This is a genomic window from Pseudescherichia sp., from assembly GCF_032052675.1.
In the GTDB taxonomy this organism is placed as follows: domain Bacteria; phylum Pseudomonadota; class Gammaproteobacteria; order Enterobacterales; family Enterobacteriaceae; genus Pseudescherichia.
The window spans coordinates 1-227,707 of the sequence record NZ_DAMBWA010000001.1; the positions used below are offsets into that span (position 1 = coordinate 1).

Here is a 227,707-nt window from a genome sequence, read left to right on the forward strand (position 1 = left end):
GGCGTCATCCACGTACGAATGACTCACCAGCAGGCGCAGCGGATCGGCAGACTGCTCCCGGTTCCAGTTGAGGGCGCGCACTGTCAGCCCCCGATTGTCGATGACGCCGATTAACGGCGTACCGGTGGCGATTGTTGGATAGAACATATTCACTCCCTTGCAAGATAGCCAGATAGCTGATGAAAAGATGCTCTTAACAAACAGCATAAAGGCAGGGGAGTTGCTCAGATGTGCATTTATAAACCTGGCAGGCATAGTAATAACGCAGTCAGGGCAATTAACATTATCTCTATGCCTGGAGTGTTACTGCTCCTGCAAGTTATCCGACCCAACCCCACCGATAAACGGCAGGCGCAGGCGCAGGGGCGTAAAGTCGAGACCCACGTTCAGCCCAAGCACGTTAAGCTCAAACCCCTCCTCTGCCCCCAGGGTCACTCCCGCTACGCCCAGCACCGAAACCTGTAGCCCGCGCCCGGAAGGTGGCAAGCCGATGGGTCGATAGAGCGGACGATAATCTTTCCCTACCGCGTTGGCAGGCAGATCGAGCCTGAGATCGGGCACTTCTCGCCCGATGTGGGCAATAAAGGTATTGCTATTAGGTCCCGGCCACGCATGATAGGTGGTCGGCCACGGATAGGAGGCAATCGCCGCCTCGATCTGCGGGATCATCGCTTCGGCTTCCGGCCCACGACGATCCACCAGCAGACGCGGTCTGGCTCCGTACCAGTAGCCATCCGCAAGATTACGGTCGCGGCGTACCTTATCGCCGCTGCCCCAGCTAATCACCTCGTAGCGGGTGTAGTGGTTCTCTCCGGCGCGTTTGAAGATGATCCACGGGTGCACCGCTACCGCCCCTTTCCAGCCGTAGGTTGGCGCCGCATAGACCTGAACGATTGCCAGCCCGGCAAATTTGACCGGATCGGGCGCGATGCCAGACGAGTCACGCCGGGCGGACCACCACCCCTCGTTGGCTTTGGCGTCGCGCTGATTCACCGCCTGGGCGATACTGGCAACGAGGGAGAGCAGAATAATACACAGCAAACTCAATAAAACTGTTTTGAGAGCGATCATGGCACCTGTAGGGGAAATAGAAAAAAACGGCGGGAAGTGGCCTATTCTACCGCCGTTTTTTTGCCCAGCAAGCGCTGTGCTCAATTTATCACCGAACTTTACGCAGACTTAAACCTCCAGCCCGGCGCGGAACTGGCCCCACTTCAGCACCGAGTTGACGCCAATGGAGAGGAACGGCTCCGGCGGAGTTCTGTTTGGCCCCGGGGACGCCACCAGGAAATCAATTAGCTCATTGCGCTCCCCGGCGATCATATCCGCCAGCAGCTTGCCGGTGGCGGTGCCGCGGGTGATGCCCAGTCCGTTGCAGCAGAGCGCGCCGTAGACGTTAGGCGCCAGCTGGCCAAAGAAGCCTTCATGGTTATCCGACAGGCAGATCGCCCCGCTCCAGGAGTAGTCAAAACCGACCTCAGAGAGCATAGGGAAGCGGCGCTCAAAGGATTTGCGATGCGTGTCGATATAGCCCTTCAGGAGCCGCTCGCGCGGGCGGCCGTCCGGCTGGAAGCTGAAGCTGTTGCGGATCAGAATACGGTTATCTACCGTGCGGCGAACCGTACTGCCGAAAGGATGGGCAGGGATAACGCCCCACACCGGTTTGCCGCCGAGCCGGGCCTGCTCTTCACTGCTGAGCGGACGGGTCAGGCTGCCGTAGAGGAAGGTTGGCAGCAGGCGGCCACGCAGAAAACCAAAGTGCGCGGCGAAGGCGTTATTGGCGAGGATCAGCTTATCGGCGGTGATGCTGCCCTTGTCATGCACCAGGGTGACCTTCTCGCCGTAATCAATCGACGCGATGGGCGTGTTCTCATAGAGAGTCACGTTGGAAGGCAGACTGTCCGCCAGCCCTTTTACCAGCGCCGCGGGCTGCAGCAGGATAGTACCGGGAATATAGAGCGCCTGCTTATAGTAAGAGGTGCCGATATGGTCCGGCAGATCGCGCCCGGCGATCATCTGTGACTCGCGGCCTATCTTCTCCAGCCCGCTGCGGTAGGCCTCAAGGATAGCAATGCCCTGATCGCCCACCGCCGCCTGGTACTTACCGGAGTCGGACATCTGGCACTCAATGCCGTGCTCCTTGACGATGGCGCGCAGCGTGTTCTGGCCCAGGGTGTTGAGCTTGAGGATCAGGTTGGCGGTCTTCACGTCGCCGATGTAATCCTTCGCGCCAATATCATGAGGTACATCAATGGCAAAACCCGCATTACGTCCGGAGGAGCCAAATCCTATCTCCTGCGCCTCGATCAGCACCACTTCATCATGAGGGAAGTTCAGCGCCAGCTGGCGGGCGGCGGCCAGTCCGGTTAGCCCGGCCCCGACAATCGCCCAGCGGGCGTGCTTGTGCCCCTCATGGGCAGGACGCGGGATACGTTTTTTACTGGTGTGATACCAGCCCGGCAGGGCGTCATCAGAAGGCAGAGAGGTGATCTTTTGCACGTTCGTTACTCCGGTACGTTTTTTCTTTAATCCATCCCGCCAGAGAGCCAGGCCGGGTGGTGCAGGGTCATGTTACAGAAATCAGGCTTATGAATATTTCTTGTATATTTTATGTATACAACTTGTATAAAAAACATGACGCGCGTAGCAAAAATGCACTCTGCATAAAAAAAGAAAAACGCCGTTGGGGAGGGGGAAACGCAGGCGTAGCGGGGCCTGCCGGCGAGTGCCAGCAGGCGTAAAGCGGAAGTTAGCGGTTGCCTTCCGGCGTCTGGATCAGATGGTCAGCTTTCAGCCCCTGCGGCGCGATAAAGATCTCCATATTGACCCGGGACAGCTCCCAGTGCTCAAACACCAGATCGACAACGGCCTGTTCATCCCGTGCCTCGATGGCGGCAATAAAGGCATCGTGATGATCCGCTGCAAGCTGCAAACGCTGCTCCATATCCTCATTCTGCGGACGAAAGAAGGTATGGCCGATACGGCAGTGGTCAATCAACAGCCGTCCCAGGCTGGGCTGCAGATAGGGATTGGCCGCCATCTCCCCCATCAGCTCATGGAAACGATTGTTCTCCAGGGCCAGCGCTTCGGCGTCGTGGGTCTGCACCGCCTTACGAAAACGCTTTTGCGTCTCCTTGAGCGCTTTTAGCTGAGCGGGCTTGTAGTTCTGTACCGCCAGGCGTCCCGTAGCAGCGTAGATCATCGGCGCGACCAGAAAGAAGTTACGCAGCGTTGAGTGACTCATGGGGATCACACGCACGCCGCGCTTCTCGACGATTTCAAGAAAGCCCTCGCCGGCCAGCCGCTGAAAAACCTCTCTTACCGGCGTTCGGGATAGCCCGTACTGCGCGGTGAGGCTGGCCTCGTCCAGCAGCTCATCCGGGTCAAGCTCCATCGTTAAGATAAGCCGCTTGAGATCCTCATAGAGCGCCACTTTACCCGTTCTCATTGTCGCCTCCTGGAAATGCCCTGTGCATAGTGAGTGTGATAGTGATTAACCTACAGAAGAAGCCTGTATACCACAAAAATAGTTAAAAAATTCACACCCTACACAAGGCGATGTTTTCACACGAGATCGACCCCGGTCATTATGTCGCTTCCGAGGGGACATCGATCCAGATTGTCTTCAGCTCCGTGTACTGATCGAGAGCGAAGACTGACTTGTCACGTCCGCCAAAGCCAGACTGCTTGTAGCCGCCAAACGGCGTGGTGGCATCACCTTCGCCGAAGCAGTTAACGGTGACCGTCCCGGCCCGGATAGCACGGGAGACGCGGATCGCCCGGTTGAGTTTGCCAGTATAGACCGATGCCGCCAGGCCGTACGGTGTGTCGTTCGCCAGCGCCAGCGCCTCGGCTTCCGTTTTGAAGGTGGTGACGCAGAGTACCGGCCCGAAGATCTCCTCCCGGAACAGCGCGCTTTGCGGAGTCACGCCGTCGATAATGGTGGGCTGGATGTAGATCCCCTGCTCGGTGTCACCGCCCTGCACAATACGTAGCCCCTCCTTGCGCGCGGTATCGAGATAGCCGCTGACCTTGCTGAAATGTTCGGGGGAGATCATCGTTCCCAGCTTGTTCTGCGGATCGCTGGGGTTCCCCATCCGCCACTCGCCCATCTGCTCCGCAATGATCGCCAGCAGCTTCTCCTTCACCCCCTCCTGCACCAGCAGGCGCGAGGTGGCTGAGCAGTTCTCGCCCATGTTCCAGAAGGCACCGTTAAGCACGTGTCCGGCCACGGTATGCAGATCCTCGGCATCGTCAAAGACGAGAGCCGGGTTTTTGCCGCCGCACTCAAGGACCACTTTCTTGAGGTTGGACTCCGCAGCATAGTGCAGAAAGCGTCGCCCGGTAGCGGTTGAGCCGGTAAAGCTCACCATGTCGATATCCGGATGCAGGCCAATCGGCTCCCCCACCTCCTTCCCGGTGCCGGTCACAATATTCAACACCCCGGCCGGGACGCCCGCCACACTCGCCAGTTCGGCTACCCGCAGCGCGGTCAGCGAGGTCTGCTCGGCCGGTTTTACCACCACTGAACAGCCTGCCGCCAGCGCCGGGCCGATCTTCCATGCCAGCATCAGCAGCGGGAAGTTCCACGGCAGCACGCAGCCCACGACGCCAATCGGCTCGCGCACCACCAGCGCCATTGCACCGTGACCTACCGGCGCAGTGTGGTCGTAAAGCTTATCAATGGCTTCTGCATGCCAGCGCAGCACGTGGATGGTTTCCGGCACGTCCACCGCCAGACACTCGCTGACCGGCTTGCCGCTATCGAGGCTCTCAAGCACTGCCAGGGCATTGATCTCCTGCTCCATGAGATCGGCCAGCTTGAGCAGCACGGCTTTACGCTCGCCGGGCGCCAGTTTGCTCCAGCTTCCGGCTTCGAAGGCGGCACGGGCAGCGCTCACCGCCGCGTCAACGTCGCGGGCGTCACAGGCGGCAATATCCGTAAGATGCTCGCCGGTGGCCGGGTTAGTGGTCGCCAGGGTTTTGCCCGTGGCGGCCGCGGTAAAGCGACCGTTGATAAAGGCTTTATCCGGCAGGGGCAGATCCCGCGCCAGGGTGGTGACATCACTTAGCGTCGTGAGCTGTTGCATAGGTCCTCCTTACGCTGATGCCACGTTGCGCTTAACGTCGGTGATGATGGTCTGCAGCTGGGCCTTCTCTTCCTCATTCAGAGCCTGCAGCGGAGCGCGGACCTGACCCGAGCGCAGGCCGTTCAGCTCGCAGCCGTAGCGGATAGACTGAACGAATTTGCCCCCGTCGAGGAAGTTCATCAGCGGCATCATCGCCGCCATGATTTTGCGACCCTTGTCGAAGTTCTTCTCTACCACGCAGGCTTCATACAGCGCCACGTGCTCGCGCGGAATGAAGTTAGATCCGGCGCAGACCCAGCTGCGTGCGCCCCAGGCGAAGAACTCCAGCGCCTGATCGTCCCAGCCGCAGGAGAGGGCGATATTCGGGAATTTACAGGCCAGCAGGTGCAGATTGTTAAAATCACCCGAGCTCTCTTTGATCGCCACCACGTTAGGGGACTTAATGACTTCATTGAAGTAGGTCTCCCCCATAGTGATGCCCATGCGGCCCGGATAGTTGTAGAGCATAATTGGCAGCTGCGCGGCTTTATCGATGGTCAGCGCATGATGGGCGTTTTCCAGCTCGGTAGGCAGCGCATAGGGTGGCGAGGTGACCAGAATCGCATCGGCTTTGCTCTCCCGGGCATGCTTCGCATAGTGGACGGCATCTTCGGTGCGGGTTGCGCCGGTGCCCACGATCAGAGGCAGACGGTTGCCAATCACCTGACGGGCATGCTCGACCAGCGCCATCCGCTCCTCTGGGCTCTGCGCATAGTACTCACCGGTAGAGCCCCCAATGATAATGCCGTGAACGCGTGCTTCAATCAGCGACTCCAGCACCTCTGCAAAGCGTGCGAAGTCAATGCTGCCGTCTGCTGCGTAAGGGGTAATTGCCGGGGTGTAGATACCTTCAAATGTCAACACGATAACCTCCAGGGTGGAAACTTATGACCATGACTGTCTGCTTGCTGGCAGGGACAGGATGCGTTTGTTAAAAATTTGCACTCGGGAGCGACCGGGGTCAATGGCTGAAAAAAATTTGTATACATGATAAATACAAAGGAAATACGTTTTAATAGTATATTTTTACAGTAACGAATAAATAAAACATTAAAAATCAATTAATTAAAATCTTATACGTTGCGTAGTAATTTTCTATATAAATTCAGATAACGATCACATTCCACAATTCTGGCCCGCCTGGACGTATTTACACCGTCAATCAGGAGGCATAGTTTTAATCCTGTATTTAACCGGAATTTAACACAGCGGCCTGCCAGAGCGCCTGAGTGTGATAAAAATGTAAACAGAGGTAGAGGGTTATGCCCCAGAAGAGAGCGACACTTATTGGATTCATTGCCATTCTGCTGTGGAGCGCCATCGTAGGATTGATTAAAAGCGTGAGCGAAGGCTTTGGTCCCGTCGGCGGCGCAGCGCTGATCTATACCTGTAGTGCGGTGCTGTTGCTCTTTACCATCGGCTTTCCAAAGATCCGTCGCTTCCCGGTCAGCTACTTGATCCTCGGCAGCGTGCTGTTTGTCTGCTACGAGCTCTGTCTGTCGCTGTCGCTTGGATTTACCCACAGCGGTCGCCAGGCCATTGAGGTGGGTATGGTGAACTATCTCTGGCCGAGTATGACAATTCTGCTGTCGGTGATTGTTAACCGCCAGAGAACGAGCCTGTTAATTATCCCGGGTATTATTCTAGCCATTGCCGGAATAGGCTTTGTGCTGGGCGGTGACCAGGGCTTTTCATTTAGTGAAATGGCGAATAACGTGATGGATAATCCATTAAGTTACGGCCTGGCATTTAGCGGTGCCATTATCTGGGCAATATATTGCGTCGTAACGAAGATTATTGCTGAAGGGAATAACGGCATCACTCTGTTCTTTATTTTAACGGCGTTAACTCTGTGGACGAAATTCCTCTCATCGCCACAGCCTGAGTTTGTTATAAGCTGGCATGCAGGGATTAGCCTGCTGTTTGCCGCCATCGCTATGGGCTTTGGCTATGCTGCGTGGAATGTCGGCATCCTCCACGGCAACGTCACGGTGCTGGCCGCGGCGTCGTACTTTATCCCCATTATCTCAGCGGTGCTGGCGGCGTTTATGCTCCACTCCACTCTGACGGTCTCTTTCTGGCAGGGTACCGCCCTGGTCTGTCTGGGATCGCTGCTCTGCTGGTGGTCGACCCGCACCATAGCAGCAAAAAAGCTTTCTAATGAGGTGACATAATTTTTAAATAACAGGGAGTACGGGTTGTAACGTATTAATTATAAAAGTGTGGCAAGACCGATTATTTATTACGTGTGTTTTATCCGATTCGAATTTATCTGGCCTACATGAATTCCGTGCGCGTTGTAATAAAAGTTAATCTTTGACTTTTATTTAATAACGCCGTGGAAGACAGGAGTTACTATGTCAAATACCATTTCTGTTGAAGACGTACCGCTTAACCGCTTCCACCGGTTGCTTACCGTTCGCTCCGGCGGAGGATCGTTTGTTGATGGTTATGTTCTGAGTATTATCGGCATTGCCATGACGAAAGTGTCTCCCGCCCTGGGCTTAAGCGCCTTCTGGGAGGGGATGATCGCCGCCTCGGCGCTGATCGGCATCTTCTTTGGCGGCTTTATTGGCGGTGCTCTCACTGACCGCCTGGGCCGTCGCCTGCTCTACTTCGTCGGCCCGACGCTGTTTATCGTCTGCTCGCTGGCGCAATACTGGGTTCAGAGCGGTGAAATGCTCTTTGCCCTGCGCTTCCTCAACGGCGTCGCGGTAGGGATTGAGTACCCGGTCGCGACGGCTTTCCTGGTGGAGTTTCTGCCGAAGAAAAATCGCGGTCCCTGCCTCGCTACCTTAACCATCCTCTGGTTTGCCGGAGCAGCTACCGCCTATCTGGTGGGGGAAGCGCTCCTTAACTTTGGTGGCCCGGAGGCCTGGCGCCTGACCCTGGCCAGCACCGCTGTTATCGGCGCCCTGCTGTTCCTGGTGCGTCTGGGGACCCCGGAATCGCCGCGCTGGCTGATCGGTAAAGGCCGCCACGCCGAAGCGGAGGGGATTATTCGCCGCGTCTACGGCGCTGATTTTGGCCTGCAAAACCTGCCGGCACAGGCCGAGAGCAAAAACCTCTCCTTCGTTAACCTGCTGCACTCCGGCTACGGCAAGCGTATGGCCTTCGTCACCATTTTCTGGACCTGCTCGGTGATCCCGGTCTTCGCCGTCTACGCTTTTGCGCCGAAGGTGCTGGAGGCGCTGCACCTGAGCGGCGGCTGGGCTTCCTATGGCTCCATCGCCATTACCCTGCTGTTCGTGGTGGGCTGCATCATCGCGACCCGACTGGTAAACACCCTGGGACGCCGTAAGCTGCTGCTGCAGAGCTTCCTGTGGTCCGGGCTGGCGCTGCTGCTGCTGGGCCTGCTGCGGGATGGTCCGTCGATGATTATCCTACTGATGTTTGGTGCCTACGCCCTGTTTATCGGCGGCGCACAGGTATTGCAGCTGGTCTACCCGAACGAGATCTTCCCGACGGAGATCCGCGCCGGGGCGGTTGGCGTGGGTACCTCCCTGTCTCGCATTGGCGCAGCGGTAGGAACCTGGCTGGTGCCGGTCTCATTACAGACTCTGGGGATCGGTACAACGATGTATATCGCCGCCGCCATTACCTTTGTCGGGCTGATCGTCTCCTGGTTCCTTGCCCCTGAGACCAACGCCCGCAGCCTGGAAGAGGCCGCCGCGCTGGATGATGCGCAGCCGCGCAAAGCTCGCGCCACGGGGCAGATGCCGAAACGCAGCGTGCTGCAAAAGATGTAACAATTACGCCGGGCGGCGCGAGCTTGCCCGGCCTACAAACTCTTCTCCCTACTCCTTCACCAGCTTCTCTACCACCCTGCGCCGCTTTCTGAATGAGCTTGGCGTCTCACCGTACTGCTTACGAAACCAGGCAATAAGATGCGAGGCGTCGGAGAAGCCAGTCGCGGTAGCAATGGCGTTGATGCTGTTACTGGAGTCGGCCATCAGCTTGCGCGCCTGCTCCAGGCGCATCCGCCGCCAGTAGACGGCAGCCGAGTGGCCCGTGCACTTGGTAAAGATCAGGTTAAGCTGGCGGAAGGTCACCCCCGCAAACGCGGCCACGTCAGCCAGCGGCACCGGCGAATCCAGATGGTGGCGCATAAACTCGATCACCTTGCTCACCAGCTCGTTCTCATAGACGTCCGGCTGGCTGAGACTCTCTTTCTGCTTCGCCTTTGTGCCCGGCACGGCGGTATCATCCACCAGCAGGTATTTCAGCACCTTCTGGGCGCGCACCAGCCCGCAGTGGTGACGGATCAGATCTGCTGCCAGATCGATAGCGGTTCCGCCCGGGCAGGAGATGATGCCGCCATCCTTGATGTAGGTTTTATCGATCACCGGAATGGCTTTCGGAAAACGCATTTTAAACTCATCCCGGGTCGTAAAGTGGATCGCACAGTGACGGCCATCCAGCAATCCTGCACTGCCCGCAACAAACGCCCCGCTGCACAGGGTAACGATGGGAATATTGCGCGCATGCAGATCCCGCAGCGCCTGCAGCAGCCAGGCCGGAGGCTGACGCGTCTCCTCCAGCAGTCCCCCCGCGACTACGAAGTAGTCCCACTCCTTACTGAAATCGAGTTTCGCCGTGGGGGAGACCGGCAGGCCGCAGCTGGCGGTTACCGGCAGATCGTCGCAGGTCATCCACTCCCAGCGGCAGAAGATCTGGCGGCTGGAGAATGACTCATCCGCTGCAAAGCGCAGAGACTCCACCAGCCCCGCTACGGAGGCCAGCGTGAACTGTCTCATCAGCAGAAAACCGATGGTGAGATCGGGCTTCGGCTCAACGCTGCTGTCAGGGGCTATCCGGTGCGGCATCGTCATTAGGCTCCTGTAATCCGCTCAGCTTGCTCAGCAGGCGTTTCAGATCGGCAATATCCTGCGCATCCAGCCCGGCGGTAATGGTTCTCTCTGCGCGCTTCGCCTGCTCAATCATCCGCTCCAGCATCGCCTCGCCCGCCGCGGTCATCGAGACCAGCTTACGCCGACGGTTCGCGGGATCGGTCTGGACCTGCAGCAGGCCGCTTTTGCTCATTCGATCGATGACGTAAGTGCCCGTGGCTTTATCAAACCCGGCGCGGTTGCCGAGGGTTTGCTGATCGCAGGAGGTCTCCTCCTTCAGCACCACCAGAATGGCGTACTGCACCGCAGACAGACCGGTATCAACGTTTTGCGTCCAGCACAGCGTTGTGCGCTGTCCTGCGCGGCGCATCAGATGCATTAATGAACAGTCGCCATGCGGCCACAGGGGCGCGGCAACGATTGGGTCGCGATTCTCCGCCATCGACTCTCTTGACTCCTTCTCTTGACGCCGGAATAGCGGCAATCATATAGTTCGCACACAAACAGTTAGGACTCAAACTGTAACATAACGGCTCTACAACGGCTTAAGGAGAGCCAGATGAAATACTATAACGACTTAAGAAGCTATATCGATGCCCTCGACGCTATGGGTGACATTATGCACGTTACGCGCGCGGTAGACTGTGATTTTGAACCGAGCGCCATTACCCGCCGTAGCTATGAGATCCACTCCCCTGCGCCGCTGTTCCATAACGTTGCTGGGGCTGGATCCGGCCGCCAGCGGCCCGGAGATTGTCGAAGCGCTCTATGATGCACGCCTCGTTTGACCAGAGCTACCCGGAAGAGGTGCGTCAGCGGGTGCTTAAGCACTGGTAACGTTGCAAAAACACCCACCTGCCAGAGATGTATTGCAACCTTAAGGTTGTAAGCCTCACAACACCTTGCAATACATTTTAGCTGGAAGCACCACAATAAAACCGATAAGTTCCCGCCCTGCATTACCCTAGCAATATCAATCATTTAAGAAATGAATACATAACATTTTATGTATTCATTTCCAATATTTTGTTGGAGTTATTATGGGCCAGGATAAGGTATTTGCTCTGGAGAAGAGCGTGCAGGATTTTCGTTTTGATAACCAGGTTGCAGGGGTATTTGATGATATGGTCGACCGCTCCGTGCCCTTCTACCAGGAGATCCAGCGCATGGTGGGCGAGCTGGCCGCGGAGCACGTTACCGAGGGGAGCCAGCTTTACGATCTGGGATGCGCCACCGGTACAACCTTAGCCCTGCTGGACGGCGTGCTGCCGCAGAACGTTGCGTTTACCGGCATCGACAACTCTCCGGAGATGCTGGAGAAGTGCCGCAGCAAACTTACGCAGTTAAATTCGCCCCGTGAGATGCGTTTTCTCTGTCACGATCTGAAGCAGGGGCTCACCCCAGAGAACGCCTCGGTGGTGGCAATGATCCTGACGCTGATGTTTGTCCGTCCCATGCACCGCCGAGGGCTGCTGTCATCTATCTACGAGGGGCTTAACCCCGGCGGTGCGCTGATCCTGGTAGAGAAAGTCGTCTGTGACTCGCCGGATCTCAACAGACGCTTTATCAAGTATTACTACGATATGAAACGCCGCCACGGCTACAGCGAGCTGGAGATCAGCCAGAAGCGTGAGGCGCTGGAGAATGTGCTGATCCCCTATAGCGAAGGTGAGAATCGGCAGCTGCTTAGCGATATCGGCTTTCGTAGCGTAGAGGTCTTTTTCCGCTGGTATAACTTCTGCGCAATGGTGGCGATAAAATGAGGATCACCGTCGGCAACTTTCTCTTTCGTACCCGCAACGCCCTCTTCCCGCTGCTCTACCTAACGCTGTTTCTCGGTGGGCAGCACGTCAGCGAGAACGCTGTTGCCATGCTGGTCGCGGGCGCGGCTATCGCGCTGCTTGGGCAAGCGATCCGTATTTTAACCGTCGGGCTGGACTATATCGTGCGCGGCGGCCGTCAGCGCAAGGTCTATGCCGACAGCCTGGTACAAACCGGGCTGTTTGCCCACTGTCGCAATCCGCTCTATCTCGGCAACCTGCTGATGATTATCGGCTTCGGCGTTGCTGCCAATAATCCGTGGTATCTGGGGATCGCGATGCCGCTCTTTTTCCTCGGCTATGCCTGCATTATTACCGCAGAGGAGCACTATCTGCTGGGGCGCTTCGGCGACAGCTATCGGCACTACTGCGCCCAGACGCCGCGCCTGCTGCCGCGCGTAGCGGGCCTGTACCAGACGCTGGACACCTTTGCTTTTAACTGGCGGCGAGTGATCGTGAAGGAGTACACCACGCTCTGCATGACCCTGCTGGTGCTGGTGCTACTGGCCTCAAGGGCGCTCAACGTTGATGCCCGTGGCTGGCAGGTCTCCGGCGGCCTCATTGCCCTGATACTGTTGGCCTGTTTTGCCGTTCGCCTGCTGAAAAAATCCGGGCGGCTTCATGCCGGTCCGCTGCGCTAGCCCCTCTCTCCTCTTCGCCTGATTAGTGTCCCCCGCTCACTAGCGTATGCAAAAAGCGGGGGTAATCCCTGTTTCACCGCCTACTATTATTTATTGCACGTATAAAAACAACGCTATAGATGTGGAGGCAATTATGAGCAATCAGAGCAATGAGGCAGACAGAGGACCGTACGATTTCAGCGTAACCCGTCGGGTGCTGATTAAGGCCAGCGCGGCGTCTGCTGCGGCAGCGGCTATTTCCCCCTCCGTCGCGCTCAGCGCCGGGGAGCCTCCGGTCACGCCACCGCCTGAAACAGTGCCGGTCTCGTTCAAGGTCAACGGCGAGGTTCACCAGCTGGAGCTGGATACCCGTACTACCCTGCTGGATGCCCTGCGCGAGCATCTGCACCTCACCGGCAGCAAAAAAGGGTGCGATCACGGCCAGTGTGGAGCCTGTACCGTGATCGTCGACGGCCGCCGGATCAACGCCTGCCTTACCCTCGCCGTGATGCATCAGGATGCAGAGATCACGACTATCGAAGGACTGGGCACGCCGGATAACCTGCACCCGATGCAGGCCGCCTTTGTGAAACACGATGGCTTTCAGTGCGGCTACTGCACGCCAGGGCAGATCTGCTCCTCGGTGGCGGTACTGAAAGAGATTGAGGCAGGTATTCCCAGCCACGTGACCGTGGATCTGGTCTCCACGCCGCAGGCGACGCCGGATGAGATCCGCGAGCGAATGAGCGGCAATATCTGCCGCTGCGGGGCCTATGCCAATATCCTCGCCGCCATTGATGACGCTGCCGGAGGTCTGAAATCATGAAGGCGTTTACCTATGAGCGCGTCAACACCCCTGCCGAAGCGGCAGCCAGCGCCGGGCGCACGCCCCACGCTAAGTTTATCGCTGGCGGTACTAACCTGCTCGATCTGATGAAGCTGGAGATCGAAGCTCCGCTGCACCTGATCGATATCAACAGCCTGGCGCTGGATAAGATTGAACAGACCTCTGAAGGTGGTCTGCGCATCGGTGCCCTGGTGCGCAATACCGATCTGGCTGCCGATGAGCGGGTGCGCCGCGACTATGCCGTGCTCTCTCGGGCGCTACTGGCCGGGGCCTCCGGACAGCTGCGTAACCAGGCCACCACGGCGGGTAATCTGCTTCAGCGCACTCGCTGCCCCTACTTCTACGACACCAACCAACCCTGCAACAAGCGGCTTCCCGGCAGCGGCTGCGCGGCGCTGGAGGGGTTCAGCCGTCAGCATGCGGTGGTGGGCACCAGCAAAGCCTGCATCGCGACGCATCCCAGCGATATGGCCGTCGCCATGCGGCTGCTTGATGCGGTGGTAGAGACGGTGCGCCCGGATGGGCAGACGCGCGAGATCCCGATCGCTCAATTTTACCGTGCGCCGGGCAACACGCCGCACATCGAAACGAACCTTGCTCCTGGGGAGCTGATTACCGCCGTCACCCTGCCGCCGCCGGTGGGCGGCACCCATATCTACCGCAAGGTAAGGGATCGTGCCTCCTACGCCTTCGCGCTGGTCTCCGTCGCCGCCATCGTGCAGCAGGACGGCAGCGGTCGGGTGGCGTTGGGGGGCGTGGCTCACCAGCCGTGGCGGCGGGAGGATGCCGATGCGGCGGTGGCGCAAGGCGCACAGGCGGTCTATGACCGACTGTTTGCCGAGGCCCAGCCAACCCATGAAAACGCGTTTAAATTAACCCTGGCGAAGCGCACTATCGCCTCGGTGCTGGCAGAAGCGAGGGCATAAAGCGATGAAATTTGATAATCCCGCCACGGAAAACCCTATCGACCGCATGAAGGTGGTCGGCCGTCCGCACGATCGCATCGATGGCCCGCTGAAAACTACCGGCACCGCGCACTACGCCTACGAGTGGCATGACAAGGTGCCCAATGCCGCCTACGGCTACGTGGTCGGCGCGGGGATCGCGAAGGGGCGAATTAACAGCATTAACATCCAGGCCGCTCGCAGCGCACCCGGCGTGCTGGCGGTGGTCACCGCCGACAACGCGGGAAAACTGGGCAAGGGCGAAAAAAATACCGCCGTCCTGCTCGGCGGTCCGGCGATCCAGCACTATCACCAGGCCATCGCCGTCGTGGTGGCGGAGACCTTCGAGCAGGCACGTGCCGCAGCGGCGCTGATCGAGGTAGATTACCAGCGGGATCGGGGCGAATACGATTTAGCCGAAGTGAAACCCAGCGTGACCGCCCCGCAGGAGGATCAGCCCGACAGCGTGACCGGCGATTTCGCTACCGCCTTCGCCTCTTCTCCGGTCAAGCTCGACGCGACCTACACGACACCGGATCAGAGCCATATGGCGATGGAGCCGCACGCCTCTATGGCGGTCTGGGAGGGGGACAAACTCACCGTCTGGACCTCTAACCAGATGATTGACTGGTGCCGCTCTGACCTTGCGCTAACGCTGAATATCCCGAAAGAGAATATTCGGGTGCTGTCGCCCTACATTGGCGGTGGTTTTGGCGGCAAGCTGTTCTTGCGCAGCGATGCCTTGCTGGCCGCGCTCGGTGCACGGGCGGCGAAGCGTCCGGTGAAGGTGATGCTCTCCCGACCGCTGATCCCCAATAACACGACGCACCGTCCGGCGACTATTCAGCAGGTACGCATCGGCACCGACGAGGCCGGGCATATCACCGCCATCGCCCATGAGAGCTGGTCCGGCAACCTGCCCGAAGGCGAACCGGAGACCGCCGTGCAGCAGACGAATTTTCTCTATGCCGGAGCGAATCGCCACACCGGGCTACGGCTGGCGGAGCTGGATCTGCCGGAGGGGAACGCCATGCGCGCCCCTGGGGAAGCACCGGGCATGATGGTCCTCGAGATCGCCATCGACGAGATTGCCGAGAAGGCAGGTGTGGATCCGGTAGAGTTCCGCATCCTCAACGATACCCAGGTCGATCCCACTAACCCGGATCGCCCCTTCTCCCGCCGCCAGCTGGTGGAGTGTCTGCGTACCGGCGCTCAGCATTTTGGCTGGCAGCGCCGCCATCCAACGCCGGGGCAGATCCGCGAAGGTCGCTGGCTGGTGGGCATGGGGGTCGCAGCCGGTTTTCGTAACAACCTGGTGATGACCTCCGGGGCGCGCGTGCATCTCGACGCTCAGGGCATGCTCACCGTTGAGACCGACATGACCGATATCGGCACCGGCAGCTACACCATTATTGCCCAGACGGCCGCCGAGATGCTGGGCCTGCCGCTGGAGAAGGTGGTGGTGCAGCTGGGAGACTCCACCTTCCCGGTCTCTGCCGGGTCCGGCGGACAGTGGGGAGCCAACAGCTCCACGGCGGGGGTCTACGCCGCCTGCGTCAAGCTGCGCGAGGCGGTGGCAAATAAGCTGGGATTCGATCCGCAAAACGCGGTCTTTGCCGACGGCAGGATCAGCGTGGAGGAACGCAGCGCCCCGCTCACCGATGCCGGGGCGCTTAGCGCCGAAGATACCATCGAGTTTGGCGATCTGCAGGAGAAGTATCAGCAGTCCACCTTTGCCGCGCACTTTGTCGAAGTGGGGGTGGATATCGCTACCGGCGAGGTGCGGGTGCGCCGGATGCTGGCGGTGTGCGCCGCCGGGCGGATCCTCAACCCGAAAACGGCGCGTAGCCAGGTGATTGGGGCAATGACGATGGGCCTTGGCGCGGCGCTGATGGAAGAGCTGGCGGTGGATACCCGACTGGGCTACTTCGTCAACCACGATCTCGCTGCCTATGAGGTACCGGTACATGCCGATATCCCCGTTCATGAGGTGATTTTCCTCGACGATACCGATCCGGTGTCTTCACCAATGAAGGCTAAAGGGGTTGGCGAGCTGGGGCTGTGCGGCGTCAGCGCCGCTATTGCCAACGCGATCTACAACGCCACCGGCGTGCGGGTACGCGACTACCCTATTACACTCGACAAGCTGCTGCGCGGCCTGCCGGAAGCGATATAGGAGAGGGACGTGCTGCCACAACCTGTGCATATTGCAACCGAGCATGATCCCGCTGTTACCCCACAGCGGGCGTTTTTAACCGACGACAGCGTGGCGGTGCTGCGTTTCGCAACCCAGGCGCTGGCTTCCGGCATGGCGGCGGCGCTGATCGTGTTGACCGAGATCCGCGGCGGCGCGGCACGCCCCTTAGGGGCGCAGATGGCCGTACGCGAGGATGGCCTCTACTGCGGCTTTGTCTCCGGCGGCTGCGTTGAGGCCGCCGCTGCCTGGGAGGCGCTGGAGGCGATCAAATCCGGCGCGGATCGCACGGTCATCTACGGAGAGGGGTCGCCCTGGTTTGATATTGTCCTGCCCTGCGGGGGCGGGATTACCCTCAGCATCCACCCGCTCCGCTCGGCGCGCCCTCTGCTAGCGGTGCTGGCGGCGCTGGAGCGACGTCACTCTACGGCGCTTCGCTATAGTCCCCGCGCCCAGACGCTGCATATGGGTGCGTCTGACGAAGAGACAGGCTGGAAAGAGGATGAGTTTGTCATTCACTACCGTCCTGCAACGCGGGTGATTATCTTTGGCCGCTCCGTCGAGGCAGATATGGCGGCTAAACTCGCCGACGCAGCGGGATACGATGTGCATATTGACGATGGCTCCCGGCTGCGGACGCTCACTGCCCTGATCGATGCCCACACGGCGGTCATTTTCCTCTGGCACGATCTCGACCGGGAGCTACCCCTGCTGAGTGCCGCGCTGACCGCCACGCCCTTTTATATCGGCGCGCTGGGCAGTCGCCGCACGCATGAAAAACGGGTCCGCGCCCTGACCGAACGTGGTTTTCAGCCTGACCAGATTGCGCGGATCAAAGCCCCGATCGGCATCTTCCCCCAGGCGCGGGATGCCAGCTCGCTGGCGCTGTCGGTGTTGGCAGACGTGGCAGCCGCGCGCGGCCGGGGGGCTGAGTGACAGCCGCTCTGCCCACGGTGATTGTACTGGCTGCTGGACGGGGCGAGCGTTTTCTCGCCTCGGGGGCGGCAAGCCACAAGCTCGATACCCTGCTCAGCGGTAAATCCGTGCTCTCCCATACCCTTGCAGCGGTGCAATCCTCCGGCCTGCCGTGGCATCTTGTCCGGCCCGAAGGCGGCACCGGCGGCATGGGAGAGTCCATTGCGATGGGGGTGCAGGCAACGTCTGAGGCCGCAGGCTGGCTGATCCTACCCGGCGATCTGCCTCTCGTAGAGGCCGCCACGCTCCGGCGCGTTGCCGGAGCGCTGGTGGAGCAGCGCATTGTGGTGCCCCGCTTTCATCAGCAGTCGGGCCATCCGGTGGGATTCGGACGGCGCTATTTTCAGGCATTAGCCGCGCTGGAGGGCGACGTGGGTGCGGCGGCGATTGTGCGGCAAGCGAGGATCAGCGACAACATACAGGATCTGCCGGTAACAGACGACGGCATCATACGCGATGTCGATACGCTTGCCGATCTTGCTCTGGCGCAAGCACGGCTGCGTACCCGGCGGTGAAAAAGAGATCCGCCCTTGAGATACAGCAGGCTAAAATTGGTTTAATAAGAATATATGCACGTAAAGACCATATTTAACAATCTCTCCCCATCAGAAGGCGATTGAATTGTTATAAACTCAATGTAGAATCATCAGACTATGCTTAAGCTGTATTAATCCTTAATAGTCAGCGGCGGTCGGGTTTAATCATTTTTTCAGGGAAAGTTATAATGAAATTGCGAGGCCTGTTACTCCTTTTTATGGTCACTGTCGTTGTCGGCTGTAAAGCACCCCCGCCGAAAATGACGGACGATACGCTGGTGACCAGCCAGGTCAACGGCATCACGCTGACGCACCGCTATGCGGTCTCGCCACCCGCTACCTTTACGCCTGTCAATGAGCCCTACCGGGCGCTCTACCCCGGCTCGATCCTCAGCACGCCCTCCTACGGCGGTAAAGTCCTTGGCCAGCTGAAAAACGGCGAAACCTATACCGTTTTGGGCGAGGTGGATAACGCCTGGCTGGCCGTAGCCGAACAGGATAACGAGCAGCTGATTGGCTACGTGCCGCCGCGTGCGATGGTGAAAAGCGCCCTCTACGAGCAGACGCTAAAAAACGATCGCCGCCGTCCTAAGCGCGCCGCGAAAAAAGCGACCTGCGTGGCGGTGGATGACAGCAGCAAAGCATGCCAAAAAGGCGATAGCGGCACCTGGATTATTGATTAATTACTCTGGCTAACAAGGAATTATATGAAAGTCTGGCTTTCAGGTTTGGCGTTGCTTTTAGCATCCACAACCGTGTCGGCAGGGAATTATCGTATTGCCCAATCCCCCTCTCAGAAGCTGGATGTCTGGATAGACAACGTTAACGATAAATCGCCGCAAAGCTGGTGTTCTGCAAAATTACCGCTGCGCATTGTTGCCAGCGGTGATAAAGCGCCCTCGATTTTGACCACTTTTATGCCGCGCCTCGGCGCGCTGCTGGAGAGCCAGTGCAGCACTATCGGCCAGGTAAACTGGCAGATGGTCGACCCGGAAGGTGAATTGCTCGCCGAAGGCATCGCCACCAAAGAGAGCGAATGGGCCGTTGTCATTACGCCGCGCGCGGCTCAGTCTGCAGCCAATACCGTTCAGGCTCAGCAGCCCTCGCCGATTGCCGACCGCACGCCGTGGCTTGAGTTTACGTTACAGGATGGCTGCCACCTGCGTACCTTCTGGCAGGGTGATGCCAACGCCTCGGCGCTATTTATTCCGGCAAAGGCTAACGGCAAGTGCGAGCGCGGCGGCTGGCTGAACGGCCGCAGCGAAGTGATCCAGCATGGAAACAAGGGTGAAAAACGCGCGGTGATGACCTTCGTGCACGGCTTCCCGGTCAGCGGTCTGAGCGATAAAGCCAATGCTGACAGCCTGCTGATCACTAGCGTAAACAACGAACGGATGGTGGTAAGCAATAGCCTGGCTCCCCAGAGCTGGCTGATCCTGCCCTACGATCCGCAGCTCAACGGCTGGAAAAACAGCGGCACGGTGGCAGTAGAGGTGTCGCGGGATCAGGCGCTGGATGACGCTCGTCTGCAAACGCGGCTCGCCGAGGTGCGTAAAGTATGGTCCGCCTGGCTAGAGCCCGGCACCAGCCTGACGCTGCTTTTAATCGACAATCTGCATCCGCAGCTGCGGGATCCGGCGGCCGGAGCCTGGCGCACGCAAAAGTGATCCTGAAATACCTATTCTGAATAGCCGTCAGCTTTGAACAGAGATCCTCACATAATGACAGACAGCGACTACAATCCGAGCACACCCGACGCGCTGCCGCCGGGTTTTCGTTTCGATGAGCTAGAGATCCAGGACGTTATTCAAACCAGCCACACGGATATTCTCTATCATGCCCTGGACCGCGAACTTGAGCGTCCGGTCTTCATCAGAGAGTATATGCCCCGAGCGCTGACCCTGCGCGGTGAGGATATGCGCCTGGTGCTGCGGAGTAAACAGGACAGCGCCGCCTTTGCCGCCGGCCTGAATGCCTTTGTCCAGCAGGCCCGCCAGCTGGCACGCTTTACCCACCCCAACCTGATGCTGGTCCTGCGCTTCTGGCAGCACAACGATACCGCCTATATCCTGACGCCGCGCTACGACGGCATCACCCTGGCGGAGCTGCATCAGCAGCAGCCGGAGGTCATTAACGAAGCCTGGATTTTACAGCGGCTGCCTATGCTGTGCAGCGCGCTTGCCACCCTGCACCACGCGAACGAGCTGCACCGCAATATCTCCCTCAAGAGTATTCAAATTGAGGAGAGCGGCCAGCCGCTGCTGCTTGATGTTGCCGTTGCGCACGCCGCGACGGGCGAGCTTAGCGAGACCAGCAAGCTGCTGCTTCACCCTGGCTTTACTCCTCTTGAGCAGTACGCTGACGCCAGCGAGAACCTTATCGGACCGTGGACGGATATCTACGCATTGGGCGCGGTGCTCTATACGCTGATTACCGGCTCTCCGCCGCCCGCCAGCGTCGCGCGCAGCATTCAGGACAGCTGCACGCCGCTGGTAGAGAACCCACCGCCGGGCTACTCCCCTGCGCTGCTGCAGGCGGTCGATCGCGCCCTGGCGTTAAAGCCGGAGGATCGGCCCCAGAGCATCGCAGAGTTTGCTGCGCTGGCGGGAATTACGGTAGGTGACACCGGCCAGCTGCCTGCGGTGAAGAAAACCGGCACGATGCTCGTTCCGGTGGAGGAGCCCTCTGCCGTCGCTCCTACGCTGTGGCAGCGGTTTAAAACGCCCGCCCAGATTGCAGCCGGCGTGGTGGTGGGCATTATTGCCGGCGCGCTGATCTTTGGTTCATCGCATAGCGATAGCGAGACGGCGGTCGCGGCCTCCTCTGCCCAGCCCACCCCGGCGCCGGAGGCGAAGGTCGCCAGCGCGCCCGCCAGCGGACCTATCGCCCGGATCTACATTCGCATGAGCGATGCCGACAGGCTACAGGTGAACGGCAAGACGCAGGAGGTTGCCCCGGCGGCTAGCGGCTTTGCCTATCTCCAGCTGCCCGCCGGCAAGTATGAGTTTACCCTGCAGAACGGCAGCCAGCGCCGTAGCGAAACGCTGACGGTGGTTACGCCTGGCACCTGGCTAATTAATCCCCAGGGTTAAGAGGATAGTGCCCGGCGGCGCTTCCGCTTGCCGGGCCTACGATCTGACGTTTTCGTCGGCTGATTTTGGCGAAAAATGTTTGTAAGGGCGCAAATTTTTACTTCTGGTACTCCGGGCGTCGGATATTCGTCTACTGTTTTCAAAGGTTGATTACAGCGGGACGCTGTTCATTGCTAAGGAGAATAATAGATGAGAAGAAATTTATCGCGCCAACCCCGGACGCTGTTTTTTGCCATGCAGCTGGCACTGGGGGGCGCATTTCTCGCGTTGACTTCCGCACAGGCGCTGGCCGCCGAAGCTGAGAGCCAGACCCCGCCTCAATCTCCGGATATCCTGCTGGGTCCGCTGTTTGCCGACGTGCAGACCGCTAAGCTCTTCCCTGATCAGAAAACCTTCGCCGATGCCGTACCAAAAAGCGATCCCTACATGATCCTGGCCGACTACCGGATGCAGCGTAACCAGTCGGGCTTCGATCTGCGCCACTTTGTCGAGATGAACTTTACCCTGCCGGCTGAGAACGAGAAGTACGTTCCGCCTGCCGGGCAGACGCTGCGCCAGCATATCGACGGCCTGTGGACGGTGCTGACCCGCACCACCGACCGCACCAACAAGTGGGATTCGCTCCTGCCGCTGCCTGAGCCGTACGTGGTGCCGGGCGGCCGTTTCCGCGAGATCTACTACTGGGACAGCTACTTTACCATGCTCGGCCTGGCCGAAAGCGGCCACTGGGATAAAGTGGAGGATATGGTAGCGAACTTCGCCCATGAAATTGATGCCTGGGGCCATATCCCTAACGGTAACCGGACCTACTACCTCAGCCGCTCCCAGCCGCCGTTCTTTGCCTTTATGGTCGAGCTGCTGGCGAGCCACAAAGGTGATGACGCCCTGAAGACCTACCGCCCGCAGCTGGAGAAGGAGTACAGCTACTGGATGGAGGGGGCTGAAACCTTGCAGCCGGGACAGGCTAATAAGCGTGTGGTGAAGCTCGAGGATGGCTCTGTTCTCAACCGCTACTGGGACGATCGCGATACCCCACGTCCCGAGTCCTGGCTTGATGACGTGACCACCGCGAAGAACAATCCAAATCGCCCGGCGACGGAGATCTATCGCGATCTGCGCTCTGCTGCCGCCTCGGGCTGGGATTTCAGTTCGCGCTGGATGGACGATCCTAACCAGCTCGGCAGCATCCGCACCACCAGCATTGTACCGGTGGACCTCAACGCCCTGATGTTCAAAATGGAAAAAGTGCTGGCCCGAGCCAGCCAGGCCGCTGGCGACAGCGCCAAATCGAGCCAGTATGACGCAATGGCCAATGCCCGACAGAAAGGGATGGAGGCCAACCTGTGGAACGATAAAGAGGGCTGGTATGCAGATTACGATCTGAAGACCAAGCGCGTGCGTAGTCCGCTGACGGCGGCGGCGCTCTTCCCGCTGTATGTAAACGCAGCGGCGAAAGATCGGGCCGCTAAGGTTGCGGCTGCCGCTGAGGCCCACCTGCTTAAACCTGGCGGTATTGCCACTACGACCGTCAACAGCGGCCAGCAGTGGGACGCGCCGAACGGCTGGGCGCCGTTGCAGTGGGTTGCCACCGCCGGGCTGCAAAACTATGGCCAGGACAAGCTGGCGATGGACGTGACCTGGCGCTTCCTCTCCAACGTACAACATACTTACGATCGCGAGCAGAAGCTGGTGGAGAAGTATGATGTCAGCAGCACCGGCACCGGCGGTGGCGGCGGTGAATACCCGCTGCAGGATGGCTTCGGCTGGACTAACGGCGTTACGCTGATGATGCTGGATCAGGTCTGTCCGAAGGCGCAGCCGTGTGACAGCGTACCGAAAACGCAGCCTGCTGCGGCATCGGCTACGCCATCTACCGCCCAACAGCCTGCCCCGCAGAGCGAGCCTGAAGCGCAAAAAGTGGCCCAGTAAGCCTCTCCCCCGACCCGCTACCAAATCTGGTAGCGGGTCTTGCTCATCCCCGTAAAGAGCTTGTATACGCAAATATAAACAATAATAATTCGCGTTCCGCTTAAAAGAGTAGGATTGCGAATGAAAACAACATTAAAACGCTCTGTCTGGTTTTGCGCGTTGGGCATTGCCCTTCCCCATGCCGTTCTGGCTGAAGATACCGTTGTCGTTAGCGCTACCGCCCCCCAGTCGGCCACTGCGCCGACCCAGGGCTACACGGTGCAGAGCACGCGCGGCGCCACCAAAACCGATCAGCCGCTGATTGTCACCGGTCAGTCGGTATCGGTTGTCACCCGTCAGCAGATGGACGATCAGGGCGTGATGAACGTTAACCAGGCGCTGAGCTATACGCCGGGGGTCAACGCCAACTTTGGCGGCGGTGCAACGCGCTTCGACACCGTCTCGCTGCGGGGCTTCCACGGCGGCGACGTGGATAATATCTTCCTCGACGGCATGCGTCTGATGAGCGACGGCGGAAGCCACAGCGTATTGCAGATCGACCCGTGGTTTATTGAACGTATCGACGTGGTGAAGGGTCCCTCTTCCGCGCTGTATGGCCAGAGCGTGCCCGGCGGGCTGGTCAACCTAACCTCGAAGCGCCCGCAGTTTAAGTCCGAGGGCCATTTCCGCCTCTCCGGCGGCACGCAGAATACCAAGGGCGGCGCGTTTGATTACACTGATGCCATCAACGACCAGTGGGCGTTTCGCCTGATCGGCATGACCCGCAGCAGCGACACCCAGTATGACCATACCCGTGAAGAGCGCTACGCCCTCTCGCCGTCGCTGCTCTGGCAGCCAGACTCCGATACCAGCCTGCTGCTGCGGGCTTATCTGCAAAAAGATCCCTCCGGCGGCTACCACGGCTCGCTGCCAATGGACGGTACGCGCTTTGATCATAACGGTAAGCGGCTGTCCACCAGCACCAACGAGGGCGAGAGCGGAGACGGCTATCGCCGCCGGGAGCAGCTCTATAGCGTGGAGTTTGATCACCAGTTCAACGACGTCTGGTCGGTGCACTCCAGCGGCAGCTATACCCATGCCAACGTCGCCCTCGATCAGGTCTATCAGACCGGCTGGATCGATAACTCAGACAATCTGTCCCGGGGCTACAGCGGCTCGCGCGGCTCCCTTGACGCCTGGTCTACCGATAACCGCCTGCAGGCTGATTTTGCGACTGGCGATGTGACACATACCGTTATTCTCGGTGGGGAGTATCACCGCTACCGCAACGATCTCTGGACCGGTGCAGGTTCTGCCGCCCCGCTTAACCCCTTCACCGGCTATACGCCGCAGCATGGTTACACCGTCACCTATAACGATGACAATAATCGTCGCTACTACCAGGCGGGCGCCTATCTGCAGGACGAGATGGTGTGGAACCGCTGGCATCTGGATCTCTCCGGACGCTATGACCGCATCGTCTCCGAACAGGTCAGCGATACCTCTGGCACCGACAGCCGCCGCTCTGACGACCACATCAGCAGCCGCGCCTCTCTGCTCTATGCTTTTGAAAACGGCCTCTCACCTTATCTGAGCTACAGCCAGGCGATCACGCCGGCCTCGCTGCCGGGCGCAGATGGCACGCTGCTGAAGCCGACCACCGCCGAACAGTATGAAGCTGGCCTCAAGTTCCAGCCGCCGGGCACCTCGGATATCTACAGCATCGCTATCTATGACCTGACGCAGAAGGATGTGGCAACCCGCGATATTAATATCGCCACCGCTACCTACCTCCCCGCCGGGAAGTTGCACTCTCAGGGCGTAGAGATTGAAGCGCGCAACCAGCTGACGCCGCGCCTGAGCACGATTGCTGGCTATACGTGGAACCACCTGCGCTTCGAGGATTCGCTGGATGGCAACGAGTCGAATACGCCGCAGCTGACGCCGGATCAGATGGCTTCTCTCTGGGCGCACTACCAGTTTGATTACGGCTTAAGCGTGGGCGCAGGCGTGCGCTATATCGGCAAACAGTACGCCGACGATGCCAATACGGCGCGTCTGCCATCGGTTACGCTGTTTGATGCTTCGGTTAGAGCCGATCTCGGGGCCTGGTCGCCACAGCTGAAGGGCGCATTTGTGCAGGTTAACGCCAGCAACCTTGGCGATCGGGACTATATCTCAGGTTGCTACGGGACAAACAACTGCTACGTTGGTGCAGAGCGCAGCGTTCTCGCTACGGTGGGATATGATTTTTGATAGCGTAAGGTAAGAGAGATGCCAGCCGGCAACGTCGCCGGCTGGCATAGATCATTAGTTCCGACGTACCATCCGGTAGATAGCCAGAACCACAATCGCACCCACTACTGCGACGAGGAAACTTGGTAAATTGAAGCCTGTAACGTCACCGCCAACACCAAACATCGTTGCCAGCCAGCCACCGACCACGGCACCGACGATACCCAGAATAACGGTGATAATGAAACCACCCCCGTCACGCCCTGGCATGATGAACTTAGCGATAATACCGGCAATAAGGCCAAAAATAATCCACGCAATAATACCCATTTTGCGTTGTCTCCTTTTACATGGTTGCTTACTTTGCAGGCCCAAACGCCTGCACCGTAAATTGAGTATAGGCAATAGTTCCAAAAAAGGTTAAATGTCACAGACTTATTAATTTTTTTGTTGGTAAAAAAATTTACATTACGGCTTAAGTTCCCGCCCCGCGTGCCGATAAAACAACGAAGGGCTATCAGTTAGCAAGGAGCCATCCGGCGTGAGTAACTACAGTGAGCAGTTCCTAAAACAATCCCCGCTGGCCGTTTTAGGCGTACTGCGCGATCTGCACAAAGAGCAGGTGCCGATCTGTATTTCCTGGGGCAGCGGCCAGTTCATCAGCAAGATCCTTGATGCGGATCTCGACAGGCTGGTGATGGATCTCGGCAGTCAGGAGTATGAGAACAACGCGGTGCAGCGTGTCGACAGCGTCACCATTACCGCAGAGACCCGGGGGGCAAAAGTTGAATTTTCCGCCTCCGGATTAAGCATGGGCGATTACCAGGCGCTGCCAGCGTTTGTCACGCCGCTCCCTACTTCCCTGTGGTTCATTCAGCGCCGGGAATATTTTCGCATTAGCGCGCCGCTGCATCCGGCCTACTTCGGTAAGGCTACGCTGCCGGACAAGCGTCCCATGCGCTTTCGCCTGTATGACCTGTCGCTGGGCGGCATGGGGGCGCTGCTGGAGGGGGCAACCCCGGAGGGCGTTAAGGAGGGGCAGCGTTTCTCGCAGATTGAGTTGGATATGGGCGGCTGGGGACAGTTCTATTTTGATGCCCAGCTGATCTCCATCAGCGAGCGTAAGGTCGTGGACGGTAAGAACGACACCGTTACCACCCCACGCCTGAGCTTCCGTTTTTTGAATACTAACCCGGCGGTAGAACGCGAGCTCCAGCGGATCATCTTCTCGCTGGAGCGTGAAGCGCGCGAGCGGGCAAGTAAGGTGCGCTAACCCGCCTGCCTTGACTGACGGTAAGCATGGTGTACTTCGTAGGCCCGGTAAGCGTGAGCGCCACCGGGCGTTACTCTGCTGACGCTGCAATGCCGGGCGGCACTAAGTTTGCCCGGCCTACGTTAGGTATGGTGTGGTGAGTAGGCCCGACACATAAAAACGATTGCAGGTAATAATAGTATCTACATCGCATCCATCGCTTTCTGCACCTTCCAGATATAGCGGGGTGCCTGCGGCGCAGGATGGTTTTCGGCAACGTGTTCGACAAACTCATCTGCGTCCAGGTCGTTAATCTCGCTAATCGCCTTTTTGCGATCGGATGAGAAGGTCCGCAGCAGCGCACCTGCGCCATTGACGTAAGAGACCACCAGCGCGTACTGCATTACCTCTGGATCTTTGATACCGGCGAGAACGCCGTGTTCAAGAATGCTCAGGTAGGCTGTCCCCATTGAGATATTGCGCTCGGGGTTTTTCAGCTCGCTGGTAGAGGGTTGCCCGCTCCAGCCCATGTGCCGATACACCTCTCGTCCCGCGGTAGAGGCTTTAAGCTGCATCAGGCCCACGGCGTTGGATTTACTCACCAGCGTCGGATTTCCGCCGGACTCCACGGCAATAATAGCCGTCACCAGTCGCGGACTGACGCCCCACGCCGCCCCCGCTTTCTCGCTGATCGGCATCCACTGCATGGCCCGTTTGACCGGGACCTCCGGATCCCACGGCGGGTTTTTATAATCCTGTTTTGAACTACACCCTGCCAGCAGAACGACCAAAAAAGCAAACCATCTCAATTTCACACCAACAATCCTTTTACCGGGAGTTTAGATGACAATGACAATCCTAAGCGGCATGATAACCGTTTCATCTTCTATGTCAGCAAGGATTTGCCATGTCCCGGATTCATCTGATCGCCCCCTCTGGCTACTGCATCAATCAGACCGCTGCCTTCAGGGGCGTCGAACGTCTTGAGGCCGCAGGCCATCGTGTAGCCAACCAGCAGGTCATTACCCGCCGCGATCGACGATTTGCCGGCGATGATGCCGAGCGGCTAGCGGACCTCAACGGACTGGTTACGCTGACAGCAGAGAACACAATTGTGATGCCGGTACGCGGCGGCTACGGTGCCAGTCGCCTGCTGGAAAGGATCGACTGGCAGGGTCTGGCCGAGCGCCAGCGACGCGCGCCGCTGCTGATCTGCGGCCACAGCGACTTCACCGCCGTGCAGCTTGGCCTGCTGGCGACGGATAACGTTATCACCTTTAGCGGGCCGATGCTGGCGGGTAACTTTGGTGCGGAGGCGCTGGATACGTTTACGCAGGATCACTTCTGGCGCGCGCTGCGCAATGAGACCTTTACCGTGACGTGGGAAGGCGCGGGTCCGACGTGCGACGTGGAGGGAACGCTCTGGGGCGGCAATTTAGCAATGCTAATCTCGCTCATCGGCACACCGTGGCTGCCGGCCATAGAAAACGGCATTTTAGTTGTTGAGGATATTAACGAGCACCCCTTCCGGGTAGAGCGGATGCTGCTCCAGCTGCACCATGCAGGCATTCTGTCGCGCCAGAGGGCGCTGATCCTCGGCAGCTTCAGCCATAGCGCCCCTAACGACTACGATGCCGGGTTTGATCTTGCATCGATGATTGATTATTTACGCACGCGTCTGTCGATTCCCGTGGTCAGCGGCCTTGCCTTTGGCCATGAACAGCAAACGGTGACCCTGCCGTTGGGTGCACAGGCGCGCTTGCAGCATCAAGATTTTCATACGCAGCTTACCCTTAGCGGTCATCCTGTTTTACGTGAATAAAAATATCGTTTTTAGCCTCTATTAACACGCTGTTACCGCCGTGGATATGGTAATGTTTTAGAGGGTCGTGCCGCGCCATCTCTGGCGCGAGCGCCCTCGGCCCCGTTTGGGTGGTAATTGCATTTAGAGGAGAAAAGCGACATTGGAAGCTGAGGCGATCATCGGTCTTTTCATTTTGGGTTCAGTGCTTGTAACCTGCAGTATCTTATTAAGTTCTTTTTCATCACGCCTTGGTATTCCCATCCTGGTTATCTTTCTCGCCATCGGCATGCTGGCCGGTGTCGACGGCGTCGGCGGTATCCCTTTTGATAACTATCCGCTCGCCTACATGATCAGTAACCTCGCGCTGGCGATCATTCTGCTGGATGGCGGCATGCGCACCCAGGCCAGTTCATTTCGCGTCGCCCTTGGTCCGGCTCTGTCGCTGGCTACGGTCGGGGTACTGATCACCTCCGGCCTCACCGGCATGATGGCCGCCTGGCTGTTCAAGCTCGACATGATGGAAGGCCTGCTAATAGGCGCCATCGTTGGCTCGACCGATGCGGCGGCGGTCTTCTCCCTGCTGGGTGGTAAGGGGCTTAACGAGCGTGTCGGCTCGACGCTGGAGATTGAGTCCGGCAGCAACGATCCGATGGCCGTCTTTCTCACCATCACGCTGATAGATATGATCCAGCATCACCAGCTTGGGCTGGACTGGAAGTTTGCCCTGCATATCGTGCAGGAGTTTGGTCTCGGCGTGATTGTCGGTCTGGCGGGTGGCTACCTGCTGCAGCAGATGATCAACCGCATCGCGCTGCCTTCCGGGCTCTATCCGCTGCTGGCATTGAGCGGCGGCATTCTGATCTTTGCGGTCACAACGGCGATGGAGGGCAGCGGCATCCTCGCCGTTTACCTGTGCGGTTTTGTCCTCGGCAACCGCCCCATCCGTAACCGCTATACCATTCAGCAGAACTTCGACGGCCTGGCCTGGCTGGCCCAGATCGGCATGTTCCTCGTGCTGGGGCTGCTGGTCACCCCTTCCGACCTGCTGATGATTGCCGTTCCGGCCCTGCTGCTCTCGGCGTGGATGATCTTTATCGCCCGCCCGCTGTCGGTGTTTGCTGGCCTGCTGCCGTTCCGGGGGTTCAACCTGCGCGAGCGCATCTTCATTAGCTGGGTAGGATTGCGCGGCGCGGTGCCAATCATCCTCGCCGTATTCCCGATGATGGCAGGTCTCGACAATGCCCGGCTGTTCTTCAACGTCGCCTTCTTCGTGGTGCTGGTCTCCCTGCTGTTTCAGGGCACCTCCCTGGGCTGGGCAGCGAAGAAAGCCAAGGTAGTGGTGCCTCCGGTGGGCTGGCCCGAGTCGCGGGTCGGGCTGGACATTAGCCCCGAGAATGCGTGGGAGCAATTTATCTACCAGCTGAGCGCCGATAAGTGGTGCGTCGGTGCGGCGCTGCGCGATCTGCATATGCCGCCGGAGACGCGCATTGCAGCCCTGTTCCGCGGCAACGCGCTGCTCCATCCGACCGGCAGCACCCATCTGCGGGAAGGCGACGTGCTGTGCGTAATTGGCCGCGAGCGCGATCTGCCTGCGCTGGGCAAGCTGTTTAGCCACTCGCCGCCGGTAGCGCTGGATCAGCGCTTCTTTGGTGACTTTATTCTGGAGGCCAGCGCCAAGTTTGCCGACGTGGCGCTGATCTACGGCCTCGATCAGGGAATGGAGTATCCTGACAAACAGCAGACGCTGGGAGATATTGTGCAAAAGCTGATTGGTGCTGCACCGGTGGTCGGCGATCAGGTGGAGTTTGCCGGTATGATCTGGACGGTGGCAGAGAAAGAGGATAACGCCGTGCGTAAGGTCGGTGTTCGGGTCGCCGAGCACGAAAGCGAATAACAGCGTAGACCCGGCGCGCGCAACGCCGCCGGGCAAAAAGTTACGTTGTCACGATCATTGGGTCACAATTATTGCGTAACAACAGGAACGCGCGGTGCCAGGGCGCACATCAGCTCATACCCCACCGTACCTGCCGCGGCAGCGACGTCATCAATCTTGATTTCGCTGCCCCACAGCTCAACCGGCGTACCGATCCCAGCCTGCGGGCAGGGGGTCAGATCTACCGCCAGCATATCCATCGAGATCGTCCCGACAATCCCCGAACGCACACCGTCCACCAGCACCGGCGTGCCGTCAGGGGCATGGCGCGGATAGCCATCGGCATAGCCCGCCGCCACGATGCCGATCCGCTGCTCGCCGGTAGCCTGATAGCGCCCGCCGTAGCCCACACGATCGCCCCGCTTCAGGGTCTGCACGCCGATAATCTCACTGTGCAGGGTCATCACCGGCTTGATGCCGCTGGTCGCCACATCGTGCCACTGCCCGGAGGGCGATGCGCCATAGAGAATAATCCCCGGCCTGACCCAGTCAAAATGCGCTTCAGGATGCCAGAGCGTTGCCGCCGAGTTGGCGAGAGAGCGCGGACAGTTAAGTCCTTCCGCGGCCTGCTCTACCTGCGCCATTGCCTCTACGATGCCATCGGGTTTCTCCCCAGAGGCAAAGTGCGACATCAGCGTCATCTGGCCCACGTTTTTCATCGCCCGCAGCTGCTGCCATACTGAACATACCCGCTCCGGCATAAACCCCAGCCGGTTCATGCCGCTGTTGACCTTCAGGTAGATATCCAGCGGGGCGCTAAGGCGGGCATTTTGCAACGCCTTAAGCTGCCAGTTGCTATGGATGCTGGTAGTCAGGCGCAAGCTGTCCAGCAGCGGCAGCTCGTCGGCATGAAAGAACCCCTCCAGCAGCAGGATCGGCCCCTTCCAGCCGCGCTCGCGCAGCAGCACCGCCTCCTCGAGATTCAGCAGGGCAAAACCATCCGTGGTGCCCAGTGCGCGCCAGATGCGGTCGATTCCATGCCCGTAGGCGTTGGCTTTTACCACCGACCAGACCCGTGCCCCAGGCGCGGCGCGGCGAACAACCTGTAGATTATGCTGCAAGGCCGACAGATTAAGAGTGGCCTGAACAGGACGCGTCATGACTGCCCCTTATGTATTGTGTGCGCCGTGCAGATGGCTGGCCCGCGCGGGAGTAAAATCGGTGCTGTAGCGGGCTACGCCTAAATCATCGTGTGGAATAGCCGGTGAGCGGCCGGAAATCAGATCGCTGAGTAGCTGGCCCGAGCCGCAGGCCATCGTCCAGCCGAGGGTGCCGTGCCCGGTGTTGAGCCAGAGGTTTTTAAACGGCGTACGCCCTACCACCGGCGTGCCGTCCGGCGTCATCGGCCGTAGGCCGGTCCAGAAGGTTGCCTCCTCGACGCGGCCTCCGCGTGGGAAGAGATCGCGCACCACCATCTCCAGCGTCTCACGACGCGGTTGCAGCAGTTCGGTATTGAAGCCAACAATCTCTGCCATGCCGCCGACGCGGATGCGGTTATCGAAGCGGGTAATGGCAATTTTGTAGCTCTCATCAAGGATAGTCGATACCGGCGCACCGCTCTCTTCCGCAACAGGAATAGTAAGCGAGTAGCCTTTCAGGGGATAGACCGGAATATCGACGATGCCTTTCAGCATGGCGGTAGAGTATGAGCCAAAGGCCATGACGTAGGCATCAGCCTTGATCACCTCATCGCCACACTTCACGCCATAGATCTTCTCCCCCTCGTAGAGCAGGCGATCGACCGGCGTGTTGTAGCGAAACACCACGCCCGCCTGTTCGGCCATCAGCGCCAGACGCTGGGTAAAGAGCTGGCAGTCGCCGGTTTCGTCATTGGGCAGACGCAGGCCGCCGGTCAGCTTGTGCGCCACCTCGGCCAGGGCCGGCTCAACCTCCGCCAGACGGGCGGACTCCAGCAGCTGATAGGGAACGCCAGCCTCTTCCAGCACAGCGATATCCCGGGTCGCGTTCTCATACTGCTGTTCGGTACGGAAGAGCTGGAGCGTGCCCCCCTGTCGCCCCTCATACTCAATGCCGGTGCTGTCGCGCAGGGCCTTGAGGCAGTCGCGGCTGTACTCGGCCAGACGTACCATCCGTCCTTTGTTCTCCATATAGTGGCGGGTGTCACAGTTGCGCAGCATTTGCCACATCCATTTCAGCTGGAACGCCGTCCCGTCAAGGCCGATGGCCAGCGGGGCGTGCCGTTCAAACATCCACTTAATTGCCTTCAGCGGTACCCCCGGTGCGGCCCAGGGCGCGGCATAGCCTGGTGAGATCTGCCCGGCGTTGGCTGCGCTGGTTTGCAGCGCCGAGCCCGGCTCCCGTTCAATTACCGTTACCTCGTGCCCCGCCTGACTCAGATACCAGGCGCTGGTCACGCCCACGACGCCACTTCCCAGAACCACAACGCGCATAGCCACTCCCTATGAGTAAAACTGACGAGTTAAGAATAATCATTCGTTAAGAATAATCATCTGATTACAAATTGATAACTCAGATGAAAATGTTATTCAACATACGGCTTTTTTATGGTGACTTAACTCACATCTCTGCCTTCAGCTGGGGACGGGGACTATTTGGTATCTCCTGCTGACCCGCCCTGTAACGCAGCATAAAATAGCGCAAACTGCATACTGTCTCCCCTTTTTGCACGGTGTTATGGCGAAGAAAAAATTTCCCCGCCAGCCCGGTTTGCGGTGCGGTGATCTATGCTTGAATGGAGACTCTCCTGCAAGAGAGAGTCGCCAACAATGAGGGTGCGCTAATGGCTACGATTGACTCCATGAACAAGGACACCTCCCGTCTCAGCGATGGACCCGACTGGACATTCGAACTGCTTGATACCTACCTGGCCGAGATCGATCGGGTAGCCAAACTCTACCGGCTGGATACCTATCCCCACCAGATCGAAGTGATCACCTCTGAACAGATGATGGACGCCTACTCCAGCGTTGGGATGCCCATTAACTATACTCACTGGTCGTTTGGTAAAAAGTTTATCGAGACCGAGCGGCTCTATAAGCATGGGCAGCAGGGGCTGGCCTACGAGATCGTGATCAACTCCAACCCCTGTATCGCCTATCTGATGGAGGAGAACACCATTACCATGCAGGCGCTGGTGATGGCCCATGCCTGCTACGGGCACAACTCCTTCTTCAAAAATAACTACCTGTTCCGTAGCTGGACCGATGCCAGCTCCATTGTTGACTACCTGATTTTTGCCCGTAACTACATCACAGACTGCGAAGAGCGCTATGGCGTGGTCGAGGTTGAGAAGCTGCTCGACTCCTGCCATGCCCTGATGAACTACGGCGTCGATCGCTACAAACGGCCGCAGAAGATCTCCCTTCAGGAGGAGAAAGCGCGGCAGAAAAGCCGGGAAGAGTATCTGCAGAGTCAGGTGAATACCCTGTGGCGCACCCTGCCGAAGCGCGAGGAGGAGAAAACGGTAGCCGAGGCGCGCCGCTATCCTTCCGAGCCGCAGGAGAACCTGCTCTATTTCATGGAGAAAAATGCCCCGCTGCTGGAGCCGTGGCAGCGTGAGATTTTGCGCATCGTGCGTAAGGTGAGCCAGTATTTCTATCCGCAGAAACAGACTCAGGTGATGAATGAGGGCTGGGCGACCTTCTGGCACTACACCATCCTCAATCATCTCTACGATGAAGGCAAAGTGACCGATCGCTTTATGCTGGAGTTTCTCCATAGCCACACCAACGTGGTATTCCAGCCCCCCTACAACAGCCCGTGGTATAGCGGCATTAACCCTTATGCGCTGGGCTTCGCCATGTTCCAGGATATCAAACGGATCTGTCAGTCTCCCACCGAGGAGGATAGATATTGGTTCCCGGACATCGCTGGCTCCGACTGGCTGGAGACGCTGCACTTCGCCATGCGCGATTTTAAAGATGAGAGCTTTATCAGCCAGTTCCTCTCACCAAAGGTGATGCGTGACTTCCGCTTCTTTACCGTGCTGGATGACGATCGCAATAACTATCTGGAGATTGCCGCCATCCATAACGAAGACGGCTACCGTGAGATCCGGGCTAAGCTGTCGGCGCAGTATAATCTCAGCAACCTGGAGCCAAATATTCAGGTGTGGAACGTCGATCTGCGTGGGGATCGCTCTTTGACCCTGCGCTATGTACCGCACAACCGTGCGCCGTTGGATAAGGGGCGCCGGGAGGTGCTGAAACACGTGCACCGCCTGTGGGGATTTGATGTGATGCTGGAGCAGCAGAACGAGGACGGCAGCGTGGAGCTGCTGGACCGCTGCCCGCCGCGGCAGAATAGCCTGTAACGCCTGCCCCTCTCCTGGCGGAGAGGGGATTTCTCTGTCTGTTTAACGCTATCGACCCTGGATCGCGAGATCGCCCGGCAGGTTTTTCTGCATCCGGTGCCAGATCTCCCCGCTGTCGCGTCCGTAGTGGCGCACAATCTCATAGACCTTGTCATGATCGCCGCGCTCGCACACTTCGCCTAGACGGTGGTAGAAGCCCAGCGCCAGACTGCGCGCTTCGGGGTTGGCAAAGTAGTGTCGCCCGATGCGGGTATAGAGTCCCTTCATGCCGTTGAGGATCAACCCGTAGATGGGGTTACCAGAGGCGAAGGCGAGGCCGCGGAAAATGTTGTAGTCCAGCTCGGCAAAGGCATCGGCGTGATCTTCTACTTCACGCGCGCGGGCCAGGACCTCCAGCGCCTCCTGCGGATGCTGACGGAAAGCCGTGCGAATGAAAATGGTCGCGATATTGGTACGCACCGAGAGCAGGTTATCGATCAGCTGGGGAACGCTCTCGTGATCGAGCCGGGCCAGCGTCTCAAGGATATTGAGACCTGATGTCTCCCAGAAGTTATTTACCTTGGTCGGCTTACCGTGCTGGATGGTCAGCCAGCCATCACGTGCCAGCCGCTGTAGTACCTCGCGCAACGTAGTACGCGTGACGCCAATCAGTTCGGAAAGTTCTCTTTCAGCTGGCAGGATCGTTCCCGGTGGAAAGCGATTATTCCAGATACTTTCAATGATGTACTCTTCCGCGAAACCCGCCGGGCTCTGCGCCTTTATGACCATAGAGAAATTTCCATTACACTGCGAAACAAAGAGACTCATCATACCAGAGCGAGGGGGCAGCAGATAGCACGAAACGGGAAGAAAAAGGGATCGGCGTTCTGTTTTTACGCTTTTCTTAAACGCCCATTTTTAGGGTATTGTGCTGGCCGTTTACCCATTGCCGCACTTTTGCACTTTCGTCCTTAAAGCCGCTTATTTCTCCTACTTTCACCCTCTTCTGAACCCTTTGTCATCTCAGGGTGAATTCGTTTACACTGCGATGTCTAGCATCTCCCAGGGAAATGATTATGTTACAATTTTTAAACAAGTGCTCTCACGGGCGCGGTGCCTGGTTACTTATGGCACTGACGGCGTTTGCGCTTGAGCTGGTGGCTTTATGGTTCCAGCATGTGATGCTGCTTAAACCGTGCGTTTTGTGTATTTATGAGCGTTGCGCGCTGTTTGGCGTGATGGGCGCTGGCCTGGTCGGCGCCATCGCGCCGAAGACGCCGCTGCGCTATGTGGCGATTGCAATCTGGCTCTACAGCGCGTGGCGCGGCATTCAGCTGGCGTGGGAGCATACGATGATCCAGCTGCACCCTAACCCCTTTATGACCTGCGACTTTGCCGCCCGTTTCCCGAGCTGGCTGCCGCTGGATAAGTGGCTGCCGCAGGTGTTTGTTGCCAGCGGCGACTGTGCCGAACGCCAGTGGTCGTTTCTGACGCTGGAGATGCCGCAGTGGCTGGTAGGGATCTTCATCGCCTACTTTGCTGTGGCCATCCTCGTGCTGATTGCCCAGGCGTTCAAACCGAAAAAACGCGATCTTTTTGGTCGTTAAGCGCCGGGCTTGTTGAGGATGTGATCCTCCCAGTTGCGTACCTCGGACTCCGTCACCGCAATGTGGCGGACCGAGATGCGCTCAGCGTGCATCGCCGCTTTTGAGCCGCTCCGCAGCGGATGCCAGAGCGGCAGCGCTTTCCCCTCCGCCAGCAGGCGATAAGCACAGGTTGGCGGCAGCCACTCAAAGGTCGGCAAATTCTCCCGCGTCAGCTTGATGCAGTCCGGTTCATACTCGAAGCGCCGCTCATAGTTACGGCACTGGCAGGTTTTGATATTAAGCTGGCGGCAGGCGACGTTGGTGAAGTAGATCTCGTCGGTGTCCTCATCCTGAAGCTTGTGCAGGCAGCACTGCCCGCAGCCGTCGCACAGCGACTCCCACTCGGCGTCGGTCATTTGCTCAAGGGTTTTGCTCTGCCAGAAAGGTGTATCGCTCATAAGGAAGTCCGCCGTGAAATTTCAGCTGCACCTTATAACCACTCTGGCACATTGATGCAAGTTTTGCCGCCTGATTGCTGCCGGAATCAAATAAAATAGAGGTGACTTCTGATTAAAAGTGCCAGAACAGAAACGGGCCGACAAACTGCACATTACTCACCGTAGGCCGGGCAAACGCAGTGCCACCCGGCATTACAGCATCAGCATGGGAACGCCCGGTGGCGCTACGCTTACCGGGCCTACAAAACGTGCACCATGCTAATTCGCAAGCCGGGCCTGCATCAGTGCCGCCCGGCACCCTTAATGAAAGGGTTTACAGCACGCGGGTGGTGAGGAACTGACCGTTAAAGCTTACTTCAAGCTCGTCACCGCTCTGCAGCGGGCCGACGCCCTCTGGCGTACCGGTAAGAATAACGTCCCCGGCACGCAGGGTGAAGTAGCGGCTCATGTAGGCAATCAGCGGCACAATCTTGTGGATCATGTCCGCCGTGGTGCCCTGCTGGCGCACCTCACCGTTAATCTTCAGCCCCAGCGGGGTCGCCTGCGGATCGCTCTTGAACTCTGCCGCCGGAATGAAGCCGGAAATGGGGCATGAGTTGTCGAAACCCTTGGCCTTCTCCCACGGCTGCCCGGCCTTCTTCATTTTGCCCTGGATATCGCGCAGGGTAAGATCCAGCGCCACGCCGTAGCCAGCAATTGCCTGCTGGACATGCTCTTCCGACGCCTGGCGCAGCGTGGCGCCAATCAGCACCGCCAGCTCAACCTCGTGGTGCACCGATCCCAACCCCTGTGGCAAGGCCAGCGGCTGACGGAGATCGCAGAGCGCGGTCTCCGGTTTAATAAACAGCACCGGCTCGTCCGGCGTGGCGCTGCCCATCTCTTGAATGTGCTTCGCATAGTTACTGCCAACGCAAACAACCTTACTGACGGGAAAATCTAACAGCGCACCCTGCCAGTTATGATGCTGATACATGTTACCCCCTGAGTAACCCTTTGAACGCGAGTGAAATTTGACTATCACCGCCGTATCAGGATTTGTCAATCTTCCCGCTGCTCTGGAGATGCTGCTTAAGGAGATCCTCCTGCGGCGGCGGCATTTGCAGATAATATCCCTGCGCCTGCAGCGCCTCTTTGACTTTCTGCAAATCGGCGTTGGCTAATTTTTTGCGCCCGTCGAGCGGCAGCAGCATGGTCATGACCGGCTGGCCAAAACTTTTCATTAAGGCTTCCGGGACGCGGGAAAAATCATCTTTTTTCTCGATATACAAATAGGTCTGGTCACGTTTAGCACTTCGGTAGATCACACAAAACATACTTTTACTCTTAATTAAGGGGAGGTGTCTTGCCTCAATATAGCGGGGACTATAACATGCCTGAGAGTCTTCGGAATATCACCCGCTGCGCGGGAGATAATAGCTAAATGAGTAAGGTCAGGATGTCAAACACGCCCATCGAGCTTAAAGGCAGTAGTTTTACCTTATCAGTGGTTCATTTGCATGATGCGAAACCCGAGGTTATTCGTCAGGCCTTAGAAGACAAAATCGCACAGGCTCCCGCTTTTTTACAGCATGCTCCCGTTGTTATTAACATTTCCGCGCTGGAAGAGGCGGTAAACTGGTCTGCCCTGCACAAGGCCATTGCCAGCACCGGTTTGCGTATAATTGGCGTCAGCGGCTGTAAACAGGCCGAGCTGAAGGCTGAAATTGACCGCGCCGGGCTACCGCTGCTGACGGAAGGCAAAGAAAAACAGCGCCAGCAGCCTGCCGCGCCTGCCGTTGAAGAGCCAGTCGTCGCGCCGATCACAAAAACACGCTTAATTGATGTTCCGGTTCGCTCCGGACAGAGAATCTATGCCCCGGGCTGCGATCTGATCGTTACCAGCCACGTCAGCGCGGGCGCAGAGCTGATCGCCGATGGCAATATTCATATCTACGGCATGATGCGTGGACGGGCGTTGGCGGGGGCCGGCGGCGACAGGGAAGCACAAATTTTTTGCACACATCTCACCGCGGAGCTGGTCTCAATCGCGGGAGAATACTGGCTGAGCGATCAAATCCCAGCCGAATATTATGGCAAAGCGGCACGCCTGCTCCTCGCGGATAACGCTTTGACTGTTCAACCATTGAATTAAGCCCTTATAACAAGGAACTCCTATGGCACGCATTATTGTTGTTACTTCGGGTAAAGGAGGTGTCGGTAAGACCACCTCCAGCGCGGCCATCGCGACTGGTTTGGCCCAGAAGGGAAAGAAAACCGTCGTTATCGACTTCGATATCGGCCTGCGTAACCTCGACCTGATCATGGGTTGTGAACGCCGGGTTGTCTATGATTTCGTTAACGTTATCCAGGGCGATGCAACGTTGAACCAGGCGCTGATCAGAGATAAGCGCACGGAGAGCCTCTATATTCTTCCCGCCTCCCAGACGCGCGACAAAGATGCGCTGACCCGCGAAGGCGTTGAGAAAGTGCTCGACGATCTGAAGAAGATGGATTTTGATTTCATCGTCTGCGACTCCCCTGCCGGAATTGAAACCGGCGCGCTGATGGCGCTCTACTTCGCAGATGAAGCCATCATTACCACCAACCCAGAGGTCTCCTCAGTACGCGATTCGGACCGCATCCTGGGCATTCTCTCTTCTAAGTCGCGCCGCGCCGAGAACGGTCAGGAGCCGATCAAAGAGCACCTGCTGCTGACGCGCTACAACCCGGGCCGCGTCAGCAAGGGGGACATGCTGAGCATGGAGGATGTGCTGGAGATCCTGCGCATCAAGCTGGTCGGGGTGATCCCGGAAGATCAGTCCGTGCTGCGCGCCTCTAACCAGGGCGAACCTGTGATCCTGGACGCGACATCAGACGCCGGTAAGGCGTATGCTGATACCGTGGATCGCCTGTTGGGAGAAGAACGCCCTTTCCGCTTCATCGAAGAAGAGAAGAAAGGTTTCCTCAAACGCCTGTTCGGAGGATAAATTATGGCATTACTTGACTTTTTTCTCTCACGAAAGAAGAGCACCGCTAACATAGCGAAAGAGCGACTGCAGATTATCGTGGCCGAGCGCCGCCGTAGCGATGCTGAGCCGCACTATTTGCCGCAGCTGCGCAAAGATATTCTCGAAGTCATTTGTAAGTATGTGCAGATCGATCCAGAAATGGTGACGGTACAGCTGGAGCAAAAAGATGGCGATATCTCTATTCTCGAGCTGAACGTTACCTTACCGGAAGCTGAAGAGACGAAATAACGTTTAACCGTTATCTCCTTCATTAAAAAGGCAGCCCGTTAAGCGCTGCCTTTTTTATTTATGCTTATTTACTGTGTTTATTTACAGTGACGGTTACGCTAGCGGGGAAATTCCAGCAGCAGAGCCTGCAGGCTCGACGCCATTAATTCACCGCGCCAGCCGGAGATAAGTTCCGGCAAGGTGGCAAAGGGTTTAATATTCCAGTGCCAGTTAAGCAGCTGATTTATTTGTCGACGCGACGCCAGCAGCTCGGCGCTTACCCCTTTTGCCACGCTTACCTCCTGCACCAGGGCCTTAATCGCCTTGAAGGCCCGGCGATAGCCCGGCATATCCAGCAGGTTCAGCAGCGGCTCCGGAAGCGCCTCCTCTGGCAGAGCCTGGGCCTGAGCGACCATCGCCAGCAGCGTTTTACCGTGGAAGCGGATCTCGCTCCCGGAGAGCCCAATGCTGTCCAGCTCGCCGAGGCTGCCCGGCATATAGCGCGCAACCGCCCACAGGTTCTCTTCCCGTACCACAAAGTTCACCGCCAGATCGCGTTCGCGCGCCTTGCGCAGACGCCACGCCGCCAGCAGCTGCAGGCAGGCCAGCTGACGGGTACGCAGCTGCCAGGCGTTGCTAATCTCGCGCCACGCCTCTTCCGGCGCCAGCACCTCCTGACGGCGTACCTGCATCAGGCGACACTCGTCCAGCGCGGCGGGCAACCAGCCTGCGGCCTCGGTCTCCGCCATCAGCTTGTGGGCGATGGGCAGCAGATACCAGACATCGGCTGCGGCGTAGTCGCACTGGCGCTCGGTCAGCGGACGCGCCAGCCAGTCGGTGCGGGATTCACTCTTATCCAGCGCCAGACCGGTATACTCCTCCACCATAGAGGCAAAGCCCCACGAAAGCGGGCGGCCGCTGAAAGCAGCAAGAATTTGGGTATCGATCAGCGGCTGCGGCAGCGCGCCAAACACGTTGAGGAAAACTTCCAGATCTTCACTGCCGGCGTGGAGAAACTTAGTCACCGCAGGATCCATCATTAGCTCGCGGAACGGTGCCCAGTCAGTGATCTCCAGCGGATCGATCAGCGAAACCTGCTGGCCGTCGTAAACCTGGATCAGGCCCAGCTGCGGATAGTAGGTGCGAGTGCGGACAAATTCGGTATCGATGGCAAGAGCCGGAAAGGCACGCGCCGCCTCGCTCATGGCCGCCAGCGCGTCGTTGGTGGTGATCATCTGGTAGTTCAAATCATACTCTCTTTGGTTTGCGCCCATAAAAAACGCCGGGCTAACCGGCGTTGGGCGACTCACTCGAAGCTTAGACCTTATTGTCTACTTTGCCGCGCGCTTCGTCACGTAATTCTCGCCGTAAAATTTTGCCGACGTTGGATTTCGGCAGCTCATCACGAAACTCCACCAGCTTCGGTACTTTATAGCCGGTCAGCTGACGGCGGCAGAAGGTAATGAGCGCCTCTTCGCTGAGGGACGGATCTTTTTTCACTACAAAGATTTTTACCTTTTCCCCGCTGCTGCTGGACGGCACGCCGACGGCGGCCACCTCCTGCACGCCAGGGTGCTGCATCACGACGTCTTCGATCTCATTAGGGTAGACGTTGAAGCCGGAGACCAGGATCATATCTTTTTTACGATCGACAATGCGCAGGAAGCCTTCGTCGTCCATGACCGCAATATCGCCGGTCATCAGCCAGCCATCCTTGATGATCTCGTCGGTAGCGTCAGGGCGCTGCCAGTAACCCAGCATCACCTGCGGCCCCTTCACGCACAGCTCGCCCGGGTCACCGTGCGGCACCTCCCTGCCCTCATCGTCAATCAGCTTCACCTCCGTAGAGGGCACCGGCAGGCCGATGCTGCCGCTATGGTAGTCGATATCGTGCGGGTTCACGCTGACCAGCGGAGAGCACTCCGTCAGGCCGTAGCCCTCGAGAAGATACTGCCCGGTAAGCTTCACCCAGCGCTCAGCGACCGCCTGCTGCACAGGCATCCCGCCACCTGCGGAGAGGTGCAGCGTAGAGAAATCGAGCTGCTGAAACTCTTTGTTGTTCAGCAGCGCGTTAAACAGGGTATTCACCCCGGTCATGGCGGTGAAGGGGTACTTCGCCAGCTCCTTCACCAGCCCTGGAATATCGCGCGGGTTGGTGATCAGCAGGTTCTGCCCGCCCAGCTCGATAAACAGCAGGCAGTTCATGGTCAGGGCGAAGATGTGGTACAGCGGCAGCGCGGTGACCACCAGCTCTTTTCCCCGGTGCAGCAGCGGCCCGTAGGTGGCGTTTACCTGCTCGAGATTAGCGAGCATGTTACGGTGGGTCAGCATCGCCCCTTTGGCCACGCCGGTGGTGCCGCCGGTGTACTGCAGGAAAGCGAGATCGTCCGCGACAATCTCCGGCTTGACGTACTGCATCCGATAGCCGTTATGCAGCGCCTGGCGAAACGAGATGGCATCCGGCAGATGATATTTTGGCACCAGTCGCTTGACGTATTTGACCACGAAGTTGACCAGCGTCCCCTTCGCCGCAGAGAGCTGATCGCCCATGCGGGTCAAAATCACGTGCTGCACCTGGGTTTTGTCTACCACCTTTTCAAGGGTGTGGGCAAAGTTAGAGACGATGACGATAGCCGCCGCGCCGCTGTCGTTGAGCTGATGCTCCAGCTCGCGCGGGGTATAGAGCGGGTTAACGTTGACCACCACCATACCGGCACGCAAAATACCAAACAGCGCCACCGGATACTGCAGCAGGTTGGGCATCATCAGCGCCACCCGATCCCCCTTCTTTAACCCCAGCCCCTGCTGGAGCCAGGCCGCAAAGGCGCGGCTGCGCTCTTCCAGCTTGCGGAAGGTCATGGTCTCGCCCATGTTGGTAAATGCCGGCTGGTCCGCGTAGCGCACCGTGGCAGTTTCGAAGAGTTCCACAAGGGATTGATAGCGATCGGGGTTGATATCCGCTGGCACGTCGGCGGGATAACGATTAAGCCAAACCTTCTTCAATGCATCACCTCTGAAATGAAAATTCGTCGTCATCGCAACTCCGCTTAATAAACATGCCGTTAACATTATATTAACTCATTGTACCAGTTTATTAATTGGCCGATTCACAGGTTGCGAAGCGCGTCACTCTTTTATTCTTGTTATGGTCCTAAAAAAGGAGAAACAGCGGATAGTCCGCTGTCTCTTCTTTTATTTAACAGAGAGTTACTCTGTTACGATGGTATGTACCGGTGCCGGACCGGAGTTATACCAGCCGTAACCACCATAGCCACCGTAACGCCAGGGATTCGGCCCCGGCCCCCAGTACCACGGGTCAATCGGCTGCGGCGGCAGCATCACCTGCTGCTGCAGATGCCAGCGCTTATAGCCACTCACCTTCATGACCATAAACTTGTAGGGGGTCTCGCCCACTTTACCCTGCTCAACGCCGCTAATAGTGCCGACCACGGTCACGTACTGGTTGCGAAAATCCACCGGATCGAGGAAGCCGTTCACGTCGGCATAGATACGCCCCCGGGACGCTTCACCGAGAACGGGACGCGCACCGCTGTCCAGCGGTACCGAGGCGATCTCCAGCCGGGTTTGTCCCTGGCGGTTCTCCATAGCGATGACTTTACCGCCGAAGCGTGCCTCCTGGCCGACATACAGCTCAGGCGCGTTCATCACCCGAACCAGATCCTGCTGCGGCGTCGGGCTGCTGCCTTTAATGGCGTCAGGCACCGAGACGCAGCCGCTCAGCGCTAAGGCGGCTAAGCCTGCCAGCAGCCAGCGCACGGACCTGCTTTGACCCACCTTTTGGGATACCTTCACTTACCACCTTCCTGCTATTTACATTATTACGTTATGTATATAGCTGAGATTCATTTTCTGCCCGGAAGTTTCTTCCAGGCCACCTCGTTGCGCAAATAAACCGGCTCCGCATGCTCCACGGCGACGGTACGCTGCTGGGCAAAAAGCTGGCAGGCGAGCGGGAGCATATCTTCCGCGGCAGGCAGCAGGATGCCGCCGTCGCTCAGCGTCAGCCCGCTCTCTTTGCCAAGATCCGGCCATGCTGGCCAGCCGGTGCCTACCGTGGCCCAGGCTCCGCTGAGCTGGGACAAACGCTCGCTGACCGCTTCCGGCTTCAGCACCGCCTCGCTCTCTTCGCCGTGCCAGATGCCCTGCTCGTCCCGCTGGTACTCAGCCCAGTAGACTTCGCCCATGCGGGCATCGATAGCGGCCAGTACGCGCGTTGCACCGGTTTTACGCCACGCGCCCTGCGCCATCGTAGCCAGCGTCGAGACGCCGATCATCGGCAGCTCGGCACCCAGCGCCAGACCCTGGGCGATGCCGATGCCAATCCGCACGCCGGTAAAGCTACCCGGCCCGCGGCCAAAGGCCAGCGCGTCGAGTTCGGCAAGGGTAACGCCGCTGTCGTTCAGCGTCTGCTGAACGAGGGGTAAAATACGTTGGGTATGTTCTCTTGGACAGAGTTCAAAGTGGGCAGAGGTCGTACCGTCATTCCACAGGGCAACGGAACAGGCCTCTGTGGCGGTATCAATAGCCAGAATTCGCATCGGTCTTCGCGCTCTCGGGGTGTTGATTCAATAAAATGGCGCGCATCTTAGCATACTCTGCGGCAAATTACTGCGTCGAGGTCCCGGCCAGGAATCGCACCGCGCGGGCGATATCCCGGGTGCGCGGCGTCGGCGGCAGACTGGCGAGGAAGGTGGCGCCATAGGGACGCATCACCAGCCGGTTGTCACAGATCACCAGCACGCCGCGATCGTCAATGTCGCGGATCAGGCGGCCTACCCCCTGCTTGAGGGTGATCACCGCGTCCGGCAGCTGGACATCGTCAAAGGGATCGCCCCCGCGCAGGCGGCAATCCTCCATCCGCGCCTTCAGGAGCGGATCTTCCGGTGAGGTAAAGGGCAGCTTGTCGATGATCACCAGCGACAGCGTATCGCCGCGCACGTCTACCCCCTCCCAGAAGCTGCTGGTCGCTACCAGCAGCGCATTACCGGCGGTGACAAACTGCTGTAACAGCTGGCCTTTGCTGGTCTCACCCTGTAACAGCACCGGCAGCGACAGGGTGGCGCGAAACTGCTCCGCCAGATCGCGCATCATGGCGTGGGAGGTACAGAGCATAAAGCAGCGGCCATTGTTGGCTTCGATCATCGGTCTGAGCATCGCCGCCAGCTGACGCGCCGCGCCGGGCTGGTTGGCCTGGGGCAGATTGCGCGGCACGCAGAGCAGCGCCTGACGGGCATAGTCAAACGGGCTGGGCAGCAGCATCGACTCTGCCGTTTCAATTCCGAGGCGGGAGGTGAAGTGGTGCAGATCGTCGTTTACCGAGAGCGTGGCCGAGGTAAAGATCCAGCTTCCCGGCTTCTGGGCCATCACCTCTTTGAATTTCTCCGCCACGGTGAGCGGCGTCAGGGCCAGGGTAAAGTGGCGGGAGGTGCACTCATACCAGTAGCTGAAGCCCGGCTGGTTGATCTCTTTCAGCCGCTTAAGGCGCGTGCGGTAGAGGGTAGCCCGTTCAAAGGCCGCGTCGAGCAGCGCCGAGCGGCCAAGAGAGAGCTTGGCCACGTCATAGCACAGCTCCAGCGCATCATCGAGCAGCAGCAGCGCGCGCTGGATGTGGCTGTCCGACAGCAGCTCGCGCAGGTTACCGCGATAGCCCGGCTCGCCCAGCTGTAAGCGAAAATCCTGCGCGCTCTGCGCCAGGCGATCCGCGCACTTCTGCAGCTGCTGGGTATCTTTAAGCTCGGTGCGGTAGGCAATGGTGAAATCCTTCGCCAGATCCAGCAGCTGACGGCTGGAGAGCGACTGGCCGAAGTACTGGCTGGCGATATCCGGCAGCTGGTGCGCTTCGTCGAAGATCATGACGTCGGCCTCAGGGATCAGCTCACCAAAGCCGCTCTCTTTCACCACCATATCAGCGAGAAAGAGATGGTGGTTGACCACGACCACGTCGGCATCCATCGCCTTCTTACGCGCCTTGACCACGAAGCAATCTTTATACATCGGGCAGTCGCTGCCGAGGCAGTTGTCGTTGGTGCTGGTGACCAGCGGCCAGGCCTGGGAGTCCTCCGCCACGCTGGCGCAGGTGCTGATGTCGCCGTCCAGCGTCTGGCTCGACCATGACCGCAGCAGGATGACGTCGCTGAGGATCTGCACCGGCAGATCGCCTCCGGCCAACGCCTGCTGCTCAAGGCGCTCAATGCAGAGATAGTTGGAGCGCCCCTTCAACAGCGCCAGACGGCCAGTGTACTCCAGCGCACGGGAGACGGTCGGCAGATCGCGGCTGTAGAGCTGATCCTGCAACGCTTTCGAGCCGGTAGAGATGATAACCTTCTTCCCGGCGCGCAGAGCCGGAGCCAGATAGGCGTAGGTTTTCCCCGTCCCCGTTCCGGCCTCTACCACCAGCGGCTGCGTATTGGCAATGGCGGCGCTCACCGCCTGGGCCATCTGCCGCTGCGGCTCACGCGGTTTAAACCCCGGTATCGCTTTCGCTAACTGCCCGTCTGTTGCAAAATCGTCCGTTACACTGTTCTCTGCCACGCCGCCCCCTGGTTATATCGCCAGTGATTATGTCAGGCGCGGGAATTTTTAGCTAGCCGAAGTCGTGACAGGATCGCCGCCCTGTGGCAGTCTTGGCCCTGCAAAAAAGCACTAGAGGAGTGAAAAGTGACAATTAAACGTATTGATGCCGAGGCCCGCTGGTCAGATGCGGTGATCCACAACCAGACGCTGTACTACACTGGCGTGCCGGAGAACCTTGAGGCCGACGCTGAGGCGCAAACCGCCAATACTCTGGCGCAGATTGATGCCGTGCTGGCGAAACAGGGCAGTGATAAAACGCGCATTCTCGATGCTACCATTTTCCTGGCCGATGCCAGCGACTTTGCGGCGATGAACCGCGCCTGGGATGCGTGGGTGGTAGCAGGCCATGCGCCGGTACGCTGCACCGTACAGGCGACGCTGATGAACCCGCAGTACCGGGTCGAAATTAAAATTATCGCGGCGGTCTAGGGTTACTCCTCTTCATCCTCATCTTCAAAGCGTGCCACGATCCGCTCCCCGGTGTGGCTGGCACGCAGCTCTTCGGCGACGACCGCGATCGCCTGTCCGCTGCTCATGCCTTCAGACATAAGCTGCTGAATACGCTCTACCGCCTGCTGCTGTTGCTCATGACTGAGCGAAGGTAAACCTGCAAACATTGTTAACTCCTGCTAGATTATCAGCGCTAATTATTTCACGCTGCCTGGTCGTTTGCCACCGATGAACACGCTTTCCCCTACCGTTGTTACCCTACCGTGGCGTGAAGACGCCGCCGAGTTCTGGTTTGCCCGTCTGAGCCACCTGCCGTGGGCGATGCTGCTGCACTCTGGCCATGCCGATCACCCCTATAGCCGCTTTGACATCCTGGTTGCCGATCCGCTGGGCACGCTGGTGACCCGCGGTGAGACCACGCGGGTGACGCTGGACGGGGCGGCGATCGCGTCGGCCGATCCGCTTGCGCTGCTCCAGCAGGCGCTGACGTCGCTGGGGCTGTCCGCCGAGGTGGATCCCAATTTTCCCTTCCAGGGCGGTGCGCTGGGGCTATTTGGCTACGATCTGGGGCGACGGTTTGAGAGCCTGCCCACGCTGGCAGCGGCCGATATCGCCCTGCCGGATATGGCGGTGGGGCTGTACGATTGGGCGCTGATTGTCGATCACCACAAAAAGCATGTTTCGCTGCTAAGCCATAGCGACGTCAACGCCCGTCTCAACTGGCTGGAGGCGCAGCAGGCGCCCGCTGCCGACGCGTTTTGCCTTACCTCCGGCTGGCGATCCAACATGAGTCCGGCGGAGTATGCCGATAAGTTTAGCCGCGTACAGGCGTATTTGCAGAGCGGTGACTGCTACCAGGTGAATCTGGCCCAGCGTTTTCAGGCGACGTATAAAGGCGATGAGTGGCAGGCGTTCACCCGCCTCAACGCCAGCAACCGCGCGCCGTTCAGCGCCTTCCTGCGTCTTGAAGACGGCGCAATTCTGAGCCTGTCGCCAGAGCGGTTTATCCATCTGGCTGAGGATCGGATCCAGACCCGGCCCATTAAGGGTACCCTACCCCGGCTGGCGGATCCGCAGGCCGATCGTCAGCAGGCGGAAAAGCTGGCTGCCTCGCCGAAGGATCGCGCTGAAAATCTGATGATCGTTGACCTGATGCGCAACGATATTGGCCGGGTGGCGGTGCCCGGCTCGGTGCGCGTCCCGGAGCTGTTTGTGGTGGAGCCCTTTCCTGCCGTGCACCATCTGGTCAGCACCGTCACCGCCCGCCTTCCCCCTTCGCAGCACGCCTGCGATCTGCTGCGGGCTGCCTTTCCCGGCGGCTCGATCACCGGCGCACCCAAGGTGCGGGCGATGCAGATTATTGATGAGCTGGAGCCGCAGCGGCGCAACGCCTGGTGCGGCAGCATTGGCTATATTAGCCTCTGCGGAACGATGGACACCAGCATCACCATCCGCACCCTGAGCGCCTGCAACGGTCAGCTCTACTGCTCCGCCGGGGGCGGCATCGTTGCCGATAGCGGATCCGGGGCGGAATATCAGGAAACCTTTGATAAAGTTAATCGTATTCTGCAACAGCTGGAGAGTTAACCGGTGGAGAGCCCTAACCTGAGCCTGGACGATTTTTTATCACGCTTTCAACTTTTGCGCCCGCAGGCCAGCGGCGCAAGCCTCAACAACCGTCAGGCGGCAGTGCTGATCCCGGTGGTGCGCCGTGAACAGCCGGGACTGCTGCTGACTCAGCGATCGGCACGCCTGCGTAAGCATGCGGGCCAGGTCGCCTTCCCCGGCGGCGCGGTAGACAGCAGCGATGCCTCTATTATTGCCGCCGCTCTGCGCGAAGCCGAGGAGGAGGTGGCCATCCCACCCGAATCGGTAGAGGTGATCGGCGTTCTGCCGCCGGTAGACAGCGTGACCGGCTTTCAGGTCACCCCGGTGGTGGGCATTATTCCGCCGGATCTGCACTACCACGCCAGCGAGGATGAGGTGGCGGCGGTGTTTGAGATGCCGCTGGCCGAGGCGCTGCGCCTTGGGCGTTATCACCCGCTGGATATCCACCGGCGCGGCAATGCGCATCGGGTGTGGCTTTCATGGTATCAGCATTACTTTGTCTGGGGCATGACGGCAGGCATAATTCGTGAGCTGGCCTTACAGATCGGCCTGAAACCCTGACTATACTTTACACAACGCCCTGGTGTTACCGGACGTGACCTGCCTCTCAGCATTAGTAAAATAGAGGTTGGCTATTAGTTTAATTCATGTGAATAGTTAAACCGATCCCGCGGTTCCCTCTTACACTATGCGCAATTATTACATCGTTGCCGGAGGGTCCGGCAACCCTGTCAGGAGTGTTAGCGTGATTAGTATATTCGACATGTTTAAGGTGGGGATTGGCCCCTCATCTTCCCATACTGTTGGGCCAATGAAGGCCGGAAAACAGTTCGTCGATGATCTGGTCGAAAAGGGATTGCTGGAGAGCGTCACCCGCGTGGCGGTGGATGTCTATGGCTCGCTGTCGCTGACCGGCCGCGGCCACCACACCGATATCGCCATTATTATGGGCCTGGCGGGTAACGAGCCGGCGACCGTCGATATCGATGCCATTCCCGCGTTTATTCGCGACGTAGAGACCCGCGGCCGCCTGCTGCTGGCCCACGGCCGTCACGAGGTCGATTTCCCTGCCGATAACGGCATGCGTTTCCAGAGCGATAACCTGCCGCTGCATGAGAACGGCATGTGCATTCATGCTTATCAGGGCGAGAAAGAGATCTACAGCAAAACCTACTACTCCATCGGCGGCGGGTTTATCGTCGATGAAGAGCATTTTGGTAAAGAGAGCACCCAGGCCGTCAGCGTGCCCTATCCGTTCAACTCTGCCCAGGCAATGCTGAACTGGTGTAAAGAGACCGGTCTCTCCCTCTCCGGCATGGTGATGCAGAACGAGCTGGCCCTGCATAGCAAAGAGGAGATTGCCGACTATTTTGCCCACGTCTGGCAGACGATGCAGGCCTGTATCGATCGCGGTATGAACACCGAAGGCGTGCTGCCTGGCCCACTGCGGGTGCCGCGTCGCGCCTCGGCCCTGCGCCGCCTGCTGGTCGCCAGCGACAAACACTCCAGCGATCCGATGGTTGTCGTTGACTGGGTTAACATGTTCGCGCTGGCGGTGAACGAAGAGAACGCCGCCGGTGGCCGCGTCGTGACTGCCCCAACCAACGGCGCATGCGGTATCGTGCCGGCGGTGCTGGCCTACTATGACCACTTTATCGAACCGGTTACCCCGGACATCTACACTCGCTACTTCCTGGCTGCGGGTGCTATCGGCACGCTTTATAAGATGAACGCCTCGATCTCTGGCGCAGAGGTGGGCTGCCAGGGTGAGGTCGGCGTCGCCTGCTCAATGGCGGCGGCGGGCCTTGCAGAGCTGATGGGCGCCAGCCCGGAGCAGGTCTGCGTGGCGGCAGAGATCGGCATGGAGCATAACCTGGGTCTGACCTGCGATCCGGTCGCCGGCCAGGTGCAGGTGCCGTGCATTGAGCGTAACGCTATTGCGTCGGTGAAGGCTATCAATGCCTCACGTATGGCGATGCGCCGCACCAGCGCGCCGCGCGTGTCGCTGGATAAGGTGATCGAAACCATGTATGAAACCGGCAAGGACATGAATGCCAAGTACCGCGAAACCTCCCGCGGCGGCCTGGCGATCAAGGTGCAGTGCGACTAATACGTTACCCGGCCCTTTCACCCGAAAGGGCTAATTATTTCCCTTTTTGATCCCGATTATTTTTTCCCCACTACACTTGCTGTGTTGCCGTTTGCTTTTTCGCCAACGGCCTCCTGGGGATCGTCGGGACATGCAAACAGCACAGCATATTATAAGAAGCTACCGTCGAAAGCGCGCCATCGTCTGCGTGGTTGTCGCGATCTTCACGCTTTTCCTGACCCTGGGTTCCCGCTACATTTCCGAACGCAACGCTAACCAGCAGCGGATCCTCTCTTTTACTAACCACGCGGTCTCCTCGCTGGATCGGATCCTGCTTCCCCTTGCCCAGGGCCGGGGGGTGCTTCTGCCGCTAGTGGGTCTGTCGTGCGGCGAGGCGCATCTGGCGCTACGAAAACAGGCCGCGACGATGCAAACCGTTCGCTCTATCGGCCTTATCAAGAACGGCATTCTCTACTGCTCCAGCATTTTCGGCTACCGCAACGTCCCTATCCATCAGCTTCAGCCCGCACTCCCCACCGCTCAGCCGCTGCTCTTGCTCACTACCGATAACTCTCTCCTGCATGGCAGCCCCATTCTTATCCAGTGGTTTCCGCTGACCCAGAACGGGCAGGACGGGGTGATGGAGGTGATCAATATCGATCTGCTTACCCGCCTGATGCTGGAGCCGCAGAAGCCGCTGATCACCGGCGCAAGCATCACGGTGGGCAACCGGCATCTGATCTACGGTGCCGGCGTCGTGGATAGCCTGCCGCCGCTGGTTAATGAGACGCGGTTCCAGCAGAGCTCGGAGCAGTTTCCCTTTATCGTCAGCGTCAAAGGCCCTGGCGCAGGCGAGCTGGCACTGCGACACCTTCCGTCCCAGCTGCCGCTGGCGGTTATTATCAGCCTGCTGATGGGCTATATTGCCTGGATTGTTACCGCCAACCGGATGAGCTTCTCGTGGGAGATCAACCTTGGCATGGCGGCGCATGAGTTTGAGCTTTTCTGCCAGCCGCTGCTCAACGCCACCACCCATCAGTGTGAGGGGGTGGAGATCCTGCTGCGCTGGAATAATCCGCGCCAGGGCTGGATCTCACCGGACGTTTTTATCCCCATTGCTGAAGAGCAGAATCTGATTGCGCCCCTGACGCGCTACGTGCTGGCAGAGACTCACCGCCAGCTGGCGCTCTTCCCGGCCAATAGCCAGTTCCATATCGGGATCAACGTCTCCGCCAGCCACTTCCGTGATGGCGCGCTCCTTAAGGATCTTAATCGCCTCTGGTTCCATGCCCATCCGGTTCAGCAGCTCACCATTGAGCTGACCGAGCGGGAAGCGATCACCGATATTGATTACCGGCTGGTGCGGGCGCTGCACCGCCGTGGAGTCAAGCTGGCCATTGATGACTTTGGCACCGGCAACACCTCGCTCTCGTGGCTGGAGAAGCTGCGTCCGGACGTGCTAAAGATCGATAAGTCCTATACCACGGCGGTGGGCACCGATGCGGTGAACTCGACGGTGACGGATATTATTATCGCGCTGGGTAGACGGCTGAAAATTGAGCTGATTGCGGAGGGCGTTGAGACCCCGCTGCAGGCGCAGCGTTTGCGCCAGCGCGGGGTAAAAATATTTCAGGGATTTCTCTACGCGAAGCCGATGCCGCTTAAAGATTTCCCATCGTGGCTGGCAGGCAGTACGCCGCCGCCAGCCACCTATAGCGGGCATGTGATGCCCATGACGCCGCTACGCTGAACGAGGCTACTCCTCTTCGTCGTCCTGTACCGGCTGCTCTTTAACAACCCGTACCAGATCGACCCGGTAGTCGTTCGCCTCAACCACGGTAATGGTTAACGGCGCAAGCTGCAGCACCTCGCCCGGCTTGGGAATTTGACCATTGATGGCAATGACCAGTCCCGCAACGGTAGCGATATCCTCTTCGTCGTTCACCAGGTTATCCATCCCCAGCGCATGCTGCAGCGCATGGAGATCGGTAGCGCCTTTTACCAGCCAGCCGTCACCGTCAATGACAATCTCCGGTGTCTCATCGGCGTCCGGGAACTCACCGGCAATGGCTTCCAGCACGTCGAGCGGCGTTACCAGACCCTGTACTACGCCGAACTCGTTGGTCACCATGACGAAGCTGCCCCGAGCGCGGCGCAGCACCGCCAGCAGCTTGATGGGATCCAGCGTTTCCGGTACTACGATGGCCGGGGAAGCCGAGGCGATAGCCGCCACGTCAACGCCCTCTTCCAGCGCCACCAGCAGCTCTTTTGCACGCACAATGCCGAGGACTTCATCCAGCTCGCCCCGGCATACCGGGAAGAGACTGTGCGGCGAGGAGAGCAGCTGCTGGCGAATCGCATCCACGTCGAGATTGGCGTCCACCCAGCTGATTTCGCCGCGCGGCGTCATGATGCTGCGCAGTGAGCGCGATGCCAGGGTCAGCACGCCGTTGATCATATAGCGTTCTTCATCGGCAAATGCCCCTTCGGGCACCGGAACCGGGGACTGATTATCCGGCTCGTGCTGAACCGCCGCCTGGCGGCGCCCCCCCATCAGACGCAGAATGGCGTCGGCGGTACGCGCCCGCAGCGGCAGCGTGGACTGGTGGCGAATAAAGTTGCGGCGCGCCACCTGGTTAAAGAACTCAATGATGATCGAGAAGCCGATCGCCGCGTAGAGGTAGCCTTTCGGAATATGGAAGCCAAAGCCTTCTGCCACCAGGCTCAGACCAATCATCAGCAGGAAGCTCAGGCAGAGCACCACCACCGTAGGGTGTTGGTTAACAAAGCGCGTCAGCGGCTTCGAAGCCAGCAGCATTACCGCCATCGCGATCACTACCGCTGCCATCATTACCGGGAGATGGTTCACCATCCCTACCGCCGTGATCACCGCATCAAGGGAGAAGACCGCATCAAGAATAACGATCTGCACCACGACCACCCAGAAGCTGGCGTACCCCTTACCTTGACCGCTGTCATGCTCGCGGTTCTCCAGGCGCTCGTGTAATTCTGTTGTCGCTTTGAAGAGTAAGAATATCCCCCCGAGCAGCATGATGAGATCGCGGCCAGAGAAGGTGAAATCCATGACCGAAAAGAGCGGCTGGGTCAGCGTTACCATCCAGGAGATAACGGAGAGCAGCGCCAGACGCATCACCAGCGCAAGGGAGAGGCCGATTAGCCTTGCCTTATCACGCTGTTTCGGTGGCAGTTTGTCGGCAAGGATGGCGATAAACACCAGGTTATCGATACCGAGTACGATTTCAAGTACGACAAGCGTCAACAATCCCACCCAGATTGAGGGATCCATTAAGAATTCCATGACGGGCTCCTGCTACAGGAATGACAAAACGGGGCCTTACAGCATGCAGGCGTGATGACAATAAATTGGGGGTTAATGCAGGCGCTGAGCGGCCTGAAGATAAACTGACGTCGGTGACGGTCCATACGGTGGGCAGCTGCCCTCTACTCCAGTGATTATAAACAGAAAGTAAACATAACAGAGGGAATTACGATTTTGCAAAGATTTACCTGAATTTGCATTTTCGAAGATATTTTGCGCAACAAAATTTCTTTTCTTTTTAAAGCTAAATTACGGATCTGAATCACATAAATTATTTTTTCACTATCTAAAATAATTCGCGAAGACTGGATTTTCTATGTCATCCCTCTCTGAATCGATTCGCTATGACGTAACGATTCACAATGCATCTGCTACGGATGTGTTCACGATAATAAAGGAGGTAGCAAGTGACCATTGCTATTGTGATAGGCACACATGGCTGGGCTGCGGAGCAGCTGATTAAAACAGCTGAAATGCTATTGGGCGAACAGGAGAACGTAGGCTGGATCGATTTCGTCCCGGGTGAAAACGCCGAAACGCTGATCGAAAAATATAACGCGCAGCTGGCGAAGCTCGACACCGGCCAGGGCGTGCTGTTTCTCGTCGATACGTGGGGCGGCAGCCCGTTTAACGCTGCCAGCCGTATTGTCGTCGATAAAGAGCACCATGAGGTCGTGGCCGGGGTCAATATCCCTATGCTGGTAGAGACCCTGATGGGCCGCGATGACGATCCGGCTTTTGACGATCTGGTGGCCGTCGCCGTTGAGGCGGGCCGTGAAGGCGTGAAGGCGCTGAAGGCACAGCCGGTGGAGAAGGCGCAGCCTGCCGCCGCTCCTGCTGCTGCCCCCAGGGCCGCCATACCGCAAAAACCGATGGGGCCGGAGGACTATATGACCATTGGCCTGGCGCGTATCGACGATCGCCTGATCCACGGCCAGGTGGCGACCCGCTGGACCAAAGAGACCAACGTTCAGCGCATTATAGTGGTGAGCGACGAAGTGGCGGCCGACACGGTACGCAAAACGCTGCTCACCCAGGTGGCCCCGCCCGGCGTTACCGCGCATGTGGTGGACGTTGCCAAGATGGTCCGCGTCTACAACAACCCCAAATACGCTGGCGAGCGTGTGATGCTGCTGTTCACTAATCCGACCGACGTGGTACGCCTCGTTGACGAGGGGGTGAAGATCACCTCTGTCAACATTGGGGGCATGGCCTTCCGCCAGGGCAAAACCCAGGTTAATAACGCCGTTTCGGTGGATGAACAGGATATCGCCGCGTTTAAGAAGCTCAACGCGCAGGGCATCGAACTGGAAGTGCGGAAAGTCTCCAGCGATCAACGCCTGAAAATGATGGATTTAATCAGCAAAGTGGCAAAGTAACCGGCACCCGCTGATCGAAGCTGTTTTTACACTTTAATCTGTAATGCTATAGGAGAAGTACAATGGAGATTACCACTCTTCAGATTGTGCTGGTGTTCATCGTTGCCTGTATTGCCGGTATGGAGTCGGTGCTGGATGAATTTCAGTTCCACCGCCCGCTGGTCGCCTGTACGCTGATCGGTATCGTGCTGGGTGATATGCAAAAAGGGATCATCATCGGCGGTACGCTGGAGATGATCGCCCTCGGCTGGATGAACATCGGTGCGGCGGTTGCGCCCGATGCCGCGCTGGCGTCCATCATCTCTACCGTGCTGGTTATCGCCGGTGGCCAGAGCATCGGGGCCGGTATTGCGCTGGCTATCCCGCTGGCAGCGGCCGGCCAGGTGCTGACCATTATCGTACGTACCATTACCGTGGCTTTCCAGCACGCAGCGGATAAGGCGGCCGAAAATGGCAACCTGACGGCACTCTCCTGGATCCACGTCTCTTCCCTGTTCCTGCAGGCGATGCGTATCGCTATCCCGGCGGTGATCGTTGCCTACTCTGTAGGGACCAGCGAAGTACAGGGGATGCTCAACGCGATTCCAGAAGTGGTGACCAGCGGCCTGAACATCGCCGGTGGCATGATCGTCGTTGTGGGTTATGCGATGGTTATCAACATGATGCGCGCGGGCTACCTGATGCCGTTCTTCTATCTGGGCTTCGTTACCGCCGCCTTCACCAACTTTAACCTGGTGGCACTGGGGGTGATCGGTGCCGTGATGGCCATTCTCTATATTCAGCTTAGCCCGAAATATAACCGCTCTGCGGGCGCGCCTGCTCAGGCTGCCGGTGCTAACGATCTCGATAACGAACTGGATTAACAGGTGAGCGACATGGTTGATGTAACAAAAACGACTTCCGAGAAAAAACTCACGGCTGGCGATATCCGCGGCGTGTTCATCCGCTCTAACCTCTTCCAGGGTTCATGGAACTTCGAGCGTATGCAGGCGCTGGGCTTCTGCTTCTCTATGGTCCCGGCTATCAAACGCCTCTATCCGGAGAATAACGAGGCGCGCCGCCAGGCGATCAAACGCCATCTGGAGTTCTTTAACACCCACCCTTACGTCGCTGCGCCGGTGCTTGGCGTTACCCTGGCAATGGAGGAGCAGCGTGCCAATGGGGCAGCGATCGACGATGGTGCGATCAACGGGATTAAAGTGGGTCTGATGGGGCCGCTGGCGGGCGTCGGCGACCCGATCTTCTGGGGTACCGTGCGTCCGGTGTTTGCTGCGCTTGGGGCGGGGATCGCCATGAGCGGCAGCCTGCTCGGTCCACTGCTGTTCTTTATTCTCTTTAACCTGGTACGCCTGGCGACCCGCTACTACGGTGTCGCCTACGGTTACCGTAAAGGCGTAGATATCGTTAAAGATATGGGCGGCGGCTTCCTGCAGAAGCTGACCGAGGGGGCGTCAATCCTCGGGCTGTTTGTCATGGGTGCGCTGGTAAACAAGTGGACGCATGTTAATATCCCGCTGGTGGTGTCGGAGATCACCGACCAGACCGGGAAGACCAATGTCACCACGGTGCAGACCATCCTTGACCAGCTGATGCCAGGCCTGGTGCCGCTGCTGCTGACCTTCGCCTGTATGTGGCTGCTGCGTAAGAAAGTGAACCCGCTGTGGATCATCGTTGGCTTTTTCGTCATCGGTATTGCGGGCTATGCCGTTGGCCTGCTCGGCCTGTAAGCGGTAGATGTGATGCCGGGGGCTCTACTGCCCCCGGTTTTTGTTTCTGGAGGATGAATGTCGTTAACGGATTATGTGCTGGTGCTGTGCGTGGCCGGGCTGCTGGCTTACGCTATCTATGACGAATTTGTTATGCCACGCCGTCACGGCGCTACGCTGCTCACCGTTCCCCTACTACGCCGCAGCCGCGCTGACAGCGTGATTTTCACCGGTCTGCTGGCCATCGTTATCTATAATAACGTCACTCATCATGGTGCCATTTTAACCACATGGTTATTATCTATGCTGGCGCTGGTGGTTATATATCTCTTCTGGATCCGCGCCCCGAAAATCATCTTTAAAGAAAAGGGGTTTTTCTTTGCGAATATCTGGATTGAATATGGGCGTATTAACGCGATGCAGCTATCGGAGGATGGCGTTCTGGTGGTGCAATTAGAGCAGCGGCGACTGCTGATCCGTGTACGAAATATCGACGATCTGGAGAAGATTTACAATATTATGGTTAAAATACAGTAATTTAAAATATAGCCATGACTATGTTTTTAATATTAACCGCTTTGAAACATAGCAATGGCTATATTATTCCTCGCGTAAGTCATCATCTTTTTTAACGTTATTTTTACTCTTCGATCTAAATGATAATCGCTATCAACAACCAAATGAAATAATGCACTTCGGTTATTGTTTTAGTTTATCAAAATATGTTAAGGTTGCGCCCGTCGTTGGGGAGTAGCCAATTTCCTGTTCCCGGAAATGTACGTGTCAACATACTCGTTGCAAAACGTGGCACGTACGGATCGAATAGCTAAGCCTGTTCGGTCAGGCGAGACCATAGACGCATCAACTGCTGATTACTGGGGGCAGTGATGTGTCATATGGATTTCCCGGTCAGGACGCTTGTATGAACCTATCCGCCACCCTTCTGCTCGCTTTTGGCATGTCGATGGATGCCTTTGCCGCCTCCATTGGTAAAGGTGCCACGCTGCACAAACCCAAATTTTCTGACGCCCTGCGCACCGGTTTGATCTTCGGCGTTATTGAGACGCTGACACCGTTGATTGGCTGGGGATTAGGTATGCTGGCCAGCCAGTTTGTGCTGGAGTGGAACCACTGGATTGCCTTCTTGCTGCTGGTATTTTTAGGTAGCCGAATGGTGCTGGAAGGCATGCGCTGCCAGCCTGATGAAGAGTCTGCACCCCTGCGCCGCCACGGCTTCTGGCTGCTGGTGACCACCGCCATCGCCACCAGCCTGGATGCTATGGCCGTCGGCGTCGGCCTGGCGTTCTTGCAGGTCAATATTATCACTACCGCCCTCGCCATCGGCTGCGCCACTCTGATCATGTCCACCCTCGGCATGATGATCGGCAAATTTATCGGTCCGCTGCTGGGCAAACGGGCCGAGATCCTCGGCGGCGTGGTGCTGATCGGTATTGGCATCCAGATCCTCTGGAGCCACTTCGCCCCTTAAGCGTCGCGCTGCCAGCACTGGATGCTGAAATCTGCCTCGCAGCTAAACTGCGCCATCTCCTGCAGCGTCTCCCACACCTGCGGCTTTGCCCGCCAGGCAAACGGCGTCATCTGCAACAGCGCCACGGCTTCGCTGCCGCTTAGCTTCATTCCATACCCCAGCGAGCGCTGCTCCCGCAGCGTGAACCCCTCTAGTTTTTCACTCTGCGGAGCGTGAAGCTGTACCTCATCATAGATAAGCCCCTTCAGCTCCACCAGATGCCGGGGCCCCGGCGCGGCGGTAATCACCCATCCTTCTGGTTTCACTACCCGCGCCAGCTCTTCGCCTTTACAGGGCGCATAGATGCGCACCACCGCATCCAGCGTTTGGGCATCAAACGGCAGGCGGTGGCTGGAGGCCACGCAGAACATCGCCTGTGGATAGCGCTTCGCGGCCGCACGCACCGCTGCCCTGGAGACGTCAAGACCGAAGGTCTCCGCCCCGTGCTGACGAGCGATCTCGGCGAAGGCGTGAGTGTAATATCCCTCTCCACAGCCGATATCCAACAGCGCGTCAGCCTTTGCAGGCAGGCGTGCATCCAGCAGTTCGCCTAGCGTCTGGCGCAGCGGCAGGTAGTGCCCGGCATCAAGAAAAGCGCGCCTGGCCTGCATCATCTCCGCGCTGTCGCCGGGATCGCGCGAACGCTTGTGCTGCACGGGCAGCAGGTTGACATACCCTTCTTTCGCTATATCAAACTGGTGCCGCTGCGGGCAGACATAGAATGTATCGGTACGCAGCAGCGGCGCGTGGCATAGCGGACAGGTGAAGGACATAGCAACTCCGGACAGAGAGAAAGGGCGAAAGTGTAACGCCAATTGCCGCTGCGGGAAATGCCTTAACGCAGCGGAGCCTCGCCGCCGTGGGAATTCAGTACAACTAAATGGCTTGAGTCGGGAGCCATGCCGTCTGGCCTGACATTTTGTGCTCGCAGGACGCTACCCATAATCTCACTGAACACGGGGGCCGACACGGCCCCGCCATAGTAAGCACCGTTTTGCGGATTGTTTATCACTACCGCCAGCGCATACTTAGGCTTGCTGGCAGGGGCAACGCCAGCGGTATAGGCTATATATTTATCAACATATTTGCCGTTCTCATCGATCTTCTTCGCGGTGCCCGTTTTCACCGCTACGCGGTAGTCGCGCACGGCGGCTTTGATCCCGCCCCCGCCCGGCAGAGCGACGCTCTCCATCATGTGCTCGACCTCATGCACAATCTCCTGCGGCATGATCTGTGTGCCCACTACCGGCGGATCGACGCGGGTAATGGAGAGCGGGCGCGCAAGCCCAAAGCTGCCGATGGTGGCATAGACGTGGGCCAGCTGCAGAGGGGTGACCATTAAGCCATAGCCAAACGCAAAGGTTGCACGATCGAGCTGACCCCAGTATCTGCGCACCGGCAATACGCCGCTGCTCTCCCCGGTCAGCCCCAGCCCTGTAGAGCTGCCAAAGCCGAACGCTTTATAGGTATCCAGCAGGCGCTGAATTGGCATCGCCAGCGACAGGCGGGACACCCCGGTATCACTCGATTTTTGCAGGATGCCGGTGAGGGTGAGCTCCGGGTAATATCCCACGTCGCGAATGCGGTGACCGTCGAGCGTATAGGGATGAGTATCTACCACGCTGTCAGGCTGAACGATGCCCTCCTTAAGGGCAGCCATCAGCACCATCGGCTTCACCGTCGACCCTGGTTCAAAGGTATCGCTAATGGCACGGTTGCGAAAGTCATCGAGCGTCGCGCCGCTGCGGTTGTTGGGGTTAAAGTCGGGGTAGCTGGCCATCGCCAGGATTTCACCGGTCTGGATACGCACCAGCACCGCGGCCCCCGATTCAGCTTTATTCCAGCTGACAGCGTTATCGAGTGCATCTTCAGTCAGGGTTTGCAGGCGTTTATCGATACTCAACATGAGCGTGTGCGCCGGGACGGCTGGCGTTTCAGTCATATTTTCAATGACGTGTCCGTGGCGATCTTTGCGCACCCGGCGCAGACCGGGCTTGCCGGTAAGCTGAGCGTTAAAACTTTTCTCAATACCTTCGATCCCCTGCCCGTCAACGTTGGTGAAGCCAAGCAGGTTAGCAGCAACGTGCCCGCTGGGATAAAAGCGGCGCGACTCATCTTGTAGATTGATACCCGGCAGGTTGAGGTTATCGATCCATTTTGCCTGCTGTGGGTCGAGCTGGCGGGCAAGGTAGATAAAACGGGACTTGGGATTATGGCGGATGCGATCGGCAATCTCGCTCAGCGGCATATGCAGCGCACTGGCCAGCGCCTGCCAGCGCGGGCTAATGCTCACCCCACCGCTGCTGTTGATGACTTTAGGATCGGCCCAGATCGCGCTGACCGGTACGCTTACCGCCAGCGGAAGCCCGTGACGATCGACGATCATCCCCCGGGGCGGCACTATCTTCTCTTCCCGAATCGATCGCATATCCTCCTCTTTGACCAGCTTTTCCGGCGAGATAACCTGGAGCCAGGCCGTGCGGCCCAGCAGCAGGCCCAGCGCGCAGATAATAGCCACGCAGAGTAAGGCAAAGCGTAGAGGGGTATAGTTACTGGAAAAAGAGTGCTTTTTCACCTTGACTCCTGAAACGGATTAACCCGCTGATTTGACAGGAAACAAGCTAAGAAAGGGAAAAAAGTGTGCTAATAACGGTATGGCTTTGCAACAAAAGACGAATGGGCGCTCTTACAGTAACATTTTGAAAAACAAGCATTAAAAAGCCCCGCACGCGGCGAGGCTTTTACGCTGACATTGATGCGCCAATGGCGCTCAAGCAGTGGAGGAAAATCAGATAGCAGTAACGTTAACCGCTGCTGGGCCTTTCTGGCCGTCCTGAATTTCGAACTCAACGTTCTGGCCTTCAGCCAGAGTTTTGAAGCCATTACCCTGGATTGCAGAGAAGTGTACGAACACGTCTTTGCTGCCGTCAGCAGGCGTAATGAAACCAAAGCCTTTAGACTCGTTGAACCACTTAACTTGACCTTTAATCTTTGCCATTTGCAAAATTCCTTAGAGTGTTTTCTTAGCCCGCAGGCATTGACCGAGATGAAACTGAGACATTACTGCATGAGGCACTAAATAAGGTTCGGCAGAGAAGCAGTATTCAACGACAACGTGTTTACTCAGAACTTCTATACTGATAATGCCACACATAAACAGAACTGTACCTCGTTTAACCTACACCGTGTTATCACATACAACGTTAATTATGGCAAGCCATTTTTAATGATGTCTGGATCTGTCGCACAAATTCAGCGGCAAGCAGAACAGCAGGTGTGCAACTAACCTAGCGCAGTCATGTCGTTTCGTCCAGCGTGAAGTTTACAATGGCTAAATAGAGCATGTAGTTAGCAATTTTTGTGCATTAGCTTACTGAAAAATCATGAGAATGGGTGAGTGTCATCGCCATTTTCACTCTGCACAGAAATGGGTAAGTTGACTACCGAATAATTGTTGTGCAATTAGTGCAACCACTGCACCAAAATAATGAAAGTTTAATGACACTGCATCAATTCAAAGCAATAAAAACGTTTCGCTAAAAATAATAGCGTTTATATAACCGCTTTAGGCTAGTCCGATCTCTTTAATAGTCGGAGCGTCGAGAGATAAATACTCACCTATTTTCAGGATCCTGAAGTTATCAGTTTGCGTTGCCGTCTCGTTTAATACCGCCGCCAGCTCGCGGGCCGGTTCGTCGATGGCTTCATCCGCCAGCTCAAAAACGCCCCAGTGAATAGGAAAAGCCAGCGGCTCGCCGATCTGCTGCCAGAGCGAAACCGCATGCTGCGGATCCATATGATGGACGGACATGAACCAGCGTGGGGCATAGGCGCCTACCGGCAGTGCAGCGACGTCGGGTCTACCCAGCCGCTCGGGGATCGCCAGCAGATCCGGCGTATAACCCGTATCGCCGGCAAACCAGAAGCGGTGCGCCCGGGACTCTATCACCCAACCACACCAAAGTGAGCGGTCCCTGTCCCACGGCGTACGCATGCTCCAGTGCTGGGCGGGTACGGCGCTTAGGGTCATTCCCTGGAAGGTAAAGCTCTGCCACCAGTCAAGCTCAACAACGTGGCGCACGCCGTGGCGGCGGCACCAGCGGCCCAGCCCGAGCGGGACAAATAGCGTGACGTCTGGAAAACGTTTTAGCAGCGCACGGATGGTGCGGGTATCGAGATGATCGTAGTGGTTATGCGAGATAAGGATAGCATCCAGCGCAGGCAGCTCGTTAACGCTCAGGGGGGCGGGACTTTTGCGCAGCGGCCCGCTAAAACGTACCGGGGAGGCGCGATTAAAGAAGAGCGGATCGGCCAGCAGATAGCAGCCGTCCAGACGAAGCAGCATGCTGGCATGGCCCAGCCACCAGACCCCATCCTCGCTGCCGCCTATTTCGGCGCGCTGCCACCACTGCTGAAGAAAACCGTCGTAGCCGCCTTCGGGAGGATGCGGAAGCCCGGCGGCGCGGCGCTCTTTTTGCCAGCGCTCAACGTCACCGGGTTGATGGCCGCCAGGGGTCAAATTACGAAACCCCTGGGGCGTATGGTGAGTCAGGGCCGAATTATACCAGGGATTTTTCCATGCCATCTCTCGCCCCCTTTTTCACTGCCGCTAGCGCTCAGCCACCAGGCGGATAAAATCGTCGCCGTCGGTTTGCACTTTTGCCCCAGCTTTCGCTTCCGGCTCGGCTTTCTCCGGCGCATTGGCATCACAAAGGCGACGCAGCAGCGCATTCTGTCGCTTTTGCTGATCCAGCAGCGCTTCAAGCAGTTCGATCTGCTCGTTAGCGCGGGAGCTGACCCGGTTAACAAAGAACCACAGCACCAGCCCAACGACCAGTACCACCAGAGAGATGACCAGGGACACAAGATTAAACGCGCCCGAATTCAGTACTTCGTTCATTACACTACCTCAATGTTGACGCGCTATCTTACCACTGGCATTAAGGAAGGGAATGTCTCTAAGCAAAAATGCCGCTACCAGGGGATAAATTTATTGATAACGCAAATACCACTGAAAAACTGTACGTCCTGATCGCACATCACATTGAGCATTTGGGTCCAGAGCATCAGGCAAATTACCAGAATGGCAATCACAAGCAGCCCCCGAAACTTTCTCACTCTTCTCTCCGAATCAACGTTTTATGCAGACAGGTTACTCCCGGGATATTAAACCGGAGCTAACTGTAACGCTATCTGACCGTTGAGGAAACCGCTGTGAAGGGAAATAGAGATGAAAACGCCGCGTCTGGCGCGGCGTTTACTATCAGAACGGGTAGTCGTTGTAGCCCATCTGCTCAGAGATCTTACGCGCTGCGGTATGCAGCATCTCAACATACTCATGCAGTCGCTCTTCAGAGAAGCGCAGCGTTGGGAAGGAGATGCTCAGGCCAGCGATCACGACGCCAAAGCGATCAAAGACCGGTACGCCGATGCAGCGCAGCCCCTCTTCCTGCTCTTCGTTATCTTCCCCATAGCCCTGTTCGCGGACCGTATCCAGGACCGGCAGCAGATCGTCAGTCGTGGTAATGGTGCGATCGGTGCTGCGCTTGTACTCAACGCCCTCAAGGATCTGTTTAACTTCCTCACGATCGCGCCAGGCCAGCAGTACTTTACCAATGGCGGTGCTGTAGAGTGGGTTGCGGCGGCCGATGCGGGAGTACATGCGCAGATTGTACATGGAGTCGATTTTATGGATGTAGACGATGCTGTCTTCATCCAGCGCGCCAAGGTGCACCGTCTCTTTAGTCAGGCGCGACAGCTCACGCATCTGGATATCAGCGCTGCGAATTAAATCAACGTTTTGCAGCGCGCGCGCGCCGAGTTCAAAGAGCTTGAGCGTCAGGGAGTACTTCTCCGACTCGCCCTCCTGAGCCACGTAGCCAAGAGATTTCATCGTCTGCAAAAAGCGGTAGACGGTGCTTTTTGACATCATCACACGCTGCGACAGTTCAGTAATGCCAATTTCCCGCTCTTCCCCGAGCGCCTGCAGAATGCCAAAGACCTTCAATACTGAAGAGACAGAATCTGGCTGCTTGTCCAAATCTGCGATTGCCATTAATCACCTCATCGCGAGTGTTTTATAAAATTTAGAATAGGTTTTTATTATAATTTCGTCGCGGGTCGGCCGCAATGCCAGTTTGTTAACTTCGTTACAAATCTGCGATATAAAAAGGCGGTTAGACTGGTAGAATCGTTACCACGATAATAATTTCAGCATAAACACATAATTACTATGAATAAACCCTTTACCGATGGCCTGCCGATACCGCAGCGCTACGGGGCAATACTGACCATCATCATTGGCATTGCAATGGCGGTGCTCGATGGCGTTATTACCAACGTGGCGCTGCCAACTATCGCCAGCGATCTGCATGTCTCCCCAGCGAGCTCGATCTGGGTTGTTAACGCCTATCAGATTGCCATTGTTATCTCTCTGCTCTCCTTTGCATTTTTGGGAGATATGTTTGGCTATCGGCGGGTTTATCAGTGCGGGCTGGCGTTCTTTACCGCCACCTCATTTCTCTGCGCCCTCTCCGACTCGCTCACCATGCTGACCCTGGCCCGTATCGCGCAGGGCTTTGGCGGCGCAGCGCTGATGAGCGTCAATACGGCGCTGATTCGCCTTATCTATCCTCAGCGCAGCCTGGGCCGGGGGATGGGCATCAACTCGTTTGTCGTGGCGGTCTCCTCTGCGGCTGGCCCTACCATCGCCGCAGCGATCCTGGCCGTAGGATCGTGGCAGTGGCTGTTTCTGATTAACGTACCGTTGGGGATTATCTCTCTGCTGCTGGCGATGCGCTATCTGCCCGCTAACCCACCGCGTCGCAGCACCACACGCTTCGATCTGCCCAGTGCAGTGATGAACGCCCTCACCTTTGGCCTGCTGATCCTGGCGCTTGGGGGCTTTGCGCAGGGGCAATCCCTGACGCTTATCGCTGTGGAAGGGGTTGCCATGCTGGTCATCGGCTATCTCTTTATACGTCGCCAGCTGGGGCTCCCGGTGCCGCTGCTGCCGGTGGATCTGCTGCGCATTCCGCTGTTTTCACTCTCCATTTGCACTTCAATCTGCTCATTCTGCGCCCAGATGCTGGCCCTGGTCTCGCTGCCCTTCTTCTTGCAAACCGTGCTGGGCCGCAGTGAAGTAGAGGCCGGTCTGCTTTTGACTCCGTGGCCGCTGGCCACAATGGTCATGGCACCGCTGGCGGGGTACCTGATTGAGCGGGTGCACGCCGGGCTGTTGGGCGCGGTGGGGCTCGCGGTAATGGCTGCCGGGTTGCTGGCGCTGGCGCTTTTGCCCGCCGCGCCGTCAGATATCGATATCATCTGGCGGATGATGCTGTGCGGCGCAGGCTTTGGGCTATTTCAGTCGCCCAATAACCACACCATTATCACCGCCGCCCCTCGCCAGCGCAGCGGCGGAGCCAGCGGCATGCTGGGCACCGCGCGCCTCCTCGGCCAGAGCATCGGGGCCGCACTGGTGGCGCTGATGTTTAATCTTTTTACCGATCACGCGACGCACGTTGCCCTGCTCTTCGCTGCCGTGCTGGCCGCCATCGCCGCTGCCGTCAGTGGACTGCGGATGACGCAGAAACCGCAGGCATAAAAAAAGCGCGTCATTTGACGCGCTTTTTATTACAACTGCTGGTGTTACTTAAGGTACTCACCGCTGCGCAGGGCTTCAATACGCTTATCCAGCGGCGGGTGGCTCATAAACAGCTCGCTCAGGGATTTTGATTTCCCGTTGATGCAGAAGGCCATCATCGTGCTAGCCTCCTGCGGCTCGTAGCTGGTTTTCAGACGCTGCAGAGCAGCAATCATCTTCTCGCGGCCCACCAGCTTGGCTGAACCGGCATCGGCATGAAATTCGCGATGACGGGAGAACCACATAGTGATAATGCTTGCCAGAATACCAAACACCAGCTCCAGCACCATCGACACGGCAAAGTAGATCAGCGGGTTGCCGTTGCTCTCTTCGCCCTCGTCGCGATTGCCACCCATAAAACCGGCGGCGATCTGCGCCAGAATACGCGAGATAAAGATAACAAAGGTGTTCACCACGCCCTGGATCAGGGTCATGGTCACCATGTCACCGTTCGCGATGTGGCTGATCTCGTGGGCAATAACCGCTTCAGCTTCGTCACGGCTCATGTTCTGCAACAGACCGGTACTCACCGCAACCAGCGACGCATCACGCCGTGCGCCGGTAGCAAAGGCGTTAATGTCCGGGGCGTGATAGATAGCAACCTGCGGCATCGCGATGCCCGCCTGCTGCGACTGCTGCGCCACGGTGTTCATCAGCCAGCGCTCCATATCGTTGCGCGGCTGCTCAATGACTTCCCCTCCGACCGACTTCAGGGCCATCCACTTCGACATTAACAGCGAAACGAACGAGCCGCCAAAACCAAACAGCAGCGCCATGATCAACAAGCCCTGAACGCTGCTCGACTGAATACCCGTCAGGCTGAGCACCAGCCCGAAGACCAGCATGACCGCCAGGTTCGTTAACAGGAAGAGCGCGATCCGCATCATAATTTTCTTTTAACCTCAACTTAACAAAACGCACTATGCGACTACCCACATCGTATGGGTATATTGACTATTTTCAAGCATAACCCGCGCGTAAGTTACCAGAAAGACACAACTTTACATTTTGACGCGGCAGGCTTACGCCGCGATACGCTTGTTAAAAAAACAGGCACAATCTCTTGTGCCTGTTGGGGTTTACTGTGCCTTAGCGGGCTGCGCTGGCGGACTCTCTTTCTCGATATGCGCCAGGTCGAGTGCTATATGCACTGTCTCATCGAGATAGGGATCCGGCTCCTGATAATCCTTCGGCAGATCCTCGAGCTTCTTCAGCATCGGCTTGCCTTCGCGTTTAAAGCGATCGTTCAGGCGAGCCAGGCGAATCGCATCGTCCTCTGCGTTCTCTTTCTCGCGCTGGGCAAGATTGAGCGAAATCAGGTTCCGTTTATCTTTCAGGGCATTAAAGCGAGCAATGTCCTTCAGGATGTACTGGAACTCCGGATCTTTAGCAATACGATCGTCATGCTCCTTAAGCAGCTCCGGCATAAACGGCGTCAGATCGCCAGACTTCACGTAGGTTGCGGCGTTGATGCTATCCCACGGCAGCGCATTATCTTCAAACTTCTCACCGGTTTCGGTCTCTTCATTGCCGGTCGGCATGATGATATCCGGCGTCACGCCCTTACGCTGCGTGCTGCCGCCGTTAACGCGGTAGAATTTCTGAATGGTGTACTGCACCGAACCCAGCGCCGGCCACTCAGGGCGCAGCATCTGATCGTAGATGCGGTTCAGGGAGCGATACTGCTGCACCGTGCCTTTACCAAAGGTCGGCTCGCCGACGATCAGCGCCCGACCATAGTCCTGCATAGCGGCAGCAAAGATCTCCGAGGCCGAGGCGCTAAAGCGATCAACCAGCACCACCAGCGGGCCCTTATAGTAGACGACGCCGTCGGTATCGCTGTCTTCGCGCACCTTGCCGTTGTTATCTCGCACCTGCACCACCGGACCGGACGGAATAAACAGACCGGAGAGCGAGACCGCTTCGGTCAGCGCGCCGCCGCCGTTAGTGCGCAGGTCGATGATCACGCTGCTAACGTTCTGTTTTTCCAGTTTCTGCAGCTGCACCTTGACGTCATCCGTCAGGCCAACGTAGAAGCCTGGAATATCCAGCACGCCCACTTTCTCTTTGCCGACGGTTTTCACCGACATTTTCACGGCGCGATCTTCCAGGCGGATCCGCTCACGGGTCAGGGTCAGGATACGGGTTTTGGTCCCTTTACCGGCCGGCAGGATCTCAAGGCGTACCTTGCTCCCTTTCGGACCTTTGATCAGGGCAACAACGTCATCAAGACGCCAGCCAATAACATCCACCATGTTCTGGCCCGGCTGGCCGACGCCAACGATACGGTCGCCAACGCTTATCGCTTTGCTCTTCGCCGCCGGACCACCCGCCACCATTGAGTTGATCACGGTGTAGTCGTCGTCCATCTGCAGCACCGCCCCGATCCCCTCAAGAGAGAGGCTCATCTCGGTATTGAACTGCTCAGTGTTACGCGGAGAAAGATAGTTAGTGTGCGGGTCAATCTCATGAGCAAAGGCGGTCATCGCCAGAGAGAAGACATCTTCACTGTTGGTTTGCGCCAGACGGCGAATAGCAAACTTATAGCGACGGGTCAGGGTCTCGCGGATCTCTTTCTCATCCTTGCCGGTCAGCTTCAGGCTCAGCTCATCGAACTTCACCTTCGCATCCCACTGAGCGTTCATCTCCGCTTCGTCTTTCGGCCACGGCGCTTTGCTGCGATCAACGTTAAAGGTGTCGTTGCCGGTGAAATCCATCGGCCGCTCAAGCACCTTTAGCGCGTATTGATAGCGTTCAAACCGGCGCTTCTGGGCCAGGTTATAAAGCTCATAAAAGACGTCGAGTTTACCCGTGCGCAGTTCGTCGCCGAGCACGCTGCGCTTCGGCATAAACTTCTCAACGTCGCTTGCCAGCAGTACGTTATGGCTGTAATCCAGCAAATTTAAATAGCGATCGAAAATCTTGCCCGAAAACGCCTGATCGAGATCGAACTGGCGGTAATGGGAACGCGTGAAACGCGAGGTGACGCGCTCACTGACCGTTGCATGCTGGGTCTCTTCCTTAAGTACCGGAATCTGATCGGCACGCGTGATATCTTCAACGGCAAAGGCCTGCCCTGCGATCAGGAACAGGCCAGCCAACGCGGTGCGCTTAAACAAAGTGTTCATGCCAGGCTTGGCCTCCGTTTCAGAACAACAGATGTTCTGCGCGTACAATCATCGACATGCCTGAGGTCAGCTGTACACGAACACCGTCTTTGGTGATCTCCAGTACAGTGGCGTCCATTGCGTTGTTGCCCGCTTTCACCTTGAGGTTTTGACCCACATTCAGCGCAGTAATATCGGATACTGGCGTATGCTGTGGCTCATCACGCGGTGCGCGCTGAGGTTTCGCGGCAGGTTTGTCAGCGCGGGGTTTACGTTGCTCGTTGCCCTCTTTACGGCGCGGTGCAGGACGCGGTTTGCGCTCGCGGCGAGGCGCATCTTCCTGTTCGCCGGCCGCCGCAGCAGCTTCACGCTTTTTGGCCTGCTGTTCAGCACGCTGGGCCTGGACGCGGGCTTTCGCCTCTTCAAGCTGTTTGCGAGCGTGTTCAACATGCTGTTCATCCAGCACGCCGCTCGGATTGCCGTCCAGATCGACGCGAGTCGCCCCTGCTTTGATCCCATACAGGTAGCGCCAGCTTGAGGTGTAAAGACGCAGCGCAGAGCGAAGCTGAGTTTTGCTGAGGCTCATCTCTCCTTCAACGCGCTCTACCAGATCCTGAAAAATACCAATTTTCAGGGGGCGCGCTTCACCTTCTGCACTGAAACAGTGAGGAAAACGTTCGGCCAGAAAGGCGATAACTTCTTTACTGCTATTCAACTTAGGTTGATTTTCCATGAAATTTCCTGATTACAACGGACGTTGCCAACAAGCCGCAGGCATGAACAGGCGTCATTATAATGACCCCATCAGTAAATGCTACGTTATCCGTTGATTATACTGCGTCGCTCGCAAAGAATTTTTGATAATCGGTCGCTTCCAGCAGGCGTTCAAGGTGCGAAACCAGCTCGCGCAGCCCCTGTTCATCCTCGGTGGTGAAGCGCGAAAATACCGTGCTGTCGATATCCAGCACGCCAATAATCTTACCTTTTACCACCAGCGGCAGGACGATCTCTGAGTTGCTGGCGGCATCGCAGGCGATATGCCCGTCAAAGGCATGGACATCTTCCACACGCTGAACGCTATTTTGCGCTACTGCCGTACCACAGACGCCGCGGCCTACCGGAATGCGGACGCAGGCAATCTTGCCCTGGAACGGGCCTAACACCAGCGTATCGCCCTCCAGCAGGTAAAATCCGGCCCAGTTAACGCCCTCAAGGCGCTCAAACAGCAGCGCGCTGCTATTGGCGAGCGTCGCTAAAAAACTGGTTTCACCTGCCATCAATGCCTGAAAATCGCGGTTCAACTCCGCGTAAAATTCACTTTTGTTCATTATTCAATCACTTGTTGTCGTACGAAAAAAGGTAGCCTAGCCTATTAAAATAAGCATTAAATGCCTTCATGCTCAAGATAATCCATTCATGAGTTAAGATAGATTAATTCGAACCTATACCAAAATACGTCATGGCGCTGAAAACTCCAAAGTTAGTCACCGACAAGAAAATGGCAATTCGTGCTATTGGCGACCCTCTGCCACGTGCACATTATCAGCGCTGCCCGCAGTGCGATACGCTTTTTGCGCTGCCAATGATGAAATCACACGAAAGTGCTTACTGCCCGCGCTGTGATGCGAAGATCCGCGACGGCCGCGACTGGTCGCTCACCCGGCTTGGGGCGATGGCCATCACCATGCTGATGCTGATGCCCTTTGCCTGGGGTGAGCCGCTGCTGCACCTCTACCTGCTGGGGGTGCGCATCGATGCCAACCTGCTGATGGGGATCTGGCAGATGAGCTCGCAGGGCAATCCGCTTACCGCTGCAATGGTGTTATTTTGTACGGTGGGTGCGCCACTGGTGCTGGTGGCGGCCATCGCTTACCTCTGGTTTGGCAACCGGCTGGGGATGAACCTGCGCCCGGTGCTGCTGATGCTGGAGAGACTCAAGGAGTGGGTAATGCTGGATATCTACCTGATCGGCATCGGCGTTGCCTCGATAAAAGTTCAGGACTATGCGTATCTACAGCCGGGGGTAGGTCTGCTGGCCTTCGTCGCGCTGGTGATCCTAAGCATTCTGACGCTTATCCACCTCAATATTGAGCAGCTGTGGGAGCGTTTTTACCCTCAGCGCCCTGCCACGCGCCCGCACGAGGATCTGCGCGTCTGCCTGGGATGCCACTTCACCGGCCTGCCGGATCCGCGTGGACGCTGCCCCCGCTGCCATATTCCGCTGCGCTATCGCAGACGGCATAGTATTCAGAAGTGCTGGGCAGCGCTCATCGCCTCGATGGTGTTTTTGCTGCCGGCCAACCTGCTGCCTATTTCAGTTATCTATGTCAACGGTGCGCGCCAGGCGGACACGATTATGTCCGGGATTATGTCGCTGGCGAGCAGCAACATTGCCGTCGCGGGTATTGTTTTTATCGCCAGTATCCTGGTGCCGTTTACCAAAGTCATCGTCCTGTTTACACTGCTGGTCAGCATCCATTTTAAATGCGAGCAGGGGTTGCGCACCCGCCTGCTGCTATTGCGTTTCGTGACATGGATTGGCCGCTGGTCGATGCTCGATCTGTTTGTGATTTCAATAACGATGTCACTCATTAACCGCGACCAGCTTCTCGCGTTTACTATGGGTCCCGCTGCGTTTTATTTCGGCGCAGCGGTAATTTTGACTATTCTTGCTGTGGAATGGCTGGACAGCCGCTTACTTTGGGATGCACATGAGTCAGGAAACCCCCGCTTCGCCGACTGAAGCGCGCATTAAAACAAAACGTCGAATTTCGCCTTTCTGGCTGCTACCTGTTATCGCATTAATGATTGCTGGCTGGCTATTGTGGAGCAGCTATGAGGATCGCGGTAATACCATCACCATCGATTTCGTCTCGGCTGACGGCATCGTGGCCGGGCGTACGCCGGTGCGTTACCAGGGCGTTGAGGTGGGCACCGTGCAGGACATCCGCCTGAGCGAAAATCTCAATAAAATTGAGGTTAAGGCGAGCATTAAAGCCGATATGAAGGATGCCCTGCGTAACGATACGCAGTTCTGGCTGGTAACGCCGAAAGCGTCTCTGGCGGGGATCTCCGGGCTGGATGCGCTGGTTGGCGGCAACTATATTGGCATGATGCCTGGCAAGGGTGAGCCGCAGGATCACTTTACGGCTCTCGATACCCAGCCGAAGTATCGCCTCAGCAACGGCGAACTGATGATCCATCTCCACGCTCCCGATCTCGGCTCGCTGAGCAGCGGCTCGCTGGTCTACTTCCGTAAAATACCGGTCGGGCGCGTCTACGACTACTCGATCAATGCCAACAAGCAGGGCGTGACCATCGACGTGCTGATTGAGCGCCGCTTCACCAGCCTGGTGAAAAAAGGCAGCCGCTTCTGGAACGTCTCCGGCGTGAAGGCGGACGTCGGTCTGAGCGGCGCGAAGGTCGAACTGGAAAGCCTCGCCTCGCTGGTCAACGGGGCCATCGCCTTTGACTCGCCGGAAGCATCGAAACCCGCAGAGAGCGACGACGAGTTCGGCCTCTATAAAGATCTGGCCCATAGCCAGCGCGGGGTGATCGTGAAGCTCGCCCTGCCCGGTGGCGAAGGGCTGAAAGCGGGCTCTACCCCGCTGATGTACCAGGGGCTGGAGGTGGGCGAGCTAACCAGGCTCGATCTTAACCCCGGCGGCGCGGTGAGCGGGGAGATGACCGTTGACCCGAGCGTCGTTAACCTGCTGCGCTCTAATACGCGCATTGAGATGCGCAACCCTAAACTCTCTCTGAACAATGCCAGCGTCAGCTCGCTGCTTACCGGCACCACCCTTGAACTGGTACCAGGGGAAGGCGAGCCGCGGGATAACTTTGTGGTGCTGCCCGCGGATAAAACCCTGCTCCAGGAGCCGGGCGTCGTCACGCTGACCCTGACCGCGCCGGAGAGCTACGGCATCGACGCGGGCCAGCCCATCGTCCTGCATGGCGTGCAGATAGGCCAGGTGCTGGAGCGCAACCTCTCCGCGAAAGGCGTCTCTTTCGCAGTGGCTATCGATCCCCAGTATCGTGAGCTGGTGCAGGGCGACAGCAAGTTTGTGGTAAACAGCCGGGTAGACGTTAAAGTTGGCCTGGACGGGGTAGAGTTCCTTGCCGCCAGTGCCAACGAGTGGATCAGCGGTGGGATCCGCATTCTGCCGGGAACCGAAGGCGAGATAAAATCCACCTATCCGCTGTTCGCTAACATCGACAAGGCGATAGAGAACAGCCTCAGCGACCTGCCGACTACCACCCTGACGCTGACAGCCGAGAAGCTGCCGGACGTGCAGGCCGGTTCGGTGGTGCTCTACCGTAAGTTTGAGGTGGGCGAAGTGATCAACGTTCGCCCGCGCGCTAACGCATTTGATATTCAGCTGCACGTTAAGCCGGAGTATCAATCCCTTCTGACCCCCAACAGCGTCTTCTGGGCGGAAGGCGGCGCGAAAGTGCAGCTCAACGGCAGTGGGCTGACGGTGCAGGCCTCCCCGCTTGCCAGAGCCATTAAGGGGGCGGTGAGCTTTGATAACCTTAACGGCGCTAACGCCTCTACTCGCAAAGGCGACAAGCGGATCCTCTTCCCGTCAGAGACCGCCGCGCGTGCCGTAGGGGGCCAGATCAAACTGCACGCCTTTGATGCGGGCAAGCTTGCTCCCGGGATGCCGATTAAATACTTAGGTATTGATATCGGTCAGGTACAGGATCTGGAGCTGATCACCGAGCGTAACGAAGTGCAGGCTACCGCGGTGCTCTATCCAGAGTATGTCAATACCTTTGCCCGCAGCGGTACGCGCTTCTCGGTGATTACGCCGCAGATCTCCGCGGCCGGGGTTGAGCATCTGGATACTATTCTGCAGCCCTATATCAACGTTGAACCGGGCCGGGGTGGGACTGCCCGCCGGGAGTTTGAGCTGCAGGAAGCCACCATTGCGGACTCACGCTATGTCGACGGCCTGAGTATTGTGGTTGAGGCCCCTGAAGCAGGCGGGTTGAATATCGGCACACCGGTGCTGTTCCGCGGCATTGAGGTGGGTACGGTGACCGGCCTGACCCTGGGCACGCTGTCGGACCGGGTTATGGTGGGCCTGCGCATCAGCAAGCGCTTCCAGCATCTGGTACGTAATAACTCGGTGTTCTGGCTGGCCTCGGGCTACTCACTGGACTTTGGCCTGGTGGGCGGCGTCGTGAAAACCGGCACCTTCAACCAGTTCATCCGCGGCGGCATTGCTTTTGCTACTCCGCCAGGCATCCCGCTGGCACCGAAGGCGCAAACCGGCAAACACTTCCTGCTGCAGGATAGTGAGCCGAAAGAGTGGCGCACGTGGGGCACTGCCCTGCCGCGCTAAGCTCCTGCTCCGGCGTGCCTGCTGCGCCGGAGCGTTTTATGCTACACTGCGCCCCCTGTTTTATTGCTGGTGGTGTAATTCGTGGCTCACAACGCTGTCTATCTTCCTGAAGAATTTCTTGCGCAGATGCGTCTGGCTATGCCGGCGCATCTCTCTTTCGATGACTTTATTGCCGCCTGCCAGCGTCCGCTGCGCCGCAGCATTCGGGTCAACACGCTTAAAATTTCCGTGGCAGCGTTTCTGGACCTGGTCGCCCCCTATGGCTGGCAGCTGACGCCGGTTCCGTGGTGCGACGAGGGTTTCTGGATCGAGCGCGAAGATGAAGAGGCGCTGCCCCTTGGCAGCACTGCGGAGCACCTCAGCGGCCTGTTTTATATTCAGGAAGCCAGCTCAATGCTGCCGGTCAGCGCCCTCTTCGCTGACGGCAACACGCCTCAGCGAGTGATGGACGTTGCCGCCGCGCCGGGCTCAAAAACCACCCAGATCGCCGCGCGGATGGATAACGCCGGGGCGATTCTGGCCAATGAATTCTCTGCCAGCCGGGTAAAAGTGTTGCATGCCAACATCAGCCGCTGCGGGATCAGCAACGTTGCCCTGACCCACTTTGATGGCCGGGTATTTGGCGCGGCGCTGCCCGAAACCTTTGACGCCATCCTGTTGGATGCCCCCTGCTCTGGTGAAGGCGTAGTGCGCAAAGATCCCGATGCGCTGAAAAATTGGTCTGTTGCCAGCAATCTGGAGATCGCCGCCACCCAGCAGGAGCTGATCGACAGTGCGTTTCACGCCCTGCGGCCCGGCGGGACGCTGGTCTACTCTACCTGCACGTTAAACCAGGACGAGAACGAAGCCATTTGCCACTGGCTGAAAGCTCGCTATCCCGATGCGGTTGAGTTCCTGCCGCTGGGCGAGCTGTTTGTCGGTGCAACGCAGGCGTTGACCCCCGACGGTTTCCTGCACGTTTTTCCGCAGATCTTCGACTGCGAAGGGTTCTTCGTCGCGCGACTGCGTAAAACTGCCTCTGTCGATCCTCTGCCCGCACCTGGCTATAAGATGGGTAAATTCCCCTTCTCGCCCGTCAAAGGACGCGAGAGCGCACAGATAACCCAGGCCGCCGCGGCCTCTGGGCTACAGTGGAACGACACGTTACGCCTTTGGCAGCGCGATAAAGAACTATGGCTTTTCCCGGAGCAGATCGAAGCGTTGACCGGCAAAGTGCGCTTCTCACGCATCGGCATCAAGCTCGCCGAGACCCACAACAAAGGCTACCGCTGGCAGCACGAGGCGGTGATTGCCCTTGCCGGAACCGATAATCCGCTGGCCTTTGAGCTCAACCCTGCTGAAGCAGAAGAGTGGTATCGCGGGCGGGACATCTACCCACAGACGCCGGTTAAGCATGACGAAGCGATTGTGACATTTCAGGGGCAGCCTCTTGGCCTGGCAAAGAGAGTCGGCTCGCGTCTTAAGAACAGCTACCCTCGAGAGCTAGTACGCGACGGTCGTTTGTTCGCCAGCAAAGAGTAAGTCCGGAAAAAAAGCGCACGTTTTTACTGGCGGGATAGGTCATGTTGTACCAGGCTGAAAAATGGGGTGACTTTACTGGTCGTACCACATTTCGCAGATCAATGGAGAGCATTATGACAAAAACCAGCGTGCGCATTGGCCAATTTGAGATTGATGATGCTGAGCTGCAAGGCGATGGGCCAGGAGAGCGGACGTTACGCATTCCATGCAGCTCCGATCCCGATTTATGTATGCAACTTGATGCCTGGGATGCCGATACCAGTATCCCGGCGCTGCTTAACGGCGAACAATCCGTGTTGTACCGTGAGCACTACGATCAACAGACCGATACCTGGATACTGCGCCTCGGCTGATATCCATTGAACCCGCCGCCCGGCGGGTTATTTGTTCCTGGAATTTCCTCTCTTTACACCTATCCCCTACACTTAACCTAAGCGGTACGGAAGTGAGGATGGAATGGTCGCTCTGGTTCTCTTTATTTGCTACCTGGACGGTGGCTGCGATGACATTGTTATCGATGTATACAATACCGAACAGCAGTGCCTGGTCTCAATGGAGGAGCAGCGCATCCGCCACGGCGGCTGCTATCCGGTTGAGGACTTTGTTGACGGCTTCTGGCGTCCGGCTCAGGAGTTCAGCGATTTTTAACTTCCCCTAATATTAACCAAAAAAACGCTGGACGCCCGGCGGGTCGAATATGGTATGGTTAGCTCAGGAAACAGATAAAAAAAGACCGAATACGATTCCTGTATTCGGTCCAGGGAAATGGCTCTTGGGAGAGAGCCGTGCGCTAAAAGTTGGCATTAATGCAGGCTTAATACGCCTGGCACTTTAAGAATAGATGACAGCGCCAGCTTTTCCAGTCCACAGCCTCTGTGGCAGGAAAAAAAGAGTGATTGTCACGGCCGTAAGCAAAAAAACCGCAACGCTTCATCAGTGAAGCCTGCGGTTTTTTGTTATTAATCAATCTAGCGGAATTAGCAGAGCTTTTCGGCTCGCTCGATAAACGGAGCAAGGCTCATCTTCTCTCCAGGCTTCGCCGGATCGTCAATCTGAATAACAGAGATGGGTTGGCCGCTGTTCTGGCCTTTGGCGACCTGCTGCTCCGCAGCCTCATTGAGCGGATACTGCACCAGCGTGCTCGGGTTGATAGCAAACAGCGCATGACCGGGACGGCAGGTGAGCATCACCTCCTCACGGTTAAACGCCCAGTTCTCTTTACCCACATCTAAGCGGCTTACGGTGATCACCTGCGGCGCGGCTAGCGCACTGGCCGCACAGGTCAATAACAGAAGAGTGAGAATACTTTTTTTCATTTTTTCGCCAGTTATTCAAAAAGGTTCAAGTGTCGCAAACAGGCTGACCGTTGCCAGCACCACGATGCCGAGAACCACTTCAGCTTGTGTCATCCGGATAAACGCAGTGCGCGTCTGGATCCTCTGCAAACGAAAACGCGGTACCAGTACATACCGGTTTACCACAGCAATCGTCACCATTATCAGCACCAGCGCGCATTTGACCAACAGCAGGCGGCCATACAGGCTCTGCCACGGTAGCACCAAGCCCTGAATAAGAAGCGCGTTGATCGCTCCGGATAGTAAAACTCCCGCCACCGCCAGGTGCCCGTAACGGGAAAAGCGCATCAGACTGTTTATCGCCTGATCGCGTCTGTGCGCCGTCACCAGATGCATACAATACAGTACCGGCAGCAGGCCGCCAAACCATGCGGCGGCACAGAGTAGATGCACGGCGTAATTGACACGGGTGAATAGTCCCGTTGCGCCGTCGTACATTGCCGCATGGCCGGTATTCGCCAGCAGCAGCAGCTGGGCAGTGACCAGCAGCAACACCCGTCCCTGCTGATGCATGAAGCCCAGCAGTAGCGTTGCCAGCGCGAGAACAATCTGCCACAGCCAGACGCTGCCAAACTGGGTTTCGCTCACCGCCAGCCAGATATCCGGCTGCCAGACATCATGCCAGCCGTTGCCCATCATACCGCCCTGTAGGGCAAACATCAGCAATGCACAGACAAACGTCAGCGCCAGCGCGGCACGCTGCATGAACATAAAGCGTCGCTGCAACGTAGAGCGAATCGCCGGATCGGCAAGCCAGTGCGCAAAGGCGTTGCTGCCAAATACCAGCATCAGGGTCAGAAAATGGATGAACCGCAGGCTAACGTAGCAAAACGCGAGCATATTACTTTACGCTAAACCGGTAGCTGCCCTGCGTTTTACGCCCGTCAACGGAGACAACGTGCCACTCTACGGTATACTCACCAGGCGTGAGCGCCTGTTCGAGGGGCGCAATCAGCTGTGTTTTGTCGTTATCGTTACGTTTTACCGTCCCGATTTTTACCGTCTGCTGCTGCGATCCGGTCACTTTTACGCCGCTGAACTTAGGCTCAATACCCTCGGAAAAATTAAGGGTCAGCGCCTGCGGAGCGGCGGTTACGTTTGCATCGGCGGCGGGATACTGATGCTTCAGGTGAGCATGCGCGAAAACGGCAGGCGATGCGGCCACAGATGTGGCCAGCAGCAGCGCACGGCAGAGTGACTTAGCGGTAAAACCCATCGTTCTATTCCTTTTTGTTATGTGTATAGCACCAAGAATAACTCTGTATAATGTACGAGTCGAGTCTGTACAGGCGCGGGCTTGCCTTTCTGCGGCAGGCTTAGTAAGTTTGCGCCGTAAAACCGGGAGGACCTATGAAAACCAATCTAGCAACACTGCCTCAGGACGAGATGGACAAAGTCAACGTTGACCTGGCGGCGGCTGGCGTGGCCTTTAAAGAGCGCTACAATATGCCCGTTATCGCAGAGGTGGTAGAACGTGAACAGCCCGCTCACCTGCGCGACTGGTTTCGCGAGCGGCTGATTGCTCATCGTCTGGCATCCGTGTCGCTTTCACGTCTGCCGTATGAACCTAAGATCAAATAATCGAACCGGCTTCTGGAGAAGAGGATGTTACGCGTAATCGATACTGAAACCTGTGGCCTGCAGGGCGGCATCGTTGAGATTGCCTCGGTGGATGTCATCGACGGTCAGATTGTTAATCCGATGAGCCACCTTGTGCGTCCGGATCGTCCTATCAGCCACCAGGCGATGGCTATTCACCGTATCACCGAAGAGATGGTCGCCGATCAGCCGTGGATTGAAGAGATACTGCCGCACTATCTGGGCAGCAGCTGGTATGTGGCGCATAACGCCAGCTTCGATCGTCGTGTGCTGCCGGAGATGCCCGGAGAGTGGATCTGCACCATGAAGCTGGCCCGTCGTCTATGGCCGGGGATCCAGTACAGCAACATGGCGCTCTACAAGTCGCGTAAGCTGAATGTCCAGACGCCCCCAGGATTACATCACCACCGGGCGCTCTATGACTGCTATATCACCGCCGCGCTGCTGATTGACATCATGAACACATCTGGCTGGACGCCGGATCAAATGGCGACGATTACCGGTCGCCCTGCCCTGATGACCACCTTTACCTTCGGTAAGTATCGGGGCAAAGCGGTAGCAGAAATCGCCGACCGCGATCCGGGTTACCTGCGCTGGCTGTATAACAACCTTGAGCGTATGAGCCCCGAACTGCGGCTGACCTTAAAGCACTATCTTGATGAAAACTAATCTTGTCGAAAACTACTCTTTTTTGCCCGGCAGCGTACCCTGCGCCAGCGCAACCAGAAAAGCGAACTCCAGCGCGACGCCCTCATAGGATTTAAAGCGGCCCGACTTCCCACCGTGGCCCGCGTCCATATCTGTACAAAGCAGCAGCAGGTTGTCATCGGTTTTGGTGGCCCGCAGCTTCGCCACCCACTTAGCTGGCTCCCAATACTGAACCTGGGAGTCATGCAGACCGGTCGTCACCAGCAGGTGCGGGTAGGCCTGTGCGCTAACGTTGTCGTACGGGCTGTAGCCTTTCATGTAGCGGTAGTAGGCCTCATCCTGCGGGTTCCCCCACTCCTCAAACTCGCCGGTAGTTAACGGAATGGACTCATCAAGCATGGTGGTCACTACGTCGACAAAGGGCACCTGCGCGATGGCACCGTGGAACAACCCTGGGCGCTCATTAATTACCGTACCGATCAGCATCCCGCCCGCACTGCCGCCCATGCCATAGCAATAGCGTTTAGAGCCGTAACCCTGCGCCAGCAGCGCGTCACAGACGTCAATATAGTCGTTGAATGTATTTCTCTTCTTGAGGAACTTGCCCTCTTCATACCAGTGCTGGCCCAGCTCGCCGCCGCCGCGAATATGGGCGATGGCATAGACAAAGCCGCGATCCAGCAGGCTGAGGCGACTGCTGCTGAAGTCAGCATCAATACTGGTTCCATAGGAGCCGTAGCCGTAGACCAGCAGCGGGTTCTGCCCTTTTCGGAAGTGTTTTTGGTTATAGACCAGCGATACTGGAACCTCTACGCCGTCGCGCGCCTTGATCCATAGGTGTTCGCTGCGGTACTGGCTGGCATCAAAGCCGTGGACCTCTGTCTGCTTGAGCACCCGCCGCTCACCGGTATCCATATCAAGCTCAAACAGGGTGTCCGGCGTAGTCATTGAAGAGTAGCCGTAGCGCAAGCGTGAGGTTTCAGGCTCGGGATTATAGGCAAGCCAGGTCACATAGGCCGGATCGTCAAAGGCGATGCCGGTCACCTCGCGGGTTTTACGGTTGATCTGCCGCAGGCTGGTTAAGCCGCGCTGGCGCTCCTCCACCACCAGCCAGTCGGTAAACAGCGTAAAGCCCTCCAGCATGATGTGTTCCCGGGGCGGGATCAGCACTTCCCACTGCTTATCGTTGCGTACCTTGGTCCGATAGAGGCCAAAGTTTTTCCCCTCGCGGTTTGAGCGCAGGTAGAAGGTGTGCTGGTAGTGATCGAGATTGTACTCGTGGTCCTTACGCCGGGGCAGGAACATGATAGGTTGCGCATCCGGCAACTCCGCATCCAGCAGCAGGCATTCACTGGTGGTCGCGCTGGCGAGGTAGATAATCACGTAGTGCTGAGAGGTCGTCTTATGCAGACTGACGTAGAACGTCTCGTCCTTCTCCTCGTAAACCAGCTCATCCTGGCAGGCAGGCGTCCCGATGGTGTGTCGCCAGACCTGATAAGGGAGCAGCGTTTTGGCATGCTTGCGCACGTAGTAGAGGGTTTCGGAGTCGTTGATCCAGACAAAGTCCGGCGTGACGTTATCCAGCATCTCTGGATACCAGTTGCCGCTCTCAAGATTACGAAAGCGCAGACCGTACTGGCGACGAGAGAGATAATCTTCCGCCAGCGCCATGATTTTATTATCCGGCGACACGGCCAGCCCGCCGAGGGTATAGAACTCACTGTGAGCAGCGCGCTTGTTGGCATCCAGCAGCACCTGCCACTCATCCCACTCGCAGCTAAGCACCGACTGGCGCTGATAGATGGCATACTCGCATCCCGGCTCATAGACGTGCCGGTAACGGTAGCCGTTGCGGGTATAGGGGGCGGAGACTTCGCGCTGGGGAAGACGATCGACAATCTCTTTTAGCAGGCGATCCTGTAACGCCTGCTGGGAGGCCATCACGTCGCGCCCGTAGTCGTTCTCCTGGTGCAAATAGTCCAGGACATCCTGATCCGAACGCGTATCGTCGCGCAGCCAGTAGTAGTTGTCTGTTCGCGTATCGCCATGCAGGGTCATGACGTGCGGTACTGTTTTTGCTTTTGGTGGCATAGCGTTATCTTTTCAGTTTACACCCTATAAGGGTGGCAAAACCCACGCATGTTGCAAGCGAAACGCGCCACCACCGCGTATAAGCTAGCCTGGCAGCGCGCTTTTTTGCGCTTTAAGGTCCTGTTCAATGCCGTCGCGCACGTCCTGAGGGATCTTCAGCGCGTCACCGAGCGCGTTAAGATAGCTGCGCTCCATAAAGTGATCGATATCGATAGCGGCACAGCTGAGGAAGTAGAGCTCCAGCGCCTCCTCCTCGTTACGCACATCGCGGGCTAATCGTTGGGGATCGAGCGGCTGCTCGATGGCCTGCGCTACCAGCGCTCTGCCCTGCTCCTCAACGCCCGCCTCCCGCATCTGCAGGTCAATCGCTTCGCGCTCGCGGGCATCGATATGGCCATCGCTCTTCGCGGCAAAGACCAGCGCCAGGATCAAACGTTCAGTGCGCACATCCAGCGGCGAGCTCTGCTGACCAAACTGCGGCTCATCCTGATGCGTACTGCGCACGCGATCTTTGTATTTGTTCCACAGCACCGTGCCGGCAACGGCCCCGCCGCCCATTAGCAGCGCGCTGGTACCGTATTTCGTAAGCAGCTTGCGGGATGAAGAGTTAGAGACCAGCAGCCCCGCCAGACCACCCAGTGCGCCCGGCACCAGCAGCTTGCTGAGTCCCTGCCCGTCGCCCGATGAGGCGGATGCCCCTTTCTGGCCCAGCAGCGACTGTAGTTGATTCATCCAGTTAGTCATAGTTCCCCCCGATTATTCTGCGTCAAACCACAGAGTAAGCGAGGGGGTGTCAGGAAATGTCTAAGCTGGCTAAAGAAGCGAAAATGCGGCTTTGGTTAACGATGGGTATAGACGGCCTTACCGCCTTTGCAGTCAACCGCCACCTGATAGTGGATGTCGGTATTTTTACCGCGAACGGTCAGCGGAACGGTCCACTTATCGTCTTTACCGGTAATCTCTTTGACGTTGATCCAGGCAACAGGGTCGGCCTGCCCCAGCGTCTCCTGGTCGTCTGCCCAGCGCGCAATGCGGTTTTGCTGATAGTCGCGCTTGACGCTGGCGGCGATACCGGCGGCATCTAGCCCTTCACAGCTGGGAAACTTCACTGATTTATTATTGGCAGCCTGTACGCTAACGCTGCCGGCCAGCAGGGCCAGGCCGAGCAGTGATTCTAATTTGTTCATGCTTATCTCCTGTGCGCATAACCCACTCAAAGCATGGTACAAATTACCGGCAGCGCAAGCTGCTGTTAGGCTGCTTTAGTGCGCTTCGCCGTCGGCATATCCGTTACGGTATCGCTTTTCTCCGACGCCGCGTCAGGGTCAGGCAGCTTACCGGAGCGGAAGACCGCACTGAGGGTCTCTTTTTGCTCAGCCAGCCACAGCGCCATCTGCTCACGCTGCTCGTCATCAAACGCAACGGGTGCATTTACCAGCACGCCCTCCAGCACTTCCGCCAGATCGAGCATTTTGTCGTACGCATCGGCTTCCTTCTTGCTGGCAAAAGACATTTTTTCCTCACCTTCGCGGATTACCACGTATTTGACTTCAACCGCCATAATGCAGCCTCATTTACCTGTTTATTTATACAGTATAATAGTAAGCATTTCATGGGCGGATTGCAAGCCGAAAAAAGACACGCAAACGTTTTCGTGTATAATAGTCCGAAATTTTTAACCGGGTGGATAGTATGACTTTTTTAGGTACCGCGCTGCGTCCGGCAGCCACGCGTGTAATGCTGTTAGGCTCCGGTGAGCTGGGTAAAGAGGTAGCGATCGAGTGCCAGCGGCTTGGCATTGAAGTGATTGCGGTGGACCGCTATGCAGACGCCCCGGCGATGCACGTCGCTCATCGTTCCCACGTGATCAATATGCTGGACGGCGAGGCGTTAAAGACGATAGTGGCACTTGAAAAACCGGACTTTATCGTGCCGGAGATCGAAGCCATTGCTACGGATACGCTGCTGGAGCTTGAGTCCCAGGGCCAGCAGGTGGTGCCCTGCGCCCGCGCCGCAAAGCTGACCATGAACCGGGAGGGGATCCGCCGCCTGGCCGCGGAAGAGCTCAGCCTGCCTACCTCAACCTACCGCTTCGCCGACAGCGAAGCCGCGTTTAGAGAGGCAGTTGCTGCGCTCGGCCTGCCCTGCATTATTAAGCCGGTGATGAGCTCTTCCGGCAAGGGCCAGAGCTTTATTCGCAGTGCTGATGAGCTGCACGATGCCTGGCAGTACGCCCAGCTCGGCGGGCGCGCCGGAGCGGGACGCGTCATTGTTGAAGGCGTGGTGAAGTTTGACTTTGAAATTACACTCCTGACCGTGAGCGCCGTTGATGGAGTGCACTTCTGCGACCCCATCGGCCATCGCCAGGAGGATGGCGACTACCGCGAATCCTGGCAGCCGCAGCAGATGAGCGAGCTGGCCCTCTCCCGTGCCCAGGCTATCGCCCAGAAGGTGGTGCTGGCGCTGGGCGGCTATGGGCTGTTCGGCGTAGAGCTGTTTGTCTGCGGCGACGAGGTGATCTTCAGCGAGGTGTCGCCGCGCCCACACGATACCGGCATGGTCACGCTGATCTCTCAGGATCTCTCTGAGTTCGCTCTGCACGTTCGCGCCTTCCTCGGTCTGCCGATAGGCGGCGTGCGTCAGTATGGCCCGTCCGCTTCAGCGGTGATCCTGCCAGAGCTGAAGAGCGATAACGTAACCTTTGATAATGTGCAGTCTGCAGTAGGTGCGGGTCTACAGCTGCGCCTGTTCGGCAAGCCGGAGATTGACGGTACGCGGCGGTTAGGCGTGGCGTTAGCCACCGGTGAAAGCATAGAGGATGCGGTAGAGCGAGCGAAAAATGCCGCCGCCAGCGTACAGGTTGCAGGATAAAAAAACGGGCCATATGGCCCGTTTTTGTTGGCATTGCCCGGCGGCGCTTCGCTTGCGTGGACCTATGCTATTTACTGCTGCGCGCCTTCTACCGCTTCGCGAGCCAGTTTGGTGATGCGATCGTAGTCACCCGCTTCCAGCGCGTCAGCCGGTACCAGCCACGAGCCACCGATGCACAGCACGCTCTTCAGCGCCAGGTAGTCACGGTAGTTCGCCGGAGAGATACCGCCGGTCGGGCAGAAACGTACCTGCGAGAACGGGCCAGCAATCGCCTGCAGCGCTTTAGTACCGCCGTTAGCTTCCGCCGGGAAGAATTTAAACTCTTTCAGACCGTAGTCGAGACCCAGCATCAGTTCGGATACGGTGCTGATGCCTGGGATCAGCGGGATGGTGCCTTCGGTTGCCGCTTTCAGCAGCGGCTCGGTCAGGCCCGGGCTGATAGCAAACTGCGCGCCCGCTTCGGTCACTTCTGCCAGCTGCTGCGGGTTCAGTACCGTACCGGCACCAATAATTGCTTCCGGAACTTCTTTCGCAATGGCGCGGATTGCATCCATAGCGCAAGCGGTACGCAGAGTGACTTCCAGCACGCGAACGCCACCGGCCACCAGGGCTTTCGCCATCGGTACAGCGTGTTCCAGCTTGTTCACCACGATAACCGGTACAACAGGACCCGTTTTCAGGATTGCTTCAGCACTCGTTTTCCAGTTTTTCATCAGAGTTTTTCTCTCGCCCGATCTAAAAAAGTAATCAGTTTAAAAAGTGATACAGGTTGCGCCCTGCTCCGCACCGGAGAGTTTTTCACGCAGTGCGCTAAACATTTCGCGGCCAGTACCGACACGCGCGCTACTCAGGTCAGGAATATGCGGCTGACGTGCAGCAAGCTCGGTTTCATCCACCAGCAGAGTGAGCTCCCCTGTCTGTCCATTAACGCGGATGATATCGCCCTCGCGTACCTTTGCCAGCAACCCGCCGTCATACGCTTCTGGTGTCACATGGATCGCCGACGGTACTTTACCTGATGCGCCGGAGAGCCGTCCATCGGTGACTAATGCGATTTTGAAACGGCGGTCCAATAATACACCAAGTGGCGGCATCAGTTTATGTAATTCTGGCATGCCGTTCGCTTTTGGCCCTTGATGTCGGACAACAACCACGCAGTCACGGTCAAGCAGACCGGCTTCAAACGCCGGTAGCACGTCGTGCTGGCTCTCGAAAATGACCGCAGGCGCCTCAACGACCTGGTTCTCTACCGGAACGGCGGAGGTTTTCATTACCGCGCGTCCCAGGTTGCCGCTAAGCACTTTCGTGCCGCCGTGATGCGAGAACGGCTTGTCGATAGAGGCAATGATATCGCTGTCCAGCGAGGCGCTGGCTCCTTCGCGCCAGTCCAGCTCGCCCTCGTTCAACCACGGCTCAAGGGTGTAGCGTGACAGTCCGTGACCGACCACAGTATGCACATCCTCATGCAGCAGACCGCCCTTCAGCAGCTCGCGCATCAGTACCGGCACACCGCCTGCGGCCTGGAAGTGGTTGATATCCGCCGGACCGTTCGGGTAGAGACGCGCCATCAGGGGAACCACCTCGGAGAGTTCAGAGAAGTCATCCCAGTTAATGATGATACCCGCAGCGCGGGCCATCGCTACCAGGTGCATGGTGTGGTTAGTCGAGCCGCCGGTCGCCAGCAGAGCGACGATGCCGTTGACCACGACCTTCTCATCAATCATTTTGCCGAGAGGCATCCACGCGTTGCCGTTGCCGGTCAGGCGCGTCACCTGACGTGCGGCGGCGACGGTCAGCGCTTCACGCAGCGGCGCCTCAGGGTGGACAAATGACGAGCCGGGGAGCTGCATGCCCATGAATTCAATGACCATCTGGTTGGTATTGGCCGTACCATAGAAGGTGCAGGTGCCTGGTGCATGGTATGACGCCGCCTCGGACTCCAGCAGCGCCATGCGGTCAACTTTACCTTCGGCATAGAGCTGGCGGATCCGCACCTTCTCTTTGTTTGGCAGACCGCTGGCCATTGGTCCTGACGGGACGAAGACCGCCGGCAGATGCCCAAACGACAGCGCGGCCATCGCCAGGCCCGGAACGATTTTATCGCAGACGCCGAGGTAGAGCGCACCGTCAAACATATTGTGCGACAGGCCGACCGCGGCGGACATGGCAATCACTTCCCGGCTGAGGAGGGAGAGCTCCATCCCGTCCTGGCCCTGGGTCACGCCATCGCACATAGCCGGAACGCCGCCTGCGACCTGGCCGACGGCGTTCACCGAGTGCAGGGCTTTACGGATAATGTCAGGGTAGCGTTCATAGGGCTGGTGCGCGGAGAGCATATCATTGTAGGAGGTGATAATGGCGACGTTGTTACGCAGCATGCTTTTCAGCGAGGCCTTATCCTCCGGCTGACAGGCGGCAAACCCGTGGGCCAGGTTACCGCAGGCTAGCGATGAGCGGTGGACGGTGCTGCTTTTCGCCTGTTCGATGCGGGCAAGGTAGGCGCTGCGGGTGGCATGAGAACGATCGATAATACGCTTTGTTACCCGTAACAATGTCGAGTTCATAAAGGCTCCTGAAAATGAGGTGTCCCGGACGGCAGTATCGTGAAGAAAGTGATATTACGTAAACCACTCATCCGCCGCAGGCCGGAGGCAAAATCGCTTCAGCCAGTGTAATAAAAAAAGCGTGACGGGTGAATCCAGGGCAAGCGCAAAAGAGTAAAAATTGTGCGGGAATCTGTGTTAGATCATGTTACCGGTAAAATAGGAGGGCGATAAACAAAAAAACGGCCCCGCAGGGCCGCTTGATACTGGCAGAGTTATTTACTCAAATTCGTTCCAGGAACGGCCATCGCGGGTGATCATCGCCACCGACGCAACCGGTCCCCAGGTCCCGGCCTGGTAAGGCTTCGGTGACTCGTTATCCATTGCCCAGGCTTCGGTAATGGAGTCGACCCATTTCCACGCCTCTTCCACCTCATCGCGACGCACAAACAGCGCCTGGATGCCGCGCATCGTCTCCAGCAGCAGACGCTCGTAAGCATCGGCCAGATGGGTCTCGTTAAAGGTCTCAGAGTAGCTCAGATCCAGCTTGGTGGTTTGCAGGTTGTGCTTGTGATCGAGGCCCGGAACTTTGTTAAGGATCTGGATATCCACGCCCTCGTCCGGCTGCAGGCGGATGGTGAGCTTGTTCTGGGGCAGATCCTGCCAGGACTCTTTGAACAGGTTCAGCGGCGGGGTCTTAAAGTAGACCACGACTTCGGAGCATTTGGTTGGCAGACGCTTGCCTGTACGCAGGTAGAACGGTACATCGGCCCAGCGCCAGTCATCGATATCCACGCGGATCGCCACGAAGGTTTCCGTGTTGCTGGTTTTGTTTGCGCCCTCTTCCTCCAGGTAGCCCGGCACCTTTTTGCCCTGGGCAAAACCTGCAGTGTACTGACCGCGCACGGTTTTTTCACGCACGTTCGAGCGGTCAATACGGCGCAGAGATTTCAGCACCTTCACTTTTGCATCACGAATGCTGTCCGCGGAGAGATCCGACGGCGGCGACATGGCGATCATGCAGAGAACCTGTAACAGATGGTTCTGGATCATGTCGCGCATCTGCCCGGCCTGGTCGAAATAGCCCCAGCGGCCTTCGATACCCACCTCTTCCGCCACGGTGATCTCCACGTGGTCGATGGTGCGGTTGTCCCAGTTGTTAACGAACAGGGAGTTAGCAAAGCGCAGCGCCAGCAGGTTGAGCACCGTCTCCTTACCGAGGTAGTGGTCGATACGGTAGACCTGACACTCCTCAAAATACTCGCCCACCTGATCGTTGATTTCGCGGGATGTATCGAGTGAGGTGCCCAGCGGCTTCTCCATCACCACGCGCGCTGGCTTGGCGTTGAGCTTTGCCTCGCCCAGCCCTTTGCAGATAGCGCCAAAGGTGCTTGGCGGCATAGCAAAGTAGTTGATGGTGACGCGGTTTTTCTGATCGAGCATGTCACCGAGGCGGGTAAACGCGGCGGTATCGTTGACGTCAAGGTTACAGAAATCGAGGCGTCCGCTGAGCGTATCCCAGAGGCTTTCATCGATTTTCTCTTTCATGAAGGTGTCGAGCGCTTCACGCACGATTTCGGTGTACTTCTCTTTATCCCAGTCCGCACGTCCAACCCCAAGGATACGCGTCTCTGGGTGGATCTGGCCTGCTTTTTCAAGTTGATACAGGGAAGGCAGCAATTTCCGGCGTGCAAGATCGCCTTTCGCGCCGAAAATGACCAGGTCACATGCCTGGGCTGTTTGCGTTACCGCCATGTCATTCTCCTCAGTTGGCTGTCCTGGTACTTTCGCCAGGGCATAGCTGTAATTTTATTACACTGCACTGTACTGCTTTTACGTAAATCCCGAAACCGTTACCGCTTATCCTCCCGTGCGCTTTCGCTCAGGCGGCTAAAAAATGGGTTAATCGCCCTGAAAAGTCAGGGAATTTGTCTTGAATCGAGTAGCTAAAATTCGACTCTGATCAAGTAATGAAAAAAAACAACACATTTTCCCGCTGTTGTTTACCTTTCCTGGCCCCACAAGGGTAATATCGACTGAAACGCAGCACAATTTCATCCGCTAGTGAAATTGATTTTAGCCATGAGCGCCCCGTTAATAATGAACATGCTGGAAAAAATTCAGTCTCAGCTGGAACACCTTAGCAAATCCGAACGAAAAGTGGCGGAAGTCATACTCACCTCGCCGGACCAGGCCATTCACTCCAGCATCGCTGCGCTGGCGCAGGAGGCCGGGGTCAGCGAACCTACGGTAAACCGCTTCTGCCGCAGCATGGAAACCCGCGGCTTTCCCGATTTTAAGCTGCACCTGGCCCAGAGCTTAGCTAACGGCACGCCCTATGTTAATCGCAATGTCGATGAAGATGACAGCGTTGAGGCCTATACCGGTAAAATATTTGAGTCGGCGATGGCCAGCCTGGATCATGTTCGTCAGTCGCTGGATATGCCAGCCGTTAACCGCGCCGTCGACCTGCTGACCCAGGCAAAGAAGATCGCCTTCTTTGGCCTTGGCTCCTCGGCGGCAGTTGCCCATGACGCCATGAACAAATTCTTCCGCTTCAACGTGCCGGTGGTCTACACCGATGACATCGTCCTGCAGCGCATGAGCTGTATGAACTGCAATGAAGATGATGTGGTGGTGCTCATCTCCCACACCGGCCGGACCAAAAGCCTGGTGGAGCTGGCGCAGCTGGCCCGCGAGAGCGATGCAATGGTCATTGCCATCACCTCGGCGGGAACGCCGCTGGCTCGGGAAGCGACGCTGGCGATCACTCTGGACGTGCCGGAGGATACCGACATCTATATGCCGATGGTCTCGCGTCTGGCCCAGCTTACGGTTATTGACGTGCTGGCGACGGGCTTTACTCTGCGTCGGGGGGCAAAATTCAGAGATAACTTGAAGCGAGTCAAGGAAGCGCTTAAGGAATCGCGTTTTGATAAGGAGCTCCTGACCGGGAGCGATAAACATTAAAATTTTATAACAGCGTTGTAATTCATTACGGCATTCGGTTAAGTTTTTGATTTGCCAAATCGGCGCCCAGAACTGCCGAATTCATATTCACGCAACACCTGGTTGTTTCAGTCAACGGAGTAATACATGTCCAGAAGGCTTCGCAGAACTAAAATCGTTACCACCCTGGGTCCAGCTACCGACCGCGATAATAACCTTGAAAAGATCATCGCTGCTGGTGCTAACGTGGTACGTATGAACTTCTCCCACGGCACGCCAGAAGATCATAAGCTGCGTGCAGATAAAGTGCGCGAGATTGCGGCAAAACTGGGACGTCATGTTGCTATTCTTGGGGACCTGCAGGGTCCAAAAATTCGTGTGTCGACCTTCAAAGAGGGAAAAGTGTTCCTCAACGTTGGCGATAAGTTCCTGCTTGATGCCAATCTTGGTAAAGGTGAAGGCGATAAAGAGCGCGTCGGCATCGACTATAAAGGCCTGCCTGCGGACGTGGTTCCTGGCGACATTCTGCTGCTCGACGACGGTCGTGTGCAGCTGAAGGTGATTGAAGTTCAGGGCATGAAGGTGTTCACCGAGGTGACCGTTGGCGGTCCGCTGTCGAACAACAAAGGGATCAACAAGCTGGGCGGCGGTCTCTCCGCCGAGGCGCTGACCGATAAAGACAAGGCCGATATCATCACCGCCGCGCAGATTGGCGTTGACTACCTGGCCGTCTCCTTCCCGCGCTGTGGGGAAGACCTGAACTACGCCCGTCGTCTGGCGCGCGATGCAGGCTGCGATGCCAAAATCGTCGCCAAGGTTGAGCGTGCGGAAGCCGTTTGCGATCAGGATGCGATGGACGATGTGATCCTCGCCTCTGACGTCGTGATGGTTGCCCGTGGCGACCTCGGCGTTGAGATTGGCGACCCGGAGCTGGTGGGCATTCAGAAGGCGCTGATCCGCCGCGCACGCCAGCTTAACCGCTCCGTGATCACCGCTACCCAGATGATGGAGTCGATGATCACCAACCCGATGCCAACCCGCGCCGAAGTGATGGACGTGGCCAACGCCGTACTGGATGGGACCGATGCCGTGATGCTCTCTGCTGAAACCGCCGCCGGCCAATATCCGGCAGAGACCGTGGCTGCGATGGCCCGCGTCTGCCTGGGTGCGGAGAAGATCCCAAGCATCAACGTCTCCAAGCACCGCCTCGATATCCAGTTCGAAAACGTGGAAGAGGCGATTGCGATGTCTGCGATGTATGCCGCGAACCATTTGAAGGGCGTTACCGCCATCATCACCATGACCGAATCGGGCCGCACCGCGCTAATGACCTCGCGCATCAGCTCTGGTCTGCCGATCTTCGCCATGTCGCGCCATGAACGTACCCTGAACCTTACCGCGCTCTACCGTGGCGTCACCCCGGTCTACTTCGACAGCAACAACGATGGCGTAGTCGCCGCGCATGATGCGGTCAACCTGCTGCGGGATAAAGGCTACCTGGTCTCGGGCGATCTGGTTATCGTCACCCAGGGCGATGTAATGGGCACCATTGGCACCACTAATACCACCCGCATCCTGACCGTGGATTAAGGTTCACGTATTCCCCGGTGGCGCTGCGCTTACCGGGGCTACGATATGTGTAGTAGGCCGGGTAAGCGAAGCGCCACCCGGCTTTTACCCGCCATCAAGCGTATTCCCCTATTTCCTGAACAGCTCTTTGCGCTTGTACGGCTCCTGCTCGCCAGGTTTGCGCGTCTTAAGCAGCTTTAAAATCCAGGTGTACTGCTCCGGGTGCGGCCCGACAAAGATCTCCACCTCTTCATTCATCCGTCTGGCGAGGGTGTTATCATCGGCATCCAGCAGATCGTCCATTGGCGGTCTCACCAGAATGGTCAGGCGATGGGTTTTACCATCATAGACCGGAAACAGCGGCACGACGCGGGCGCGGCAGACCTTCATCAGGCGACCAATGGCCGGCAGCGTTGCTTTATAGGTGGCAAAGAAGTCGACGAACTCACTCTGCTCCGGGCCGTGGTCCTGATCGGGCAGGTAGTATCCCCAGTAGCCCTGGCGCACCGAGTGGATAAAAGGTTTGATGCCGTCGTTGCGCGCGTGCAGGCGACCGCCAAAACGACGGCGCACTCGGTTCCAGACGTAGTCGAAAACCTTGTTGCCCTGGTTGTGGAACATCGCAGCCATCGTCTGCCCCTGGGAAGCCATCAGCATCGCCGGAATGTCTACTCCCCAACCGTGCGGCACCAGAAAGATCACGTTCTCACCGTTGCGCTGCATCTCATCAATAATCTCTCTACCCTGCCACTCTACGCGCCCGGCAACTTTTTCCGGGCCGCGAATCGCCAGTTCGGCCATCATCACCATCGCCTGAGGGGCGGTCGCGAACATCTCATCAACGATCGCCTCCCGCTCGGCTACGCTCTTCTCCGGGAAGCAGTAGAGGAGGTTAATTTGTGCCCGGCGACGGGCGCTTTTACCCAGTCGGCCGCCGAAACGCCCCAGCTTGCCTAGCAGCGGATCGCGCACTGATGCTGGCACAAGCGCCACGCCAGCTAGCGCAAGAACCCCCAGCCACGCTCCCCAGTAGCGCGGCAGCAGGAACTCCTTTTCAAACTGGGGAATGTATTCACTGTTATTTTTTTTCGTTTCCATGCATCTTCCGGGAGCCGATAGACTCGGGTCAGAGAAATAATCAGATATCAGTTAACGTGATAGTTTAGCGAGACGTCTGGCTTCACACAAAAGAAAAAGCCGGTGCCCTTGGGCGACCGGCTTTAGTAGCTCTCCTGCTGGGCAAACTAGTCGAAGCGCAGCTGGGGCATAACCTCTTTCACCTGCGCCAGGTAGTCGCGGCGATCGCTGCCGGTCAGCCCTTCGGTACGCGGCAGCTTCGCCGTTAACGGGTTGACCGCCTGCTGGTTGATCCATACTTCATAGTGCAGATGCGGGCCGGTTGAGCGACCGGTATTACCGGAAAGCGCAATACGATCGCCCCGCTTCACCTTCTGGCCATCTTTCACCAGCAGCTTACGCAGGTGCATATAGCGCGTGGTGTAAGTGCGACCGTGACGAATCGCTACGTAGTAGCCTGCGGCGCCGCTGCGTTTAGCCGTGACCACTTCGCCATCGCCCACCGCCAGCACCGGCGTGCCCTGCGGCATGGCAAAATCCACGCCTTTGTGCGGAGCCACGCGGCCGGTCACCGGATTCAGACGGCGCGGGTTGAAGTTTGACGATACGCGGAACTGTTTGGAGGTAGGGAAACGCATAAAGCCTTTCGCCAGACCGGTGCCGTTACGATCGTAGAATTTGCCATCTTCAGCACGGATAGCGTAGTAATCTTTACCGTCCGAACGCAGACGCACCCCAAGCAGCTGGCTCTGCTCGCGTTTGCCGTCGAGCATCTCCCGCGACATCAGCACCGAGAACTCATCGCCCTTTTTCAGCTTGCGAAGGTCCACCTGCCACTGCATGGCTTTGATGACGGCGCTAATCTCACCGCTGTTGAGGCCCGCTTCTTTGGCGCTGGCAACGAAGCTGCTGCCGACCGCGCCTTTCAGCGTCGTGTTAACCCAGTCACCCTGCTGAACTTCACTGCTCATCTTGAACGCGCCGCTCTCGGTGCGATCGTAGGTGCGGGTTTCGCGGCGCGACATCTCCCAGGTTAAACGCTGCAGATCGCCATCGGCGGTGAGCGTCCAGGAGAGTTGCTGACCGATCTTCAAGTTACGCAGCTCTTTATCGGTGCTGGCGAGCTGGGTGACGTCCCCCATATCCATGCCGTACTGGGTCAGGATGCTGCTGAGCGTATCGCCGGTAGAGACAACGTACTCATGCACGCCCGCCTCGTTGCCGGTTTTATCATCCAGCTCATCCTGGGGGATATCTTCAACTTCATCAGGCATCGACTGATCGATAGGCTCACTGGCCTCCGGAAGCAGCGAACGGATCTCGCTCTTCTCCAGCTCAATGGCCTTCACAATCGGGGCAGATTCGGGGTGGTAGACGTAGGGCCGCCAGACGGCGACCGCTAATGTGAGAACAGTAAGCGACCCCAGCATGACGCGATGGGGTCGGGGCAAATTGTTAAATGCCAGGGCGACAGAGCGGGCTATCTGTTGCACGTATTCACTTCCTCGTTAATCTCCTTTCAGGCAGCTCGCATACTGGTTTGAGAGTTGTTTCAAAAATTGCGCGTAGCTGGTTTTACTCAGCGCAATATTGGTGCCCAGAGGATCTAAGGTCCCCATTCGCACAGATGTTCCTCTCGCAACAGATTCTACGACCGCTGGCCTGAACTGTGGCTCAGCAAAAACGCAGGTTGCTTTTTGCTCAACTAACTGTGTTCTGATGTCATGTAAACGCTGCGCACCGGGCTGAATTTCAGGGTTAACGGTGAAATGGCCGAGCGGCGTCAGACCATAGTGTTTTTCGTAGTAGCCATAGGCGTCATGAAAAACGAAATACCCTTTCCCCTTCACGGGTGCGAGCTCAGTGCCGACCTGCTTATCGGTTTCGGCCAATTGTGCCTCAAAATCGCGCAGGTTGGCGTCAAGCTTGGCTCGACTTTGCGGCATAACTTCCACTAATTTTTGATGGATTGCAACCGCAGCCAGGCGTGCTACCTCCGGTGACATCCAAATGTGCATGTTATACTCGCCATGATGGTGATGTTCATCACCGTTTTCCCCGTGGTGGTCATAGCCGTCATGCTCATCTTCGTCATGATCGCTGCCTTTCATCAGCAGCGGTTTTACGTCTGGCAGCTCGCCAATCGCCAGCTGTTTCTGCGCCGGAAGCTGCTGGGTTGGCTTCTGCATGAAGGCTTCCATGTCCGGCCCGACCCAAACCACTAAGTCCGCGCTTTGTAAGCGTTTTACATCCGAAGGGCGCAATGAGTAATCATGCTCAGACGCGCCGTCAGGCAGTAAGACTTCTGTCTTAGTCACACCGTCGGTAATGGCCGCGGTGATGAAGCCCAGAGGCTTAAGCGAAGCGACAACGGCCGCGTTGGCGGGAGAGAGTGTTATGCTCATCAGAGCGGTGGAGATTGCAGCGCAAAGAAGCGTATTTTTATGTAACATAATGCGACTAATCATCGTAATAAGTGGGTGGAATGTGATATTATAACATTCTATGACTTGTGCAAGCCCTTAAACACTATGACAAATCTTGTTTCGCTGGAAAACGTATCCGTCTCCTTCGGTCAACGCCGCGTCCTGTCTGACATTTCGCTGGTGCTAAGCCCTGGAAAAATTTTAACCCTGCTGGGTCCAAACGGAGCGGGAAAATCGACCCTCGTGCGCGTGGTGCTTGGCCTTGTAGCAGCCGATTCCGGGACAATCAAGCGCGACAAGGCGCTGCGCATTGGCTATGTTCCGCAGAAGCTACATCTGGATGCCACCCTGCCCCTGACCGTTAGCCGTTTTTTGCGCCTGCGTCCGGGTACGCGTAAGGACGAGATCCTCCCCGCCCTGAAACGTGTTCAGGCCGGCCATCTCATTGATGCCCCGATGCAAAAACTCTCCGGCGGCGAGACCCAGCGCGTGCTGCTGGCTCGCGCCCTGCTCAACTCGCCGCAGCTGCTGGTGCTGGATGAACCCACCCAGGGCGTAGACGTCAACGGCCAGGTGGCGCTGTACGATCTGATTGACCAGCTGCGTCGGGAGCTTAACTGCGCCGTACTGATGGTTTCTCACGATCTGCATCTGGTGATGGCAAAAACTGACGAGGTGCTGTGCCTGAACCACCATATCTGCTGCTCCGGTACGCCAGAAGTGGTGGCTATGCACCCGCAGTTTATCTCCATGTTCGGGCCGCGCGGCGCAGAACAGCTGGGTATCTATCGCCATAACCATAACCATCGCCATGATTTACAGGGCCGTATCGTACTGCGCCGGGGAAATGGAAACTCATGATTGAACTTCTTCTGCCCGGCTGGCTGGCCGGGATGATGCTGGCCTGTGCCGCAGGCCCGCTGGGCTCCTTTGTGGTCTGGCGTCGGATGTCCTACTTCGGCGATACGCTCGCCCATGCCTCGCTGCTCGGCGTTGCCTTTGGTCTGCTGCTGAACGTCAACCCGTTTTATGCGGTCATTGTCGTCACGCTGCTGCTTGCCGGCGGGCTGGTGTGGCTGGAGAAGCGCCCGCACCTGGCGATCGATACCCTGTTGGGTATCATGGCGCACAGCGCCCTGTCGCTGGGTCTGGTGGTGGTGAGCCTGATGTCCAATATTCGCGTCGACCTGATGGCCTACCTGTTTGGCGATCTGCTGGCGGTAACGCCGGACGATCTGATCATCCTCGGCGTGGGGGTGGCGATTGTGCTTGGCATTCTGCTCTGGCAGTGGCGCAGCCTGCTGTCGATGACCATCAGCCCGGATCTGGCCTTTGTTGACGGAGTGAAACTGCAGCGGGTGAAGCTGCTGCTGATGCTGGTGACTGCCCTGACGATTGGCGTAGCGATGAAGTTTGTCGGGGCGCTGATTATCACTTCGCTGCTGATTATCCCTGCTGCCACCGCCCGCCGTTTTGCTCGTACGCCGGAGCAGATGGCCGGGATTGCCGTAGTGGCAGGAATGCTCGCGGTAACCGGCGGCCTGACTTTCTCAGCATTCTATGACACGCCAGCAGGTCCTTCGGTCGTACTCTGCGCCGCGGTGCTGTTTATCTTCAGCATGATGAAGAAACCGGCGCAGTAATCAATTTCCCCGGTGGCGCGTCGCTTACCGGGGCTACAATACCTGCGCCATGTCTTATGGCATCTCCGGCGGCGTAATACCGAAGTGGTTCCAGGCTCTCACCGTCGCCATCCGTCCGCGCGGGGTGCGCTGTAAAAAGCCCTGCTGGATCAGGAACGGCTCCAGCACGTCTTCAATGGTCTCACGCTCTTCGCCGATGGCCGCCGCAAGGTTATCCAGCCCTACCGGGCCGCCAAAGAACTTATCGATCACCGCCAGCAGCAGCTTGCGGTCCATGTAGTCAAAGCCCTCGGCGTCGACGTTGAGCATATCCAGTGCCTGGGCGGCCACGTCGGCGGAAATGGTTCCGTCATGCTTCACCTCGGAGAAGTCGCGCACGCGCCGCAGCAGACGGTTGGCAATACGCGGCGTCCCCCGGGAGCGGCGGGCCACTTCCAGCGCACCCTCCTCGCTCATCTCCAGCCCCATAAAGCGCGCGCTGCGCCCGACGATATGCTGCAAATCGGCGACCTGGTAAAACTCCAGGCGCTGCACGATGCCGAAGCGGTCGCGCAGGGGCGAAGTCAGAGAGCCCGCGCGGGTAGTGGCGCCAATCAGCGTAAAGGGCGGCAGGTCGATTTTAATTGAACGCGCCGCCGGGCCTTCACCGATCATGATATCCAGCTGGTAATCTTCCATAGCCGGATAGAGCACCTCTTCCACCACCGGTGACAGACGGTGGATCTCATCGATAAACAGCACGTCGTGCGGCTCGAGGTTGGTCAGCATCGCGGCGAGATCTCCCGCCTTCTCCAGCACCGGGCCAGAGGTAGTGCGCAGGTTAACGCCCATCTCGTTGGCGACAATGTTGGCGAGAGTGGTTTTCCCCAGGCCTGGCGGGCCGAAGATCAGTAGATGATCGAGCGCATCGCCACGCAGCTTCGCCGCCTGGATGAAAATCTCCATCTGGGAGCGCACCTGCGGCTGGCCAATGTATTCGTCGAGCAGCTTAGGACGGATCGCGCGATCGATGACCTCTTCCTGGGTAACGCTGCCTGCTGATACCAGGCGGTCTGCTTCTATCATCCTTTACCTCACATCGCGGCGCGAAGCGCTTCACGAATAAGTGTTTCACTGCTGGCATCCGGGCGTGCCAGCTTACTGACCATGCGGCTGGCTTCCTGAGGCTTATAGCCCAGCGCCACCAGCGCAGCAACCGCTTCCTGCTCGGCGTCGTCTGCCGACGGGCCCGCGGGCGACGTCAGCACCAGATCCGCCGCCGGCGTAAAGAGATCGCCATGCAGGCCTTTGAAGCGGTCTTTCATCTCGACAATCAGGCGCTCGGCGGTCTTTTTGCCGATGCCGGGCAGCTTCACCAGCGCGGCGGGCTCTTCACGCTCCACGGCGTTGACAAACTGCTGGGCCGACATCCCGGAGAGGATCGCCAGCGCCAGCTTCGGCCCGACGCCGTTGGTTTTAATCAGCTCTTTAAACAGGGTTCGCTCCTGTTTGTTGTTAAAGCCGTACAGCAGCTGGGCATCTTCACGCACCACAAAGTGGGTGAAGACAATCGCTTCCTGCCCAGCATCCGGTAGCTCATAGAAGCAGGTCATCGGCATATGCACTTCATAGCCAACGCCGTTGGTCTCCAGCAGTACCAGCGGGGGTTGTTTCTCGACAATAATGCCTCTGAGTCTGCCTATCACGTTTCGCTCCTGCGCTATCGGCTAAAATTTTCTCTATGATATAAAAAAGGCTGGATACATATCCAGCCTCTTTTTTATTTAACGTAACCGCCCTCGCGCAAGATTGAGTCGGGTTTCACTCATCTGCATAGCGTTTTGGCTGACGTGGCAGTGGGTAATAGCAATGGCCAGCGCATCCGCGGCGTCCGCCTGGGGATTGGCGGGCAGCTTGAGCAGGGTGCGCACCATGTGCTGTACCTGGCTCTTCTCCGCGCTGCCGATGCCGACCACCGTCTGCTTCACCTGGCGGGCGGCATATTCAAAGACCGGCAGATCCTGGTTTACCGCCGCCACAATCGCCACCCCGCGTGCCTGCCCGAGCTTAAGCGCCGAGTCGGCGTTTTTCGCCATAAAGACCTGCTCAATGGCGAAAAAATCGGGCTGAAACTGGGTGATGATCTCCGACACGCCCGCGTAGATGAGCTTCAGGCGCGACGGGAGATCGTCAACCTTGGTGCGGATACAGCCGCTGCCAAGGTAGGTGAGCTGTCTGCCGACCTGGCGGATCACGCCGTAGCCGGTGATGCGTGAGCCGGGATCAATACCGAGAATGATTGACACCACGCACCTCCTGTTTTACGGATTCAGACTGCATCATTCGAGGGTTGCTGCAACCTCGTCAGAGATCTCACCGTTGTGGTAGACCTCCTGCACGTCATCGCAATCTTCCAGCATGTCGATCAGGCGCAGCAGCTTCGGCGCGGTCTCGGCATCCATATCCGCCTTGGTGGACGGGATCATCGACACTTCAGCGTTGTCCGCTTTCAGGCCAGCGGCCTCCAGCGCATCACGCACCGCGCCCATCTCTTCCCATGCGGTGTAGACGTCGATTGCGCCGTCGTCATAGGTCACCACATCTTCCGCACCCGCTTCCAGCGCGGCTTCCATGATGGCATCTTCATCGCCCTGCTCGAAGGAGATCACCCCTTTCTTGCTGAACAGATAGGCAACGGAGCCGTCGGTACCGAGGTTGCCACCGGTTTTGGTGAACGCATGGCGAACTTCAGCAACGGTACGGTTACGGTTGTCAGAGAGGCACTCGACCATTACCGCCGTGCCGCCAGGACCGTAACCTTCATAAATGATGGTCTCCATGTTCGCGTCTTCATCACCGCCCACGCCACGGGCAATGGCACGGTTCAGGGTATCGCGGGTCATGTTATTGGAGAGCGCTTTATCGATTGCTGCACGCAGACGGGGGTTGGAACCGGCATCGCCGCCGCCCAGACGCGCCGCCGTTACCAGCTCACGAATAATTTTGGTAAAGATCTTACCGCGTTTGGCATCCTGTGCCGCTTTGCGGTGTTTGGTGTTGGCCCATTTACTGTGACCTGCCATAAAAAATTCTCCAAAAGCGCCTTCTCAGGCGGCGTTAATTACAAACTCTTCAATCGCCTGCCGGTTGCTCCACGACTTGGTCATAAGGGCGGCATCCGCCGCATCGACCCAGCGGTAGGTCAGGTGCTCAGTGAACACAATCTCCCGCTCGTGAGGCAGCGCAAGACAGAACCACGATTCCGTGTTGCGCTCAATACCCGGCGCATAGCGATGACGTAAATGCATAAAAATTTCAAACTCAACCGTGCGCTGACAGTCGATCAAGGTCAGCTGCTCTGCTGCAACGTCGATGGCGACCTCTTCCTTTACTTCACGCGCGGCGGCCTGCAGCGCGGTTTCCCCCTCTTCAAGGCTGCCGGTAACCGACTGCCAAAAAGCGGGATCGTCGCGCCGTTGTAGCATCAGCACCCGTTTCGTGTCCTGGGCGTAGATCACGACAAGAACAGAGACCGGACACTTAAATGCCATTAGCTATTCTCAGCCTTTTTGATCACTTCGATACCCAGCTCGGTCAGCGCGGCCTGGTTGGCGAAGCTTGGCGCTTCGGTCATCAGGCAGGCGGCAGCGGTGGTTTTCGGGAAGGCGATCACGTCACGAATGTTATCGGTGCCGGTCAGCAGCATGGTCAGGCGATCGAGACCGAAGGCCAGGCCTGCGTGCGGCGGCGTACCGTACTTCAGGGCGTCGAGCAGGAAGCCGAACTTCTCGCGCTGCTCCTGCTCGGTAATGCCGAGGATGCCAAACACCGTCTGCTGCATTTCACCGCGGTGAATACGCACTGAACCGCCGCCCACTTCATAGCCGTTGATGACCATATCGTAGGCGTTAGCGATAGCCGTTTCCGGCGCGGCCTTCAGCTCTTCCGGGGTCATGTTGCTCGGAGCAGTGAACGGGTGGTGCATCGCGGTCAGGCCGCCTTCGCCATCCTCTTCGAACATCGGGAAGTCGATCACCCACAGCGGCGCCCACTTCGTCTCGTCGGTGATGCTCAGATCTTTACCCAGCTTCAGGCGCAGCGCGCCCATCGCGTCGGCAACCACTTTGCGGTTGTCAGCGCCGAAGAAGATCATGTCGCCATCCTGCGCGCCGGTACGCTCCAGAATCGCGTCGATGATCTCAGCGTTCAGGAACTTCGCCACCGGGCTGGTGATGCCTTCCAGGCCCTTCGCACGCTCGGTGACCTTAATATAGGCCAGCCCTTTCGCGCCGTAGATCTTAATAAAGTTGCCGTAGTCGTCAATCTGCTTACGGCTCAGGGCCGCACCGCCCGGCACGCGCAGGGCAGCCACGCGGCCTTTGGCGTCGTTGGCCGGACCAGCAAATACGGCGAACTCAACGCTTTTCAGCAGGTCGGCAACGTCCACCAGCTCCATCGGGTTACGCAGGTCTGGCTTGTCAGAGCCGTAGCGGCGCTCGGCCTCGGCAAAGGTCATCACCGGGAAGTCGCCCAGGTCCACGTTGATAGTGGCCTGCCACAGCTGACGCACCAGGGCTTCCATCACCTCACGCACCTGCGGTGCGGTCATGAAGGAGGTCTCAACGTCGATCTGGGTAAATTCAGGCTGACGATCCGCACGCAGGTCTTCATCGCGGAAGCATTTTACGATCTGGTAGTAGCGGTCAAAGCCGGACATCATCAGCAGCTGCTTAAACAGCTGCGGGGACTGCGGCAGGGCGTAGAATTTGCCCTTGTGCACGCGGCTTGGAACCAGATAGTCACGCGCCCCTTCCGGGGTGGCCTTGGTCAGCATCGGCGTTTCGATGTCGAGGAAGCCGTGATCGTCCATGAAACGACGCACGAAGCTGGTGATCTTCGCGCGGGTTTTCAGGCGGTTGGCCATCTCCGGGCGACGCAGATCCAGATAGCGGTACTTGAGACGCGCCTCTTCGGTGTTGACGTGGTTAGAGTCGAGCGGCAGCGACTCTGAACGGTTGATGATGGTCAGATCGGAGGCCAGCACTTCAATCTCGCCGGTAGCCATATCGCTGTTGATATTTTTATCGTCACGGCGGCGCACGGTGCCGGTGACCTGGATGCAGAACTCATTACGCAGTTCAGAGGCCAGCTTTAACGCATCTGCGCGATCCGGATCGAAGAACACCTGCACGATACCTTCACGATCGCGCATATCGATAAAGATCAGGCTGCCGAGATCGCGGCGGCGGTTGACCCAACCACACAGAGTCACCTGCTGCCCCTCGTGGGACAGTCGAAGCTGTCCGCAATATTCTGTACGCATGAGATATCCCTTAACTTAGCCGCAGGCCGTTTGTCGCCTGCCTTGCAGCCACGACGACGCAGCGCGAGCTGAATGTCACAACTGGATGAAAAAAAGGGGGCTATTATACTGGAAATTCTTCCAGACGATAAGAGCCAGACCACGCAGACGGGCGATTGCTGCCCGCAAATTAGGGTCTCTCACAAAAATTAACAAAATTTGTGCCCCGGGTTAACGCCGTTTACGCTTACTGTATGGGCAAAATAACGCATATAACAGGAGCTAACATGCCAGAACTTAACGCGAAAACAACTGCCCTTGTGGTTATCGATCTTCAGGAGGGCATTCTGCCGTTTGCTGGCGGTCCGCATACGGCGGATGAGGTTGTTGGGCGCGCCGCTCGGCTGGCGGAGAAGTTTCGTGCAAGCGGCGCACCGGTAGTGATGGTACGCGTGGGCTGGTCGGCGGACTTCGCCGAGGCGCTCAAGCAGCCCGTCGACGCCCCCATCGGCGGCCATGCCCTGCCGCCAGAGTGGTGGCACTATCCAGTGGCGCTGGGCAAGCGCGACGGTGATATCGAAGTGACTAAACGCCAGTGGGGCGCCTTCTACGGCACCGATCTGGAGCTACAGCTGCGCCGCCGGGGGATCGACACCATCGTGCTGTGCGGTATCTCCACCAATATCGGCGTTGAGTCCACCGCCCGCAACGCCTGGGAGCTGGGCTTTAACCTGATCGTAGTGGAAGACGCCTGCAGCGCCGCCAGCAGCGAACAGCACCAGGGCAGCTTCACGCATATCTTCCCGCGCATTGGCCGGGTGCGCAGCACCGAAGAGATCCTTACCGCACTATGATCTATATTGGCCTCCCGCAGTGGTCGCACCCGAAGTGGGTGCGCCTTGGCATCACCGATCTCGAAGCGTATGCCCGCCACTTTAACTGCGTGGAGGGCAACACTACGCTGTATGCTCTGCCGAAGGCCGATATCGTTGCCCGCTGGCACGCCCAGACCAGCGATAGCTTTCGCTTCTGCTTTAAGTTTCCGGCAACCATTTCCCACCAGGCGCGGCTGCGCCAGTGCAGCGATCTCACCGAGGCGTTTTTTAGCCGTATGGCTCCGCTGGCGGAACGGATTGGCCAGTACTGGCTCCAGCTGCCCGCCTCCTTTGCACCGCAGGATCTGCCCGCTCTGTGGGCGTTCCTCGACGCCCTGCCTGCGGATTTCCGCTACGGCGTTGAGGTGCGTCATCAGGCATTTTTCGCCAAGGGCGACGCGGAGATGCAGCTCAACCGGGGCCTGCATGCGCGCGGCGTTAACCGCGTGATCCTCGACAGCCGTCCGGTACACAGCGCCCTTCCCCGCAGCGAAGCGGTGATCGAAGCCCAGCGCAAGAAGCCTGTGGTGCCGGTTCACGCCGTGGTCACGGCGCAGCATCCAATGGTGCGCTTTATCGGCAGCGACGACATGGCGCAGAACAGCGCCCTGTTCGCCGTCTGGCTGGAGAAGCTCGCCCTGTGGGAGCAGAGCACCACGCCCTATCTTTTCCTGCACACGCCGGATATTGCCGAAGCGCCGGTGCTGGTTGATACCCTGTGGGCAGCGCTGCGGCGCGCCGTGCCCTCCGTGGGGCCTGCGCCGTCAATTCCGCAACAAACTTCTCTTTTCTGACGCAGGCGCTATCATAGAGGCGTACCCTTTCCGGGCTTAAATGGAGTTTCTATGGTAAGCGCGCTGTATGCCGTGCTGGGTGTTCTGCTGCTGATTAAGTTCTCTTTTGACGTTGTGCGCCTGCGTATGCAGTATCGGGTATCGTATGGCGATGGCGGGTTTAGCGAGCTACAGACCGCGATCCGCATTCACGGTAATGCGGTGGAGTATCTTCCCGGCGGCCTGATCCTGCTGCTGTTTATGGAGATGAACGGCGCGGAAACCTGGATGGTGCACGTCTGCGGGCTGCTGCTGATTGCGGGTCGCCTGATGCACTACTACGGTTTGCATCACCAGCTGATGCGCTGGCGGCGGTCCGGCATGAGCGCGACCTGGTGTTCGCTGGTGCTGATGGTGCTGGCAAACCTCTGGTTCATGCCCTGGGAGTTGGTTTTCTCTGTGCATTAGCGCACAATACGCCACTTTTGTTTTCTCGGATTTTTACGTTATGTCTCACCGCGACACGCTTTTCTCTGCGCCTATCGCCAGCCTGGGTGACTGGACATTCGATGAACGGGTAGCCGAAGTCTTCCCGGACATGATCCAGCGCTCCGTTCCCGGCTACTCCAACATTATCTCCATGATCGGCATGCTGGCGGAGCGTTTCGTACAGCCCGCTACCCAGGTCTACGATCTGGGCTGCTCGCTGGGCGCGGCCACGCTCTCCGTGCGCCGTAACATTGCCCATCCAGGCTGTAAAATTATTGCCGTGGATAACTCGCCGGCGATGGTTGAACGCTGCCGCCGCCATATTGACGCCTACAAAGCGCCAACGCCGGTTGAGGTGATTGAGGGCGATATTCGCCATATCCGCATTGAGAACGCGTCGCTGGTGGTGCTGAACTTTACCCTGCAATTTATCGAGCCAGCTGAACGCCAGGCGCTGCTGGATAACATCTATCAGGGGCTGAATCCGGGCGGCGCGCTGGTGCTGTCGGAGAAATTCAGCTTCGAAGATGCCACTACCGGCGAGCTGCTTTTCAACATGCACCACGATTTTAAACGTGCCAACGGCTACAGCGAGCTGGAGATCAGCCAGAAGCGCAGCATGCTGGAGAACGTGATGCTCACCGACTCTGTAGAGACGCACAAGGCCCGCCTGCGCCAGGCCGGGTTCGAGCACAGCGAACTCTGGTTCCAGTGCTTTAACTTTGGTTCGCTGGTGGCGCTAAAAGCAGGAGAGCCGGCATGATCGAGTTCGGTGACTTCTATCAGCAGATTGCCAAAAGCCCCCTCGCCCACTGGCTGGAGACCCTGCCCGCGCAGATTGCGACCTGGCAGCGCGGTGCCCTGCACGGCCAGTTTAAGCAGTGGACCAACGCGGTAGAGTTTCTGCCGGAGATGCAGCCGCACCGGCTTGATCTGCTTCATAGCGTGACGGCGGAGAGCGAAACGCCGCTCACTCCGGGCCAGATTAAGCGCATCGATACGCTGCTGCGTAACCTGATGCCGTGGCGTAAGGGGCCGTTCTCGCTTTATGGCGTGGACATCGATACCGAGTGGCGCTCCGACTGGAAGTGGGAGCGCGTGCTACCGCACCTCTCCGATCTGACCGGGCGCACGATCCTTGACGTGGGCTGTGGCAGCGGCTATCACCTGTGGCGAATGGTGGGCGCGGGCGCACATCTGGCGGTGGGAATCGATCCGACTCAGCTGTTCCTTTGCCAGTTCGAGGCGGTGCGCAAGCTGCTGGGCGGCGACCAGCGGGCGCATCTGCTGCCGCTGGGTATTGAGCAGCTTCCGGCGCTGAACGCGTTTGACACGGTCTTCTCAATGGGCGTGCTCTATCATCGCCGCTCCCCGCTGGAGCACCTATGGCAGCTTAAGGATCAGCTGGTGAGCGAAGGTGAGCTGGTGCTGGAGACGCTGGTGGTCGAAGGTGATGAACGCACGGTGCTGATCCCCGGCGATCGCTATGCCCAGATGCGCAACGTCTACTTCATCCCCTCCGCGCTGGCGCTGAAAAACTGGCTGGAGAAGTGCGGCTTTGTTGATGTACGCATCGTTGACGTCTGCCAGACTACCACCGAGGAGCAGCGCCGCACCGACTGGATGATCACCGAGTCGCTGGCAGAGTTCCTCGATCCTAATGATCCAAACAAGACCGTTGAGGGCTACCCGGCCCCGCTGCGTGCGGTGTTGATTGCGAAGAAGCCGTAACGCGTTAATCAATACAGTTGTAGTTGTAGCCCCGGTAAGCGCAGCGCCACCGGGGAAAACGCCTGATGGCGCTGCGCTTATCAGGCCTACACGCGCTACGAAACTTCTGCAATTTTTGCAAAAAAATGGCCCCTGTTGAAATGGCAGGGGCCTGGTACAAAGCAAGCATCATATTGGGCGACATGATGTGCGGTAAAAAAGGGTCAGAACGCACGATGACGGGTCATCATCGCTTTCATTTCCGCTACAATTTCACCGTCCACGCAATAGCGCAGATACTCATCCGACTGCGCGTCAGATGACATCGACAATCCCTGTTGACGGTAACGCATGGGCGACGGGGTCCACATTCCTGCGGAGCTGTGCACCTCCTCCACCCCTGCATCCAGAAACAGTTGCAGGTTGCTGGTTCGAACACCAGCACCAGCCATAATGATTGGAGCACCGGATCGTGCTTTTAGTTCCGTAATTAATGAAAGTCCTTTTTCCGCTGACGCCTTTTGCCCTGAGGTGAGGATACGCGAAACGCCAAGATCGACTAGTTTATCAACGGCTTCCAGCGGGTTTCTGCACATATCAAAGGCGCGATGAAAAGTCACCGCCATCTCCTGTGCAGCCTGCATTATTTGCTGCATACGGGGCATATCGACACCGCCGTCCTCATCCAGCACCCCGATAACCATGCCAGGAAAGCCAAGCGCTTCTATCAGCCTGACGTCGTCAAGCATGGCGCTGAATTCGTCATCGGTATAGCAGAAGTCACCCCCGCGCGGGCGGATAATCGGGTGCACGGGGATCGTCACCGTCTCGCGCACCAGCCGCAGGACGCCGTGTGAGGGGGTCAACCCGCCCTCTTTCGGTGCCGCACAAAGCTCAATGCGATCGGCCCCGTTGAGCTGTGCGGTCTCAGCGCTCGCCTGGCTATAACAGCAGATCTCCAGCAGAGCCATTTTCTTCCTCCTCTGTTCTATGCGCCGTTTTCGCTCGCCACGATCGCCTCGATTGACCAGGGGTGAAACTTCACCGTTACCGTGCCATCGGTCACGGCAAGCGTGGGGTTAGGCAGGCGCTCGTGCTCCCCTTTTGGCGAGCTGGTTTTAACGACGATCCCCGGCTGGCGTAGCCCCTCATCCGCCAGCAGCGCCAGCGCCCGGGCATTAAGGGTCTCCGGCTCGCCGGGGAGCACGATCTCGATATGCTCCCAGCCTTCATGCGGGTAGCGTTTTTCGCCCGGCCACGGCAGCTCTACCACCGTAAAGCACCAGTGCGCCACCGTCACAGGCTGGTGCAGCTTAAACAGGCAGATCGGCCGACCGTTAATAATGTTTTCCGAGAGCAGCGTGCCGCACTGCTCAAAGCCGCGACGCCAGCGCTCGGCCGTCGTATTCTGGTGGCAGCGCAGCGAAATGTGATCGGCTTCCAGAGACGCGATATCCAGCCCCAGCCGGGTGGCAAGTTCTGTTAACGCTTTCGTAAAACGCGGGAGATCCGCAAAAATATCATGCAATTCGTCAATGGTCTGCCAGTCAGCCATGTTTAACGCCCTCATTTGTCACAAAGCCGCTAATTTACCCTGTTGTCGGACGCTCACCAAACGGCGATTGCCCCCGTTGGCAAATGAATGATTATTCACGATTAGCTTGCCGGTTATTTGCGCAAAACCCGCGTCCCGACAGGGCTGACGGCAGCAGGCAATTGCAGTATACTCCCGGCTTTACTTATCAACACCCGGACGCAGGCGGCTTTTTGCGCGCTGCGTCGTTAACGTAAGGTATCCCGGTGAATATTCAGGCACTTCTCTCAGAAAAAGTCAGTCAGGCACTGATTGCCGCAGGCGCGCCTGCGGATTGCGAGCCGCAGGTTCGTCAGTCAGCAAAAGTACAGTTTGGTGACTACCAGGCCAATGGCGTGATGGCGGTTGCAAAAAAACTGGGCATGCCCCCGCGACAGGTTGCTGAGCAGGTTCTGACTCACCTCGACCTCAACGGCATTGCCAGCAAGGTTGAGATCGCCGGGCCAGGCTTTATCAATATCTTCCTCGATCCGGCATTTCTGGCCGAGCACGTCAACCAGGCGCTGACCTCCGATCGTCTGGGCCTCTCCCGCCCGGAGCCGCAGACCATCGTGGTTGACTACTCTGCCCCGAACGTGGCCAAAGAGATGCACGTCGGCCATCTGCGCTCGACCATCATCGGCGACGCCTCCGTGCGTACCCTGGAGCTGCTGGGTCACAACGTGATCCGCGCCAACCACGTCGGCGACTGGGGCACCCAGTTTGGGATGCTGATTGCGTTCCTGGAGCTTAAGCAGCAGGAGAACGCGGGTGAGATGGCGCTGGCGGACCTCGAAGCGTTCTATCGCGAAGCGAAAAAGCATTACGACGAAGATGAAGCCTTTGCCGAGCGCGCCCGTGGCTACGTGGTGAAACTCCAGGGTGGCGACGAGTACTGCCGTCAGATGTGGCGCAAGCTGGTGGATATCACTATGGCGCAGAACCAGACCAACTACGATCGTCTGAACGTGACGCTGACCAGCAAGGATGTGATGGGTGAAAGCCTCTATAACCCGATGCTGCCGGGCATCGTGGCCGACCTGAAGGCCAAAGGGCTGGCGGTAGAGAGCGAAGGCGCGACCGTGGTCTTCCTCGATGAGTACAAAAATAAAGAGGGTGAGCCGATGGGCGTCATCATCCAGAAAAAGGATGGCGGCTACCTCTACACCACGACCGATATCGCCTGTGCCAAGTACCGCTTTGAGACGCTGCATGCCGATCGCGTGCTTTACTACATCGACTCCCGTCAGCACCAGCACCTGATGCAGGCGTGGACCATCGTGCGCAAAGCGGGCTACGTGCCGGAGAGCGTGCCGCTGGAGCACCACATGTTCGGCATGATGCTGGGCAAAGACGGCAAGCCGTTCAAAACCCGCGCGGGCGGTACTGTGAAGCTCGCCGATCTGCTGGACGAGGCGCTGGAGCGCGCCCGCCGTCTGGTGGCGGAGAAGAACCCGGATATGCCTGCCGACGAGCTGGAAAAGCTGGCTAATGCGGTGGGTATCGGCGCGGTGAAGTATGCGGATCTCTCTAAAAACCGCACCACCGACTACATCTTCGACTGGGATAACATGCTGGCCTTTGAGGGCAATACCGCGCCGTACATGCAGTATGCTTACACCCGCGTGCTCTCCGTATTCCGTAAAGCGGAAATTGACGAGAGCGTGCTGGCCAGTGCCAACGTGGTGATTACTGAAGATCGCGAGGCCCAGCTGGCGGCGCGTCTGCTGCAGTTTGAAGAGACGCTGAACGTGGTCGCGCGGGAAGGTACGCCGCATGTGATGTGCAGCTACCTCTACGATCTGGCTGGCCTCTTCTCTGGCTTCTACGAGCACTGCCCGATCCTGACTGCTGAGAGCGACGAGACGCGCCTGAGCCGTCTGAAGCTGGCGCAGCTGACCGCCAAAACGCTGAAAACGGGTCTGGACACTCTCGGTATCGAAACCGTCGAACGGATGTAAAGAGCATTAAAGGTTCCTGTAGCCCCGGTTAGCGCAGCGCCACCGGGGAAAACGCCTGATGGCGCTTCGCTTATCAGGCCTACAGGAGCGGCAAACCTTAGAAGTATTTCCGCAGGTACTCGGTCAAACAGAGTATCGCCATCGCCTGGCCATACGGCATCGAGGTGAGCGGAATGTTGCGGTAGAAATCCAGGTTAGACCCCATCCCGGTGCCGAAGGAGGTTTGCAGCAGCTCTCCCTCCGGCGAAATGTTATTCACAATCCCCTTAATCGCTTTATCCGCGACCTCAGCATACTCTGGCTCGACATAGCGCTTGCGCACCGCTTTCAAAATACCGTAGGCGAACCCGGCAGTGGCCGACGCCTCAAGGTAGGAGTGCGGATCGTCGAGCAGGGTATGCCACAGGCCGCTGTCATCCTGACACGTCGCCAGGGCGGCGATCTGCGCATTCAGCACCTGTACCAGGTAGCGACGTACGGCGTTATTTTCCGGCAGATCCACCAGCTCGAGGAAGTCCGGGATCACAATGGTCAGCCAGCTGTTGCCCCGCGCCCAGCGCGCCTGAGCAAAGTTGTGGTTGCCCTCGTAGCTCCAGCCGTGGAACCAGAGACCGGTCTGGCGATCCATCAGGTTCTGCACGTGCAGCAGGAACTGATACACCGCCTCTTCGACATACTCCGGGCGATTAAGCAGCTTGCCGATTTTCGCCAGCGGCAGCACGGTCATCATCAGCGTATCGTCCCACATCTGCTGGTGGTTCTCTTCCGCCAGGGTGATGTGCTGCATCCCGCCGTGCGTGGTGCGTGGCATCTCGTTCATCGCCCATTCGGCCCAGCTCTCAAGCCACGGCAGGTAAGACGGATTGCGGGTCTCCTCATAGCGATACGCCAGGGTCAGGAACGGCGCCATCGTGTTGACGTTTTTAGTGGTGGCGCCCTCGGCAAAGCGATCCGCGAACCAGCTATCAATGATCTCCCGCATCGTCTCATCGCCGGTCTGGCGATAGTATTGATACATGCCGTACAGCCCTACGCCGTGCGTCCACTCCCAGCCCGCCCAGCCTTTGGTATCAATGACGCGCCCGTCGTCTAGTCGCAGTAAAAACTCACCGGATGCATCCTGAATATTGACCAGGTTATGGGTCACCTTCTGGATCAGTGCCTTCAGCTCATCACGGGCAATAAAGCGCGCCGGTTGACAGAGTAAAGGGCTATGTTTGACAGGATAAACAATCATTTACTTAACCTCTTGCGTATTGAATTCATGTCCGGGGCGATCTTTCAGCGACGGCGCCGCAGGCTTGTTACGATTCAGATAGCCGATATTATTGTTGCCCCACAGCGACTCGTAAGGCATTCCCGCCAGCATCTCAACGGTGGCCCGCGCCTGCGGGGTGACGGTCTCTGGCATCACGCGGCCAGAGTGGCGCATTTTTACCGTCTCTTCCCGCAGCACGCTGTGAGTTCTCAGATTCAACTTAAAGCGCAGCGATACCAGGAAACCGCAGAGCAGCACCGCCACCGTACCGAAGCAGAGGATCATCAGAATGGTGTGGCTGACCGACTCCGGCTGCGTTTTCTGACCGGAGACGAAGCCGGAGGCCTGCATGACGATCCCTACCAGCATCACCGCCCCGGCCTGGGAGGCTTTACGAGTCAGGGTCATGATGCCAGCGAAGATCCCTTCCCGACGCTGACCGGTGATCACTTCATCTACATCGGAGATATAGGTGTAGGTATTCCACGGCACGTAGTTAATGCCCCCGCGACCGAGCCCCGCCACGGCGGAGACCAGCAGCAGCAGGGAGTAGATGTCGCTGAGACCTGCATAGTAGAGCACGGCGTAGGAGATGGAGCTTAAGCCAAACAGCGTGACCACCATCCGGTAGGACGGCGCGGGTCCAAAGCGGATGCAGAGCGGGATCATGGCGATAACGGCGATGAACTGGAAGATAGCCATCGTGCCGAGCAGGTTAGAGGCCAGCGACGCCTCCTGCATCAGGACGAAGACAACGTAGTAGGTAAAGACGGCGTTGAAGACGTCCTGGGCAATATAGCCCCCGAGGTACATACCCAGATGCTGACGGAAGATTTTAATGCGCAGAGTAGAACTCAGCTCAACGAACAGGCGGCTCATGCTCTGCCGGAAGGTCAGGTGTTTCTTCTCCTCTTCGGCACGCAGGGCAGCTTCGGTCCACTCTTCACGGGGGCGCTCCCAGGTGAAGAACCAGACGAAGGTCAGCATCAGGGCGCAGAGCACCGAGAAGACCAGGCTGGCATAGAAGAAGGAGACCGGGTTGTCTTTGCCAAAGTGGGTCAGCAGGATCCCCGGCAGGAACGAGGCGAGGATCGCTGACATCTGCGCCATGCCGATACGCGCCCCGGAGAACTTGGTCTTCTGTTTGAAGTCGTCGGTCATCTCCGGTACCAGCGTCTCGTAGGGGACGAGGATCATGGTGTAGACGATATCGAACAGCAGGTAGGTGAGCAGGTAGTACCAGAAGCCCATGTCGCCGACCCACATAATGGAGTAGCTAAAGACGCACGGGATGCCGAGCATGATAAAGAACTTACGGCGGCCAAAGCGCTTGCCCAGCCAGGTCGAGCCGAAGTTATCGGTCAGGAAACCCATCAGCGGACTGACGACCGCATCCAGCACCCTTGCGGTAGCGAAGATGAAGGTCGCCTCGATAGGCGTTAAACCACAAAACGTTGTGTAGAAGTAGAGGAGCCACGCAGCGGTCAGCGCTGTCGTCCCGGCCCCCAAAAAGTCACCGGATCCATAGGCGAGATAGTTCGCCAGTCCAATTTTACGTGTTTTCATTGCCGCCAACCCTTTTTGTTTTGGGAGTACTTACACGGCTAAAGTAAGAGGATGCGCTCAGAGAAACCTTTCTGTTTCTGCCACTGCGCTGCCGCGATTGGCAAAAATACAAAGAGTCTCACTACGTGCGTCACTGATTTATAAAACAGTGTTTCTCTTGCATCAAAAGGCGGGGTCAAAAATTGAGAGCCAGCCATCATAATCCCATCGAAAAGGATGATGACTGGCGAAGAATGAAGCGCTTAGCGGTAGTTGACGATGACCTCATTGCGGCTGACCTTCAGCGCTGGCAGCAGGCGTCCGCCGCCAGGTACTTCCCAGATAAAGCGCAGTGGCTCAGCGGCGGGAATGCCGTTGAAGGCGTGGGTCGTGCCACTCGCTCCGTCCAGCTCCGTGCAGCGGATCTGCGAGCAGAGACGCACCCGCAGCCCGGCCGGGGTTGGGCCGTTAAGCTCGTAGCGCCACGCCACCAGCGTCATCAGCCCGGAGACGGGCTGAGAGGAGGCCAGCGGCCGGGACGAGATCGACTCTCCCCGATGGTTAAGGGTGATGCCGATGCTGCTTGCCTGCCATGCCCCCTCACCTGCCGCGTGGGCCAGTAGCGGCAGCGCCAGCAGAAGACCTGACAATCTACGCACTATTTACCTCCGATGGTGGCGGTCATGCGGATGTTGCGATTGTCTGACAGCTCCATATTGGAGAGCACCACCAGCTGCGTCAGGCTGCGGCGCAGGAAGCGCGACAGCAGCGGACGCAGGGCGTGGTTCACCAGCAGCACCGGCGGCGCGCCCAGCATCTCCTGACGGGCCAGCGCCTCCTGGGTCTGGGCCAGCAGGCGATCCGCCAGTCCCGGCTCCAGGCCACCGCCGCCCTGCAGGGCCTGCAGCAGCAGACGCTCAAGCGGCGTATCGAGACCAATCACCTGTACTTCGCCGCTGCCCGGGAACCACTGCTGGGTGATCGCCCGGCCCAGCGCCACGCGCACCACGGCGGTCAGCTCGTGCGGATCGCTCTGGATCGGCGCATGCTCGGCCAGGGTCTCCAGAATGGTACGCATATCGCGAATCGGTACTTTCTCATCCAGCAGGTTCTGCAATACCTTATGCAGCGTGGTGAGAGTGACCACGCCCGGCACCAGATCTTCAGTAAGCTTCGGCATCTCCTGACTCACGCGATCCAGCAGCTGCTGCGCCTCCTGACGGCCAAACAGCTCGGAAGCAAACTGGCCAATCAGATGGTTAAGATGGGTCGCCACCACGGTGCTCGCCTCCACCACGGTATAGCCCTGGATCTGCGCCTGCTCTTTCAGGGCGCTTTCGATCCAGATCGCCGCCAGGCCAAAGGCCGGATCCACCGTCTGCTCGCCAGGCAGAGTGCCTGCCGCCGTGCCGGGGTTGATCGCCAGCCAGCGGCCTGGATAGGCCTCGCCGCTGCCGATCTCGACGCCCTTCATCAGAATACGGTAGCGCGCCGGAGGCAGGTCCATATTGTCACGAATGTGCACCACTGGCGGCAGGAAGCCCATATCCTGAGCAAACTTCTTACGAATACTGCGGATACGCCCGAGCAGCTCACCGTCCTGCTGGAAATCCACCATCGGGATCAGGCGGTAACCGACCTCCATGCCGAGGGAGTCCTCCAGCTGGACGTCGTTCCAGGTGGCCTCAACGGCCTGATTGTTCTCCGGCAGCTTGATTGGCGCAGCCTCAACCGGGGCTTTCTGTTCACGCCCGCGCAGCCACCAGGCAAGGCCCAGCAGCGCGGCCGTGAAGAGCAGGAAAACAAAGTTTGGCATGCCGGGCACCAGGCCCAGCAGACCGAGTACGGCGGCGCTCAGCAGCATGACGCGCGGGTTGCTAAAGAGCTGGCCCACCATCTGCTGGCCCACGTCCTGATCGGTCGCGACGCGGGTCACGATCACGCCCGCTGCGGTGGAGATCACCAGCGCCGGGATCTGCGCGACCAGCCCGTCACCGATGGTCAGCAGGGTATAGCTCTCCGCCGCATGGCCCATGTCCATGCCGTGCTGCAGAACGCCCACCAGCAGGCCGCCGATGACGTTAATCACCATGATCAGAATGCCCGCGATGGCATCGCCGCGCACAAACTTACTCGCACCGTCCATTGAGCCGTAGAAGTCGGCCTCCTGGGTCACTTCCGAGCGGCGTTTTTTGGCTTCGTCTTCACCAATCAGGCCCGCGTTGAGGTCAGCATCGATCGCCATCTGCTTGCCTGGCATCCCGTCGAGGACAAAGCGCGCGCCGACTTCAGCGATACGCCCAGCACCCTTGGTGATAACCATAAAGTTGATGATCACGAGGATAACAAACACCACGATACCGATGGCAAAGTTACCGCCAACGAGGAAGTGGCCGAAAGCTTCAACCACCTTCCCCGCCGCCGCGCCGCCGGTATGCCCCTCCATCAGGATAATACGGGTAGAGGCGACGTTCAGCGCCAGCCGCAGCAGGGTAGTAAACAGCAGAATGGTTGGGAACGCGGCGAACTCCAGCGTGCGCTGGGTAAACATCGCTACCAGCAGCACCATGATGGAGAGCGCGATGTTAAAGGTAAACAGCAGGTCAAGGATGAACGCCGGGAGCGGCAGCACCATCATCGACAGGATAAGCAGAATCAGTATCGGTCCAGCAAGAATCTGCCATTGACCTGATTTCATGTTGCCAGGCAGGCGCAACATCGTCACCAGATTATTCATCAGTGTCCTTCTCGTCGTTCATAAAATCCAGTGCTTCAGGCACCGGAAGATTGGCGGGTTTCACCGGCGCTTGCCCACCAGCGAGCTTCCAGCGTTTGAGCTGCCATACCCACGCCAGCACTTCGGCTACCGCCGCATAGAGCTGGCCCGGGATCTGCTGACCAACGTCGGCATGGCGGTAGAGTGCACGCGCCAGCGGCGGCGCTTCCAGCATGGGAATTCGGTTTTCAGCGGCAATTTCACGAATGCGCAACGCCACCAGCCCGGCCCCTTTGGCCAGCACCTTCGGCGCACTCATCTTGTTCTCGTCGTACAGCAGTGCCACGGCGTAGTGCGTCGGGTTGGTCACTACCACGTTGGCCTTCGGCACGTCCGCCATCATGCGACGGCGAGCGGCGGCGCGCTGCATCTGGCGAATACGCCCTTTCACGTGCGGGTCGCCTTCGCTCTGCTTGTGTTCATCGCGGATATCCTGGCGGGACATGCGCAGCTTTTTGATATGGCTGTAGATCTGCCAAATCACGTCAAAGCCCACCATCGGAATGATGCCCAGCACCACCAGCAGCACGCAGAGTCCCACCAGGTTGAGGGCGTTGCTCATGGCGGTCAGCGGGGACTCGCTCATCAGGCGCATCATCTCCGGCCACTTATGGGTCAGGTAGAGGCCCGCCACGCCGCCCATCAGCACGGCCTTCAGGACCGCTTTAACCAGCTCCGCGCCAACCTGGGCGGAGAAGAGACGCTTCAGGCCGCTGAGCGGATTGAGCTTAGAGAACTGGAACTGCAGCGATTTGCCGCTAAGCACCAGGCCGCCTAGCAGTATCGGGGCGATAAGCGCCACCAGTACCACGCCGGTAATGAGCGGTAACAAGGCGATCATCGCCTCTTTGATCAGCAGGACGGTTTGGCCGAGGATCAGATGGGGATCGTTGACGATACCGTGGTCAAAGCGGAGGCCGGACGTGAGCAGTCCCGCCAGCCTGCGGGCGAGCGACTCCCCCCCAATCCAGATCACACAGATGCCGACCACTAAGATCAGTAGCGATGTCAGCTCTTTGGAGCGGGGAACCTGCCCCTCCTCACGCGCCTTCTCTAGTCGGTGGGGTGTGGGGGCCTCTGTTTTGTCCTCGTTGTCTTCTTCAGCCACGAGCAAAATTCCGCTGATACAATTTTGTATCATGATGCCTGAGACAAGCCTGAACAATGGGCGAATAAACGAGGCTAAAAGGCGGCTTTTCGTCGTTACGTGCAATTTAGTATGTAAGCGAGCCCCCGCTCTTTGCGAGACTGATCGAAATCAGACGAAAAGCAGAGCGGCGAGGTAGCATCGCTTAAACGCATTTGCTAGCCTAAACCCCTTACTATTAAGAGGGTTTTTTATGCAGTGGTCACTGTTATTGAATAGCAAACGTAGAAAAGATAAACCGAAACAAAAAGACACCGCACAGCCATCGCAGGACACTTCTTCCTCTGAATGGCGACAGGAGATCGAGCGTGATTTTGATCGCCTCTTATTCGCTGCGCCGACTCGTCGTCTGGCCGATAAAACGCAGGTTTACCCTCTCGATCGTAACGATAGTGTGCGTACGCGCTTGACGCATTCACATGAAGTCGCCAACTTTGCCCGCGGCATTGGAATGCGACTGGCTTTTGGTCTGAAAGAATCGGTTTTTGGCAGTTTACCCACGGGCCTCTGCGTTGAGCGTGACGTCCCTGCTCTGCTGGCTGCTATTGGGTTAGCGCACGATCTCGGTAACCCACCCTTCGGTCATCAAGGCGAAGCGGCTATGCGAGCCTGGTACAAACGCCATTTGAAGGATGACGTAGAAAAGATTACAAAAATCAGTAACCCTGCTATTTTTGAAGACTTTTTTAAATTTGACGGTAATTCTCAGACGTTCAGGTTAGTGACCAAGCTTCAGATTCTTAACGATACGTATGGTTTGAATTTGACCTATGCCACGCTTGCCGCATTAATCAAATATCCGCGGTCCTCGTATACAACCTTGCCGGGAAAATGGAAAAAGCACGGATATTTTTATTCTGAAGCGCGCGTTGTCGAGGATGTCTGGAACGAAACCGGGCTAGCCGAAGGTGCGCGCCATCCCTTTACCTGGCTGATGGAAGCCTGTGATGATATCGCGTACTCTGTTCTGGACGCAGAGGATACAGTCAAAAAAGGTCTCGCCTCCTATCATGATCTTATCGATCATCTCAAATGCTGGAGCGGTGGTGAAGACGCTCTGATTAACGAGGTGGTTGAGCAAACCGAGAAAAAGAATAGCGAATATAAAGAGCAGCAGCGCGAGCTAACCCCGGCTGAAATTAACGATATGAACATGCAGATGTTTCGCGTCAAATCAACGATTGCCCTTGTGAATAGCGTAGTAGAGTCTTTTACCCAGCGTATCGACGAACTAATGAGCCATGCGTGTTCAATGACGGATCTTATCAACGAGAGCCGTGCCAAAGCACTGTGTGAGGCACTCAAAGATTTTGATAGAACGCGTGGCTATCGTCACCCCTCCGTGCTCAAACTTGAACTGGAAGGTTCTAACTATATTCAGAGCCTGATGGACATGTTGTGGGTTGGCATTCATGGACACAAAACAAAACGCGAGCGAAAAGAAGAAGAACGTTGCGTAATCGCGCCGCGTAACGAATATCTCTCTGAAACACCCTTTGGCCGCTACGCCTATGGTCGTATTTCAGAAAACTATCGTCGTATTTTTGAAGATGAAAAAAACGTGCTGCCGGTGCTCTACAAAGAAGCGCAGCTGCTTTCCGATGCTATCTCTGGCATGACCGATAACTATTTGATACGGCTTCATGATGAGCTAAAATCCCTTTATGAGTATGAACGTAGCCAAAACGCGTTATGCCCTCAAGCAGCGCGTTGATAATTTCTTTGCTTCCGGAGAGGAACAGCGGGCGGCCCGGGCGTTGATTGACGCGGTTGCCGCTCAACATCGAGCATGGATTTTTGGTGGCATGCTCCGGGACATTGGCCTTTTTGGACGTGATGGATTTACGTCTGATATCGATATCGTGTTCGCTGGCGAACGTGAGGATTTGCTACACCTGCTCTCCCACTTTCATATGGAACATTTTGCAACCAATAAACTTGGCGGCATACGTTTTCGCTATCGCTCATTGGATTTTGACATCTGGTGTCTCAGCGATACCTGGGCTTTTAAAGAGAACATTATCCCATTAGATGATGTGGAGAGCCTGCTTCACACCACGCTTATGTCGTGGGACGCGGTGCTTTACGATGTGCATCGCGGTGAAATTCTCACGCCGGAAAACTATCTGCACGATTTGAATAACGGCTACCTTGAGCTGGTACTGGATGCCACGCCAAACGAAACCGGGTCGGTCGTGAAAATTTTACGTACTATCTATAACAAGCGGGTGAAAACGCTGGGGCCAGACCTGAGTAAGTTCTTACAGAAAGCCCTATTGCGCTATAGCTACTCTGCATTGCAACATTATGAGCTGGCGCATTACGACATCAGCAGTTTTAACGTTACTGACTACGGTTGTCTGCTGAGATGTTTACAAGAAACAGACGTGGGTGCTCGCGTTGATGTGACGCGCCTGCGTATGCGCTAAGACACATTAGTTACTACACTATAGCCCGCCCCCCTTTACCAGCAGAGGCGGGCTTTTGATCAGAAGCCGAGGCTGTCCAGCAGGTCGTCGACCTGGTCCTGGCTCGCCACGACGCCCGCTTTGGTGGTGTCGAGCTGCGGTCCGTTGAGCAGGCTTTCGTTCTCGCGCTTTGGCCGCGCTGACGGCTCCGGCATGTTATCCAGCAGCACCATCAGCAGCTGACGTTCAATCTCCTGGATCACATCCATCATGCGCTTGATCACCTGACCGGTCAGGTCCTGGAAATCCTGCGCCATCATGATGTCCAGCAGCTGGGCATTGGTGAAGCTGGTGTGGCCCGGCACGTCGCCAAGATACTGGCGGGTGTCTTTCACCAGCTCTTTGGCATCAGTCAGCTCAATCGGGTTTTCAAACCATGCGTCCCAGCGCTTGGTCAGCGATTTCGCGCCGCTCTCCATCGCATCCTGATGCGGCTGCGAGGCTTCAACGCTGTTTAGCGCACGTTCGGCGGCCTGGGCAGTCATCTGCACCACGTAGTCCAGACGATCGCGGGCATCGGGGATCGCTTCCGCCGCTTCGGCAATCGCCTGGTCAAGGCCCAGCTCGCGCAGGCTGTCGCGCAGCATACGCGTCAGGCTGCCGATACGGGCGATTATGTCTCCGGGCGTATGCTCATCCGAAGGTTTAATTTGCGGTTGCATCATCATCATCCGGTCCTCACATGCCGAGTTTCTCGAAGATCTTACCGAGTTTCTCTTCCAGGGTTGCTGCCGTGAACGGCTTCACCACGTAGCCACTGGCTCCCGCCTGCGCGGCCGCAATGATGTTCTCTTTCTTCGCTTCTGCGGTCACCATCAGCACCGGCAGAGAAGCCATTGCGCTATTGCCGCGAATGGTCTTCAGCAGCTCCAGACCGTCCATGTTCGGCATGTTCCAGTCGGAGATAACGAAGCCAAAGCCGCCCGCCTGAAGCTTGTTCAGCGCGTCAACGCCGTCCTCTGCCTCTTCTACGTTATTGAAACCCAGCTCTTTCAGCAGGTTGCGCACGATGCGACGCATGGTGGAAAAGTCATCCACAACCAGAAACTTGAGCTCTTTGTCCGCCATAAAACTACACTCCTCGTTAAATACGTATTGCCTGTCCGGCACTGATTTTTGCCAGCATCTGCTGGCTTACCTGGCTAAGATCGACCACTTCGCTTACGCCACCCATATTGATAGCTTCGCGCGGCATGCCGAACACCACACAACTTGCTTCATTTTGCGCAATGGTCCAGGCGCCCGCCTGGTGCATTGCTAACATGCCGGCCGCGCCATCGTTGCCCATGCCGGTAAGGATCACCCCCACGGCGTTGCGCCCCGCGTGTTTCGCGACCGAATGAAACAGCACGTCTACCGCCGGACGATGCCGGTTAACCGGCGGTCCGTCGTGAATCTTGATCTGATAGTTTGCCCCGCTGCGCGCCAGCTCCATGTGCTTATCGCCAGGGGCGATATAGGCATGGCCCGGCAGCACACGCTCGCCATCTTCCGCCTCTTTAACGCTGATCTGGCACAGCTTGTTTAACCGCTCAGCGAAGGAACGGGTAAAGCCCGGCGGCATATGCTGGGTAATAAGAATACCGGGACTGGAGAGCGGCAATGGCTGGAGTACATGGCGAATTGCCTCTGTTCCGCCGGTTGAAGCGCCGATTGCCAGCAGTTTTTCCGAGCTCAGCAGCGGTCCCGCCTTCAGGGTTGCCGGGGCGGAGACCGGCGTGTGCGCCGTCAGCCTGGCCCGCGATGCAGTTCGTACCTTCTCAGCAATCATTTCGCTATAGGCGAGCATCCCCTCGCGGATCCCCAGCTGCGGCTTGGTGACAAAGTCAATCGCCCCCAGCTCCAGCGCGCGCAGGGTGACCTCAGATCCTTTCCCCGTCAGGGAGGAGACCATTACCACCGGCATGGGCCGCAGACGCATCAGCTTCTCAAGAAAGTCGAGGCCATCCATGCGCGGCATTTCAACGTCCAGCGTCAGGACATCCGGATTGTATTTCTTGATCAAATCCCGCGCGACCAGCGGATCCGGCGCGGTAGCCACCATCTCCATATCACTGTGGCTGTTGATAATCTCCGTCATGATCTGACGCATCAGCGCTGAATCATCAACAGACAGTACCCTGATTTTACTCATGCTTTATCCTTACTCAGCGCATAAACCGTCTGCCCACGCAGGGTAAACTCGCGCACAAGGTTGCTGAAATTCTCCGAATGCCCGGCAAACAGCAGTCCATCGGGCTTAAGCATTGGGGCAAAGCGACGCAAAATGTCCTGCTGCGTCGTTTTATCAAAATAGATCATCACGTTACGGCAAAAAATAGCGTCGAACGGGCCCGGCACGTTGTACTGCTTGTCCAGCAGGTTGAGCGACTGGAAGTCGACGAAGTTCGCCAGCTCCTGGCGCACCCGCACCAGGCCCGCGTGCGGGCCCGTACCGCGCATAAAGTAGCGCTGCAGCTGCTGGGGGGAGAGCGTTTTCAGCTCGTCCAGACGGTAGATGCCGCTGCGGGCTTTCTCCAGCACCTCGGTGTCGATATCGCTGGCGATCACTTTCCAGCGCCCCTGCACCATCCCCAGCGCATCCGCCAGGGTAATGGCGAGCGAGTAGGGCTCTTCGCCGGTGGACGCAGCGGCGCTCCAGACGCGGTACTCACCGCTGTGCTTGCGGGCGTGATCGGCCAGCACCGGGAAGTGATGGGCTTCGCGGAAGAAGGCGGTCAGGTTAGTGGTCAGCGAGTTGATAAATGCCTGCCACTCGGCGCTGCTCTGGTTCGCTTCCAGCATGCTCAGGTAGCGGCCAAAATCATCCAGCCCCAGCGTGCGCAGACGGCGAACCAGCCTGTTGTAGACCATGTCTCGCTTATGGTCAGCCAGCACGATCCCCGCACGCTGGTAAATCAATTGACATATCCGACGAAAATGCGCATCGGACAGCGCAAGGCGCTGAGGGAACTGCATAGTTAATGACGTTTGCCCGTTGGGCAGTGGTGATGTCATAGCGCCTTCTCAATTACTTTCAGGATAGTGCCGGCACAGCCCTGGGCGGTGCCACGTCGGGTTGACCGATTTGCTCATCTAACTTAAATACCGCAACCTGGGACGTAAGACGGTCCGCCTGGTGCGCTAACTGTTCGGTTGCCGCGGCAGCCTCCTCTACCAGAGAGGCGTTCTGCTGCGTAACCTGATCCATCTGGCTGACCGCCAGCGCGACCTGCTCAATACCCCGGCGCTGCTCATCGGAGGCGGAAGCAATTTCGCCCATAATGTCATTGACCTGGGTGACGGAGCGGACGATGTCCGTCATGGTCTGTGCCGCCGTATCCACCAGGGCGGAACCCTGCTGCACGCGAGCAACGGAGTCTTCGATTAACCCTTTGATCTCTTTCGCCGCCTGGGCGCTACGGCTTGCAAGGTTGCGCACTTCGCCGGCGACAACGGCAAAGCCACGCCCCTGCTCGCCCGCCCGCGCGGCCTCAACGGCGGCGTTCAGCGCGAGGATATTAGTCTGGAAGGCAATGCCGTCGATCACGCTAATAATGTCGCCAATTTTCTGCGAGCTGGTGGCGATATCATGCATGGTGTCGGAGACCCGCGAGGTCTGCTCCCCACCCTTTCTCGCGGTTTCTGCTGCGCCGTGAGAGAGCACCGACGCCTGACGCGCGTTGTCCGCGTTTTGGGCCACCGTCGCGGTGAGCTGCTCCATGCTGGCGGCGGTTTCGGCCAGCGACGCCGCCTGCTGCTCGGTGCGCGCCGAGAGATCGTTATTACCCGCGGCAATTTCTGAGATGCCGGTGTGCATCGACACGCTGCCTTCGCGCACGTTGGCTACCGTGGCGCGCAGCGCGGTCTGCATCTTTTTCAGGCTGGCGAAAATGGCCGAGATTTCGTTGCGGCCATAGACCGAGATCGGCCGCGCCAGATCACCCCCGGCGATGCTGTCAAAGTGGCTGCTGATGATCGCCAGCGGCTGCACGATCATTCTGCGCGACCAGAACAGCCCGGCTGAGATCAACGCCGCAGCCAGAATCAACACGGTAATAAAGGTTGCCGCCGACATGTGGTAGTTAGTGCGGCTACCTGCCGTCGCGGTCTCAACAAAGCGATCGATATAGTGCTGCCAGGCGGTAAAGGTCGCCTCAAACGCATCCTGGGACTGCTGCACCGGCGCGGTCATAAAATCAGAGAGCTGGTTGTTTTCCAGCCAGGTTGCCTGATGCTCTAAATCGCTCATCCAGGTGCTGTAGGTAGTCTTGGCCTGCGTCTTGAGCTTCTCCCCCTCCGGTGAGATCGCTTCGATCGACTCAAACTCTTTGAGCTGGACGGTGGCGAGCTGCAGGTTGCTGCGCGCGGAACTCATCAGCCCTTTGATCTCATCCGGCGGATAGCTTAAGGCGGTCAGCGTGCCGGCCTTATTCAGCGAGGTGCTGGTCTGCAATAAAACGGCGCGCATCTGGGCTAGCGTATTGCGCTGGTGGTTGCTCTTTTCAACCTGCTCCAGATGCTGGAAACCATCGCGGAAGGCCCAGAAAGAGAGGCCGTTGCTTCCCACCAGCAACAGACCGCAAACAATCAGTAAGATAAACAGTGTGGTCGAGATACGAATACGATTAAACATCTACGCTCCCATCAGGCGGCTAACGCCGCAATATCAATACGATCAAAAAGTTTCCCAGTTATCATCCTGTCCGGTACTGAGCTGACGTCTGCTAGCCGGGGCGGAGACGGACTCCCCGCCTGGCGAGCGGCGCTGCGCCGGGTTTTCAGGGACGGCGGCAAGGCGGAAAGCAGAGACCGCCTGCGTGAGTCGACTGGCCTGTTCTTCTAATGCTGCGGCTGCGGCCGCAGACTCTTCTACCAGCGACGCGTTCTGCTGTGTCACTCTGTCCATCTCCGATACCGCCAGCGCCACCTGGTCGATGCCCTTGCTCTGCTCATCAGAAGCAGAGGCAATCTCGCCCATAATGTCGGTCACCCGGGTTACCGCATTGACGATATCGTTCATGGTCTCCCCGGCGCTCTCTACCAGCACCGAGCCGGTATCCACGCGCGAGACGGAATCTTCAATTAACGCTTTGATCTCTTTGGCAGCGTTAGCGCTGCGGCTGGCAAGGTTACGCACCTCACCGGCAACCACAGCAAAGCCACGCCCCTGTTCGCCCGCACGGGCAGCCTCTACGGCGGCGTTGAGCGCCAGGATATTGGTCTGGAAAGCGATGCCGTCGATCACGCTAGTGATATCGGCGATTTTCTTCGAGCTGGCGGCGATGTCGTGCATGGTTTTCACCACGCCGTCCACTACCTTGCCCCCGCGTCCGGCGGTCTCGGAGGCGCTAAGCGCCAGCTGCGAGGCCTGACGGGCATTGTCGGCGTTCTGCTTCACGGTGGCGGTGAGCTGCTCCATGCTGGCCGCGGTCTGCTCCAGCGCGGAGGCCTGCTGCTCGGTGCGGGAGGAGAGATCGTTATTACCGGCGGCAATTTCGCTGGTGCCGCTGTGGATCGCATCCGATCCCCGGCGCACGTTGGTGACGGTGTCGATTAGCGAACGCTGCATATGCTCCACGCTGTCCGCCAGCTCGGTAATTTCGTTTTTCCCGTCTATGACCAGCGTCTGGGTGAGATCCCCGCTGGCGATGTCGCGGATGTGGCGGATCACGTTGGCCAGTGGATTAAGGAGGATATGGCGTATGCCGTACCATACCGCGGCCAGCACAATGACCAGTGCCAGGGCGAGGATCGCCATCTGCCACTGGGCGAAACGGTAGTCTTGAGTGCTCTGGGTAAAGGCGTTGAGGTACAGCTCGCTGCTGAGCTGGGCGTACTGCCCCAGCGCATCGCCCATTGCGTTCTGCATTCCCTGGGTAGGCTGGGCGAAAAAGGCGTCCATATTGCCGCTCTCCAGGAACTGGATCAGCTCGGTGAGCGCGGCACTGTAGGTGCGGTACTTGTCATCAAGCTGCTGGCTAACCTGTGCCATCGCCGGCACGGTCGGCAGCGCTTTGTAGGCCTCGTAGTGTTTTGCCGCATCGGCGAGCGAGGTGTGCGCGCTCTTCAGCAGATCGTTTTTGGCACTGCTCTGCTGATTCGACGGATCCATCATCATCCGCGCGGAGGAACGGCTAAGGTTGATGCGCGTCTGCAGCATCAGCTCCCAGGTTTTAGTCAGCTCGGTCTGCTGCTGGCGAAGATCGTTAGCGTCAGCAAAGCTCTGCTGATTCTGTTTCAGCGACGAAAACAGCAGCCCACCGGATACCAGCTGGAGAAGTGCAAAAATGACCAGCATCATCATCAGCATTGTGACAACGCGGATACGATTCAACATGCAACACCTTATTGATGACTTATTAACGGTGTTATCGGCATGTGTGGTGGGAACTTTACATTTGCGAAAGGGAAATAATCCGCTACGCGCCTGGCTGATTAAAAGGCGATATCCACCACCACCGTATCGCTGTAGTTGCTGTAGGTCCTCTATGCCGGGCGGCGCTACGCTTGCCCAGCCTACAAACCGCGCCGGACCGTAGGCCCGTGCAAGCGTAGTGCCGCCGGGCAATAAGCGTGTCAAATTGGCTTAACTGACAAGCATTATTACGTCGCCTGCTGATTAAAAGGCGATATCCACCACCACCGTATCGCTGTAGGTTCCGGCCGGAGGCGTCGCCTGGTTGGTTAATACCCGGGCCGTATAGTTATAGGTACGCACCAGGCCGTTGGCGCTGAGCAGTGAGGAGGCGCTGCTGGCCCAGCGTTCGGTGCCGCTGCTGCCCCAGCGCTCGCTGGTGCTGCCTTTGTAGATCTCATAGCTCAGGCGATTATTGCCGGAAGCCATATTACGCACGCTGCCGTTGGCGTTGCTGCCGTTGTTGATCCCCACGCTATAGACGCTGCCTTTGGTGCAGGTCACCGCGACGCCCTGCGCCACCGCCGGGAAGTTTTTAACCAGCGGCGCGCTGCCGAAGTTGACGTTTGGCGCAGTGATAGTGATGCAGTCATTGGTTATGCTGATGGTCGCCGTGACGGCAACGGGTACGGTGCCAGTCTGCCACGAGCCGCAGCCGCCAAGCAGACCCAGCGAGCAGATGTTATAGGTAACGTTGAGGTTAAAGGTGGCCTGGTACTGGCCCGCCGCCACGGTCTGCCCGGAGAGGGTGCGAAAATAGATCGGCAGGACAATGCGTCGGGTATTCAGCAGATCGAGCAGCGCGTTTCCGCTCCAGGTATAGCTGCCGCCGATGAGCGCCTCACTGTTGTTATTGCACCCTGCAGCCCCGCACAGCCGCACCGGGATGGTATCGGCGCTGGCCGGGTTATCCACCCGACGTAGGATCGCCCGGTTGCTGACCGCGGCGCTCGCACTGCTCAGCTGCATAGTTATCGCGTTACCCGTTAACAGGTTAAGCAGCACGGCGTCACACTGCACCGTCAGGCTGCCGCTGATCTCCTGCTCGGTGCTATTAAGCGCAAACGAGGTGACGGTCCCAAAGACGGCGTTGGTGGGCGTCACCGTACAGGCTGCCCACGCCAGCGGGCTGCATCCCATCAGCAGCAGAAAAAGCAGAATAGCGCGGCGCATCAGCGTCTCTCCTCACAGGTAAGCGGCCCGTAGGTCTGTAATTTATGTTCAGGGTTTGCGCCAATCGCCAGACGGGCAAAGCAGGTGCGGTTATCTGGCGTGGTCACCCGCAGGGCGTTCACGTCGCTGAGATTTTCCAGAAAGGCGATGCCGTCATAGCCCACCGGCGTGGGAGATCGCCCCTCCCGATAGACCTGGCTGCCCACCGGCAGGGCGTGCCCCTCGGCATCGTGCAGGATCACGCTGGCGACCCGCTCCTGCTCCATCGGGAACTCCACCAGGTAACCGCTCTGGCGACGCAGGGCTACGCGCCGCTCGGTCTCTTTCAGGCGCGTATCCGCCGGCAGGTTAAGGGTATTGATGCTGTAGCTGGCGGGATAGTATGCCGAGACGCCGCTCACCAGCAGATAGCCTTTATCATTGGTCTTGCCCACCGGCTGGTTTTCATAGCTTACCGGCACGTTGGCATTGCCCCCGGTGCTGACCACCACAAAGGCGTCGTTGATCTTGTTAGCCGCAAAGAGCTGGCCGTCCATCAGCACCAGCGAACCCAGCGCTTCGCCCCACCAGGTCATCATCCCGCGCTCGCCGTAGCCGCCCCCCTGGAGTTCCACGCTGTTATTGCGCCAGTTTAGCGTCGCCTGCTGATAGTTGTCCGACTGCGGCTGGCGGGCGAAGGCCATATTCCAGCCGAAGCCGCCATCGGTAGGCATGGCATGGTTATAGTTGATACGCTGGCTGGTGCCCGCATCCGGGGTTTTCTCCACGCTGATAGCCGCACTGTCCCGCTCGCCAATAGGGATCTGCAGCGACATCGCAAAGGTCCAGTCGTCCCGCTGCTTATCGTGGCTGGCCGCCAGGTAGAGGCTGCTGCTGCCCCACAGGTTGCGGCTCCAGGAGAGATTCAGCAGCTCGGTCTTCTGGTTATCAAAACTGCGCACGCCAATCCAGGCCGCGCCGACGTTGCCATAGTCGCCCATATTAAAGGTCAGCGAATATTGATCGCTATTACGGCTCAGGGTCGCCAGCGGCTGGCGGTCGTCATCGTAAACGATGGTCTGATCGTAGAGGGCCAGGTTGCCGAACCCGCGCTCGCGGCGAGTGTGCTGGGTGGCGATGCTGAAGGTGCTGGTGCTGTACTGGTAACCCCAGTTGAACTGGCTGCCGCTGTTACCCCGCATCCGGCTCTCCGTCCACGATGAGTTAACCACCCCGTACTGGCCCAGCTTCACCACCCCGCCCGCGCCACCGAGGGTTAACTCCTCTGCGGCTTCGCCGTGGCCCTCAAAGGTAAAGTAGTCGGTCACGCCGTAGCGCAGCGAGCCGCTGCCCGCCGCCGGACCGTAGTTAAAATCATCAATGCCGTAGTTACGGCGCAGGCTGCCGAGAGTGACTGCGCCATCGGTGATGCCGCTCTTCAGCACGTCGCTCGAGACATAGAACGGCAGCGTGGTGCTGACCTGGCGTCCCAGCGCGTCGGTGGTGACCAGCACCGCATCCCCCGCCCCGTTGATGTAGGGCAGATTGGTCAGGGTAAAGGGGCCGGGCTGCAGCTGGGTGGATCCGGCCCGGTAGCCGTTGATAAAGACGTCGACCGCCGTCGGCACCGCCGCTTCGCCGGTAAACGCTGGCAGCGGCCAGGTGACCAGATCCGGGCGCAGCGAGAAGTCGCGCCCATAGCGGATCCCGCCCATCCGCACGCTGCTGCTCCAGTTCAGCGAGTCGGAGATGACGTCCCCCAGCTGCCACTCGGTGGCATCATCCTCATTGGTGAACAGCAGCGTGGTGTCGTAGCGGGTATAACCCTGGTTTTGCCCGGCGGTGCCGGAGAGGTACTCCCGCAGCGTGCCGGTGGAGGAGAACACCGCGTTGCTGTCGAAATAGCGAAACTCATGCCAAAGGGAAGCCTGGCTACCTGCATGCTCGGTGCTGCTGGTATAGACATCGTAGTTTAACAGCGCCCCCCGGCCATAGAGCGGTTTGACGCGCGCTGTTTCGCCGCTAAAAGAGGTGGCCCGATCGCCAACCCACTCCCGGGGAACGAACAGCAGCAGCCGCTGACGATTGCTGTCATATTCGGTACGCACGTCGGCCAGCGTCGAGAGGTCGACGTCTCCAGGCGGGAGATGCTCAGCGGGGATCCCGGCCCGCTGCAGATCGCGGCTGGCGACAATATAGTTCCCCTGACGCCGCGTGACGGGCACCACCAGCTCGGTATCGTAGTAGTTAACTACCAGCGAGAGGTGAAAAACCGCCTGGGCGTTGATGGCCTGCGCATCCGGCGGCGGCGGCAGGGCATCATCCCCCTCCTCTGCCAGCGCATCCGTTACTCCCCCCAGCAGCACCATCAGCGGCAGGATCAGTTTGCGGGAGACGACTGCCATTGAGTATCCCTGGCATTAATCGTCGCCGTCATGGTCGTCGGATTGCTAAGACCTGATGGAAGCGGCCAGCTACGCGCGCCGCCTGGCAGCACGTATCCCAGCAGGCCGTCTGCCAGCTCGCGCCGCTGGCTGCCCTGCTGCACGCTAACCTGGCTCAGGCGCACGTGCACATCGCTGCGGTTGCGTACCTCCAGCGCCGGTTTCCCTCCTTCGCGGATCACCCGCCAGCTCAGGTCACGCGTATTCACCAACGCATGGTTTGCCCCCTCGGTGGTGGTCTCTACGCCCTGACCGTAAACAAAGAGAGGAATGGAGTAGCGCATCTGGATCTTCAGGCCGATCTGCGGAGAATCTCCGCTAGCGGGCTGGGGGATCTCATCCACGATGATCCGGTAGCCTTGCTCAATACCGGCGGGAACCTGGGTCTGCTTAATCAGACGAATAAGCTGCTTGCCGCCCTTATCGATCCGCACAATGGGCGGGCTGGCGACCACGTCCTGCTGGGCCTGATAGCGTTCATGGCCGCCCTCCTGGGTCCAGCGCATGATGCGCACCTGCATCGTCGTTGGCGTATTCCCCTGATTCTGGATCCACAGCTCCGTTGCTTTTGCATCGGCGGCCAGCCAGGGATCGATCGGCCAGAGTAAAATGGTGGCTGCCGCCTGTGCCTGCTGCGTCATACCCGTTAGCGCCAGCAGGGCACCTGCTATTAGGCTCCGACCCATAATGGTTTTCATGATCCTTCTCCCTGTATGACCTTACCAGGACAACGTTACGGTCAGTTGATCGGTATAATTTCCTGCGGGGCTAAACCCCGTGAGCTGCGCCGCGCCAAACAGCGTCAGCGCGATATTGTTGCTATCGCTATAGGTGACCGAAAACGACTGGTTAACACCAATTTCCGTATTGGCCGCCAGCGTGCTGCTGCGATAGAGCCGATATGGCACCTGCTCTGTTCCTCCGCTGCGCTGCATGTTTCGCACGGTGCCGTAGTGAAGACCGCCGTTGATGCTCATGCTTAACGCCACTCCAGGGGTGCAGGCGAGAGAGAGCGCGCTGTTGGGCACAAAGCTGGTCGTGACCTGACCGCTCGCCACGCCGCTGCGACTCCCGAAGTCCAGAGAGCCGAGCAGGCCGCCGCTGCCGCTGACTACCGAGCATCCTGCCGCAATGGTTGCTCCAACCTGAAATGACTGGGTGCTGACCGTCAGCGCGGTGGCGCTCCCTGACCACCCCAGCAACCCCAAACCGAAGACGATGCGCAGCATACTTCGGCCAGGCGCCAGGCGCGTGTCGACTCCCTCAGGCTTCATTGCGCTGACGTCAGTAGATCACGCTCACGTTTATCGTATCGGAGTAGGTCCCTGGGACCACGGTCACGCTGTTACCCCCACCCTGAATACGGCCAAAGAGAGTGTAGTTATTCACCCCTCCGGCAGTGGAAGCAACCGGCAGCGGAGCGTTGTTGGCAATAACGTTACTAAAACCGCTGTCGCTGTAGAGGCTGTAGGCTACGCCCTGAGTTGCATTAGCAGTGTTAATTAAATAGCGCGCCGGCGTGCCTGGGGTACCTACCACCGTAGCGGGGGCAACGGTATTGGTGGTGCCGGTGATCTGCACGGTATAGGTGTCGGTGGTGCACTGGATCGCGAAGCTGTTGCCGCCGTTGGCACCTGTGAGCTGCGTGGTGAGCTCGGAGAAGGTGGCGGGATGGGTACCAAAGTCCAGCGAGCCGAAGTTAATACCGCTCTGATTCGGCGAGCCGTTGATCAGGCAGCCGTTGGTCAGGGTCAGCGTTGCGTTGATGGTCCCACTGCTGGTTACCGCATGGGCAGAGTGTCCGGCCAGTGCCAGCGCACCGCTTGCCAAAACAAGGAGAGTTTTTCTGTTCATGTTGTCGCCTCTGTGAAAAAGCAGGATTAACAGAAATTTAGCTTACGAGGTTGCAAACAACCACCCTGTAAAGGCCTACTCAAACTATCGGCGTATTGACATAAAATTGCATTATCTTTCAATGAATTAACATTATTAACAGCTCGTAACAAAGTGAAACGTGAATGATATATTCATTATCACGTGCTCTACTTCACAATATATTGTCTGATGTTTCATTGGCGGTTTTAGCCAAACTTAAATGTTATTAATGGGTAATGGCGGAGTGCAGTGCAAGGGGGGAAAAAAAACGCTCCCGCGGAGGGGAGCGTTGAAGGGTATCAGGCAACGTGGGCCGCGGCGCTATCCAGCAGGGCCATCTCTTCGCTGTTCAGCAGCTTCTCGATGTTGACCAGGATCAGCATGCGGTCACCCAGCGCGCCGAGGCCAGTGAGATATTCCGTTGACAGGGTAACGGCAAACTCCGGCGCAGGACGGATCTGATCGGACGCCAGCGACAGCACGTCAGAGACGCCGTCGACCACAATCCCGACCACGCGCTGCCCCAGATTGAGCACGATCACCACGGTGTTATCGTTATACTCCACGTCCTGCTGGCTGAATTTCACCCGCAGATCGACGATGGGTACAATCACACCGCGCAGGTTCGTTACCCCTTTAATAAAGTCCGGGGTGTTAGCAATACGGGTTACCTGATCGTAACCGCGGATCTCCTGCACTTTCAGGATATCGATGCCGTACTCTTCATCGCCTAAAGTGAATACCAGAAATTCCTGACCCGATGGCTCACCAGCCAGTTTCGTTACATTACTCATACCGGTCATATTTTTACCTTTTTAACTAAATCAGGCGGCTGTGTGCGCCACACGTTGCTCACGGTTTAATCCCTGTAACGCCGAAACATCGACGATCAGCGCCACGCTGCCATCGCCGAGGATAGTTGCAGCGGAGATGCCCGGCACCTTGCGGTAGTTGCTTTCGAGGTTCTTCACGACAACCTGGTGCTGACCAATCAGCTGATCCACCAGCAGCGCGTAGCGGCGGCCTGCGCTCTGTAGGATCACCACGATGCCTTTCGTCGCCTCGGTTTTCGCGCCGTCGACGTCAAAGACCTTCCACAGCTCGACCAGCGGCAGATATTCGCCGCGCACTTCAAGCACGCGCTCGCCGCCTGCCAGCGGGTGCAGATCCTCTTCACGCGGCTGCAGGGACTCCATCACTGCATTCAGCGGCAGAATAAAGACCTCGTCGCTCACCTTCACCGACATACCGTCGAGGATCGCCAGCGTCAGCGGCAGCAGAATGCGGATGGTTGTGCCCGCGCCCTGCTTCGACTGGATCTCAACGTGGCCGCCCATCTCCTGGATGTTACGTTTCACCACGTCCATGCCCACGCCGCGGCCGGAGACGTCCGTCACCTGCTCTGCGGTGGAGAAGCCCGGGGCGAAGATCAGCATGCCGACCTCTTCATCGGTCATGTTTTCATGCACCGCCATCCCCTGCGATACCGCTTTCGCCAGAATGCGCTCGCGGTTGAGGCCTGCGCCGTCGTCGATCACTTCGATGCAGATATTACCGCCCTGATGCTCAGCGGAGAGCGTCAGGTTACCGACCGGGGATTTCCCAGCGGCGACGCGGGTATCCGGCAGTTCAATGCCGTGGTCGAGGCTGTTACGCACCAGGTGCGTTAACGGATCGATAATGCGCTCGATCAGGCTCTTATCCAGTTCGGTAGAGCTGCCCAGCAGCGTCAGCTCGATCTGCTTGTTGAGCTTGCTCGCCAGATCGCGCACCAGACGCGGGAAGCGGCTGAAGACGTACTCCATCGGCATCATACGGATAGACATCACCGACTCTTGCAGATCGCGGGCGTTACGCTGCAGCTGGCCCATGCTGGTGATGAGATCGCCATGATTGACCGGATCCAGCTCGTTGGAACGCTGGGCCAGCATCGACTGGGTGATCACCAGCTCGCCCACCAGGTTGATCAGCTGGTCAACTTTCTCAACGGCCACGCGGATGCTGGTGGACTCGCTGGCGCGGGCCGGCTTTTCTGCACGCTCCTGACGGGCGGCAGGCTGCTCGCGCGGCGCGCTTTGTGCAACCGGCGCAGCGGCCACCGGCTGAGCGACCGGAGCCGGGGCGACAGGAGCGGCCTCGCTGGCGGTAACCGCGGCTGACGCCTTGGTAAAGCTAATCTGATCCGGCTCGATGACGAAGCAGAGCACGGCAATCAGATCGTCCTCGCTCACGCCGCCTTCCAGCGTCGCGCTCAACGTATCCGCGCCTTTTACCACGTCGCTGAGGGTTGCCAGGTTTTTCAGCTCGTCTTCCAGCAGGTTGACTTCGCTCTCTTTCAGGCGCGACAGGACAATGCGCAGCTTGCCGTCATTAGCAGCCGCAGGTGCGGCGGCAGGCGCGGTATCAGCGACGGCCTGGACATTATCTACAACGGTCAGCCTGGCCCCACCGGCCGCAGCGGCAGGCACTTCGCCTTTCGCTTCCAGCGCCAGCTGGCGCAGCGCATTGCAGATATATTCAAAGCTGGCGGCATCCGGCTCTTGCGAGCTTTTATAGGCGTCGAGCTGTTCCTGCATAATATCTTTGGTTTCCAAAAACAGGTTGATAATATCGGTATTGAGTTGCATCTCTCCGCGCCGGGCCTCATCCAGCAGGTTTTCCATCAGGTGCGTGGTCTCCTGCAAAATGGTAAAGCCAAACGTGCCAGCGCCCCCCTTTATGGAGTGGGCCGCACGAAAGATGGCGTTGAGCTGCTCTGAATCCGGCGCTTCCGGCACCAGATCCAGCAGGTGTTGCTCCATGTCGGCTAACAGCTCGTCAGCTTCATCAAAAAATGTCTGATAAAAATCGCTAATATCCATGCTCACGCTATCACCTCGGATCGGGTTGTGGCGATGTGGGAACGGTCGCCTGAGGCTGTGCCCCCGGCTGTTGTAATACACTTACCGGCTCGTTTTGGCTTTCGGCGTTTTCGTGCAGAATTGCCTGTTCTGCTTGTTTATTCAGCACTAAGAGACTGATACGACGGTTAACGGCGTCATCCGCGCCCTTGTCACTTACGCGCATGGTGGCAGCCATGCCGACCACGCGCAGCACTTTACCGTCGTCCAGCCCACCGGCGACCAGCTCCCGCCGCGAGGCGTTGGCACGATCGGCAGAGAGCTCCCAGTTGCTGTAGCCGCGTTCGCCGTTGGCGTACGGGAAGTCATCGGTATGACCGGAGAGGCTAATACGGTTCGGAATGTTGTTTAGCACCGGCGCAATAGCGCGCAAAATATCGCGCATATAGGGTTCAACCTCGGCGCTACCGGTTTTAAACATCGGTCGGTTCTGGCTGTCGATAATCTGGATACGCAGCCCCTCCTGCACCAGGTCGATCTTCAGGTGCGGACGCAGCGCCCGCAGCTTTGGATCGGCCTCGATCAGCTGGTCGAGATCGCCGCGCAGCTTGCTCAGGCGAGTCTGCTCCATTTTCTGGCGCAGCTCTTCCACGTTGGGCTGGCGCTGCACCTCCCCCTTCTGCTGGGTGACGTCATCGCCGCCGCCAGGAATTGGGCTGTCGCTGTTGGAGATCCGCGGGCCGCCGGCAATAGAGGTCGCCAACGGGGTACGGAAATACTCCGCAATCTGGATCAGCTCCTTCGGACTGGAGATAGAGATCAGCCACATCACGAGGAAGAACGCCATCATTGCCGTCATAAAATCGGCGTAGGCGATCTTCCAGGATCCGTGCGAGCCGCCTCCGTGTCCCTTATGCTTGCGCCGTTTTACAACGACAATAGGATGGGCCTGGTTTTTCATGCGTCCTCAGTCGTCGTCTGCTGGTTTGGGTTACGTACCGCCCGGACGTGCTCATCCAGTTCCATAAAGGACGGACGCTCGCTGGAGTAGAGGGTTTTGCGGCCAAACTCAACGGCAATCGGTGGCGCATAGCCGTTCAGGTTGGAGAGCAGCGTGATCTTCACGCACTGCATCATCTTGGTGGTTTCCGCGCTTTTCTGGCGCAGCACGGTCGCCAGCGGGGAGATAAAGCCGTAGGCCAGCAGAATACCGAGGAAGGTCCCTACCATCGCATGGGCGATCAGAGCGCCCAGCTCGGCCGCCGGGCGATCCGCCGAGGCCAGCGCATGGACTACCCCCATAACCGCTGCAACGATACCGAACGCGGGCAGCGAGTCGCCAACCATTGCCAGGCTGTTTGCCGGCACTTCGGCTTCGCTTTCATGCGTCTCGATCTCTTCATCCATCAGCGCTTCGATCTCGAAGGTGTTCATATTGCCGCTGATGATCAGACGCAGATAGTCGACGATAAATTCCAGCATCACCGGATCGGCAAGGATCCGCGGATAGTTGGCAAAAATTTCGCTCTCTTTTGGATTCTCGATGTCGCGCTCAAGGGAGAACATCCCCTGCTGGCGCGACTTGGCCATCAGGCGATAGAGCAACGCCAGCAGATCCATATAGACAGCTTTTGTGTATTTGGAGCGACGAAACAGCAGCGGAAGCGCCTTAAGCGTTCCTTTGATCGCTTTGCCGTTGTTGCCCACAATAAACGCACCCACGCCCGCGCCGCCGATAATAATCAGCTCAGCCGGTTGATAAAGTGCCCCAAGGTGTCCGCCGGTCATCATGTAACCGCCAAAGACTGTACCGAGAACAACAAGGTAACCTAATAAGATCAGCACGACATCATCCTTCCGCTGTTGACTAAGGCAAGGAAAAACAGAGTGAGGGTTTAACCCAACGGGGAGGCAAAAAAAAGCAGCGGTAATTGCTTACCGCTGCTGGAGTGTTACCCACGCCGTTACGTTAAACAGCCTGTTTGATCTGTTCATCCAGCAGTTGTGGAATAATATCGGCAGCTTCCAGGGAAAGTTTACGTCTTTTTACGGCCCTGGACGGCGGCTGGCACAAACTGCAGGCAAAACTCCCGACAGGCTGATGAGCATGGGTAATAAAATTCCCACCGCAGCAGTTGCAGCTGGAGAGTTCAAGCATACCGCTTTCCACAAAACGGACTAATGTCCATGCACGCGTCAGGGCTAATAGTGGCCCCTCTTCCGGCTGCGGGCACTGCTCCAGATAGAGTCGATAGGCTTTAATAACCGCGTCAACGCCGCTGCAAAGGCCCGTTTTCAACAAAAATTGCCAGGCGTTGCAGAACATTGAGGCGTGAATATTCTGTTCCCACGTCATAAACCAGTCGGTTGAAAAAGGGAGCATCCCTTTCGGCGGCGGGCTACCACGAAGTTCTTTATAGAGTTTGATGAGGCGGCCACGGCTGAGCTGCGTTTCGCTTTCCAGCATTTGCAAACGCGCGCCCAGCGTAATCAGTTCCATCGCGAGTTGAATATCACGCGCTTCCTGGACAATGCTCTTTTCGGTCATTATTAAGCCCTTTTCTTCCGGGACGCTGCGTCAGCACCCTGATTGCTCTCATTGAGCAAACGCGTTGAGAGCAAAATACCGGTATGGACCTGCTGCAGGTCGTCTACACGGGACTCCTGGGTCAGACGGGTAATGGTCTGATGACTGTCAAAACGGAACTGACAGATTAGCTGATTGGTTTCAGCTAATTTCACCATCTGCGGAAGTGATAATTCACCCAAGGTGGAAGCCATCTCTTCGTTAATGCCCAGGCGGAACATCGCTGAAGCTTTGTCTTGACTAATCAAACGCTGTGCGAGCAGTAAATATGACAAGTTGATGTCATAGATATGTTTCAGCAACTCGGATGTATGCATTTTTCCCATCCAGAATAACCAACTAGTATCTTATGCGGCCAGGCCGCACCCCGTGATGTCGCCGGGAAAAAAACCCGGTATTAAAAAAGATAAGGCGAAATGCATCGTTTGAACTTAGTTGTTTAACGTGACGGCGATCGCATTGTTCTGCCACCTCTCTCCGTTACGCTTTCAATCAATTCTTACAATTTACTAAGATTTTTCTTAAAGCGACGCAACTGTACTCGCGACCCGTAGGACATACAATTGGCTCCGGTGAATAATTTGAAAATAATGTGATCTACGTCACATAATTTACGTGAATATTATAAAGAAATCCATACTTTCGACTTAGTGATTGTTCAATTTTTATACTATCAGGCGCCTTTTCTATTCCTTTTCGACGAATAGTCATGCAGTTTTATGTGTTAACTGATGACCAGTCATCAGACCTCGGACTTTTTGCCAGCCACACTCGACTAATGAGCGCAGTAAGAGTGGGGTGATTATATTAAACATATAAAAATCAAAACATTAAAGCAGGGCTAAACTGATTCAATAAACTTGTAAAATGATTGCGAATTTGTTAACCGTTAGTAAATAAGAAACAACAGCGCCCTATAAAATAGGCTTAATTTCCATTAAGTCTTTAAATTTTGTTAACATATCCGTAAGTGACGCGATTCCTTGCGATGGAATAATTAATGAATATTTATGATAATGTTCACAGCTTTGTCACACTTTTTCGGTTGCAACTTTTTTAAGAAGAAGGTAAAGATACGTCAAGGGTTCATTCTCCATTAAGGAGCGAGATATGAGCTATTCTCATCTTTTGGTCGCGATTGCCGTCAATTCAGAAAGTCATCTGCTGCTGAAAAAAGCAGTCTCCATTGCCCGTCCCTACCAGGCACGCATCAGCTTGCTTACCCTGGCCAACGATCCTGAAATGTATAATCAGTTTGCTGCGCCTATGATGGAAAATTTGCGCGATCTCATGCAGGAGGAGACGCAGCAGTTTATGCATCAATTAGCTGCGCAGGCAGATTATCCTATTGCTGAAACGATTATTGCTTCGGGCGCGCTCAGTGAAAATATTGTTCATCTTTGTGAGCGTGATGGGATCGATCTGGTTATTTATGGTAACCATAATCAGCGCTATTTTTCGCGGGCGGCCTGTTCGGCTAAAGGCGTGGTAGGAGCATGTAAGGTTGACGTGCTGCTGGTACCGCTAGGAGAGGAGTAGCGCCCCCGCCGCAGCGGGAGCGTCAGCGTGTTTACGCCAGCTTGGGGAAGGTCGCCACGTTATTCTGCAGAAGGGTCTCTGCATTACGAGGCGCTATACGCTTTAAATCGGCAATAAACCTCTCCTGCCAGTGATGAATATCATTTTTTCTGATCACATCCATCATGTCGGCGTGGCGAGAAATACGCTCCGCCAGCGGCATGGTTAGCGCCCGGTTCATGGCATTAGCCACATCGTCACGGTCGTAAGGGTTGACGATCAGGGCGGAGGTAAGCTCGTTAGCCGCACCGGCAAACTTAGAGAGCACCAGTACGCCTGGGTTAGCCGGATCCTGCGCGGCCACATACTCCTTCGCAACGAGGTTCATCCCGTCACGCAACGGGGTCACCAAGCCAACGTCGGCATAACGGAACACCTTCATCAGCAGCTTACGATCAAAGTGCTGGTTGAGATAGTAGAGCGGCGTCCACCCTAGCTGACCATATTTACCGTTGATGCGTCCCGCTTCGGTCTCCAGCTGATGACGAATATCCTGATAGGCCTGAACTTCGCCGCGCGAAGTAGGTGCAATCTGCGTATAGCGGATCTTACCGTGGTGCTGCGGGAACTTCTCCAGCAGAGTTTCATAGGCATGGAAACGTTCCGGCAGGCCCTTAGAGTAGTCCAACCGCTCAACGGAGAAGATATTTTTCACGTTTTTCAGCTCGGCTTTGAGCTGTGCCAGCTTCGGTGGCAGCGGGCCTGCGGCCTGCTGAGCGATCTCTTCCGGTTCAATCCCGATAGGATAGACCTCAGTACGGAAGGTTTTGCCCCATGCGGTATGGGTCTTATCGCCCCGGGCGGTTAATCGCGTCTGGCTTGAGAGGCTATCCAGGAACGACACTCTATCGCTCTCGGTCTGGAAGCCCAGCAGATCGTAGTCGCACAGCTGCTCCAGCAGCTCAGCATGCGGCGGCAGCGCGTTAAAGATTTCCGGCGTCGGGAATGGAATGTGCAGGAAGAAGCCAATCTGGTTATTCACGCCGCGCTGGCGCAGCTCGTTGGCGAACGGCAGCAGATGATAGTCGTGGATCCAGAGGATGTCATCCTCTTCAAGCAGAGGAACCAGCTTGTCCGCGAGCAGTGCGTTTACGCGCTGATAGCCCTCCCAGGCCTCGCGCTGAAACTTCACTAAATCAAGACGGTAGTGAAAAGCAGGCCACAGCACGGCATTGGAAAACTGGCTGTAGTACTCATCATAATCCTGCTCGCTGAGATTAAATGAGGCCCAAGTGATATTGCCCCGCGTCACCTTCTTTAGCGGCTGATCTTCGTTACCAATTTCACCGCTCCAGCCAAACCAGAGGCCGCCCGTTCCCTTCAGTGCGCCCATAATGCCGACGGCCAGTCCACCGGCGCTTGATTTCTTATCATCCGGCGGTGCGATACGATTAGATACTACGACTAAGCGACTCATAGCCATCTCTCCTGTTAGTTAATGCCATTTCTTCTTGTTGTTGGTGGTCAGTAATATTTTCGAGCCATTGATGAACGTCCGCGACACTTTCCAGTCGATACTGCGCCTGCGTTGCGCCAATACCAACCTTTACGGATACGCCATCAAGGCGATTCACAACCTTGAAGCCTGCCTCGTCAGTGAGGTCGTCTCCGAGGAAAACAGGTGTACGTCCAATAAAAGGCGTCTCCTGCATGAATGCTTCTACTGCTGCTCCTTTATTGATACCACGCGGTTTTAGCTCTACCACGCATTTACCCGGCTGGAGGGCTAAATTCGGATATTTCTCCTCCATCTCCTTCGCCAGCGCATAAATAGCCTCTTCATGATGAACGGCCTGACGATAGTGCAGCGCAAACGCCATCCCCTTCGCCTCAAGCTCCGTCCCCTTAAGGGGATCAAGCGCCGTAATCAGCTCCAGCTCCATCTGCTTAACCTGATCCTCTGGCAGTGCGATCTCGTGGGTTTTTCCCTGGTAGTCGCGTCGCTGTGCGCCATGCACGCCAGCAAGAGGGAAATGCAGCGGGGAGGCAATGGCATCGAGCTCTTTCATAGAGCGGCCCGATACCAGCGCCACCGCGCCCTGATTCATTTCGGCCAGACGTTTGAGCAGGGTAAGTACCCCGGCGGGAATAAAGACCTGATCGGGACGAGGTTTGATTTCGGCGAGGGTTCCGTCGAGGTCAAAGAAGTAAGCATAGTTTGCGGAAAGTACAGGCGGTACAGCTAACTGGTCAGCCACCCTGGTCTCCTCCTTTCTGGTTTCGATGCCGCGTTCACGACCATCTCTCATTATCATTAGCCATGTAAGTATAGACAGTGTCGCGCGCCTCGCCATTTTAAAGCAAAGAAACCAGCCGCAATTGCGGCTGGCTGAGAGGTAAAAACGATTAAAAAAGAGGCCGTTCGGTGAGATGGCGAGCGTCAGACGGTGCGTTTCGCCTTCTGTTTGTAACGGTCGAAGATGACCGCCGCCAGCAGGATCAGGCCGCGTACAACGTACTGCGAGAAGGGGGAGATATTCAGCAGGTTCATCGCGTTCTCTACGGTACCGAGGATCAGGATCCCCGCCACAACATACGAGATTTTTCCGATGCCGCCCTTGAGAGAGACTCCGCCAAGCACGCAGGCAGAAATCACGATCAGTTCATAACCAATGGAGGTCATCGGCTGGCCGCTGGTCATACGCGACGCCAGAATAATCCCGGCTGCGGCCGACACCAGTCCGGAGAGCACAAAGATAATGATTTTTGTACGTACCACCGGTACCCCTGCCAGGCGAGCCGCCTCTTCGTTGCCCCCAATCGCCAACGTATTGCGGCCAAAGGTGGTTCGGTTGAGCAGGAAACCAAAGACGATCAGGCAGGCCACGGTCAGCCAGATGGGTGCAGGCAGGCCGAGCCAGTTGGTATAGCCGAGGGTGAAGAAACGCTCATCTTCAATACCCACCGCTTTACCGTCAGAGATGATATAGGCCAGGCCGCGCACGATCTGCATCGTCGCAAGGGTGGTGATCAGGGCGTTGATCTTCAGTTTGGCAATGACGAAGCCGTTAACCAGGCCGCTCAGCACGCCCAGCATCAGGCCTGCAAAGACGCCGATCCACAGGCTTTCCGTCATGTTAATGACCACCGCCGTGGTAACGCCAGCGCAGGCGATGACCGAGGCGACCGAGAGGTCAAAGTCGCCGGAGGCCAGGCAGAAGAGCATACCGCAGGCCACCATGCCCGACATCGAGATGGCGAGCCCTAGCCCCTTCATATTGACGAAGCTGGCAAAGTTAGGCACAAACAGGGCGCAGCCGATAAACAGTACGGCAAAGACCACCAGCATGCCGTAGTGATCCCAGATACGCCCCAGACTGAACGGCGACTTTCCTGCGCCGGAGCTTGTTACTGATGACATCATACTCTCCTTACTCAGGCAACAGCCTGACTCACTTTAGGCATGGCAAGGCTTAACGCCTGTTTTTCGTCTGCTTCGCCGTGCAGCAGCTCGCCGGCGATCTCCCCTTCACGCATCACCAGGATGCGGTCGGCGACGCCGAGCACTTCCGGCAGGTCGCTGGAGGCAAACAGTACCGCTACGCCGCGAGACGCGAGGGCGTAGATGACGTTGTAGATCTCATGCTTGGCGCCCACGTCTATACCGCGCGTCGGCTCATCGAGCAAAATGACCTTCATCTCCTCTGAGAGCCAGCGGCCAAGGATCGCCTTCTGCTGGTTCCCGCCGGAGAGGTTCATAATCAGCTGCTCAGCACCGGGCGTTTTGATATTGAGGGAGCGAATATGGTGGTCGGCGTTTTCCACCTCCCAGCCGTCGTTGATCAGGCATCCGGCGCGGACAGCCTTGCGCCGGGCGCTGATGTTAATGTTGTCACGCACAGAGTGAACGGGAATGATGCCTTCGGCTTTGCGATCCTCAGGACAGAGCATCATCCCGGCGCGAATGGCGTGGGCAGGCTTCTGGATATCCAGCGGCTTGCCGTCAATGAATAGCTGGCCTGCGGTAATGCGCGTGCCGCCAAACAGCCCTTTCATCAGCTCGCTGCGCCCGGCGCCCACAAGCCCGAACAGGCCGACGATTTCGCCGCGCCTCACCGAGAAGCTAACGGGATGGCGCACGCCGGGGGCTTTTACGCCTTCCAGACGCAGCATCTCCGCCCCGTACTCCCGCGGTTGCCAGCCATAAATATCGCCGAGATCGCGCCCGACCATCGCCTGCACCAACGAGTCATGGTTGACCTGCTGCATATCGTCAAAGGTGCGCACGTAGCGTCCATCTTTAAAGACGGTGATGGCGTCGCTAAGGGCAAAAATCTCCTCCATGCGGTGGGAGACATAGAGGATCACTCGCCCCTCGTTGCGCAGCTCGCGTATCACGCGAAACAGGTTGTCGATCTCCCGCGCCGAGAGCGAGCTGGTAGGCTCATCAAAGGCGATGACTTTCGCGTTACGCGCCAGCGCCTTGGCAATCTCAACCATCTGCCACTGGCCGATGGAGAGGTACTTCAGCGGCGTCTGCGGATCGATATCCAGACCAAGATGTTCCAGCTGGAGCCGAGCCTCATAGTTAAGCAGCGAGCGATTGACCAGCCCACCCTTCTGCGGCAGCTGGCCGAGATAGATATTTTCCGCGACGGTCATCTCTGGAACCAGATGCAGCTCCTGGTAGATGATCGCCACCCCGGCATTCAGCGCGGCGGTGGTGTCGGCAAAGCTGACCTCTTGCCCCTGCAGCACCAGCGTTCCGCCAGTGGGGGCATAGTTGCCGCTCAGAATTTTCAACAGCGTCGATTTACCCGCGCCGTTCTCTCCCATCAGGGCGTGCACCTGGCCGGCATAGCAGTCGAAGCTAATGTCGCTCAGGGCCTTAACGCCGGGGAAGGTTTTGCTAATACCACGGAAAGAGAGATATGGAGTTGACTGTTGCATAACGTCTCCGTGACGCATTTATGGTACGACTGGCCCTTCACCGGGCGACAAAGCCTACGGTGAAGAGCGCAACCAACGGCGTGAATTACTTCACGCCTAGCCCTTTCTTCGCTAACTCTTCTTTAAAGTTGTCGCGGGTGATCAGCACCACGTCGGTAACGGCAGTGAATTTCGGCGGTTCGACCCCTTTTTCCACCCAGTTGTAGAGCATTTCACTGGTTTTATAGCCGTGAACGTCCGGGCTTGGCAGCAGCGAGCCGTAGAAACCGGTGGCCTGCGCTTTGGACAGTTCGCTAACGGCGTCGACGCCGTTGATACCAATACCGATCACGTCGGCCGCTTTGAAGCCCTGCCCTTCCGTGGCGCGCACGCCACCGAGCACGGTGTTATCATTCATGCCGACCACCAGCCAGTGTTTCACCTCTGGATGCTGTACCAGCAGAGAGTTGCCGGCATCGAACGCGCCGGGAATATCGTTTGATTTGGTTGGGACCTGATAGATCTGTTTCTCCGGGAAGCCAGCCGCTTTCAGCGCATCCATTGAGCCGGAGGTGCGGCGACGGGCGGTATCCAGCTCGTTGGCGGTGATCGCCATGACGCCGGTCTCTTTCACATCCCAGCCGCGTTTTTGCATCTCTTTATACAGCTCCTGCCCCTGGCGAGCGCCAATCTCGCTGGCGGCCATCATGACCAGCGGTACGCTCTCCATCGGCTGGCCTTTGGCGTTGACGAACTGATCGTCCACGGCAATGACCTTCATGTCATATCCACGTGCTTTGGCAACAATCGCTGAACCCAGCTTAGGATCCGGGGTACAGATAACGAACCCTTTCGCCCCGCTGGCGGCCAGGCTATCGATGGCGTTCAGCGTTTTTTCACCGTCCGGCACGGCGATTTTAATAACCTCAAAGCCTAAATCTTTGCCTGCTTTATCAGCAAACTTCCATTCTGTCTGGAACCACGGCTCTTCCGGCTGTTTAACCAGAAAACCGAGCTTCATATTTTCGGCGATAGCGGATTGTGACATAACGGCAGCTAAACCAATGGCCGCCAGCGCTTTAGTGAATTTGTGCATGGTTAACTCCAGCTTTAACGCTTTTTTATGTAAGGTATGAGAGTTTATTAGCTGTCTAATCAGCCTTAAAACAAGGCATTAGCACACGTCTATCAGGAGATGCTATTGCTGGAGTAGTTTTAGCGGGAAATTAATCCTCCATAGGAGAGCGCCATCACACCGCAGAATTACAGTAAAAGCGTGCATAAATTCAGCGAATATCTTCATAAGAATTGGCGTATTTGTCAGACAAATGCGGAGGGGTGTAGCAGAATTATCCATCAGGCCAGCCAGCTTATCCTTGTGGCCTGAGGAGTGTTTTGTCGTGCTGAGAAACTAGAGGGGATAGTAGATATGATCCGCGTGGTCACGTACCGGGGCATCATCACCTAAAAGACGCGCTGAGACGGCAAAGGCAAAATCGAATACCCGGCCTAATCCCTTGCCGCTAATCAGGTTGCCATCCTCTACGACGGCAGCGTCGACATAGTGGCCGTCGGTCACGGTTTCAAACAGATCGCCCGAACAGACGTAACGCCGCCCTTTCAGCAGGCCGTTGCCTCCCAGTACCCGTGCGGCTGCCGAGCAGATAGGACAGATAAGCTTTTCCGCTTCATCATGACGGGTCACAAAGGCGATAACTTCAGCGCTGGCCGCAAGGTTAACGCTCCCCTCCGGACCGCCCGGCAGCACAACGGCATCGTAAAGCGTATTCAGGCGCTCGCTTAACGTAGCGTCGGCTACCATAGGAATCGCGTGGTAGCTCACCACCGCGCGGGACGTAGTGCAGGCCAGCGTTTCTACATCAATGTGCAACCGGCGCAGTATATCAATGGTGACTATGGCTTCCGCCTCTTCAAAACCGGGGGCCAGCAGCACGGCAACTCTTTTCATCTCCAACTCCTTCATATTAAACGAAACCCTCTATGAGATACATTCAAGCATGAATGTAACCCTCTATTTTCATTAAGATTATTCGTTTATGACGTTGAAAAGTGTCTGGCGGATCACATTTGTCAGATGAATAAATCTTTACGATCGTCTTATCGACGCAGTAAGGCTGACATTCATCGCAGCCTCGTCCAGGACAGAAGGAGGTCATTATGGCGACTATCGGCATGGCACAAAAACTCAACTCGCAGGTTAATCTTGAGTTTCAGGCATCTAATCTCTGCCTCTCGCTCAGTGAGTGGTGCTGTGAGCACGATCTACCGGGTTCGGCAACCTTCCTGCGCGCGCAGGCGCAAGAGAAAGTAAACCTTATGATGCGCGTATTCGACTTTATGAAGCGCGCCGGTGCCTATCCTATTGTGAAAGCGCGGGAAAATCCGCCTGAACACTTTAACTCTTTAGAAGAGCTGTTTCAGAAAGCGTTTGAGGAGTACAACGTGCGGCGGGAAATGCTGGCGCAGCTGAGCGAAGAAGCTAAAGCGGTAAAGGATGAAAAGACCCTTAATTTTTTGCGCGAGCTGGAAAAAGCAGAGCAGCAGGATGGTCTCCTGCTGCAGCTGTTGATTGGAGAGATTCATCGCTCTTTGCGTGACGGGAAAAATATCACCCAGACCGACCGGGCGCTGCTTAACGTAGTGAACTGCCGTAAACACTGATCGTTTATCGCTGCTCTTTCTGGCGGGATCCTCTCCCGCCAGGCCCCTACCGTCCGGACCCTACCCCAACGCCTCCAACAATAAAGAAAACCTCCGTTTGAAAATAACAAAACAAAGGTTTACTTTATTTGCCTGTATTCACGCTTTAGTGTGTTTCTTCCTGCGGTGTAAACTTCAGCTCAATTAAGGCAATGGCTTTCTGAATAGCGCGCCGGGTAACCGGGTCCGCCGCTGCCGGATGGGCAGTGAAATCGATGGTTTTAAGCTGGTTAGCCATCTTCTCACGCACCTCAACCGGGGCGATAACGTCAATGACATCGAGGATCTGTTTAATCACCAGCTGGCACGCCACAACGTCGGACACCAGCTCCTGATCGGCGCTAAGATTTTGAGACATAGTTACTCCTGATTTCCAGAAACAAAAAAACCTGCCGTAGCAGGTTTTTTATCACAGCAACTTTATTAAAACATAGCGCCCGGCGGTACGTCTTTAAAAGTCTTGCAATAGGTTTCAAAAATGCTTTTCAGGATCTTGCGCAATTTCATGTTGTGCTCCGGCTGTTTTGTTGTGCAGGTGTTACTTGTCTATGGGCGTATAATATGACTTGCATCACAAAAATCAACCAGTTTGTGATGAATATCACATCAATTCATCAACACCTTTTTTAGATTTGTTAATAAATCGTTGAATAATCCGCAAGTTACGCAGTTTCATTTTTTTTAATTATTATAATTTTTTTTGAAATGGCAGACCAAAAATGAGTGAAAATACCCTCCCGGAGAAAGCGCGGGGCGTCTCGCCTGCTGCGCTGCTGGTGGCCGGGGCCTTTTTTATGGAGTTTCTCGACGGGACGGTGATAGCGACTGCCCTGCCGGATATGGCAAAGAGTTTTGGCGTCGACGCGGTGGCGCTGAACATCGGTATCAGTGCCTATCTCATTACCCTTGCAGTACTGATCCCCGCCAGCGGCTGGATTGCCGATCGCTTCGGTGCGCGTAAGGTCTTCACCACCGCGCTGGCGATCTTTACCCTCGCCTCGGTATTCTGCGGCCTCTCCACCAGCGTAGAGATGTTTGTAGCGATGCGCATTTTGCAGGGCATGGGCGGCGCGCTAATGGTACCCGTCGGCAGGCTGGCCGTATTGCGTACGACGCCTAAACACCTGCTGATCACCGCCATCGCCACCCTGACCTGGCCCGCGCTGGTGGCGCCCATTATCGGCCCGCCTCTGGGTGGCTTCATCACCCGCTACGCCGACTGGCGCTGGATCTTCTTTATCAACGTGCCGATTGGCCTGCTGGCGATCGCTCTGGCGCTGCGCATCATTCCCGATATTCGCGATGACGAACGCCGCCCGTTCGACCTGGCTGGCTTTCTTTCCACCTCGGTGGCGATGGTCAGCCTGATGTGCGCGATGGAGATGCTGGGAGGTGAACAGCAGCAGGGAGCGTGGACGCTCGGCCTGCTGGCGCTGGGCACTGCGACCCTAGTCTACGCGCTACGCCATTTTCAGCGTGCCCGTTGGCCGATGATCCGCCTCGATGCCATGCAGGTGCCCACCTTTCGCGTTACCATGTATGGCGGATCGCTGTTTCGCGCCTCGATCAGCGCGGTGCCGTTTCTGCTGCCGCTGATGTTCCAGGTCGGCTTTGGTATGGATCCGTTTCATGCCGGGCTGTTGGTGTTGGCGGTCTTCGTGGGTAACCTGACGATTAAGCCCGCCACCACGCCGCTGATCCGCTGGCTCGGTTTTAAAAAGCTGCTGCTGATTAACGGTGCGTTGAACGTGCTGGCCCTGCTGGCCTGCGCCTTTATCACGCCGACGACGTCGGTATGGGTGATTTTTGTCGTGCTCTATCTGGGCGGCGTCTTTCGCTCGGTGCAGTTTACCGGCGTCAGCACTCTCGCCTTCGCCGATGTCCCCTCAGCACAGATGAGCTATGCCAATACCCTGTTCAGCACGGCTACCCAGCTGGCGGTTGGGCTGGGCATTACGCTCGGGGCTATCGGTATACGACTGGGAGAGAAGGTCAGCGACTGGCTGGCGCTTAGCGGCGTGCCAGGCATCAGCTTCCGGCTGGCATTTGTGTTTATCGCGCTGATCTGTCTGGTAGGAATGGCCGATACGTTCAGGCTGGCGAAAGATGCGGGCAGCGCGGTGTCGACAAAGAGACGTTAACTTCTGGCCGGGTCAGCGTCGCGCTGCCCGGCACAGGAGGAATCAGGCAAGCACTTCGCGAACGAACGCTTCGATCTCTTTATCCTGGCAGTGTTCAAAGAAGCACTGCTGGAAACGCTGGCCGGAGACGGCGGTTTTCACTAGCTCAGGGTCGATAGCACGCAGGGTGTCGAGATAGTTATCTTTTACCACTGCCGCTTTCACCTGGTTGAGGATCCCGGCGTTACGCACCTGTGGCTCTTTACGCTCTGGCGGATAGCCTTCACCTTTACGGCCGGTAAAGGCTTTTTCAAAGATAAAACGTACGTTCAGCTCTGCACCCCAGCCGAAGCCTTTAGCGAAAGGCAGCGCCAGCGCATTGCCGTTGTTGATTTGAGCAAACAGGAAGGCATCGGCCGGATCGATACAGTAGCCGCAGTTCACCCCTGGGTGAATATTCAGCGACATCAGCGCACCCTGCCCGGTGCCGCAGCCGGCGATCACAAAATCTACCGCCTTTGAGTTCAGCAGAATGCTGGCCATAATGCCCAGATGAATATAGGTCAGGTGATGATCGTTCTCATCGCTCATCCCAACGTTGAAAACCGGGAAGCCTTTATCATCAGCGACGGTTTTCAGCTCTTTGAGGATGATGGCATTTTTGGCAGCCTGGCTATTTTCCATCATCAGTGCAATTTTCATTATCTCTTCTCCTGAATGCGTTGCGGGGGATCCCATCATAAAGGGCTAATCAGCTTAAACCTTACTACCTGTCAAACATACTTTCAAATTTAATGAAAAAACGTTTTAATAAGTTGAGAGGCGGTCACAGTTTTGTTTAAGCCTGCCTGCCGTTGCGATTAGAGAAGCAGGAATCTTTGGCTATTCCGGGCATTGCCTGGCAAAGCAGGCTGTAGGATGAGAACATCGAAACTGAATCAGAGCGTTTGCATGAAGAGACTACTCCTTGCCGCCTCGCTGATGCTGCTTGCGGGATGCACTATCACGAAGGAACCTGAAGTCACCGACGTTAACCCGGCAACGGGCCTGGTGCGTCTGCACTTCAACGAGACGATGTTGCAGAAGGCACGCTATGACGACTACACCACCCAGGGAACGGCTAATCGCCAGTGCCAACAGATGGGCTATGCCACCGCGATAGCGTTTGGCCAGCCGATTAAAACCTGTAGCGTCATCAGCGGATCGCTGTGCCTGAACGAAACCGTCACTCTCCAGTACCAGTGTCAGGGCCATGCGGTGAACTACTCCCCGGCTGGCGTCTACTATTAATAAATATTGCCAGCGCTATACCGCTGGCAAATAATAAAAGCAACGATTCTCATTTATATATATTAATAAGCGCCAATGCGTGTTATTCCCATTCGTATTTTTAATAAATAACTTTTTTATTTTACCTTTTGCAAATAATTAAATAACAAATTATAGTGGCGACACGTAACCCTTCCCTGCCTGTTATGGAATAACGCCATGCTTAAAAATGAAATGATTGAACAGCTCAATGAGCAGATGAATCTTGAACTCTACTCCTCTCTGCTTTATCAGCAGATGAGCGCCTGGTGTAGCTATAACAGCTTTGAAGGAGCTGCTGCGTTTCTGCGTCGCCACGCGCAGGAGGAGATGACCCATATGCAGCGCCTGTTTGATTACCTGACCGATACCGGCAGCCTGCCGCGCATTAACGCGATCCCGACGCCCTTCGCTGAGTATGCCTCGCTGGACGAGCTGTTTCTTGCTACCTACGAACATGAGCAGCTGATCAGTCGTCAGATTAATGCCCTTGCCCATTTCGCGATGACCACTCAAGATTATCCGACCTTTAATTTCCTGCAGTGGTTTGTGGCCGAGCAGCACGAAGAAGAGAAATTATTTAAATCGGTAATCGATAAACTCTCCCTGGCCGGTAAAAGCGGCGAAGGTCTCTACTTTATTGATAAAGAGCTCTCTACGCTCGACGCACAAAATTAATTATCTGGCGGTGCCCTGCGCCGCCATAATAACTTCCGACTTGCTATAACTATCTTATTCTCCTGCCCCTGCGTAATACATCATCAAAAATCGTATTGTTATCTTTACACTGCTTGTAACGGTGGTTTGACGTCAACGCCGTTTTGCCTTACTCTGCGCCGCACAATTTTGGTGCGCAGTTCAGGTGTAAAGAGAAGCGTGAAGAACAGGACTTTTGGCAGTATGTTTATCGTTGCCGGGACCACGATTGGTGCCGGTATGCTGGCGATGCCGCTGGCCGCCGCTGGCGTCGGTTTTGGCGTAACGCTGGCGTTACTATTTTGCCTGTGGGGGCTTATGTGTTACACCGCCCTGCTGCTGCTGGAGGTATATCAGCACGTTCCGGCCGATACCGGCCTCGGCACGCTGGCCCGCCGCTATCTCGGGCGCTACGGTCAGTGGGCGACGGGTTTTAGCATGCTGTTTTTAATGTATGCCCTGACGGCGGCCTACATGAGCGGCGCAGGCGAGCTGCTGGCCTCCAGCCTGAGCGAGTGGTTGAACCTCTCCGTTTCACCTGCTTCCGGCGTACTGCTGTTTACTCTTGTTGCTGGCGGCGTAGTCTGCATTGGCACTTCGCTGGTAGATCTCTTCAACCGTTTTCTGTTTAGCGCCAAGCTGATCTTCCTGATTGTGATGCTGGCGCTGCTGATGCCCCACGTGCATAAGGTAAATCTCCTGACGCTGCCACTGGAGAAGGGGCTAGCGCTCTCTGCTATCCCGGTGATCTTTACCTCTTTTGGTTTTCATGGCAGCGTGCCGAGCATCGTTAGCTACATGAACGGCAACGTGCAGAAGCTGCGCTGGGTGTTTATCACCGGCAGCGCTATTCCGCTGGTGGCCTATATCTTCTGGCAGTTGGCGACGCTGGGCAGCATCGACTCCACGACTTTCTTTGGTCTGATGGCAAACAGCGCCGGGCTTAACGGCCTGCTGCAGGCCCTGCGCGACGTCGTGGCCTCACCACACGTGGAGCTGGCGGTGCACCTGTTTGCCGATCTGGCGCTGGCGACGTCGTTTCTGGGGGTGACTCTGGGGCTGTTTGACTACCTGGCCGATCTCTTCAATCGACGTAACAATGCGGCAGGCAGGCTGCAGACCGGGGCGATTACTTTCCTGCCGCCGCTGGCCTTTGCCCTCTTCTATCCCCGCGGTTTTGTCATGGCGCTGGGGTATGCAGGCGTAGCGCTGGCCGTGCTGGCGCTGTTAATTCCGTCTCTGCTGGCGTGGCAGAGCCGCAAGCATACGCCGCAGGCGGGATACCGCGTTCGGGGCGGAAAACCGGCGCTGCTGCTGGTGCTCTTCTGCGGCGTGGCGGTGATTGCGATTCAGTGTGGTATTGCAGCGGGACTGCTGCCAGAGGTGGGTTAGAGAAGTGAGCTCAACGTAGGCCGGGCAAACGCAGTGCCGCCCGGCGTTACGGTGTCAGCCTGGTTACGCCCGGTGGCGCTATGCTTACCGGGCCTACAATAAGGGTATCAGTGCAGGCAGCACTGCTTATATTTTTTGCCGCTGCCGCACGGACAGGGATCGTTGCGTCCCACCTTATCACCGTTGACTATCGGCTGTTTTACCGGACGCTCCTGCTGATTGTCAGCCCAGTAGTCAAACAGCGCCAGCGCAGCGGGCTTCAACGCCTCGACGCTCGCCTCAAAGGCTTCCGGCGTCATCTCCTCTACGCGGGTAAAGTTCTCCTCTTTACCGTGCAGGGCAATGGCCTCCAGCGCGGGCTGTAACGACTCCGGCAGCGAGGACCAGTCGCTAAGCGCCACACCGCGCATATAGCCGAAGCACCACTCCTCTACGATGCTCAGATCCTGGCCTTCAATAGTCCGGGTGCCAAACAGCGGCTCAAACTGATCAGGGTAATCGGCAAGACGCTCGGCGATATCGTTCATATGCTGGAAAGAGAGGGTCATAAAGCGTTCCATCTCTTTTTCAGAGGACCAGCGTGGAACATGGTTTGCTCCACCCCAGATAGCCACCAGCCACTCGCTCGGCTCGATCTCCGTCGGCGCGCTCAGCACCGCGGTAAGCAGGCCATCCAGCTCCGCAACGTCGACAATGGACGCCTCGTTGCCGTACTTGGCCAGCACGTCATCCAGCCACTCCAGCTCATTTTCATTCAGCGGTCCGGTTTTCATCATTCACTACCTCAGTTTGGGGCGGGCGTATATATAATAGACGACTGCAGATCGCAGACACAAAAAAACCACCCGTGGGTGGTGTGACGATACTGCTTATTGCTTTGATTATTCTGCTAATTTCTAATGGTACCCGGCGCGGGAGTTGAACCCGCACTGTCTCACAGCCGAGGGATTTAAAATCCCTCTTTTAACACATAAAAAAACAATAAGTTAGTTCATCTTTCCCTAAGATTACGGCCCGTATCATATCAGGTTTGGTGCGCGATGACATTTTTATACGTGCCAGAGCAGAACTAATAATTTTGCTGCATAGTGAGATCGCTGCCCTGGTTAGTATAAATATCCCACTCCCCGACCTGCGGCCGCGTGACGCACAGAACCGGGCGCCCTGCACCGGGCGAAACGGCAATTTTATTAATTTTTCGGTCCAGCTCATGTAGCGAATGCACCTCAACCGGATCGACCTCGGCACAGGTAAATTCGTTACTGCTCATTGGCCAGCGGCTGGCTGGTAATGGCGGAGCAAATAGCAACCAGACAAAAAAAACTGTGATAGTAATCCATAGAAAAACAAATACTTTTGCACCAATGAATATTTCATCGCCTACAAATCCACACTTAATGAGTGGGCAAATTACCAGCAATAACCGTACTATTAAAATTGATATTACAGATCAATCGCGCCCGATCGATCGTTCAAAACGATCGATGGCACATCGGCCAAGGGAAAAGGCAGAGAAGAGAACCAGGCATGAACGAGATGAGGTATACAAATCGCAGGCACAAAAAAACCACCCGTAGGTGGTTTGACGACACTGCTTATTGCTTTGATTATTCTGCTAATTTCCAATGGTACCCGGAGCGGGACTTGAACCCGCACAGCCTTACAGCCGAGGGATTTTAAATCCCTTGTGTCTACCGATTTCACCATCCGGGCTCGGGAGGAAATTGGAGGCGCGTTCCGGAGTCGAACCGGACTAGACGGATTTGCAATCCGCTACATAACCGCTTTGCTAACGCGCCTTAAATCTTTGTCTTGCGACTCGCATTCGCTATTGCCAATGCTCATAATTTGGAGCGGGAAACGAGACTCGAACTCGCGACCCCGACCTTGGCAAGGTCGTGCTCTACCAACTGAGCTATTCCCGCTTATCAGGTGATAACGCTAATCACTTGATTTTACTCTCATCTGGCAAGCTGCGCCGCCGTCTGATGCGATGCATTCTACTTACCTGACGCACTGAGTCAACGATATTTTTAAAAACCAGGATCGTTTGCTGAAAATTAAGCCGAAACGATCACTGTTCCAGCAGATCGCCTCGGGCAGCATTTAAATACTGGAACATGGACCACAGCGTCAGCACCGCCGCAACCCATAGCAGGCCAATTCCCGCCCACTCTACCCAGGCGTTCGGCCGCCACAGCATCCACACCAGCGAGGCCATCTGCGCAGTGGTTTTGACTTTCCCTATCCACGATACCGCTACGCTGCTGCGCTTGCCCAGCTCCGCCATCCATTCGCGCAGAGCGGAGATGATGATCTCCCGCGCAATCATGGTCGCGGCAGGCAGCGTCACCCACCAGGTGTGGTAGTGCTCAGCCACCAGCACCATAGCGATGGCTACCATCACCTTATCCGCCACCGGATCGAGAAACGCGCCGAAACGGGTGCTCTGGTTCCAGCGACGGGCCAGGTAGCCGTCAAACCAGTCCGTCACTGCGGCGACGAGAAAGATTAGCGCACATGCGAAGGGAGCCCAGACCACCGGCAGGTAAAACGCCAGCACAAAGAACGGGATCAGGATGACACGAAAAAGCGTGAGCAACGTTGGGATATTAAATCGCATAGTGGCAGGTAACTGTCTGTTGTCAGTAAAAATTAGCCCTATGTTGCTACAGAGCCCTCAATGTTTCAACGAGTAGAAGATCTTTTCTGCCAACCCCTGCGAAATACCCGGTACTTTTGCGATATCCTCAACGCTGGCGTTGAGTAAACCCTGCAAGCCTCCCATGTATTTCAGCAGCATCTGGCGGCGCTTCGGCCCGACCCCTTCAATGGTCTCCAGGGTACTGGTATTTTTCACCTTCGCGCGTTTTTTACGGTGTCCGCTAATGGCGTGATTGTGCGACTCATCGCGAATATGCTGGATCACATGCAGCGCCGGTGAGTCTGGCGGCAGGTTAAAGCCCTCTCCTTCAGGTTCGAAGAAGAGCGTCTCCAGTCCGGCCTTACGGTCGGTGCCTTTCGCCACGCCCAGCAGCAGCGGATGATGTTTATCCCAGGGAACGTCCAGCTCGGCAAAGACCGACTTCGCCTGACCCAGCTGCCCCTTGCCGCCGTCGATTAAGATCACGTCTGGCACCTTGCTCTCTTCAATGGCCTTACCGTAACGACGACGCAGCACCTGGTTCATGGCGGCATAGTCATCGCCTGGCGTAATGCCGGTAATATTGTACCGACGGTACTCCGCGCGCAGCGGCCCGTTGGCGTCAAACACGACACAGGAGGCCACGGTCTGCTCGCCCATCGTATGGCTGATGTCAAAACACTCCATGCGCCGCACCGCTGGCAGCTTCAACAGGGTGGCCAGCGCCACCAGACGTTGGCTAACCGTTGACTGCTGGGAGAGCTTGGTGCTGAGCGCCGTGGCAGCGTTGGTACGGGCCAGCTTCAGGTAGCGCGCCCGGTCACCGCGCGGTTTCGTCTGCACGTTAACGCGGCGGCCTGCCAGCTCGGAGAGCGAGTCGGCCAGCAGCGTTTTGTCGTTCAGATCGAAGTCGAGCAGGATCTCGCCCGGCAGGGTGCGCATCTGGCTGCCCTGCAGGTAGAACTGACCGACAAAGGTTTCCACCACTTCGCCAAGTTCGGTGCCGCCCGGCACCTTCGGGAAGTAGCTACGGCTGCCCAATACCTTGCCCTGGCGAATAAAGAGCACGTGCACGCAGGCCATACCGGCATCAAACGACACGCCAATGACGTCGAGATCGTCGCCGGTGTTAGAGACAAACTGCTTCTCGGTGACGCGGCGTACGGCCTGGATCTGATCGCGAATGCGCGCCGCCTCTTCGAAGTCAAGATCGCGGCTGGCCTTCTCCATACGTTCAATCAGCAGGTTGAGGACCTGATCGTCTTTACCCGCCAGGAAGAGGCGCACGTAGTTAACCTGCTGGGCATACTCCTCCTCGCTAACCAGCCCCTCAACGCACGGCCCAAGGCAGCGACCAATCTGGTACTGTAAGCAGGGACGGGAGCGGTTGCGGTAGACGCTGTTTTCACACTGGCGGATAGGGAATATCTTTTGCAGCAGCGCAAGCGTCTCACGTACCGCATAGCCGTTAGGGAACGGCCCAAAATACTCCCCTTTCGCGTGCTTGGCTCCCCGATGCGTCGCCAGACGCGGGTGGGTATCACCGCTGAGAAAGATAAACGGGTAGGATTTATCGTCGCGCAGCAGCACGTTGTACCGGGGCTGGTACAGCTTAATATAGTTATGCTCAAGCAACAGCGCTTCCGTTTCCGTATGGGTTACCGTCACGTCGATCTGCTGGATCTGAGAGACCAGCGCTTCGGTTTTTCGTGAGGCAAGATTGCTACGGAAGTAGCTGGACAGGCGCTTCTTGAGATCTTTGGCTTTACCGACGTAGATAACAGTACCGCCGGCGTCATACATGCGGTAGACACCGGGTTTACTGGTAACCGTACTCAGAAAGGCTTTTGAATCAAAAACATCACTCACTGACTTGTTAACGTCTCCGCATTACACAGACCATGACGAATGGCCAGGTGGGTCAACTCTACGTCACCGTGTATGTTCAATTTACTGAACATACGGTAGCGATAGCTGTTCACCGTCTTCGGACTGAGATTCAACTGTTCGGAGATCTCATTCACTTTTTGGCCTTTGGTTATCATCAGCATAATCTGCAATTCGCGTTCAGACAAACTGGCAAAGGGAGATTCGGCTTTCTCCGGCTCAATCTGACTGAGGGCCATCTGCTGGGCAATGTCTGATGCAATATAGCGTTGGCCCGCATAAACAGCGCGAATAGCGTTAACCATCTCTTTTGGGGCAGCACCCTTGCTGAGGTAGCCTGACGCGCCCGCCTGCATCACTTTCGCAGGTAACGGGTTTTCAGTGTGAACGGTCAGCATAATCACTCTGGTATCAGCCGTGGATCGCGCGATTTTACGCGTCGCCTCCAGACCACCAATACCGGGCATGTTCATATCCATCAGCACCACATCCACAGGATGAGTACGGCACCATTTTACGGCATCTTCGCCGCAACAGACCTCGCCGGAAACTTTTATGCCTTTAATATCTTCCAGAATGCGTCGTATCCCTGCGCGCACCAGCTCGTGGTCATCAACAAGAAGAACGTTGATCAAAGCAAATCTCCAAAAAGGGATAACGCGACTGACAGTACAGTCGCTCTATATTAGCGTTATTTTGGCTAAAACTAAAAGATTAAATGCGATGCGTACGATTTCGTTCGCACTTCTGGAAATAAAGCTATACAAAACGTGGAAAGACCCCGTCTCGCTTGGATTTTAAACACGTGTTTAAAATACCACTTTTCAGCAGGTTATAGGTGTGAATATTATTTTAGCATTGTAAAAAGCCCATTTTCCTTTGTAACAATGATTAACGGCTTTTATACCTCTTTTAAACATATACGCTGGGCTATAAATTAGAGCAAATCGTAATAACATACTATTTACGTGCACACTTGTATGGCGATCAAAAAACAACCAGTGCTATTTTCTGTAGCGCTTGTGCTATACTCCGCCGCCTTTACATTCACGGGCGCGCATAGGCGCTGTAACATATCGAGGAAAAATAGATGAGCACTCCTGACTTTTCTACTGCGGAAAACAACCAACAACTGGCTCAGGAAGTCTCCTGCCTGAAAGCGATGGTCACCCTGATGCTGCAGGCGCTGGGCCAGGCGGATGCTGGTCGCATCATCCTGAAAATGGAGAAACAGATCGCACAGATGGAAAATGAAGCGCAGGCTGATGTATTTGCCAATACGGTTAAGCAGATTAAACAAGGCTACCGTCAGTGAGAGATACCGGCTGGCAGGCTGTCAGCCGGTAGTGCGTTCGGCACGCGAAACGCAGGTGGCGCTCATATAAATCCGGTCGCCGCCGCATAGCAGGCAATCTGCGTTTTATTCGGTGCGTTAAACTTCTTCTGCATGTTTTTCTGGTGAAAATTCACCGTGTTTTCAGAAATCGACAGGATCATGGCGATCTCCGCCGACGTCTTCCCTTCCGCTGTCCACTTGAGAATTTCACACTCACGCTTGCTGAATTTCATCTCCGGCGACATCACCATCTCCTCTTCCAGACGTGAGAGCGTCACCAGGCTCAGCTGCACCAGCAGTTGCAGAGAGAGTTCAATCTCATCGGCGCTTAAGCTTTTACCCCGTACCGAGGTTTTTGATACGGACAAGAAACCGTTCGCGCGGTTAGGCAGCATCAGACACTGGGTATACCCTTTGCGTAATCCATGATCGCGTGCGGCATCCCACATTGTCTGCGCATCCTGAAACAGGCGATCGTTCCAGGGCAGATGGCCCTGAATAAAGTTATCCGGCTTCAGGACAGGATCAACAGTAAAGTAGTTCTCTGCGCAATAATGCGCTCTCCACCGTTCAGGGTAGGAGGTCTCCAGAAACGTTTTTGGCCGGGTGAAAGGCACTGGGTGGCGAACGCATAAAGAGTAGTAGTCAAATTCCAGCCGCTGCGTCTGGCGCTCCAGCTCTTTATAGACCTCATCTGCTGCTGTCATCTCACTAAAACGCCGCAGCATGTCCCTTCGCCATGTGAAAAAATCAATATCCTGCATACTGACCGCGAAAACCCCGTTCGTTATATATTTATTATGTATGTATAAAACTATCACATAAATCTTATTTCTAGATCCAAATTATCCGACTGGTGGGAAATTAACTGAATTTATATACCAACCGAAGCGAGATTAACGGGAGAAATGGCGGGTTATTAGCTGGGGATGTAGAACCGACGGCGCCGCAGCGCTCACCGCCGATAATGCCGGTGAGCGCATTTGCGGAACGTTACTGCATGAGAAATTTTTCAAGAAACTGACGGGTTCTCGGCTGCTGAGGCTGGGTAAACAGCGTTTTAGCAGGCCCCTGCTCCACTATCCGGCCCTGATCCATAAAGATTGCCCTATCGGCTACGTCCCGGGCAAAGCTCATCTCATGGGTCACGATGACCATAGTGCGTTTCTCCTGCGCCAGCTGGCGAATGGTGCTAAGGACCTCTCCCACCAGCTCAGGATCCAGCGCCGAAGTAGGCTCATCAAAGAGGATCACGTCCGGGCGCATCGCCAGCGCACGGGCAATGGCGACGCGCTGCTGCTGTCCGCCAGAGAGCCGTTTCGGGTAGCTGGTCTCCTTGCCGCTCAACCCTACTTTGGCAAGCAGCTCCCGGGCGCGCGTCTCGGCCTCGGCTTTCGCTTCCCCCTTCACAATCACCGGTCCCTCAATGATATTTTCCAGCACCGTGCGGTGGGGAAAGAGATTAAAGCTCTGAAAGACAAAGCCAACGTGCTGACGCAGCTGGCGGATCTGCCCTTTCTGCTGGCTTAACGCCCGCGCCGTATCGATGGTGATGGTACCGACGCGGATGCTGCCGCTCTCCGGGTGCTCCAGCAGGTTAATACTGCGCAGCAGCGTTGTTTTTCCCGAGCCGCTGGGGCCGATGATCGCGACCACCTCCCCTTCGTTGACCTCTAAATCAATGCCGTGCAGCACCGTCTGGCCGTGAAATTTCTTCACCAGGTTTTTTACTTCAATCGCACTCATTTCGGATCGCGCTCCTGACGGTTAAGCTGGTTTTCGAAATAGTTCTGCAACGCCGAGAGTACCGTGGCCATCACCCAGTAGATCAGGGAGGCGGCAAGGTACATGGTAAAGACCTCCAGCGTTCGGGAGGTGATCAGCTGCGCCTGACGGAACAGCTCCGGCACCTGGATTGTCGCTGCCAGCGAGGTATCTTTTACCAGGCTGATGAAGCTGTTGCTGAGCGGCGGCAGCGCCACTCTGGCCGCCTGGGGCAGAATCGCCCGCCGCAGGGTTTGCCACGGCGTCATGCCGATACTGGCCGCGGCCTCCCACTGCCCCTTATCGATCGAGGAGATAGCGGCGCGCAGCGTTTCAGAGGTATAGGCCGCCGTATTGAGCGACAGACCGATCATGGCCGCCGGGATGGGATCCAGCTCAATGCCAAACTGCGGCAGGCCGTAGTAGATCATAAACAGCTGGGCAATCAGCGGCGTGCCGCGAAATATAGAGATATAGAAACGTGCCAGCCAGCGTACCGGCGCAATGGCCGACATCCGCATCAGGGCCAGCACAAAGCCGAGCAGCAGGCCAAAGAACATCCCGCCGATACTAAGCTGTAACGTGAAGACTGCCCCCCGCAGCAGGTACGGTAGGGACTCTATCACCAGTTGAATACTCTCTTGCATTATGTTTTTTCTGCCTGAAGGTTAAACATGAGGATGGTAGGCAAAGAGCGCAGGCGCGCCGCCGGTATGGATAAACAGGATCGGCCCCTGATCCTTAAAGCGGTTCTGGTTAATGCCATCGATCAGCCCGGCCATTGCCTTACCGGTATAGACCGGATCGAGCAGAATACCCTCAAGGCGAGCCAGCAGCTTGATAGCCTCCATGCCCTCCTCGTTTGGCGTACCGTAGCCGGGCGCAAAGTAGTCATCCCACAGCACGATGTCAGCCTTCGCCTCAACCTCAAGCTCGCGGGCTACGGCCTGCTGAAGCGCAACCACTTTCGGCTTCTGCTCGTCACGCTTGCGGGAGACGGTAACGCCAATCAGCTCCGCCTCGGGCATCAGCTGCTCAAGGCCAACCGCCAGCCCGGCGTGTGTCCCGGCGCTGCCGGAGGCCACGACGATTGAAGAGAGCGCCACCGCCCCTTCACACTGCTGGGCAATCTCCAGGGCGCTCTCCACGTAGCCCAGCGCACCCAGCGCGTTCGAGCCACCGACCGGAATGACATAAGGGCGAAAGCCCTGGGCTTCAATACGCGTCGCCAGCTCACCTAGCTGCGCGACTGGATCGGTCAGGGCATCGCACATCTCTACCTGAGCATTAAAGAGATCCAGCAGCAGCCGGTTGCCGTTAGTGAGATAGTTCTCTGCCCGCGTAGCGATAGGGTTCTCCAGCAGCGCCACGCAGTGCAGGCCAAGCTTCGCCGCCACGGCGGCGGTCTGACGGACATGGTTGGACTGGATCGCCCCGGCGGTGATCAGCGTGTCCGCCCCCTCTCGCAGCGCGTCGGCGGCGAGGAACTCCAGCTTGCGCAGCTTATTGCCTCCGAGCGCCATCGGGGTGACGTCATCGCGTTTGATATAGATTTCACGCCCCAGATAGTCAGAGAAGCGCGGCAGGTACTCCAGCGGCGTCGGCGCGCCAATAAATTCGAGGCGCGGAAAGCGGGTCAGGTTCTGCAAAGACATAGGGCCTCCGGTGGCCAATAGTAAACATGCTGCTGTTAATTATGTACCTTTAGCGGCAGAAATAAAAAAGGCGCCTCAATAAGCGCCTTTTTACCGCCGGTGAACGTTACTTCGTTACGTCAGCACCGAACCATTTTTCTGACAGAGCCTTCAGGCTACCATCTTTCTGCATGGCGGCAATCGCCTCGTCAACCGCCTTCAGCAGGTCCTGGTTGTCTTTACGCAGCGCCACGCCCGCTTCCTGACGGGAGAACGGCTCGCCTGCTACCGCCAGCGTATCCTTGGTCTTTTTCACCAGATCCAGCGCCGCCAGACGATCCACCAGAATGGCGTCGATACGGCCTACGCGCAGATCCTGATATTTGGTCGGGTCATCATCATAGGTGCGGATATCCACGCCCTGGACGTTCTTGCGCAGCCACTCTTCATAGTTGGTGCCCAGTCCCACACCGACCTTTTTACCCTTCAGATCGGCAGCGGTTTTGATCCCGCTCTCATTGCCCTTCTTCACCAGCGCCTGAATACCGGAGACGGTGTAAGGGGTAGAGAAATCATACTTCTTCTTACGCTCGTCGGAGATCGTCACCTGGTTGATCACGACGTCGATGCGCTTGGAGTCCAGCGAGGCCAGCATACCGTCCCACTTAGTTGGCTTCAGCGAGGCTTTTACGCCAAGATGTTTTGCCAGTTCGTTAGCGAACTCGACTTCGAAGCCGGTAAGCTTGCCGTCATCACCCTGATAGCTGAACGGCGGATAGGTGCCTTCCAGCCCCACCAGCAGCGTGCCGCGCTCTTTGACTTTATTCAGCAGCCCTTCATCAGCGAAGGATTTCGCGCTTACACCTGCCATCAGCGCAACAGCCATCACACCCATCAGCGCCTGACGACCCAAAAGTGCTAATTTCATAGTTACCCCGAATATGATAATTGGTTGGTAGCAGTGTAAGGTGCTGACCCACAAGGTACAAACACCTGTACGCTACATATTATTCACTTTTAATATATATCAGAAGTTGCGCCGGAAGCGATTTTCTGACTGGCCATAAAGTGCGCCTGGGCTTTGAATTGCGCATACTTGCGCAGGGCGATTCGGTAGTTATTGGTGCTGGTGGTGGGCAGCCACGGCTCCAGAACTTCATCCAGAAAACCGTCTTCTAGCTGGTCGGGAGTAATACGGTGGGCGGTTAGATGGTTGCCAAGACGGCGCAGGCGTACGACATACTCACGTACCGTGCCGTGGCTCATTTCGGTTTGCTCAAACAGATACTGTTTAAAGCCAATAATATCAAAAAAGTCGCTCTGCTCTTTGCAATGCAGATCGCCGCAGAAGCGGCACAGGGCGACCCACTCTTTCTGCTCCTGCTCCCAGCCCGCTTCGTCCAGCAGCGTATCGAGGCGCGAGATAGCAATTTTATTGACGATTTCGCCCCGGCGCACCAGCGTGATGCGGTCGAGCAGTTTATGGCAATGGGCGCAATGCGTCTGGCTGTGTTTAAAGTCTTTCAGGTAGCGGCTTAATGGCCGTCTTTTTACTTGCAGCACCGTCATGATAACTCCTGGTTGTCAATACGTTGTGCGACATCGTTCAGGCAGCACTCATTGCTGCCTATAACTTACCCAGTTTGGTACGTAAGCGTTTAATAGCCTGGCTATGGAGCTGGCTTACCCGCGACTCTCCAACGTCCAGCACCGCGCCGATCTCTTTGAGATTCAGCTCTTCCTGGTAGTAGAGCGTCAATACCAGCTGCTCACGCTCCGGCAAGGCTTCGATCGCCTCCATCACGCGATGGCGGAGATTGCTCTCCAGCAGCTGATGTAACGGGTTCTCCTGCTGGTGATCGTCGGTCACCAGCTCAATGCTATCGCCATGCTCTTCACGCCACTCGTCATAGGAGAAGAGTTGGCTATTATTGGTGTCGAGCAACATCTGACGATACTCTTCCACAGAAATATTGAGCCGCTGCGCAACCTCGGTTTCCGTTGCGTTACGGCCTAACTCCTGCTCCAGCTGCCCCATCGCCTGCGTCACTTCGCGGGCGTTACGCCGGACGCTACGTGGCACCCAATCGCGGCTGCGCAACTCGTCCAGCATGGCCCCACGAATACGCTGCACTGCGTAAGTGGTAAATGCCGTTCCTTGCAGAGCGTCGTATCGGTCAACTGCATTCAATAACCCGATACCGCCCGCCTGTAGCAGATCGTCCAGTTCCACACTCGCCGGCAAGCGCACCTGCAGGCGCAATGCTTCGTGACGCACTAGCGGTACATAACGTTGCCACAGCGAGTGTTTATCCATTACACCTTCAGCGGTATAGAGTGTATTCACGATAAACAGCCCTGCGTTAAATGAGTTATCGGCATGATTATCCGATTCTGGAGGGGTTTTAATCGGGTGAATAGTGGGTGAAATGGGGGGTTATTTGGGGTTATAGGTGAGCAGGCATAAAAAAACCCCGCCGGAGCGGGGTTTAGGCAAGCGATGCGAATTAACGCAGCAGGGACAGTACGTTCTGAGTTGTCTGGTTAGCCTGCGCTAGAACAGAGGTACCTGCCTGTTGCAGGATCTGAGCACGAGACATGTTAGATACTTCAGTTGCGTAGTCAGCGTCTTCGATACGGCTACGAGCAGAAGACAGGTTGTTTACAGTATTGCCCAGGTTAGTGATGGTAGAATCGAAACGGTTCTGTACCGCACCCAAGTCAGAACGCAGAGCATCAACTTGTGCGAGAGCTTTATCTAAAGCTTTTAATGGATCACTAGTTTTATCACTTGAAGTTTGAGCATCGGTCGTAATTTTACCCTCTGCATCTTTATAGGCTGCTTTTCCCGAACCATTAGTGATCGAACCATCATCTTGAACATAATATGTTGCAACATTAGAATTTGTAAGTGCGCCGTCACCTTTGGTGTAAACTTGCAGACCACCAACAGTTTCTGTTACTGCACCAGCTGCACTAATTGAATAATCAGTACCAGTTGCGAAATCTACAGTAAGTGCATTATTTTTAACTGCACTGGTCAAAGAATCTGAACTGATAAACGCTTTATCAACTTTAACACTACCAGCATTCGCAGGATCTGCTGTACCGGAGAAAGTAAATGTACTTCCATCAGCTGTTTTAATTGTTGAAGCTACAGCATTACCAGTTGCTCCCCCAACGTTGTTATTCTGTAATTTTTCAAGAGTTGCTTGCCCTAATGAATCTGAACCATTTTTGGTTAAATTACCAGTTGTATCCAAGTACAGTGCTGATCCATCATCAGCTGCAGTGATTTTACCATCAGAACCAATGGTTACATTCTGAGCAGAACCATCAATAGTGATAGTAGCTGACGCAGTATCTCCAGCCTTGGGAGCGATGTATTTCTGTACTTGATCGTAGGTTGCAGTAGAACCTGCTGTTGAGAATGAATAGTTTTTCTTATCTGCATCGTAATTATAAGTGGTTGAGGCAGAAGAAAAGCCATTGTCGATACTAGAGGTTACTTTGTCATTAGTTTTGAGCTTATCTAATACATCTGCAGTTGTAGAATTTTTATAACCCGCATCACCAGTATAAGTTTTACCTGCATCGGCTGTTGTAAAACCAGCAGCTTTAAGATCTGCAGTTGAAGCAACGCTATTAGCAACACCACCCTTACCATTCACGTTGAAACCATCCAGGCCCAGAGTTTTGGAGGTGATCTCTTTCAGGTCGATAGAGATAGTTTCACCATCGTTTGCGCCAACCTGGATTTTCAAAGAACTGTCAGAAGCCAGCACTTTTACGCCGTTGAACTGAGTCTGACCGGACACGCGGTCGATTTCGCTCAGACGCTGGCCAATTTCATTCTGGATTGAATCCAGGTCAGACTGGGAGTTGGTACCGTTAGTTGCCTGCACAGACAGCTCACGAACACGCTGCAGGTTGTTGTTGATCTCAGACAGTGCGCCTTCAGTGGTCTGCGCAATAGAGATACCGTCGTTGGCGTTACGGGAAGCCTGAGTCAGGCCTTTAATGTTAGAGGTGAAGCGGTTAGCAATCGCCTGGCCCGCAGCGTCATCTTTAGCGCTGTTGATACGCAGACCAGAAGACAGGCGTTCGATGGCGGAGCTCAAAGAAGACTGGGATTTGTTCAGGTTGTTCTGGGTCAACAGCGACAGGCTGTTTGTATTGATAACTGATGCCATGATTTTTTCCTTATCAGTTTATATCTTAATGTTGATGGGCCGTTGCCCACGGTTTCTCACCGTAACCAAGGTATCGGCACTTCAAAATCGAACTTTAGGAGATTTTCATTTTTTTCCACGCTATTTTTTAAGCTCTGAAAAGCCGCTTCATCGCACCACTATTCCCTCCATTATATTTCTATAAATTTTACTAAACTCTGCCTGAACATTGCCGATACCGTGCTTAACCACTGTTTGCAATATTAAAGGAACATGCATGGCTTCTATTTCATCTTTAGGTGTTGGATCGAACCTGCCGCTAGACACGCTACTGACGAATCTGGAAACAGCCGAGAAAGCGCGTTTGACGCCGATTACTCAGCAACAAAGCAGCTACTCATCAAAGCTGACGGCTTTTGGCACGCTTAAAAGCTCTTTGGAAAAATTCCAGACGGCAAACACAGCCTTAAATGATGCTTCGCTTTTTAAAAGCACAGTGGCGACCAGTTCCAGTACAGATTTGACCGTAAGCACCGCGGCAGGCGCGGCACCGGGCACCTATAAAATCAACGTCACCCAACTGGCGCAGGCGCAGTCGTTGCGCACGACCGCGACGGTGGCGAATACCAAAGATGCGCTGGGGGATACCAGTGCCGAAGAGCGCACCCTAGTTATTAAGCAGGACGGTAAAGAAAAACCGCTTGAGATTAAACTGACCAAAGATCAGACCTCGCTGTCGAGCCTGCGTGACGCCATCAACAATGCAAACGGCGGCGTTTCTGCCAGCATTGTGAAACTTAAAGACGACGATTATCAGCTGGTTCTAACGTCAACTGAAACCGGCGTAACCAATAAAATGAGTGTTTCTGTCACCGGCGACAGTAAGTTGAATGAGCTACTTAGCTACAACAATGCAGATGCAGCTAGCTCCGGCATGACGCAGATTGTCGAAGCCAAAGATGCAGAACTGACGGTTAACGGCATTGACATCGTTCGCAGCAGCAACACGGTGACGGATGCGCCGGAAGGTCTGACGCTGAATCTGACCAAAGTTGCCAGCGATACCACAGTCACCGTCAGCCAGAGCAATGATAAAGCGACCTCAGCCATTACAGCTTGGGTCAATGCATATAACTCGCTGGTCGATACTATCGGCACGTTGACTAAATACACTTCAGTTGATGCGGGAACGGATGCGCAGGATACCAGTAATGGTGCACTGCTTGGTGACAGCTCGGTGCGTACTATTCAGACCGGCATCCGCGCGCAGTTTTCTACTAGCATCAGCAGCGGGAGCTTCCAGACGCTGTCACAGATGGGCGTGACTCAGGATCCCTCTACCGGCAAGCTGAAGATTGATAACGATAAGCTCAGCACCGCGCTGAAAACAGGCTCGGTCGATGTTCAGGCGCTGCTGGTGGGTGACGGTAAAGAAACGGGCGTGACGACCAAAATCAGTAAGCTGGTTGAAGGCTATCTGGCCGATGACGGCATTATCGATAGTGCTCAGGACAGTATCAACACCACGCTGAAAAGACTGACGAAGCAGTACCTTTCCGTTAGTGCCAGTATCGACGACACGGTTGCACGCTATAAGACGCAGTTTACGCAATTAGATTCGCTGATGAGTAAGCTTAACAACACCAGCACTTATCTAACTCAGCAGTTCTCATCAAGCAGCTCTTCATAACACGAGGTTGATATGTATACGGCGGGTACCAAAGCCTACGCGCAAATCGGTGTAGAAAGCGCCGCGATGAGCGCCAGTCCACACCAGCTCATCGTCATGCTTTTCGACGGTGCGCATAGCGCGCTCGTACGTGGGCGTCTATTTATGCAGTCTGGCGAAATGGTTGCCAAAGGCGAAGCACTCAGCAAAGCCATCAATATTATTGATAACGGCCTGAAGGCCGGGCTGGATCAGGAAAAAGGCGGCGAAGTCGCCACCAATTTATCATCATTGTATGACTATATGATCCGTCGCCTGCTCCAGGCAAATCTACATAATGACAGTCAAGCAATTGAAGAGGTCGAAGGCTTACTGAGCAATATTGCCGATGCCTGGAAACAGATCTCCCCTCAGCAAGCCGTTCAGGAGTCTATTTGATGTCTCTGCATGTGAAGTTGATTAGCCGTTGGCAGCGCGTTGTGCTGCTTAGCCAGTCGCTGTTGGAACTTGCCCAGCGTGGCGAGTGGGATCTTCTTCTAGAACAGGAAGTTACCTATTTGCAAAGTATTGAGGCAGTGATGAAAACACAAACTCCACAAGAAATGCAGCAAAGCATACAGGATTTAGTGGCCAGCTATCTAAAACAGACGCTGGAAAATGAGGCGTTATTAAAGCAACTCCTTGGGCGACGTCTTGATGAATTAAGTTTGCTAATTAGTCAGTCTACTCGCCAGCAGTCCCTTAATAACACCTACGGACGTCTTTCCGGTATGCTTCTTGTACCGGAATCCGGTACACCCGCACGATAAATTTCGCGTGAGTTATACTCCAGAAGTCATATAAATGACTTCTGGAGCATGGTCGATGAAAAACCCCACCTTATTGCAATGCTTTCACTGGTACTATCCGGAAGGCGGTAAACTCTGGCCGGAAGTGGCCGAGCGTGCGTCTGGTTTTAATGATATTGGCATTAACATGGTCTGGCTGCCCCCCGCTTATAAAGCGGCAACGGGAGGGTATTCGGTCGGCTATGACACCTACGATCTCTTTGATCTGGGCGAGTTCGATCAAAAAGGCACGGTTCCTACTAAATACGGTGATAAAGCACAGCTGCTGGCGGCTATCGGCGCGCTGAAGGAGAACGGCATCGCCGTACTGCTCGACGTGGTAGTTAACCATAAGATGGGGGCCGATGAAAAAGAGTCGATCTCTGTTAATCGGGTAAATGAACACGATCGTAACCAAATCGATGATGAGGAGATCGCCTGCGAAGCCTGGACGCGCTACACCTTCCCCGCTCGTGAAGGAAAATATTCTAAGTTTATCTGGGACCACAAGTGTTTTAGCGGCGTCGATCATATCGAAAATCCCGACGAAGACGGCATATTCAAAATTGTTAACGATTACACCGGCGATGGCTGGAACGATCAGGTCGACGAAGAGCTGGGTAACTTCGACTATCTGATGGGATCCAATATCGACTTTCGCAACCGGGCGGTCACGGAGGAGATCAAATACTGGGCGCGTTGGGTAATGGAGCAGACCCAGTGCGACGGCTTCCGCCTTGATGCCGTTAAGCATATCCCGGCGTGGTTCTATAAGGAGTGGATCAACCACGTGCAGGAAGTGGCGCCAAAGCCGCTCTTTATCGTCGCTGAATATTGGTCCCATGAGGTCGATCGCCTTCAGCAGTATATCGATCAGGTAGATGGCAATACGATGCTGTTCGATGCGCCGCTGCAGATGAATTTTCATCAGGCTTCGCTGCAGGGCCGTGACTACGACATGAGCCAGATTTTCACCGGCACGCTGGTGGAGGCCGATCCCTTCCATGCCGTCACCCTGGTCACCAACCACGACACCCAGCCGCTACAGGCGCTGGAGGCACCGGTGGAATCCTGGTTTAAGCCGCTGGCCTACGCCCTGATCCTGCTACGGGAAAACGGTGTGCCGTCGGTGTTCTATCCGGATCTCTACGGCGCAAGCTATGACGATACCGGCGGCGACGGCGAAACCTACCACATCGACATGCCGATTATCGAACAGCTTGACCAGATGATCCTGGCTCGTCAGCGTTTCGCCCACGGCGTACAGACCCTGTGGTTCGATCACCCGAACTGCATCGCCTTTAGCCGGAGCGGAACCGAAGAGGATCCGGGCTGCGTCGTCGTGCTTTCCAACGGTGACGATGGAGAGAAAACGCTGGAGCTAGGGGAAAACTACGGCAATAAGATGTGGCGCGACTACCTCGGCAATCGCGAAGAGACCGTCAGCACCGACGAAAACGGTACGGGCACCTTCACCTGCAACGGCGGCAGCGTCAGCGTGTGGGTGTTGGAAGAGGTGCTGTAACGTAATACGCTGAGCGAGGCGACTCGCTCAGCGTTGTTACTTACGGCAGCGGCGTAGGCAGCGGGCTTTTCGCCAGCACATCAGCACACTCAGCGGTTGGGCGATCGACCCGCTTCAAGGTCATGCCTGCATACTCCAGCATGGCACCATCCCGCTCTACCGAGTAAACCTCGACCTTCTGCGTCACGTTATAAAAATCATCCCCACGCAGCGTCAGCTTGCCTGGGAGGGCAATTACGCGCTGCCACTGGCGGCAGTCCAGCGTATCCCCGGCGGGGGTCACCACCAGGCTGGCAATCGCCTCCGGGCTTACCAGCTTGCTTTGCGGCCCGGCTGACTGCCAGTACCCGGCCAGATCCGCTGGCGCGGGGTGCTTAACCACCTCGTTATAGTTATCAATCTGTGCACAGCCGGTCAGTGCCAGCAGTGCGCTAAAAATCGCTACTTTTTTCATCTAATGTCCTGCCTGCGAAGAAAAAAATATTCTGGCATTAAAGCGCCACGCCCGCCAGCGATAACCTTCGCGAGTTTAATTGATCTGCACCGTATAAATGCCATTTACCGCTGGGCAAAAGTACCGTTCCGTGTAGGATCGCGGTTCCGCTTTACAACATAAACCTTCTGAGTTCAGAGGCTACTACCATGTCCTGGCAACACTTCAAACAGCGCTGGCTGATTACCTTTTGGGCCCCCCTGCCCGCCGTTATCGCCGCTGGCATTCTCTCAACCTACTATTTTGGTATCACCGGCACCTTCTGGGCCGTCACCGGGGAATTTACCCGCTGGGGCGGTCAGCTACTGCAGTTAGTGGGCGTTCATACAGAAAACTGGGGCTACTACAAGCTGATCCATCTGGAGGGCACGCCGCTAACCCGCATCGACGGCATGATGATCATCGGCATGTTTGGTGGCTGTTTTGCCGCCGCGCTGTGGGCGAATAACGTCAAGCTGCGACTGCCCCGCAGCCGTATCCGTATCTTTCAAGCCATTGTTGGCGGCATCATTGCCGGATTTGGCGCGCGCCTGGCGATGGGCTGTAACCTGGCCGCGTTTTTCACCGGCATTCCGCAGTTTTCGCTCCATGCCTGGTTCTTTGCGCTGGCCACAGCGGTGGGCAGCTGGTTTGGTGCGCGCGTTACCCTGCTGCCGTTTTTCCGTATTCCGGTAAAAATGCAGAAGGTCTCTGCCGCCTCGCCGCTGACGCAGCAGCCTGACCGGGCGCGACGTCGCTTTCGCCTCGGCATGCTGGTGTTTGTCGGTATGCTGGGTTGGGCGCTGCTCACGGCAATGAATCAGCCTAAGCTCGGTCTCGCCATGCTGTTCGGCGTCGGCTTTGGTCTGCTGATTGAGCGAGCGCAGATCTGCTTCACCTCTGCCTTCCGCGATATGTGGATCACCGGCCGAACCCATATGGCGAAGGCCATTATCCTCGGAATGGCGGTGAGCGCCATCGGTATCTTCAGCTATGTCCAGCTGGGGGTTGAAGCCAAAATTATGTGGGCTGGCCCCAACGCCGTGATTGGCGGGCTGCTCTTCGGCTTCGGGATTGTACTGGCGGGCGGGTGTGAAACCGGCTGGATGTACCGCGCCGTTGAGGGCCAGGTGCACTACTGGTGGGTGGGACTGGGTAACGTCATCGGCTCGACGCTGCTGGCCTATTTCTGGGACGATCTGGCCCCGTCGCTGGCCACCCGCTGGGATAAGGTGAATCTGTTGAACACCTTCGGTCCGCTCGGAGGATTACTGGTCACCTACGGCCTGCTGCTTGCCGCCCTGCTGCTGGTCGTGGCGTGGGAGAAACATTTCTTCAAACGCGCCGCCACGCTGGCGGTTAAGGAAGCAGTATGAAGACGAGTGTTCCGGATTATCGCCTGGATATGGTAGGCGAACCTTGTCCCTACCCTGCCGTTGCCACGCTGGAGGCAATGCCGCAGTTGAAAAAGGGTGAGATATTAGAGGTGGTAAGCGACTGCCCGCAATCGATTAATAACATTCCGTTGGACGCGCGCAATCATGGCTATACCGTGCTGGGTATCCAGCAGGATGGGCCAACGATTCGTTATTTAATTCAGAAGTAGAGCGGTGAGAGCCGATCGTAGGCCGGGTAAGCGCAGCGCCACCCGGCGAGTGCAGTCATGTCGGGCGGCGACTGATGCCTGGCCCGACCTGCACAGCTACGAACGCTATTTTACTGCGGAATACGCAGCACCTGGCCCGGATAGATTTTTTCCGGGCTTTTCAGCATCGGTTTGTTCGCTTCAAAGATCTTATTGTACTGGTTAGCGTCGCCGTATACCTGTTTAGAGATAGCGCTCAGGGTATCACCGGATTTCACCGTATAGAACTGGCTCTCTTTAGCAGGCGTATCGGTAGCAGCAGTGGCCTTAACGTTGTCGGCTACGCTGGCAATACCGGAGATGTTACCTACCGCCACCAGAATCTTCTCTTTGGCTTCCTGGCTCAGGCCTTCACCCGTTACGGTAGCCTGACCGTCGGCAACCTGCACGTTCACCTTATCGGCATCTGGGATCCCGGTTTTGCTTAGATGCTCTTGCACCTTTTTCGCCTGCTCATCCTTGTCGTCATGCCCGGACACGGCGTCCCACAGCTTTTCGCCTGCTTCTTTTACAAAATTGAATAGACCCATTTTCAGCTCCTTACCGTTAAGTTAAGACTCTGAAAGTGTAGCAGAGGTCAGGGCAAGCGGCTGACGTAAGCGTGATTTAGGGAAGTTCTGACTATCAGAGAAAGCCGTCAACCTGATTTAACAAGCGCAGCGGAGCCTACAATTTTATATTCATCGACACCCAGTCGGGAACCTAAAGGTGACGTCTGCTGCTTTAATTGAATTCATCATGATGTAGATCTTACAAATTTGCCCGTTATACTGGTCGTTATCGCATAAAATGCGCATACGCCGAGGCTAGATAAAATTTTTAATGACAGGTGATCACATTCAGTACAGCAACGACGCGGAATGCTATGCAATTAGTAAAGAGGCCGGGTTTTGGTTCTCCTTTCGCCCAAATAAGCTGAAATCAGAGGATATGCAATGGCTTAAAGACCTTGATGTCAGCATGAATATTTACATGGTTTGCAGTAGATTTCGCGATCACGGTCTGTATTTTGATTTGTACGACTGTATCCCTCTCGAACAATTGAAGTCAGACGTTATAAACGTTCATAAATTAGGAGAGTAATGTTAGCAACGAGCAGGAATTCTGAAGTGCTTTACAGTATTTTGATTGAGCATCTCATGTGAGAATAATAAAACCACCCGTAGGCGGTTTAGGTTCACCAGCTCGTCAGAACTTCGGGGCCATTCCATACTTGGGCGACTTGATATTAGCCGCCCAGATTTTAATGTCCTTCTGAATGACAGCCGTAAAGTCTGACTTCAGGTGTCTGACTAAAGCATTAACCTTATCAGCGTCATCGACAATGTAATGCTCAATTTTATTATTATCCACCGGTACACACTTATAAGCAGCAGGCACTATGGTGTTGTTTATTCTTAGCGGCGGGTTAGTTTTTGAACATCCTCCATTAGACATATACGAAATAGTAAGATTGGCTGTTTTATAGCCAGCCTGAGCAATGCTTATCATCACAGGATTGTCGTCAACAGTTTGCGTGATGTCATATAAAACCCGATCTTTCTCATACCAGGTGTTGAGCTCACGCTCCTGCCAGGCTGCGTTGCTGTGTGCAGAAAACAACAGCAAAAAGCTGCTGATCACTTTTAAGGTTTTCATAGTTAGGTTGTTGTTAATTAAGGCGCAACAATCATTACAAGATGTAACGGTGCAAATCAACAACCTAAGGAAAATCCTACTAACTTTAGTGATACGCATGATGGAATGTGTCAGCTGGGGCCAACCCTAACTTCATCGCCACGTAAATAGTACATGCTTATGCTGAGACGGTTTATAAGGTTTATAAGGTTTATGAGAAATGGATGTCGGATATTAACCAAGAACAGATTGCCATTCTGAGCCAGAAATTATCTGAGTTTGCCCCACCCATGTCCCATTGGTTCTTTTTAGTTATATTAATCTGGTAATACCTTAAGCAGCCTACACCTGCATCGCCATCACATCCTGATACGCCGACACCAGCTTGTTACGCACCTGGATCCCCATCTGCAGCGACACGGATGACTTCTGCAGATCGGTCATCACGTCGTTCAGGGCAACGCCCGGCTCGCCGAGGGTGAATTTTTCAGCCTGGGTGCGCGCGGCGTTCTGCGTATCGCTGATGCGATCCAGTGCGGCGTGCAGCTGGCCTGCGAAGCTAACGGTGGACTCGGCATCAACGCTCTGGTTTTTTGCCACGCCGGCCGTGGCCTGCAGCTGGCTGATGACGCCTTCAATCCCCTGAATGGACATGATTTTACCCCTACATGATTTGACTGGCGACGAGATTACCAGCTTGTCAATAAGATGATGGCGGTAAATAGCGACAAAAAACCAGGTTATTTGACCCATAGAAAATCGCGAATCATCAAATAATGGCACGGCCATCAACATGGAACTTTTGTCGTGTTTGCCGACCCGGGAGTCCGTTTTGCTTCATTACACGAATAATGCCGTCCACCCAGAGTTACGAGGTGTGCAATGAGTGCGACAGCAACCGCATCACAGAATAAATCTCTCGAGTGGATGAACCGCCTGCGCGCGAATCCCAGAATTCCCCTGCTTATCGCTGGTGCCGCCGCCATCGCTATCATCGTTGCTATGGTGCTGTGGGCGAAACAGCCGGACTATCGCGTCCTCTATAGCAACGTCTCCGACCAGGACGGCGGCGCGATTGTGACCCAGCTGACGCAGATGAATATTCCCTACCGCTTCTCGGAAACCGGTGGCGCGATTGAAGTGCCAGCGGATAAGGTGCATGAGCTGCGCCTGCGCCTGGCCCAGCTGGGGCTGCCGAAAGGCGGCGCGGTGGGCTTTGAGCTGCTGGACCAGGAGAAGTTTGGTATCAGCCAGTTTAGCGAACAGGTCAACTACCAGCGTGCGCTGGAGGGCGAACTGGCCCGGACTATCGAAACCCTCGGGCCGGTGAAATCAGCCCGTGTTCACCTCGCCATGCCTAAGCCGTCGCTATTCGTGCGCGAACAAAAATCCCCGTCGGCCTCCGTTACCGTCAACCTCGCTCCGGGCCGCGCAATGGACGAAGGCCAGATCAGCGCCGTGGTTCATTTGGTTTCCAGCGCCGTTGCGGGCCTGCCGCCAGGGAACGTTACCCTGGTCGACCAGAGCGGTCGCCTGCTGACCCAGTCCAATACCAGCGGTCGCGATCTCAACGATGCCCAGCTGAAGTATGCCGCCGACGTCGAAGGCCGCGTGCAGCGCCGCATTGAGGCGATCCTCTCCCCTATCGTCGGGAATGGCAACGTCCATGCACAGGTTAACGCCCAGATCGACTTTGATAATAAAGAGCAGACCGAAGAGCAGTATCATCCGAACGGCAATCCGTCCGAAGCCGTGATGCGCTCCCGCCAGCTGAACGAAAGCGAGCAGGTGGGCGGCCCCTATCCGGGCGGCGTGCCGGGCGCGCTCTCTAACCAGCCTGCGCCAGCCAATAATGCGCCGATCACCGCGAATGCGCCGCAGAACGGCCAGCAGAACCAGAATGCGCAGCAGACAACGACCAGCACGGCAAACAGCGCCGGTCCGCGTAACACGCAGCGCAACGAAACCACTAACTATGAAGTCGATCGCACCATTCGCCACACCAAAATGAACGTGGGTGATGTGCAGCGCCTCTCCGTTGCCGTGGTGGTGAACTATCGCACTCTGGCCGATGGCAAACCGCTGCCGTTGAATGCCGATCAGCTGAAGCAGATTGAAGACCTGACCCGCGAAGCGATGGGCTACTCCCAGCAGCGCGGCGATACCCTCAACGTGGTGAACTCCCAGTTCAACGCCACCGATGAGAGCGCAGGCGAGCTGCCGTTCTGGCAACAGCAGGCCTTTATCGATCAGCTGATGACCGCCGGTCGCTGGCTGCTGGTGCTGATTGTTGCCTGGATCCTGTGGCGTAAGGCCGTCCGTCCGCAGCTGGTACGTCGCGAAGAGGAGCGCAAAGCGCTGCTCGAGAATGCGCAGACCCGTCAGATGCCGGAAGAGGAAGCGGTGGAGGTTCGCCTCAGCAAAGATGAGCAGACGCAGCAGCGCCGCGCTAACCAGCGTCTGAGCGCCGAGGTGATGAGCCAGCGTATTCGCGAAATGTCAGATAACGATCCGCGCGTTGTGGCGCTGGTCATCCGCCAGTGGATGAGTGGTGAAGAGAATGAGTAACCTTACCGGAACGGAAAAGAGCGTCATCCTGCTGATGACCATTGGCGAAGACCGCGCGGCAGAGGTGTTCAAGCACCTCTCCCAGCGCGAGGTTCAGCACCTGAGTACCGCGATGGCCGGCGTGCGCCAGATCTCCAACAAGCAGCTGACCGACGTTCTGCAGGAGTTTGAGCAGGAGGCAGAGCAGTTCGCCGCGCTCAATATCAACGCCAACGACTACCTGCGTTCGGTGCTGGTGAAAGCGCTTGGCGAAGAGCGTGCAGCCAGCCTGCTGGAAGATATTCTCGAGACGCGCGATACCTCCAGCGGTATCGAGACGCTCAACTTTATGGAGCCGCAGACCGCTGCCGATCTTATCCGCGACGAGCATCCGCAGATTATCGCCACCATCCTTGTGCATCTTAAACGCGGCCAGGCGGCGGATATTCTCGCCCTCTTCGATGAGCGTCTGCGTCATGACGTCATGCTGCGTATCGCCACCTTCGGCGGTGTCCAGCCGGCGGCGCTGGCGGAGCTGACCGAAGTGCTCAACAGCCTGCTCGACGGCCAGAACCTCAAGCGCAGCAAAATGGGCGGCGTAAGAACGGCGGCAGAGATCATCAACCTGATGAAGACCCAGCAGGAAGAGGCCGTTATTACCGCGGTGCGCGAATTCGACGGCGAGCTGGCACAGAAAATTATCGACGAGATGTTCCTGTTCGAAAACCTCTCCGAGGTGGACGACCGCAGCATCCAGCGCCTGCTGCAGGAAGTGGATTCCGAATCCCTGCTTATCGCGCTCAAAGGCTCCGAACAGCCGCTGCGCGAGAAGTTCCTGCGCAACATGTCTCAGCGTGCGGCAGATATCCTGCGCGACGACCTTGCCAACCGTGGGCCGGTGCGTCTCTCCCAGGTGGAGAACGAGCAGAAAGCGATCCTGCTTATCGTCCGTCGTCTGGCAGAGACCGGCGAGATGGTAATCGGCAGCGGCGAGGATACCTATGTCTAACGAACTGCCGTGGAAAATCTGGACGCCGGAAGATCTGGCGATGCCGGTGAGCGAGTTCGTTCCGGCGGTGGCGCAAAGCGATAGCGATGATGCCCCGCAGGAGAGCGAAGAGATCGTTTTAACCGACGAGCAGAAGCAACAGCAGCAGCTGGCGCAGCTGCAGATCCAGGCCCACGAGCAGGGGTACAGCGCCGGTCTTGCCGAAGGCCGGCAGGCTGGTCACAGCCAGGGGTATCAGGAGGGGCTGGCCAAAGGCCTTGAGCAGGGTCTCGCCCAGGCCCAGCAGCAGCAGGCGCCGATCCATGCCCGAATGCAGCAGCTGGCGAGCGAGTTCCAGTACAGTCTCGACGCGCTGGACAGCGTGATCGCCTCTCGTCTGATGCAGATGGCGCTGGAGGCGGCGCGCCAGATCATTGGCCAGACGCCGAGCGTGGATAACACCGCCCTGATTAAACAGATCCAGCAGCTGCTTCAGCAGGAGCCGCTGTTTAACGGCAAGCCACAGCTGCGCGTCCATCCGGACGATCTTCAGCGTGTGGAAGATATGGTGGGCGCGACGCTGAGTCTGCACGGCTGGCGTCTGCGCGGCGATCCAACCCTCCACCCGGGCGGGTGCAAAGTCTCCGCTGACGAGGGCGATCTGGATGCCAGCGTCGCTACCCGCTGGCAGGAACTGTGTCGCCTGGCCGCGCCGGGAGTGATCTAATGACTGCGCGCCTGACCCGCTGGCTCACCACGCTAGACAACTTTGAGAACAAAATGGCGCAGCTGCCCGCGGTACGCCGCTACGGGCGGCTAACCCGCGCCACCGGGCTGGTACTGGAGGCGACCGGCCTGCAGCTGCCGCTGGGGGCAACCTGCGTTATAGAGCGCCAGGAGAGCGGCGAGACCCGGGAAGTAGAGAGCGAAGTGGTGGGCTTCAACGGCCAGCGCCTCTTCCTGATGCCGCTTGAAGAGGTAGAAGGCATTCTGCCCGGCGCGCGCGTCTATGCCCGCAGCGCCACCGGCGACGGCTTGCACAGCGGAAAACAGCTGCCGTTAGGTCCGGCGCTGCTGGGCCGGGTGCTGGACGGCGCGGGCAAACCGCTGGATGGCCTGCCCTCCCCTGATACCACTGAAACCGGGGCGCTGATCACCCAGCCGTTCAACCCGTTGCAGCGTACCCCTATTGAGCATGTGCTGGATACCGGCGTGCGGCCGATCAACGCCCTGTTAACCGTCGGCCGCGGCCAGCGTATGGGTCTGTTTGCCGGTTCCGGCGTCGGAAAGAGCGTGCTGCTGGGCATGATGGCGCGCTACACCCAGGCCGACGTGATTGTCGTCGGACTGATTGGTGAACGTGGCCGTGAAGTAAAAGATTTTATCGAGAATATCCTTGGCGCAGAGGGTCGCGCCCGCTCGGTGGTGATCGCCGCCCCGGCGGATGTCTCGCCGCTGCTGCGTATGCAGGGTGCGGCCTACGCCACGCGCATTGCGGAAGATTTCCGCGATCGCGGCCAGCACGTGCTGCTGATTATGGACTCCCTGACCCGCTACGCGATGGCGCAGCGTGAAATCGCCCTGGCGATTGGCGAGCCGCCGGCGACCAAGGGTTACCCGCCCTCGGTATTTGCCAAACTGCCAGCGCTGGTAGAGCGCGCCGGTAACGGCACCCACGGCGGCGGATCGATAACCGCCTTCTATACCGTGCTGACCGAAGGGGATGACCAGCAGGATCCTATCGCCGACTCCGCCCGCGCCATTCTTGACGGTCACATTGTGCTGTCGCGTCGGCTGGCGGAAGCGGGCCACTATCCGGCTATCGATATCGAGGCCTCTATCAGCCGTGCCATGACCGCGTTAATCAGCGAGCAGCACTACGCCAGGGTCAGACATTTCAAACAGCTGCTCTCCAGCTTCCAGCGCAACCGCGATCTGGTCAGCGTGGGCGCCTATGCCCGGGGCAGCGATCCGATGCTGGATAAAGCCATCGCCCTGTGGCCGCAGCTGGAAGCCTATTTGCAGCAGGGTATTTTTGAACGCGCCGGATGGGAAGAGTCCATCCAGGGCTTAGAGCTTATTTTCCCGACGGTGTAACAGAAGAGTGGGAGGGCGACGATCGTGACGCAGAATAGCGCATTAACGACGCTAAAGGATCTGGCTGAAAAAGCGGTGGATGACGCAGCAATACGCCTCGGCGAGATGCGCCGGGGATGTCAGCAGGCGGAAGAGCAGCTCAAGATGCTGATGGACTATCAGAATGAGTATCGCAATAACCTCAACACGGATATGACCCAGGGCATTGGCAGCCAGCGCTGGCAAAACTACCAGCAGTTTATCTCCACGCTGGAGAAAGCCATCGAGCAGCACCGCCAGCAGCTGATGCAGTGGACCACGAAAGTCGAACAGGCGCTGAACGCCTGGCGAGAGAAGAAACAACGTTTGCAGGCGTGGCAAACCCTGCAGGATCGGCAAACCAGCGCCGCCCTGCTGGCAGAGAACCGCCTCGATCAGAAAAAAATGGATGAGTTCGCCCAGCGCGCTTCAATGAGGAAACCAGAGTGATCACTTTGCCAAAACTGCTTGTCACCGATGCCGATACCGCCAGCGGCCTGCAAACAGGTAAAGCAGCGACGGGCGCAGAAGACTTTCTTGCCCTGCTGTCGGGCGCGCTAACCGGCACCCAGACGTCAGGTGAGGAGGCCCCCCTTACGCTTAACGATCTGCGCGCGGCAGGGACAACGCTACAGCAGAGCCTGCTAAAAGGCGGCGCGGATGAGACCGATACCCGCTCCCCGGCGCAACAGCTGGCCGCCCTGCTCACCCGGACGCCAGCGGGCAATGCGCCTGCAACGGCTGCTAAAGCGAGCGAAACGGAAGATGTCACCCAGACCAGCGCGCCGTTACAGAGCGAAGCGCAGGCTATTTTAGCCAGCCTGACCGGCGGCTTGAAGGGGATCGCCTCGCCCGCGGCTGCGACTCAGGCACAGCCGACCGCAACTGCCGCTGCCGCAGATGACGACACGAGCAGCGATCTCAGCGAAGAGGAGCTGGCCGGGCTGAGCGCGCTGCTGGCGATGCTGCCGCATCAGCAAACGGCCACCGCCGCCGTGCCGAAGAGCGACACCGCAGCGTCCGCCTCGTCGGTGACCGCTCCCGCTGGCCGCGGCCCGGATCTCGCCTCTCTCACCCGTGAGCCTGTGTTAGCTCCGGCGGCACAGGATGACACTGAAGGCGAGCGCTTTGCCGCTGTCGTTGACGGCAACGCGCAAACCAGCCAGCTGACCACCGCCGCGCCGCTGAAAAGCGCCCCGGAGACCGCCGTGCAGGCAGTGAATACCAGCGTCAGCGTCGCCCCTGCGGTGACCACCGCCGCCCCGGCCCAGGCCAGCGCCCCGGTTGCTGCCCCGGTAATTAGCGCCCCACTCGGCAGCAGCGAGTGGCAGCAGACCATCAGCCAGAATATCACCCTGTTTACTAAGCAGGGCCAGCAGAGCGCCGAGCTGCGCCTGCATCCGGAAGATTTAGGTCAGGTGCAGATTAGCCTGAAGATTGACGACAACCAGGCCCAGCTACAGATGGTCTCCCAGCACAGCCACGTGCGTGCCGCGCTGGAAGCCGCGCTGCCGGTGCTGCGCACCCAGCTGGCAGAAAACGGCATTCAGCTTGGCCAGAGCAGCATCAGCAGCGAAAGCTCCGCTGGACAGCAGCAGTCGTTTTCCCAGCAGCAACAGGCCTCGCGCTCCGGCCACGGCGGCACGTTTGCCGCTGACGAAGAGGATGGATTGATCGCTCCAGCGAGCCTGCAATCACTCGCTCGCGGCAACGGTGCGGTAGACATCTTTGCCTAAACGCAAAAGGTAGCATGATTATCCCCGTCTTTTCCGCCCTTTGACGGACGCAGGACACGGGATAATCAGCCTATAAGCAGTACCGAAACAGGAAGCACGTAACAGATGACTGACGCCGCAATTAGCAAAAAGAAGAAACGCTCAATCTGGATCCCGCTGTTGGTTTTGATCACGCTCGCCGCGTGCGCCACCGCCGGCTATAGCTACTGGCGCATGCACCAGCAGCCAGGTGAAGAGGTGAAAGCCGAAGCGCCGCCGCCGCCCGCCCCGGTCTTTTTCGCGCTGGATACCTTTACCGTTAACCTGGGCGAAGCCGATCGCGTCTTTTACGTCGGCATTACCCTGCGCCTGAAGGACGAAGCCACGCGTGCTCGCCTGAGCGAGTACCTGCCGGAAGTGCGTAGCCGCCTGCTGCTGCTCTTCTCCCGTCAGGATGCCACGCAGCTGGCGAGCGACGAAGGCAAGCGCCAGCTAGTGACCGCCATTAAAGAGACGCTCTCTCCGCCGTTAGTCCCTGGCCAGCCAAAGCAGGAAGTGACTGACGTTCTCTATACAGCTTTCATTTTGCGGTAAAGACATGGGCGATAGCATTCTTTCACAGGCCGAAATCGATGCGCTGCTGAACGGCGACAGCGAACAGAGCGATGCTCCGCAGCCCGGCAAAGGCGGCGAGAGTGATATTCGTCCTTACGATCCCAATACCCAGCGCCGCGTGGTGCGTGAACGCCTGCAGGCGCTGGAGATTATTAACGAACGTTTCGCGCGCCAGTTCCGTATGGGACTGTTTAACCTGCTGCGCCGCAGCCCGGACATTACCGTGGGGGCGATCCGCATTCAGCCCTATCATGAGTTCGCGCGTAACCTACCGGTGCCGACCAACCTTAACCTGATCCACCTGAAGCCGCTGCGTGGCACCGGGCTGTTTGTCTTCTCGCCAAGCCTGGTATTCATTGCCGTGGATAACCTGTTCGGCGGCGATGGCCGCTTCCCGACCAAGGTGGAGGGACGCGAATTTACCCATACCGAGCAGCGGGTGATCAACCGCATGCTGAAGCTGGCGCTGGAAGGCTACAGCGACGCATGGAAGGCGATCCACCCCCTGGACGTTGAGTATGTCCGTTCGGAGATGCAGGTGAAGTTTACCAACATCACCACCTCGCCGAACGATATCGTCGTCAATACCCCTTTCCACGTGGAGATTGGTAACCTGACCGGCGAGTTTAATATCTGTCTGCCCTTCAGCATGATTGAGCCGCTGCGCGAGACGCTGGTTAACCCGCCGCTGGAGAACTCCCGCAACGAGGATCAGAACTGGCGCGATAACCTGGTTCGCCAGGTGCAGCACTCGGAGCTGGAGCTGATTGCCAATTTCGGCGATGTCCCGCTGCGCCTGTCGCAGATCCTGAAGCTACAACCCGGCGACGTTCTGCCGATCGAAAAACCCGATCGCATCATCGCCCACGTAGACGGTGTCCCGGTGCTCACCAGCCAGTACGGCACCATCAACGGCCAGTATGCCCTGCGCGTTGAACATTTGATCAACCCGATTTTGAATTCGCTGAATGAGGAACAGCCCAAATGAGTGATATGAACAATCCGTCCGATGAGAACAGCATGGCAATGGACGATCTGTGGGCTGACGCGTTGAACGAACAAAAAACCACTACCAGCAGCAAAAGCACCACCGACTCGGTGTTTCAGCAGTTTGGCGGCGGTGACGTAAGCGGCACCCTGCAGGATATCGACCTGATTATGGATATCCCGGTAAAGCTGACCGTTGAGCTGGGCCGGACCCGCATGACCATTAAAGAGCTGCTGCGTCTGACCCAGGGGTCGGTGGTAGCGCTGGACGGTCTCGCCGGTGAGCCGCTGGACATTCTGATCAACGGCTATCTGATTGCCCAGGGTGAAGTCGTGGTGGTTGCCGATAAGTACGGCGTACGTATTACCGATATCATCACGCCGTCCGAGCGTATGCGTCGTCTGAGCCGCTAAGCATGAAAACCCAGGCTACCGTTGTCCAGCCCGCTGCCGTATCCGGATCTCCGCTGGTGCAGGTCAGCGGCGCGCTGCTGGGCATTATTGCCCTGATCCTTGCGGCAGCCTGGCTGGCGAAGCGGATGGGCTTTGGCGGTAAAACTGCCAGCGCCCGTGGCCTGAAGGTGAGCGCCAGCACGACCGTTGGCCCGCGCGAGCGGGTGATTATCGTTGACGTCGACGATGCGCGGCTGGTGCTGGGTGTGACACCGTCACAAATCAGCCTGCTGCACACGCTTCCCCCTGCGCCGCCAGTCAGCGACGTGCCGAAAGAGAACACTCCGGATTTCCAGGCCGTGTTAAAGAATTTGATTAAGCGTTCCGGGAGATACTGATGCGCCGTTTGTTACCTCTTGCGCTGGCTGGCTTAGTGCTGGTTGCGCCCAGCGCCTTTGCCCAGCTTCCCGGATTAGTCAGCCAGCCGCTGGCCAACGGTGGCCAAAGCTGGTCCCTGCCGGTGCAGACCCTGGTGTTTATCACCTCGCTGACCTTCCTGCCCGCTATTCTGCTGATGATGACCAGCTTTACCCGCATCATCATCGTTTTTGGCCTGCTGCGTAACGCGCTGGGCACGCCCTCTGCGCCGCCTAACCAGGTGCTGCTTGGCCTCGCGCTGTTCCTGACCTTTTTTATTATGTCCCCGGTGATCGATAAGATTTACACCGAGGCCTACCAGCCGTTTAGCGAAAGCAAAATCTCTATCGACGTGGCGCTGGAGAAAGGCGCGCAGCCGCTGAGAGAGTTCATGATGCGCCAGACGCGGGAGGCCGACCTGGCTCTGTTTGCCCGCCTGGCGAACAGCGGACCGCTGCCAGGACCGGAAGCGGTACCGATGCGTATTCTGCTCCCGGCCTACGTCACCAGCGAGCTGAAGACGGCGTTTCAGATTGGCTTTACTATCTTTATTCCGTTCTTGATCATTGACCTGGTGATTGCCAGTGTGCTGATGGCGCTGGGGATGATGATGGTTCCTCCCGCCACCATCGCCCTGCCGTTTAAGCTGATGCTGTTCGTGCTGGTGGATGGCTGGCAGCTGCTGGTCGGCTCGCTGGCGCAGAGCTTTTACAGTTAAGGATCGCGGAAATGACACCAGAATCGGTCATGATGATGGGCACCGAGGCGATGAAGATCGCCCTGATGGTGGCCGCCCCCCTGCTGCTGGTTGCTCTGGTAACCGGTCTGGTGATCAGTATTCTCCAGGCCGCCACGCAGATTAACGAGATGACGCTGTCGTTTATCCCTAAAATTATCGCCGTATTCGTCGCTATTATCGTTGCCGGCCCGTGGATGCTTAACCTGCTGCTGGACTATATGCGTTCGCTGTTCAGCAATATTCCTTATATTATTGGATAAGTAACCCTTATGGTGTCGGTAACCAGCGATCAGTGGCTCCAGTGGCTGAGCCTCTATTTTTGGCCGCTGCTGCGCGTGCTGGCCCTGATCTCAACCGCGCCGATCCTCAGCGAGCGTAGCGTTCCCAAACGGGTCAAGCTCGGGCTGGGTTTTATTATTACCATCGTCATTGCCCCCTCCCTGCCCGCGACCAACGTACCGATCTTCTCCGGCGACGCCCTGTGGCTGGCGCTGCAGCAGATCCTCATTGGCATTGCGCTGGGCTTTACCATGCAGTTCGCCTTTGCTGCTATACGCACCGCTGGGGAGCTGATTGGGCTGCAGATGGGCCTCTCCTTTGCCACCTTCTTCGATCCCGGCAGCAATCTCAACATGCCCGTGCTGGCGCGCTTTATGGATATGCTGGCTCTGCTGCTGTTTCTGACCTTTAACGGCCATCTGTGGCTAATTTCGATGCTGGTAGATACGTTCCATACCCTGCCTATCGGTGGCGATCCGGTGAACAGCAACGCCTTCCTGGCGCTAACCCGTGCAGGGGGACTGATATTCCTTAACGGCCTGATGCTGGCGCTGCCGGTCATTACCCTGCTGCTGACGCTTAACCTCTCCCTTGGGCTGCTAAACCGAATGGCTCCCCAGCTCTCTATCTTCTCGGTGGGTTTCCCGATCACCCTGGGCGTGGGTATCGTCCTGATGGCGGCCCTGATGCCGCTCATTGCTCCCTTCTGTGAACACCTGTTTAGCGAAATCTTTAACCTGCTGGCGGATATCATTAGCGAATTGCCCCAGGCGTTCAGCCCCTAATTTTTGCAGGGATTTTATTGAGGATATTCCTAAAAAGGAATTTCACTAATACCCGCCAGGATATACGGGGCGCGGTTTATTTGTTTTTATGATTATCACAGATCCGAAAGTTTACTTTACTTTAAGATGTTTCCTGGCAAATTATACCTAACTTTACGGGATAGTGTGTTCGCCTGAAAGTCCTGTCCTGCTCATAGGTTTTCAGAATATTTTCATCCGTTTTACTGTTATGAGGCTCTCAGGCAGGTGGTGAATTATCGTTACGCATTGAGTGAGGGTATGCCATGTCAACGATTATTATGGATTTATGCAGCTATACCCGGTTGGGATTAACCGGATATCTGGCAAGTCGAGGGGTAAAAAAACGAGATATCAAAGACGTATCCAGCGTCAGCGAGCTCGGTTCTGCATGCGAGGCCTGGCGGCCTGCGGTGGTGTTTATTAATGAAGACTGCTTCATCCACGATCTCGAACAGAGTCAGCATATTAAGCAAATCATTAATCAGCATCCAAAGACGTTGTTTATTGTCTTTATGGCCATAGCGAATATCCATTTTGATGAATACCTGCTGGTGCGCAAAAACTTATTAATTAGTTCTAAATCGATTAAACCTGAATCGCTGGATGAGTTTCTCGCAGACTATCTGAATAAAGAGGCGAAGGGCCAAAAAGGGATTAACCTCCCTACACTATCGTTAAGCCGTACTGAATCCAGTATGCTACGAATGTGGATGTCGGGACAGGGAACGATTCAGATCTCCGATCAAATGAATATTAAAGCCAAAACGGTATCATCACATAAGGGAAATATTAAAAGAAAAATAAAAACGCATAATAAGCAAGTGATCTACCACGTCGTACGCCTGACGGATTACGTCACCAGCGGCATCTTCGTGAATATGCGTTAAGAGGGCAAGCAGGCACTTACCCTCCCGGGCATGAGGGTGGTGACAACGTTACTCCTGCATCTCCACGAATACCCCGTCCGGATGCCCTTTTTCATTAAAAAACCAGATGCCGAGCGGGTAATCTTCAAGCGAAACCAGATACATTGTCCCTTCATTAAACTCTTCAATCGCGAGTACGACACCCGGGCGTCGTGGTCCCCCGTCCGTTTTAACTGTAACCCGATCGTTAACCTTCATTGTTTTCCTCCTGTCGTAGTTTTGCCAGTGTAGAACAAAACACGCGCGCTGACAGCGCCTGCGTGGTGATTGCTGCTTTTCTCTACCGTCTATACTTAAGGAAACGGCCTGTGGAGTCACGCGTATGAAAACCAGCCATGAGAAAACGTTGAACGACGCTGAAGTGGAGGCGCTACTGGCCTCAATAGATGGCAGCAGCCCTGAGCAAAACGCCACGATTTCTATGCAGCATAGCGAAGAGCGGACCGTAGCCAACGCCTGGGAGATGGATATTCACGACAGCAGCGTGGCAGAGCTGAACCGCTAAAAAGAAAAAATCCCGGTCTGGGGAGACCGGGATAAAGCTTGCGTTTGCAAGAAGCACTTGAAAATTCGTTACACCAGGAAATCTGATGCGGATATGAATGTATATGCAAATTATTTGCGGGACAAGATAATATTCATCAACCTAATTATTATTTTGCTTAACTGTTTTACGACTAATGCATGAGAAGCCAGACGGCATCGCCTTTAGCGGGCTATTGAAATCTGGTATTTGCAGTGCATGTTTATTAATTTGAGACTTTTCTTACCATCCCGTTGCGCTAGCAAAGGAGCTGACCATGCCCGGCCTTAACGATACGCTGCTGGTATTTACTGATATCGACGGTACGTTGCTTGATAGTCATACCCATGAGTGGCAGCCCGCTGAGGCCTGGCTGACCCGCCTGCGCCAGCGTGAGATACCCGTTATCCTGTGCAGCAGCATGACGGCGGCTGAGACCCTGGCGATCCAGAAAATGGTTGGATTACAGGGTCAGCCGTTTATTGCCGAGAACGGTGCAGTTATCCAGCTCGATACGCGCTGGGAGGCGCATAAAAACGCCCCGCGAATGATTAACGGCGTGAGCCACGATCAGATTATGACCGTCCTGACGCCGCTGCGGGAAAATGAGGGCTACAAATTCACCACCTTTAGCGATCTTGAGGTTCCCGTTCTGGTTGAATTAACCGGTTATACGCCTGCCCAGGCGAGCCTGGCCCGCCTGCATGAAGCCTCGGAGACGCTGATCTGGCGCGAGAGCGACGAGCGGCTGGCCAAATTTGAGGCCGACCTGACCCGCTTTGGCCTGCGCCTTGTTCAAGGGGCGCGCTACTGGCACGTCATTGACCAACGCGGTGGTAAGGATCAGGCGGTGAACTGGCTGACACGCCAGTACTGCGAGCACGAAGGCAAGCAGTATACGACGCTCGGCTTGGGGGATGGTCCTAACGATGCCCCAATGTTGGACAACGTCGATTTTGCCATCGTCGTGAAAGGATTTAATCGTGACGGCGTGACGCTACGCCACGATGAGCCATCCCGGGTCTATCGAACCACCCAGACCGGCCCCGCTGGCTGGCGGGAAGGTCTGGATCATCTGTTTGGCTCTTCCTGAGCAGGCTCTTCAGCGCAAACACGGTTGCGTCCACCCCGCTTGGCCAGATAGAGCCGTCTATCTGCCACCATCTGTAGATATTCGAAGACATAACTCTCGCTCGGCTCAGCGCTGCTGACGCCCAGCGAGGCGCTAATGCGCACCGTCTGACTATTGTGAACGAGGATCTCTTTACGGCTGATACGCTCCCGTATTCGCTCCGCAACGCGCTGCGCCTGCAGCAGCGTGCTTCCCGGCAGAACAATACAGAACTCCTCCCCGCCGACGCGGCCAGCCAGATCTTCACCCTGAATAGAGCCGCCGATCAGACGCGCGGCCTGGGTCAGAACTAAATCCCCCGCCTGATGGCCGTAGCGATCGTTAACGCTTTTAAAATGATCGAGATCGAGCTGGATCACCGAGAACGGTCGTTGCTGGAGCTGGCACTGCTCAGCCAGCGCTTTTGCCCGCTCAAATAGTGCGCCGCGATTGAGCAGGCGTGTTAAGGGATCGTGCCATGCCTGCCACTGCAGTGAGTGCTGCATCGCATACATATTGTTTACCATGCGGCGGATAACCACCCACGAGCTGAGCAGCATAGCGGTAAAGAGCAGCCACAGCAGCGCCAATGCAATGGTGATAGTGCCAAAATCCCCCTGTAAGCCTTCGCGCAGGGTATGGATGCGCAGCAGCAGCCCATCGAAGTGATCAAGCTTCTGCCAGACGACAAAGGTTGGCCCGAGACGCAGGCTGCCGCTATTGCTTTGCGCGATGGCCTGTATCAGCCTCTGCCGCTGCTCCTGGGTAAACGCACGCGGCTGCACGCCCGCAGGCAAGGAAGACGCTACACGTTCAAGCGCGTTATTGTAGAGCTGATACTCACCCTGCTCTTCATCCCTGAGTGCCTCCTCCAGCAGCTGTTTTACCGAGGAGAAGGAGTAGTCAATCGCCAGCACGCCATACCAGTATTGGGCATAGTCCAGCGGCACGCTAACCGTGACGAGCGACTCCTGCTGACCAGCATGCTGTTCAGAGGTAAACCAGCGCACGCCGCGAAAACGGTTGGCGTGGTTAGACTGCCCGGTAAACCAGGGCTGTGTCAGCAGGCTCTCATAACGCGCCACGCTCTCTGCCGACACGGCGGCGGGCTGCGAGGAGAGGAAAAAGCCAGCGCGTGAAACATACCAGGCATGTTTAGGCATCGCAGGTATTGCCGTGGCGAGACGCATGATATAGCCAACCTCCAGCGCGGCGGTCATCTCATTATGCATCTGCGGATCGTCCCGACTCAGCAGAGGATGACGGGCGACAAAGGCATCAGAGACGCCGGTGATCGGCAGCGTGCGCCGCTGATCAACGCTGATACGCCAGAAAGGCTGGTGACGCTGTTGGGCAAACTCAACCTGCACGTTCTCCAGCACTTCAGAGGCCAGCGGCGTCTGCACCGCTGCCCTCATCGCATTGCGAAAGAAGAGCAGCGCGTTAACGCCGATCTCCATCTGCCGATCGAGCGCGCTGGAGACCTTATCGAGGGTGTTACGCTGGGTCGCCGCGTAGGCATCCTCCAGTACCACGACCTCGCGCCAGGTCAGCAGCGTTGAGCTAACCAGCACAATCACAAAACAGAGATTAACGACCCGAGCGGGTACGAGATACCTGCGAATGCTATTCAACCGTGATGAGCCTGCGGCAGCGGTAGAGAGTGGCACGACGTCTCCATGATAGTTGCTGAAGTTATCCAGTCATTACAATCCACATTATCGGCACGCCGCCGTCAGACTTCATATCGGGCCAGAGCAGAGAACTAGTGAGCGGCTCCGCGCAGGCGCGAAATGCCTTTCACCAGCCCAACGACAATCAGGCCAATAATAAAGCCGAGCACCAGGTTGGCCAGCGTCGGCAACGTCGCGGCGACTACCGCGCCCTGCTCTGCGGCAAAATGCTCGATGGCATGATGCAGGGGCGCAATGCCGTGAACCACAATGCCTCCGCCCACCAGAAACATCGCCAGCGTGCCGACGATCGACAGCGTTTTCATTAACCAGGGCGCAACCACCAGCAGCACTTTACCGAAGGCTTTTGCCAGCGCACCGGGCCGTTCAACCAGCCAGTACCCCATATCGTCCAGCTTAACGATGATCCCTACCAGGCCATAGACCCCGATAGTCACCAGCACGGCGATGCCCGACAGCACCAGCACCTGGTTGAGCAGAGGCGCATCGGCCACGATACCCAGCGTGATGGCGACAATCTCTGCCGAGAGGATAAAGTCGGTGCGAATGGCCCCTTTAACCTTATCGCGCTCGTACTGCTTAGGATCCTGCTTAGCGATGGCGTTGAGCCGCTGCTGGGCCTGCTGGGGATCCTCTTTATGCTTGCGTGCATGCAGGCTGTGCAGCACCTTCTCCACCCCTTCAAAGCAGAGAAACGCCCCGCCGACCATCAGCAGCGGTGTAATGGCCCACGGAATAAAGGCGCTGATCAGCAGCGCCAACGGGACCAGAATCACCTTGTTAAGCAGTGAGCCTTTAGCCACGCTCCACACCACTGGCAGCTCGCGGTTGGCCCGCACGCCGGAAACCTGCTGGGCGTTGAGAGAGAGATCGTCACCCAGCACGCCTGCGGTCTTTTTGGCCGCCAGTTTGCCCATCAGTGAAATGTCGTCGAGCAACGTGGCAATATCGTCCAGTAAGGTTAATAAACTACTTCCTGCCAAAATACACATCCTTCTATAACTGCTGATAATAGAAAGATTATGGAGCATAAATGCCCATCGCGTAAATTTATCCTTAACGTCAACAAATCTTTAACATTGTAAGCACAAATAATTGCTCGCCAGTCTGATTGTTTTGGCGTTTACTCTATGCGTCATTTCATTTTTGTCGTGAGGGAGTATGCGTTTCAGGCAGCTTTTACCGCTTATTGGTGCGCTTTTTGCGCTCTATATTATTTGGGGTTCCACCTACTTTGCGATTCGCATCGGCGTCGAGAGCTGGCCGCCGTTGATGATGGCCGGGGTGCGCTTTTTCTCGGCCGGGCTCTTGCTGCTGGCTTTTTTACTCATTACTGGCCATCGCCTGCCCGCCTTGCGCCCGCTGCTCAACGCGGCGCTCATTGGGGTGCTGCTGCTGGCGGTGGGTAACGGCATGGTGACGGTTGCCGAGCACCAGAATGTCCCGTCCGGCATTGCCGCCGTGGTAGTAGCCACCGTTCCGCTCTTTACCCTCTGCTTTAGCCATTTTTTTGGCATCGCCACGCGCAAGCTGGAGTGGTTCGGCATCGCCATCGGCCTGTCAGGCATTGTTCTGCTTAACAGTGGCGGTAACCTGAGCGGCAATCCGTGGGGGGCAGGCATGATCCTCATCGGCTCCCTGAGCTGGGCGTTCGGCTCTGTCCTTGGCTCGCGCATCGAGCTACCCAGTGGGATGATGGCCGGTGCCATTGAGATGCTCGCCGCAGGCGTGGTGCTGCTGGCCGCCTCGGGACTGACCGGGGAACGACTTACGGCTATGCCTACGGTGTCTGGACTACTGGCCGTTAGCTATCTCGCTATTTTCGGTTCAATTATCGCCATTAACGCCTATATGTTCCTGATCCGTAATACGTCGCCTGCGGTGGCCACCAGCTATGCCTACGTCAATCCTGTCGTGGCGGTGCTGCTAGGAACAGGATTTGCTGGCGAAAGTCTCTCCCCTGTTGAGTGGCTGGCCCTGGGGATCATCATTCTGGCGGTGGTGCTGGTGACGCTGGGTAAATACCTGCTGCCTGCCCGGCCAACCGTTACGCCCTGTCAGGCAGAGAAGTAACCAGGCCACTGGCCTGAATACCACGAGTGTCGATCTGCGCGGCCGATCCGCCGCTGCAGATCCACTCTTCAAGCCGCTCGCTGAGCGCCGCATCGCTTAGCCTGGCCCTACCCCGGATAGCGCACTCCCAGACAACCAGCACCCGCCAGCCCTCCGCCAGCAGCCGGGCGCAATCACGCCTATCGCGTTCGACGTTTTTGCCAATCTTCTCCAGCCAAAATTCAGTACGGGTGGCCGGTACCTTAAAGAGATAGCAATCATGATGATGCCAGAAGCAGCCGTGGGTAAAGATCACGCAGCGGTAGTCATCAACGACAAAATCGGGCCTGCCGGGAAGTGCCGCATCCTGGACGCGAAACGCCAACCCGCACTCGGTAAGCAGCGCGGCAAGCCGTTTTTCAATCGCCGTATCCCGGGTACCGATGGCACGCATATTTTTGCTGCGCGTGGCTCTGTCGTGTACATCTGCCATGCTCTCCCCTCTTTGCGATTAACCTCTGTTTAAGGGCGTAATAATTTTAGCATTCAGTCCAATAGAGGACAGATTTTTTTAGGTTGCTATGAGATTATTCTTGCCGTTATTAATCCAAAATGTAATTCAGGTATTACCCTCACTCTTCTCGACACCCTTTTGCTCAGCCTTCTCAAGCTGAGCTTTTTTTTGCCCCTGCAAAACCCATTTACTAAATTAATAAAAGCCCATCAAATATACAGTAAAAATATATTAAACATAACCCATAAAAATAAGTTAGATGCAATCCATTCACACCATAAATAATAATAACTCAAGAAACGTTTGGCAATAAATAATACCATTTGCTTACATCATTTTTTTAAAAATAAATGAACTTAATCGCTAGTATCAGGATTGTAATTCGGGTATTTCACAACCACTTACATAAACTATAATTCATAGGACATGGATAATGAAAAGAAAAGTATTGGCAATGATTGTCCCGGCCTTATTAGCCGCGGGCGCAGCACATGCAGCAGAAATTTATAACCAGAATGGTAATAAGCTCGATCTGTACGGTAAAGTCGACGGGCTACACTACTTCTCTGATAACAGCAGCGTTGATGGCGATCAGACCTATGTCCGTATGGGCTTCAAAGGCGAAACCCAGATCTCTGACCAACTGGTAGGTTACGGCCAGTGGGAATACAACGTACAGGCTAACAACACCGAAACCAGCGGCAACCAGAGCTGGACCCGTCTGGCCTTTGCTGGCCTGAAAGCAGGCGATGCCGGTTCCTTTGACTATGGCCGCAACTACGGCGTGCTGTACGACGTAGAAGCCTGGACCGATATGCTGCCTGAGTTCGGTGGCGACAGCTACTCTAAAGCAGATAACTTTATGACTAACCGCGCCAACGGCGTGGCAACCTACCGCAACGACAACATGTTTGGCCTGGTCGACGGCCTGGCATTTGCCGTGCAGTATCAGGGCAACAACGAAAGTGCCGGTAACGGTAACGAAGGCACCGCCAGCCGTAGTAACGGTTCCGATGCCCGCTTTGAGAACGGTGACGGCTGGGGTCTCTCTACGACCTATGACATCGGCAGCGGCTTTAGCGTGGGTGCGGCATACGCCTCCTCTGACCGTACCGTTGACCAGACCAATGGCAATGCGACCAATACCTATGCCGGTGGCGATAAAGCTGATGCCTGGACCACCGGTCTGAAATATGACGCCAATAATGTCTACCTGGCGGCCATGTATTCTGAAACCCGCAATATGACGCCATACGGCGATGATAATGGTGTAGGTGGTATCGCCAATAAAACCCAGAACTTCGAAGCCACCGCGCAGTATCAGTTCGACTTTGGCCTGCGTCCAGCGGTCTCTTTCCTGATGTCTAAAGGCAAGGATCTGAACTACAACGGTAATAACACTGACGAAGACCTGGTTAAATATGCTGACGTAGGCGCTACCTACTACTTCAACAAAAATATGTCCACCTATGTTGATTATAAAATCAACCTGCTGGATGACGACGATCAGTTCTATAAAGATGCTGGCATCGCCACCGACGATGTTGTTGCGCTGGGCCTGGTGTATCAGTTCTAAAAAAGTTTTAAAAATAAAGCCCGCGAGCAGCGGGCTTTTTATTATCGGGGGGTTACTGCTTGACCACTTTATCTCGCTGCATCATGCCAAAGGCGATAATGAACAGCCCCAGCATAAAGGGAATTTCATACAGCTCCTCCAGCAGATCCTGATCGCGCGCGTCATGCAAAACCAGTGAACCCAGCAGGCGATGGTGCTCTACGGCATCGGAAAGCAGAAAGGTCACCACTACAAGACAAACGGTCCACAGCGGGAAGGTTTCATGACGAAAACGCAGCGCTATCTCTTTACGTAAGGTAGCCGAAAAGAGTACCGGCAGTACCAATGCCGCAATCAGCACCACTGAAATAGCGCGGAATATCAGCCTCGGCTCATCCGGAAAGTAGACCCTGCCCCAGCTGGTACTGCGTCCTAACAGCACGACCCACCAGGCAACGGACCAGAGCCAGAAGGCTTTTTGCCCGGGCGTCAGCGTCCAGGATTTGATCCAGGAAAGCGTAAATAGCGCACCGAATAGCAACCACAAGGCTTGCCCGTTCTCAATCCAGTTGACCAGCCTCGCTTCGCTAACGGGCAGCGGGACCTCTGGAAAAAATGGAAACAGAATAGAAAAATTAAAAAGCAAGGCCGTAATAAACGGCAACTGTGCGTCCAGTTTCATCGTTATTGTTACCTGGAAAAAGAGTAGCCAGCTATGTTATATCGCTATGTTGGTCGTTGCTTGGCGATGTGTGCGACAGTGGCACGATAAATTCAGATAATGATTATTCACAGGTTAAATGTATGAGAGCTACCTTTCAGGAGCATACATTATAACAAGTTGTGATGGACATCGTTGAAAGCGGTACGGGTAAGTGCTTGAATAGTGGCGGAGAGAGGGGGATTTGAACCCCCGGTAGAGTTGCCCCTACTCCGGTTTTCGAGACCGGTCCGTTCAGCCGCTCCGGCATCTCTCCGTTTTGATGGTTGCCATCATGCCAGGATATTTGGCATTTTAACAGTCCCAACCCAGTCAATTTTGTTCAAGTGACGAGTTTGCGAGCAAAGCGATGATAAAGTGGCCCTGGAAAGCAAATGAAGCATCGCGGATGATGCATTATCCCTGGCAAGAGGCGCTTGCCATTCCGATCCTGGCAAACCTAACGCCAGAAGAGCAGCATCGTCTTACGCAGCTGGCCGAGCGTTTTTTACAGCAGAAGCGCCTGGTGGCCCTGCAGGGGTTCGATCTCGACGCGCTCAAAAGTTGCCGTATTGCCCTGCTTTTTTGCCTGCCGGTACTTGAGCTAGGCCTTGAGTGGCTCGACGGTTTTCATGAGGTGCTTATCTACCCTGCCCCCTTTGTTGTTGATGACGAATGGGAAGATGATATTGGCCTTGTGCATAATCAGCGGGTCGTGCACTCGGGGCAGAGCTGGCAGCAGGGCCCTGTCGTCCTTAACTGGCTGGATATTCAGGACTCGTTTGATGCCTCAGGTTACAACCTTATTATTCATGAGGTTGCACATAAGCTCGACACCCGCAACGGTGACCGGGCAAGCGGCGTACCCATGATTACCCTGCGTGAGGTTGCCGGCTGGGAGCACGATCTCCATGCCGCTATGAACAATATTCAGGATGAGATCGATCTCGTTGGCGAAAGTACTGCCAGTATCGATGCCTATGCTGCAACCGATCCCGCCGAGTGCTTCGCCGTACTCTCCGAGTACTTTTTTAGCGCCCCTGAACTGTTCGCGCCACGTTTCCCTTCGCTGTGGCAGCGTTTTTGCCAGTTCTACCGCCAGGATCCGCTGGCACGTTTACGTGCCAATATGCCCTCTTTAGCTACGGGCCGGTATCGCGTTCAGTAAAAGCGCAGCTTGTGTTTTAATTAATCAATTGAATCAGCGCGTTAATTTTAGTGTTGACACAAAAATACGGGGCCAGTAATATGCGCCCCGTTCACACGATTCCTCTGTAGTTCAGTCGGTAGAACGGCGGACTGTTAATCCGTATGTCACTGGTTCGAGTCCAGTCAGAGGAGCCACTTCTTAGCTATTGCTGCCTTATCTTGGCCAAGCCTTGTTGTTCACTACATTTCCGATATACCCTGCTTCGAAGTTTGCTAACGTATCGCCGTATAACTCAGGTAGATAGTCCCCTAGCTCCTCTTTCGTCACAGGCTGGTTCGACGCCTTATCAAGATAGCAGACCGTGTTTGCCGGATTCCCTATCCAGTCATCGGCAGGATCCCGATAGCGAATAATCAGCGAGCCGCTGGGATCGCCTAGCAGATAACCTGTGTAGTTCCCCCACGTCATCACCGGTGGCCGAGTGGCGACACTCTGTTGATCGATAACCTGCTGCTGCACATAGTCATTCGGGCCAAAGAAAACATAGGCGTACCCCTGCTCATCGATGAAATCATTGAGCATGCGGCTGCTTACGCTCCAGAAATCAAGCAGTAGAGGTTGCCCATAAACAGGATGGGCACTGACGGTCAGCTCACGGCATTGATAATCGCCGAAAATCGTGTCCGGCGTAGCATTATGGATAAACGTCTGCGGCACGTTAATTCTCAGGATCAACACCTCCTGCCCCTCGTCCTTGTTGGCATACAGATAACCTTTACTGCATCCATCTTCAGCCACTTCATCAGGTAAGATACTCAGCGAGGCCACTTTGTCGGGACGATAGAGATCGATTCTGCCGCTATCTGGATTTCCATCCCCATAGGAAAATACGCTGGGATGACCTGAGATATAGGGGTTTTCCGCCTCCGGTATTGCCGTCATCTCGTTATCAATAACCTCAACCGGCAGCGTAGGCGTGTTTAACGAACTAAAATAGAGCGTGGCGCTCATATAACCTACCTGCTGAAAGTCGCCGGAAACCGTAATCTCCATCTCCTCTTGCAGAGCAACAGCTTGTCCAATGAAAACGGCGTAGCACTGTTCATGCTGATCGTAACCAGGTGACGGCTGGCCACTCATATAGTTCTGCTGATAAGAAAATGCGACATCAACAGAATAGGCAACGCCGTTGACTAAAACGGCAGGCGGCGTCAGCGGTGTTTGCCAGCCCTCAGGCGTACCGTCCCCCCAGGGCGCATAAAAGCGTATCAACAGTTGCCAGGGGTAGGTTCCCGCTGGCGCGACCAACGTCGTTTGATACGAGGGCATCGTTTCGCTGAGCGCAACGGTTTTTTTAATGGGCACCATGAGATTCTCCTCCTGGCGAACGCGTATCTGTCGTTTTTTTCTGATGAGCGGCGAGAGCGCTCTCTTTATTATCGGTAGAAGGTTTAGCGTTATTTGTGGCCGGGATAATAACGCCGGTAAAAGAGACGGTGGCATCGGCGGCGTGGGCAACGCTACACGTGAGGGCAGAAGCGATTAAAGCGGCGCCGAAAATAAAAATCTGTGGCAGTGTGCGATTTGCGTTCATCGTAATGTCCTCTTATTGGTATGACAGCGTGACCGTAGCCGATGCATTGGCATCACCCGGGAATAGTGCGTTTTGGGTCTGGTAATAGCGTGCTTCAAACTGCAGATTTTCCGTTCCCCCGCTTGATTCACCAACGAAAACGGGTTTGCCAAACTCTACAGGTACGTTAGCGCTACTGTTGAGGCTGGCCCAGTAGAGCTGGATGCCTACTCCGGACGCATTCTCCTCTCCTGTGGGGATCTGAATAACAGACTGTGCACCGGATGGATCCTGCGTCGCGTCAACCTGGGCTGTTATTTGCGCGTCGCTTTCGCAGGTTAAAGGAATGGAGAAGTTCGTAAAGGCAGTGGTTGAGCCAACGCCGCTAAATTCAGCGGGAGAATGAGTGCCTAGCGCTACCGGCGTTGAGCTGGTCTCGACCGTACAGCCCGGAACATGCGGGGGCGTGGCATTGATGGTGCCAGAAAGATAGACAGTATAGGTTGTTGACGATGCCGAGCCAGATACGATGACATGATTGGCCTTGCCCGACAGCGTGCCGCTTTCAATATCATCGGAAATTTTTACCAGTTTGAACATCGGGCCGTAGAGGTAGTTTTCAATCGGAACAGTCAATAAGTGCAGCGTAAACTCCACCAGTTGCTGCTGTGTGTTCCCGTTACTCATCCAGGCAGATAAGTTGTTGATTGTGCCTCCCATCTGGATACCAACTCCTGGAATATTGGTTTTGAACGTGCTACGGCCGTTATAGACTGCATCCGAGGAGAGATCAGAATATAATGTTACGTATGACGGCCCATCTCCTTCACACTGAGCCATAAGGTTTTGAGAATAACTTTTATCACCGGTAATATCGCCGCCGACAGGCAGGTCGTCTGGTACAGTAATATCACCTAAATTTATTGTTATCGAACTGGCATTACGAGGGCTACAGTGTACTGAGGCATCAGAAAAACTGGCCCAGCACAGCGTTAACAGGAATAGCAAGTACGGAATAACGCTTTTTGTTCGAGTGAATTTATTTAAAGATGGCATATGAGTGTCTCCAGCTGTGAGATAATCTTAATAGCCTGAGCAATGGGTTTTGATTTTTTTAGATACAGGCGGGCTATGAAAGCCCGTATCTAATATTGCCTGCCAGCGAGCAAGGTTATGCTCAGCGGTGGGCAGCAGCGCTGATTGTTTTTCATAAGGCCCGAGCATCCGGACGCGGTTGACCTCCTGATTACCTACTTTAAAAGAGTAAAAAGCGATATAGTAAGGGGTTGGATTTTTTATAGTCAGCAGCATCCTGCACGCACTGACACCAATTTTTTTATAGGCGTTCGCTGCTCTGGAGAGCATATTAAGCGGCCGATAAAAAACCTTAATTCTGTTTATGACAGCGATAGAAAACGGCTCTGGAAGGTGTGAGTCCAATAATGTTGTGCCTTTAACGCTTAGCCAATAGAGACGCTCCCGTTTATCATCATGTCCACGATCGGGTATATGAATATTGAGTATCTTTTCGCTGTCTGGTTCAATGACCATCGTGGCCGGCGTAACTGTGATATCACGCCGGTCCGACTCTACCCATGATTTAACAGCAACGGCATTTTGGGTGTCGCTATTTTTTACAACCAGGCTCACATTCGGTATCCCTGATGGATAAACCAGCCGCGTTTGCTGCAACTGTATCGCTGCGTCGGCCAGGGAAAAATTAAGCAGCAAACAAATACCGACAAGCAATCTTTTATTTATCCTGAAAGATAGCGACATAAAAAAACCCCGCTTTACAAGTCCGGTAAAATACCGGAGCACGCTTTTTATTTCGTCGATAAATAAGAGGTCTCGCTCTGTAGAGCCGCAGGAATGGCGTTCATTGAGCCGCCATAGCTGCTATTACCCCAGGCGACAAGCGTGCTATCGTCTTTAATGGCGAAAGACCGAACCGCCTGCATAGACTCCCTTAACCCCGGATGCCAGCGAAGACGAGACAGCGGAGATATCTCCCCCCGCGGTAACGTCGCCCCAGGCGCTTACCGCACCATTTTTTCTCAGTACGGCGAAAGCCGTCGCCGTGGCGCTCACCGACACAATATCCGTAAGCTGGGCAATATCCGCTGGCAATGCGCCGCCGGCGGAGCTGTTACCCCATGCATAGACGCTGCCGTTATTTCGCAAGGCGCAGAAGGCATACTCGGTCCCCTGCACATGCACAACGTCACTCAGCATCGGGGCAGATGAAATGGCAGAGTCACCCCATACCACAACCGATCCGGTACTCTGCACACCACAAAAGCCGCTGTAGCAGCCATACACTTGTGCAATATTGCTGAGGCCAGCAATATCATCCGGGACCTCGCCGCCATAGGCGTTTTGCCCCCAGGCCACTACCGCACCGTTGCTTCGCCGAGCGCAGAATGCGGATGCGCTGGCGCTGATTTCGACGATGTCCGACAGATCCGCAATCGCCTGCGGTACGCTGCCACCGTAGTTTGCCCCACCCCAACCAAAGACCTGGCCGCGCGCGTTAAGTACTGCGCAGGCGTAGTCGTTACACTGGATCTGGACTACATCGCTCATGGTGGTAATAGCGGAAGGAATATCTAACTGCCCATAGGTATTATCTCCCCACACTTCGATATAGGGCGACTGCATATTGCGAGCGACAAACATCCCCGATGAGGCCACCACTAAATTCCAGCCGCTGCGGTTAGCAAGGGTAGAGGGCAGACTCCCTCCTTTGCTGGTATCTCCCCAGGCAAAAAGCTCGCCGCTCTGGTTGAGTGCCGCAAAGGCATGATGGGTTGCGCTGAGTTGGGTAACGCTACTGTTGAAGGTCGAGGTGGGTGAGAAACCGCCGGATGCGCTCTGCCCCCATGCAGAGACCATGCCGCTGTCGTTTCTGCCTGCAGCAGCCTGGGTATTGCCCAGGACATTGCTTTCGTTCAGGATCACTGACCCACCTGAGGGTGATGTCACGGTGAGCTTTTTCTGCGGTTCGGTATCAATAAAATAGCGGGTGTTCTGGTAAGTACTTTCGCCTTCATACTGCCAGTTGGCGTTAATTTCGGTCTGGCTATCCAGTGCAACGAGGCAACGCTTCTCAGAGTAGAGCCAGTTAGCGCCATAGCTGGAGCGTGCACCCATTACATTAAGCGATGCCTGGGCAGCGTCGCTGAGCGTGACCAGCCATCGGCCATCGGCCTGTAACACCGGGCTGCCAAAGATCCAGTCCTGAGGAAGATCGCTCCCCGGCGTCACTATGGGCATGCTGCCGTTGTAACTGACGGTAAGCGTTCCCTTTCCGGCAGCAATAAACTGCCCGCTGCTGTTCAGTGAGCCATAGCTTAACTGAATGGTTTGCGCGGCTCCGCTGGCCGGCACAATCGCCAATACTCCCTCGCGATAGGTATCAGCAAAGGTACTAAAGCTTAATGGGTAAGGCAGCGTCATGATAAACGCGCTGTCGCTGCTGCCGGTAGTTTGAGGCTGAATATCAATCTGGATATCACTATTATCCAGTGAGAGCAGCTCTGCCGGCAGCGTGCCTGCCCCGAATAGGCTGCTAAAATCGGGCGTGTCGCTGGTCAGGCGTAGCATCGTATAGTGGGTAAAACTGTAGGTGCTATCAATAGGATTAAACGCTGAGAACAGCAGTACCGGCATAGCGTTCAGCTTGACCGAGGCCCATATCCACCCCGATCCCGTATTGACAGAGAATAACTGATGAGGGGGAAGCGACTGGGCACTGCCCGCGTAGTTTACCTGACTGTAGATAATACCGCTGTCCATCGCCGGGCCGTTGCCCAACGCCACCAGCCAGCTGCCATCCGGCTGTAATACCGGTGTGCCAAAGGTCCAGCCGGAGGGAAATCCGCTAATATTGCTGAGGTAGACCTCTTCACCATCCCAGTTAAGGACCAGCGAGCCGCTGCCGGTCCATGCCACCTCGCCGTTAGCGGTATTGAAGATGCCATAGAGCGCAGTAACAAGCGTGCTGCTCCCCGCGGCGGTTCCTACAAAACCCAGCGCGCCTGGCATATCAGGCAGTGATAACGTAGTGAGCTGTGAGTCACTCTCCGGCAGAAGCCATGTTGCTGCCAGCGTATCCGGCTGATCGTCCGTAGTAGAGGCATCCGTCGCTAACCAGACCAGCGTGGCCAGATCGCTATCAACGCCCATAAATTCCAGCGAATACTGCGGAGAAGGAAATTCATTTTGTAAAAAGTTAATTGTATGGGTTGCCATCTCTTCAACATGATTGAAATAGCACTTCGTACTGAGACTGGTCTCAACGCTACTGCTAATCCAGGCGTATAAATTATCCGTACCAAGAATGGAAACCGATTTTTCTCGCCAGTCATTGTCTGACGTGGCGATAATATCCATTAATCCATGCGTAACTTGAATCGGCACGCCCGCTTCATTGGGTTCCGAATAAAAAACCAGGGTGCTGGTATCCGCTTTGATATTCTCTTTCATACTATTTTCCTAAAGGGTAAACACGCGCGTTTAGCGCAGACTCATTGCCGGTGGAAATGTGACAAAGGCGCAGCTGGAGATAACGGTCGATCCCGAGGCTTCAGGCAGGCTCAGCGTTACCGTCACGCTTTCGGCCACCGAATCCGTAAGATCGATACTGGCCGTGCCGTCGTCGTAAAGCTCAACGGTTGCTGTTTGCGGGAGCGCGGTTCCTACAAAACGTGCCGTATCAGAGTTTGTAATTTGAAAGCGCACGTAGCTGACGCCAGCGGTGAGATCGGTATTGAGATAGATACTGTTACGCATTGCACTATTCGCGGCGGCCCCCGTTGCAATGGCATAGCTGGTGAGGGCAACCGCGCCTGGCGTATAACTGTTAAAGGTTATGCTGCCGTAAGCGCTTTCTGCAGGTGCATTGGTAATATAGGCATCAACGGAGACCAGCCCCACTTCAAGGCTGAATACCTGAAGCTCAACGGTGCCGTTCGTGTCCAGGTTACCGCTCCAGGTTTTAAACCCATTGATATTAAAAATACCGGCACCGTCCAGAGAGACCGTAACCGGCGCGCCTGCCGGCCCCGACAGCATCACCGTATTCAGTGGTTTCATAGGCGCGCTGGTGTTAGCCCAGGCGGGTGCACCGGTAGTACAATCCATATAGAGCGACGCTGACGCCGCTATACTAGAATATAAGAGGGGGGAGTAAGAGGTTTTCATTATTTTCGCCCTTTTGCTTTAACAGGGCGAATATAATGATATCAGCCTATTTTAAGTGGGCTGATTAGGCAAAAATACCTGGCAATATTTAGTCAGTTGATAAAAATAAACACCCTCGCCGGATGCGACTCAATTATAAAGTTAAATTTGATAATCAAGAACAATCTCATCAGGCTCCATTACCTGACGCTTAATATCCTCTACGGAGAGGCCAGCATTGCACAGTTCAATAAAGCGCCAGACATAGTTACGCTGCAGCTGTCCGCGCTTCAGTCCCAACCAGACGGTATTGGCATCAAACAGGTGGCGAGTATCCAGACGGACAAGCGTTCCGACCTCTTGCTCACTGCCGGACTGTTCAGCCACAATGCCCACGCCCAGCCCCAGCTCAACGTAGGTTCTGATCACATCGGAATCCTGTGCGCTCAGCACGACGTCTGGGATCAATCCCTTACGTCCAAAGGCCTCATCGATACGGGAGCGACCGGTAATGCCCTGCCGATAGGTAATCAGCGGCCAGCGGCCGATCTCCTCCAGCGTGAGCGGCGAGGCGCTGGCGAGCGGATGATCCTGCGGAATTAGCAGGCTGTGATGCCAGCGGAACCACGGGAAGGCTACCAGCGCCGGATCGTTACTCAGACGTTCACTGGCAATACCGATATCCGCCCCGCCGTTATGTAGCAGGGACTCAATCTCCTGTGGCGTGCCCTGGATAAGCTCGAGCCGCACTTCGGGAAAGAGTGCGCGGAAGGATTTGATGACCGGCGGCAAGCTATAGCGCGCCTGGGTGTGGGTAGTCGCAACGGTTAACACGCCGGACGTATCATTGGTAAAGAGATCGGCGAGCCGGCGGACGTTGCTCGCCTCATTGAGGATCCGTTCAGCAATAACCAGCAGCGCTTTACCTGGCTCGGTCATGCCCAGCAGGCGTTTACCACGGCGGATGAAGATCTCAATACCCAGCTCCTCTTCCAGCTCGCGAATGTGGCGGCTGACGCCAGACTGCGACGTGTAGAGCATGTTGGCAACTTCTGTCAGGTTGTAATCCCGACGCGCCGCTTCCCGAATTATTTTAAGTTGCTGGAAATTCATCCTGCCCTCCAGAGCCATCAGACATGTCGCTATTGTTAAAGTCTGAGGCCCGGCAGGACAAATAATAAAAACCCGCATCTTATTCCTTTTGGGAATAACCCTAACCCACCAGCAGCAGTTCCCGATTCTCCAGCGTCGGACGACTGACCAGTGACATAAGGATATCTTTTACCGCCTGCGCCTGTGGGGAGAGCGCGCCGTGGGCTGAGGTATTCAGGGAGAGCGGGAGGCTCATTGACGGTGCCGTAATGCGTGCCATCCAGCCGTTTGCCGCACTGCATAGCGAGCGCGCGGCGGATTCAGGCAGCACCGTCACGCCCATACCGCTGGCAATGGCGGCGGTTAAGGTCGTGATGGATTCAATCTCACCAATAATTTTTGCCGTCAGCCGACGCAGGGAGAACGCTTCGTCAACCCGCAGGCGCACCGCGCTGTAATCACGGGGCAGGAATAGGTTCATCTCCGCGACGGCGGTGAGATCGACGCTCTGACCAGGACAATCCCGCGTGCCCACCAGATAGAGATCCTCTTTTAACAGCGGCTGGCTGGCGATACCGGACGCTGGCGCGCGCTCATACAGCACGGCCATATCAAGTTGGCCGCTGAGCAGCTTATCGTTAAGATCGGTGCCACTGTTTTCGTGCAGATAGACCATCACATCCGGCAGCTCATTGCGTACGGCCTGCAGCAGCGGCATGGTAATAGAAGACGCCGCTGTCCCCGGTGCCAGGCCAATCGCGACCTGACCGCGCAGGGTCTGGCCAACGTTGTTAACTGCCAGCTGGGCCTGTTCGCACTGGCGTAAAATTGTTCGCGCGTGGGTATAGAGGATCTTTCCGGCCTCGGTCGGCGTCACGCCGCGTTTGGTGCGAATTAACAGCTGCTGATCCATCTCGCCTTCAAGCGTGGCCACCTGCTGGCTCAGTGCGGGCTGGGCGATATGGAGTACTTCTGCGGCCTGGGTCAGGCTACCGATATCGACGATTTTTACGAAATACTTCAGCCGTCTTAAGTTCATTTTGCCTCCGGAACGAAACGCGTAGGTTGATGCATGCAAGTCTCTTGTCGGAGGAGTTGCAAGATGCTTGCCAGCTTTTAAAAAGTTGTTTTAATTTTACCTAACAGGCTGGATTATAAGCTTTTCTGATTACCTGCCTAAGACTATGCTCTGATAACGCCGTCGCCCCCTGCCCCATAAGAGGTAGAAATGCACCAGCGTGGTGCGCAACCATTGCTTTTGCTGATGAATACGCCAGATTGCTGCAAATCTCAGCAAACGAACACAAGAAGCGTATCCAGGCTTTGACAAGCGGATCTGCCGCCGCTACTATTCGCCTCGTTCACACGATTCCTCTGTAGTTCAGTCGGTAGAACGGCGGACTGTTAATCCGTATGTCACTGGTTCGAGTCCAGTCAGAGGAGCCAAATTTAAAGAAGCCCGCTTTTTAGCGGGCTTTTTGCTTTTATGCGTTCATATCCTCCGGTAATCCGGCGGTGTCGTTCTCATCCTCCGCCACCGTAAACCATGAATACCACGTATTACGCCGCAGATAGCCTTTCGCCGTTACCGTGCGGATATTACGACCCAGCGCATCGTAGTACAGCGTGTCGCTATAGCCCTGGGTCCGCATGGCCGCATCGGTCACATAGCGCCAGCTGTCGAGAAAATAAGGCTGATAGCTGCGTACCACCTGCCCCTTATTGTCATACTCAACCCGGCCAGAAATTGCCCAGCGGGGCGCGGCATCGATCTCTGTGGTATCCACCTCGCCATCCTCTTCCCTGTGCCAGGCTTTCCCGTCCGGCACCAGCAAGCACTGCTGGAGGGGTCGACCAAAGCCATCGCTGTAGGCAACCACAATAGCCGTCTGCTGGAGCAGCTGCGTGTCATCATCGGGATCGAGGGTATCCGGATAGTTATCCGCCGTCAGCACTGCACTCTGTACCGGAACACGGTCGCTCTCTGCCAACAGTTTTGCCAGAGGACGATGGCTGTTATCCTGCGCCCATCGGCGGCCTGCCGGACGGATATGGCCGTCGAAAGTAATAAATCGGTTATCCAGAAGCGAGGACCAGCCCCCCTCTTCTGCCGCATTCGCTTCACTCTCGGTTACCGTCCCCATCCAGCTGAACATATCAGTCACGCTGATCGTAGCCAGCTGCTGGAGATAGCCTGCCGCGGTCGCCATATCGATTGCCCCCTGCACGCTTAGCGCCGGATCGACGGGATAATCAGATACCATCCCGAATCCCACCTTTTCCCCGCCGTTTTCAGTCCCGTAGACGCTGCCGGTTCTGGCCTGACCCAGCGCATTCAGCTGTACCTCCTGAATATTGGCGTTGATATCGGTCGTCTGCCAGGGCGTCAGAAAACGGTAGTCATAGGCAGCAGAGGTGCTGTTCCGGCTGTCGCTCTGGCCGACTACGCAGAGCGCGTAGTCGTCATAGCGGTAGCTGACAGCGGCGACAAGCTTCGTTGACTGGTTGCTGCGCGGCAGATAGAACGGCAGATAGTCACCGTTCTCATCGGTGAAATAAGTAAAGCTATGCTCCGTTCCCCAGAGCGGATTGGCCGCATCGTCGGACATAGAGACGTAGCCAAGTTTGTCCCAGGCATAGTCTGCGGGGATCTCCACGCCGTCATAGGCTTTGAGCGCCGTACTGTCCAGTACGGCGGTGCGCTGGTGATCCACCAGGGCCAGCAGGTTCGGCGGCGTGGTGAGATAGATCACCTCGCTCTGCTCGCTCAGATAGCGCGTCTGGTTATCGCCTAATAATCCATTAGGATCGCTTAACGTCTCGTAACTGATGCCACCAGCGGGCACGCTATCATAAACCAGCTGATTGCCGCGGCGGGTATCCGGCAGCCCCAGCCGCCAGCCCTGCGGATCGGTAAGATGGATAACGGTCGCCAGGCTCTCCGTCAGCCGGAGCTTCTGCTGCTGCTCGTCGTAGGTGTTATCCCAGGCATCGACCGGCATATTGTTGGGATAAGGAGACAGCGGATGCTGCGCCCGGCGGGGATAGGCCACGCTCACCTGCTGCAACGGCGTGCCGTAGTCATCCCGCACAAGAGTAACCTGCTGGACAACGACGGGATCGTCCGCCCTCTGCTCATAGCCGTTGGCGATCTGTTCCAGGCCCAGCGGAAGCACAATCGGCATATCCCCTTTCTGGACCAGACGGACCTGCATACGCTGCTGGGTACAGGAGTACGGTGCAGCACTTCCGCCCGCCTCCCAGACCTCACTGCGCAGCTGCACGCCTTTTAATGCACGATAGAGCCACCAGCGCGTATCGTCGTCAGGCGCGTCCAGCACCGTATCCTGTCCATCCTGATATTGGGTAAATAGGGTCGGATTCAGGCTAAGGGCTTCGCTGTCTCCCTGCCACGGTTCACCGTAGAGGCGGGTCTCATCCGTCTCACGGCCACAGTGATACCAGGATTTGCTGAGCAGCGTGGCCGCAAGAGGCGTGTTATCCCCCACGGGCAGGGTATCGCTGTTGGTATCTTCTGTTTCGACGTAGCCAAAGCCGCGGAACTCACGCTCTCGCCCGTCATAGACGCCCTGCCGGTAGCAACAGTTCTTGCTGAGCTGGTTGCCTGTGATCTCGTCCAGCGTAATAGTTTTCACCAGCAGCTGCATGGCGAAAGGCAGCGCGGGTACCGCCTGTGGGTTTTCTGCTTTTTCATCCAGCCATGCCTGAGCCGAGCTACGGTAGCAGAGCGTATGGCGAGCACCGAGATTATTATTTACCCCTTTCAGCAGATAAGGTTTGCTGCTGTTAAAGGCGTAGCGCCAGTGGGTTGGTGTCATATAGGGGATGGAGAGCACCAGCTCTGCCATCCCGTTACCCTGCACATCGGCAACGGTAACCTGGCACAGGCGATCGTAGAATACATTTTCCGGCAGAAGGATCGGTTCCCCCACTACAAAACCGTTTCCGCCCTGGTTGCGCCAAATCTGTACCCGGTCATGCTGCATAGAGATAATATCCGGTGCGCCCGAGCCGTCGGTATCCGCCAGCAGCACATCCTCTGGATTAAAGGTGTTCTCATTGAGGCCATCAATAGCTGGCAGCGGCAGGCTCACCGGTGAACCAAACCGACCGTGGCCAAGATTAGGCCAGCAGGTGACCTCGTTATAGCGGATACGGCAGAGGTGCGACTGGCCGGATCCCAGCATATCGGCAAACACCACCAGCTCGCGGGCGTTGCGTCCTGGGATCGGCAATGTAATATCTTCCGCTTGCGCCACGTTGAGGCCGACGCTGAACCTCTCCCCCTCGTTGGCATAAAAGCGTACCGATGAGGGTCCTATCAATGCAAGGTCGGCCAGGCCGCTGCCGACCAGAGAAGCAAACTGCGCCTGAGGATGGAAAAACTCCGTGGGCAGCGCGCTAAACGGGGTAAACCCGCTCCAGCTCTTGTCTGGTTTCTGGGTAAAGAAGCCCGCCATGCCCGGCTGGGCGACAATCCAGTCCAGCTGGCCGTCGCCGTTGATATCCATCAGCCGGGCAGCATCGCTTTGCATCGCCGGTACGCTGGGCAGCACCTGCCAGTCGGCCCAGGAGACGCTGTCCCCGCCCTCCTCCCCACGCTGCGGTGCGCTGTAGCGCCACGCGTTGCCCGCGCGGCAAAGCACCCCTGGCAGCCCTTCACCATAGAGATCCACCAGCGAGTAAGGTCCGCTCACCAGCCCCGGCAGCGCGGGTAGCTGCTGCCAGCCTGCGCTAGTTTCACTGTCGGGCTGGCTGTATTGCAGCTCCAGCGGCGGCAGCGACTGCACGTATCCGTTTGCTTCATAAGCCAGCGTCTGGGCGCTGGTTAGCTGGGTCAGCGCCGGGTTTTCGTCATACTCCAGCAGCAGGCGGGAAACCAGCGTATTTTGATCCCCCAACGCGTCCGGAAAATGGTGGAACATCAGCACCTGGCGGCAGAGACGGTGCACGCGGATCTCAAACCCGTAGTCGTAGCGGGAGTAAGGATCCTGACGGGCTGGCCATGTTTCAGAGGCGGTAAACGACGGCGGCGTTTCTGGAGCGACCCCGCGCTCGCCATAGTCAAATATCAAGGTAAAGAGCCAGTCGGCTGGGGGGATATCGCTGCTCCAGAGATAGAGATCGGTAGCGGGATCGACATTGCCATACTGCACCTGGCTCAGGTAGCGCATCGCGCTGGTGCTGCGGTCACTGGAATTAACGCCATCACCGTTTTCCGCGAGGTATGCGTAGTAAACGTGCTCCCCCGTTGGGCTAACCGACTCCTCCAGCAGCCACTGCGCGGTATGCGAGGCGTTCTGCGGATCGCTGATGCGTGCTGACGTTGTTTTCCCCAGCAGATGCAGCGTACCGTCGCTGCCATGCAGCAGCCAGAAGTCGTCATCGCTGTGATCGCCGTGCCAGTGCTCCAGGCGATTGAATGCTCCCTCAATACGCGGCTGGTAGCGGGTGACCGAGTAGGGTTGTGAAAATTTAAGGGCACCATAGGCGGAACAGGTTGTCGGATTGGGTTCGCTGGCGGTACTGGCCGTTTTGACCAGCACTTCGCCATCCGGCCCTAAAAATTGGTCAGCGTCGCTATACTGCGGCACGCCGTGACTGGTGCGGCGGGCGATACGCAGGCTTTCGCAGAACCAGCCCACGCCAAACACGCTGTTGCCGCCCCCGCTGCTGTAGCTGAGCGATAGCCCTGGGGCAAAACCCCGTCCACGGGTAATGGGCAGCGGTAGCGCCATGCTGGCCAGCCCCGTGGGGCCTGCCTGGCCCAGCGACTCCCCCATTCCGGTCAGCGCGCCGCCGCCTTTCGGTAGCGAAGGTGGCGTGACGGAAACCGCTGAAGAAAACACATTTTGTTGTTGCATAAATAATCTCCTGAAACGGACCGCCAGCAGACGGCCCGCATGATGTCTCTTACAACGTTCCGCTAACCGCCTGCTCAAAGGTGCTGCCGCCATACACCGCGGTGTAGTGCACCTGGATAATGACGTCATTCAGAGATTGCAGCAGCGCCTGTTGCTCGGCTGAAGTGGCATTTGGGAAGCTGATCTGCCAGTCGGATATGGCCCCCGTTCCCTCAAATGGCAGGTAGCGCTCATCCCCGAAGTTCAGCATGAACATTCCGCTATCGTTCATCCCCTGTGACACCGCAATCTGCTGGCTGGCCCGCAGGTTAGTGACGATGTTGCTGGCGCTGCCTTTCGTGCTGTCGTTGAGGTAGTTCACACCGTCAATATCCGCTTTCAACAACGTACGGCTGCCGGACTGGGTCAGCGTCATCCGCACATCCTGATACGGCCCTACCAGTGCGGGCAGTGAGACGGTGACAAACTTAATTTGCCGCAGGTAGTGGCCCGGGTAGTCGTTATCGAACAGTGACTCTTTGAGTGAGAACGTCGTGGTACCGTCCGTTACCAGGCTGGTAAAGGCATCGCTGTCGAGCTGCTTCAGAGAGATCGTTTTGGTCAGCTCCATGCGGCGCGCGTTACGCGACAGCCAGGCGGACTCCAACTGCTGAAGATTAAGCGCCAGCGTCTCGCCGACCAGCAGACCGTGGTAGCTGTCGTTCCATGCGCCAGTCTGGATAAAGGTAGAGGTCATATCCCCCATCTCATATTGCCAGCAGGCCTGAGCACTCAGGCAGAGAGAGAGCACTGCATCATAGGCCTGGTAGTAAAGCGCCGACAGCTGCCCGGTCAGCCAGTTATAGAGCGAGGACTGGGTAAAGCGGGTCGTCAGGAAGCTCAGAGTAGACTTCAAATTATTCTGCTGCGCCTGGGCCAGCTGCAGCGAGGTCACCGCACCCTGTCGGCGCACTGCCAGCGCATCAAGCTGGGCATTGAGTGTGTTGATCTCCGACTGCGCCTGCTGGTACTGGATCTGCCACTCTTCACTGCGGCGGCGATAGCTCTCGGAGATCTCCGTCTGCTGAGCGGCGAGGCCGGTGATCTCCCCGGTCAGCTGCAATACGATCCCGGCAGCCAGCGTCGGAGCACCTATATCTTCGCCACCGTCCGCCAGACCGAAGATATTGGGGATAGTACGCATTGCCATACCAGCAGTAAGCAGCGGCGAGGCGGCGGTCATCGAAGCGGATGCGCTGTCGCGCAGTACCATTGCGCTGGTCTCCCCTGCAGAGACACCGTTAGTGTAGAGGCCGAAGTAGTGATCGTAGCGCTGCTGAGCCATGCTGCGGCTGGCCTCCAGCACGGTTTTATCCTGATCCAGGGCATCAATGGCGTTCTGGCCGAGCGTCAGGGTGTAGGCCGAGATATCCAGCGCCAGCTGGGCATCCAGCTCCTGCAGCCCGGTCCCGTCCTTACGCTCGTAGTAGCTGAGCAGAGTCTGGCCGAACTGGCTCAGCGTCGAGACGGCGGCCCGGGCGCTCTGCAGCATGGTGGTAAACCGGTATGGCGGAACGGTGACCGTCATGCCTGAGGAGGTGCCGATCAGGGATCCGCCCTGCACGCTCTGCGCCATCAGCACCGTCGGGTTAACTGGCGGGGCATAGAGCGGAACCGTCATTGGCAGGCCATCGATGGTGAGCTGGTGGCGCAGGTTGTAGAGGCGGGAGTCCAGCGTGTTCCAGTAGCCCAGCAGCTGACTGTTAACCGGCGCCATAAAGCTGTCGCTGATGGCCACGTCTGCCGCCACGCTAAGCTTTCCCGGGAAGGCAGGCAGCGGCGTAACCTGCTGCTCATAGTTCAGCAGCGCTACGTTGTTCTGTGTGGTATCCGCCAGCTCGGCCAGGGTCTCCGGTGCCCAGTGGTTAACAATAACGGTGTCGGGACGGATACCAAGCAGGTCCTTTACCTGGCCGTATTGTAACCGGGCGAGGCTCAGACCGTCGTTGGTCAGCAGACGGTAGCTGGCATCGGCGGCCGCCATCAGAGTACTGACGTAGGCCATAAACACCGCTTTTCGATAGTGGACGGGATAAGCGGAAGCCAGCGCATCAGGATCGGTGGTGAGCCAGACCGCGCTGCTCTTCAGGGAAGTTGAGGCGTTCTCCACCAGCGGACGTACGCTCCAGTAGTCGGGTTCGGGGTATTGCTGGCGAATATCACTGCTGTTATCGCGCCCGCGGGCGGCAGGGTCGAAGATGTAGTTGTACCAGCCTAATGCGTCGCTGTACTCCTCCTCCTGGCTCAGACGCCACGCCACCAGGTACGGCATATAGAAGAACAGCTCCCAGAAGTAGATGCCGTTCGCACCGCTGAAGTCCATGGGGACAGCGGTGTCGTCCGTCATACCAGGTTCAAGAGTCAGCTGAGTGTTCCAGTTCAGCAGGGCCTGCATACTGGCGCTGGCCTTGTTAATAAGTTCCTTAGCAAAAAGAGTATTAAGGCGAACAGGATTAATTGTCACAGCATCCTGAAATTTATTGCCGTTGAAATTGATATAGATTGCTGCACCTAGTCCGGTATCCGTAGAGGTGGAAATGTAAGGCGTTACAGGAACATCTGAGGACTGCTGAATATCGATTTTATACTCCTGGTGAATCGTATGATTTGCAGCATCGGTATAGCCGAATGAAATATAGTGAACAATAGAGCCTGAGTCGATCTCATCAGAGCTAAAATCAGAAATGGTAAATGACCATGAGCTACTGTTATCAGCAAAATAATTCGTCTGGCTATCGCTTATGAGATTAGTGCCTACACCCCAACTATTAGCGCTGGATGATTCAAACACTTTAAAGGTCCATGGGGTAGTATTTGTGGTGGCTTTGCTTAAATCAAGATTCTGAGTTAAAACAAAACCGTGTTGAAGATTATTATCTGATACGTAGTTTAGACTAAAATACACTGACCCAGTCGAAGGATATACACCATTAAAATACACATCTTCAATTGTAGAATTTTCATCAACCTCTATGGTATACTCTTCGTCGAACTCAATTTTGTCGATAACATACTCAGGAGAACCAGGCTGATAATGTAATAACATAGCACCAGGAATATAGAAACCAGATATACTATAGACGCTAAAGTTCGTGAGCGTTAGATTAATATTTTTAAAAATTAATTGCGCCGGAATCATATCAAAACTAATTTTCCCTGCAATATCTTGATCAAGGAAAAGCTCGTTATATAAAGTAATATCTTTATATGAGTAAGTAGTAAAGTCACTTGAATTGAAAGATTTAGGAATTGTTACGTTGACTGACAGCGACTTCTCCCCACTGGACGTTAAGGTGAAATTGGATGATGACAAGGTTGGAAACTGAGATGTCCCACCAAAATCATCATGACCATTGTCTGTTAATAGAGTTACTTTTTTAATGCCGTAAAGCCCAAAACTAAAGTTTGACTGGACGCGTAATTGAGATTCCTTTGTTTTGTCCTCGCCCGATTTCGTCATATAGTAATATTGATAATTTGCCAAGGGCGTCGCAGAACTTGCGTCAGTTTTGGACTGAACCTGCGTGATATTAAACCAATAATCAATATTGAGGGTAAAATCACTATACCCTTCTGTTGAGGCTTGTTTAGCAGACTCATCTGCAACATATAAAGAAAGAGTCAGGTTCTCGTTTGACTCATCATACATACAGATTGTACATAACTTTGAATCAGCATTAAAAAGATCGGCATAATAAAATTCTACCGTATCATCAGCAACGATGCTTTGATTATTGATACTCATCAATGCATAAGGTGATGACCAGTTATTGCTGAAATCACAGTATGAAGAGTAGGCAGTGATAGCATCATAGGTTTTGCTATCTTCCCCTTGACCTACGGTTCCAGCTTTTACCTTTTCAAACCACAACAGGTAAAGACGGTTATTAAAATAGGTTAATCTTGGGATGCCTTGTACCGCATCCTCGTTAATAGCGGTATTCATCGGATACCATTCGGACCACGCATCGGTCGAGACGACATTATCCACGTTTTTGCTCATATCGAACGAACGCCAGTAGTACTGCACCGGCGAGGTAGTCGATTTACCCAAGAAGTAATAAACACCATTTGTCTGGTCCGTACTGTCCAGATACCCACTCACAATCGTCAGGTTTGCCACCTGCTCGAACTTGTTCAGGTAGTTCATCACCGCCTGCTGCGCCGTGTCGCTGTTGATGGTGTTCTGGTTCAGATCGGTGATCAGGTCTTTAAAATAGGCGGTCTGGCTCTGGCGCAGGGTTGGATCAATGTAGTTCTCCGGGTAGGTGTCCAGCTCCACCTCGCCGGCCCAGATATCGTACTGGCTCAGTCCCTCTTTCCAGTTAGTGATATTGTCCTGATCCAGATATTGAGTCTGGTAGCCCGGCTCCATGTTCATGGTGATGCCGTTAATGTACTGCTGAATACTCGACATCGCCTGCGCTACACGGGAGGTGGGCACTGCGTTGCTGACCAGCGGATCGATCAGCAGATATTCATAGACGTCTTCCGGCGTCTGAACCAGATTGACCAGATCGTCGTTGCCGCTGGCAGGAATATACTGCCCCAGATAGTAGGACAGCAGAGCGTTACGCTGACGTTCATTCAGAGATGCCGCTATATCAATGCTCATAATGTATCAACCTTTAAATTGAGGAATAAGCGCGGCACAGCGTTACTGTGCCGCATTTAAAAAGATCGGAATTACTGCTGTCCGCTCTGGGCTGCGACCAGCGACTCGCCTGCCGACTGCCAGGCGTCCCAGGTATCGCTTACGCCGCCCGGCGCAAGCTCTCCCGTCGCCAGCAGCGGCGTCACCGACAGCCCTGTCTGTGCCGAAAGCTGCTGCAGGCGCATCACGTAGTCCACATCGGTAATGGTCTTCGCCAGACTGCCGGGTAGCGACGCCGTGGCATCCGCCACCTCGCTGCTCTCCCAGTCCAGCAGCAGCGCCAGCGCCTCAGCGGCCTTTGCCGCATCCGGCGCCGTGACACCGTTGACCCAGCTGAGGTACGCCAGCACCCGATCCTCGTCTCCCGCCACCTTCAGCCAGTCGCCGTAGCGGCTGAACCGGTAGAGCAGGGTCAGTGAAAGCGTGGTGTCGCTCACCCCGAACCACTGGGGATGGGCAAGGAACAGGCTCAGGGTGGCCGGGGTCAGGCTAAAGGCAAGGCTGATGCCCGCCCGCTGACCGAGGGCAAAGAGGCGGGTGAGATAAGCCGCAGGCACCTGGGAAGGGTCGGTGAGCGCTGCGCCGCTGTTCAGGGTCAGCGAGTCAGAGAGAAGCCGGTATTCGCTGTCACCGGCCCACTGAAGCAGGAAGGGCGACAGGGACTGGCTGGTGCTGAATAGCTGCGCCAGCGCACTGTCGGCAATGCCATTTTGTGTAAGGCGGGCCTGGTTAATGATGCCGGAGAGGCTGCTGATAGCCTGCTCACGGTCGGCGTCCGAGGCAAAGGTGATACCGGCGTGGGTGATGTCCGCCTCCACCATCGCCGCGATGGTGCTGTCATCCGTCGCGGCCACCTGCACCAGACCATTGCCGTCTATCAGGTCCGGGAACAGTGACAGCCAGCCGCTGGCCGTTGAACCGGCAGGCAGCGGAACGGCCGCAAAGCTCTCTTCACGCAGCAGCGCCGCGGGCAGCTGCTGTTTGATGCCGTTGACAAAGTTCACCGTGGCGGCCGTCGCCACCAGCGCGTCCATATCAGGCTGCAGCACCAATTTCCATATACAGTTTGCTGAAAAACCTGATATATCTGTTTCAGCAATAGGTGTTCCTGAAGTGGCAAGAGCATTAATATCATCAGCAGTTAATACCCCATCAAATACAGAAATATCGTCATAGATGAAATTGGGAACATCTTCTTTAGCCTCGCTATGATGTTTTAAATCCCCGCAAACATTAAAGGCCCACGTGAAGCCTGCCGCGGTTGTAATAGCATTCAGCCTTGAACCATCTAGCAGAAAAGTATTATAATCATGGCCATCATATATATACCAAACCGCCTGTTTATTTGTAGCATCCCAAGTTAAGGCAATGTAATGCCAGCTATTAAGGCCTAATATATAGCCTTTCCAGCCGGAACTAACTGAATTTCCATTATCATCCACTAAATAGGCAATTACAGCATCTGAATCACTAGCATCACTCCCCTGGTAACAGCTTAGAGAATGACCTGAGGAACAAGAAGGAACATTTGCATCGCCACTATTTGAGGCCACCGGATCTCGTCTTGTATCATAATGAAGTCGATTCACCCAGAACCCCAATGTAAATGACTTATCGCCTTTCATCGCCTGTGCAATTTTTCCATAAGGGTGAAAATAGATATAGCTGTTATCAGAAGTACGCGTTTGTATGCCTTGCCCAAACTTACCGTTTACTAATGACGTATTTGAAAATTCTAAATCTGTGGAAGCAGGCACAGCGGTTTCCGACTGCAACGTCAGCCAGTTTTTTACCCACGACAGCTTGTGGTCGGCCGCCCACTCTGCTGCCGCGTCCAGGGCCATCAGCAGGTCAAGGACATCCCCGCCCGCAGGCTGACCATCGGTGAGCGCTGCCAGCTGCGGCACACCCGCCAGCGCGGCCCAGGCCGTATCATCCTCGCCCGCCAGGCTCAGCAGAGCCGCGCCGTCGGCAAAGGACAGCCCCAGCCAGCGCGGCACCATCACCAGCCGGTAGAAGGCCGACACTACCGGAAGCGTCAGCGGGAAGGTTTTGTCGGTTTTACTGCCCTGCTCTGCCGCTACCTTGTCTGCCAGCACCCGGAACTGCGCCTGGGTGATGCCCAGTCCGGCGCACATCTGCCGCACCGTGCGGGCGCTGTCGCCGGTTACTGCTGCGTAATTAACGGTTTCACCGGTGATGGCGAACGGCTCGTCAAACAGCGACGGGGAGTTGAACACCTGGTCGAAAAACGGCACCGCAGGCGAAATGGCGTACGGAGTAATCTGGTCCAGCAAGGCAGCAAACTCAAAGGCATTTACGCCGTATGTCTGCTGCCAGTGGCGGAAGACGCCCAGCGCACGCAGGGTGTGTGCGTTAAGGGAGAAGTCAGTATTATCTGTGCCCTGAGCGCGGATGCAGGCGCTGAGCAGCAGGTCGGTCTCCTCATAGCTCAGGTCCAGCCAGCGCTGCAGGCGCACCATCCGGTTGATGCGGTCCATGCGGGCATCGGAGAGGTTATTAAAAAAAATAGTAGATTCAGAAAAGAAGGGATAAAATTTAAGCATATCAGTGCGCCCACCAGCGGGGAGCGTCGATGCAGAAATTGCCGACATCTCATCGGTTGTGAGTGCAAAATCCCACACAGCCACTTCCTGAATGTCAATCGTGGCACTTCGACCAAATCGCTGATAATAATCTTCACCACTATCATTATTAAAATACCATTTATTTACAGCAGGCATACCTTCAGTCAAGGAAGATAAATCAATGGTGGCCGACTTTACATCCTTATCTATGCCAGACGTTCGTTTACAAATAATCAATTGGTTATTTTGCCAATCGACAGAGAATATAAAATAATTCCATTCATTATAAGCATAAGCTATTTGAACGTTTTTATAGTTACCTTTCTCATCGGTTACGTTTAAGTCAAACTTTCCTGACATCCCTAGAATAGAGAAACCGAAATCTTTTGAGCGATCACCGTTAGATATTTTTGTGTTACCGCTAATCATCACATCACCAGACGGGGTGCTATTTATATTCACCCAAAAACCCATCGAGAAATTAGACTTATTATTACCGACAGTTGTAAAATCATCGTATATTGTTATGTATTGGTTTTCGCTGCTTTTCAGGGAGACTGCACTCCTTTTTATTGCATCACAAATAAAAGAGGGTTCTCCAGACAGAACATAATCTATACTTGATGATATTAACTCAAGAGAGCTAGCGCTGTTTTTATTAATAAATGAAGCGCCATAATCATAACTGTTAACGCTTTGATAAATATTATTTGCGCTGGTTATATTTGGTGAGATAACTACGCTGCTGCTGCCTTCGCCGTTCCCCGCTACCAGCTCCTCCACCTGCGGCACGGTCATACCCAGCTGATAGGTAAAAGTATGGAGATCTATAAAAGGCGTATAGTCTGCCGTGGCCAGTCCGAGATTGGTTTTATAGAAACTCGTCATGTCAACGACATCACTGTTATCGGGTTCGCTTACCAGCGTCTGCTGCTCCGGCGCCAGCCCGCTTGCCAGCCCGGTGCTGTTACCGCTGCGCGCTCCACGCCATGAACCGTTGAGAAACCACGGCCAGTCGGTGCTGGTCTGCCCGATAATCTCCTCCAGCGGCACGCCGGCATTAAGCAGCGCAAGCTCCACCTGGTCATGCGGAAAATGATACGGCAAAAGCGTCGGATAACGGGTTTCCGCCAGGATCTCGTCCACGCTCTGATCTGCAGGCAGAACGGTGGCGATACCCTCCTCCAGTATTTCGTTCACCAGCTGCAGCGCCGGAACAACCTGGTTAACGGCGTCGTTATCCACCGTCAGGGTGGCCAGGTCCGGACGCCGCTCGGCCAGGGTAATGACCTGGTCCGCTGTACTGCTGGCCTGAATTGCCTCTTCAAACCTTAGTGCCTGCTGATAGAGCCAGGTCAGGTAGCTGACCGGGGAATCGGCAGCTTCCGTTGCGCCGGGCTGGCAGTAGTTCTGCCAGTTCTCAGCAAACTGGTTCTGCCAGGTCGGACCATCCTGAACAAGCCCCTGAATATTATCTGATGACGCACTGCTTACCGCCCGTTGGCCGCTGAGCCTCTGTGGTAACCCCAGGCGGATCTGCTGGGTTAGCTGGTTTTCCCGAAACAGGCGGCGAATATGCTGGGCCTGCCCTACGGCCAGATCCCATGCTTTGCCGCCACGCAGGCCAAGCCACGACATATTGTCGGCGATAAACTGTTTCCGTGACGTACGAGCAATGTCGAAGACAGAGCGGTAGTTTTTATTTGCAAAGCTGCCGGCAGTGACCTGAAGAGCAGTTTCCACCTGCTGAAGGGCAGGGCTGGATAAAAGAGTCATATTATTTAGCTCCAGTAAGTGTTCTCTGGTTAGGTTGGTGAGAAAATAATTTCTACCAGACAAGTTTATTCCCTGGCGATAAATCATTTTCCGCCCTGGGTTTTTAATATAAAATAGATAACACCCTTTTCACATTAAATACAAAACGGCGCGACAACCTAAGGAGATATTTTCATGTTAATACAATAAAAACATACAGTTACAATGTTATCTATTTTTAGCCATCGAAGCCTAATAATAGGTTTGCATGAATTAAGATTATCCTTAAGTAAAAAAAGTAATGAGCGATACAATAAACAAAGATTACATGCCTCCGTTTCTAAAATGCACGTTGCTGCATTGATTTTCATGCTGGGCATTGTTATTCGTTAACATATTTTAAGTTATCAATTATATTTAATAATTAGCATTTAATTTTATATGACGGGTATTTATTGAGGCAGGTAAAGGGATGCGGATTAGGCTCCACCAAGATAGGCTTTACGGACGTCGGGGTCGGCCAGCAGCTGCGCGCCGCTACCGCTAAGACGGATCTCACCGTTGACCATCACATAAGCGCGGTCGGAAAGTTTCAGGGCATGATTGGCATTCTGCTCCACCAGGAACAGCGTCATTCCCTCCTGCGTCAACTCACGCAGGATCTGGAAAATTTGCTTCACCACCAGCGGGGCGAGGCCCAGGCTGGGTTCATCCAGCAATAGCAGCCGGGGGCGACTCATCAGTGCCCGGGCAATAGCCAGCATCTGCTGCTCGCCGCCGGAAAGGGTCATCGCCCGCTGGCTGCGTCGCTCTTCCAGCAGGGGGAAAATTTGGTACATCCGCGCCTTGTCCTCTTTCTGGTAGCGGTCGCCGATGGGGATGGTGCCCATCAGCAGATTCTCCTCCACCGTCATGTCAGGAAAGATGCGTCGCCCTTCCGGAGCCTGGGCGATGCCGTTGCTGGCGATAAAGTGGGTAGACTTACGGCTAATATCCTCCCCGCGATAGCGTATCTCTCCGCTGGCAATGCGCGGCTGACCAAAAACCGACATCAGCAGCGTCGACTTGCCCGCGCCGTTGGCACCGATCAGCGAGACGGTTTCGCCCTCGTTTACCGTCAAAGAGACGTTCTTGAGAGCCTGAATCGGACCATAAAAGACGTCGACCCGGTGAAACTCAAGCAGCGGCTGGCTCATCGATCCATCGCCTCCTCGTCGGTCCCAAGATAGGCAGCAATGACGCTGGCATTGGCCTGGATCGCCTTTGGCGTGCCGCGCGCGATAACGTTGCCGTGATCGAGGACGATCACCCAGTCGGCAATCGACATCACCATCCCCATGTCATGCTCGATCAGCAGCACCGTTACGCCATGATGCTCGCGTAGAGTACGCACGATCCGGCTCAGGGCGTGGGTCTCTACGGGGTTCAGCCCGGCGGCGGGCTCATCCAGGCAGATCATCTCCGGCCCGGTGCACATCGCACGAGCGATCTCCAGTCGACGCTGTTGGCCATAGGAGAGTGTCCCGGCCAGCCGGTTGGCGCACTCCACCATCTCTACAACCTCCAGCCAGTAGAACGCCCGGTCCAAAGCCTGACTCTCCGCCCGACGATAGCCGGGGGTATTGAGGATCCCAGCGATAAGGTTGCGGTTGGCCTGCATGTGCTGGGCCACCAGTAGGTTCTCCACCACCGACATCTCGCGAAACAGGCGGATATTCTGAAAGGTGCGCGCCAGTCCGGCGCGGTTAACCAGATGGGTGCCACCAAACATCTTGTAGCCAATCCGGGACATTAACCGGCGCGGATGGAGAAAATCACCTGCCCGCAGCGTCTGACCCAGCACCTGCACGATGTCGGTGGTGCGCGACCGCGTCTCCAGCAGGATCGATCCGCCGGAAGCCTGGTAAAAGCCGGTCAGACAGTTGAATACCGTGGTTTTCCCCGCGCCGTTAGGGCCGATAAGCGCAGTGATCGACCCCCGCTCCACCTCCAGGCTAACGTCGTTGAGGGCTTTAATCCCGCCGAAGTGCATCATCAGGTTTTCCACGCGTAGGATAGCGTCGCTCATGGCGCTACGCCTTTACGCACGGCAAATCCGGTCCGGCTGGTACGTACCAGCCCACGCGGTCGCCAGATCATCATCAGCACCATCAGCATGCCAAACAGCAGCACGCGATACTCGGCGAAATCCCGTAGCAGTTCCGGAGCGACGGTGAGAATAAACGCCGCCAGCACCACGCCGAGCGTCGATCCCATTCCGCCCAGCACCACGATGGCAAGAATGAGCGCCGACTCAAAAAAGGTAAACGAGGTGGGATTGACAAACCCCTGGTAGGTAGCGAAGAAGACACCGGCAATCCCGGCGGTGGAGGCGCCGAGCATAAACGCCGACAGCTTGACCAGGACGTGGTTTAAGCCCAGCGAGCGACAGGCGACTTCATCTTCCCGCAGCGCCTCCCACGCCCGGCCAATGGGCATAGTGGTCAGCCGGTGTTTGATAAACAGCACTAATACCACGACCAAAACCAGCACCGCGTAGATAAAGATAAACTTAAGATTGGGGTTGTAGGTAATGCCAAAAAATTCATGAAAGGGGACGCCGCCGTCCCGCGCCCGACGGCTAAACTCGAGTCCTAAAAAGGTTGGCGCGGGCGCGGAGATGCCGTTTGGTCCGCCGGTAAAGCTCAACCAGTTGTTCAGCACCAGCCGGATGATCTCCCCGAAGCCGAGAGTAACAATCGCCAGGTAGTCGCCATGCATCCGCAACACCGGAAAACCCAACAGCGCCCCGGCCAGCGCGGCAATAATTGCCCCCAGGGGCAGCATTACCCAGAAGCCCAGGCCGAGGTATTGATACCCCAGCGCCAGACCGTAGGCACCAATGGCGTAAAACGCGACGTAGCCGAGGTCCAGCAGTCCCGCCAGGCCCACTACAATGTTGAGACCCAGCCCGAGCAGAACGTAGATTAATCCGAGGATTGCCACGGTCAGGAGATATTTGCTGGCGACAAAGGGAAACAGCATCGCCAGTACCAGCAGCAGCGGACCAACCCAGCGCAAGTGGGAGATATGATCCGGCGAGCGGACAAACACCCCGTCGTTAGCGCTCTCAAAGCGGCGGGTAAACTGTCGCCCGCGCGCCGTTTGCAGCGCCAGGCTCAGCAAAAAACGTCCGACCATGACAATAGCCACCAGTACCGCGACGCGTCCCGGAGCCAGATTAAAGCTGTAGCCTTTAAGCACCACGCCGACAATCGGTCCGAAGACCACCAGCGCGCACAGCCCGGCAAGAAAGGTATCCCGCAGACACTGTTTTAGATCCAGCCGGGGCTTTAATGGCTCATCCGTCATGGTCGCGCTCCTCATACTTTCGCCACCACAGGGCGGCCCAGCAGCCCCTGCGGGCGAAAAATCAGGATGGCAACCAGCAGCGCAAAGGAGAAAACATCTTTATAGTCGGAGTTGACCAGTCCGGCGAACTGCGCTTCGGCGATGCCCAGCAGCAGGCCGCCCAGCATCGCGCCGGGCAGCGAACCTATCCCACCCAGCACGGCGGCGGTAAAGGCTTTTACGCCAATGATAAAGCCAATATAGAAATCAAAGGTGCCGTAGTTCATGGTCACCAGCACCCCTGCCAGCCCCGCCATCGCCGCCCCCATCACAAACACCAGCGAGATAACCCGATCGGTGTTGATGCCGAGGATCGACGCCATCCGCCGATCCTGCTGCGTAGCGCGGCAGATGCGCCCCAAACAGGTAAATTGGATCACCCAGGTTAGCAGCAGCATTCCCGCCAGCGCCGCCAGCACAATGAAAATCTTTGTCCAGGTGATCTGCACAATGCCGTCGCCAACGTCCACGCGCAGCACGCCGCTCAGCAGGGTTGGGATCCCCTGCTGGTTTGGTCCCTGGCTGATCTGGACGTAGTTTTGCAGGATCAGCGACATGCCGATTGCCGAGATCAGCGGTGCGAGACGCGTGGAGTTACGCAGCGGTCGATAGGCGATACGCTCGATAGTCCAGCCGTAGACGCCGGTGATCACCACGGTGAAGATCAGCGTGCCAAAGATCAGCAGCGGGAAGGAGTGCAGGCCAAACCACGACAGCAGACCGAGGCCGATGGCGCAGAGATAGGCCGAGATCATATAGACCTCGCCGTGGGCAAAGTTGATCATACCGATGATGCCATACACCATCGTGTAGCCGATAGCGATCAGGCCATACACCGCGCCCAGCGTCAGGCCGTTGATAAGCTGCTGCAAGAAGAATGCATCCATAGTGAACGCCCTCGCCCCCGGTGGATGGGATTACAGCTGGTGATATTTGCCCTTGTCATCCCACTGATAGACGACATAGTCCGAGACCTTGAGATCGCCCTTTCCATCCCAGGCTTTCGGCCCCATCACCGTATCCACGCTGTTGGACTTCAGCCAGGCGCTGGCTTTCTCGTTGTCTTTGCCGACGGCGTTATAGGCGGCGGCGATAGCCTGAATAGAGGCGTAGGCATAGAGGGTGTAGCCTTCTGGCTCAAAGCCTGCGGTGCGGAACTTTTCAATCACCGCTTTACCCGCCGGGATAGTGCGCGGATCTTTACCGAAGGTCATCAGTACGCCGTTAGTGAACTGCGCTCCGCCTGCAGCCGTCACCAGCTCCTCGGTCACCACGCAGTCGCCGGAGAAGAATTTCGCCTCCACGCCCTGCTCGCGCATCTGACGTATCAGCGGCCCGGCCTCCGGATGACAACCGCCAAAGTAGACCACGTCAGGCTTCAGCGCGCCCACCTTAGTGACTAGCGCGTTGAAATCTTTTTCGCCACGGGATAATCCCTCATAGAGCACCTCTTTGACGCCACGCTTCTCCAACGCCGCGCGCATCGCGTCCGCCAGCCCCTGGCCGTAGGTGTCCTTGTCGTGGATCACGGCAACTTTTTTTGCTTTTAGCACGTCGAGGATATAGTTTGCCGCCACCACGCCCTGCTGATCGTCGCGGCCGCACATGCGAAACATGTTTTGCATGCCCCGCTCGGTAATTTGCGGGTTAGTTGATCCGGGGGTAATGGTCAGGACACCGGCTTCGTCATAAACCTCCGACGAGGGCATTGTGGAGGAGGAGCAGAAGTGGCCCACCACGGCAGAAACCTTCTCTTCGTCTACCAGCCGGTTGGCCACCGCCACCGCCTGCTTGGGTTCGCAGGCGTCATCCCCCTGCACCAGCACGATCTTCTCGCCCTTGATGCCGCCCGCCGCGTTGATATCTGCCGCCGCCTGGGTTGCCCCTTTCCAGTACTGTGCCCCGTAGGTTGCGTTGGGGCCGGTGAACGGCCCGGCTACGCCGATGGTGATATCCGCCTGCGCATAAAACGCAGCACCCAGGCAGCTCAGCAGAGCAAGCGGTAACGTAAGCGTTTTGATAGACATGTGTTAATCCTCAGCACGGTTCAGAACCCGACGCCAGCGGCGGCGTGGAAGAGGTCGCCATCACATGGCTGGCTGGGCTACGCGGTGTCCGGACCGTCCAGAATCTTAAACATAGCTGTGGGAAAGTGAGCCTGCGCACCCCGCTTGTACAAATTTGCAGCGGAGATCACTGAGTTGAGCGATTTTACCGCTGCAATGAAAAAAATGAGCGCCCCGGCAGGGTTAGCCATGCCGGGGCGCGTTTAGCGGGAGTCATTTAGCCGGTTATGCGGTTTTTGCCCGGCTGGCAATAATGCTCTCTGCCACGTTACGCGGCGCTTCTGCATAGTGGTGGAACTCCATGCTGTAGGTGGCGCGTCCCTGGGACATTGAGCGCAGCGTGGTGGAGTAGCCAAACATCTCCGCCAGCGGCACGTCGGCGCGGATAATCTGGCTCCCCAACCGCTCATCCATCCCCTGAACCATGCCGCGGCGGGAAGAGAGATCCCCCATCACGTTCCCGGCATACTCCTCAGGCGTCTCTACCTCCACGTGCATAATCGGCTCGAGAATGGCTGGATCGGCACGCTTAGCCCCCTCTTTAAAGCCGAAAATCGCCGCCATTCTGAAGGCCAGCTCCGAGGAGTCGACGTCATGGTAGGAGCCAAAGGTCAGCGTCGCCTTGATATCCACCACCGGGTAACCCGCCAGCACACCGCTGTTGATCGCCTCCCGCAGCCCTTTTTCCACGGAAGGAATAAACTCACGGGGCACGACGCCGCCCTTGGTGGCATCCTCAAAGATAAAGCCTTTGCCCCCCTCCAGCGGCTCCAGGGTCAGCACCACGTGGCCGTACTGCCCTTTACCGCCAGACTGGCGGACAAACTTGCCTTCGATATCCTTCACCGTTTTGCGGATCGTCTCCCGGTAGGTGACCTGCGGGCGACCAATGTTGGCCTCCACGCCAAACTCCCGCCGCATGCGGTCGACGATAATCTCCAGATGCAGCTCGCCCATGCCGGAGATGATGGTCTGGCCCGACTCCTCATCGGTATGCAGATGGAACGAGGGATCCTCCGCTGCCAGCCGCTGCAGGGCGATGCCCATCTTCTCCTGATCCGCCTTGGTCTTCGGCTCAATCGCCAGGGAGATCACCGGATCGGGAAACTCCATACGTTCCAGGGTGATAACCGCCTCCGGAGCGCAAAGCGTGTCGCCGGTAGTGACATCCTTCAGCCCGACGCAGGCGGCAATATCCCCTGCCCGCAGCTCGTCCACCTCGTGACGGTCGTTGGCGTGCATTAGCACAATGCGCCCGATGCGCTCCTTCTTGCCCTTAACCGGGTTCCACACCGCGTCGCCTTTTTTAAGCACGCCGGAGTAGACGCGGATAAAGGTGAGCTGGCCCACATAGGGATCGGTCATCAGCTTAAAGGCCAGAGCAGAGAACGGCTCGCGATCGTCCGGATGGCGCTCGGCAGTCGCCCCCTTCTCATCCACGCCTTTAATGGCGGGAATATCAAGCGGGGATGGCATCAGCTCGACCACCGCATCAAGCACGCGTTGTACCCCTTTGTTTTTAAAGGCGCTGCCGCAGAGCACCGGCTGGATCTCACCGGCTACGGTGCGGGCACGCAGGCCACTGATGATCTCCGCCTCCTCCAGATCGCCGTTTTCCAGATACTTATCCATCAGCTCTTCGCTGGCCTCCGCCGCCGCCGAGACCATTTTTTCACGCCACTCTTTTGCCGTTGCCAGCAGTTCGTCCGGCACCGGCGCATAGCTGAACGCCATCCCCTGGGTAGCGTCGTCCCAGATGATTTCCCGCATCTTGATAAGATCGACCACGCCAGTGAAGTGCTCTTCTGCCCCGATAGGGATCACAATCGGCACCGGGTGCGCCTTCAGGCGGTCGATCATCATCTGTACCACGCGGAAGAAGTCTGCCCCGGGGCGGTCCATCTTGTTGACGAAGGCCAGCCGGGGCACGTGGTACTTGTTGGCCTGCCGCCAGACGGTCTCCGACTGCGGCTGCACGCCGCCCACGGAGTCGTAGACCATTACCGCGCCGTCCAGCACGCGCATAGAGCGTTCTACTTCGATGGTGAAGTCAACGTGGCCGGGGGTGTCGATGATGTTGATCCGATGCGGCTCAAAGCCCCGGTCCATACCGGGCCAGAAGCAGCTTACTGCCGCAGAGGTAATGGTAATTCCGCGCTCTTGCTCCTGCGCCATCCAGTCTGTCGTCGCTGCGCCATCGTGAACTTCACCGAGCTTATGGCTCATGCCGGTGTAAAACAGGATCCGTTCAGTGGTGGTGGTTTTGCCGGCATCAATGTGGGCAGAAATACCAATGTTGCGATAGCGCTCGAGGGGGATGGGTCGGGGCATGATGCGTCCTTAGTCAGTTTGACAGTTAGCGGCCAGAGCGGCCATTTGGGTTTAACGTCCTCATCATAGTCCAACTGTACGAGTATATACGAACTATTTTAGCTATAGTTATGGAAGATAATCTCGCTGCCGCGGTCGCATAGCACTCGCCGTTGGGTTTAGGTATAGTATGCGTCAGCCAGCTTGCTGGTCACTATTTGTGCTTATTGACTCAGGAACACTATGATTGCCAGCCATCCCGATCGGGCAAAAATCCGCCTCGAAAATGTACTGTTCGCGCTGGGAAATCCGCTGCGCCTGGAGATAGTCAGAACCCTGGCGGATGAAGGAGAGCAGGCCTGCGGGTCACTGCGCAAGGACGTGGCAAAATCGACCATGACCCACCACTGGCGTGTGCTGCGTGACAGCGGCGTGATCTGGCAGCGTCCGCAGGGCCGGGAAAACCTGATCTCACTGCGGCGGGACGATCTCGATGCTCGCTTTCCGGGGCTGATGGATATCCTGCTCAATGCCATCCATGCCGAGCAGTAGGCTAACCGTTAGGTAAAGAAGGAGCTGAGGAGAGGGTAAAGGCCGGATGGCGGCGATGCCAGATCCGGCCGGAAGGCGTTACTCGTCTTTCGCTTCAACAACGGCGTGCTTCAGCTCGCCCATTGTCTTCAGCTTTTTAGAGATTTCACGGCGCTCTTTCGAAATTTCAGCGTTTTTGATGATGTAATCATCTACGCGGTCTTCGTAGTCGCTTTTCATGCTGGCGATGATGCCCTGGATCGCTTCAACGCTCATCCCCGGCTTGATGTAGTCGCTCAGGTTATCCAGCAGCAGAACGCGTTTCTGGTTATCACGGATCTTTTTCTCAACGTCCTGAATTTCACGCTGTAGTTTGTTCTTACGGCGGAACAGACGCACGAACTCCAGAACGTCCTGGAATGACGGCTTAGTAGTTTCCATTTTTACACCCCTGCTAATATCAGATTCGGATTCGTTAAAGCAACCGCTGTAGGGTAAACATACTTTTAGCCGTTGCTGATGACAATGATTTTATCCCTCTAAATATCATAACGCTAAATTAGGCTGAATCGAAACAACCTACCGCTGATTTGCCTACGGATGCGGCTTATTTGCGCAGCGCCCGGCAGATAAGATGCGAGAGCAGCTCCAGCTGCCGCGCCAGCTCCATGCTTAACCACACGTAGCCGTGCATCGGGGTTTCCGCCAGGGTCTCATCTTTATGTTGCTGAATCAGCTCCCGCAGCTCGGCCACAATCTCATTAAGCCGCTCGCTATTGGCAAGGATTGGCTGCGGATTCCCCTCGTAGAGCGCATGCGCGATGGTGAGCAGCGTTTGCTGCGTCATGGTCTGCGTTTCGCGGATCGTCCTGGCGTTAAGCATCACAAAGTGGCTGGCTCGCGACGCCCAGTGGGCGTTGATCTGCAGCTCTAGCATGCACACCATGTTACGGCTCACGGTCTGAATAGCTTCAAAGATCGCTTTCTGAATGTGCGTCTCCTTGCTGGCAGGCACAATCAAACCGCGCATCTTCACCACGTCGTTGAGGATGTTTTGCAGATGCTTCTCCAGCCGCGGGCGCTCCACCAGGTTCGGCGAAAAGCCCGCCTGGTAGACTCGGTTGAAGGCGGTGACGTAGTTTGCCATCTGGATGCGCCAGTGCAAAAACGCCCGCTGCGGCCAGATGCCGGTAAACAGCATCGCCAGCAGCGAGCCTAAGATCACATCGCCGCCGCGCCACAGGGCGATGTTCATATCCCCTGCCGGGGCGCCTACCACCACCGCGAGCGTAATACCGATCAATAGCGCCTGGTAAGGCTTCTTGCCCAGCGCCAGCCAGCCGCAGAGAAACATTGCGGCGGCGCACCAGAGCAGCATCAGCGGCAGGGAGATCAGCTCCAGCTTTAGGGCAATCAGCCCCAGCGCCGAGCCGAGGATAGTGCCGCCGATACGCTCGTAAGCGCGCGGCACCACGTTTCCCCAGAAGGAGATCGGCCCCATAACCACTACCAGGGTGATCAGCGGCCATGTCCCCTCCGGGATGTCCAGCAGGCGCACCAGCAGAAAGGTGAGGATAAACGCCAGCGCTATCCTGGCCCCGTGCACGAGGCGATAGTGACGATACAGGCGTATTTCAAAGGGGCTGAGTGATTTGTCGGTGCGCACCACGCTCTCCGGCTAAAACGACAAAGGCGCAATTGTAGCGAATTTTCGCGCCGGGGCCTCAGTGTTGTTACTGAAAACCCCGTTAAAAATAGTTATTCATTGAGCAAAACAGTTAAACAGACCTTCATCATCAACAGCAAGCCTGTGCTTACAGTGATTTAGGCTCAACGGGAATGTGCATCTCAACGTCCCAGTAGCCGCTGCTATTGTCCGCATTCAGGTAGCGCTCAAAACAGGGCCGGGCAGCAATCTGGTAGTAGGCATCCGGAAGCAGGCTGTCAAAAAAGAGATCCCATGTTTTCTCAAACTCTTCGTTATAGACCCGCGCCCGGGCGACGGCGTACTGGCCGCCGGGCAGTTCGCTCAGGATCACGCCTTCGCTGTTTTCCGGTACGGTAAAGCCCTCAGGAACCGAAATGACCGTGTCGGCACGCAGCTTCTCCGGTGGCACTTCGTCAGGGTTATCGTAGTAGACGGCGATCCACTCCTGCGGCTGTAGATTCTTCGTTTGCACCCAGAGGGTGAGCTGCTCAAAACCCTGCTTAACGGTCTTTTCCCACGGTCCTACCAGATGAAACCCGGCAATGATGCGCTTATCAAGCTGTCTGATACTGTAGTCCATGCTGCCTCCGCGATGATTGCTGTATGGATATACACTCTCTCTTATTAAGGGTTTAGTGTCACCCTTTGCCTGTTCAGTATGCGAGCAGACTCGCAGAGTTGCCAGCCTGCCCGCAGATCGTTACAGAACGTGGTGCAGGTAGTCGCTCATCCGGGAGAAAATCCCCCCTTTCTCGACCGCTTCCAGGGTCACCAGCGGTGAGCGGGCAATCAGCTTGTCTTTATCGTACAGCTCCACTTCGCCTACCTGCTGGTTTGCAGGCATCGGTGCTTCCAGCTCATGGCTACTTAGCACGTACTTAGCTTTGATATGGTCCAGATCGGACTTCGGCAGCGCCAGCCAGAAGTCGCGATCCGTGCCCAGCGCTACCTTCTCTTTGTCACCGTACCAGACGCGCTCGTTCCCTACCTGTTTTCCCTTATGCAGGATCTGCACGGTATCGAAGTTGTCATCACCCCAGTGCAGCAGCTTACGCGCCTGCTCCTCACGTCCTTTCGGGCTTTCACCCCCCATCACCACCGCAATCAGCCGCCGCTGACCATTGACGCTGGAGGCGATAAGGTTGAAGCCAGCCCCGGAAGTATGGCCGGTTTTCAGGCCGTCGACGTTAAGCGACTTATCCCACAGCAGGCCGTTACGGTTCTGCTGGGTAATGCCGTTCCAGGTCAGACTCTTCTCGCTATACATGTGGTAGAACTCAGGCTCACCGTGGATGATGGCCCGAGAGAGCACGGCCAGATCGTAG

At 56.5% G+C, this 227,707-nt stretch carries 217 protein-coding genes, 6 tRNA genes and 1 riboswitch (1 of these 224 cut by a window edge); of the genes, 89 read left to right on the forward strand and 134 right to left on the reverse strand.

Annotated features, from left to right (window positions below):
• Positions 1-303: 303 nt before the first annotated feature.
• The 5 genes from RTX96_RS00005 to RTX96_RS00025 form a co-directional block, all read right to left on the reverse strand.
• Positions 304-1,071, reverse strand: a complete 768-nt coding sequence (locus RTX96_RS00005; protein ID WP_312669783.1) for a DUF3750 domain-containing protein — start codon at positions 1,069-1,071, stop codon at positions 304-306.
• 108 nt (positions 1,072-1,179) lie between these two features.
• Positions 1,180-2,499, reverse strand: coding sequence for an FAD-binding oxidoreductase (locus RTX96_RS00010; protein WP_312669784.1), 1,320 nt, complete (start codon positions 2,497-2,499; stop codon positions 1,180-1,182).
• Positions 2,500-2,749: 250 nt separating this feature from the next.
• Positions 2,750-3,448 carry a GntR family transcriptional regulator gene (locus RTX96_RS00015; protein WP_103819961.1) on the reverse strand — a complete coding sequence of 233 codons (699 nt, stop codon included), beginning with the start codon at positions 3,446-3,448 and terminating at the stop codon, positions 2,750-2,752.
• A 139-nt stretch (positions 3,449-3,587) separates the two neighbouring features.
• Positions 3,588-5,090, reverse strand: coding sequence for an aldehyde dehydrogenase (locus tag RTX96_RS00020; RefSeq protein ID WP_312669785.1), 1,503 nt, complete (start codon positions 5,088-5,090; stop codon positions 3,588-3,590).
• Positions 5,091-5,099: 9 nt separating this feature from the next.
• Complete coding sequence (locus tag RTX96_RS00025) at positions 5,100-5,993, reverse strand: dihydrodipicolinate synthase family protein (RefSeq protein ID WP_312669786.1); 894 nt, start codon at positions 5,991-5,993, stop codon at positions 5,100-5,102.
• A gap of 398 nt (positions 5,994-6,391) precedes the next feature.
• Between RTX96_RS00025 and yddG the strand changes: the two genes are divergently transcribed.
• Positions 6,392-7,303 (forward strand): aromatic amino acid DMT transporter YddG, encoded by a 912-nt coding sequence (gene yddG, locus RTX96_RS00030; protein ID WP_312669787.1) that lies wholly within the window; start codon positions 6,392-6,394, stop codon positions 7,301-7,303.
• A 183-nt stretch (positions 7,304-7,486) separates the two neighbouring features.
• The gene (locus RTX96_RS00035; protein ID WP_103819958.1) at positions 7,487-8,878 is read left to right on the forward strand and encodes an MFS transporter; all 1,392 of its coding nucleotides are present in this window, start codon (positions 7,487-7,489) and stop codon (positions 8,876-8,878) included.
• Positions 8,879-8,926: 48 nt separating this feature from the next.
• On the opposite strand, the gene RTX96_RS00040 is transcribed toward RTX96_RS00035, so the two are convergent.
• Entirely contained in the window at positions 8,927-9,955 is a 1,029-nt protein-coding gene (locus RTX96_RS00040) for a GlxA family transcriptional regulator (protein WP_409418551.1), read from the reverse strand.
• Positions 9,933-10,421: a MarR family winged helix-turn-helix transcriptional regulator gene (locus RTX96_RS00045; RefSeq protein ID WP_312269631.1), complete on the reverse strand. Its 489-nt coding sequence runs from the start codon at positions 10,419-10,421 to the stop codon at positions 9,933-9,935. Before RTX96_RS00045 ends, RTX96_RS00040 begins: the two co-directional genes overlap by 23 nt.
• Positions 10,422-10,538: 117 nt before the next feature.
• On the opposite strand from RTX96_RS00045, the gene RTX96_RS00050 reads away from it, so the two are divergent.
• The 13 genes from RTX96_RS00050 to RTX96_RS00110 all read left to right on the forward strand — a co-directional run bounded on the left by RTX96_RS00050 (position 10,539) and on the right by RTX96_RS00110 (position 25,171).
• A complete protein-coding gene (locus RTX96_RS00050; RefSeq protein WP_286140696.1) occupies positions 10,539-10,751 on the forward strand; it encodes a UbiD family decarboxylase domain-containing protein in 213 nt (70 codons plus the stop codon).
• 268 nt (positions 10,752-11,019) lie between these two features.
• Complete coding sequence (gene cmoA / locus RTX96_RS00055) at positions 11,020-11,742, forward strand: carboxy-S-adenosyl-L-methionine synthase CmoA (RefSeq protein WP_312669789.1); 723 nt, start codon at positions 11,020-11,022, stop codon at positions 11,740-11,742.
• Entirely contained in the window at positions 11,739-12,440 is a 702-nt protein-coding gene (locus RTX96_RS00060; RefSeq protein WP_312669790.1) for an isoprenylcysteine carboxylmethyltransferase family protein, read from the forward strand. The genes cmoA (RTX96_RS00055) and RTX96_RS00060 overlap by 4 nt, the downstream gene beginning before the upstream one ends.
• A gap of 133 nt (positions 12,441-12,573) precedes the next feature.
• Positions 12,574-13,245 carry an aldehyde dehydrogenase iron-sulfur subunit PaoA gene (gene paoA / locus RTX96_RS00065; protein WP_103819954.1) on the forward strand — a complete coding sequence of 224 codons (672 nt, stop codon included), beginning with the start codon at positions 12,574-12,576 and terminating at the stop codon, positions 13,243-13,245.
• Entirely contained in the window at positions 13,242-14,192 is a 951-nt protein-coding gene (locus RTX96_RS00070) for an FAD binding domain-containing protein (protein ID WP_103819953.1), read from the forward strand. The genes paoA and RTX96_RS00070 overlap by 4 nt, the downstream gene beginning before the upstream one ends.
• 4 nt (positions 14,193-14,196) lie before the next feature.
• A complete protein-coding gene (paoC, locus tag RTX96_RS00075; RefSeq protein ID WP_312669791.1) occupies positions 14,197-16,386 on the forward strand; it encodes an aldehyde oxidoreductase molybdenum-binding subunit PaoC in 2,190 nt (729 codons plus the stop codon).
• Positions 16,387-16,395: 9 nt separating this feature from the next.
• Positions 16,396-17,340, forward strand: coding sequence for an XdhC family protein (locus RTX96_RS00080; protein ID WP_286140695.1), 945 nt, complete (start codon positions 16,396-16,398; stop codon positions 17,338-17,340).
• The gene (locus RTX96_RS00085; RefSeq protein ID WP_103819951.1) at positions 17,337-17,894 is read left to right on the forward strand and encodes an NTP transferase domain-containing protein; all 558 of its coding nucleotides are present in this window, start codon (positions 17,337-17,339) and stop codon (positions 17,892-17,894) included. Before RTX96_RS00080 ends, RTX96_RS00085 begins: the two co-directional genes overlap by 4 nt.
• Before the next feature lie 209 nt (positions 17,895-18,103).
• Entirely contained in the window at positions 18,104-18,598 is a 495-nt protein-coding gene (locus tag RTX96_RS00090; protein WP_103819950.1) for an SH3 domain-containing protein, read from the forward strand.
• 24 nt (positions 18,599-18,622) lie between these two features.
• Positions 18,623-19,582 carry a hypothetical protein gene (locus RTX96_RS00095; RefSeq protein ID WP_103819949.1) on the forward strand — a complete coding sequence of 320 codons (960 nt, stop codon included), beginning with the start codon at positions 18,623-18,625 and terminating at the stop codon, positions 19,580-19,582.
• 54 nt (positions 19,583-19,636) lie between these two features.
• A complete protein-coding gene (locus RTX96_RS00100) occupies positions 19,637-21,007 on the forward strand; it encodes a protein kinase domain-containing protein (protein WP_312669792.1) in 1,371 nt (456 codons plus the stop codon).
• 189 nt (positions 21,008-21,196) lie between these two features.
• Positions 21,197-22,936 (forward strand): alpha,alpha-trehalase, encoded by a 1,740-nt coding sequence (locus RTX96_RS00105; protein WP_103819947.1) that lies wholly within the window; start codon positions 21,197-21,199, stop codon positions 22,934-22,936.
• Positions 22,937-23,056: 120 nt separating this feature from the next.
• A complete protein-coding gene (locus RTX96_RS00110) occupies positions 23,057-25,171 on the forward strand; it encodes a TonB-dependent siderophore receptor (protein ID WP_312669793.1) in 2,115 nt (704 codons plus the stop codon).
• 54 nt (positions 25,172-25,225) lie between these two features.
• Here RTX96_RS00110 and RTX96_RS00115 read toward each other — a convergent pair whose 3' ends face one another.
• On the reverse strand, positions 25,226-25,480 hold the full coding sequence (locus RTX96_RS00115) for a GlsB/YeaQ/YmgE family stress response membrane protein (protein WP_042391252.1): 255 nt from the start codon (positions 25,478-25,480) through the stop codon (positions 25,226-25,228).
• Positions 25,481-25,691: 211 nt separating this feature from the next.
• Here RTX96_RS00115 and RTX96_RS00120 point away from each other — a divergent pair, with 211 nt between their 5' ends.
• Positions 25,692-26,423, forward strand: coding sequence for a flagellar brake protein (locus RTX96_RS00120; protein WP_312669794.1), 732 nt, complete (start codon positions 25,692-25,694; stop codon positions 26,421-26,423).
• A gap of 182 nt (positions 26,424-26,605) precedes the next feature.
• On the opposite strand, the gene emtA is transcribed toward RTX96_RS00120, so the two are convergent.
• Positions 26,606-27,217, reverse strand: coding sequence for a membrane-bound lytic murein transglycosylase EmtA (gene emtA / locus RTX96_RS00125; protein WP_103819944.1), 612 nt, complete (start codon positions 27,215-27,217; stop codon positions 26,606-26,608).
• 92 nt (positions 27,218-27,309) lie between these two features.
• Here emtA and ldcA point away from each other — a divergent pair, with 92 nt between their 5' ends.
• Both ldcA and RTX96_RS00135 read left to right on the forward strand, forming a co-directional pair.
• Entirely contained in the window at positions 27,310-28,224 is a 915-nt protein-coding gene (gene ldcA, locus RTX96_RS00130) for a muramoyltetrapeptide carboxypeptidase (RefSeq protein WP_312669795.1), read from the forward strand.
• Between the two features lie 142 nt (positions 28,225-28,366).
• Entirely contained in the window at positions 28,367-30,100 is a 1,734-nt protein-coding gene (locus RTX96_RS00135; protein WP_103819942.1) for a potassium/proton antiporter, read from the forward strand.
• A 68-nt stretch (positions 30,101-30,168) separates the two neighbouring features.
• On the opposite strand, the gene dadX is transcribed toward RTX96_RS00135, so the two are convergent.
• Both dadX and RTX96_RS00145 read right to left on the reverse strand, forming a co-directional pair.
• The gene (gene dadX / locus RTX96_RS00140; RefSeq protein WP_312669796.1) at positions 30,169-31,239 is read right to left on the reverse strand and encodes a catabolic alanine racemase DadX; all 1,071 of its coding nucleotides are present in this window, start codon (positions 31,237-31,239) and stop codon (positions 30,169-30,171) included.
• A 9-nt stretch (positions 31,240-31,248) separates the two neighbouring features.
• The gene (locus RTX96_RS00145; RefSeq protein WP_103819940.1) at positions 31,249-32,550 is read right to left on the reverse strand and encodes a D-amino acid dehydrogenase; all 1,302 of its coding nucleotides are present in this window, start codon (positions 32,548-32,550) and stop codon (positions 31,249-31,251) included.
• 350 nt (positions 32,551-32,900) lie between these two features.
• Between RTX96_RS00145 and RTX96_RS00150 the strand changes: the two genes are divergently transcribed.
• Positions 32,901-34,433, forward strand: a complete 1,533-nt coding sequence (locus tag RTX96_RS00150) for a SpoVR family protein (protein ID WP_103819939.1) — start codon at positions 32,901-32,903, stop codon at positions 34,431-34,433.
• A gap of 48 nt (positions 34,434-34,481) precedes the next feature.
• Here RTX96_RS00150 and fadR read toward each other — a convergent pair whose 3' ends face one another.
• Positions 34,482-35,201, reverse strand: coding sequence for a fatty acid metabolism transcriptional regulator FadR (gene fadR / locus RTX96_RS00155; protein ID WP_103819938.1), 720 nt, complete (start codon positions 35,199-35,201; stop codon positions 34,482-34,484).
• Between the two features lie 287 nt (positions 35,202-35,488).
• Between fadR and dsbB the strand changes: the two genes are divergently transcribed.
• Entirely contained in the window at positions 35,489-36,019 is a 531-nt protein-coding gene (dsbB, locus tag RTX96_RS00160) for a disulfide bond formation protein DsbB (protein ID WP_312669797.1), read from the forward strand.
• On the opposite strand, the gene RTX96_RS00165 is transcribed toward dsbB, so the two are convergent.
• The 3 genes from RTX96_RS00165 to RTX96_RS00175 form a co-directional block, all read right to left on the reverse strand.
• The gene (locus RTX96_RS00165; RefSeq protein ID WP_312269618.1) at positions 36,016-36,456 is read right to left on the reverse strand and encodes a YcgN family cysteine cluster protein; all 441 of its coding nucleotides are present in this window, start codon (positions 36,454-36,456) and stop codon (positions 36,016-36,018) included. The two genes, dsbB and RTX96_RS00165, sit on opposite strands and share 4 nt — an antisense overlap.
• A gap of 313 nt (positions 36,457-36,769) precedes the next feature.
• Complete coding sequence (locus tag RTX96_RS00170) at positions 36,770-37,429, reverse strand: fumarylacetoacetate hydrolase family protein (RefSeq protein ID WP_103819935.1); 660 nt, start codon at positions 37,427-37,429, stop codon at positions 36,770-36,772.
• A gap of 55 nt (positions 37,430-37,484) precedes the next feature.
• Positions 37,485-37,769, reverse strand: a complete 285-nt coding sequence (locus tag RTX96_RS00175; protein ID WP_141092953.1) for a YcgL domain-containing protein — start codon at positions 37,767-37,769, stop codon at positions 37,485-37,487.
• A gap of 122 nt (positions 37,770-37,891) precedes the next feature.
• Here RTX96_RS00175 and minC point away from each other — a divergent pair, with 122 nt between their 5' ends.
• The 3 genes from minC to minE are packed head-to-tail and all read left to right on the forward strand — an operon-like array spanning position 37,892 to position 39,692.
• Positions 37,892-38,587: a septum site-determining protein MinC gene (gene minC, locus RTX96_RS00180; protein WP_103819402.1), complete on the forward strand. Its 696-nt coding sequence runs from the start codon at positions 37,892-37,894 to the stop codon at positions 38,585-38,587.
• Between the two features lie 22 nt (positions 38,588-38,609).
• Positions 38,610-39,422: a septum site-determining protein MinD gene (gene minD, locus RTX96_RS00185; protein WP_103819401.1), complete on the forward strand. Its 813-nt coding sequence runs from the start codon at positions 38,610-38,612 to the stop codon at positions 39,420-39,422.
• A 3-nt stretch (positions 39,423-39,425) separates the two neighbouring features.
• Positions 39,426-39,692 carry a cell division topological specificity factor MinE gene (gene minE / locus RTX96_RS00190; RefSeq protein ID WP_042391279.1) on the forward strand — a complete coding sequence of 89 codons (267 nt, stop codon included), beginning with the start codon at positions 39,426-39,428 and terminating at the stop codon, positions 39,690-39,692.
• A gap of 98 nt (positions 39,693-39,790) precedes the next feature.
• Here minE and rnd read toward each other — a convergent pair whose 3' ends face one another.
• The 5 genes from rnd to RTX96_RS00215 all read right to left on the reverse strand — a co-directional run bounded on the left by rnd (position 39,791) and on the right by RTX96_RS00215 (position 46,223).
• On the reverse strand, positions 39,791-40,906 hold the full coding sequence (rnd, locus tag RTX96_RS00195) for a ribonuclease D (protein ID WP_141092932.1): 1,116 nt from the start codon (positions 40,904-40,906) through the stop codon (positions 39,791-39,793).
• Between the two features lie 82 nt (positions 40,907-40,988).
• Entirely contained in the window at positions 40,989-42,674 is a 1,686-nt protein-coding gene (gene fadD, locus RTX96_RS00200; RefSeq protein WP_312670006.1) for a long-chain-fatty-acid--CoA ligase FadD, read from the reverse strand.
• A gap of 204 nt (positions 42,675-42,878) precedes the next feature.
• Entirely contained in the window at positions 42,879-43,466 is a 588-nt protein-coding gene (locus tag RTX96_RS00205) for a Slp family lipoprotein (protein ID WP_103819476.1), read from the reverse strand.
• A 68-nt stretch (positions 43,467-43,534) separates the two neighbouring features.
• Positions 43,535-44,230: a tRNA (adenosine(37)-N6)-threonylcarbamoyltransferase complex dimerization subunit type 1 TsaB gene (tsaB, locus tag RTX96_RS00210; RefSeq protein ID WP_312669798.1), complete on the reverse strand. Its 696-nt coding sequence runs from the start codon at positions 44,228-44,230 to the stop codon at positions 43,535-43,537.
• Between the two features lie 67 nt (positions 44,231-44,297).
• Positions 44,298-46,223 (reverse strand): ATP-dependent DNA helicase, encoded by a 1,926-nt coding sequence (locus RTX96_RS00215; RefSeq protein WP_312669799.1) that lies wholly within the window; start codon positions 46,221-46,223, stop codon positions 44,298-44,300.
• A 126-nt stretch (positions 46,224-46,349) separates the two neighbouring features.
• On the opposite strand from RTX96_RS00215, the gene RTX96_RS00220 reads away from it, so the two are divergent.
• The gene (locus RTX96_RS00220; protein WP_103819397.1) at positions 46,350-46,694 is read left to right on the forward strand and encodes a RidA family protein; all 345 of its coding nucleotides are present in this window, start codon (positions 46,350-46,352) and stop codon (positions 46,692-46,694) included.
• 2 nt (positions 46,695-46,696) lie between these two features.
• Here RTX96_RS00220 and RTX96_RS00225 read toward each other — a convergent pair whose 3' ends face one another.
• Entirely contained in the window at positions 46,697-46,882 is a 186-nt protein-coding gene (locus RTX96_RS00225; protein ID WP_103819396.1) for a YoaH family protein, read from the reverse strand.
• A gap of 61 nt (positions 46,883-46,943) precedes the next feature.
• On the opposite strand from RTX96_RS00225, the gene pabB reads away from it, so the two are divergent.
• The 4 genes from pabB to RTX96_RS00245 all read left to right on the forward strand — a co-directional run bounded on the left by pabB (position 46,944) and on the right by RTX96_RS00245 (position 52,162).
• Complete coding sequence (pabB, locus tag RTX96_RS00230; RefSeq protein WP_103819395.1) at positions 46,944-48,302, forward strand: aminodeoxychorismate synthase component 1; 1,359 nt, start codon at positions 46,944-46,946, stop codon at positions 48,300-48,302.
• Positions 48,303-48,305: 3 nt separating this feature from the next.
• Complete coding sequence (locus RTX96_RS00235; RefSeq protein ID WP_103819394.1) at positions 48,306-48,884, forward strand: CoA pyrophosphatase; 579 nt, start codon at positions 48,306-48,308, stop codon at positions 48,882-48,884.
• 184 nt (positions 48,885-49,068) lie between these two features.
• Complete coding sequence (gene sdaA / locus RTX96_RS00240; RefSeq protein WP_103819393.1) at positions 49,069-50,433, forward strand: L-serine ammonia-lyase; 1,365 nt, start codon at positions 49,069-49,071, stop codon at positions 50,431-50,433.
• A gap of 130 nt (positions 50,434-50,563) precedes the next feature.
• A complete protein-coding gene (locus RTX96_RS00245; protein WP_312269867.1) occupies positions 50,564-52,162 on the forward strand; it encodes a cyclic diguanylate phosphodiesterase in 1,599 nt (532 codons plus the stop codon).
• A gap of 6 nt (positions 52,163-52,168) precedes the next feature.
• Here RTX96_RS00245 and yoaE read toward each other — a convergent pair whose 3' ends face one another.
• Entirely contained in the window at positions 52,169-53,731 is a 1,563-nt protein-coding gene (gene yoaE / locus RTX96_RS00250) for a CNNM family cation transport protein YoaE (RefSeq protein ID WP_103819391.1), read from the reverse strand.
• Positions 53,719-53,856 carry a protein YoaL gene (locus RTX96_RS20820; RefSeq protein WP_409418548.1) on the reverse strand — a complete coding sequence of 46 codons (138 nt, stop codon included), beginning with the start codon at positions 53,854-53,856 and terminating at the stop codon, positions 53,719-53,721. The genes yoaE and RTX96_RS20820 overlap by 13 nt, the downstream gene beginning before the upstream one ends.
• 303 nt (positions 53,857-54,159) lie before the next feature.
• Here RTX96_RS20820 and manX point away from each other — a divergent pair, with 303 nt between their 5' ends.
• From manX to mntP, 5 genes are all read left to right on the forward strand, one after another.
• The gene (manX, locus tag RTX96_RS00255) at positions 54,160-55,131 is read left to right on the forward strand and encodes a PTS mannose transporter subunit IIAB (RefSeq protein ID WP_312669800.1); all 972 of its coding nucleotides are present in this window, start codon (positions 54,160-54,162) and stop codon (positions 55,129-55,131) included.
• A gap of 62 nt (positions 55,132-55,193) precedes the next feature.
• Entirely contained in the window at positions 55,194-55,994 is an 801-nt protein-coding gene (locus RTX96_RS00260; RefSeq protein ID WP_103819389.1) for a PTS mannose/fructose/sorbose transporter subunit IIC, read from the forward strand.
• Positions 55,995-56,006: 12 nt separating this feature from the next.
• Complete coding sequence (locus RTX96_RS00265; protein ID WP_181016592.1) at positions 56,007-56,858, forward strand: PTS mannose transporter subunit IID; 852 nt, start codon at positions 56,007-56,009, stop codon at positions 56,856-56,858.
• A gap of 57 nt (positions 56,859-56,915) precedes the next feature.
• Entirely contained in the window at positions 56,916-57,374 is a 459-nt protein-coding gene (locus RTX96_RS00270; protein WP_312669801.1) for a DUF986 family protein, read from the forward strand.
• Positions 57,375-57,570: 196 nt separating this feature from the next.
• Positions 57,571-57,757: riboswitch (yybP-ykoY riboswitch) on the forward strand.
• Between the two features lie 2 nt (positions 57,758-57,759).
• A complete protein-coding gene (mntP, locus tag RTX96_RS00275; RefSeq protein WP_141092924.1) occupies positions 57,760-58,326 on the forward strand; it encodes a manganese efflux pump MntP in 567 nt (188 codons plus the stop codon).
• Here the strand turns inward: mntP and rlmA are convergent.
• The 8 genes from rlmA to kdgR all read right to left on the reverse strand — a co-directional run bounded on the left by rlmA (position 58,323) and on the right by kdgR (position 64,420).
• A complete protein-coding gene (gene rlmA, locus RTX96_RS00280; RefSeq protein WP_312669802.1) occupies positions 58,323-59,138 on the reverse strand; it encodes a 23S rRNA (guanine(745)-N(1))-methyltransferase in 816 nt (271 codons plus the stop codon). The two genes, mntP and rlmA, sit on opposite strands and share 4 nt — an antisense overlap.
• 62 nt (positions 59,139-59,200) lie before the next feature.
• The gene (gene ftsI / locus RTX96_RS00285) at positions 59,201-60,940 is read right to left on the reverse strand and encodes a peptidoglycan glycosyltransferase FtsI (protein ID WP_312669803.1); all 1,740 of its coding nucleotides are present in this window, start codon (positions 60,938-60,940) and stop codon (positions 59,201-59,203) included.
• A 213-nt stretch (positions 60,941-61,153) separates the two neighbouring features.
• Entirely contained in the window at positions 61,154-61,363 is a 210-nt protein-coding gene (gene cspE / locus RTX96_RS00290; protein ID WP_001062678.1) for a transcription antiterminator/RNA stability regulator CspE, read from the reverse strand.
• A gap of 12 nt (positions 61,364-61,375) precedes the next feature.
• Complete coding sequence (locus RTX96_RS20825) at positions 61,376-61,519, reverse strand: DUF2627 domain-containing protein (RefSeq protein WP_141092923.1); 144 nt, start codon at positions 61,517-61,519, stop codon at positions 61,376-61,378.
• A gap of 411 nt (positions 61,520-61,930) precedes the next feature.
• Complete coding sequence (locus RTX96_RS00300) at positions 61,931-62,950, reverse strand: MBL fold metallo-hydrolase (protein WP_312669804.1); 1,020 nt, start codon at positions 62,948-62,950, stop codon at positions 61,931-61,933.
• A gap of 24 nt (positions 62,951-62,974) precedes the next feature.
• Entirely contained in the window at positions 62,975-63,265 is a 291-nt protein-coding gene (locus tag RTX96_RS00305; RefSeq protein ID WP_103819382.1) for a YebO family protein, read from the reverse strand.
• A gap of 74 nt (positions 63,266-63,339) precedes the next feature.
• Positions 63,340-63,483, reverse strand: coding sequence for a PhoP/PhoQ regulator MgrB (mgrB, locus tag RTX96_RS00310; RefSeq protein ID WP_103819381.1), 144 nt, complete (start codon positions 63,481-63,483; stop codon positions 63,340-63,342).
• Positions 63,484-63,628: 145 nt separating this feature from the next.
• On the reverse strand, positions 63,629-64,420 hold the full coding sequence (gene kdgR / locus RTX96_RS00315; protein WP_042391313.1) for a DNA-binding transcriptional regulator KdgR: 792 nt from the start codon (positions 64,418-64,420) through the stop codon (positions 63,629-63,631).
• Positions 64,421-64,597: 177 nt separating this feature from the next.
• On the opposite strand from kdgR, the gene RTX96_RS00320 reads away from it, so the two are divergent.
• Entirely contained in the window at positions 64,598-65,968 is a 1,371-nt protein-coding gene (locus RTX96_RS00320; RefSeq protein ID WP_312669805.1) for an MFS transporter, read from the forward strand.
• A 44-nt stretch (positions 65,969-66,012) separates the two neighbouring features.
• On the opposite strand, the gene htpX is transcribed toward RTX96_RS00320, so the two are convergent.
• The 4 genes from htpX to RTX96_RS00340 form a co-directional block, all read right to left on the reverse strand.
• Positions 66,013-66,894, reverse strand: a complete 882-nt coding sequence (htpX, locus tag RTX96_RS00325) for a protease HtpX (protein ID WP_042391315.1) — start codon at positions 66,892-66,894, stop codon at positions 66,013-66,015.
• A gap of 192 nt (positions 66,895-67,086) precedes the next feature.
• A complete protein-coding gene (gene prc / locus RTX96_RS00330) occupies positions 67,087-69,135 on the reverse strand; it encodes a carboxy terminal-processing peptidase (protein ID WP_103819378.1) in 2,049 nt (682 codons plus the stop codon).
• A 19-nt stretch (positions 69,136-69,154) separates the two neighbouring features.
• Positions 69,155-69,847, reverse strand: coding sequence for an RNA chaperone ProQ (gene proQ / locus RTX96_RS00335; RefSeq protein ID WP_103819377.1), 693 nt, complete (start codon positions 69,845-69,847; stop codon positions 69,155-69,157).
• 97 nt (positions 69,848-69,944) lie between these two features.
• Positions 69,945-70,442 (reverse strand): GAF domain-containing protein, encoded by a 498-nt coding sequence (locus RTX96_RS00340; RefSeq protein ID WP_312669806.1) that lies wholly within the window; start codon positions 70,440-70,442, stop codon positions 69,945-69,947.
• A gap of 131 nt (positions 70,443-70,573) precedes the next feature.
• Here RTX96_RS00340 and yebS point away from each other — a divergent pair, with 131 nt between their 5' ends.
• The 5 genes from yebS to RTX96_RS00365 all read left to right on the forward strand — a co-directional run bounded on the left by yebS (position 70,574) and on the right by RTX96_RS00365 (position 76,631).
• On the forward strand, positions 70,574-71,857 hold the full coding sequence (yebS, locus tag RTX96_RS00345; protein ID WP_103819375.1) for a membrane integrity lipid transport subunit YebS: 1,284 nt from the start codon (positions 70,574-70,576) through the stop codon (positions 71,855-71,857).
• Entirely contained in the window at positions 71,826-74,462 is a 2,637-nt protein-coding gene (locus RTX96_RS00350) for an MlaD family protein (protein ID WP_312669807.1), read from the forward strand. Before yebS ends, RTX96_RS00350 begins: the two co-directional genes overlap by 32 nt.
• 81 nt (positions 74,463-74,543) lie before the next feature.
• The gene (gene rsmF / locus RTX96_RS00355; RefSeq protein ID WP_312669808.1) at positions 74,544-75,983 is read left to right on the forward strand and encodes a 16S rRNA (cytosine(1407)-C(5))-methyltransferase RsmF; all 1,440 of its coding nucleotides are present in this window, start codon (positions 74,544-74,546) and stop codon (positions 75,981-75,983) included.
• Between the two features lie 113 nt (positions 75,984-76,096).
• Positions 76,097-76,336, forward strand: coding sequence for a DUF1480 family protein (locus RTX96_RS00360; RefSeq protein WP_103819372.1), 240 nt, complete (start codon positions 76,097-76,099; stop codon positions 76,334-76,336).
• 103 nt (positions 76,337-76,439) lie between these two features.
• Positions 76,440-76,631: a YebW family protein gene (locus RTX96_RS00365; protein WP_042391328.1), complete on the forward strand. Its 192-nt coding sequence runs from the start codon at positions 76,440-76,442 to the stop codon at positions 76,629-76,631.
• A 329-nt stretch (positions 76,632-76,960) separates the two neighbouring features.
• Here the strand turns inward: RTX96_RS00365 and RTX96_RS00370 are convergent, their stop codons facing one another.
• Genes RTX96_RS00370 through yobA form a run of 3 tightly spaced genes read right to left on the reverse strand, consistent with a single transcriptional unit; the run spans position 76,961 to position 78,554 of the window.
• The gene (locus tag RTX96_RS00370; protein WP_312669809.1) at positions 76,961-77,299 is read right to left on the reverse strand and encodes a YebY family protein; all 339 of its coding nucleotides are present in this window, start codon (positions 77,297-77,299) and stop codon (positions 76,961-76,963) included.
• A gap of 15 nt (positions 77,300-77,314) precedes the next feature.
• Positions 77,315-78,178 (reverse strand): copper homeostasis membrane protein CopD, encoded by an 864-nt coding sequence (copD, locus tag RTX96_RS00375; protein WP_312669810.1) that lies wholly within the window; start codon positions 78,176-78,178, stop codon positions 77,315-77,317.
• A gap of 1 nt (position 78,179) precedes the next feature.
• A complete protein-coding gene (gene yobA / locus RTX96_RS00380; RefSeq protein WP_312669811.1) occupies positions 78,180-78,554 on the reverse strand; it encodes a CopC domain-containing protein YobA in 375 nt (124 codons plus the stop codon).
• Between the two features lie 134 nt (positions 78,555-78,688).
• Here yobA and RTX96_RS00385 point away from each other — a divergent pair, with 134 nt between their 5' ends.
• Together RTX96_RS00385 and exoX are read left to right on the forward strand one after the other, a co-directional pair.
• Positions 78,689-78,919, forward strand: coding sequence for a DNA polymerase III subunit theta (locus tag RTX96_RS00385; protein WP_268107644.1), 231 nt, complete (start codon positions 78,689-78,691; stop codon positions 78,917-78,919).
• A gap of 24 nt (positions 78,920-78,943) precedes the next feature.
• A complete protein-coding gene (gene exoX / locus RTX96_RS00390) occupies positions 78,944-79,606 on the forward strand; it encodes an exodeoxyribonuclease X (RefSeq protein ID WP_312669812.1) in 663 nt (220 codons plus the stop codon).
• A gap of 12 nt (positions 79,607-79,618) precedes the next feature.
• On the opposite strand, the gene ptrB is transcribed toward exoX, so the two are convergent.
• The 4 genes from ptrB to RTX96_RS00410 form a co-directional block, all read right to left on the reverse strand.
• The gene (gene ptrB / locus RTX96_RS00395) at positions 79,619-81,676 is read right to left on the reverse strand and encodes an oligopeptidase B (protein ID WP_103819316.1); all 2,058 of its coding nucleotides are present in this window, start codon (positions 81,674-81,676) and stop codon (positions 79,619-79,621) included.
• Between the two features lie 84 nt (positions 81,677-81,760).
• A complete protein-coding gene (locus tag RTX96_RS00400; protein ID WP_222888151.1) occupies positions 81,761-82,420 on the reverse strand; it encodes a tellurite resistance TerB family protein in 660 nt (219 codons plus the stop codon).
• Positions 82,421-82,515: 95 nt separating this feature from the next.
• A complete protein-coding gene (gene yebF, locus RTX96_RS00405) occupies positions 82,516-82,863 on the reverse strand; it encodes a protein YebF (protein WP_312669813.1) in 348 nt (115 codons plus the stop codon).
• A 65-nt stretch (positions 82,864-82,928) separates the two neighbouring features.
• Complete coding sequence (locus tag RTX96_RS00410) at positions 82,929-83,237, reverse strand: YebG family protein (protein ID WP_103819313.1); 309 nt, start codon at positions 83,235-83,237, stop codon at positions 82,929-82,931.
• Positions 83,238-83,368: 131 nt separating this feature from the next.
• Between RTX96_RS00410 and purT the strand changes: the two genes are divergently transcribed.
• Entirely contained in the window at positions 83,369-84,547 is a 1,179-nt protein-coding gene (gene purT / locus RTX96_RS00415) for a formate-dependent phosphoribosylglycinamide formyltransferase (RefSeq protein WP_312669814.1), read from the forward strand.
• Positions 84,548-84,618: 71 nt separating this feature from the next.
• Here purT and kdgA read toward each other — a convergent pair whose 3' ends face one another.
• From kdgA to zwf, 3 genes are all read right to left on the reverse strand, one after another.
• Positions 84,619-85,260 carry a bifunctional 4-hydroxy-2-oxoglutarate aldolase/2-dehydro-3-deoxy-phosphogluconate aldolase gene (kdgA, locus tag RTX96_RS00420; protein WP_042391344.1) on the reverse strand — a complete coding sequence of 214 codons (642 nt, stop codon included), beginning with the start codon at positions 85,258-85,260 and terminating at the stop codon, positions 84,619-84,621.
• Between the two features lie 39 nt (positions 85,261-85,299).
• Entirely contained in the window at positions 85,300-87,111 is a 1,812-nt protein-coding gene (gene edd / locus RTX96_RS00425) for a phosphogluconate dehydratase (protein WP_103819311.1), read from the reverse strand.
• Between the two features lie 258 nt (positions 87,112-87,369).
• Positions 87,370-88,845, reverse strand: a complete 1,476-nt coding sequence (gene zwf, locus RTX96_RS00430; protein ID WP_103819310.1) for a glucose-6-phosphate dehydrogenase — start codon at positions 88,843-88,845, stop codon at positions 87,370-87,372.
• Positions 88,846-89,190: 345 nt separating this feature from the next.
• Here zwf and RTX96_RS00435 point away from each other — a divergent pair, with 345 nt between their 5' ends.
• Positions 89,191-90,060, forward strand: coding sequence for a MurR/RpiR family transcriptional regulator (locus RTX96_RS00435; protein WP_042391347.1), 870 nt, complete (start codon positions 89,191-89,193; stop codon positions 90,058-90,060).
• A gap of 126 nt (positions 90,061-90,186) precedes the next feature.
• Positions 90,187-91,629, forward strand: coding sequence for a pyruvate kinase (gene pyk / locus RTX96_RS00440; protein ID WP_103819309.1), 1,443 nt, complete (start codon positions 90,187-90,189; stop codon positions 91,627-91,629).
• A 108-nt stretch (positions 91,630-91,737) separates the two neighbouring features.
• Here pyk and lpxM read toward each other — a convergent pair whose 3' ends face one another.
• The 3 genes from lpxM to znuA all read right to left on the reverse strand — a co-directional run bounded on the left by lpxM (position 91,738) and on the right by znuA (position 95,138).
• Positions 91,738-92,706: a lauroyl-Kdo(2)-lipid IV(A) myristoyltransferase gene (lpxM, locus tag RTX96_RS00445; RefSeq protein ID WP_312669815.1), complete on the reverse strand. Its 969-nt coding sequence runs from the start codon at positions 92,704-92,706 to the stop codon at positions 91,738-91,740.
• A 146-nt stretch (positions 92,707-92,852) separates the two neighbouring features.
• Positions 92,853-94,178 carry a murein DD-endopeptidase MepM gene (gene mepM / locus RTX96_RS00450; protein WP_103819307.1) on the reverse strand — a complete coding sequence of 442 codons (1,326 nt, stop codon included), beginning with the start codon at positions 94,176-94,178 and terminating at the stop codon, positions 92,853-92,855.
• 15 nt (positions 94,179-94,193) lie between these two features.
• Positions 94,194-95,138 carry a zinc ABC transporter substrate-binding protein ZnuA gene (znuA, locus tag RTX96_RS00455; RefSeq protein ID WP_312669816.1) on the reverse strand — a complete coding sequence of 315 codons (945 nt, stop codon included), beginning with the start codon at positions 95,136-95,138 and terminating at the stop codon, positions 94,194-94,196.
• 78 nt (positions 95,139-95,216) lie between these two features.
• Here znuA and znuC point away from each other — a divergent pair, with 78 nt between their 5' ends.
• Both znuC and znuB read left to right on the forward strand, forming a co-directional pair.
• A complete protein-coding gene (znuC, locus tag RTX96_RS00460) occupies positions 95,217-95,972 on the forward strand; it encodes a zinc ABC transporter ATP-binding protein ZnuC (protein ID WP_103819305.1) in 756 nt (251 codons plus the stop codon).
• On the forward strand, positions 95,969-96,754 hold the full coding sequence (gene znuB, locus RTX96_RS00465; RefSeq protein ID WP_103819304.1) for a zinc ABC transporter permease subunit ZnuB: 786 nt from the start codon (positions 95,969-95,971) through the stop codon (positions 96,752-96,754). Before znuC ends, znuB begins: the two co-directional genes overlap by 4 nt.
• 54 nt (positions 96,755-96,808) lie before the next feature.
• Here the strand turns inward: znuB and ruvB are convergent, their stop codons facing one another.
• The 6 genes from ruvB to aspS all read right to left on the reverse strand — a co-directional run bounded on the left by ruvB (position 96,809) and on the right by aspS (position 102,056).
• Positions 96,809-97,819 (reverse strand): Holliday junction branch migration DNA helicase RuvB, encoded by a 1,011-nt coding sequence (ruvB, locus tag RTX96_RS00470; protein WP_103819303.1) that lies wholly within the window; start codon positions 97,817-97,819, stop codon positions 96,809-96,811.
• Between the two features lie 8 nt (positions 97,820-97,827).
• Positions 97,828-98,439, reverse strand: coding sequence for a Holliday junction branch migration protein RuvA (ruvA, locus tag RTX96_RS00475; protein WP_103819302.1), 612 nt, complete (start codon positions 98,437-98,439; stop codon positions 97,828-97,830).
• A gap of 78 nt (positions 98,440-98,517) precedes the next feature.
• Positions 98,518-99,039: a crossover junction endodeoxyribonuclease RuvC gene (ruvC, locus tag RTX96_RS00480; protein WP_103819301.1), complete on the reverse strand. Its 522-nt coding sequence runs from the start codon at positions 99,037-99,039 to the stop codon at positions 98,518-98,520.
• A gap of 33 nt (positions 99,040-99,072) precedes the next feature.
• Positions 99,073-99,816: a YebC/PmpR family DNA-binding transcriptional regulator gene (locus RTX96_RS00485; protein ID WP_103819300.1), complete on the reverse strand. Its 744-nt coding sequence runs from the start codon at positions 99,814-99,816 to the stop codon at positions 99,073-99,075.
• Between the two features lie 24 nt (positions 99,817-99,840).
• Complete coding sequence (nudB, locus tag RTX96_RS00490; protein WP_103819299.1) at positions 99,841-100,284, reverse strand: dihydroneopterin triphosphate diphosphatase; 444 nt, start codon at positions 100,282-100,284, stop codon at positions 99,841-99,843.
• Complete coding sequence (aspS, locus tag RTX96_RS00495; RefSeq protein ID WP_312669817.1) at positions 100,284-102,056, reverse strand: aspartate--tRNA ligase; 1,773 nt, start codon at positions 102,054-102,056, stop codon at positions 100,284-100,286. Before aspS ends, nudB begins: the two co-directional genes overlap by 1 nt.
• A 266-nt stretch (positions 102,057-102,322) precedes the next feature.
• On the opposite strand from aspS, the gene RTX96_RS00500 reads away from it, so the two are divergent.
• Genes RTX96_RS00500 through cmoB form a run of 5 tightly spaced genes read left to right on the forward strand, consistent with a single transcriptional unit; the run spans position 102,323 to position 105,903 of the window.
• Positions 102,323-102,889, forward strand: a complete 567-nt coding sequence (locus RTX96_RS00500; RefSeq protein WP_103819297.1) for a hydrolase — start codon at positions 102,323-102,325, stop codon at positions 102,887-102,889.
• Complete coding sequence (locus tag RTX96_RS00505; protein WP_103819296.1) at positions 102,886-103,704, forward strand: DUF72 domain-containing protein; 819 nt, start codon at positions 102,886-102,888, stop codon at positions 103,702-103,704. Before RTX96_RS00500 ends, RTX96_RS00505 begins: the two co-directional genes overlap by 4 nt.
• A 51-nt stretch (positions 103,705-103,755) precedes the next feature.
• Entirely contained in the window at positions 103,756-104,151 is a 396-nt protein-coding gene (locus RTX96_RS00510; RefSeq protein WP_103819295.1) for an MAPEG family protein, read from the forward strand.
• Between the two features lie 40 nt (positions 104,152-104,191).
• Positions 104,192-104,935 carry a carboxy-S-adenosyl-L-methionine synthase CmoA gene (cmoA, locus tag RTX96_RS00515; protein ID WP_312669818.1) on the forward strand — a complete coding sequence of 248 codons (744 nt, stop codon included), beginning with the start codon at positions 104,192-104,194 and terminating at the stop codon, positions 104,933-104,935.
• Complete coding sequence (gene cmoB / locus RTX96_RS00520) at positions 104,932-105,903, forward strand: tRNA 5-methoxyuridine(34)/uridine 5-oxyacetic acid(34) synthase CmoB (protein ID WP_312669819.1); 972 nt, start codon at positions 104,932-104,934, stop codon at positions 105,901-105,903. Before cmoA (RTX96_RS00515) ends, cmoB begins: the two co-directional genes overlap by 4 nt.
• A gap of 203 nt (positions 105,904-106,106) precedes the next feature.
• Here the strand turns inward: cmoB and cutC are convergent, their stop codons facing one another.
• Positions 106,107-106,853, reverse strand: a complete 747-nt coding sequence (cutC, locus tag RTX96_RS00525; protein ID WP_312669820.1) for a copper homeostasis protein CutC — start codon at positions 106,851-106,853, stop codon at positions 106,107-106,109.
• 17 nt (positions 106,854-106,870) lie between these two features.
• The gene (locus RTX96_RS00530) at positions 106,871-107,437 is read right to left on the reverse strand and encodes a VOC family protein (RefSeq protein ID WP_312669821.1); all 567 of its coding nucleotides are present in this window, start codon (positions 107,435-107,437) and stop codon (positions 106,871-106,873) included.
• A gap of 245 nt (positions 107,438-107,682) precedes the next feature.
• Between RTX96_RS00530 and argS the strand changes: the two genes are divergently transcribed.
• Positions 107,683-109,416: an arginine--tRNA ligase gene (gene argS / locus RTX96_RS00535; protein ID WP_312669822.1), complete on the forward strand. Its 1,734-nt coding sequence runs from the start codon at positions 107,683-107,685 to the stop codon at positions 109,414-109,416.
• Between the two features lie 97 nt (positions 109,417-109,513).
• Here argS and RTX96_RS00540 read toward each other — a convergent pair whose 3' ends face one another.
• The 5 genes from RTX96_RS00540 to flhB form a co-directional block, all read right to left on the reverse strand.
• The gene (locus tag RTX96_RS00540; RefSeq protein ID WP_312669823.1) at positions 109,514-110,653 is read right to left on the reverse strand and encodes a glycoside hydrolase family 105 protein; all 1,140 of its coding nucleotides are present in this window, start codon (positions 110,651-110,653) and stop codon (positions 109,514-109,516) included.
• Positions 110,654-112,240, reverse strand: coding sequence for an MFS transporter (locus RTX96_RS00545; RefSeq protein ID WP_312669824.1), 1,587 nt, complete (start codon positions 112,238-112,240; stop codon positions 110,654-110,656). It abuts the gene before it with no gap.
• 242 nt (positions 112,241-112,482) lie between these two features.
• Positions 112,483-112,878 carry a flagellar protein FlhE gene (locus RTX96_RS00550; RefSeq protein WP_103819287.1) on the reverse strand — a complete coding sequence of 132 codons (396 nt, stop codon included), beginning with the start codon at positions 112,876-112,878 and terminating at the stop codon, positions 112,483-112,485.
• Positions 112,878-114,956, reverse strand: coding sequence for a flagellar biosynthesis protein FlhA (flhA, locus tag RTX96_RS00555; protein ID WP_103819286.1), 2,079 nt, complete (start codon positions 114,954-114,956; stop codon positions 112,878-112,880). Before flhA ends, RTX96_RS00550 begins: the two co-directional genes overlap by 1 nt.
• Complete coding sequence (gene flhB / locus RTX96_RS00560) at positions 114,949-116,103, reverse strand: flagellar biosynthesis protein FlhB (RefSeq protein WP_103819285.1); 1,155 nt, start codon at positions 116,101-116,103, stop codon at positions 114,949-114,951. The genes flhA and flhB overlap by 8 nt, the downstream gene beginning before the upstream one ends.
• A 232-nt stretch (positions 116,104-116,335) precedes the next feature.
• Here flhB and dgt point away from each other — a divergent pair, with 232 nt between their 5' ends.
• Together dgt and RTX96_RS00570 are read left to right on the forward strand one after the other, a co-directional pair.
• On the forward strand, positions 116,336-117,856 hold the full coding sequence (gene dgt, locus RTX96_RS00565) for a dGTP triphosphohydrolase (protein ID WP_312669825.1): 1,521 nt from the start codon (positions 116,336-116,338) through the stop codon (positions 117,854-117,856).
• A complete protein-coding gene (locus RTX96_RS00570; protein ID WP_181016586.1) occupies positions 117,807-118,571 on the forward strand; it encodes a hypothetical protein in 765 nt (254 codons plus the stop codon). Before dgt ends, RTX96_RS00570 begins: the two co-directional genes overlap by 50 nt.
• A gap of 59 nt (positions 118,572-118,630) precedes the next feature.
• Here the strand turns inward: RTX96_RS00570 and cheZ are convergent, their stop codons facing one another.
• From cheZ to flhD, 17 genes are all read right to left on the reverse strand, one after another.
• On the reverse strand, positions 118,631-119,275 hold the full coding sequence (gene cheZ / locus RTX96_RS00575; protein WP_103819473.1) for a protein phosphatase CheZ: 645 nt from the start codon (positions 119,273-119,275) through the stop codon (positions 118,631-118,633).
• A gap of 13 nt (positions 119,276-119,288) precedes the next feature.
• Complete coding sequence (gene cheY / locus RTX96_RS00580) at positions 119,289-119,678, reverse strand: chemotaxis response regulator CheY (RefSeq protein ID WP_042391378.1); 390 nt, start codon at positions 119,676-119,678, stop codon at positions 119,289-119,291.
• Positions 119,679-119,694: 16 nt separating this feature from the next.
• The gene (locus RTX96_RS00585) at positions 119,695-120,744 is read right to left on the reverse strand and encodes a chemotaxis response regulator protein-glutamate methylesterase (protein ID WP_103819283.1); all 1,050 of its coding nucleotides are present in this window, start codon (positions 120,742-120,744) and stop codon (positions 119,695-119,697) included.
• Positions 120,741-121,607, reverse strand: coding sequence for a protein-glutamate O-methyltransferase CheR (gene cheR, locus RTX96_RS00590; RefSeq protein ID WP_103819282.1), 867 nt, complete (start codon positions 121,605-121,607; stop codon positions 120,741-120,743). Before cheR ends, RTX96_RS00585 begins: the two co-directional genes overlap by 4 nt.
• A 19-nt stretch (positions 121,608-121,626) precedes the next feature.
• Positions 121,627-123,225, reverse strand: coding sequence for a methyl-accepting chemotaxis protein IV (tap, locus tag RTX96_RS00595; RefSeq protein ID WP_312669826.1), 1,599 nt, complete (start codon positions 123,223-123,225; stop codon positions 121,627-121,629).
• 42 nt (positions 123,226-123,267) lie between these two features.
• Positions 123,268-124,929: a methyl-accepting chemotaxis protein II gene (tar, locus tag RTX96_RS00600; protein ID WP_312669827.1), complete on the reverse strand. Its 1,662-nt coding sequence runs from the start codon at positions 124,927-124,929 to the stop codon at positions 123,268-123,270.
• A gap of 282 nt (positions 124,930-125,211) precedes the next feature.
• The gene (locus tag RTX96_RS00605; protein WP_312669828.1) at positions 125,212-126,180 is read right to left on the reverse strand and encodes a spore coat U domain-containing protein; all 969 of its coding nucleotides are present in this window, start codon (positions 126,178-126,180) and stop codon (positions 125,212-125,214) included.
• On the reverse strand, positions 126,180-128,564 hold the full coding sequence (locus RTX96_RS00610) for a fimbria/pilus outer membrane usher protein (protein WP_312669829.1): 2,385 nt from the start codon (positions 128,562-128,564) through the stop codon (positions 126,180-126,182). Before RTX96_RS00610 ends, RTX96_RS00605 begins: the two co-directional genes overlap by 1 nt.
• Positions 128,540-129,301, reverse strand: a complete 762-nt coding sequence (locus RTX96_RS00615) for a molecular chaperone (protein ID WP_103819277.1) — start codon at positions 129,299-129,301, stop codon at positions 128,540-128,542. The genes RTX96_RS00610 and RTX96_RS00615 overlap by 25 nt, the downstream gene beginning before the upstream one ends.
• 21 nt (positions 129,302-129,322) lie before the next feature.
• Positions 129,323-129,832, reverse strand: coding sequence for a spore coat U domain-containing protein (locus RTX96_RS00620; RefSeq protein ID WP_312670008.1), 510 nt, complete (start codon positions 129,830-129,832; stop codon positions 129,323-129,325).
• A gap of 55 nt (positions 129,833-129,887) precedes the next feature.
• The gene (locus tag RTX96_RS00625) at positions 129,888-130,457 is read right to left on the reverse strand and encodes a spore coat U domain-containing protein (RefSeq protein ID WP_103819275.1); all 570 of its coding nucleotides are present in this window, start codon (positions 130,455-130,457) and stop codon (positions 129,888-129,890) included.
• A 320-nt stretch (positions 130,458-130,777) separates the two neighbouring features.
• Entirely contained in the window at positions 130,778-131,281 is a 504-nt protein-coding gene (cheW, locus tag RTX96_RS00630) for a chemotaxis protein CheW (RefSeq protein ID WP_103819274.1), read from the reverse strand.
• Between the two features lie 21 nt (positions 131,282-131,302).
• Positions 131,303-133,345 (reverse strand): chemotaxis protein CheA, encoded by a 2,043-nt coding sequence (gene cheA, locus RTX96_RS00635; RefSeq protein WP_312669830.1) that lies wholly within the window; start codon positions 133,343-133,345, stop codon positions 131,303-131,305.
• A 4-nt stretch (positions 133,346-133,349) separates the two neighbouring features.
• A complete protein-coding gene (gene motB / locus RTX96_RS00640) occupies positions 133,350-134,279 on the reverse strand; it encodes a flagellar motor protein MotB (RefSeq protein ID WP_103819272.1) in 930 nt (309 codons plus the stop codon).
• Entirely contained in the window at positions 134,276-135,163 is an 888-nt protein-coding gene (gene motA, locus RTX96_RS00645; RefSeq protein WP_103819271.1) for a flagellar motor stator protein MotA, read from the reverse strand. Before motA ends, motB begins: the two co-directional genes overlap by 4 nt.
• 124 nt (positions 135,164-135,287) lie before the next feature.
• Positions 135,288-135,866 (reverse strand): flagellar transcriptional regulator FlhC, encoded by a 579-nt coding sequence (gene flhC / locus RTX96_RS00650; RefSeq protein WP_103819270.1) that lies wholly within the window; start codon positions 135,864-135,866, stop codon positions 135,288-135,290.
• A gap of 2 nt (positions 135,867-135,868) precedes the next feature.
• The gene (gene flhD / locus RTX96_RS00655) at positions 135,869-136,222 is read right to left on the reverse strand and encodes a flagellar transcriptional regulator FlhD (RefSeq protein WP_181016585.1); all 354 of its coding nucleotides are present in this window, start codon (positions 136,220-136,222) and stop codon (positions 135,869-135,871) included.
• Positions 136,223-137,015: 793 nt separating this feature from the next.
• Here flhD and uspC point away from each other — a divergent pair.
• Positions 137,016-137,444, forward strand: coding sequence for a universal stress protein UspC (gene uspC, locus RTX96_RS00660; protein WP_312669831.1), 429 nt, complete (start codon positions 137,016-137,018; stop codon positions 137,442-137,444).
• Positions 137,445-137,475: 31 nt separating this feature from the next.
• Here the strand turns inward: uspC and otsA are convergent, their stop codons facing one another.
• The 6 genes from otsA to RTX96_RS00690 all read right to left on the reverse strand — a co-directional run bounded on the left by otsA (position 137,476) and on the right by RTX96_RS00690 (position 144,321).
• Positions 137,476-138,900: an alpha,alpha-trehalose-phosphate synthase gene (gene otsA, locus RTX96_RS00665; RefSeq protein WP_103819267.1), complete on the reverse strand. Its 1,425-nt coding sequence runs from the start codon at positions 138,898-138,900 to the stop codon at positions 137,476-137,478.
• Positions 138,875-139,681 carry a trehalose-phosphatase gene (otsB, locus tag RTX96_RS00670; RefSeq protein ID WP_312669832.1) on the reverse strand — a complete coding sequence of 269 codons (807 nt, stop codon included), beginning with the start codon at positions 139,679-139,681 and terminating at the stop codon, positions 138,875-138,877. Before otsB ends, otsA begins: the two co-directional genes overlap by 26 nt.
• Before the next feature lie 182 nt (positions 139,682-139,863).
• Positions 139,864-140,844, reverse strand: a complete 981-nt coding sequence (gene araH / locus RTX96_RS00675) for an L-arabinose ABC transporter permease AraH (RefSeq protein WP_103819266.1) — start codon at positions 140,842-140,844, stop codon at positions 139,864-139,866.
• Positions 140,845-140,858: 14 nt separating this feature from the next.
• A complete protein-coding gene (gene araG, locus RTX96_RS00680; RefSeq protein WP_103819265.1) occupies positions 140,859-142,373 on the reverse strand; it encodes an L-arabinose ABC transporter ATP-binding protein AraG in 1,515 nt (504 codons plus the stop codon).
• An 85-nt stretch (positions 142,374-142,458) separates the two neighbouring features.
• A complete protein-coding gene (locus tag RTX96_RS00685; RefSeq protein WP_103819264.1) occupies positions 142,459-143,448 on the reverse strand; it encodes an arabinose ABC transporter substrate-binding protein in 990 nt (329 codons plus the stop codon).
• A 315-nt stretch (positions 143,449-143,763) separates the two neighbouring features.
• A complete protein-coding gene (locus RTX96_RS00690; RefSeq protein ID WP_312669833.1) occupies positions 143,764-144,321 on the reverse strand; it encodes a DJ-1/PfpI family protein in 558 nt (185 codons plus the stop codon).
• Positions 144,322-144,530: 209 nt separating this feature from the next.
• Between RTX96_RS00690 and RTX96_RS00695 the strand changes: the two genes are divergently transcribed.
• On the forward strand, positions 144,531-145,034 hold the full coding sequence (locus RTX96_RS00695) for a non-heme ferritin-like protein (protein ID WP_103819262.1): 504 nt from the start codon (positions 144,531-144,533) through the stop codon (positions 145,032-145,034).
• A gap of 145 nt (positions 145,035-145,179) precedes the next feature.
• Here the strand turns inward: RTX96_RS00695 and RTX96_RS00700 are convergent, their stop codons facing one another.
• Positions 145,180-145,431 carry a DUF2766 family protein gene (locus RTX96_RS00700; RefSeq protein ID WP_312669834.1) on the reverse strand — a complete coding sequence of 84 codons (252 nt, stop codon included), beginning with the start codon at positions 145,429-145,431 and terminating at the stop codon, positions 145,180-145,182.
• 65 nt (positions 145,432-145,496) lie between these two features.
• Positions 145,497-145,580: a stress response protein AzuC gene (gene azuC, locus RTX96_RS00705; RefSeq protein WP_088218881.1), complete on the reverse strand. Its 84-nt coding sequence runs from the start codon at positions 145,578-145,580 to the stop codon at positions 145,497-145,499.
• Between the two features lie 212 nt (positions 145,581-145,792).
• On the opposite strand from azuC, the gene RTX96_RS00710 reads away from it, so the two are divergent.
• Positions 145,793-147,214: an MFS transporter gene (locus RTX96_RS00710; RefSeq protein ID WP_312669835.1), complete on the forward strand. Its 1,422-nt coding sequence runs from the start codon at positions 145,793-145,795 to the stop codon at positions 147,212-147,214.
• A gap of 42 nt (positions 147,215-147,256) precedes the next feature.
• On the opposite strand, the gene RTX96_RS00715 is transcribed toward RTX96_RS00710, so the two are convergent.
• Entirely contained in the window at positions 147,257-147,895 is a 639-nt protein-coding gene (locus tag RTX96_RS00715; protein ID WP_103819260.1) for an RpiB/LacA/LacB family sugar-phosphate isomerase, read from the reverse strand.
• A 249-nt stretch (positions 147,896-148,144) separates the two neighbouring features.
• Here RTX96_RS00715 and yecR point away from each other — a divergent pair, with 249 nt between their 5' ends.
• From yecR to tyrP, 3 genes are all read left to right on the forward strand, one after another.
• Positions 148,145-148,483 carry a YecR family lipoprotein gene (gene yecR / locus RTX96_RS00720; protein WP_312268101.1) on the forward strand — a complete coding sequence of 113 codons (339 nt, stop codon included), beginning with the start codon at positions 148,145-148,147 and terminating at the stop codon, positions 148,481-148,483.
• Positions 148,484-148,681: 198 nt separating this feature from the next.
• Positions 148,682-149,179, forward strand: coding sequence for a non-heme ferritin (gene ftnA, locus RTX96_RS00725; protein ID WP_312268102.1), 498 nt, complete (start codon positions 148,682-148,684; stop codon positions 149,177-149,179).
• A gap of 198 nt (positions 149,180-149,377) precedes the next feature.
• Positions 149,378-150,589, forward strand: a complete 1,212-nt coding sequence (gene tyrP / locus RTX96_RS00730; protein WP_103819257.1) for a tyrosine transporter TyrP — start codon at positions 149,378-149,380, stop codon at positions 150,587-150,589.
• Between the two features lie 107 nt (positions 150,590-150,696).
• Here the strand turns inward: tyrP and RTX96_RS00735 are convergent, their stop codons facing one another.
• From RTX96_RS00735 to uvrY, 8 genes are all read right to left on the reverse strand, one after another.
• Positions 150,697-151,362 carry a YecA family protein gene (locus tag RTX96_RS00735; protein WP_312670009.1) on the reverse strand — a complete coding sequence of 222 codons (666 nt, stop codon included), beginning with the start codon at positions 151,360-151,362 and terminating at the stop codon, positions 150,697-150,699.
• Positions 151,363-151,658: 296 nt separating this feature from the next.
• Positions 151,659-151,859, reverse strand: coding sequence for a hypothetical protein (locus tag RTX96_RS00740; RefSeq protein WP_312669836.1), 201 nt, complete (start codon positions 151,857-151,859; stop codon positions 151,659-151,661).
• 356 nt (positions 151,860-152,215) lie between these two features.
• Positions 152,216-152,302 (reverse strand) — tRNA-Leu (locus RTX96_RS00745).
• Between the two features lie 12 nt (positions 152,303-152,314).
• Positions 152,315-152,388, reverse strand: a tRNA-Cys gene (locus RTX96_RS00750).
• Between the two features lie 50 nt (positions 152,389-152,438).
• Positions 152,439-152,514 (reverse strand) — tRNA-Gly (locus tag RTX96_RS00755).
• Between the two features lie 149 nt (positions 152,515-152,663).
• Positions 152,664-153,212, reverse strand: a complete 549-nt coding sequence (gene pgsA / locus RTX96_RS00760; RefSeq protein ID WP_103819255.1) for a CDP-diacylglycerol--glycerol-3-phosphate 3-phosphatidyltransferase — start codon at positions 153,210-153,212, stop codon at positions 152,664-152,666.
• A 57-nt stretch (positions 153,213-153,269) separates the two neighbouring features.
• Complete coding sequence (uvrC, locus tag RTX96_RS00765; protein ID WP_103819254.1) at positions 153,270-155,102, reverse strand: excinuclease ABC subunit UvrC; 1,833 nt, start codon at positions 155,100-155,102, stop codon at positions 153,270-153,272.
• On the reverse strand, positions 155,099-155,755 hold the full coding sequence (uvrY, locus tag RTX96_RS00770) for a UvrY/SirA/GacA family response regulator transcription factor (protein ID WP_103819253.1): 657 nt from the start codon (positions 155,753-155,755) through the stop codon (positions 155,099-155,101). The genes uvrC and uvrY overlap by 4 nt, the downstream gene beginning before the upstream one ends.
• A gap of 455 nt (positions 155,756-156,210) precedes the next feature.
• Here uvrY and RTX96_RS00775 point away from each other — a divergent pair, with 455 nt between their 5' ends.
• Entirely contained in the window at positions 156,211-156,435 is a 225-nt protein-coding gene (locus tag RTX96_RS00775; protein WP_103819252.1) for a DUF2594 family protein, read from the forward strand.
• Positions 156,436-156,497: 62 nt separating this feature from the next.
• Here RTX96_RS00775 and sdiA read toward each other — a convergent pair whose 3' ends face one another.
• From sdiA to RTX96_RS00815, 8 genes are all read right to left on the reverse strand, one after another.
• On the reverse strand, positions 156,498-157,220 hold the full coding sequence (gene sdiA, locus RTX96_RS00780) for a transcriptional regulator SdiA (protein WP_103819251.1): 723 nt from the start codon (positions 157,218-157,220) through the stop codon (positions 156,498-156,500).
• Between the two features lie 229 nt (positions 157,221-157,449).
• Positions 157,450-158,202: an L-cystine ABC transporter ATP-binding protein TcyN gene (gene tcyN / locus RTX96_RS00785; RefSeq protein ID WP_103819250.1), complete on the reverse strand. Its 753-nt coding sequence runs from the start codon at positions 158,200-158,202 to the stop codon at positions 157,450-157,452.
• Entirely contained in the window at positions 158,199-158,867 is a 669-nt protein-coding gene (gene tcyL / locus RTX96_RS00790) for a cystine ABC transporter permease (protein WP_103819249.1), read from the reverse strand. Before tcyL ends, tcyN begins: the two co-directional genes overlap by 4 nt.
• A 21-nt stretch (positions 158,868-158,888) precedes the next feature.
• Positions 158,889-159,875 carry a D-cysteine desulfhydrase gene (gene dcyD / locus RTX96_RS00795; RefSeq protein ID WP_312669837.1) on the reverse strand — a complete coding sequence of 329 codons (987 nt, stop codon included), beginning with the start codon at positions 159,873-159,875 and terminating at the stop codon, positions 158,889-158,891.
• Between the two features lie 106 nt (positions 159,876-159,981).
• Positions 159,982-160,782, reverse strand: a complete 801-nt coding sequence (gene tcyJ / locus RTX96_RS00800; RefSeq protein ID WP_103819247.1) for a cystine ABC transporter substrate-binding protein — start codon at positions 160,780-160,782, stop codon at positions 159,982-159,984.
• 89 nt (positions 160,783-160,871) lie between these two features.
• Positions 160,872-161,423, reverse strand: coding sequence for a flagella biosynthesis regulatory protein FliZ (fliZ, locus tag RTX96_RS00805; protein ID WP_312669838.1), 552 nt, complete (start codon positions 161,421-161,423; stop codon positions 160,872-160,874).
• A 58-nt stretch (positions 161,424-161,481) separates the two neighbouring features.
• Entirely contained in the window at positions 161,482-162,201 is a 720-nt protein-coding gene (locus RTX96_RS00810; protein ID WP_312669839.1) for an RNA polymerase sigma factor FliA, read from the reverse strand.
• A 160-nt stretch (positions 162,202-162,361) separates the two neighbouring features.
• On the reverse strand, positions 162,362-164,047 hold the full coding sequence (locus tag RTX96_RS00815; RefSeq protein ID WP_312669840.1) for a FliC/FljB family flagellin: 1,686 nt from the start codon (positions 164,045-164,047) through the stop codon (positions 162,362-162,364).
• A gap of 256 nt (positions 164,048-164,303) precedes the next feature.
• Between RTX96_RS00815 and fliD the strand changes: the two genes are divergently transcribed.
• The 4 genes from fliD to amyA are packed head-to-tail and all read left to right on the forward strand — an operon-like array spanning position 164,304 to position 168,047.
• On the forward strand, positions 164,304-165,716 hold the full coding sequence (fliD, locus tag RTX96_RS00820; protein WP_312669841.1) for a flagellar filament capping protein FliD: 1,413 nt from the start codon (positions 164,304-164,306) through the stop codon (positions 165,714-165,716).
• Between the two features lie 12 nt (positions 165,717-165,728).
• Positions 165,729-166,133, forward strand: a complete 405-nt coding sequence (fliS, locus tag RTX96_RS00825; protein ID WP_312669842.1) for a flagellar export chaperone FliS — start codon at positions 165,729-165,731, stop codon at positions 166,131-166,133.
• Positions 166,133-166,504 carry a flagella biosynthesis regulatory protein FliT gene (fliT, locus tag RTX96_RS00830; protein WP_312669843.1) on the forward strand — a complete coding sequence of 124 codons (372 nt, stop codon included), beginning with the start codon at positions 166,133-166,135 and terminating at the stop codon, positions 166,502-166,504. The genes fliS and fliT overlap by 1 nt, the downstream gene beginning before the upstream one ends.
• Positions 166,505-166,559: 55 nt before the next feature.
• A complete protein-coding gene (gene amyA, locus RTX96_RS00835; protein ID WP_312669844.1) occupies positions 166,560-168,047 on the forward strand; it encodes an alpha-amylase in 1,488 nt (495 codons plus the stop codon).
• 40 nt (positions 168,048-168,087) lie between these two features.
• On the opposite strand, the gene yedD is transcribed toward amyA, so the two are convergent.
• Positions 168,088-168,501, reverse strand: a complete 414-nt coding sequence (gene yedD / locus RTX96_RS00840; RefSeq protein WP_312669845.1) for a lipoprotein YedD — start codon at positions 168,499-168,501, stop codon at positions 168,088-168,090.
• A gap of 188 nt (positions 168,502-168,689) precedes the next feature.
• Here yedD and yedE point away from each other — a divergent pair, with 188 nt between their 5' ends.
• Together yedE and yedF are read left to right on the forward strand one after the other, a co-directional pair.
• A complete protein-coding gene (yedE, locus tag RTX96_RS00845) occupies positions 168,690-169,895 on the forward strand; it encodes a selenium metabolism membrane protein YedE/FdhT (protein WP_312669846.1) in 1,206 nt (401 codons plus the stop codon).
• Positions 169,892-170,125: a sulfurtransferase-like selenium metabolism protein YedF gene (gene yedF, locus RTX96_RS00850; RefSeq protein WP_312669847.1), complete on the forward strand. Its 234-nt coding sequence runs from the start codon at positions 169,892-169,894 to the stop codon at positions 170,123-170,125. Before yedE ends, yedF begins: the two co-directional genes overlap by 4 nt.
• 110 nt (positions 170,126-170,235) lie before the next feature.
• Here the strand turns inward: yedF and lysM are convergent, their stop codons facing one another.
• The 3 genes from lysM to fliE all read right to left on the reverse strand — a co-directional run bounded on the left by lysM (position 170,236) and on the right by fliE (position 172,438).
• Positions 170,236-170,694, reverse strand: coding sequence for a peptidoglycan-binding protein LysM (gene lysM / locus RTX96_RS00855; RefSeq protein ID WP_312669848.1), 459 nt, complete (start codon positions 170,692-170,694; stop codon positions 170,236-170,238).
• A 658-nt stretch (positions 170,695-171,352) separates the two neighbouring features.
• A complete protein-coding gene (locus tag RTX96_RS00860; RefSeq protein WP_312669849.1) occupies positions 171,353-171,802 on the reverse strand; it encodes a hypothetical protein in 450 nt (149 codons plus the stop codon).
• 321 nt (positions 171,803-172,123) lie between these two features.
• Complete coding sequence (fliE, locus tag RTX96_RS00865) at positions 172,124-172,438, reverse strand: flagellar hook-basal body complex protein FliE (RefSeq protein WP_181016601.1); 315 nt, start codon at positions 172,436-172,438, stop codon at positions 172,124-172,126.
• A gap of 225 nt (positions 172,439-172,663) precedes the next feature.
• On the opposite strand from fliE, the gene fliF reads away from it, so the two are divergent.
• From fliF to rcsA, 14 genes are all read left to right on the forward strand, one after another.
• Positions 172,664-174,349, forward strand: coding sequence for a flagellar basal-body MS-ring/collar protein FliF (fliF, locus tag RTX96_RS00870; RefSeq protein ID WP_312669851.1), 1,686 nt, complete (start codon positions 172,664-172,666; stop codon positions 174,347-174,349).
• Positions 174,342-175,337, forward strand: coding sequence for a flagellar motor switch protein FliG (fliG, locus tag RTX96_RS00875; RefSeq protein WP_042391432.1), 996 nt, complete (start codon positions 174,342-174,344; stop codon positions 175,335-175,337). The genes fliF and fliG overlap by 8 nt, the downstream gene beginning before the upstream one ends.
• Entirely contained in the window at positions 175,330-176,043 is a 714-nt protein-coding gene (fliH, locus tag RTX96_RS00880; RefSeq protein ID WP_103819223.1) for a flagellar assembly protein FliH, read from the forward strand. The genes fliG and fliH overlap by 8 nt, the downstream gene beginning before the upstream one ends.
• Complete coding sequence (fliI, locus tag RTX96_RS00885) at positions 176,043-177,413, forward strand: flagellar protein export ATPase FliI (RefSeq protein WP_103819222.1); 1,371 nt, start codon at positions 176,043-176,045, stop codon at positions 177,411-177,413. The genes fliH and fliI overlap by 1 nt, the downstream gene beginning before the upstream one ends.
• A 24-nt stretch (positions 177,414-177,437) precedes the next feature.
• A complete protein-coding gene (gene fliJ / locus RTX96_RS00890; protein ID WP_312268123.1) occupies positions 177,438-177,881 on the forward strand; it encodes a flagellar export protein FliJ in 444 nt (147 codons plus the stop codon).
• Positions 177,878-179,167: a flagellar hook length control protein FliK gene (fliK, locus tag RTX96_RS00895; RefSeq protein ID WP_312669852.1), complete on the forward strand. Its 1,290-nt coding sequence runs from the start codon at positions 177,878-177,880 to the stop codon at positions 179,165-179,167. The genes fliJ and fliK overlap by 4 nt, the downstream gene beginning before the upstream one ends.
• Positions 179,168-179,272: 105 nt before the next feature.
• Positions 179,273-179,740 (forward strand): flagellar basal body-associated protein FliL, encoded by a 468-nt coding sequence (fliL, locus tag RTX96_RS00900; RefSeq protein ID WP_268107508.1) that lies wholly within the window; start codon positions 179,273-179,275, stop codon positions 179,738-179,740.
• Between the two features lie 4 nt (positions 179,741-179,744).
• Positions 179,745-180,749, forward strand: a complete 1,005-nt coding sequence (gene fliM / locus RTX96_RS00905) for a flagellar motor switch protein FliM (protein WP_103819218.1) — start codon at positions 179,745-179,747, stop codon at positions 180,747-180,749.
• Complete coding sequence (gene fliN / locus RTX96_RS00910; RefSeq protein ID WP_042391438.1) at positions 180,746-181,162, forward strand: flagellar motor switch protein FliN; 417 nt, start codon at positions 180,746-180,748, stop codon at positions 181,160-181,162. Before fliM ends, fliN begins: the two co-directional genes overlap by 4 nt.
• A 2-nt stretch (positions 181,163-181,164) precedes the next feature.
• Positions 181,165-181,539 (forward strand): flagellar biosynthetic protein FliO, encoded by a 375-nt coding sequence (gene fliO, locus RTX96_RS00915; protein WP_312669853.1) that lies wholly within the window; start codon positions 181,165-181,167, stop codon positions 181,537-181,539.
• Positions 181,539-182,276, forward strand: a complete 738-nt coding sequence (gene fliP, locus RTX96_RS00920; RefSeq protein WP_103819216.1) for a flagellar type III secretion system pore protein FliP — start codon at positions 181,539-181,541, stop codon at positions 182,274-182,276. The genes fliO and fliP overlap by 1 nt, the downstream gene beginning before the upstream one ends.
• A gap of 11 nt (positions 182,277-182,287) precedes the next feature.
• Complete coding sequence (fliQ, locus tag RTX96_RS00925; protein WP_103819215.1) at positions 182,288-182,557, forward strand: flagellar biosynthesis protein FliQ; 270 nt, start codon at positions 182,288-182,290, stop codon at positions 182,555-182,557.
• Positions 182,558-182,566: 9 nt separating this feature from the next.
• Entirely contained in the window at positions 182,567-183,361 is a 795-nt protein-coding gene (fliR, locus tag RTX96_RS00930) for a flagellar biosynthetic protein FliR (RefSeq protein WP_312669854.1), read from the forward strand.
• 284 nt (positions 183,362-183,645) lie between these two features.
• Positions 183,646-184,269, forward strand: coding sequence for a transcriptional regulator RcsA (gene rcsA / locus RTX96_RS00935; RefSeq protein WP_042391443.1), 624 nt, complete (start codon positions 183,646-183,648; stop codon positions 184,267-184,269).
• A gap of 48 nt (positions 184,270-184,317) precedes the next feature.
• Here rcsA and dsrB read toward each other — a convergent pair whose 3' ends face one another.
• Positions 184,318-184,506: a protein DsrB gene (dsrB, locus tag RTX96_RS00940; RefSeq protein WP_103819213.1), complete on the reverse strand. Its 189-nt coding sequence runs from the start codon at positions 184,504-184,506 to the stop codon at positions 184,318-184,320.
• 124 nt (positions 184,507-184,630) lie between these two features.
• Here dsrB and RTX96_RS00945 point away from each other — a divergent pair, with 124 nt between their 5' ends.
• Both RTX96_RS00945 and RTX96_RS00950 read left to right on the forward strand, forming a co-directional pair.
• The gene (locus RTX96_RS00945) at positions 184,631-184,813 is read left to right on the forward strand and encodes a hypothetical protein (protein ID WP_312669855.1); all 183 of its coding nucleotides are present in this window, start codon (positions 184,631-184,633) and stop codon (positions 184,811-184,813) included.
• Positions 184,814-185,108: 295 nt separating this feature from the next.
• Positions 185,109-185,924, forward strand: a complete 816-nt coding sequence (locus RTX96_RS00950) for a mannosyl-3-phosphoglycerate phosphatase-related protein (RefSeq protein WP_312669856.1) — start codon at positions 185,109-185,111, stop codon at positions 185,922-185,924.
• On the opposite strand, the gene dgcQ is transcribed toward RTX96_RS00950, so the two are convergent.
• Positions 185,903-187,612, reverse strand: a complete 1,710-nt coding sequence (gene dgcQ / locus RTX96_RS00955; RefSeq protein ID WP_312669858.1) for a cellulose biosynthesis regulator diguanylate cyclase DgcQ — start codon at positions 187,610-187,612, stop codon at positions 185,903-185,905. The genes RTX96_RS00950 and dgcQ overlap by 22 nt on opposite strands.
• Before the next feature lie 95 nt (positions 187,613-187,707).
• Positions 187,708-188,628 carry a DUF808 domain-containing protein gene (locus tag RTX96_RS00960; protein WP_312669859.1) on the reverse strand — a complete coding sequence of 307 codons (921 nt, stop codon included), beginning with the start codon at positions 188,626-188,628 and terminating at the stop codon, positions 187,708-187,710.
• A 169-nt stretch (positions 188,629-188,797) separates the two neighbouring features.
• Between RTX96_RS00960 and yedA the strand changes: the two genes are divergently transcribed.
• Entirely contained in the window at positions 188,798-189,709 is a 912-nt protein-coding gene (gene yedA / locus RTX96_RS00965; protein WP_103819208.1) for a drug/metabolite exporter YedA, read from the forward strand.
• On the opposite strand, the gene RTX96_RS00970 is transcribed toward yedA, so the two are convergent.
• Positions 189,684-190,181 carry a very short patch repair endonuclease gene (locus RTX96_RS00970; RefSeq protein ID WP_103819207.1) on the reverse strand — a complete coding sequence of 166 codons (498 nt, stop codon included), beginning with the start codon at positions 190,179-190,181 and terminating at the stop codon, positions 189,684-189,686. The genes yedA and RTX96_RS00970 overlap by 26 nt on opposite strands.
• 454 nt (positions 190,182-190,635) lie before the next feature.
• Here RTX96_RS00970 and ompC point away from each other — a divergent pair, with 454 nt between their 5' ends.
• A complete protein-coding gene (ompC, locus tag RTX96_RS00975) occupies positions 190,636-191,778 on the forward strand; it encodes a porin OmpC (RefSeq protein WP_312669860.1) in 1,143 nt (380 codons plus the stop codon).
• Positions 191,779-191,830: 52 nt separating this feature from the next.
• On the opposite strand, the gene RTX96_RS00980 is transcribed toward ompC, so the two are convergent.
• Positions 191,831-192,439, reverse strand: a complete 609-nt coding sequence (locus RTX96_RS00980) for a hypothetical protein (protein ID WP_312669861.1) — start codon at positions 192,437-192,439, stop codon at positions 191,831-191,833.
• A gap of 205 nt (positions 192,440-192,644) precedes the next feature.
• Positions 192,645-192,734, reverse strand: a tRNA-Ser gene (locus tag RTX96_RS00985).
• Positions 192,735-192,827: 93 nt separating this feature from the next.
• Here RTX96_RS00985 and mtfA point away from each other — a divergent pair.
• Both mtfA and RTX96_RS00995 read left to right on the forward strand, forming a co-directional pair.
• Positions 192,828-193,625 carry a DgsA anti-repressor MtfA gene (mtfA, locus tag RTX96_RS00990; RefSeq protein ID WP_312669862.1) on the forward strand — a complete coding sequence of 266 codons (798 nt, stop codon included), beginning with the start codon at positions 192,828-192,830 and terminating at the stop codon, positions 193,623-193,625.
• A 100-nt stretch (positions 193,626-193,725) separates the two neighbouring features.
• Positions 193,726-193,801: transfer RNA gene (locus tag RTX96_RS00995), tRNA-Asn, on the forward strand.
• Between the two features lie 19 nt (positions 193,802-193,820).
• Here RTX96_RS00995 and RTX96_RS01000 read toward each other — a convergent pair.
• From RTX96_RS01000 to nac, 8 genes are all read right to left on the reverse strand, one after another.
• Complete coding sequence (locus tag RTX96_RS01000; RefSeq protein ID WP_312669863.1) at positions 193,821-194,975, reverse strand: hypothetical protein; 1,155 nt, start codon at positions 194,973-194,975, stop codon at positions 193,821-193,823.
• Positions 194,962-195,201, reverse strand: a complete 240-nt coding sequence (locus RTX96_RS01005; protein ID WP_312669864.1) for a hypothetical protein — start codon at positions 195,199-195,201, stop codon at positions 194,962-194,964. Before RTX96_RS01005 ends, RTX96_RS01000 begins: the two co-directional genes overlap by 14 nt.
• Positions 195,202-195,213: 12 nt before the next feature.
• A complete protein-coding gene (locus RTX96_RS01010) occupies positions 195,214-196,236 on the reverse strand; it encodes a fimbrial protein (protein ID WP_312669865.1) in 1,023 nt (340 codons plus the stop codon).
• Positions 196,237-196,263: 27 nt separating this feature from the next.
• On the reverse strand, positions 196,264-196,959 hold the full coding sequence (locus RTX96_RS01015; RefSeq protein WP_312669866.1) for a fimbria/pilus periplasmic chaperone: 696 nt from the start codon (positions 196,957-196,959) through the stop codon (positions 196,264-196,266).
• Positions 196,960-197,112: 153 nt separating this feature from the next.
• On the reverse strand, positions 197,113-199,668 hold the full coding sequence (locus RTX96_RS01020) for a hypothetical protein (RefSeq protein ID WP_312669867.1): 2,556 nt from the start codon (positions 199,666-199,668) through the stop codon (positions 197,113-197,115).
• Between the two features lie 30 nt (positions 199,669-199,698).
• Positions 199,699-200,277, reverse strand: coding sequence for a hypothetical protein (locus RTX96_RS01025; protein ID WP_312669868.1), 579 nt, complete (start codon positions 200,275-200,277; stop codon positions 199,699-199,701).
• Between the two features lie 249 nt (positions 200,278-200,526).
• Positions 200,527-201,477 (reverse strand): HTH-type transcriptional regulator Cbl, encoded by a 951-nt coding sequence (gene cbl / locus RTX96_RS01030; RefSeq protein ID WP_312669869.1) that lies wholly within the window; start codon positions 201,475-201,477, stop codon positions 200,527-200,529.
• A 100-nt stretch (positions 201,478-201,577) separates the two neighbouring features.
• The gene (gene nac / locus RTX96_RS01035; protein ID WP_312669870.1) at positions 201,578-202,495 is read right to left on the reverse strand and encodes a nitrogen assimilation transcriptional regulator NAC; all 918 of its coding nucleotides are present in this window, start codon (positions 202,493-202,495) and stop codon (positions 201,578-201,580) included.
• 331 nt (positions 202,496-202,826) lie between these two features.
• On the opposite strand from nac, the gene RTX96_RS01040 reads away from it, so the two are divergent.
• Positions 202,827-202,902 (forward strand) — tRNA-Asn (locus RTX96_RS01040).
• Between the two features lie 38 nt (positions 202,903-202,940).
• Here RTX96_RS01040 and RTX96_RS01045 read toward each other — a convergent pair.
• The 9 genes from RTX96_RS01045 to fusA form a co-directional block, all read right to left on the reverse strand.
• On the reverse strand, positions 202,941-207,341 hold the full coding sequence (locus RTX96_RS01045) for a SpvB/TcaC N-terminal domain-containing protein (protein ID WP_312669871.1): 4,401 nt from the start codon (positions 207,339-207,341) through the stop codon (positions 202,941-202,943).
• A 49-nt stretch (positions 207,342-207,390) separates the two neighbouring features.
• The gene (locus tag RTX96_RS01050; protein WP_312669872.1) at positions 207,391-211,995 is read right to left on the reverse strand and encodes a neuraminidase-like domain-containing protein; all 4,605 of its coding nucleotides are present in this window, start codon (positions 211,993-211,995) and stop codon (positions 207,391-207,393) included.
• Between the two features lie 71 nt (positions 211,996-212,066).
• Positions 212,067-216,485, reverse strand: coding sequence for a Tc toxin subunit A (locus RTX96_RS01055; RefSeq protein WP_312669873.1), 4,419 nt, complete (start codon positions 216,483-216,485; stop codon positions 212,067-212,069).
• 371 nt (positions 216,486-216,856) lie between these two features.
• Complete coding sequence (locus RTX96_RS01060) at positions 216,857-217,573, reverse strand: ABC transporter ATP-binding protein (RefSeq protein ID WP_103819193.1); 717 nt, start codon at positions 217,571-217,573, stop codon at positions 216,857-216,859.
• Positions 217,570-218,445, reverse strand: coding sequence for an ATP-binding cassette domain-containing protein (locus RTX96_RS01065; RefSeq protein ID WP_312669874.1), 876 nt, complete (start codon positions 218,443-218,445; stop codon positions 217,570-217,572). Before RTX96_RS01065 ends, RTX96_RS01060 begins: the two co-directional genes overlap by 4 nt.
• Positions 218,442-219,728 (reverse strand): high-affinity branched-chain amino acid ABC transporter permease LivM, encoded by a 1,287-nt coding sequence (livM, locus tag RTX96_RS01070; RefSeq protein ID WP_312669875.1) that lies wholly within the window; start codon positions 219,726-219,728, stop codon positions 218,442-218,444. Before livM ends, RTX96_RS01065 begins: the two co-directional genes overlap by 4 nt.
• A gap of 11 nt (positions 219,729-219,739) precedes the next feature.
• Complete coding sequence (locus tag RTX96_RS01075) at positions 219,740-220,654, reverse strand: ABC transporter permease subunit (RefSeq protein WP_312669876.1); 915 nt, start codon at positions 220,652-220,654, stop codon at positions 219,740-219,742.
• Between the two features lie 30 nt (positions 220,655-220,684).
• On the reverse strand, positions 220,685-221,794 hold the full coding sequence (locus RTX96_RS01080; protein WP_312669877.1) for a branched-chain amino acid ABC transporter substrate-binding protein: 1,110 nt from the start codon (positions 221,792-221,794) through the stop codon (positions 220,685-220,687).
• 264 nt (positions 221,795-222,058) lie between these two features.
• Positions 222,059-224,164, reverse strand: coding sequence for an elongation factor G (fusA, locus tag RTX96_RS01085; RefSeq protein ID WP_312669878.1), 2,106 nt, complete (start codon positions 224,162-224,164; stop codon positions 222,059-222,061).
• A 222-nt stretch (positions 224,165-224,386) separates the two neighbouring features.
• Between fusA and RTX96_RS01090 the strand changes: the two genes are divergently transcribed.
• Positions 224,387-224,695 carry an ArsR/SmtB family transcription factor gene (locus RTX96_RS01090; protein ID WP_042389919.1) on the forward strand — a complete coding sequence of 103 codons (309 nt, stop codon included), beginning with the start codon at positions 224,387-224,389 and terminating at the stop codon, positions 224,693-224,695.
• A 78-nt stretch (positions 224,696-224,773) separates the two neighbouring features.
• Here RTX96_RS01090 and RTX96_RS01095 read toward each other — a convergent pair whose 3' ends face one another.
• The 4 genes from RTX96_RS01095 to dacD all read right to left on the reverse strand — a co-directional run.
• On the reverse strand, positions 224,774-225,115 hold the full coding sequence (locus RTX96_RS01095; protein WP_103819187.1) for a DUF496 family protein: 342 nt from the start codon (positions 225,113-225,115) through the stop codon (positions 224,774-224,776).
• 166 nt (positions 225,116-225,281) lie between these two features.
• On the reverse strand, positions 225,282-226,340 hold the full coding sequence (locus tag RTX96_RS01100; RefSeq protein WP_312268150.1) for an FUSC family protein: 1,059 nt from the start codon (positions 226,338-226,340) through the stop codon (positions 225,282-225,284).
• Between the two features lie 148 nt (positions 226,341-226,488).
• Positions 226,489-226,962, reverse strand: a complete 474-nt coding sequence (sbmC, locus tag RTX96_RS01105; RefSeq protein ID WP_312669879.1) for a DNA gyrase inhibitor SbmC — start codon at positions 226,960-226,962, stop codon at positions 226,489-226,491.
• A 120-nt stretch (positions 226,963-227,082) separates the two neighbouring features.
• Positions 227,083-227,707, reverse strand: partial view of a serine-type D-Ala-D-Ala carboxypeptidase DacD gene (dacD, locus tag RTX96_RS01110; RefSeq protein ID WP_141092930.1) — the 3' portion only. Its footprint extends 545 nt past the window's final position; only the last 625 of its 1,170 coding nucleotides appear in the window; its start codon lies off the right edge, out of view; its stop codon occupies positions 227,083-227,085.

What these genes read in the sequence shown, in the direction of transcription:
- RTX96_RS00005 (WP_312669783.1), bottom strand. Translation starts at nt 1,071, where the DNA reads ATGATCGCTCTCAAAACAGTTTTATTGAGTTTGCTGTGTATTATTCTG.
- RTX96_RS00015 (WP_103819961.1), bottom strand. Translation starts at nt 3,448, where the DNA reads ATGAGAACGGGTAAAGTGGCGCTCTATGAGGATCTCAAGCGGCTTATC.
- RTX96_RS00020 (WP_312669785.1), bottom strand. Translation starts at nt 5,090, where the DNA reads ATGCAACAGCTCACGACGCTAAGTGATGTCACCACCCTGGCGCGGGAT.
- yddG (WP_312669787.1), top strand. Translation starts at nt 6,392, where the DNA reads ATGCCCCAGAAGAGAGCGACACTTATTGGATTCATTGCCATTCTGCTG.
- RTX96_RS00035 (WP_103819958.1), top strand. Translation starts at nt 7,487, where the DNA reads ATGTCAAATACCATTTCTGTTGAAGACGTACCGCTTAACCGCTTCCAC.
- RTX96_RS00040 (WP_409418551.1), bottom strand. Translation starts at nt 9,955, where the DNA reads ATGCCGCACCGGATAGCCCCTGACAGCAGCGTTGAGCCGAAGCCCGAT.
- RTX96_RS00045 (WP_312269631.1), bottom strand. Translation starts at nt 10,421, where the DNA reads ATGGCGGAGAATCGCGACCCAATCGTTGCCGCGCCCCTGTGGCCGCAT.
- RTX96_RS00050 (WP_286140696.1), top strand. Translation starts at nt 10,539, where the DNA reads ATGAAATACTATAACGACTTAAGAAGCTATATCGATGCCCTCGACGCT.
- cmoA (WP_312669789.1), top strand. Translation starts at nt 11,020, where the DNA reads ATGGGCCAGGATAAGGTATTTGCTCTGGAGAAGAGCGTGCAGGATTTT.
- RTX96_RS00060 (WP_312669790.1), top strand. Translation starts at nt 11,739, where the DNA reads ATGAGGATCACCGTCGGCAACTTTCTCTTTCGTACCCGCAACGCCCTC.
- paoA (WP_103819954.1), top strand. Translation starts at nt 12,574, where the DNA reads ATGAGCAATCAGAGCAATGAGGCAGACAGAGGACCGTACGATTTCAGC.
- RTX96_RS00070 (WP_103819953.1), top strand. Translation starts at nt 13,242, where the DNA reads ATGAAGGCGTTTACCTATGAGCGCGTCAACACCCCTGCCGAAGCGGCA.
- paoC (WP_312669791.1), top strand. Translation starts at nt 14,197, where the DNA reads ATGAAATTTGATAATCCCGCCACGGAAAACCCTATCGACCGCATGAAG.
- RTX96_RS00090 (WP_103819950.1), top strand. Translation starts at nt 18,104, where the DNA reads ATGAAATTGCGAGGCCTGTTACTCCTTTTTATGGTCACTGTCGTTGTC.
- RTX96_RS00095 (WP_103819949.1), top strand. Translation starts at nt 18,623, where the DNA reads ATGAAAGTCTGGCTTTCAGGTTTGGCGTTGCTTTTAGCATCCACAACC.
- RTX96_RS00100 (WP_312669792.1), top strand. Translation starts at nt 19,637, where the DNA reads ATGACAGACAGCGACTACAATCCGAGCACACCCGACGCGCTGCCGCCG.
- RTX96_RS00105 (WP_103819947.1), top strand. Translation starts at nt 21,197, where the DNA reads ATGAGAAGAAATTTATCGCGCCAACCCCGGACGCTGTTTTTTGCCATG.
- RTX96_RS00110 (WP_312669793.1), top strand. Translation starts at nt 23,057, where the DNA reads ATGAAAACAACATTAAAACGCTCTGTCTGGTTTTGCGCGTTGGGCATT.
- RTX96_RS00115 (WP_042391252.1), bottom strand. Translation starts at nt 25,480, where the DNA reads ATGGGTATTATTGCGTGGATTATTTTTGGCCTTATTGCCGGTATTATC.
- ldcA (WP_312669795.1), top strand. Translation starts at nt 27,310, where the DNA reads ATGTCCCGGATTCATCTGATCGCCCCCTCTGGCTACTGCATCAATCAG.
- dadX (WP_312669796.1), bottom strand. Translation starts at nt 31,239, where the DNA reads ATGACGCGTCCTGTTCAGGCCACTCTTAATCTGTCGGCCTTGCAGCAT.
- RTX96_RS00145 (WP_103819940.1), bottom strand. Translation starts at nt 32,550, where the DNA reads ATGCGCGTTGTGGTTCTGGGAAGTGGCGTCGTGGGCGTGACCAGCGCC.
- RTX96_RS00150 (WP_103819939.1), top strand. Translation starts at nt 32,901, where the DNA reads ATGGCTACGATTGACTCCATGAACAAGGACACCTCCCGTCTCAGCGAT.
- fadR (WP_103819938.1), bottom strand. Translation starts at nt 35,201, where the DNA reads ATGGTCATAAAGGCGCAGAGCCCGGCGGGTTTCGCGGAAGAGTACATC.
- dsbB (WP_312669797.1), top strand. Translation starts at nt 35,489, where the DNA reads ATGTTACAATTTTTAAACAAGTGCTCTCACGGGCGCGGTGCCTGGTTA.
- RTX96_RS00165 (WP_312269618.1), bottom strand. Translation starts at nt 36,456, where the DNA reads ATGAGCGATACACCTTTCTGGCAGAGCAAAACCCTTGAGCAAATGACC.
- RTX96_RS00170 (WP_103819935.1), bottom strand. Translation starts at nt 37,429, where the DNA reads ATGTATCAGCATCATAACTGGCAGGGTGCGCTGTTAGATTTTCCCGTC.
- RTX96_RS00175 (WP_141092953.1), bottom strand. Translation starts at nt 37,769, where the DNA reads ATGTTTTGTGTGATCTACCGAAGTGCTAAACGTGACCAGACCTATTTG.
- minC (WP_103819402.1), top strand. Translation starts at nt 37,892, where the DNA reads ATGTCAAACACGCCCATCGAGCTTAAAGGCAGTAGTTTTACCTTATCA.
- minD (WP_103819401.1), top strand. Translation starts at nt 38,610, where the DNA reads ATGGCACGCATTATTGTTGTTACTTCGGGTAAAGGAGGTGTCGGTAAG.
- minE (WP_042391279.1), top strand. Translation starts at nt 39,426, where the DNA reads ATGGCATTACTTGACTTTTTTCTCTCACGAAAGAAGAGCACCGCTAAC.
- rnd (WP_141092932.1), bottom strand. Translation starts at nt 40,906, where the DNA reads ATGATCACCACCAACGACGCGCTGGCGGCCATGAGCGAGGCGGCGCGT.
- tsaB (WP_312669798.1), bottom strand. Translation starts at nt 44,230, where the DNA reads ATGCGAATTCTGGCTATTGATACCGCCACAGAGGCCTGTTCCGTTGCC.
- RTX96_RS00225 (WP_103819396.1), bottom strand. Translation starts at nt 46,882, where the DNA reads ATGTTTGCAGGTTTACCTTCGCTCAGTCATGAGCAACAGCAGCAGGCG.
- pabB (WP_103819395.1), top strand. Translation starts at nt 46,944, where the DNA reads ATGAACACGCTTTCCCCTACCGTTGTTACCCTACCGTGGCGTGAAGAC.
- RTX96_RS00245 (WP_312269867.1), top strand. Translation starts at nt 50,564, where the DNA reads ATGCAAACAGCACAGCATATTATAAGAAGCTACCGTCGAAAGCGCGCC.
- yoaE (WP_103819391.1), bottom strand. Translation starts at nt 53,731, where the DNA reads ATGGAATTCTTAATGGATCCCTCAATCTGGGTGGGATTGTTGACGCTT.
- RTX96_RS20820 (WP_409418548.1), bottom strand. Translation starts at nt 53,856, where the DNA reads ATGGACCGTCACCGACGTCAGTTTATCTTCAGGCCGCTCAGCGCCTGC.
- RTX96_RS00260 (WP_103819389.1), top strand. Translation starts at nt 55,194, where the DNA reads ATGGAGATTACCACTCTTCAGATTGTGCTGGTGTTCATCGTTGCCTGT.
- RTX96_RS00265 (WP_181016592.1), top strand. Translation starts at nt 56,007, where the DNA reads ATGGTTGATGTAACAAAAACGACTTCCGAGAAAAAACTCACGGCTGGC.
- RTX96_RS00270 (WP_312669801.1), top strand. Translation starts at nt 56,916, where the DNA reads ATGTCGTTAACGGATTATGTGCTGGTGCTGTGCGTGGCCGGGCTGCTG.
- mntP (WP_141092924.1), top strand. Translation starts at nt 57,760, where the DNA reads ATGAACCTATCCGCCACCCTTCTGCTCGCTTTTGGCATGTCGATGGAT.
- rlmA (WP_312669802.1), bottom strand. Translation starts at nt 59,138, where the DNA reads ATGTCCTTCACCTGTCCGCTATGCCACGCGCCGCTGCTGCGTACCGAT.
- cspE (WP_001062678.1), bottom strand. Translation starts at nt 61,363, where the DNA reads ATGGCAAAGATTAAAGGTCAAGTTAAGTGGTTCAACGAGTCTAAAGGC.
- RTX96_RS20825 (WP_141092923.1), bottom strand. Translation starts at nt 61,519, where the DNA reads ATGTGTGGCATTATCAGTATAGAAGTTCTGAGTAAACACGTTGTCGTT.
- RTX96_RS00300 (WP_312669804.1), bottom strand. Translation starts at nt 62,950, where the DNA reads ATGGCATGGAAAAATCCCTGGTATAATTCGGCCCTGACTCACCATACG.
- RTX96_RS00305 (WP_103819382.1), bottom strand. Translation starts at nt 63,265, where the DNA reads ATGAACGAAGTACTGAATTCGGGCGCGTTTAATCTTGTGTCCCTGGTC.
- kdgR (WP_042391313.1), bottom strand. Translation starts at nt 64,420, where the DNA reads ATGGCAATCGCAGATTTGGACAAGCAGCCAGATTCTGTCTCTTCAGTA.
- RTX96_RS00320 (WP_312669805.1), top strand. Translation starts at nt 64,598, where the DNA reads ATGAATAAACCCTTTACCGATGGCCTGCCGATACCGCAGCGCTACGGG.
- htpX (WP_042391315.1), bottom strand. Translation starts at nt 66,894, where the DNA reads ATGATGCGGATCGCGCTCTTCCTGTTAACGAACCTGGCGGTCATGCTG.
- prc (WP_103819378.1), bottom strand. Translation starts at nt 69,135, where the DNA reads ATGAACACTTTGTTTAAGCGCACCGCGTTGGCTGGCCTGTTCCTGATC.
- proQ (WP_103819377.1), bottom strand. Translation starts at nt 69,847, where the DNA reads ATGGAAAATCAACCTAAGTTGAATAGCAGTAAAGAAGTTATCGCCTTT.
- RTX96_RS00340 (WP_312669806.1), bottom strand. Translation starts at nt 70,442, where the DNA reads ATGAACAAAAGTGAATTTTACGCGGAGTTGAACCGCGATTTTCAGGCA.
- yebS (WP_103819375.1), top strand. Translation starts at nt 70,574, where the DNA reads ATGGCGCTGAAAACTCCAAAGTTAGTCACCGACAAGAAAATGGCAATT.
- RTX96_RS00350 (WP_312669807.1), top strand. Translation starts at nt 71,826, where the DNA reads ATGAGTCAGGAAACCCCCGCTTCGCCGACTGAAGCGCGCATTAAAACA.
- RTX96_RS00360 (WP_103819372.1), top strand. Translation starts at nt 76,097, where the DNA reads ATGACAAAAACCAGCGTGCGCATTGGCCAATTTGAGATTGATGATGCT.
- RTX96_RS00365 (WP_042391328.1), top strand. Translation starts at nt 76,440, where the DNA reads ATGGTCGCTCTGGTTCTCTTTATTTGCTACCTGGACGGTGGCTGCGAT.
- RTX96_RS00370 (WP_312669809.1), bottom strand. Translation starts at nt 77,299, where the DNA reads ATGAAAAAAAGTATTCTCACTCTTCTGTTATTGACCTGTGCGGCCAGT.
- copD (WP_312669810.1), bottom strand. Translation starts at nt 78,178, where the DNA reads ATGCTCGCGTTTTGCTACGTTAGCCTGCGGTTCATCCATTTTCTGACC.
- yobA (WP_312669811.1), bottom strand. Translation starts at nt 78,554, where the DNA reads ATGGGTTTTACCGCTAAGTCACTCTGCCGTGCGCTGCTGCTGGCCACA.
- RTX96_RS00385 (WP_268107644.1), top strand. Translation starts at nt 78,689, where the DNA reads ATGAAAACCAATCTAGCAACACTGCCTCAGGACGAGATGGACAAAGTC.
- exoX (WP_312669812.1), top strand. Translation starts at nt 78,944, where the DNA reads ATGTTACGCGTAATCGATACTGAAACCTGTGGCCTGCAGGGCGGCATC.
- ptrB (WP_103819316.1), bottom strand. Translation starts at nt 81,676, where the DNA reads ATGCCACCAAAAGCAAAAACAGTACCGCACGTCATGACCCTGCATGGC.
- RTX96_RS00400 (WP_222888151.1), bottom strand. Translation starts at nt 82,420, where the DNA reads ATGACTAACTGGATGAATCAACTACAGTCGCTGCTGGGCCAGAAAGGG.
- yebF (WP_312669813.1), bottom strand. Translation starts at nt 82,863, where the DNA reads ATGAACAAATTAGAATCACTGCTCGGCCTGGCCCTGCTGGCCGGCAGC.
- RTX96_RS00410 (WP_103819313.1), bottom strand. Translation starts at nt 83,237, where the DNA reads ATGGCGGTTGAAGTCAAATACGTGGTAATCCGCGAAGGTGAGGAAAAA.
- purT (WP_312669814.1), top strand. Translation starts at nt 83,369, where the DNA reads ATGACTTTTTTAGGTACCGCGCTGCGTCCGGCAGCCACGCGTGTAATG.
- kdgA (WP_042391344.1), bottom strand. Translation starts at nt 85,260, where the DNA reads ATGAAAAACTGGAAAACGAGTGCTGAAGCAATCCTGAAAACGGGTCCT.
- edd (WP_103819311.1), bottom strand. Translation starts at nt 87,111, where the DNA reads ATGAACTCGACATTGTTACGGGTAACAAAGCGTATTATCGATCGTTCT.
- zwf (WP_103819310.1), bottom strand. Translation starts at nt 88,845, where the DNA reads ATGGCGGTAACGCAAACAGCCCAGGCATGTGACCTGGTCATTTTCGGC.
- RTX96_RS00435 (WP_042391347.1), top strand. Translation starts at nt 89,191, where the DNA reads ATGAACATGCTGGAAAAAATTCAGTCTCAGCTGGAACACCTTAGCAAA.
- pyk (WP_103819309.1), top strand. Translation starts at nt 90,187, where the DNA reads ATGTCCAGAAGGCTTCGCAGAACTAAAATCGTTACCACCCTGGGTCCA.
- lpxM (WP_312669815.1), bottom strand. Translation starts at nt 92,706, where the DNA reads ATGGAAACGAAAAAAAATAACAGTGAATACATTCCCCAGTTTGAAAAG.
- znuA (WP_312669816.1), bottom strand. Translation starts at nt 95,138, where the DNA reads ATGTTACATAAAAATACGCTTCTTTGCGCTGCAATCTCCACCGCTCTG.
- znuC (WP_103819305.1), top strand. Translation starts at nt 95,217, where the DNA reads ATGACAAATCTTGTTTCGCTGGAAAACGTATCCGTCTCCTTCGGTCAA.
- znuB (WP_103819304.1), top strand. Translation starts at nt 95,969, where the DNA reads ATGATTGAACTTCTTCTGCCCGGCTGGCTGGCCGGGATGATGCTGGCC.
- ruvB (WP_103819303.1), bottom strand. Translation starts at nt 97,819, where the DNA reads ATGATAGAAGCAGACCGCCTGGTATCAGCAGGCAGCGTTACCCAGGAA.
- RTX96_RS00485 (WP_103819300.1), bottom strand. Translation starts at nt 99,816, where the DNA reads ATGGCAGGTCACAGTAAATGGGCCAACACCAAACACCGCAAAGCGGCA.
- nudB (WP_103819299.1), bottom strand. Translation starts at nt 100,284, where the DNA reads ATGGCATTTAAGTGTCCGGTCTCTGTTCTTGTCGTGATCTACGCCCAG.
- aspS (WP_312669817.1), bottom strand. Translation starts at nt 102,056, where the DNA reads ATGCGTACAGAATATTGCGGACAGCTTCGACTGTCCCACGAGGGGCAG.
- RTX96_RS00500 (WP_103819297.1), top strand. Translation starts at nt 102,323, where the DNA reads ATGCCAGAACTTAACGCGAAAACAACTGCCCTTGTGGTTATCGATCTT.
- RTX96_RS00505 (WP_103819296.1), top strand. Translation starts at nt 102,886, where the DNA reads ATGATCTATATTGGCCTCCCGCAGTGGTCGCACCCGAAGTGGGTGCGC.
- RTX96_RS00510 (WP_103819295.1), top strand. Translation starts at nt 103,756, where the DNA reads ATGGTAAGCGCGCTGTATGCCGTGCTGGGTGTTCTGCTGCTGATTAAG.
- cmoA (WP_312669818.1), top strand. Translation starts at nt 104,192, where the DNA reads ATGTCTCACCGCGACACGCTTTTCTCTGCGCCTATCGCCAGCCTGGGT.
- cmoB (WP_312669819.1), top strand. Translation starts at nt 104,932, where the DNA reads ATGATCGAGTTCGGTGACTTCTATCAGCAGATTGCCAAAAGCCCCCTC.
- cutC (WP_312669820.1), bottom strand. Translation starts at nt 106,853, where the DNA reads ATGGCTCTGCTGGAGATCTGCTGTTATAGCCAGGCGAGCGCTGAGACC.
- RTX96_RS00530 (WP_312669821.1), bottom strand. Translation starts at nt 107,437, where the DNA reads ATGGCTGACTGGCAGACCATTGACGAATTGCATGATATTTTTGCGGAT.
- RTX96_RS00540 (WP_312669823.1), bottom strand. Translation starts at nt 110,653, where the DNA reads ATGATTGTTTATCCTGTCAAACATAGCCCTTTACTCTGTCAACCGGCG.
- RTX96_RS00545 (WP_312669824.1), bottom strand. Translation starts at nt 112,240, where the DNA reads ATGAAAACACGTAAAATTGGACTGGCGAACTATCTCGCCTATGGATCC.
- flhA (WP_103819286.1), bottom strand. Translation starts at nt 114,956, where the DNA reads ATGAATAATCTGGTGACGATGTTGCGCCTGCCTGGCAACATGAAATCA.
- dgt (WP_312669825.1), top strand. Translation starts at nt 116,336, where the DNA reads ATGCAGTGGTCACTGTTATTGAATAGCAAACGTAGAAAAGATAAACCG.
- RTX96_RS00570 (WP_181016586.1), top strand. Translation starts at nt 117,807, where the DNA reads ATGAGTATGAACGTAGCCAAAACGCGTTATGCCCTCAAGCAGCGCGTT.
- cheZ (WP_103819473.1), bottom strand. Translation starts at nt 119,275, where the DNA reads ATGATGCAACCGCAAATTAAACCTTCGGATGAGCATACGCCCGGAGAC.
- cheY (WP_042391378.1), bottom strand. Translation starts at nt 119,678, where the DNA reads ATGGCGGACAAAGAGCTCAAGTTTCTGGTTGTGGATGACTTTTCCACC.
- RTX96_RS00585 (WP_103819283.1), bottom strand. Translation starts at nt 120,744, where the DNA reads ATGAGTAAAATCAGGGTACTGTCTGTTGATGATTCAGCGCTGATGCGT.
- cheR (WP_103819282.1), bottom strand. Translation starts at nt 121,607, where the DNA reads ATGACATCACCACTGCCCAACGGGCAAACGTCATTAACTATGCAGTTC.
- tap (WP_312669826.1), bottom strand. Translation starts at nt 123,225, where the DNA reads ATGTTTAATCGTATTCGTATCTCGACCACACTGTTTATCTTACTGATT.
- tar (WP_312669827.1), bottom strand. Translation starts at nt 124,929, where the DNA reads ATGTTGAATCGTATCCGCGTTGTCACAATGCTGATGATGATGCTGGTC.
- RTX96_RS00605 (WP_312669828.1), bottom strand. Translation starts at nt 126,180, where the DNA reads ATGCGCCGCGCTATTCTGCTTTTTCTGCTGCTGATGGGATGCAGCCCG.
- RTX96_RS00610 (WP_312669829.1), bottom strand. Translation starts at nt 128,564, where the DNA reads ATGGCAGTCGTCTCCCGCAAACTGATCCTGCCGCTGATGGTGCTGCTG.
- RTX96_RS00615 (WP_103819277.1), bottom strand. Translation starts at nt 129,301, where the DNA reads ATGAAAACCATTATGGGTCGGAGCCTAATAGCAGGTGCCCTGCTGGCG.
- RTX96_RS00620 (WP_312670008.1), bottom strand. Translation starts at nt 129,832, where the DNA reads ATGCTGCGCATCGTCTTCGGTTTGGGGTTGCTGGGGTGGTCAGGGAGC.
- RTX96_RS00625 (WP_103819275.1), bottom strand. Translation starts at nt 130,457, where the DNA reads ATGAACAGAAAAACTCTCCTTGTTTTGGCAAGCGGTGCGCTGGCACTG.
- cheW (WP_103819274.1), bottom strand. Translation starts at nt 131,281, where the DNA reads ATGACCGGTATGAGTAATGTAACGAAACTGGCTGGTGAGCCATCGGGT.
- motB (WP_103819272.1), bottom strand. Translation starts at nt 134,279, where the DNA reads ATGAAAAACCAGGCCCATCCTATTGTCGTTGTAAAACGGCGCAAGCAT.
- flhC (WP_103819270.1), bottom strand. Translation starts at nt 135,866, where the DNA reads ATGACCGAAAAGAGCATTGTCCAGGAAGCGCGTGATATTCAACTCGCG.
- flhD (WP_181016585.1), bottom strand. Translation starts at nt 136,222, where the DNA reads ATGCATACATCCGAGTTGCTGAAACATATCTATGACATCAACTTGTCA.
- uspC (WP_312669831.1), top strand. Translation starts at nt 137,016, where the DNA reads ATGAGCTATTCTCATCTTTTGGTCGCGATTGCCGTCAATTCAGAAAGT.
- otsA (WP_103819267.1), bottom strand. Translation starts at nt 138,900, where the DNA reads ATGAGTCGCTTAGTCGTAGTATCTAATCGTATCGCACCGCCGGATGAT.
- araH (WP_103819266.1), bottom strand. Translation starts at nt 140,844, where the DNA reads ATGTCATCAGTAACAAGCTCCGGCGCAGGAAAGTCGCCGTTCAGTCTG.
- araG (WP_103819265.1), bottom strand. Translation starts at nt 142,373, where the DNA reads ATGCAACAGTCAACTCCATATCTCTCTTTCCGTGGTATTAGCAAAACC.
- RTX96_RS00685 (WP_103819264.1), bottom strand. Translation starts at nt 143,448, where the DNA reads ATGCACAAATTCACTAAAGCGCTGGCGGCCATTGGTTTAGCTGCCGTT.
- RTX96_RS00690 (WP_312669833.1), bottom strand. Translation starts at nt 144,321, where the DNA reads ATGAAAAGAGTTGCCGTGCTGCTGGCCCCCGGTTTTGAAGAGGCGGAA.
- RTX96_RS00695 (WP_103819262.1), top strand. Translation starts at nt 144,531, where the DNA reads ATGGCGACTATCGGCATGGCACAAAAACTCAACTCGCAGGTTAATCTT.
- RTX96_RS00700 (WP_312669834.1), bottom strand. Translation starts at nt 145,431, where the DNA reads ATGTCTCAAAATCTTAGCGCCGATCAGGAGCTGGTGTCCGACGTTGTG.
- azuC (WP_088218881.1), bottom strand. Translation starts at nt 145,580, where the DNA reads ATGAAATTGCGCAAGATCCTGAAAAGCATTTTTGAAACCTATTGCAAG.
- RTX96_RS00710 (WP_312669835.1), top strand. Translation starts at nt 145,793, where the DNA reads ATGAGTGAAAATACCCTCCCGGAGAAAGCGCGGGGCGTCTCGCCTGCT.
- RTX96_RS00715 (WP_103819260.1), bottom strand. Translation starts at nt 147,895, where the DNA reads ATGAAAATTGCACTGATGATGGAAAATAGCCAGGCTGCCAAAAATGCC.
- yecR (WP_312268101.1), top strand. Translation starts at nt 148,145, where the DNA reads ATGAAGAGACTACTCCTTGCCGCCTCGCTGATGCTGCTTGCGGGATGC.
- ftnA (WP_312268102.1), top strand. Translation starts at nt 148,682, where the DNA reads ATGCTTAAAAATGAAATGATTGAACAGCTCAATGAGCAGATGAATCTT.
- RTX96_RS00735 (WP_312670009.1), bottom strand. Translation starts at nt 151,362, where the DNA reads ATGAAAACCGGACCGCTGAATGAAAATGAGCTGGAGTGGCTGGATGAC.
- RTX96_RS00740 (WP_312669836.1), bottom strand. Translation starts at nt 151,859, where the DNA reads ATGAGCAGTAACGAATTTACCTGTGCCGAGGTCGATCCGGTTGAGGTG.
- pgsA (WP_103819255.1), bottom strand. Translation starts at nt 153,212, where the DNA reads ATGCGATTTAATATCCCAACGTTGCTCACGCTTTTTCGTGTCATCCTG.
- RTX96_RS00775 (WP_103819252.1), top strand. Translation starts at nt 156,211, where the DNA reads ATGAGCACTCCTGACTTTTCTACTGCGGAAAACAACCAACAACTGGCT.
- sdiA (WP_103819251.1), bottom strand. Translation starts at nt 157,220, where the DNA reads ATGCAGGATATTGATTTTTTCACATGGCGAAGGGACATGCTGCGGCGT.
- tcyN (WP_103819250.1), bottom strand. Translation starts at nt 158,202, where the DNA reads ATGAGTGCGATTGAAGTAAAAAACCTGGTGAAGAAATTTCACGGCCAG.
- tcyL (WP_103819249.1), bottom strand. Translation starts at nt 158,867, where the DNA reads ATGCAAGAGAGTATTCAACTGGTGATAGAGTCCCTACCGTACCTGCTG.
- dcyD (WP_312669837.1), bottom strand. Translation starts at nt 159,875, where the DNA reads ATGTCTTTGCAGAACCTGACCCGCTTTCCGCGCCTCGAATTTATTGGC.
- tcyJ (WP_103819247.1), bottom strand. Translation starts at nt 160,782, where the DNA reads ATGAAATTAGCACTTTTGGGTCGTCAGGCGCTGATGGGTGTGATGGCT.
- fliZ (WP_312669838.1), bottom strand. Translation starts at nt 161,423, where the DNA reads ATGACGGTGCTGCAAGTAAAAAGACGGCCATTAAGCCGCTACCTGAAA.
- RTX96_RS00815 (WP_312669840.1), bottom strand. Translation starts at nt 164,047, where the DNA reads ATGGCATCAGTTATCAATACAAACAGCCTGTCGCTGTTGACCCAGAAC.
- fliD (WP_312669841.1), top strand. Translation starts at nt 164,304, where the DNA reads ATGGCTTCTATTTCATCTTTAGGTGTTGGATCGAACCTGCCGCTAGAC.
- fliS (WP_312669842.1), top strand. Translation starts at nt 165,729, where the DNA reads ATGTATACGGCGGGTACCAAAGCCTACGCGCAAATCGGTGTAGAAAGC.
- fliT (WP_312669843.1), top strand. Translation starts at nt 166,133, where the DNA reads ATGTCTCTGCATGTGAAGTTGATTAGCCGTTGGCAGCGCGTTGTGCTG.
- amyA (WP_312669844.1), top strand. Translation starts at nt 166,560, where the DNA reads ATGAAAAACCCCACCTTATTGCAATGCTTTCACTGGTACTATCCGGAA.
- yedD (WP_312669845.1), bottom strand. Translation starts at nt 168,501, where the DNA reads ATGAAAAAAGTAGCGATTTTTAGCGCACTGCTGGCACTGACCGGCTGT.
- yedE (WP_312669846.1), top strand. Translation starts at nt 168,690, where the DNA reads ATGTCCTGGCAACACTTCAAACAGCGCTGGCTGATTACCTTTTGGGCC.
- yedF (WP_312669847.1), top strand. Translation starts at nt 169,892, where the DNA reads ATGAAGACGAGTGTTCCGGATTATCGCCTGGATATGGTAGGCGAACCT.
- lysM (WP_312669848.1), bottom strand. Translation starts at nt 170,694, where the DNA reads ATGGGTCTATTCAATTTTGTAAAAGAAGCAGGCGAAAAGCTGTGGGAC.
- RTX96_RS00860 (WP_312669849.1), bottom strand. Translation starts at nt 171,802, where the DNA reads ATGAAAACCTTAAAAGTGATCAGCAGCTTTTTGCTGTTGTTTTCTGCA.
- fliF (WP_312669851.1), top strand. Translation starts at nt 172,664, where the DNA reads ATGAGTGCGACAGCAACCGCATCACAGAATAAATCTCTCGAGTGGATG.
- fliG (WP_042391432.1), top strand. Translation starts at nt 174,342, where the DNA reads ATGAGTAACCTTACCGGAACGGAAAAGAGCGTCATCCTGCTGATGACC.
- fliH (WP_103819223.1), top strand. Translation starts at nt 175,330, where the DNA reads ATGTCTAACGAACTGCCGTGGAAAATCTGGACGCCGGAAGATCTGGCG.
- fliI (WP_103819222.1), top strand. Translation starts at nt 176,043, where the DNA reads ATGACTGCGCGCCTGACCCGCTGGCTCACCACGCTAGACAACTTTGAG.
- fliL (WP_268107508.1), top strand. Translation starts at nt 179,273, where the DNA reads ATGACTGACGCCGCAATTAGCAAAAAGAAGAAACGCTCAATCTGGATC.
- fliM (WP_103819218.1), top strand. Translation starts at nt 179,745, where the DNA reads ATGGGCGATAGCATTCTTTCACAGGCCGAAATCGATGCGCTGCTGAAC.
- fliN (WP_042391438.1), top strand. Translation starts at nt 180,746, where the DNA reads ATGAGTGATATGAACAATCCGTCCGATGAGAACAGCATGGCAATGGAC.
- fliO (WP_312669853.1), top strand. Translation starts at nt 181,165, where the DNA reads ATGAAAACCCAGGCTACCGTTGTCCAGCCCGCTGCCGTATCCGGATCT.
- fliP (WP_103819216.1), top strand. Translation starts at nt 181,539, where the DNA reads ATGCGCCGTTTGTTACCTCTTGCGCTGGCTGGCTTAGTGCTGGTTGCG.
- fliQ (WP_103819215.1), top strand. Translation starts at nt 182,288, where the DNA reads ATGACACCAGAATCGGTCATGATGATGGGCACCGAGGCGATGAAGATC.
- fliR (WP_312669854.1), top strand. Translation starts at nt 182,567, where the DNA reads ATGGTGTCGGTAACCAGCGATCAGTGGCTCCAGTGGCTGAGCCTCTAT.
- rcsA (WP_042391443.1), top strand. Translation starts at nt 183,646, where the DNA reads ATGTCAACGATTATTATGGATTTATGCAGCTATACCCGGTTGGGATTA.
- dsrB (WP_103819213.1), bottom strand. Translation starts at nt 184,506, where the DNA reads ATGAAGGTTAACGATCGGGTTACAGTTAAAACGGACGGGGGACCACGA.
- RTX96_RS00945 (WP_312669855.1), top strand. Translation starts at nt 184,631, where the DNA reads ATGAAAACCAGCCATGAGAAAACGTTGAACGACGCTGAAGTGGAGGCG.
- RTX96_RS00950 (WP_312669856.1), top strand. Translation starts at nt 185,109, where the DNA reads ATGCCCGGCCTTAACGATACGCTGCTGGTATTTACTGATATCGACGGT.
- RTX96_RS00960 (WP_312669859.1), bottom strand. Translation starts at nt 188,628, where the DNA reads ATGTGTATTTTGGCAGGAAGTAGTTTATTAACCTTACTGGACGATATT.
- yedA (WP_103819208.1), top strand. Translation starts at nt 188,798, where the DNA reads ATGCGTTTCAGGCAGCTTTTACCGCTTATTGGTGCGCTTTTTGCGCTC.
- RTX96_RS00970 (WP_103819207.1), bottom strand. Translation starts at nt 190,181, where the DNA reads ATGGCAGATGTACACGACAGAGCCACGCGCAGCAAAAATATGCGTGCC.
- ompC (WP_312669860.1), top strand. Translation starts at nt 190,636, where the DNA reads ATGAAAAGAAAAGTATTGGCAATGATTGTCCCGGCCTTATTAGCCGCG.
- RTX96_RS00980 (WP_312669861.1), bottom strand. Translation starts at nt 192,439, where the DNA reads ATGAAACTGGACGCACAGTTGCCGTTTATTACGGCCTTGCTTTTTAAT.
- mtfA (WP_312669862.1), top strand. Translation starts at nt 192,828, where the DNA reads ATGATAAAGTGGCCCTGGAAAGCAAATGAAGCATCGCGGATGATGCAT.
- RTX96_RS01000 (WP_312669863.1), bottom strand. Translation starts at nt 194,975, where the DNA reads ATGGTGCCCATTAAAAAAACCGTTGCGCTCAGCGAAACGATGCCCTCG.
- RTX96_RS01005 (WP_312669864.1), bottom strand. Translation starts at nt 195,201, where the DNA reads ATGAACGCAAATCGCACACTGCCACAGATTTTTATTTTCGGCGCCGCT.
- RTX96_RS01010 (WP_312669865.1), bottom strand. Translation starts at nt 196,236, where the DNA reads ATGCCATCTTTAAATAAATTCACTCGAACAAAAAGCGTTATTCCGTAC.
- RTX96_RS01015 (WP_312669866.1), bottom strand. Translation starts at nt 196,959, where the DNA reads ATGTCGCTATCTTTCAGGATAAATAAAAGATTGCTTGTCGGTATTTGT.
- RTX96_RS01020 (WP_312669867.1), bottom strand. Translation starts at nt 199,668, where the DNA reads ATGAAAGAGAATATCAAAGCGGATACCAGCACCCTGGTTTTTTATTCG.
- RTX96_RS01025 (WP_312669868.1), bottom strand. Translation starts at nt 200,277, where the DNA reads ATGAAACCACTGAATACGGTGATGCTGTCGGGGCCGGCAGGCGCGCCG.
- cbl (WP_312669869.1), bottom strand. Translation starts at nt 201,477, where the DNA reads ATGAATTTCCAGCAACTTAAAATAATTCGGGAAGCGGCGCGTCGGGAT.
- nac (WP_312669870.1), bottom strand. Translation starts at nt 202,495, where the DNA reads ATGAACTTAAGACGGCTGAAGTATTTCGTAAAAATCGTCGATATCGGT.
- RTX96_RS01045 (WP_312669871.1), bottom strand. Translation starts at nt 207,341, where the DNA reads ATGCAACAACAAAATGTGTTTTCTTCAGCGGTTTCCGTCACGCCACCT.
- RTX96_RS01050 (WP_312669872.1), bottom strand. Translation starts at nt 211,995, where the DNA reads ATGAGCATTGATATAGCGGCATCTCTGAATGAACGTCAGCGTAACGCT.
- RTX96_RS01055 (WP_312669873.1), bottom strand. Translation starts at nt 216,485, where the DNA reads ATGATTTATCGCCAGGGAATAAACTTGTCTGGTAGAAATTATTTTCTC.
- RTX96_RS01060 (WP_103819193.1), bottom strand. Translation starts at nt 217,573, where the DNA reads ATGAGCCAGCCGCTGCTTGAGTTTCACCGGGTCGACGTCTTTTATGGT.
- RTX96_RS01065 (WP_312669874.1), bottom strand. Translation starts at nt 218,445, where the DNA reads ATGAGCGACGCTATCCTACGCGTGGAAAACCTGATGATGCACTTCGGC.
- livM (WP_312669875.1), bottom strand. Translation starts at nt 219,728, where the DNA reads ATGACGGATGAGCCATTAAAGCCCCGGCTGGATCTAAAACAGTGTCTG.
- RTX96_RS01075 (WP_312669876.1), bottom strand. Translation starts at nt 220,654, where the DNA reads ATGGATGCATTCTTCTTGCAGCAGCTTATCAACGGCCTGACGCTGGGC.
- RTX96_RS01080 (WP_312669877.1), bottom strand. Translation starts at nt 221,794, where the DNA reads ATGTCTATCAAAACGCTTACGTTACCGCTTGCTCTGCTGAGCTGCCTG.
- fusA (WP_312669878.1), bottom strand. Translation starts at nt 224,164, where the DNA reads ATGCCCCGACCCATCCCCCTCGAGCGCTATCGCAACATTGGTATTTCT.
- RTX96_RS01090 (WP_042389919.1), top strand. Translation starts at nt 224,387, where the DNA reads ATGATTGCCAGCCATCCCGATCGGGCAAAAATCCGCCTCGAAAATGTA.
- RTX96_RS01095 (WP_103819187.1), bottom strand. Translation starts at nt 225,115, where the DNA reads ATGGAAACTACTAAGCCGTCATTCCAGGACGTTCTGGAGTTCGTGCGT.
- sbmC (WP_312669879.1), bottom strand. Translation starts at nt 226,962, where the DNA reads ATGGACTACAGTATCAGACAGCTTGATAAGCGCATCATTGCCGGGTTT.